This is a genomic window from Rahnella sp. BIGb0236 (assembly GCF_004364755.1).
GTDB lineage: Bacteria > Pseudomonadota > Gammaproteobacteria > Enterobacterales > Enterobacteriaceae > Rahnella > Rahnella victoriana.
On sequence record NZ_SOAO01000012.1, the window covers coordinates 1 to 177,017 of the forward strand.

General features: G+C 54.2%; 148 protein-coding genes and 1 pseudogene. 76 read left to right on the forward strand and 73 right to left on the reverse strand.

Annotated elements, in window-relative coordinates:
* Nucleotides 1-663, forward strand: a 663-nt coding sequence (locus tag EDF78_RS25995; RefSeq protein WP_133823753.1) for an RHS repeat-associated core domain-containing protein, incomplete at its 5' end; no start/stop codon positions are given.
* 847 nt (nucleotides 664-1,510) lie between these two features.
* Here the strand turns inward: EDF78_RS25995 and EDF78_RS19870 are convergent.
* On the reverse strand, nucleotides 1,511-3,298 hold the full coding sequence (locus EDF78_RS19870; protein ID WP_095921943.1) for a sodium:proton antiporter: 1,788 nt from the start codon (nucleotides 3,296-3,298) through the stop codon (nucleotides 1,511-1,513).
* A gap of 259 nt (nucleotides 3,299-3,557) precedes the next feature.
* On the opposite strand from EDF78_RS19870, the gene EDF78_RS19875 reads away from it, so the two are divergent.
* Nucleotides 3,558-13,187: an autotransporter-associated beta strand repeat-containing protein gene (locus tag EDF78_RS19875; RefSeq protein WP_133823754.1), complete on the forward strand. Its 9,630-nt coding sequence runs from the start codon at nucleotides 3,558-3,560 to the stop codon at nucleotides 13,185-13,187.
* Nucleotides 13,188-13,248: 61 nt separating this feature from the next.
* Here EDF78_RS19875 and yahO read toward each other — a convergent pair whose 3' ends face one another.
* Entirely contained in the window at nucleotides 13,249-13,527 is a 279-nt protein-coding gene (gene yahO / locus EDF78_RS19880) for a DUF1471 family periplasmic protein YahO (RefSeq protein ID WP_095921944.1), read from the reverse strand.
* Nucleotides 13,528-13,985: 458 nt separating this feature from the next.
* Here yahO and edd point away from each other — a divergent pair, with 458 nt between their 5' ends.
* Together edd and EDF78_RS19890 are read left to right on the forward strand one after the other, a co-directional pair.
* Nucleotides 13,986-15,800, forward strand: coding sequence for a phosphogluconate dehydratase (gene edd / locus EDF78_RS19885; RefSeq protein ID WP_133823755.1), 1,815 nt, complete (start codon nucleotides 13,986-13,988; stop codon nucleotides 15,798-15,800).
* A 141-nt stretch (nucleotides 15,801-15,941) separates the two neighbouring features.
* Nucleotides 15,942-16,511 carry a VTT domain-containing protein gene (locus EDF78_RS19890; protein ID WP_133823756.1) on the forward strand — a complete coding sequence of 190 codons (570 nt, stop codon included), beginning with the start codon at nucleotides 15,942-15,944 and terminating at the stop codon, nucleotides 16,509-16,511.
* 396 nt (nucleotides 16,512-16,907) lie between these two features.
* Here the strand turns inward: EDF78_RS19890 and EDF78_RS19895 are convergent, their stop codons facing one another.
* Nucleotides 16,908-17,372 carry a nuclear transport factor 2 family protein gene (locus tag EDF78_RS19895; RefSeq protein WP_133823757.1) on the reverse strand — a complete coding sequence of 155 codons (465 nt, stop codon included), beginning with the start codon at nucleotides 17,370-17,372 and terminating at the stop codon, nucleotides 16,908-16,910.
* A gap of 97 nt (nucleotides 17,373-17,469) precedes the next feature.
* Here EDF78_RS19895 and EDF78_RS19900 point away from each other — a divergent pair, with 97 nt between their 5' ends.
* The gene (locus EDF78_RS19900) at nucleotides 17,470-17,871 is read left to right on the forward strand and encodes a helix-turn-helix domain-containing protein (RefSeq protein ID WP_133823758.1); all 402 of its coding nucleotides are present in this window, start codon (nucleotides 17,470-17,472) and stop codon (nucleotides 17,869-17,871) included.
* A 28-nt stretch (nucleotides 17,872-17,899) separates the two neighbouring features.
* Here EDF78_RS19900 and EDF78_RS19905 read toward each other — a convergent pair whose 3' ends face one another.
* Nucleotides 17,900-18,790: an AraC family transcriptional regulator gene (locus EDF78_RS19905; protein ID WP_133823759.1), complete on the reverse strand. Its 891-nt coding sequence runs from the start codon at nucleotides 18,788-18,790 to the stop codon at nucleotides 17,900-17,902.
* 138 nt (nucleotides 18,791-18,928) lie between these two features.
* Here EDF78_RS19905 and EDF78_RS19910 point away from each other — a divergent pair, with 138 nt between their 5' ends.
* The 3 genes from EDF78_RS19910 (at nucleotide 18,929) to EDF78_RS19920 (ending at nucleotide 21,143) form a co-directional block, all read left to right on the forward strand.
* On the forward strand, nucleotides 18,929-19,672 hold the full coding sequence (locus EDF78_RS19910) for an SDR family oxidoreductase (protein ID WP_133823760.1): 744 nt from the start codon (nucleotides 18,929-18,931) through the stop codon (nucleotides 19,670-19,672).
* A 14-nt stretch (nucleotides 19,673-19,686) separates the two neighbouring features.
* Nucleotides 19,687-20,088: a VOC family protein gene (locus tag EDF78_RS19915; protein ID WP_133823761.1), complete on the forward strand. Its 402-nt coding sequence runs from the start codon at nucleotides 19,687-19,689 to the stop codon at nucleotides 20,086-20,088.
* A 71-nt stretch (nucleotides 20,089-20,159) separates the two neighbouring features.
* Nucleotides 20,160-21,143, forward strand: a complete 984-nt coding sequence (locus tag EDF78_RS19920; protein ID WP_133823762.1) for a saccharopine dehydrogenase NADP-binding domain-containing protein — start codon at nucleotides 20,160-20,162, stop codon at nucleotides 21,141-21,143.
* Nucleotides 21,144-21,389: 246 nt separating this feature from the next.
* On the opposite strand, the gene EDF78_RS19925 is transcribed toward EDF78_RS19920, so the two are convergent.
* Complete coding sequence (locus tag EDF78_RS19925; protein ID WP_133823763.1) at nucleotides 21,390-22,247, reverse strand: aldo/keto reductase family oxidoreductase; 858 nt, start codon at nucleotides 22,245-22,247, stop codon at nucleotides 21,390-21,392.
* 95 nt (nucleotides 22,248-22,342) lie between these two features.
* Between EDF78_RS19925 and EDF78_RS19930 the strand changes: the two genes are divergently transcribed.
* Nucleotides 22,343-23,263: a LysR family transcriptional regulator gene (locus EDF78_RS19930; RefSeq protein ID WP_095921954.1), complete on the forward strand. Its 921-nt coding sequence runs from the start codon at nucleotides 22,343-22,345 to the stop codon at nucleotides 23,261-23,263.
* On the opposite strand, the gene EDF78_RS19935 is transcribed toward EDF78_RS19930, so the two are convergent.
* Entirely contained in the window at nucleotides 23,255-24,157 is a 903-nt protein-coding gene (locus EDF78_RS19935) for a LysR family transcriptional regulator (protein WP_133823764.1), read from the reverse strand. The genes EDF78_RS19930 and EDF78_RS19935 overlap by 9 nt on opposite strands.
* A gap of 153 nt (nucleotides 24,158-24,310) precedes the next feature.
* Here EDF78_RS19935 and EDF78_RS19940 point away from each other — a divergent pair, with 153 nt between their 5' ends.
* Complete coding sequence (locus EDF78_RS19940) at nucleotides 24,311-25,060, forward strand: glucose 1-dehydrogenase (RefSeq protein ID WP_131692751.1); 750 nt, start codon at nucleotides 24,311-24,313, stop codon at nucleotides 25,058-25,060.
* A gap of 183 nt (nucleotides 25,061-25,243) precedes the next feature.
* On the forward strand, nucleotides 25,244-26,872 hold the full coding sequence (locus EDF78_RS19945; RefSeq protein WP_133823765.1) for an ABC transporter ATP-binding protein: 1,629 nt from the start codon (nucleotides 25,244-25,246) through the stop codon (nucleotides 26,870-26,872).
* Here the strand turns inward: EDF78_RS19945 and EDF78_RS19950 are convergent.
* From EDF78_RS19950 to EDF78_RS19980, 7 genes are all read right to left on the reverse strand, one after another.
* Nucleotides 26,869-27,735 carry a rhodanese-like domain-containing protein gene (locus tag EDF78_RS19950; protein ID WP_133823766.1) on the reverse strand — a complete coding sequence of 289 codons (867 nt, stop codon included), beginning with the start codon at nucleotides 27,733-27,735 and terminating at the stop codon, nucleotides 26,869-26,871. The two genes, EDF78_RS19945 and EDF78_RS19950, sit on opposite strands and share 4 nt — an antisense overlap.
* On the reverse strand, nucleotides 27,728-28,726 hold the full coding sequence (locus tag EDF78_RS19955) for an ornithine cyclodeaminase family protein (protein ID WP_095921959.1): 999 nt from the start codon (nucleotides 28,724-28,726) through the stop codon (nucleotides 27,728-27,730). The genes EDF78_RS19950 and EDF78_RS19955 overlap by 8 nt, the downstream gene beginning before the upstream one ends.
* A 1-nt stretch (nucleotide 28,727) precedes the next feature.
* Nucleotides 28,728-29,726, reverse strand: coding sequence for a D-cysteine desulfhydrase family protein (locus tag EDF78_RS19960; RefSeq protein ID WP_133823814.1), 999 nt, complete (start codon nucleotides 29,724-29,726; stop codon nucleotides 28,728-28,730).
* Nucleotides 29,727-29,789: 63 nt separating this feature from the next.
* Complete coding sequence (locus tag EDF78_RS19965; protein ID WP_119825973.1) at nucleotides 29,790-31,172, reverse strand: M20/M25/M40 family metallo-hydrolase; 1,383 nt, start codon at nucleotides 31,170-31,172, stop codon at nucleotides 29,790-29,792.
* Complete coding sequence (locus EDF78_RS19970) at nucleotides 31,169-32,083, reverse strand: ABC transporter permease (protein WP_095921962.1); 915 nt, start codon at nucleotides 32,081-32,083, stop codon at nucleotides 31,169-31,171. The genes EDF78_RS19965 and EDF78_RS19970 overlap by 4 nt, the downstream gene beginning before the upstream one ends.
* A gap of 1 nt (nucleotide 32,084) precedes the next feature.
* Entirely contained in the window at nucleotides 32,085-32,930 is an 846-nt protein-coding gene (locus EDF78_RS19975; protein WP_095921963.1) for an ABC transporter permease, read from the reverse strand.
* Nucleotides 32,927-34,420, reverse strand: coding sequence for an ABC transporter substrate-binding protein (locus EDF78_RS19980; protein WP_133823767.1), 1,494 nt, complete (start codon nucleotides 34,418-34,420; stop codon nucleotides 32,927-32,929). Before EDF78_RS19980 ends, EDF78_RS19975 begins: the two co-directional genes overlap by 4 nt.
* Before the next feature lie 187 nt (nucleotides 34,421-34,607).
* On the opposite strand from EDF78_RS19980, the gene EDF78_RS19985 reads away from it, so the two are divergent.
* Nucleotides 34,608-35,273 carry a GntR family transcriptional regulator gene (locus EDF78_RS19985; protein ID WP_095921964.1) on the forward strand — a complete coding sequence of 222 codons (666 nt, stop codon included), beginning with the start codon at nucleotides 34,608-34,610 and terminating at the stop codon, nucleotides 35,271-35,273.
* A gap of 69 nt (nucleotides 35,274-35,342) precedes the next feature.
* Here the strand turns inward: EDF78_RS19985 and EDF78_RS19990 are convergent, their stop codons facing one another.
* Nucleotides 35,343-36,854, reverse strand: a complete 1,512-nt coding sequence (locus tag EDF78_RS19990; RefSeq protein ID WP_133823768.1) for an anion permease — start codon at nucleotides 36,852-36,854, stop codon at nucleotides 35,343-35,345.
* Nucleotides 36,855-37,435: 581 nt separating this feature from the next.
* Between EDF78_RS19990 and EDF78_RS19995 the strand changes: the two genes are divergently transcribed.
* On the forward strand, nucleotides 37,436-40,213 hold the full coding sequence (locus EDF78_RS19995) for a flavocytochrome c (RefSeq protein ID WP_133823769.1): 2,778 nt from the start codon (nucleotides 37,436-37,438) through the stop codon (nucleotides 40,211-40,213).
* Between the two features lie 68 nt (nucleotides 40,214-40,281).
* Here the strand turns inward: EDF78_RS19995 and EDF78_RS20000 are convergent, their stop codons facing one another.
* Nucleotides 40,282-41,169: a LysR family transcriptional regulator gene (locus tag EDF78_RS20000; protein ID WP_133823770.1), complete on the reverse strand. Its 888-nt coding sequence runs from the start codon at nucleotides 41,167-41,169 to the stop codon at nucleotides 40,282-40,284.
* A gap of 66 nt (nucleotides 41,170-41,235) precedes the next feature.
* Here EDF78_RS20000 and EDF78_RS20005 point away from each other — a divergent pair, with 66 nt between their 5' ends.
* The 5 genes from EDF78_RS20005 (at nucleotide 41,236) to EDF78_RS20025 (ending at nucleotide 45,042) form a co-directional block, all read left to right on the forward strand.
* On the forward strand, nucleotides 41,236-41,907 hold the full coding sequence (locus EDF78_RS20005; protein ID WP_133823771.1) for an NAD(P)-binding domain-containing protein: 672 nt from the start codon (nucleotides 41,236-41,238) through the stop codon (nucleotides 41,905-41,907).
* 235 nt (nucleotides 41,908-42,142) lie between these two features.
* The gene (locus EDF78_RS20010; RefSeq protein WP_133823772.1) at nucleotides 42,143-42,622 is read left to right on the forward strand and encodes an Hcp family type VI secretion system effector; all 480 of its coding nucleotides are present in this window, start codon (nucleotides 42,143-42,145) and stop codon (nucleotides 42,620-42,622) included.
* A gap of 9 nt (nucleotides 42,623-42,631) precedes the next feature.
* Nucleotides 42,632-43,504: a hypothetical protein gene (locus EDF78_RS20015; RefSeq protein WP_208294491.1), complete on the forward strand. Its 873-nt coding sequence runs from the start codon at nucleotides 42,632-42,634 to the stop codon at nucleotides 43,502-43,504.
* Between the two features lie 44 nt (nucleotides 43,505-43,548).
* Nucleotides 43,549-43,959: a hypothetical protein gene (locus tag EDF78_RS20020; protein WP_133823773.1), complete on the forward strand. Its 411-nt coding sequence runs from the start codon at nucleotides 43,549-43,551 to the stop codon at nucleotides 43,957-43,959.
* Between the two features lie 126 nt (nucleotides 43,960-44,085).
* Complete coding sequence (locus tag EDF78_RS20025; RefSeq protein WP_133823774.1) at nucleotides 44,086-45,042, forward strand: bifunctional helix-turn-helix transcriptional regulator/GNAT family N-acetyltransferase; 957 nt, start codon at nucleotides 44,086-44,088, stop codon at nucleotides 45,040-45,042.
* Here EDF78_RS20025 and EDF78_RS20030 read toward each other — a convergent pair.
* Nucleotides 45,039-46,250, reverse strand: coding sequence for a multidrug effflux MFS transporter (locus EDF78_RS20030; RefSeq protein ID WP_133823775.1), 1,212 nt, complete (start codon nucleotides 46,248-46,250; stop codon nucleotides 45,039-45,041). The two genes, EDF78_RS20025 and EDF78_RS20030, sit on opposite strands and share 4 nt — an antisense overlap.
* 158 nt (nucleotides 46,251-46,408) lie before the next feature.
* Here EDF78_RS20030 and EDF78_RS20035 point away from each other — a divergent pair, with 158 nt between their 5' ends.
* Nucleotides 46,409-46,813, forward strand: coding sequence for a GFA family protein (locus tag EDF78_RS20035; RefSeq protein ID WP_133823776.1), 405 nt, complete (start codon nucleotides 46,409-46,411; stop codon nucleotides 46,811-46,813).
* 153 nt (nucleotides 46,814-46,966) lie between these two features.
* Here EDF78_RS20035 and EDF78_RS20040 read toward each other — a convergent pair whose 3' ends face one another.
* The 5 genes from EDF78_RS20040 to EDF78_RS20060 all read right to left on the reverse strand — a co-directional run bounded on the left by EDF78_RS20040 (nucleotide 46,967) and on the right by EDF78_RS20060 (nucleotide 54,409).
* Nucleotides 46,967-47,605: an NAD(P)H-dependent oxidoreductase gene (locus tag EDF78_RS20040; protein ID WP_131692760.1), complete on the reverse strand. Its 639-nt coding sequence runs from the start codon at nucleotides 47,603-47,605 to the stop codon at nucleotides 46,967-46,969.
* A 98-nt stretch (nucleotides 47,606-47,703) separates the two neighbouring features.
* Nucleotides 47,704-49,431, reverse strand: coding sequence for a hypothetical protein (locus EDF78_RS20045; RefSeq protein ID WP_131692761.1), 1,728 nt, complete (start codon nucleotides 49,429-49,431; stop codon nucleotides 47,704-47,706).
* On the reverse strand, nucleotides 49,428-51,665 hold the full coding sequence (locus EDF78_RS20050) for a dynamin family protein (protein WP_133823777.1): 2,238 nt from the start codon (nucleotides 51,663-51,665) through the stop codon (nucleotides 49,428-49,430). The genes EDF78_RS20045 and EDF78_RS20050 overlap by 4 nt, the downstream gene beginning before the upstream one ends.
* A 13-nt stretch (nucleotides 51,666-51,678) precedes the next feature.
* Nucleotides 51,679-53,364 carry a dynamin family protein gene (locus tag EDF78_RS20055; protein WP_133823778.1) on the reverse strand — a complete coding sequence of 562 codons (1,686 nt, stop codon included), beginning with the start codon at nucleotides 53,362-53,364 and terminating at the stop codon, nucleotides 51,679-51,681.
* Nucleotides 53,365-53,488: 124 nt separating this feature from the next.
* Nucleotides 53,489-54,409 (reverse strand): WYL domain-containing protein, encoded by a 921-nt coding sequence (locus tag EDF78_RS20060; protein ID WP_166654481.1) that lies wholly within the window; start codon nucleotides 54,407-54,409, stop codon nucleotides 53,489-53,491.
* A 488-nt stretch (nucleotides 54,410-54,897) separates the two neighbouring features.
* Here EDF78_RS20060 and EDF78_RS20065 point away from each other — a divergent pair, with 488 nt between their 5' ends.
* Nucleotides 54,898-56,454, forward strand: a complete 1,557-nt coding sequence (locus EDF78_RS20065; RefSeq protein ID WP_243839470.1) for a glucan biosynthesis protein D — start codon at nucleotides 54,898-54,900, stop codon at nucleotides 56,452-56,454.
* A 60-nt stretch (nucleotides 56,455-56,514) separates the two neighbouring features.
* Here EDF78_RS20065 and ychF read toward each other — a convergent pair whose 3' ends face one another.
* Entirely contained in the window at nucleotides 56,515-57,606 is a 1,092-nt protein-coding gene (gene ychF, locus EDF78_RS20070; protein WP_095921980.1) for a redox-regulated ATPase YchF, read from the reverse strand.
* A 219-nt stretch (nucleotides 57,607-57,825) separates the two neighbouring features.
* Between ychF and EDF78_RS20075 the strand changes: the two genes are divergently transcribed.
* The 5 genes from EDF78_RS20075 to EDF78_RS20095 all read left to right on the forward strand — a co-directional run bounded on the left by EDF78_RS20075 (nucleotide 57,826) and on the right by EDF78_RS20095 (nucleotide 65,485).
* A complete protein-coding gene (locus tag EDF78_RS20075; protein WP_133823780.1) occupies nucleotides 57,826-59,307 on the forward strand; it encodes a SulP family inorganic anion transporter in 1,482 nt (493 codons plus the stop codon).
* A gap of 216 nt (nucleotides 59,308-59,523) precedes the next feature.
* Nucleotides 59,524-61,482 (forward strand): SPFH domain-containing protein, encoded by a 1,959-nt coding sequence (locus tag EDF78_RS20080; RefSeq protein ID WP_133823781.1) that lies wholly within the window; start codon nucleotides 59,524-59,526, stop codon nucleotides 61,480-61,482.
* Nucleotides 61,479-62,519, forward strand: coding sequence for a protease modulator HflC (locus EDF78_RS20085; RefSeq protein WP_131692768.1), 1,041 nt, complete (start codon nucleotides 61,479-61,481; stop codon nucleotides 62,517-62,519). The genes EDF78_RS20080 and EDF78_RS20085 overlap by 4 nt, the downstream gene beginning before the upstream one ends.
* Entirely contained in the window at nucleotides 62,516-63,559 is a 1,044-nt protein-coding gene (locus tag EDF78_RS20090; protein WP_013575595.1) for a protease modulator HflK, read from the forward strand. Before EDF78_RS20085 ends, EDF78_RS20090 begins: the two co-directional genes overlap by 4 nt.
* A gap of 12 nt (nucleotides 63,560-63,571) precedes the next feature.
* Nucleotides 63,572-65,485, forward strand: a complete 1,914-nt coding sequence (locus tag EDF78_RS20095; RefSeq protein ID WP_133823782.1) for a heavy metal translocating P-type ATPase — start codon at nucleotides 63,572-63,574, stop codon at nucleotides 65,483-65,485.
* Between the two features lie 57 nt (nucleotides 65,486-65,542).
* On the opposite strand, the gene pth is transcribed toward EDF78_RS20095, so the two are convergent.
* Complete coding sequence (pth, locus tag EDF78_RS20100; RefSeq protein ID WP_165497936.1) at nucleotides 65,543-66,133, reverse strand: aminoacyl-tRNA hydrolase; 591 nt, start codon at nucleotides 66,131-66,133, stop codon at nucleotides 65,543-65,545.
* Between the two features lie 292 nt (nucleotides 66,134-66,425).
* On the opposite strand from pth, the gene ychH reads away from it, so the two are divergent.
* Nucleotides 66,426-66,704: a stress-induced protein YchH gene (gene ychH / locus EDF78_RS20105; RefSeq protein ID WP_095921986.1), complete on the forward strand. Its 279-nt coding sequence runs from the start codon at nucleotides 66,426-66,428 to the stop codon at nucleotides 66,702-66,704.
* Between the two features lie 120 nt (nucleotides 66,705-66,824).
* Here the strand turns inward: ychH and prs are convergent, their stop codons facing one another.
* The 3 genes from prs to lolB all read right to left on the reverse strand — a co-directional run bounded on the left by prs (nucleotide 66,825) and on the right by lolB (nucleotide 69,423).
* Nucleotides 66,825-67,772 carry a ribose-phosphate diphosphokinase gene (gene prs, locus EDF78_RS20110; RefSeq protein ID WP_013575591.1) on the reverse strand — a complete coding sequence of 316 codons (948 nt, stop codon included), beginning with the start codon at nucleotides 67,770-67,772 and terminating at the stop codon, nucleotides 66,825-66,827.
* 162 nt (nucleotides 67,773-67,934) lie between these two features.
* On the reverse strand, nucleotides 67,935-68,798 hold the full coding sequence (gene ispE, locus EDF78_RS20115; RefSeq protein ID WP_133823783.1) for a 4-(cytidine 5'-diphospho)-2-C-methyl-D-erythritol kinase: 864 nt from the start codon (nucleotides 68,796-68,798) through the stop codon (nucleotides 67,935-67,937).
* A gap of 1 nt (nucleotide 68,799) precedes the next feature.
* Nucleotides 68,800-69,423 carry a lipoprotein insertase outer membrane protein LolB gene (gene lolB / locus EDF78_RS20120; RefSeq protein WP_095921988.1) on the reverse strand — a complete coding sequence of 208 codons (624 nt, stop codon included), beginning with the start codon at nucleotides 69,421-69,423 and terminating at the stop codon, nucleotides 68,800-68,802.
* A 262-nt stretch (nucleotides 69,424-69,685) separates the two neighbouring features.
* Between lolB and hemA the strand changes: the two genes are divergently transcribed.
* From hemA to kdsA, 6 genes are all read left to right on the forward strand, one after another.
* The gene (hemA, locus tag EDF78_RS20125; RefSeq protein WP_095921991.1) at nucleotides 69,686-70,948 is read left to right on the forward strand and encodes a glutamyl-tRNA reductase; all 1,263 of its coding nucleotides are present in this window, start codon (nucleotides 69,686-69,688) and stop codon (nucleotides 70,946-70,948) included.
* A 32-nt stretch (nucleotides 70,949-70,980) separates the two neighbouring features.
* Nucleotides 70,981-72,063: a peptide chain release factor 1 gene (gene prfA, locus EDF78_RS20130; protein WP_095921992.1), complete on the forward strand. Its 1,083-nt coding sequence runs from the start codon at nucleotides 70,981-70,983 to the stop codon at nucleotides 72,061-72,063.
* Nucleotides 72,063-72,905, forward strand: a complete 843-nt coding sequence (gene prmC, locus EDF78_RS20135) for a peptide chain release factor N(5)-glutamine methyltransferase (protein WP_133823784.1) — start codon at nucleotides 72,063-72,065, stop codon at nucleotides 72,903-72,905. The genes prfA and prmC overlap by 1 nt, the downstream gene beginning before the upstream one ends.
* Before the next feature lie 46 nt (nucleotides 72,906-72,951).
* Complete coding sequence (locus tag EDF78_RS20140) at nucleotides 72,952-73,341, forward strand: SirB2 family protein (protein ID WP_095921994.1); 390 nt, start codon at nucleotides 72,952-72,954, stop codon at nucleotides 73,339-73,341.
* Between the two features lie 2 nt (nucleotides 73,342-73,343).
* Entirely contained in the window at nucleotides 73,344-74,153 is an 810-nt protein-coding gene (gene sirB1 / locus EDF78_RS20145; RefSeq protein WP_095921995.1) for an invasion regulator SirB1, read from the forward strand.
* A 95-nt stretch (nucleotides 74,154-74,248) separates the two neighbouring features.
* Nucleotides 74,249-75,103: a 3-deoxy-8-phosphooctulonate synthase gene (gene kdsA, locus EDF78_RS20150; RefSeq protein WP_095921996.1), complete on the forward strand. Its 855-nt coding sequence runs from the start codon at nucleotides 74,249-74,251 to the stop codon at nucleotides 75,101-75,103.
* A gap of 66 nt (nucleotides 75,104-75,169) precedes the next feature.
* Here kdsA and dauA read toward each other — a convergent pair whose 3' ends face one another.
* Complete coding sequence (dauA, locus tag EDF78_RS20155) at nucleotides 75,170-76,837, reverse strand: C4-dicarboxylic acid transporter DauA (RefSeq protein WP_095921997.1); 1,668 nt, start codon at nucleotides 76,835-76,837, stop codon at nucleotides 75,170-75,172.
* A gap of 271 nt (nucleotides 76,838-77,108) precedes the next feature.
* Between dauA and EDF78_RS20160 the strand changes: the two genes are divergently transcribed.
* Entirely contained in the window at nucleotides 77,109-78,215 is a 1,107-nt protein-coding gene (locus EDF78_RS20160; protein ID WP_095921998.1) for a GGDEF domain-containing protein, read from the forward strand.
* A 46-nt stretch (nucleotides 78,216-78,261) separates the two neighbouring features.
* Here EDF78_RS20160 and EDF78_RS20165 read toward each other — a convergent pair whose 3' ends face one another.
* The 10 genes from EDF78_RS20165 to EDF78_RS20210 form a co-directional block, all read right to left on the reverse strand.
* Nucleotides 78,262-79,581, reverse strand: coding sequence for a cytochrome c (locus tag EDF78_RS20165; protein WP_119826010.1), 1,320 nt, complete (start codon nucleotides 79,579-79,581; stop codon nucleotides 78,262-78,264).
* Nucleotides 79,582-79,603: 22 nt separating this feature from the next.
* On the reverse strand, nucleotides 79,604-81,208 hold the full coding sequence (locus tag EDF78_RS20170; protein ID WP_133823785.1) for a GMC family oxidoreductase: 1,605 nt from the start codon (nucleotides 81,206-81,208) through the stop codon (nucleotides 79,604-79,606).
* Nucleotides 81,201-81,770, reverse strand: coding sequence for a sugar dehydrogenase complex small subunit (locus tag EDF78_RS20175; RefSeq protein WP_119827400.1), 570 nt, complete (start codon nucleotides 81,768-81,770; stop codon nucleotides 81,201-81,203). The genes EDF78_RS20170 and EDF78_RS20175 overlap by 8 nt, the downstream gene beginning before the upstream one ends.
* 65 nt (nucleotides 81,771-81,835) lie before the next feature.
* Nucleotides 81,836-82,312 (reverse strand): heme-binding protein, encoded by a 477-nt coding sequence (locus tag EDF78_RS20180; protein ID WP_119826014.1) that lies wholly within the window; start codon nucleotides 82,310-82,312, stop codon nucleotides 81,836-81,838.
* Nucleotides 82,313-82,835: 523 nt separating this feature from the next.
* A complete protein-coding gene (locus EDF78_RS20185) occupies nucleotides 82,836-84,383 on the reverse strand; it encodes a serine hydrolase domain-containing protein (RefSeq protein WP_133823786.1) in 1,548 nt (515 codons plus the stop codon).
* A gap of 84 nt (nucleotides 84,384-84,467) precedes the next feature.
* Nucleotides 84,468-85,241, reverse strand: a complete 774-nt coding sequence (locus EDF78_RS20190) for an ABC transporter ATP-binding protein (protein ID WP_095922003.1) — start codon at nucleotides 85,239-85,241, stop codon at nucleotides 84,468-84,470.
* Nucleotides 85,238-86,068, reverse strand: a complete 831-nt coding sequence (locus EDF78_RS20195) for an ABC transporter ATP-binding protein (RefSeq protein WP_133823815.1) — start codon at nucleotides 86,066-86,068, stop codon at nucleotides 85,238-85,240. Before EDF78_RS20195 ends, EDF78_RS20190 begins: the two co-directional genes overlap by 4 nt.
* Nucleotides 86,068-86,994 (reverse strand): ABC transporter permease, encoded by a 927-nt coding sequence (locus tag EDF78_RS20200; RefSeq protein ID WP_095922005.1) that lies wholly within the window; start codon nucleotides 86,992-86,994, stop codon nucleotides 86,068-86,070. The genes EDF78_RS20195 and EDF78_RS20200 overlap by 1 nt, the downstream gene beginning before the upstream one ends.
* Nucleotides 86,991-88,004 (reverse strand): ABC transporter permease, encoded by a 1,014-nt coding sequence (locus EDF78_RS20205; RefSeq protein ID WP_013575571.1) that lies wholly within the window; start codon nucleotides 88,002-88,004, stop codon nucleotides 86,991-86,993. Before EDF78_RS20205 ends, EDF78_RS20200 begins: the two co-directional genes overlap by 4 nt.
* Nucleotides 88,001-89,596 carry an ABC transporter substrate-binding protein gene (locus EDF78_RS20210; RefSeq protein ID WP_095922006.1) on the reverse strand — a complete coding sequence of 532 codons (1,596 nt, stop codon included), beginning with the start codon at nucleotides 89,594-89,596 and terminating at the stop codon, nucleotides 88,001-88,003. The genes EDF78_RS20205 and EDF78_RS20210 overlap by 4 nt, the downstream gene beginning before the upstream one ends.
* Before the next feature lie 250 nt (nucleotides 89,597-89,846).
* On the opposite strand from EDF78_RS20210, the gene EDF78_RS20215 reads away from it, so the two are divergent.
* Nucleotides 89,847-90,959 (forward strand): dipeptidase, encoded by a 1,113-nt coding sequence (locus tag EDF78_RS20215; RefSeq protein ID WP_133823787.1) that lies wholly within the window; start codon nucleotides 89,847-89,849, stop codon nucleotides 90,957-90,959.
* Nucleotides 90,960-91,032: 73 nt separating this feature from the next.
* On the opposite strand, the gene ydgH is transcribed toward EDF78_RS20215, so the two are convergent.
* A complete protein-coding gene (ydgH, locus tag EDF78_RS20220) occupies nucleotides 91,033-91,986 on the reverse strand; it encodes a DUF1471 family protein YdgH (protein ID WP_095922008.1) in 954 nt (317 codons plus the stop codon).
* A 537-nt stretch (nucleotides 91,987-92,523) separates the two neighbouring features.
* Between ydgH and pntA the strand changes: the two genes are divergently transcribed.
* The gene (gene pntA, locus EDF78_RS20225) at nucleotides 92,524-94,053 is read left to right on the forward strand and encodes a Re/Si-specific NAD(P)(+) transhydrogenase subunit alpha (RefSeq protein ID WP_119826022.1); all 1,530 of its coding nucleotides are present in this window, start codon (nucleotides 92,524-92,526) and stop codon (nucleotides 94,051-94,053) included.
* A gap of 9 nt (nucleotides 94,054-94,062) precedes the next feature.
* Entirely contained in the window at nucleotides 94,063-95,454 is a 1,392-nt protein-coding gene (gene pntB / locus EDF78_RS20230; RefSeq protein ID WP_133823788.1) for a Re/Si-specific NAD(P)(+) transhydrogenase subunit beta, read from the forward strand.
* Between the two features lie 64 nt (nucleotides 95,455-95,518).
* Here pntB and uspE read toward each other — a convergent pair whose 3' ends face one another.
* Nucleotides 95,519-96,478, reverse strand: coding sequence for a universal stress protein UspE (gene uspE, locus EDF78_RS20235; RefSeq protein WP_095922011.1), 960 nt, complete (start codon nucleotides 96,476-96,478; stop codon nucleotides 95,519-95,521).
* Between the two features lie 135 nt (nucleotides 96,479-96,613).
* Nucleotides 96,614-97,369, reverse strand: coding sequence for an FNR family transcription factor (locus EDF78_RS20240; RefSeq protein WP_013575564.1), 756 nt, complete (start codon nucleotides 97,367-97,369; stop codon nucleotides 96,614-96,616).
* A 444-nt stretch (nucleotides 97,370-97,813) separates the two neighbouring features.
* Here EDF78_RS20240 and EDF78_RS20245 point away from each other — a divergent pair, with 444 nt between their 5' ends.
* On the forward strand, nucleotides 97,814-98,839 hold the full coding sequence (locus EDF78_RS20245) for a TerC/Alx family metal homeostasis membrane protein (protein WP_095922012.1): 1,026 nt from the start codon (nucleotides 97,814-97,816) through the stop codon (nucleotides 98,837-98,839).
* 78 nt (nucleotides 98,840-98,917) lie between these two features.
* Here EDF78_RS20245 and EDF78_RS20250 read toward each other — a convergent pair whose 3' ends face one another.
* Together EDF78_RS20250 and EDF78_RS20255 are read right to left on the reverse strand one after the other, a co-directional pair.
* Nucleotides 98,918-100,138: a glycosyl transferase gene (locus EDF78_RS20250; protein WP_095922013.1), complete on the reverse strand. Its 1,221-nt coding sequence runs from the start codon at nucleotides 100,136-100,138 to the stop codon at nucleotides 98,918-98,920.
* Between the two features lie 119 nt (nucleotides 100,139-100,257).
* A complete protein-coding gene (locus EDF78_RS20255) occupies nucleotides 100,258-101,073 on the reverse strand; it encodes a mannosyl-3-phosphoglycerate phosphatase-related protein (protein WP_119826026.1) in 816 nt (271 codons plus the stop codon).
* Nucleotides 101,074-101,287: 214 nt separating this feature from the next.
* On the opposite strand from EDF78_RS20255, the gene smrA reads away from it, so the two are divergent.
* Both smrA and apbE read left to right on the forward strand, forming a co-directional pair.
* The gene (gene smrA, locus EDF78_RS20260; RefSeq protein WP_095922015.1) at nucleotides 101,288-101,854 is read left to right on the forward strand and encodes a DNA endonuclease SmrA; all 567 of its coding nucleotides are present in this window, start codon (nucleotides 101,288-101,290) and stop codon (nucleotides 101,852-101,854) included.
* A 116-nt stretch (nucleotides 101,855-101,970) separates the two neighbouring features.
* Entirely contained in the window at nucleotides 101,971-103,023 is a 1,053-nt protein-coding gene (apbE, locus tag EDF78_RS20265) for an FAD:protein FMN transferase ApbE (protein ID WP_095922016.1), read from the forward strand.
* Between the two features lie 10 nt (nucleotides 103,024-103,033).
* Here apbE and EDF78_RS20270 read toward each other — a convergent pair whose 3' ends face one another.
* A complete protein-coding gene (locus EDF78_RS20270) occupies nucleotides 103,034-103,936 on the reverse strand; it encodes a LysR substrate-binding domain-containing protein (protein WP_095922017.1) in 903 nt (300 codons plus the stop codon).
* Nucleotides 103,937-104,081: 145 nt separating this feature from the next.
* On the opposite strand from EDF78_RS20270, the gene EDF78_RS20275 reads away from it, so the two are divergent.
* A complete protein-coding gene (locus EDF78_RS20275; protein ID WP_133823789.1) occupies nucleotides 104,082-104,696 on the forward strand; it encodes an NAD(P)H-dependent oxidoreductase in 615 nt (204 codons plus the stop codon).
* Nucleotides 104,697-104,711: 15 nt separating this feature from the next.
* On the opposite strand, the gene glgX is transcribed toward EDF78_RS20275, so the two are convergent.
* Complete coding sequence (gene glgX, locus EDF78_RS20280; protein WP_119826030.1) at nucleotides 104,712-106,994, reverse strand: glycogen debranching protein GlgX; 2,283 nt, start codon at nucleotides 106,992-106,994, stop codon at nucleotides 104,712-104,714.
* A gap of 226 nt (nucleotides 106,995-107,220) precedes the next feature.
* Here glgX and EDF78_RS20285 point away from each other — a divergent pair, with 226 nt between their 5' ends.
* Both EDF78_RS20285 and cbl read left to right on the forward strand, forming a co-directional pair.
* The gene (locus EDF78_RS20285) at nucleotides 107,221-108,165 is read left to right on the forward strand and encodes a 2-hydroxyacid dehydrogenase (RefSeq protein WP_133823790.1); all 945 of its coding nucleotides are present in this window, start codon (nucleotides 107,221-107,223) and stop codon (nucleotides 108,163-108,165) included.
* Between the two features lie 113 nt (nucleotides 108,166-108,278).
* Entirely contained in the window at nucleotides 108,279-109,232 is a 954-nt protein-coding gene (cbl, locus tag EDF78_RS20290; protein WP_095922021.1) for an HTH-type transcriptional regulator Cbl, read from the forward strand.
* A 727-nt stretch (nucleotides 109,233-109,959) separates the two neighbouring features.
* Here cbl and EDF78_RS20295 read toward each other — a convergent pair.
* Both EDF78_RS20295 and EDF78_RS20300 read right to left on the reverse strand, forming a co-directional pair.
* Nucleotides 109,960-111,903, reverse strand: a complete 1,944-nt coding sequence (locus EDF78_RS20295; protein WP_133823791.1) for an exoribonuclease II — start codon at nucleotides 111,901-111,903, stop codon at nucleotides 109,960-109,962.
* Nucleotides 111,904-112,052: 149 nt separating this feature from the next.
* Nucleotides 112,053-114,359: an FdhF/YdeP family oxidoreductase gene (locus EDF78_RS20300; protein ID WP_133823792.1), complete on the reverse strand. Its 2,307-nt coding sequence runs from the start codon at nucleotides 114,357-114,359 to the stop codon at nucleotides 112,053-112,055.
* 459 nt (nucleotides 114,360-114,818) lie between these two features.
* Between EDF78_RS20300 and EDF78_RS20305 the strand changes: the two genes are divergently transcribed.
* Nucleotides 114,819-115,988, forward strand: coding sequence for a serine hydrolase (locus EDF78_RS20305; protein ID WP_095925138.1), 1,170 nt, complete (start codon nucleotides 114,819-114,821; stop codon nucleotides 115,986-115,988).
* A 252-nt stretch (nucleotides 115,989-116,240) separates the two neighbouring features.
* Nucleotides 116,241-117,509: an oxalate/formate MFS antiporter gene (oxlT, locus tag EDF78_RS20310; RefSeq protein WP_133823793.1), complete on the forward strand. Its 1,269-nt coding sequence runs from the start codon at nucleotides 116,241-116,243 to the stop codon at nucleotides 117,507-117,509.
* A gap of 54 nt (nucleotides 117,510-117,563) precedes the next feature.
* On the opposite strand, the gene EDF78_RS20315 is transcribed toward oxlT, so the two are convergent.
* The 6 genes from EDF78_RS20315 to EDF78_RS20345 all read right to left on the reverse strand — a co-directional run bounded on the left by EDF78_RS20315 (nucleotide 117,564) and on the right by EDF78_RS20345 (nucleotide 123,116).
* A complete protein-coding gene (locus EDF78_RS20315; RefSeq protein ID WP_133823794.1) occupies nucleotides 117,564-118,418 on the reverse strand; it encodes a pirin family protein in 855 nt (284 codons plus the stop codon).
* Between the two features lie 134 nt (nucleotides 118,419-118,552).
* On the reverse strand, nucleotides 118,553-118,780 hold the full coding sequence (locus tag EDF78_RS20320) for a hypothetical protein (RefSeq protein WP_015697366.1): 228 nt from the start codon (nucleotides 118,778-118,780) through the stop codon (nucleotides 118,553-118,555).
* Between the two features lie 148 nt (nucleotides 118,781-118,928).
* Complete coding sequence (locus tag EDF78_RS20325) at nucleotides 118,929-119,867, reverse strand: ABC transporter substrate-binding protein (RefSeq protein WP_095922027.1); 939 nt, start codon at nucleotides 119,865-119,867, stop codon at nucleotides 118,929-118,931.
* Nucleotides 119,868-119,876: 9 nt separating this feature from the next.
* The gene (locus EDF78_RS20330; RefSeq protein WP_131692788.1) at nucleotides 119,877-120,974 is read right to left on the reverse strand and encodes an LLM class flavin-dependent oxidoreductase; all 1,098 of its coding nucleotides are present in this window, start codon (nucleotides 120,972-120,974) and stop codon (nucleotides 119,877-119,879) included.
* Between the two features lie 742 nt (nucleotides 120,975-121,716).
* On the reverse strand, nucleotides 121,717-122,115 hold the full coding sequence (locus EDF78_RS20340) for a NirD/YgiW/YdeI family stress tolerance protein (RefSeq protein ID WP_095922029.1): 399 nt from the start codon (nucleotides 122,113-122,115) through the stop codon (nucleotides 121,717-121,719).
* Between the two features lie 83 nt (nucleotides 122,116-122,198).
* The gene (locus tag EDF78_RS20345) at nucleotides 122,199-123,116 is read right to left on the reverse strand and encodes a LysR family transcriptional regulator (RefSeq protein WP_119826043.1); all 918 of its coding nucleotides are present in this window, start codon (nucleotides 123,114-123,116) and stop codon (nucleotides 122,199-122,201) included.
* Between the two features lie 183 nt (nucleotides 123,117-123,299).
* Between EDF78_RS20345 and EDF78_RS20350 the strand changes: the two genes are divergently transcribed.
* Nucleotides 123,300-123,905, forward strand: a complete 606-nt coding sequence (locus EDF78_RS20350; protein WP_095922031.1) for a cysteine dioxygenase — start codon at nucleotides 123,300-123,302, stop codon at nucleotides 123,903-123,905.
* On the forward strand, nucleotides 123,898-125,517 hold the full coding sequence (locus EDF78_RS20355; RefSeq protein ID WP_131692792.1) for a rhodanese-like domain-containing protein: 1,620 nt from the start codon (nucleotides 123,898-123,900) through the stop codon (nucleotides 125,515-125,517). The genes EDF78_RS20350 and EDF78_RS20355 overlap by 8 nt, the downstream gene beginning before the upstream one ends.
* Nucleotides 125,518-125,568: 51 nt before the next feature.
* Here the strand turns inward: EDF78_RS20355 and EDF78_RS20360 are convergent, their stop codons facing one another.
* Nucleotides 125,569-125,835, reverse strand: coding sequence for a DUF3811 domain-containing protein (locus tag EDF78_RS20360; protein WP_095922033.1), 267 nt, complete (start codon nucleotides 125,833-125,835; stop codon nucleotides 125,569-125,571).
* A gap of 679 nt (nucleotides 125,836-126,514) precedes the next feature.
* Nucleotides 126,515-126,886 carry a protein YebF gene (locus EDF78_RS20365; RefSeq protein ID WP_131692793.1) on the reverse strand — a complete coding sequence of 124 codons (372 nt, stop codon included), beginning with the start codon at nucleotides 126,884-126,886 and terminating at the stop codon, nucleotides 126,515-126,517.
* A gap of 219 nt (nucleotides 126,887-127,105) precedes the next feature.
* Here EDF78_RS20365 and EDF78_RS20370 point away from each other — a divergent pair, with 219 nt between their 5' ends.
* Both EDF78_RS20370 and EDF78_RS20375 read left to right on the forward strand, forming a co-directional pair.
* A complete protein-coding gene (locus EDF78_RS20370) occupies nucleotides 127,106-127,984 on the forward strand; it encodes an NAD(P)-dependent oxidoreductase (RefSeq protein ID WP_095922035.1) in 879 nt (292 codons plus the stop codon).
* A 143-nt stretch (nucleotides 127,985-128,127) separates the two neighbouring features.
* The gene (locus tag EDF78_RS20375; RefSeq protein WP_133823796.1) at nucleotides 128,128-129,156 is read left to right on the forward strand and encodes an isopenicillin N synthase family oxygenase; all 1,029 of its coding nucleotides are present in this window, start codon (nucleotides 128,128-128,130) and stop codon (nucleotides 129,154-129,156) included.
* Here EDF78_RS20375 and EDF78_RS20380 read toward each other — a convergent pair.
* The 3 genes from EDF78_RS20380 to EDF78_RS20390 all read right to left on the reverse strand — a co-directional run bounded on the left by EDF78_RS20380 (nucleotide 129,146) and on the right by EDF78_RS20390 (nucleotide 132,639).
* Nucleotides 129,146-130,198 carry an HlyD family secretion protein gene (locus EDF78_RS20380; protein WP_133823797.1) on the reverse strand — a complete coding sequence of 351 codons (1,053 nt, stop codon included), beginning with the start codon at nucleotides 130,196-130,198 and terminating at the stop codon, nucleotides 129,146-129,148. The two genes, EDF78_RS20375 and EDF78_RS20380, sit on opposite strands and share 11 nt — an antisense overlap.
* 48 nt (nucleotides 130,199-130,246) lie before the next feature.
* A complete protein-coding gene (locus EDF78_RS20385; protein ID WP_095922038.1) occupies nucleotides 130,247-131,992 on the reverse strand; it encodes an MFS transporter in 1,746 nt (581 codons plus the stop codon).
* Between the two features lie 188 nt (nucleotides 131,993-132,180).
* The gene (locus tag EDF78_RS20390; protein WP_095922039.1) at nucleotides 132,181-132,639 is read right to left on the reverse strand and encodes a MarR family transcriptional regulator; all 459 of its coding nucleotides are present in this window, start codon (nucleotides 132,637-132,639) and stop codon (nucleotides 132,181-132,183) included.
* 194 nt (nucleotides 132,640-132,833) lie between these two features.
* Here EDF78_RS20390 and EDF78_RS20395 point away from each other — a divergent pair, with 194 nt between their 5' ends.
* On the forward strand, nucleotides 132,834-133,247 hold the full coding sequence (locus EDF78_RS20395; protein ID WP_095922040.1) for a VOC family protein: 414 nt from the start codon (nucleotides 132,834-132,836) through the stop codon (nucleotides 133,245-133,247).
* Nucleotides 133,248-133,368: 121 nt separating this feature from the next.
* On the opposite strand, the gene gap is transcribed toward EDF78_RS20395, so the two are convergent.
* On the reverse strand, nucleotides 133,369-134,379 hold the full coding sequence (gene gap, locus EDF78_RS20400) for a type I glyceraldehyde-3-phosphate dehydrogenase (RefSeq protein ID WP_131692796.1): 1,011 nt from the start codon (nucleotides 134,377-134,379) through the stop codon (nucleotides 133,369-133,371).
* A gap of 78 nt (nucleotides 134,380-134,457) precedes the next feature.
* Nucleotides 134,458-135,435, reverse strand: coding sequence for a helix-turn-helix domain-containing protein (locus tag EDF78_RS20405; protein ID WP_119827402.1), 978 nt, complete (start codon nucleotides 135,433-135,435; stop codon nucleotides 134,458-134,460).
* A 219-nt stretch (nucleotides 135,436-135,654) separates the two neighbouring features.
* Here EDF78_RS20405 and EDF78_RS20410 point away from each other — a divergent pair, with 219 nt between their 5' ends.
* From EDF78_RS20410 to yqfB, 5 genes and pseudogenes are all read left to right on the forward strand, one after another.
* Nucleotides 135,655-136,260 (forward strand): transglycosylase SLT domain-containing protein, encoded by a 606-nt coding sequence (locus EDF78_RS20410; RefSeq protein ID WP_095922042.1) that lies wholly within the window; start codon nucleotides 135,655-135,657, stop codon nucleotides 136,258-136,260.
* A gap of 125 nt (nucleotides 136,261-136,385) precedes the next feature.
* The gene (locus tag EDF78_RS20415) at nucleotides 136,386-136,745 is read left to right on the forward strand and encodes a cupin domain-containing protein (protein ID WP_133823798.1); all 360 of its coding nucleotides are present in this window, start codon (nucleotides 136,386-136,388) and stop codon (nucleotides 136,743-136,745) included.
* Nucleotides 136,746-136,885: 140 nt separating this feature from the next.
* Entirely contained in the window at nucleotides 136,886-137,623 is a 738-nt protein-coding gene (locus tag EDF78_RS20420) for a metallophosphoesterase (protein WP_133823799.1), read from the forward strand.
* Nucleotides 137,624-137,718: 95 nt separating this feature from the next.
* Nucleotides 137,719-138,822, forward strand: a pseudogene (locus EDF78_RS20425) (Fic family protein); the annotation flags it as partial.
* A gap of 42 nt (nucleotides 138,823-138,864) precedes the next feature.
* The gene (gene yqfB / locus EDF78_RS25620) at nucleotides 138,865-139,170 is read left to right on the forward strand and encodes a N(4)-acetylcytidine aminohydrolase (protein ID WP_165772361.1); all 306 of its coding nucleotides are present in this window, start codon (nucleotides 138,865-138,867) and stop codon (nucleotides 139,168-139,170) included.
* Nucleotides 139,171-139,214: 44 nt separating this feature from the next.
* On the opposite strand, the gene EDF78_RS20430 is transcribed toward yqfB, so the two are convergent.
* Nucleotides 139,215-139,856: an HD domain-containing protein gene (locus tag EDF78_RS20430; RefSeq protein ID WP_133823801.1), complete on the reverse strand. Its 642-nt coding sequence runs from the start codon at nucleotides 139,854-139,856 to the stop codon at nucleotides 139,215-139,217.
* 115 nt (nucleotides 139,857-139,971) lie between these two features.
* On the opposite strand from EDF78_RS20430, the gene EDF78_RS20435 reads away from it, so the two are divergent.
* Nucleotides 139,972-140,934 (forward strand): helix-turn-helix domain-containing protein, encoded by a 963-nt coding sequence (locus EDF78_RS20435; protein ID WP_133823802.1) that lies wholly within the window; start codon nucleotides 139,972-139,974, stop codon nucleotides 140,932-140,934.
* A gap of 18 nt (nucleotides 140,935-140,952) precedes the next feature.
* Here the strand turns inward: EDF78_RS20435 and EDF78_RS20440 are convergent, their stop codons facing one another.
* Nucleotides 140,953-141,516, reverse strand: coding sequence for a DNA-3-methyladenine glycosylase I (locus EDF78_RS20440; protein WP_119826066.1), 564 nt, complete (start codon nucleotides 141,514-141,516; stop codon nucleotides 140,953-140,955).
* A 180-nt stretch (nucleotides 141,517-141,696) separates the two neighbouring features.
* Between EDF78_RS20440 and tus the strand changes: the two genes are divergently transcribed.
* Entirely contained in the window at nucleotides 141,697-142,632 is a 936-nt protein-coding gene (gene tus / locus EDF78_RS20445; RefSeq protein ID WP_133823803.1) for a DNA replication terminus site-binding protein, read from the forward strand.
* Between the two features lie 59 nt (nucleotides 142,633-142,691).
* Here tus and fumC read toward each other — a convergent pair whose 3' ends face one another.
* Nucleotides 142,692-144,089, reverse strand: a complete 1,398-nt coding sequence (gene fumC, locus EDF78_RS20450) for a class II fumarate hydratase (RefSeq protein WP_119826068.1) — start codon at nucleotides 144,087-144,089, stop codon at nucleotides 142,692-142,694.
* A 270-nt stretch (nucleotides 144,090-144,359) separates the two neighbouring features.
* On the opposite strand from fumC, the gene manA reads away from it, so the two are divergent.
* From manA to fetB, 4 genes are all read left to right on the forward strand, one after another.
* Nucleotides 144,360-145,538, forward strand: coding sequence for a mannose-6-phosphate isomerase (gene manA, locus EDF78_RS20455; protein WP_119826070.1), 1,179 nt, complete (start codon nucleotides 144,360-144,362; stop codon nucleotides 145,536-145,538).
* 138 nt (nucleotides 145,539-145,676) lie between these two features.
* Nucleotides 145,677-147,212, forward strand: a complete 1,536-nt coding sequence (locus EDF78_RS20460) for a YdgA family protein (RefSeq protein ID WP_119826072.1) — start codon at nucleotides 145,677-145,679, stop codon at nucleotides 147,210-147,212.
* A gap of 68 nt (nucleotides 147,213-147,280) precedes the next feature.
* The gene (fetA, locus tag EDF78_RS20465; RefSeq protein WP_131692804.1) at nucleotides 147,281-147,946 is read left to right on the forward strand and encodes an iron ABC transporter ATP-binding protein FetA; all 666 of its coding nucleotides are present in this window, start codon (nucleotides 147,281-147,283) and stop codon (nucleotides 147,944-147,946) included.
* Nucleotides 147,939-148,712 carry an iron export ABC transporter permease subunit FetB gene (fetB, locus tag EDF78_RS20470; RefSeq protein WP_131692805.1) on the forward strand — a complete coding sequence of 258 codons (774 nt, stop codon included), beginning with the start codon at nucleotides 147,939-147,941 and terminating at the stop codon, nucleotides 148,710-148,712. Before fetA ends, fetB begins: the two co-directional genes overlap by 8 nt.
* A gap of 54 nt (nucleotides 148,713-148,766) precedes the next feature.
* Here the strand turns inward: fetB and EDF78_RS20475 are convergent, their stop codons facing one another.
* A complete protein-coding gene (locus EDF78_RS20475; RefSeq protein ID WP_133823804.1) occupies nucleotides 148,767-149,462 on the reverse strand; it encodes a GntR family transcriptional regulator in 696 nt (231 codons plus the stop codon).
* Between the two features lie 266 nt (nucleotides 149,463-149,728).
* On the opposite strand from EDF78_RS20475, the gene EDF78_RS20480 reads away from it, so the two are divergent.
* Nucleotides 149,729-150,337, forward strand: a complete 609-nt coding sequence (locus tag EDF78_RS20480) for a hypothetical protein (RefSeq protein ID WP_131692806.1) — start codon at nucleotides 149,729-149,731, stop codon at nucleotides 150,335-150,337.
* 38 nt (nucleotides 150,338-150,375) lie between these two features.
* Here the strand turns inward: EDF78_RS20480 and EDF78_RS20485 are convergent, their stop codons facing one another.
* Entirely contained in the window at nucleotides 150,376-150,972 is a 597-nt protein-coding gene (locus EDF78_RS20485) for a dual specificity protein phosphatase (protein ID WP_243839471.1), read from the reverse strand.
* A gap of 324 nt (nucleotides 150,973-151,296) precedes the next feature.
* On the opposite strand from EDF78_RS20485, the gene EDF78_RS20490 reads away from it, so the two are divergent.
* Both EDF78_RS20490 and EDF78_RS20495 read left to right on the forward strand, forming a co-directional pair.
* Nucleotides 151,297-151,632: a type II toxin-antitoxin system RelE/ParE family toxin gene (locus EDF78_RS20490; protein WP_233432849.1), complete on the forward strand. Its 336-nt coding sequence runs from the start codon at nucleotides 151,297-151,299 to the stop codon at nucleotides 151,630-151,632.
* A complete protein-coding gene (locus EDF78_RS20495; RefSeq protein ID WP_095922058.1) occupies nucleotides 151,619-151,921 on the forward strand; it encodes a helix-turn-helix transcriptional regulator in 303 nt (100 codons plus the stop codon). Before EDF78_RS20490 ends, EDF78_RS20495 begins: the two co-directional genes overlap by 14 nt.
* On the opposite strand, the gene xdhC is transcribed toward EDF78_RS20495, so the two are convergent.
* From xdhC to EDF78_RS20525, 6 genes are all read right to left on the reverse strand, one after another.
* On the reverse strand, nucleotides 151,905-152,699 hold the full coding sequence (gene xdhC / locus EDF78_RS20500; protein WP_095922059.1) for a xanthine dehydrogenase accessory protein XdhC: 795 nt from the start codon (nucleotides 152,697-152,699) through the stop codon (nucleotides 151,905-151,907). The two genes, EDF78_RS20495 and xdhC, sit on opposite strands and share 17 nt — an antisense overlap.
* Before the next feature lie 11 nt (nucleotides 152,700-152,710).
* Entirely contained in the window at nucleotides 152,711-155,110 is a 2,400-nt protein-coding gene (xdhB, locus tag EDF78_RS20505) for a xanthine dehydrogenase molybdopterin binding subunit (RefSeq protein WP_133823806.1), read from the reverse strand.
* Nucleotides 155,103-156,506 (reverse strand): xanthine dehydrogenase small subunit, encoded by a 1,404-nt coding sequence (gene xdhA, locus EDF78_RS20510; protein ID WP_133823807.1) that lies wholly within the window; start codon nucleotides 156,504-156,506, stop codon nucleotides 155,103-155,105. Before xdhA ends, xdhB begins: the two co-directional genes overlap by 8 nt.
* A gap of 115 nt (nucleotides 156,507-156,621) precedes the next feature.
* A complete protein-coding gene (locus tag EDF78_RS20515) occupies nucleotides 156,622-157,290 on the reverse strand; it encodes a TetR family transcriptional regulator C-terminal domain-containing protein (protein WP_119826088.1) in 669 nt (222 codons plus the stop codon).
* Nucleotides 157,287-158,639, reverse strand: coding sequence for a guanine deaminase (guaD, locus tag EDF78_RS20520; protein WP_095922063.1), 1,353 nt, complete (start codon nucleotides 158,637-158,639; stop codon nucleotides 157,287-157,289). Before guaD ends, EDF78_RS20515 begins: the two co-directional genes overlap by 4 nt.
* Before the next feature lie 102 nt (nucleotides 158,640-158,741).
* Nucleotides 158,742-159,914, reverse strand: coding sequence for an ROK family transcriptional regulator (locus EDF78_RS20525; protein WP_195817518.1), 1,173 nt, complete (start codon nucleotides 159,912-159,914; stop codon nucleotides 158,742-158,744).
* 308 nt (nucleotides 159,915-160,222) lie between these two features.
* On the opposite strand from EDF78_RS20525, the gene EDF78_RS20530 reads away from it, so the two are divergent.
* From EDF78_RS20530 to ydfG, 8 genes are all read left to right on the forward strand, one after another.
* Nucleotides 160,223-161,473, forward strand: coding sequence for an extracellular solute-binding protein (locus EDF78_RS20530; RefSeq protein ID WP_133823808.1), 1,251 nt, complete (start codon nucleotides 160,223-160,225; stop codon nucleotides 161,471-161,473).
* Between the two features lie 62 nt (nucleotides 161,474-161,535).
* Nucleotides 161,536-162,438: a sugar ABC transporter permease gene (locus EDF78_RS20535; protein WP_095922065.1), complete on the forward strand. Its 903-nt coding sequence runs from the start codon at nucleotides 161,536-161,538 to the stop codon at nucleotides 162,436-162,438.
* The gene (locus EDF78_RS20540; RefSeq protein ID WP_131692813.1) at nucleotides 162,435-163,274 is read left to right on the forward strand and encodes a carbohydrate ABC transporter permease; all 840 of its coding nucleotides are present in this window, start codon (nucleotides 162,435-162,437) and stop codon (nucleotides 163,272-163,274) included. Before EDF78_RS20535 ends, EDF78_RS20540 begins: the two co-directional genes overlap by 4 nt.
* A gap of 26 nt (nucleotides 163,275-163,300) precedes the next feature.
* Nucleotides 163,301-164,254 carry a carbohydrate kinase family protein gene (locus tag EDF78_RS20545; protein ID WP_133823809.1) on the forward strand — a complete coding sequence of 318 codons (954 nt, stop codon included), beginning with the start codon at nucleotides 163,301-163,303 and terminating at the stop codon, nucleotides 164,252-164,254.
* On the forward strand, nucleotides 164,255-165,349 hold the full coding sequence (gene ugpC / locus EDF78_RS20550) for a sn-glycerol-3-phosphate ABC transporter ATP-binding protein UgpC (RefSeq protein ID WP_133823810.1): 1,095 nt from the start codon (nucleotides 164,255-164,257) through the stop codon (nucleotides 165,347-165,349).
* 112 nt (nucleotides 165,350-165,461) lie between these two features.
* Nucleotides 165,462-166,907 carry an MFS transporter gene (locus EDF78_RS20555; RefSeq protein WP_095925142.1) on the forward strand — a complete coding sequence of 482 codons (1,446 nt, stop codon included), beginning with the start codon at nucleotides 165,462-165,464 and terminating at the stop codon, nucleotides 166,905-166,907.
* Between the two features lie 46 nt (nucleotides 166,908-166,953).
* Nucleotides 166,954-168,009, forward strand: coding sequence for an aldo/keto reductase (locus tag EDF78_RS20560; RefSeq protein WP_133823811.1), 1,056 nt, complete (start codon nucleotides 166,954-166,956; stop codon nucleotides 168,007-168,009).
* 125 nt (nucleotides 168,010-168,134) lie between these two features.
* The gene (gene ydfG / locus EDF78_RS20565) at nucleotides 168,135-168,884 is read left to right on the forward strand and encodes a bifunctional NADP-dependent 3-hydroxy acid dehydrogenase/3-hydroxypropionate dehydrogenase YdfG (RefSeq protein ID WP_095922070.1); all 750 of its coding nucleotides are present in this window, start codon (nucleotides 168,135-168,137) and stop codon (nucleotides 168,882-168,884) included.
* Nucleotides 168,885-169,007: 123 nt separating this feature from the next.
* Here ydfG and EDF78_RS20570 read toward each other — a convergent pair whose 3' ends face one another.
* Nucleotides 169,008-170,303 carry an NCS2 family permease gene (locus EDF78_RS20570; RefSeq protein WP_095922071.1) on the reverse strand — a complete coding sequence of 432 codons (1,296 nt, stop codon included), beginning with the start codon at nucleotides 170,301-170,303 and terminating at the stop codon, nucleotides 169,008-169,010.
* A 251-nt stretch (nucleotides 170,304-170,554) separates the two neighbouring features.
* Between EDF78_RS20570 and EDF78_RS20575 the strand changes: the two genes are divergently transcribed.
* Nucleotides 170,555-171,460, forward strand: a complete 906-nt coding sequence (locus EDF78_RS20575) for a LysR family transcriptional regulator (protein ID WP_095922072.1) — start codon at nucleotides 170,555-170,557, stop codon at nucleotides 171,458-171,460.
* Nucleotides 171,461-171,464: 4 nt separating this feature from the next.
* Here EDF78_RS20575 and EDF78_RS20580 read toward each other — a convergent pair whose 3' ends face one another.
* Entirely contained in the window at nucleotides 171,465-171,791 is a 327-nt protein-coding gene (locus tag EDF78_RS20580; protein WP_133823812.1) for a YnfA family protein, read from the reverse strand.
* 132 nt (nucleotides 171,792-171,923) lie between these two features.
* Between EDF78_RS20580 and EDF78_RS20585 the strand changes: the two genes are divergently transcribed.
* A complete protein-coding gene (locus tag EDF78_RS20585; protein WP_095922074.1) occupies nucleotides 171,924-172,292 on the forward strand; it encodes a DUF1283 family protein in 369 nt (122 codons plus the stop codon).
* 52 nt (nucleotides 172,293-172,344) lie between these two features.
* Complete coding sequence (locus EDF78_RS20590; RefSeq protein ID WP_095922075.1) at nucleotides 172,345-172,638, forward strand: DUF1161 domain-containing protein; 294 nt, start codon at nucleotides 172,345-172,347, stop codon at nucleotides 172,636-172,638.
* Nucleotides 172,639-172,789: 151 nt separating this feature from the next.
* Here EDF78_RS20590 and malI read toward each other — a convergent pair whose 3' ends face one another.
* Nucleotides 172,790-173,821: a Mal regulon transcriptional regulator MalI gene (gene malI, locus EDF78_RS20595; protein ID WP_095922076.1), complete on the reverse strand. Its 1,032-nt coding sequence runs from the start codon at nucleotides 173,819-173,821 to the stop codon at nucleotides 172,790-172,792.
* A 253-nt stretch (nucleotides 173,822-174,074) separates the two neighbouring features.
* On the opposite strand from malI, the gene malX reads away from it, so the two are divergent.
* Together malX and EDF78_RS20605 are read left to right on the forward strand one after the other, a co-directional pair.
* Nucleotides 174,075-175,688: a maltose/glucose-specific PTS transporter subunit IIBC gene (gene malX, locus EDF78_RS20600; protein WP_095922077.1), complete on the forward strand. Its 1,614-nt coding sequence runs from the start codon at nucleotides 174,075-174,077 to the stop codon at nucleotides 175,686-175,688.
* 59 nt (nucleotides 175,689-175,747) lie between these two features.
* Nucleotides 175,748-176,923, forward strand: coding sequence for a MalY/PatB family protein (locus EDF78_RS20605; RefSeq protein ID WP_133823813.1), 1,176 nt, complete (start codon nucleotides 175,748-175,750; stop codon nucleotides 176,921-176,923).
* Nucleotides 176,924-177,017 lie beyond the last annotated feature (94 nt).

Sequence of the window (177,017 nt, forward strand, 5' to 3'; positions counted from 1 at the left end):
GAGTTCGACCCGTGGGGCAATCAGGTGGACGGCAGCAACCCGCTGCGCATGTACCAGCCCATCCGCATGCAGGGTCAGCATTATGATGAGGAGTCAGGGCTGCACTACAACCGCCACCGCTATTACGACCCGACGCTGGGCAGGTATATCACGCAGGACCCGATTGGGTTATTGGGGGGATGGGATGGGTATGCTTATGGGTGCAATAATCCAGGAACATTAGTCCATCCTTTAGGACTAGATGTATTTATTGTGAACAGAGACTTATCAGCATTAGGCGAAACAGTTAGCCAAAGATGGAATCCGTTGACTCATACATTCACGGCTGTGACAGATGAAAATGGTAATGTATTAAACACTTATAGCTGGGGTAATGATGCTAATTTAAAAGGGTGGAATAAAGATCAATCCATTGATATTAACACGGCTAAAAAAGCACTACAAAAATCTTTGGCCGAGAAAATATCCCTGTCAAATGATTGTATTTCGGATGCTTTCTCCGCATTAAACAAGAAAGAAAATGAAAATTTTAATTCCCTTGTCGTTAGCAATTGCAAAGCAGAAACAAATAACCTTATGGTTATAACAGAGAATATTTGCAAGTCTAAATATGGAAGTCCATTGATGAAAATAAATCCCTCAACCGTTTTTGGCGGGTTTTAATTATGTTGAGACAATTTTTTAGATCCTTCCTAATCGCACTATTGTTTTCAATTATTTGCATTGTGATTTATATTTTCTTTGTGAAAAGTGGTTTTATCTTCAAAAAATCAACGTACAAGCATTTGTTTTTTATAATGATAATTACATCTGGTGCAATATGTTTTTTTAAAGTGAACGTAAATAAAGGCAATAATACAAAGAATAGTGTTCTATTGGCTATTATCACAGCTTTGTTAATATTTTACATGGTTGGGTTTTTTATTGTTAATGCCTATGGGGTATGAGCTAATTACTCACATATGAGCTAACTGGCCTTGGTAAACAACAGGGCAAAACTCCGAGTTAGCATGCGGGGAATTTAATGAGTAAGTGGGGCGAGGCAAGTTAGTTGAAAGTGGTGGCAATAAAAATTGAATTAATGATACCCACGAGGAGTACATACAAAAACTGATTATTTGGTATTGAGAGGTTGAAATGCTCTCGCAATGATTTCTTTAGTGACAAATATAAATATGAAGAAATTAAAATATAATATTAATAACATTTACTTGCAATTTGTTCTAACAGCCTTGCGCATGAAGTGCCAGTATTTTGATGAGGAGTCGTGGCTGCACTACACCCGCCAACGGCATTACGACCCGACGCTGGGCAGGTATATCACGCAGTAACCGATTGGGGTGTTGGGGGAATAAATAAAATTCTCGAACAAGTGGGGTTAAAATGATGGCTCTGCGGCACAACTGAAGTAACAAACGTTGTGGTGGCTGCCGCAGTAAACAATACAACTTTTAAAGATAAAGCGTGATTAAACATTAATTATGAAGCGTGCAACTATAAAAATGTTTATTTACCCCGCGCCGTTCACCAGTGCAATCAATGTGCAGGGGACGGGCGGGGTATTGCCGTCTTTTAATATCACCAGCGACTGGTTTTCCCGCACGGCAAACAGGGGCAGCACGCCGCTGTTTTTCTCCAGATAATCAATCCAGCCAAAACTTTCATTCAGATGGGTGGCCTTGATCACCGCGCCCTGTGCCAGCAGGGAACTGAGTTTGGAATAAGTGGCTTCGGTACTGAACAGCACTTCATGACGCTGGAAGCGGCTGTTTTCCTGCGAACGCGCCCCTTTAATCGCCGGGCCGGATCGCACGGCAAACACGTTATCACGGCCGAAAATATGGCCGAAATGGTATACCGCCAGCGCGTTCTGATGGCGGTTCGGTGAGAGCGCCAGCACCTGCGCCGTACTGCTCAGATCCAGATAGTTTTCCGCATGTTCCGACCAGGCATTGCCGTAATAAGCAGGAATGCCATCCATCCGGGCCTGACGGTAATACTCCCAACTGCTGTCGGTCAGCCGAACCGGAATATCCTGTTTCATCAGCACTTTCGCCAGCGCCCGTGCCACGGTATTGGCCCCGATGATCAGCACGCCACGCGGTGCCCGCTGCTGTACCCGTAATCCGCGGGCAATCGCCCGGCTGGTCAGGCTTTGCAACACCACCGTGCCGATGATGATGGCAAATACCACGGTCACCAGTTTGTCGGCCTGCGGATAATTCATGCGTTGCAGGGTCAGGGCGAACAGCGAACTGACCGCCGCCGCAACGATGCCTCGCGGGGCAATCCAGCACAACAACAGACGATCCCGCCAGTGCAGGGACGAACGCCAGGTTGACACCGCGATACACAACGGACGGGCGATAAACTGCACCACCAGCAACAGGATCACCAGCGGCCAGCCCATCGCCATCAGCGCGTGGATATCCAGCCGTGCCGCCAGAATAATAAACAGCGCCGAGATCAGGATGGCCGACAGTTCCTCTTTAAAAGCCAGAATATCGGTGGTATCCACATCGCGCATATTGGCGAGCCAGATCCCCATCACGGTGACGGTCAGCATGCCGGATTCATCGGCGAGGGCATTCGACAGACCGAACGCCGTCAGCATCACCGCCAGTACGCCGAGGTTTTGCAGATAAGCGGGGATCCACACGCGGCGCAGCGCCACACCGAGCAGATAACCAAACAGCGATCCGAGCACCAGTCCGGCCGCCACGGTCGCACCCAGCGTCCAGAAAAGATGGGTCAGCGATTCTGCGTGTTCGCGCAGGGTAATAAATTCAAACACCAGCAGGGTGAAGATCGCGCCCACCGGGTCAATCACAATCCCTTCCCAGCGCAGCACCTGATTGATGGCCGCGTTCGGGCGCACCACGCGCATCAGCGGCGCAATCACCGTCGGCCCGGTGACCACCGTGACCGCGCCCACCAGCGCCGCCAGTTCCGGGGCAAATCCCAGCAACCACCAGCACGCCAGACTTATCACCGCGAAAGTCACCAGCATGCCGATGGTCACCAGATTGCGCACCACGCCGCCCAGCCCGCGGACTTCATCAATCCTCAGCGTCAGCGCGCCTTCGAACAAAATGATCGCCACCGAGATCGACACCAGCGGAAACAGCAGATCGCCAAACAGGGCATCGGGGGTGATCACCTGCGCGACCGGCCCGAGCACCACGCCCAGTAACAGCAGCGGCAGAATGGCGGGAATTTTCAGCAGCCAGGCCAGCCACTGCGCCAGCAACGATCCCAGACCAATAATCACCAGCATCAGCGGAGCCGACAGCAACATAAAATTTCCCTTTTAGATAATAAGCAGAGGGCCAGCGGACGGCCTGTGATGTCACCAAATTATTCGCACAATGTTGCGTTTTTGTAAGTGTAGCTTACCTTTATGTAAGGAATTAAAAAGGCAAATTTCAGGATGTTTCGTTGTAGGTTTAGGTTAAAAGAGATTTTTTAGTCAGATTTGTCAGCCAGTCACTCCAGCCGTATCGCGTTTTCTGAAGGCCATGCAGGCCATGTTGAATCACTTTATCCGGGATCCTCTGATGAATAAGATCTACCGTCTGATATGGAGCGAAGTCAGGTCTGCGTGGGTTGCCGCACCTGAAACCACCAAAGGGCAGCGCAAGGGCAGTGGCCGCACCCGTCTGGCCGTTTCGGTCGCCCTGGCGTTAACCACCACGCCGGTGCTGGCGGAAGATGTGAACTGGGCAGTGGCGTATCCTTCTTATACTTTCCCGGTTCTCGCCAATTACGACATTCTGCGTGAAACGGGTTTTGCTTTCACCATTGATGGCGACACCGCCACGGCCAATCATTATGCCGCCGGGACGACGTTGAATATTCTCGGGGCGATCCCGACCCTTGCCGCCGGTTCGAACGGCACGTTCACCACGTTACTGGTGCGCAACGGCCTGACAGACAGCACGGGCACCGGTGCGGACCCGGGGCGCATCACCCTGATTGAGGCCACGGATGCCAATAATGTCGTCACGCCGATCACCTCCGCCAATATCGATAACTTTACCTACTCCACCAACCCCGCCGTACCCCAGCAAAATCAGGAGCTGAACGTGGTGGTGCCGGGGCTGGATGGCAGTTATTCGGTGATTAAAGTCTATGATTCCTCGACCTTCTCATCGTCAACGGATGCGAAAGTCGGCGATTTAGCACTCAACGTCTATGCGCCGAACTCGTTTCATATCTACAACAATTTCGGTATTGCCAGCGTCTCGGCAAACGGCGGTACCGCCAATATCAATATCGGTGCCGATACCGGCGGCACGACGGCTATCTCTGCGGCCGCCAACACCCTTAATCTGCTGGCGAAGAATTCCACGCTGGCAAAAGCAGACGGCACGGACAATGCAGCCAGTCAGGTGAACTGGTTGTCGGATAACTATGTTCATTTTTCACCGGCGGCAGTGATCGACAGTGACCTGCAATCTGAAACCGCTGTCAGTTCAAAATACAGTGATTCCATCACGCTGCCCAATTACGCACTGGTGGCAGGAAGGGTGGTTCAGATAGGCACCCGTGAGTTTGACATTACCTCGGCGGCTGACATTGCTACCGTGAATAACTTCCTGCTGGGGACCAGCCGCGAAAACAGTCAGGTTCAGCTGTGGCTGACCGGCGGCGTCACGTTACCGCCGGAGAATGGCGGGGCGGTGATTGATTCGACGGTGATTGCCCAGAATACCTATAACGCCATTATTCAAAGTCTGCTGGATAACGAACAAAGTAACCGCGTGGATCTGACTTATCACGTCTGGCAGGATTCACTGTCGCACACCAATAACGCCACGCTGGGCACCGGCGATCTGAATGTGATTTACGCCACCGGCGCACTGGCGACGGGCACCGTGACCAGCACCGGCAGCCTGGCGGTGGACGGTGCCTCAACCGTGATGCGCGCAGACCGAGGTGCCACGATAACCAACAACGGCAATATCAATATCTGGCGCAGTGACAGCGCCAGCCCGGCCGGTGTGGGTATGAAGGCGACAGATGCCACCGCCACCAACACCGGCACCCTCAATGCCGGACTGTTTCTGGAGAAAAATGGCAGCAACCAGAATGTCAGTAATCAGGGCAGCGTGGCGATGCAGGGGCTGGGCGCCAGCCAGTTATCCAATACCGGCTATATCAACGTCGCGCTGACCGACAGCACCACGGCGAACGCGGTGGGGATGCAGGCGCAGGGCACCACCACGGCCACCAACAGCGGCACCCTTGCGCTGACCGGTAACAGCCATAATACCAACGGGCGCGCCAGCGGTTACGCGGCGGATATTTCCGGCGCGGCGACCTTTACCAACGCCACCGGTGGCAATATTTATATCGGCACCACGCCGGTGACGGCCAGCGCCGCACCTTCTGCCATCAGCATGGTGGGCGGCGCGGTACAGTCTGCGGCTATCCGCACCAGCAGCACCGGCAATGTGACCAACAACGGGACGATTACCCTCGGCACTGCGACGCGAAACGCGGTGGGTATGCTGGTCAATGGTGGCACCGGCGCGGTGCTGAACGCCGGTACGATCAATGTGCTGGGCGGCCTGGGTGCGAACGGCTCTGCGGCACCGAATTATGGCTTATCCGTCACTAACACCACCAGCGTCACCAATACCGGCATCATCCGTGTCACCGGCGAGAACAACGTGGCGATCAACCTGCTGGCAAGCTCCGCAGCGGCGGCAGTGAATTCTACCAATTCCGGTACCCTCACCGTCGGCGCGGCCGGTGATAACGGCGGCAACGACAGCAACCCTTACACTTACCGCAATTATGCGGTCTACGCCGAAGGGCTGAACGGCAATCAGGCCACGGCCACGATCAACTCTGCGATTAACCTGTTATCCGCCGGTGCGATTGGGGTCCATGCGCGGGGATCCGCCACTATCAACGTGGGCGCGAATGCATTGCTGAATTTCGCCAATAACAGCCAGATTGGTTATTACGCCTACGGCGAGGACGCCAAAATCAATCTCGGCAGCGCCATCATCAATGACAACGCTCAGGCGAAGTCGGTGTTGTTCCTGATTGACCATGGCGCGCAGTTTGACGGTGATTCCGGCGGCGCGGGGGCGTATGCACTGACGGTCAGCGGCACCGGTTCAACGGGCGTATTCGCTAACGGGCTGGATACCGGCGCGGACGGCCAGCCGGGCGGGGGCGATGATGCGCTGACCACGCTGGATACCGGTTCGGCGACCATTTCGGTGAACGGTGAAAATGCGGTCGGGGTGAAAATCACCGGCGGCGCAACCGGGACCATCAACAACGGCGGCATTCTGCTGAATCACAACAATTCCACCGCCGTGGTGGTGGATGGCCGCAGCTATGCGATCGACGGGACGATTGGCGACAGTGACGACGCGCTGGAAACCAACGTGCTTTCCAGAGTGGATATCGGCACCACCGCCAGTCAGAGCGGCATCAAAGGCTATGACATTTCGCACAAAGGCAACGTAGATATCGAAAGCGATGGCACCGTGCTGGCGGGCAGCAACAATATCGGCATCTATCTGCACGACGGCGGTATCGCCACCAACAATGCGCCGATCAGCGTCTCCGGCACCAACAACATCGGTGTCTATATTCAGGACCAGGGTACGCTGACCAACTCACGCGGCATCACGGTGTCCGGTGTGACCAACAGCGGCAATGTCGGGGTGAAAGTTCAGGGCGCGGGGGCGCAGGTCACGCAGCTCGGTGATGTGACGGCCACCGGCGGGCTGGCAGCCGTCCAGCTGGTGGGGAACGGCGCGGCGCTGGCGATCAGCGGCAGCAATAATCAGATCACCGCCAGCGGCGGCGCGGACGGCATTCTGATGGATACCGGTTCATCGTCCCTGACCGCCAGCAATACACAGATTGATATCACAGGCACCGGCGCGGGCATCAATAACAAGGCGGATACGTCCAACATTAATCTGACTGACGTGGTGATCAACGCCGCCGATGGTCCGGCCATCCGCACCGCCGTGACGTTCAATGCCGAAGGAACCGGCAATATCCTCAATGTGTCCGGCAGCGGGTCAGGGTTTGCGTTTGAACAGACGGATGGCAGCAATACGACCGGTAATCTGACCATCGGCACCGGTTACACCATTGATGTGACCGGCGCGAACGGCAACGGTATTCTGGCGAAAACCAACGGCAGCGTGACCTCAGGTGCCAATATCACCATGGGCGCGACCGGCGGAGCGGCGATTTCGGCGGCCGATGCCAGCGGTGTCACCAATAACGGCAATATCCAGACCAGCAGCAACACCAATACCTCGGTGCTCGCCACCAATGCGGGCGCGTTTACCAACAACGGGACGATTAACGCCACCGGCGCGCTTAATCCGCTGGCCTTAATCCGCATCAACGGCAGCGCCGCCAGCCGCACAATTCTTAACAACGGCACCATCACGGATGCCAGCCAGAACTCGGTGGTGATTGACGCCAGCGGCAGCGCCGCCAATACCGTGACCAATCAGGGGACGCTCAGCGCCGCCAGCAATACGGCCACGGCATTGCGGACGGGGAGCGGAAGTGACAATGTCACGCTGTCCGGCACCCAGGCGACCACCGGGCTGATCAATCTCGGTTCGGGAGCGGACACCTTTACCTGGAACGGGGGCACGCTGGATGGCGCGGTGGATTTCACCGGCTCAGACGGCAATGACCGCGCCAACATCGGCGATGTGGATCTCAGCGCTACCCGCCACATTCTCAGTAATGGCGGCAGCGGCAGCACGCTGACCTTTACCGATACGCACGCGGGCAGCGATCCGGCACAGATTGGCTCGCTGGCGGCAGATGCGTCACCGGTCACCAATATCGGCACCGGCTGGAGCACGCTGGCGGTGACCGGCAGCGACGCGGATTTGCGCGTGGTGGATAATTTACAGCTTTCCGGCATGCCGCAGATCCGCATCAGCGACGGTGCCACTGTGCGTAGTGGTGACAACGTCACTAATTCCGCACTGGCCAGCATCAATAACTACAACGTCAGCACCGACGGCGCGGACAGCCTGCTGATATTTGACGGCCTGTCCGCCGCACAGACCTATTCCGGCATCATCAGCGGCACCGGCGGGCTGGAACGCGCGGGCGGTGGCACCACCATCCTGACCGGCGAGAACACCTATACCGGCAATACGCTGATCGAGAGCGGCGGTACGTTACAACTGGGCAATGGCGGTGCGCCGGGGGCGTTATCGCCGCTGACCAATATCACCGACAACGGCGTGCTGAACATTAACCAGTCCGACACGGTGAATCTGGGCGGCGTGATCAGCGGAACCGGCGCGTTCTATCAGACCGGCAGCGGCACCACGCGGCTGAGCGGCGCAAACACTTATCAGGGCGTGACGCAGGTTAATGGCGGAACACTGCTGGTGAACGGCGATCAGACGGCAGCCACCGGCGCGACCACCGTTGCCAGCGGCACCACGCTGGGCGGCAACGGCACGATCGGCGGTGATGTCACATTTGGCGCGAATACCACGCTCTCGCCGGGTGACGGCGGTGCGGGCACGCTGAACATCAAAGGCAATCTGAACCTGTCTGCCACCACCAACAGCAAGTTTGAACTCGGCCAGTTGTTTGCCGAAGGCGGCGCGCTGAATGATTTCGTCAATGTCGGAAAAAATATCACCCTCGACGGCCAGCTGAACGTCACGCTTTCCGCCGGAGGGATTTTCGTCCCCGGATTGTACCGGCTGTTCAGCTATGCCGGTGACAAGGCGGATCAGGTCAATAACGGGTTGCAGATCGTCTCGCTGCCGCCGGGCAATACCGGCGTGTTCAATATCCAGACGTCGATTGATCATCAGGTCAATCTGGTGGTCGGCGCGCCGGAGAACGATTTAACCACGCTGCAATACTGGGATGGCGATCTGCTGGGCGGCAATCACGGTAACGGCACCTCCGGCGACGGGGTGGTCAGTGGCGGTACTGGCGTCTGGCAGTCGCGTGCGCTGGGCGACACCAATAACTGGACGACGGACACCGGTGCGGGCAACGAACCGTGGAGCCAGAGTTCGTTTGCGATCTTCCAGGGGCAAAGCGGGACCGTCACGGTCAGCAATGCCTACGATCCGGTGCGGATTTCCGGTATGCAGTTTGACTCCAGCGGCTACGTTCTTGACGGCGATCCGCTGACCATTACCCGCACAGCCGATCTTGTTCCGTCGGTGAATTATCAGGCGCAGGGTGAAACGGTGGCCGATGCCTATTTTGTGGTACGAGTCGGTGCAGGCGCTGACGGCGCGAATGTGACGACCACGCTCAATACCGATCTCACGCCGGAAGCGGGCGCGACTGACCGGCTGAAATTGCTGAAATTCGACCCCGGCAGGCTGATCCTGACCGGCAACAACAGCTATACCGGCGGGACCGAAATCTATAACGGCACGCTGAACGTCTCCGCCGATGAAAACCTCGGCGTGGCCGGTGCCTCCGTGCTGATCAACAACAATGCGACATTACAGATTGGGGCGGATTACACCACGGACAGACCGCTGTTCCTCAGCCAGACCGGCGGCGGACAGATAGATCTCTTCGGGCATACGTTTACCCCGACCGGCGTGATTGGCGGACTCGGGCCACTGACGGTGCGTGATTCCACGACGGCCGCTGACAGCACGATGGTACTCAACCGCGCCAACAGCTATCAGGGTGCGACGACGGTGAGCGGCAATAACGGCGCAACCGTAGTGGCGGTGGATGCCAATACCACCGGCGTGTTCGGTAAATCCGACAGCACGGTGACGGTGAATCAGCAAGGTACGGTGAATTTCAATAACAGCGCGACGGCACAGAGCCACGCCTTTACGCTCGACAGCGGCATTCTGACCTTCAACGATTCCGCGTCAGCGGCCGACAGCGTGACGACGGCCACTGACGGTGCGGTGGTCAGGCTGAGCGACAATGCCCGCGGCGGCAACGGGCGGTTTACGCTGGCGTCCGGCACACAAATGAACCTCAGCGGGCAGGCGGATGGCGGCAACGCCGTGATGACCAGCAACGGGCTGGTGACCTTTGCCGGGCAGGCGACGGGCGCGGGGGCAACGATTGCCAATAACGCGGGCGGCGTGGTGAATATCGCCGACAGCAGCGGCACGGCGATCGGTTCGCTTTCCGGCGCGGGCAATGTGGTGCTCGGCGCGGCCTCACTGACCGAAGGGGCGCTCAGCCGCAATGACGGCATCAGCGGGGTGATCAGCGGTGCGGGGGGCAGCCTGAGCAAAACCGGCAACGGCACCCTGACACTCACCGGCGACAACACTTACACCGGTGCCACCGCCGTGCAGCAGGGCGTTTTGCTGGTCAATGGCAATCAGCAGGCCGCCACCGGTGCAGTCAGCGTGGTGTCGGGTGCCACGCTCGGCGGTAACGGTACGCTGGGCGGCAATGTCACGGTGGCAGATAACGGTCATCTTGCGGCGGGCGCGGCTCTGAACAGCGTCGGCGTGCTGACCACCGGCGGTCTGACGCTAAATCAGAACGCACAAATCGATTTCCAGTTTGGCCGCTCTTATGTCGCAGGCGGCAGCCTGAATGACCTGATCAACGTCAACGGCGATCTGAACCTCAACGGCAAGCTGAACATCACCCAAACCCCCGGCGGCACCTTTGATGTCGGTATTTACCGTGTCCTTAATTACACCGGTGCGCTGACCAATAACCAGCTGGATATCGGCACCGCGCCTCAGGCGGCAGATGACATGTATGTGCAGACATCGATTGCCGGTCAGGTGAATCTGGTGAACCGCACCGGCGTTATCCTGCGATTCTGGGACGGTGCCGACAGCGCCAACAAAAATGACAGTCAGATTGAAGGCGGTAACGGCGTCTGGCAGAACAGCAGCGGCAACGATAACTGGTCAACGGATGTCACCACACCGGATGGCCGCTTTAATGCGCCGTTCAGCGACAATTCCTTCGCCATTTTCGGTGGCACCAAAGGCAACGTCACGGTGGATAACAGCCTCGGTGCGGTGAACATCAGCGGCGCGCAGTTTGCCACCGACGGTTACGTTGTCACGGATGGCGTGATCACCACCACAACCGCCGATACACAAATCCGCGTCGGCGACGGGACCGCGCAGGGCGCGGATTATACCGCGACCATTAACTCGCAAATCGCAGGCAGCGGCGGCATCAACAAAACCGACGCCGGGACGCTGATACTTGGCGGCGACAATACCTACCGTGGCGGCACGACGATTTCAGAGGGCACCTTACAGGTGTCGGCAGACAATAACCTCGGACAGTCCGGCAGCGGGCTGGCCTTTGACGGCGGCACGCTGCGCTATGGCAGCGCCTTTAATACCGGCCGTGCCGTCAGCCTGCAAAGCGGCGGCGGGACGGTGGATACCGATGGCAAAAATGTGGCGCTGAACGGCGTGATCAGCGGCAACGGCGCACTGACTAAAACCGGCGGCGGTACCCTGACGCTGACGCAGGATAATACCTATACCGGCACGACGACCCTCAGTGAAGGCACCGTTCAGCTGGGTAACGGCGGCGAACAGGGCAGCATTGTCGGCGATATTGTCAATAATGCGGTCTTACAGATTAACCGCGCAAACCTGCTGACCTTGCCCGGTGATATTTCCGGCACCGGCCAGCTATGGCAGCAGGGTACCGGCACCACGGTACTGAGCGGCCGCAATACCTATTCAGGACTGACGCGGGTACAAAGCGGCACATTGCTGGCCAGCGGTGCGAATACCCTGAGCAGTCAGTCAGACCATCTCGTCAGCGCCGGTGCGTTACTGGATACCGGCGGTACGTCTCAGACCCTCAGCTCGCTGGTGAATCAGGGCACGGTAAATCTGCGCGGCGGCGATGTCGGTTCCACACTGACAGTAAACGGTGACTATGTTGGCATGAACGGTGTACTGAAAATTGCCGCGCAGCAGCACAGCCCCGGGGTGGCCGACCGGCTGGTGATTAACGGCGGCAGCGCCAGCGGCGTCACCCGGCTGGATATTGATGTCAGCCAGCTCGGCGAGGAAACCACCGGCGATGGCATCACGGTGGTGGAAGCGGTGAATGGCGCGACCACCACCGCGCAAACCACCAAAGACGCCTTTACCCTCGGTGCCGATCATCTTGATGCCGGTGCCTTCCAGTACCGGCTGTTTGCCGCCGATGCCGGCGGCGCGGGGGAAGACTGGTTCCTGCGCGCCACCTATCGCCCGGATGTCCCGGCCTTCAACGGGCTGGCGACCACGGTACGTCAGGCGGATCTGGCGGTGCTCGGCACGCTGCATCTGCGTGTCGGGGATGAAAAACCTTACGACAAAACCGTGCCGGAAGATCAGGAAGGACGTTTCTGGGCGCGTTATATCGCGCAATCCACTCACCAGAGCCTGAACGATGCCACGGCAACGCAGGCAGATTCCCGCATGAACGGAATGCAGGCCGGGGTGGATTTGTATCAGAACGAAAGCTGGCGGGCAGGGATTTACACCACCGTGCTCGATATCGATACCAGCTATCAGGGCCAGACCTCCGGTGGCGCGGGCTATACCTCGGATACTGCGTTTTACCTCGGCGGCTACGCCACCTGGACGGGGGATGACGGGTTGTATGTCGACAATGTGCTGCAATATGGCCGCCACAGCGTGGATCTGAAAACCGGCAACAGCCACGATTCGCTCAGCCCTGACGGCAATACGTTTGTCGCGTCAGTGGAAGTGGGCAAACCCTGGCAACTGGGTGACAGCAACTGGGCACTGGAACCGCAGGCTCAGCTTATCTGGCAGCACAGCGATTTCGACAGCGTGATCATGCCGGGCGATGCCAAAACCCGTGCCGACATCGAGGCTGATGATGCGGTGATTGGTCGTCTGGGTGTGCGTCTGACCAGTCAATACGACACGCAACAGGGCAGTGTGAAGCCGTATGTGCGGGTCAATCTGTGGCAGGAATTGTCGGATGGCAGCGATTCGACCACCTTTACCAACACCTCCAACAGCGCCGGAAAAACCACGCTGACCGCTGACCAGCGTTACAGCAGTACCGAAGTGGCACTGGGCGCGACCTGGGCGGCCACGTCAGAAGTGCAGGCGTACACCGAAGTGGGCAAAAGCTACCAGAACGGCGGATCAAAAAGTCAGATATCCAATGATCTGAGCGGCACGGTGGGGATTAAAATCCGCTTCTGAGGCAATAACAAAGAAGCCCGCAAATGTGCGGGCTCCCTTTATTACGTGAACACTTAACAAATCACTTTTTCTTATAAACGTCAGCCGTGCCGTGAATTTTATTGTTGGTATTGCCAGACGTTAATACAAAAACATCGCCGCCTTTTTTATCGGCTTTTTTCGATAAATCTTCAATGGCACCGGACTGCGAGGTTTTATTCGAGGTGGTGACAGAACCCACTTTGGTATATTCAGATGCCACTTTTTCGAAATCAACTTTCTTCATCAATTCAGCCGAGTAGGCGCTGAAAGAAACACAACCCATTACAGCCACAGCCAGCAACGTTTTAGATATTTTCATGTAAGCCTCAGGTTTAAAGTTTGCCCAGTAAATTGAAGGAAGAGTAAGTAAATAACCTTTATTTATAGTCACCTTGCCGGAAAATAACCCACCTTGTAAACAACGGGTTATCATCGTCTCTAAGTAATAGACAAGGAATTAAATAATTACAAGGCGGAAATAAAAAATTAAGCAAAGTGTGCGCTTTTTAGCATTTTGAGCGCGGGCAATGCGGGCACCACGTCATCACGGCCGCCAATGTTGCTTAGGTGTTAACCCCCCTCCGAAACATGTTTCAAGGCTAATAATTTACTTTGAAGCAGATCACATATCTTCATTTGGCCATCACCTGCTGATTGTCAGGGTATAAAAAGGTTCTGATAATGTTACCCATAACATGTTACCGGTAACATCTGCAATAACGGGCAGGCTCATCGGCATGATTGCTTTTACGATGCTCTGAGAAAAGGGACAACACTATGATTAATAACACCGTAGCCCGCGTAACGCAGCGGATCATCGACCGTTCCGCGTCCCGCCGTGAAGCCTTTCTGGCGCGTATGGCCGCCGCCCGGTCACACAGCGTTCACCGCGCGCAACTGGCTTGCGGCAATCTGGCCCATGGCTTTGCCGCCTGCCAGCCGGATGACAAAAACGACCTGAAAAATATGGTGCGCAGCGACATCGCGATTATTACGGCCTACAACGATATGTTGTCGGCGCACCAGCCTTATGAACATTATCCGCAGCGGCTGAAAGAGGCGCTGAAAACCGTCGGCGCGGTCGGGCAGGTGGCGGGCGGTGTACCGGCGATGTGTGACGGTGTCACACAGGGGCAGGACGGCATGGAGCTGTCGCTGATGAGCCGCGACGTGATCGCCCTGTCAGCGGGCATCGGCCTGTCGCACAACATGTTCGACGGCGCGCTGTATCTGGGCATCTGCGACAAAATCGTGCCGGGACTGGTGATGGCCGCGCTGTCATTTGGTCATCTGCCTGCGGTGTTTGTCCCCGCCGGACCGATGAGCACCGGCTTGCCAAACAAAGAAAAAGTGCGGATACGTCAGTTATATACCGAAGGCAAAGTTGACCGCCAGGCGCTGCTGGAAGCGGAAGCCGCGTCCTATCACGGCATCGGCACCTGCACGTTTTACGGCACCGCCAATACTAACCAGATGGTGATGGAAGTCATGGGGCTGCATCTGCCGGGGGCGTCATTTGTGCCGCCGGATTGCGCACTGCGTGATGCGCTGACCGACTCGGCGGCGCGTCAGGTCACCCGCCTGACCGAAACCAGCGGCAACTATCAGCCGCTCGGCCAGATGCTGAATGAGAAAACCCTGGTCAACGGCATTGTCTCGTTGCTGGCGACCGGCGGTTCCACCAATCTGACCATGCATCTGGTGGCGATGGCGCGGGCGGCGGGCATCATCATTAACTGGGATGATTTCTCTGAGCTGTCCGATGCTGTGCCGTTGTTGTGCCGTATCTACCCGAACGGCCCGGCGGATATCAACCAGTTCCAGGCGGCGGGGGGCGTGCAGCTGGTGGTACGTGAACTGCTTCAGCACGGCCTGCTGCATCAGGACGTCAATACCGTGGCCGGTTTTGGTCTGGATCGTTATACGCAGGAGCCGTGGCTGGATAACGGCACGCTGGCGTGGCGCGAAGGGGCGGAACGTTCCCTCGATCCGGCGGTGATTGCCCGCGTGGCGCAGCCGTTTGAGCACCACGGCGGCACCAAAGTGCTGTCAGGAAATCTGGGGCGCGCCGTGATGAAAACTTCCGCAGTCCCGGCGGATAACCAGATCATCGAAGCGCCTGCCGTGGTATTCGACAGCCAGCATGACATCGTGCCCGCCTTTGAAGCCGGTAAGCTGAACCGCGACTGCGTGGTGGTGGTGCGTTTTCAGGGACCACAGGCCAACGGCATGCCGGAACTGCACAAGCTGATGCCACCGCTGGGCGTATTAATGGATCGTGGATTCCGCGTGGCGCTGGTCACCGACGGCCGTTTGTCCGGGGCTTCCGGCAAAGTGCCTTCCGCCATCCACGTCACACCGGAAGCCTGCGACGGCGGCATGCTGGCGAAAGTGCAAAACGGCGACATCATCCGCGTGAATGGCCGGACCGGCGAACTGGAATTGCGGGTCGGTGCTGCGGAACTGGCGGCGCGTCAGCCTTATCAGCCCGATCTCAGCGCAGAACATACCGGCTGCGGACGCGAGTTATTCGGTGCCTTGCGCAGCCAGCTTTCCGGCGCAGAACAGGGCGCCTGCTGCATCAAATTTTAACCTCAACGTGAATGATGACAGAACACCCTGACGCGGTGGCGGGCGCGAAGTAAAGCGTTTGCCGTCAGGGCTAAACAATACGAAAATGGCGGAGCGTTATTCTCCGCCATTTTTTTATCTGCAAACCGCGCCTGAGGCATTATGTTTTCATCCGACACACTTGAAGCACTGATCCGATCGCACGGATTACTGATTATGACACCGCTGGTGATCCTCGAAGGGCCGCTGGTGACGGTGATTGCAGGCTATCTGGCGCGTCTGCATTATTTCAGTTTATCCGCCGTATTTATCATGGTGCTGGCGGTGGAGGTGTTCGGGGATATCCTTTTTTACTCCCTCGGCCGCTGGGTGATCAACGCTGACGGCCAACCGCCCGGCTGGCTGGCGCGTCTCGGACTGACACAGGCGCGGCTGGAAAAAATGGTGAAAAGTTTTGAGCATAAAGGCGGGCGGTTGCTGGTGATTGCCAAACTGACCCATTCGGCGGGCGCCCTGGTGCTGACCGGTGCGGGTATGGCGCGTATGCCGCTGGGGCCTTTTCTGTTCTATAACATTCTGGCGGCCATTCCCAAGAGCCTGTTTCTGCTGAGTATCGGCTGGATGTTCGGCGATGTGCTTGCGCAGGTGAATAACGGATTGCAATACGTCTCCCTTTTCCTGCTGATTGTGCTGGGTGTCGCGATGGTCATCTGGCTGCGTTCGAAGCAATAACTGAATACATCCCACACATCGGCTCAGGGATTTTCTTCGTGCCACCGGCACCGAAAGAAGGGGCATATATCGGGGCTGAGATGTTTGAGGTGTGATCCATAGGTTGACGGTTTTACGCTGCATCAGGTTGAGGGTAGCGTAAAACCGGTGTTTTACTTTGCGGGGCTGGTTTGTGGCAGGAGCGGACATCAGAATGATTATATAGATATCAAAATCTATTGAAGTGGCCCTGATGGTGTCATTAACCTGGAATATGAAACATTCTTCTTTTCTTTTAACGATGGATGAATTAATGCTCCTTCATCCACCATTGTTTTAAGATAAGGCACACACAATAAAGATTTCAGTACATTTGCATATCTCAGAAATTCTGGTTATCCAATGTTCCGGTAAACCTTACACTCCTGCCAGCACTGTCGGGTCACCCGTCCTCCAGACATTATCAACTGTGACCCGGCATATGAACCAGCCGCCTTGTTGCTTTAAAAGTTCAACGTCATAACGATTTTTCATCAGATAGTGGCGTGAGGGATCGGATTCAGGCAAGTGCTGTGCTTCCACAATCGCCTCCAGATATGCTTTATCTCCATCGATAGTTACACGTGGGTTCGTCACTGAATGAGTGGTGACAATCGGCTTAAGCGAATTCAGCAATGCATCAGCTATCGTTTCTTTACCCTCCAGAACAGGATATTCAAAACCCGCTTTAGCGCCCGCAGGGCGGAAGTCAGACACGGCATCTTCAGTAAAGGCCCCTTTAATTAACTCCGGGTCTTTGAGATCAATTCCTGCCGCATATCGGTAAAGTGAATCGACGATAGCAAGCTTGTTTGCAACATTTTCACTGAGTGATACTGACATAATTTGCTCCTTATGATGGGTGATTCAGATGGTATACTGTGGATACCTGGTGTCAATTAGGCACCTTTTTTCACCCAGGTATACGGAGGTAAACTGTATGTCAGCAAACAACAGGCAAGCGCACAGTCCGGAGTATTACCCCGGTCATTCATGCGAGGACAAGGCTTCAGGCCGGTTATTACTGGATCAAATAACTGACAAGTGGTCTGTCTCAATCCTTTTCGCTCTGTGCAGCAAGCCATTGCGGTTTAACGAGATAAAGCGATGCATGGATGGCATTACCCAGAAGTCACTGACTCAATGCTTACGCCGTCTTGAACGAAACGGCATAATTGCCCGTCGCGTCATTCCATCGTCTCAGATTGCAGTTGAATACAGCATTACTCCTCTGGGGCGCACTCTGGAAGCGCCGTTTCAGGCGCTATTTAACTGGACCATTGAGTACAGTTCTGACGTGACACTTGCTCAGGCTGCGTTTGATGCCAGGACAACCGAATAAAATTCTGGCAGGCAATCTTCACTTTGCGCTAATTGCGGGTATGGCTGAGGGAAATTTTTTTCAAATCAGCTGAGGGCGGTAATCCAAATTGTCGTGCGTATTCCCGACTAAACTGAGTGTGGCTTTGATAGCCCACCGATAGCGCGACATTCATAATATTTTCGCCCGATGTGGCGAGCTTAAGCCGGGCATGCATCAGACGAATTTGTTTCTGGTATTGCACGGGGCTTAAGGCAGTTATAGCGCGGAAGTGGCGGTGAAAAGCGGACACGCTAAGCGCTGCCATTTCAGCCAGATCCTCTACACGTATGGCTTGTGTGTAGTTTGTCTTAATCCAGTTGATCACCTTGTAAATCCTTGCAAGGTGGGTTTCAGGCGTTGCGATCTCCCTTAGCATCCACCCAAGGGGGCCCTGTAGTACACGAAAAAGAATTTCCCGTTCATACGCCGGAGCCAGAGCGGCAATTTCATCAGGCTTTCTGATAAGGGTAAGCATTCTAATCCATGCATCCAGTAATTCCCGGGTGACTGGCGCTACTGAAAATCCTGAATGATAGAGGGAAGCGTCACCCGTGCCGGGGATCTTGTCCAGCAGATCGGCAATAATTTCAGGCTTGGGCGTCAGGCTGACAGCCAGATAAGGTGCATTTGTAACGTTATCAGGGAACACATTTCCTACTGCGGGTAAGTCTACTGACATGACAAAATAAGTAGCTGGATTGTAGTTTAATGTCCTTCCGCCGACAGTCATGCTTTTTGAACCTGTCAGGATCAGATTAATCATAGGCTCATAAACAGCAGAAAGTCTGTGCTCAGGAATTTCTCCCTGCACCATTGCTACCCGGGGAATTCCCGTCTCTGTCCGCTGATTTCCGGCTCCGGATGCCAGTTCTCGTAGTTCGCGTAATTTATTTTCCATCAGCGATTGATAACACGTCTCCCTTACCCACAACAACATAAAAGCAGAATTGGGCAACAATCAAAGAGGATCGCATAAGCCAGCGATAATCCCGGTGCGTAACCTGTGTAACGTATTCTTTCACTTACAGGAGCAATTATGAAACACGTTCTGATTACCGGGGGCAGCAGGGGAATTGGTGCCAGCACAGCGATCGAGTGTGCAAGGCGTGGATTTGGCGTCATTCTGACGTGGAACAACCAGGCTGAATCAGCGCAATCCGTTGTCAAGCGCATCCAAGCCTCCGGTGGTAAAGCCATTGCTATGAAGCTGAATGTTGGCGACGTCGGTAGTTTTGATGAGTTCCGGGCTGCCCTTGAGCGGGTGATGAAAGCACAATGGAATACAACGGGTCTTGATGGCCTCGTTAATAACGCCGGCTACGGACTCTTTAACCCCATTGAAGCCGTAACTGAGGAGCAATTTACTGGCCTAATGAATGTGCATCTCAAGGGGCCATTCTTTCTGACACAAAAGCTGCTGCCTCTTCTGCGCAGAGACTCCTGCATTGTCAATATCACAAGCGCTACCACGCGTGTTGCCACCGCTGGTGTCGCCCCTTACGCAGCATTTAAGGGGGGACTTGAAGTCCTGAGTCGCTATATGGCGAAGGAATTTGGCGAACGCGGGATTAGAGTAAACGCAGTATCACCTGGCCCCATCCGCACTGAACTTGGCGGTGGGCTTAATGACGAATTTGAATCTCTGCTCGCTTCACAAACTGCGCTGGGGCGCGTTGGTGAGCCTCATGAAGTCGCCCGGGTGATTGCCTCTTTGCTGACGGACGATGGGGGCTGGATCAATGCGCAGTCAATCGAGGTTGCGGGTGGCTATAACGTCTGATAAAGGAAATTATTTTGCTTGATCATATTTTTATCTCAGTCAGTGACCCTGTACGTTCAATCGCATTTTATGAGCGCGTACTCTCTGTTCTTGGCATCGTAAACCGCCATGACTATGACGGTGCGCAGGGGCCTCACGGACACCCTGACCTCAAAGGATTCGGTGCAAATGGCCGTATTTTTTTCTGGCTCAGGCAGGGGACTGTTTGCGCTGATGCTGTCCATGTAGGTTTCATCGCAGAATCGGAGTCCATGGTTAACGTGGCGCATGCTGAAGCTCTTGCTGCTGGTGCAACCGAAATTCACCCACCGGGAGCACAGAAGCATTATGACCCCCGTTATTACGCAGCCCAGGTCAGAGACCCAGACGGATATAGCATTGAGTTTGTCTATAAAAGTTGGCAACACAATCCATAAGCCGTACACGCTTACTATACGAACTCAGATGCTAAACCAACATAACGGTTGCACTGTTACACAGGATGAAAATGAAAACTCTGATGATCTATGGCGCTACCGGGTATACAGGAAGCATGATTGTTCAACACGCATTAGATTCGGGCATACCGGTGACTATTGCAGGCCGCAATGAAGATAGACTTGTCGCTATGGCCAGTGAGCTGAACTTACCATACAAGGTCTTCTCTCTTGAAAATCCGGCTGAAATAGATGAGGCGCTGGCAAATGTTACGGTATTGCTCAACTGCGCAGGGCCTTTTGCGTACACTGCTGATGCCCTGATAAACGCAGCGGTACGCAATAAGATTCACTATCTCGATATTGCCGCAGAACAGGACAGTTACAGGCTGGCTGAAGCCTATGATGAGGATGCGAGTGCTGCAGGCGTTATGCTGCTACCGGGGTGTGGAGGATCGGTAGCAATGCTGGGGTGCCTCGCAGTACATGCCGCAGAACGGGTAAAGTATCCTGTAAGCATTTCTCTGGCACTGAACGTGGCCGGATCAATGTCACGGGGCTCAGCTGTGAGCGCGATGGAGAATTTATCGCCTGAATGTCTCATAAGACTCAATGGACAGCTGGTGCCAAAGGATCCCGGCGAACTGAGATCTTTTGATTTTGGCAGTGGTGCACGAGAATGTTTTCCAGTAACTCTGCCGGACCTGGTCACTGTCTGGAAAACAACGGGCATCCCTGACATCTCTACATTTGTACACGTTAGTGGGATTGGGTTTCCGCAAGGGGATTTATCTACATTACCCGATGGCCCTTCAGCAAAAGAGCGTGAAAGCAGTCGTTACCAGGCTGTTGCCGAAATAGTAGACGCTGAAGGAAAGACAGTACAAATGCTGCTGGACACGGTTAATGGATACAGTTTTACTGCGATAGCCGCAGCGGAGGCAGCGCGAAGAGTGCTGGCGGGAGATGCAAAGCCTGGTTTCCAGACGCCTGCAGACTTATTTGGGAAACATTTCGCGGAAACCATCGCAGATACGCGTATCACTCAGCTGTAAGCCTTGTGTCCTAAATGATTTGAGGGGCCAATGAATGTTGGCCTGTTGAAAATGTCCTGTCTTCATATCCTAAACATTTTAGATGTACTTCTTGTTCCTGAGGTTTAGCACTTCCTGGAACATTCATGGTTAAACGACAGCCTCATAAGATTTTCAGCGTCCGCACCTCGCTCACCGCGGTCGTTTTCTAACGCGGATATTTTACATTCTGAGTCCCCGATGCTGAGGACTCAGTTCATAGGATCCTCAGCGCATTCCGTTCAGTTTTCCCATCACCTCATCAGATAAACTCAGCCGTGCGCTGGCCAGATTCTCCTGCAAATGTTCCGGCGATGACGTGCCGGGGATCAGCAAAATATTCGGTGAACGTCTGAGTAACCAGGCCAGCGCCACCTGCATCGGTGTGGCCTGTAATTCAGCGGCGACGTCGTCGAGTTGCGTTGACTGTAGCGGGGAAAATCCGCCCAGCGGGAAGAAGGGCACGTAGGCAATATCTTGTTCCGCCAGTTTATCCACCAGCGCATCGTCGTGGCGGTTGGCCAGGTTATACATATTCTGCACGCAGGCAATGGGCGTCAGTTTCTGCGCGTCCTCCACCTGTTTTGCCGTGACATTACTCAGGCCGATGTGACGAATCAGTCCCCGTTCTTTCAGCTTAATCATCGCCTCCAGCTGCGGTTCCAGTGACCCTTCTTTCGGTTGATGAATATCCAGCATGCTGCGCAGGTTCACCACTTCCATCGCCTCAAGTCCCAGATTGCGCAGGTTGTCTTCCACGGCGCTGACCAGTTCGTGCGGGGTGAATGCCGTTAACCAGCCACCTTTTTCATCACGACGTGCACCGACTTTGGTAACGATGCACAGATTGTCAGCGTAAGGATGCAGGGCTTTTTTGATCAGCTTATTGGTTTCATGCGGACCGTAGAAATCGCTGGTATCAATATGATTCACGCCGCTCGCCACGGCATCGCGCAATACCTGAATCGCGCGGGCTTCATCTTTTACCGGACCAAAAACACCCGGACCCGCCAGCTGCATGGCACCGTAACCTAAACGTGCCACTTCGCGGTCGCCGAGACGATAAGTCATTGAGGGTTGTGACATAGGACTCTCCTTTATATGTGTTCACTGATTGTAGCGTTGCGCCGGCTGTGCAACTATCCGGTGAAATCAGGACAAACTGTACGAGGTTACGCACAATGACGATGGATATCGCCCTGTTGCACGCCGTGGTTGAGGTGGCGAAAGCCGGTGGATTTCGTGAGGCGGCGCGGGTCACCGGCAGTAACGCATCCCGGCTGAGTGACGCGGTACGTCGTGCCGAACAGCAGCTGGGGATCCGGTTATTTCACCGCACCACACGCACGGTGGTGCTGACTGAAGCCGGCAGGGCGCTGATTGAGCGATTGCTGCCCGCCATGAACGAGGTGAATGCCGCGCTGGATGCGCTTAACCGTTATCGCCACACGCCGGGCGGTGTACTGCGCCTGAATGTGCCGGTCAGCGCCACGCGGCTGGTTTTGCCTGCCTTAGTGCCGGAATTTCTGCGGCGTTATCCGGATATTCAGCTGGAAATTATCGCTGAAAGTAATGTGCAGGATGTGTTTCGTGACGGCTGTGACGCCGGTATCCGTTATGACGAACGTCTGGAACAGGACATGGTGGCGATCCCCATCGGCCCGCGCGTTCAGCGTTACGCCGCGGCGGCGTCACCGGCTTACCTTGATGCCAACGGCAGGCCGTTGCATCCCCGGGATCTGATCCCGCATCGCTGTCTGCGGGGGCGCTATGCCAGCGGCATCATGCCCGACTGGGAATTCGAGCGTGAAGGCGAAGCCCTCAGCGTGCAGGTGAGCGGTCCGCTGGTGGTCAGTGTCGGTGGCGCGGTCGATCTGGCGGTCGACGCGGCGATTGCAGGAACGGGGATCATTTATTTGTTCGAAGAGTGGTTACAGCCCGCTATTTTCAGCGGACAACTCGAGCCGATATTACAGCCGTGGTGGCTGTCGTTCACCGGTCCCTGGCTTTATTACAACGATCGCCGTCTGATCCCCGCGCCTTTACAGGCGTTCATTGATTTTGTGCGGGAAGATAATCTGCGCCGCGAAACGTTACTGTGAACGTATGTGGAATCCTTCCAGCAGCCAGTCGATAAACACCCGTAGGCGCTGGGGAACGTGGCGGTTTTGTGGATAAACCACATGGAACGGATACGGGGCCGGACGCCATTCGTTGAGGATTTCCACCAGCGTGCCGTCACGCAGGGCGCTGTTGGCTGAATAGCTGAAGGTCTGGATGATGCCCAGTCCGGCGAGTCCGGCGGCTAAATGGGCATTGCTTTCGTTGACGCCGATGCGGTGCGGTACTTTGATCTCGGTTTTCTCGCCGTCCCGTTCAAAACGGAAGGGGAACGCGCGACCATTTTGTGATGACACGTAACAGACCAGCCGGTGGCCGTTTTTAAGTTCATCGGGATAGGCCGGTGTGCCGGAAGATTTGAGATAGGCCGGGGTGGCGCAGGTGATCAGCGTGGCGGTACCGATTTTACGGGCGATCAGCGTCGAGTTATCCAGCGGACCGCCACGGATGACGCAATCCACGTTATCGCTGATCAGATCCACTGGCCGGTCGGACACGCCGAGATCGAGGCAAATATCCGGGTAGCGCGCCATAAATTCCGGCAGCATCGGGATCAGCACATCGCGCGCTGTGGAACCGCCGACATCGACCCGTAACAGACCACGCGGCTTGCTGCGCGCGGCATTCAGCGAGGTATCGATGTCTTCCAGATCGCGCAGTACCCGCGCGGTTTTCTCGTAGTAAGCCTGACCTTCCGGCGTGACCGTCACCCGCCGCGTGGTGCGCTGAAGTAACCGCACGCCGAGATGCGCTTCCAGTTCCTGCACCATTTTACTCAGCGTCGCATTGGGCATATCCAGTGAATCTGCCGCGCGGGTAAAGTTACCGGCTTCCACCACGCGTGCAAACGCCCGTATCGCTGTCAGTTGGTCCATCTGTTTTCTCCGCCAGTCAGTATGTGTTGATTATACACAGCCATGAATAGTCATTTTCATTTTCCACTATTTTTCAATAAACGGGGCGGGGCTAGAGTAAGTCCATACCGCAAACGCGGCTCACTGAAACGCGACTGATAATGAGGCATGAAAATGAGCAAATCACTGAACGAAAAAATTGCACTGGTCACCGGCGGGACAAGCGGGATTGGTCTGGCAACCGCTAAAGAACTGGCCCAGCAGGGCGCCCGGGTATTTATCACCGGCCGCCGTCAGGCTGAACTGGATGCGGCAGTCAGTGAAATCGGCAGCGCCGCAACGGGTATCCGCGCCGATGCGTCGGTATTGTCTGACCTCGATGCGGTCTATGCGCAAATCGCCAAAAGCGCAGGGCATCTGGACATTCTGTTTGCTAACGCGGGCGGTGGAGACATGCAATCGCTGGGCGCGATCACCGAAGAACATTTCGACCGTATTTTTGGCACCAACGTGCGCGGCGTGCTGTTCACCGTGCAGAAAGCGTTACCGTTGCTGCGCGAAGGGGGTTCGGTGATCCTCACCGGTTCCACGACGTCGATTCAGGGGACGGAAAGTTTCAGCGTCTACAGCGCCAGTAAAGCGGCGGTGCGCAACTTTGTCCGTTCATGGGCGCTGGATCTGAAAGGCCGCGGCATTCGTGTCAACGTGGTCAGTCCGGGGCCGGTTCGCACGCCGGGGCTGGGCGGGCTGGTGCCGGATGAACATCGTCAGGGATTGTTCGATGCGCTGGCCGCACAGGTGCCGCTGGGTCGTCTCGGTGAACCGGAAGAAATCGGCAAAGCGGTGGCGTTTCTGGCCTCCGATGCCGCCAGCTTTATCAATGGCACAGAACTGTTTGTGGATGGGGGGATGGCACAAGTCTGAGTCATTTCAGGGCTAAATAAACCTGCCGGGCAGATCACCGGCAGGTTTTCGCATCTCACGAAGAAACCACGATAAATCATCATTAATTAGCAGAAATTAATCTATCGTCTCGCTGCCTTTAAGGTTGTCGCCGGAAGATATACGATATATTCTCAATGCTTAATTCTTCGCCGGACCACCGCTATGACGACTGCCAGACCTTTACTCGACGTTACCCATCTCGCCATTCATACCGATGCCGGATCACCGCTGGTCAAACCATTATCCCTGCAGGTGAATTCCCGTGAAATGGTGGCGCTGGTGGGGGAATCCGGTTCGGGAAAAACGTTGAGTTCGCTGGCGCTGATGGGATTGTTGCCGCCTGGTGTGAATATGACAGGCGGTGAAATCTGGCTTGAGAACAAGAAAATTGCCAGTCCGCAGGGTGCATTTGACGCGTCGGCGCGCGGTAAACGGCTGGCGATGATTTTTCAGGAACCGATGACCAGCATGAATCCGGTACTGCAAGTCGGCGAGCAGATCGCCGAAGTGCTGGTACGTCATCAGGGACTGAACTGGAAGCAGGCGCACCGCGAGGCCGTTGCGTTGCTGGACCGTGTTGGCATCCTGAATCCGCAACAACGTGCGAAACAGTATATTCACCAGCTTTCCGGCGGCATGCGTCAGAGAGTGATGATTGCCAGTGCCATAAGTTGTAAGCCGTCGCTGCTGATTGCCGATGAGCCCACGACCGCGCTGGACGTCACCATTCAGGCGCAGATCCTGACATTGTTGCTGGAATTGCAGCATGAAATGGACATGGGCGTGCTGCTGATCACCCACGACCTGAGCGTGGTGGCGCGTTACGCAGATCGCGCTTACGTTATGCATCAGGGAAATCTGGTGGAAGAAGGGTCGGTGACAAAATTGCTGACTGATCCTCAGGAACCATACACCCGCAAACTGATTGCCGCCTCGCAGTCTGAACCCCGCCCGGCCACCGCTGAGATCAGCACCGAATTGCCGTTGGTTCGTCTGCGCGAACTGACCAAAAGCTATCCGCAGGCGCAGCGCCTGCCGTTCGTGCCAGCAAAACGTCAGACGGTGCTTTTCCCGACCTCGCTGGATATCCGTCGTGGCGAAATTCTGGGGCTGATCGGCGGATCAGGTTCGGGGAAAACTACGCTGGGGCGGGCGATCATCGGCCTGACGGAAACCGACAGCGGCGATATTGAATTTGACGGCGTTTCCCTGACCCGTGCCAGTCAAGCCACGCGGCAGAAAATGCGCAGCCGGGCGCAGATTATCTTTCAGGATCCTTACGCCAGCCTCAATCCTAAAATGACCATTGGTGAGCAGATTGCCGAACCGCTGCGGGTGTACAAATTGCGGCCAGCCGGGGAGATTCAGGCGAGGGTTAGCGAATTGCTGAAACAGGTCGGGCTGGAAGCGCATCACGCCAACCGTTTACCGGGCGAGTTTTCCGGTGGTCAGCGCCAGCGGGTGGCCATTGCCCGTGCGCTGGCGTTAGAGCCAGATTTGCTGGTGGCCGATGAAGCGGTGTCGGCGTTAGATCTGTCGGTGCGCGGGCAGATCCTGGCGCTGCTGGATGAACTCCGTCAGCAACTTGGTCTGACGGTGCTGTTCATCAGTCATGATCTGGCTGCGGTAAAACAGGTGTGCGACCGCGTGGTGGTGCTTTATCACGGCAAAATCGTGGAGAGCGGGCTAACGGCGCAGGTGCTGGGCGCGCCGCAGCATCCTTACACGCAAACTTTGCTGGCGGCAGCGCCGGATATTACGCAGGCGCTGCAACTGCGTAAGGCCAGTTAACACCCCGTCAGCAGCGGCAGTTCAGAATGTTCTGCCCATTCATGCCAGGAGCCGACATAAATGGCCAGTTGCGGGTAACCCGCCAGTTGTAGGGCTGTAAATACCGTGGCGGCGCGTGCGCCACGGTGGCAATAAATGATCACCTGCCGGTCGGGCTGTAACCCGGCTTTGTCTGCGCGATGGCGGATTTCTCCGGCATCAAGAAACGCGCCGTTGTCTACCACATCCTCCCAGAACAACAAATTCGCACCGGGAATTCTGCCGGCACGGTGGCAGCATTCATGGGCAAATTCACCGCTGAATTCTGACGGACGACGGGCGTCAAGAATTTGCGCGCCGGTCGTTCCTGCTGCAAGCACTTGCGCGCGTGTCGCCGTCAGTGCGTTTAGCGGTGCGATCTCCTCACTGTCTGGCACACGGTAATCCGGATTTTCAGCGCGGATCACTGCACTGTTGCCGGTTCCCGGCATCACGTCACCGCCTGCGCGTTGCCAGGCGTCAAGCCCGCCGTCGAGCACTAACGGCTGGCGGATGCCGCCGCACAACGCGAACCACGCACCGCGCGGGGAACGCATGCCGACCTGTTGCTCAAAAAAAACCACTGTGACGTTGTCACTGATGTTGAGCGCCTGCCAGGCTCGCTGAAAGGCAATAAGCAGGCTGTTCACACCGGCCTGCGTGCTGTCCGGAATAAAGTAATCATAAACATTCAGATGATGTGCGCCGGGCAGCGTTGCTGTCTGCCATTGCGCGATTTCACGGACATCAATCAGCGCAAATTCTTCGCCATTCTGGTGGCGCCCGAGCAGTTCTGCGGCGCTGATAATGATGTTTGGCAAGGGTGATGCGAAATAATCAGGCAAGGTAAAATGACTCCGGAAAAAGCGGTAACAGCGTGCCGGTTCCCTGTTGCTGAGCAAGTGCAAGCACACGTGCTGCCAGGGCGATATCGAAAACATTGAGGCCAAATGAGGAAAAATACACGCTGTCATCCGGCGCAGGCCGCCAGCCATCGAGCAGCAGATTGCTTAAGTCAGCATCAACGAGGTCCGGGGAAAATTGCCCGGCGCGGTACATCTGGAAGAGGCTTTTGGCGCTGGTTTCGCAGAAATTCCCCCACAAATCGACGACCACTTTTGTGGCGAGGGCAATCGCCTCAAACGCCACTTCGTGAAAACCCACCTGAATAATCAGACGTCCGGGGCGGATGACCTCCGTGCCGGCCAACGGTTCGGCCGCACTGGTACAGGTGATCACCGCATCGGCGTCTTGTGCGCAGGCATGCTGTAAATCTGTGATTCTGATCAGCGGCCACGGCAGGTTTTCAGTGTCCGTCGCAAAGGTGGATGCGCTGCGACTCCACCAGCTGACCTGCTTAAGATGCGGAAAAAGCTGTCGCAGCATGTCCAGGTGCGCGGTAGCCTGTACACCCGTGCCGAGCAGCAGAACGTGTTGTACCTTTTGCGGCGCGGCATGCCGTAACGCCAGCGCCGAAACGGCGGCGGTACGGGTGGCGGTCAGCCCGGCGCTCTCTACCAGCCCGAGCGGCAGGCCGGTATCCGCACGGTTAATCAGCGTCATCGCCATCGCCTGTGGAAGACCGTCGTGTGCATCGGGACGATGTGCTGTCCATTTCACGCCCGCAGCGTTAAACCGTCCGCCGACATAAGCGGGCAATGCGTAAGCTTTTCCCCGTGCACCGGCGAGACTGACGTGGGTTTCCGCGGGCATCTGCGCCTGCTGTTGACGCATTAAGGTGACAACGTCACGCACATCATCCAGTGCGGCCTGCGCCCGCGTACCACCGAGCGTAATCACATCCTCCTGACTCAGATAGCGAAAACCCTGCGTCATCTCAATGCTCCAGCAAGGTTTGTGCGAAGGGATACAACGCCGGTGAGCCGCCGCAGTGAACGAATATTACCCGTGAACCTGTGCTGATTTTGACTTGTCCGACCAGGTTAATAAGACCATGCATGGCTTTGCCGGTGTAGACCGGATCCAGCAGCACACCTTCGGCTTGTGCGACGCGGTAGATGGCGTCAATGCCGCCGTCAGACGGTACGCCGTAGGCGGTGCCGACGTAACCGTCTTCAATCCAGATATCTTCCTGCGTCCAGTTTTGCGGCCATTCCAGCAAATCAGCGCAATCCTGCGCCATGGCGGAAATACGGGTCTGGAACCATTCCGCTTTGGCACTGACGCTGATGCCGGCAATTTTGGTATCCGGCCAGTATTTACGTGCGCCGACATACAGTCCGGCCAGTGTACCGCCGGAACCTGTCGGGGCGACAATCACGTCCGGTGGCAGTTGGCCGCGTTCTTTCAGCTGAGCGTCCATTTCTTCGATGGCGCGCACATAACCCAACGCCCCGAGCGGCGTGGCACCGCCGAGCGGGATGATCAGTGCCTTTTCGCCTCGTGAATGAGCGGCCTCAGCATGGGCATTCATCGCGCCTTCAATCTGGGTGAAATAACCGTCGGGGTCGAGAAACTCCAGTTCCGCGCCAAAAAGCTTATCGAGAAGAAGATTGCCCTGATAGGTTTCCGGCTGATTACCACGCAGTACCAGCACCGGTTTCATGCCAAACTTACGCGCCGCTGCTGCCACCATCCGCGCGTGGTTGGACTGGTGCCCGCCGGTGGTGATGACCACGTTAACCTGCTGGCGGCAGGCGTCAGCCATCAGATATTCCAGCTTGCGGACTTTATTACCGCCGCCGCCGAAACCGGTGTAATCATCACGTTTGATATCCAGCGTGATGCCGAGTGAATCGCCCAGTGTCGAAAGGCGCTCAAGCGGTGTGGGGAAGAATCCCAGTGAAACACGTTCAAAATCATCTGCTTGTTTCATCATAATTTTCCTGGTGATTATCTTTTAAAACTTTCCCGGGTGTTGCCGCAAAGCCTCGCCGGATTATTCCGGCAGGGCAGAAAATGGGATGTCCTGAGTAAAAAAATGGATCCAGTCGGTGACGGATTGCTGGAAGCGTTCCAGCCCGCGCAGGGTGACAAATTCATTGATGCCGTGGGCATTGCCACCGTGACCGAGGCCGCCAGTCAGAAAGGCCGGAGCGATGCGGGCAAAGGTATACGCCGGCGCGCAGCCGGGTGCCCACGGCCAGACCTGTGGTGTTGCACCCTGAGTCCGATAGCTGGCGAGCAGGGCATCGACGCCGGGGCTGTGGCGTGGGAAACGGTGGCCGGGATAGCTGTCATCCAGTTCAAGTTCCACGCCGTCGAATTCCGACCTGCTGAGCGTCTGACAGATATCTGCCAGCAGGTTTTCACCGTCAATGCCCGGCGGCACGCGCAATGCAAGTTCCGCACTGGCGCTGTGTGGTATCACGCCACGCGCCTGTTGCGGATCGCTGCGGATTTCTGAAATGTTGAGCACCGCGCCGTTAATCAGTTGTTGCAGGCAGGCCAGCGTATCGCCACTCACCGACAGGGTTTCGCTGCGGCGAAAGCGCAGTTCATCACGGATGCTGAATTGTTCAGCCAGCGTACGCAGTAGCTGGTTTGCCGGATCATCGACAGGCTGACGGGCAATCACGCCGTTTTTTTCGGCGGGGGCAATGGCGTGAAGGGCATTCACCAGCCGCCATACCGGATTAGCAATCCAGTTGGCGTTACTGGCGTGGATTGCCGCATGGGGGCCGCCCCACGCCCCGCCGCTGACGCGTAAACGGCCACCGCTCAGCCCGCTGAAACCCAGATATACGCGGGGTTCGCCGCCGCCGTATTCACACAGCGACGGGAAAAACACAGCACCGGCGGGCGTTACCGGACAGGGTTCCTGTGCCAGATAGCGGCGCAACCGGCCGCTGCCCGTTTCTTCCTCACCTTCGAGAATGATCTCGAGATTGACGCCCAGCTGATCCGCATCGCACAGTGATTTCAACGCCATCAGCATGCCTGCCAGCGGCCCTTTATTATTTTCCGCGCCGCGTGCGATATACACCGCGCCGGTGCCCGGCCATTCGGTGATACCGCCGGTAAAAGGCGGAAATTCCCAGCCGTCGTCCGTGGCGGGCATCACGTCGTACATGTTGTAAAGCACCAGCGTTTTTGCCGCCTGACGCTCAATGCGCATGTGCACCAGCGGCGGCGTGTTTTCGTCATTTTGTGCGCTGACCTGCAACACCGGCACGCCGTGCAGATTCTGGCGGACCCAGTCTTCCAGCCACTGCGCCAGTTCACGCTGCGGGCTGAGCTGGCCGGAAACGCTGGCGAACGGCGTCATCGCATGGAGTAAATCGAGAGTCGGTTGTAACTGTGGGGAAATGGAAATCGTCACAGGCGGATCCTCGGATTGAGTACCACATACAGCAAATCAATAATCAGGTTGATGCCGACAAACACCAGTGCAGCAAGCAGCACAATGGCCTGTACCAGCGGGAAATCACGGTTCTGGATGGCCTGAACGGCGAGGCGGCCGATGCCCGGCCAGGCAAAAATGATTTCAGTCACCAGCGCACCGCCGAGCAAGGAGGCAAAATACATGCCCTGCACGGTAATCACCGGGATCAATGCATTGCGTAAACCGTGGCGAACCACGATACGCCAGCGGCTCAGCCCTTTGGCGCGGGCGGTGCGGATGTAATCTTGTTGCAGCACATCAATCAGGCTGGCGCGGATGAGTCGGGCAATGGCGCTCATGTAATACGCGCCAAGGCTGATGGCGGGCATCACCAGCTGACTGGCGCTGCCATAACCGCCGGAAGGCAGCCAGCGCAGATGAAGACTGAAGGCGATGATCAGCAGCAGACCGAGCCAGAATACCGGCACCGCCTGACCGCTGAAAGCCAGCAGGCGCGAGAGCAGATCCCACCACGTATTCTGATATAACGCGCTGAGGATGCCGAGCAGCAAACCGGCGACGGTGCTCCACAGCAACGCGGTGAAAGCCAGCAGCAAAGTGGCCGGAACGCGCTGGCCTATCAGTTCGGTGACCGGCTGGCTGTAACGCAGCGATTCCCCCAGATTGCCCTGTAAAACGCCGGTCAGATAATGCCAGTACTGCCACGTCAGCGAGCGGTCAAAGCCCATACTGTGGCGAAAATTGTCAATTTCCTGCTGGCTTGAGCCTGGCGGCATCATTACTGCCGCCGGGTCGCCGGTCAGATGCAGGCTGTAAAAAATCAGCAGTGATACGCCAAACATCACCAGCACCGACTGCCCGAGGCGTTGCAAAAGATAAGGCAGCATATCAGTCGAGCCTCGTGTGGGTTTTGCGCAGCAGGCTGTCACCGAGCAGGTTACAGCCAATCACCAGTGCTGCGATCACCAGCCCCGGCCACAGCACCAGCCACTGTGCCAGCAGCATGTAAGAACGGCCTTCGCCAATCAGATTGCCGAGCGTCGGCGTCGGCGGCTGAATGCCCATGCCGAGAAAACCAATTGAAGCTTCCAGCACGATCAGACGCGGGATATCCAGTGTCAGCAGCACAATCAGGGGTGTCATCAGGTTAGGTAACACGTGGCGCAGCAAAATGCGCGGGGTGGAAAAGCCCATGGCTTTGACTGATTCAATGAATTCCAGCTCGCGGATTTCCAGCGTTTTGGCGCGGGCGACCCGGGCATAAATCGCCCAGCTGGTCACGCCCATGATCAGGATGATGTTGGTCAGCGATGCGCCAAAAAGCGCCATCACCAGTAAGATCAGCAGGATAAACGGCACCGCCAGCTGAATATCCATCAGGCGCATGATGAGCGCGTCGAGCCAGCCGCCGGTATAACCGGCAATCATGCCCAGCGCCGAGCCGATCACTGCTGCAATCACCGCGGCCAGCAGCACTACCATCAGCGAGAGCCGCGTACCGGATAAAATACGCGACAGCAAATCGCGCCCCAGCTGATCGGTGCCCAGCAGATGATGGCCGCCCGGCGGCGAAAAGGCCGCAGCCAGGTCGTTGGTTAATGCATCCGGCAGCGGCAGCCACGGCGCCAGCAGCGCCGGGACAATCACCAGTAGCAGCAACAGCCCGCCGAGGATCCCGTCGCCATAAAACCGGCGGCGGGGTTTCCTTTGCAAGGTGGTTCGCAGTGAAATCATTTAATCCTCAGGTCAAACAGCGGGATACGTGAATCAGCGCGGCCGGTGAAGGTCACGTTGTCAGCGCTGGCATACAGGGAATCTTCTTTGTACAGCGGGATAAGCGGCTGCTGTTGTGCCACAACCTGCTGTATCTGCTGCAAAATTTTCTCACGTTTGGCCGCATCGACCGTGGTGCGGCTGCTGTTGAGCAGGGCATCCAGTTCAGGAGAATTCACGGTGGAATAAGGTTCGCCCGAATGCAGGATCGGATACAGCGCGGCATCGGCGTCCAGTGTTTGCGTTGAGCCCCACGCCAGCATGTACATCGGCGCCTGTTTTTGTGCCGCGACCTGCTGGGTATAGACCGACCATTCCGGCACTTCGAGTTCAGCTTTCACCCCGATAGCTGCCAGATCCTGCACAATCGCCTGGGCGACGTCGGCGCTGGCGATATAGCGGCGTGGCGCCTGGAAGCGCAGGGTGAAACCTTGCGGATATCCGGCTTCGGCCAGTAATGCTTTGGCTTTGGCAATGTCCTGCACGGGCGCGGGAATGGCCTCATAACCAAAATCTTTCGGTCCGGCCATGGTGCCGGTCGGCGTACCGAAACCATGCAACAAATCGCGGGTATAAGCCGCACGGTTCAGCGCCAGCGATAACGCCTGACGGACACGCACATTATTCAGCGGTTTCTGGTCGTTCTTCAGGCCGAGGTAAATGGTCAGCCCGCCATTTTTCACCTGTTCCAGATGCACGCCTGGTTTGTTTTTCAGCGCCGGAACCAGATCCGCCGGAACGCCATCAACCAGCTGTACTTCACCGGTCAGCAGGGCGGTAATGCGCCCGGTGGCTTCCGGTATCGGACGCCAGGTGACAGTATCGATTGCGGGCTTGCCGCGCCAGTAATCAGGGTTGGCCCGCATCACCACTTTTTCATCGGGGATAAACGCAGTCAGCGTATACGCGCCGGAACCCACTGGTTTGCGGGCAAATTCCGCCGCACCGACTTTGGTGACATACGCGGGTGGCACAATGTACGTCGGGTAGCGACTCATGCGGGCCGGCAACAACGGATCCGGTCCGGTAGTGTGGATTTTCACCTGATACTCGCCGGTGACTTCCACGGATTTAATGGTGCGGATATAGGAAATGGTCGGCGCGTGCTGAGCGGGATCGAGAATACGGTCGATTGAGAATTTCACCGCCTGTGCATTGAGCGGCTCACCGTCGCTGAATTTCACACCCTGACGCAGCGTGAACTCCCAGGTGGTATCATCCAGCGATTTCCAGCTGGTCGCCAGCCCCGGCTGTAACTGCATATTGGCGTCGCGCAGCACCAGCGTATCGAACAGATTATCTACCAGCGTGGCAGACTCTTTCAGGAATCCCGGATCCATTGCCGTGGCCGAAGCGGGTTGAGCGATCACCAGTTCAGAGGCGAAAACAGCCGGTGTTGTCAGGCTGATAAACAGGGCAAGTGAAGCCAGTTTGAAGGCAGGTATTCTCATTACGGTCATTCCCAAAGTGAAGCCGCCAGACGTGTTGACGGAATTAACGTGAAGGTGGTGCGTCACAAAAATGGTCAATCAATATTCAATTCCTCAATACATGATATATCCTATATAATGTATTTTTTGCAAGCTACGGATTAAACCGCAAAAGAAAAGCCATTATTTTGCTAAAGGAAAATGTCACATGTTTGAGATGGAAAAAGCGCAGCGCGTCAGTCTGACCATGCAGGTGGAAGCTAAGCTGAAAGGGGCGTTGATTGTCGGCGTACTCAAGCCGGGCGCGCGACTGGTGACCAAGGAAATTGCTGAGAAACTCGGTACCAGCGTGACGCCGGTGCGCGAGGCATTGCTGCGTCTGGTGTCGGCGGGGGCACTGGATGCCACGCCCGCACAGGCTTTTCTGGTGCCTAAAATTGCGCTGGCGCGGTATCAGGAAATCACGCTTATCCGCAAAAATCTTGAAGGTCTGGCGGTGTCGCAGGCTTGTGAGCAGATCACTGCGCAACACATTGCTTTGCTGAAAACGCTGAATGCCAGATTCATGGCAGCGAAAGTCGAAAACAACGTCGAGGGCGCTTTAGAGGCCAACCGTGAGTTTCGTTTCATGTTGTATGAAATGGCCGCAATGCCGACGCTGACGTCGCTGATTGAGCAGCTGTGGGTGCAGATAGGTCCGTGCTTCAACTATCTCTATCCGCAGTCGCCGCATATGGCGCAGGGGCAGCACAATTACGATCAGCTGTTACTGGCCCTGGAAGCAGGTGATGCTAAACGTTGTGTGAAGCTTATCCACAAATCGATTGATGACGGCGCAGCAATCCTCGGGAAGCATTATTTTCAGGAAGAATGAACAGAGTTGCGGGAATGAAAGAAATAAGGGGTTGCCAGACTGCATGGTGCAGTCTGGCAGGTTAACGCATCAGAACATCAATACCATCCACGGATAGGCAATCAGCATCATGCCGCCGAGGAAAATTGCCCCGAAGATGGTGCCCAGACGCCAGTAGTCTTTGGTAGGCAGATAGCCGCTGCCGTAGTAAATCGGGCTCGGGCCAGTGCCGTACGGGGTGATGATCCCCATCACGCCCAGCGAGGTCACCATCATCAGGCAGTAAACCGGCATGTTAATGCCCGGGATCGCCGCCGCAATGGTCAGCATCGCCGGTAACAGCGCGGTGGTGTGCGCCGTGGTACTGGCAAAAAGATAGTGCAGCAGGAAGAAAGCTATCAGCAGCATCACGGCCGCCACCTGAGGGTCGAATCCGTTGAGCAGCTGACCGCCTTCTTTCCCCAGCCAGGCGATAAAGCCGACGCGGGCAAGGCCGTCCGCCAGCGCCACCAGCGTCGCAAACCATGCGAAGGTGTTCCAGGCCGGTTTGTTACTGGTGATGTCGTTCCAGTTCAGCACGCCGGTCCACAGCATCAGCACCACCACCAGCAGCGCAGCCATCGCAGGTTCAATCCACGATGCGGCAAAAATCCACATCAGCAGGGCGGAACAGACGAAGATCAGCAGCAGGATTTCGTTACGCGACAGTTTGCCCAGCTTCTCGAGTTCGTTGGTCGCCCAGCGCGGCACCTCGTCATTGACCTTCACTTCCGGCGGATAAAACCAGTAGGCCAGCAGCGGCATGGTCAGGATCAGCAGCACGCCCAGCGGCAGAAACGCCAGGAACCACATGCCCCACGAAATCGTAAAGCCGGTGATGCTTTTGACTAACGCCAGCGCCAGCAGGTTCGGCGCAAGTGCAGAAAGAAACATCGAGCTGGTGATACAGGCGGCGGTAATCGCTACCCACATCAGATAAGAACCGATTTTACGCGCACTCGGGTCATTGGGCTTGGAGCCGTATAACGGTGGCAGGTTGGCGATGATCGGGTAAATCGTCCCGCCGCTGCGCGCGGTGTTGGACGGCGTGAAGGGCGCCAGCAACAGGTCAGCAAAGGTAATGGCATAACCTAACGTCAGACTGCGGCGACCGAGATATTTCACCAGGATCAGCGCCAGACGGCGGCCAAACTGCGTTTTGTCATACCCTGCGGCAAACATAAACGCGCCAAAAATCAGCCAGACGGTGGAGTTACCGAAGCCGCTCACCGCCCATTTGAAAGCTTCGGTGGGCATCTTAAATTTAGGGTTGGCGATTTCTTCCGGACTGAATAACAGCCACTGGCTGAACAGGGCGATGACGACCACACCGGTCAGGCCAATTACCGCGCCCGGCAGGGGTTCGAAGATCAACCCGACAATCACGCCGACGAAGATGGCGAAGAAGTGCCATGCATAAGGTTCAAGCCCCGCAGGCACTGGCGTCAGCAGTAACAGCACCGCCACCAGCACCGGCAGGAATAGCATAATCAGATGTTTTTTTTGACTCGCGGCAGGCGGTGCGGCCTTGGCGGGGTCATTGAGCGTGGATGTGGGTTTCATAATGTGGTTTGCCCGTGTGTGAGAGTGAGCCTGATGCCCCGGTTATCTGTGATTGTTTTCTGATTCAGAAAACCATTCATTATTCTTAATCGGAAATGTGTTAAGCGGTACGTAATGACGATGTCACCTCTGTGACGAAATTAAGACATTACTATTATTCTTAGCGCAAAAGATGTGATGCATCCGCTTATATTAAATCAAATAACAACATAAAAATTGTGGTTATTTTTTTCTCAGAAGAACCCGCTTATGTGAATGTAGAGTAAATTGGTGCAAACGCCAGTTTTTGACGTCAACTTGCTGATTTTGCAGGCGAGATTTTTTATGTTAATCTAAAGTTGATTTTTGTCAACTCATCATTAACAATTGAAGGTGGTATTGATTTTCATGTCGGGTAAATAAACAACGCCTGCTTGCTTAACGTTTATAACGCCCATTTTCACCGCGTAACGCAAATAAATACGCCACAGATTTCTCTATTTATCACCTGCATCGAGCTGCTTAATTAAACGGGAAGTTTATACGGTAAAAAATGCGGCCACGAAAAAATTCAAGACTCACACATTTCGGAGTTGATCATAATGAATAAGCTCACCCCGGTTCTGAATCCGCTCACACTGCCCAACGGTGCGGTACTGAAAAACCGCCTGCTGATGGCGCCGATGACCACCTGTACGGGGTTTTATGACGGCACGGTGACCAGCGAACTGGTGGAATATTATCGCGACCGTGCCGGCAGCATCGGCACCATCATTGTCGAATGTTGCTTCATTGACCGCATGGGACCAGCGTTCCCCGGCGCTATCGCCATCGACAGCGACAACAAAATCTCCGGCCTGAAGAAAATTGCCGATGCCATCAAATCCAAAGGCTCCAAAGCGATCCTGCAGATTTATCACGGTGGCCGGATGGTCGAACCGGAACTGATCGGCGGCCGTACGCCCGTCGCGCCAAGCGCCATCGCTGCGCCGCGTGAAGGCGCGACCACCCCGAAAGAACTGACCGGTGAAGAAGTCGAAACCATGGTCACCAAGTTTGGTGATGCGGTGAACCGTGCGATCAAAGCCGGGTTTGATGGCGTGGAGATCCACGGGGCCAACACCTATCTGATCCAGCAATTTTATTCGCCGAACTCCAACCAGCGTACGGACAAGTGGGGCGGTGACCGCGACAAACGCGCGACATTCCCGCTGGAAGTGCTCGACATTACCCACAAAATGGCGGAACGCTTTGCTGATGCCTCCTTTATTATCGGCTATCGTTTCTCACCGGAAGAGCTGGAAGTGCCGGGTATCCGCTTTGACGACACGATGTATCTGCTGGAAAAACTCGCGGCGCGCGGGCTGGATTACGTGCATTTCTCGGTCGGCCAGTTGCTGCGCCCGTCGATTGTTGATACGCAGGATCCGACACCGCTGATCACTAAATTCCGCGCCATGCGTTCAGAAACGCTGGCCAAAGTGCCGGTGATTGGTGTCGGTGGTGTGATCAACAAAGCCGATGCCGAAAAGGGGCTGGAATACGGCTTTGATCTGATCGCGATTGGTAAGGCTTGTATTGCTTATCCCGACTGGGCCGATCGCATCATCAACAACGACCACCTTGAGCTGTTCATCGACAGCCATAAGCGCGAAGAGCTGAACATCCCTGAACCGCTGTGGCGCTTCTCACTGGTTGACGCCATGATCCGCGATACCAGCGTCACTGGCCGTAAATACAAAGCCGGGGTGTATCAGGAGAAAGTCGAAGCCGAAGCCCTCAAGCTGAAAATCAGCGTTACGCTGGACACCGACCGTATCACCGATATTGCGCTGGTGAAGGACGACTCGCTGGATGTCGATTTCACCACCACGTTTGAAAGCCTGCGTACCCGTATGCTGGTTGCCAACAGCCCGCACGTTGACGCCATCACCGGCGCGACCACGCAGAGTGAGGCGCTGAAAAAAGCCGTTTCCCGCGCGCTGGCCACCTCCAGCAAAGAGCATGTGATTGAAGAAGGCGGCAACCCTCAGGCACCGCAAAACTACGATGTTGTTGTGGTCGGCAGCGGGGGCGCGGGTCTTGCAGCGGCGATTCAGGCACATGACGAAGGGGCGCATGTGGTGATCATCGAGAAGATGCCAACCATCGGCGGTAACACCATTAAAGCTTCCGTCGGGATGAACGCCGCAGAAACCCGTTTCCAGAAACTGAAAGGCATCGAAGACAGCAAAGATCTGTTCTATGACGAAACGCTGAAAGGCGGCAAGTTTAAAAACAATCCGGTGTTGCTGCGCGAGTTTGTGGAACTGGCACCGGAAGCGGTGGAGTGGCTGGCGGCGAAAGAGATCGAACTTAACGACATCACCATCACCGGCGGCATGAGCATCGACCGTACGCACCGTCCGGCGGACCGTTCTGCGGTGGGTGGTTTCCTGATCAGCGGTCTGGTGAAGAACATTAACAAGCGCGACATCGAGGTGCTGCTTGAAACCTCGGTGGCGGAAATCTTGTCGGAAAACGGCGTGGTGACCGGCGTGAAAGTGGTGGATGAATACAACGACAGCCGCATTCTGAATGCGAAAAGCGTGATTGTCGCCACCGGCGGTTTCAGTGCCAACCGTGAAATGGTGGTGAAATACCGCCCTGAACTGGACGGTTTTGTCACCACCAACCATGCGGGCGCGACCGGCAGCGGTATTGCCATGTTGCAGAAGATTGGTGCAGATACCGTCGATATGGGCGAAATTCAGATCCATCCGACGGTGGAGCAGACCACGTCCTATCTGATTTCAGAAGCCATTCGTGGCGGTGGCGCGATCCTGATCAGTCAGGCCGGGAAGCGTTTCTACAACGAAATGGAAACCCGCGACAAAGTGTCTGCTGAAATCATCGCCTTACCGGAAAAAAGCGCGTGGGTGATTTTCGACGAACAGGTGCGGTCGAATAACAAAGCGGCCGATGAATATATCGCCAAAGGCTTTGTGATCAGCGCACCAACGCCGGAAGAACTGGCGGTGAAACTGAATATGGATCCTCAGACACTTTCTGAAACCCTGCTGCGCTACAACCTGTTTGTGGTGGAGAAAAAGGATGAAGACTTTGGCCGTACCACCGCGCTGCGTCATCCGCTCAATCAGGGACCGTTCTTTGCCATCCGCATCGCGCCGGGCGTGCATCACACCATGGGCGGTGTGACGATCAATCCGGATACCGCCGTGCTTGATGCGCAAAAACAGGTGATCACCGGTGCCTGGGCCGCAGGGGAAGTGGTCGGCGGTATCCACGGCGCGAACCGCATCGGTGGTAACGCGGTGGCTGACATCATTATCTTCGGCATTCTTGCCGGGAAAAATGCGGCGGCGCTGGCCAAAAGATAACGCGTGAGAACGTCAGTGTTAAAAGTGAAAATCCACGTGAGAGCGTGGATTTTTTTATGACGGAAGCCTTACGCAAAGGCGTCGCGGAGTGCCTGAATAAAGCTGCGGATCTTCATGGTCTGCCGCAGACCGGCGGGGGTCAAAACATGCATCGGCCGTGATGGCCCGTCGTAATCAGGCAGTACCTGCACCAGCCGTCCGGCGGTGATCTCTTCTTTCAGCACATCTTCCGGCCCCAGCGTGACGCCATATCCGCTGACGGCGGCATGCAACAGTGCGCGCCAGTCATTTGAACGCAACCGTCCTTCCGGCTGAATTTCCTGCGTTTTACCGTCTTGAGAAAATTGCCAGCGGCAGGGAGCCTGTGGCGACCAGATGCCGTAAACCAGACAGGAATGCTGCGCCAGTTCTGCCGGTGTTAAGGGGATACCGCGCTGCGCCAGATAGCCGGGGGATGCGCAGGCTATCAGCCGGTAAGGCCGCAGAGGATACGCGATCATCTGGCTGTCAGTGAGTTCGCCAATGCGCAAAATGACCTCATAGCCTTCCTCGACAGGATCAACCAGACGGTCACTCAGCGTCAGCTCCACCTGCGTTTCCGGATACTGCGCCAGATACTGTGTGATGAAAGGTGCCAGCGTTGAGGTGCCGAAAGTCACCGGGGCATTGACGCGCAGCGTACCGGAAGGCGTGACTTTCATTTCCAGTGCGATGGCATCGGCGGCTTCTGCTTCTGAAAGCACGATTTTACAGCGTTCATAATAGCTGCGGCCGATGTCCGTCAGGTGCTGACGCCGAGTCGTGCGGTTAAGCAGCGCCGTGCCGAGCCGGGATTCGAGCCGCGCAATATGTTTCGCCACCATCTGCGGAGAGAGTCGCAAATCGTTCGCGGCGGCGGCAAAAGAACCCAGCTCTGCGGCTCTGACAAAGACATTCATACTGGTTAACCTGTCCATGATTCCCTCCTTTTTGTTGTTTCACTGTGCTAATTGCGACGATTTATCAACGCAGAGTGTCGAATTATGCTGAACCTGTCTACCACAAAATCAAAGGTGAATATCATGAAAATAGGCATTCTTGGCGCAGGGTTTGTCGGACGGGCGGTGGCAAAACTGGCGACCCGGGCAGGACATCAGGTCATGCTCAGTAATTCACGCGGGCCGCAGACGTTATTCAGTCTCAAGCCGATGCTCGGCTGCGAGACAGGCACAGCGGCGCAGGCCGCGACGTTCGGGGATATCGTGGTGATTGCCGTGCCGCTGACGGCCATCGGGCAACTGCCGGTAGCAGAGCTTGCCGGAAAGCCGGTAATTGATGCCGTGAATTATTACCCTGAGCGCGACGGACAGGTCCCAGAGCTGGATCAACAGGCGACCACCACCAGTGAATATCTGGCGGGTTTCCTGCCGGGGGCAAAAATCACCAAAGCCTTCAACGCCATCCGCATGACTGATCTGGAAACCGACGGATTACCCGCCGGAGACCCGCAGCGCCGCGCATTACCGCTGGCAGGCGATGACGCAGAAACCAAAACCATCGTGGCGGGGCTTTACGATGCGTTCGGTTTTGACACTCTCGACGCGGGCACCCTCTCAGAAGGCTGGCGCTTTGAGCGCGGCATGCCTTGTTATTGTGTGCCGATGACCCGGGATGAATTGAAGACGGCGCTGGAAGGGGCGGAGAGAGGGGAGTAAGCGTATCAGACAGGCATACTGAATTTTATTATTGTGTAGTCGATGTATCCTGGACATCGACTACACGCTTATAAATATCGTTTTCAATTATCGAAATTAATAAATATTTAAAGTAATAAATACGCTTAATAATACCATCATTCTGATGTATTGATAATGGTTTGATATTGATTTAGAGTATTTGTGCTCAATGATTTGCTGGAGTATAACGTCCTTAGTTAAAAAGGAGGGTTATATGGCTCAACAAATTTACATGACATTAACTGGCGAGAAACAAGGATTAATATCACAACGTTGCGGGACCTATGATTCGATGGGGAATAAATATCAGAGTTTACACCGTGATGAAATTTTCGTATTAGCATTATCCCATAGTACACACCGCGACAAAAATATTTGCCACCAACCACTTTCAGTTACCAAAATTATTGATAAATCCTCACCGTTATCAGGAATTGCCATTTCTAACAATGAAAAGTTACAGGTAAATATTTCTTTTTTGCGTACTGATATTACTGGTGTAAATACTAAATATTATTCAATGGAGTTACGTGATGCATATCTTGTTGATGTGTCAGTTAACTTCCCTCATTCTATTGATCACAATGGTGCGGAAGCCGAAGAGACGTTGATTTTTACGTTTAAAAGTATTACCTGGCGACATCATCAGGCCGGAACAGCAGGCTATAGTTTCTGGCAAGACACCGTGATGTAAGGAATAATTATGAGCAAGCGCGCAGATATTAAAGATGGTATATCTTCTGCAGGACAAAAAAGCGGACTCATTTATACTAAGATATTGGGTTGGATAGACTTGGGACATGCTTGCGGAGAAGATGCCCGACGGCTTAAAGAAATCTTACTTGAAGAGAGAGGAGCACGTTTTTTCCCAAAATTTAATGCATGGTATTTTCCTGTCGATTACTATCAGGATTTCGGTAAAATGATTAAATTCAATACTTATCAGGCAGGGGGTTATGTTGGGATTAATACACCGCTTATGATTCGTACATGTTTAAGCTGGGAAGTCAAAACACGTATCGCATTGACTATTATGATGAAGACTGCTTATCGGTTCGAGGCGTTACAACAATCCACCGCCTTTTCATGGTATACAGACAGTGGTTTCAGTGGAGAAGATTTAGTTTCAGATTTAGTCGGATTTTATAGAATATTTGGTAATGGGATTGACCCCATTGTTCTCTCATGCCCAACCACAAAAGAATACGCACTGGGTATATGGGATCATTATGGGGAAGTCGGAAACTATAAAAAGAAAGATTTTAGGCCTTTACTTTTTCCGCAACCGGTACCGCCGAAAAGAGGTATACCAAGGAAAGGTTTTTTGCCTTCATGGCTAAACTATATTAAGCCATTGGACAACTTATCTGAAAGTTTTATTTATAATCGGTTTGAAAACGAACCTTCCAGAAACTTGTTTTCCGATCCTGATAGAATAAACCATGAGATATATTTATCGATGAGAAGAAAAGGATGGGATGAGCTTGATGGTGTTAAGAATAATGCTACCCCTGCGATGTTAAACATAATGCAGCACCATCCTGTTTCTGTTGATTATTTTGAGCTTAGAGATTAACTCGCATCATAACTGATATCTTTGCTGAAAGGATGCTGATTTTTATGTTATACGACTGGTTTCGCAGGTTTATATTTACCCTGTTAGCTCTTTTTATCGTTGTCATAGTCTATTTTTACTTGTCTCTGATTTATACGTTGGACGGGAGGAGTTATAAAAAATCAGATTTTTTCGAGTATTATTTTCTAACACCTTCAATCCTTGCTCATGCCCCTGAAATATCTAAGGAATATGTTTTTTATACTCAGGCTGATGATAACTATGGCTTTACGCAGGATAAAATTACCTGGAAGAATGTTAATAATGTTTTAGATGCGAAGAGCACATTAGAAGCCTATCTTGCAGAAAAAAACATCACAGAAGATGTCGTTGATCACTCCGGAAGTAAATACTCCATCACTATTGTTGGAAATGATATAAGCCTTGAATTAATCACCTGTATTGACAGTTGCTAATGAGATAAAGGCCCGCACCTGCTCTGTGGAGCAGTGTGAACGTCTGGATGCAGACAGTAAGTTGACAACCCGCCCCGAACAATGGTTGTATTGTGCAACTATAAATCCTCGGCGAAAAAATGACTCATGCTTAACCCCTCTTTAATTGAAGAAATCCGTGCGTCCTCGCGTCTGATGGTGCGTGAACTGGGCTTTATGAATGCCACGCTGGCCGCGACTGACTATTCACCGTCTGCGGTGCACAGTTTGCTGGAAATTGATAATCAGGGCGGGATGACGGCTGCGCAGCTGGTGCAGATCCTCGGGCTGGAAAAATCCAGCGTCAGCCGCATGCTGGCGCGGTTGCTGGCTGCGGGAGAAGTGCAGGAAGTGCCGTCCGCCGGTGATGCGCGGGTGAAGCAACTGACACTGACGGACAAGGGCGTGCAGACGGTCAGCCGGATAAATGATTATGGCGCGATGCGGGTCATCAGCGCGCTGGAGAATCTGGATGATGCGCAGCAACACACCGTGGCGCAGGGGCTGACAGCCTATGCGCGCGCACTCGAACGTTGCCGCGACAGTGAAAATGCCGCGCCGCAAAAATCCATTGAGATCGTGACCGGCTATCTGCCCGGTATGATTGGCAGAATTGCGGAAATGCACGGCACCTATTATGCGAAAAATTACGATTTCGGCCATTTCTTTGAAGGTAAGGTCGCGTCAGGTCTGGCAGAGTTTTCGGGGCGTCTGCATCAACCCTGCAATCAGATCTGGCTGGCGGTCTGTCACGGCAAGATTGTCGGATCTGTCGCCATCGACGGGCAGGATCTCGGCAATAATCAGGGGCATTTACGCTGGTTTATTCTCGATGACAGCTGCCGGGGCACCGGCATTGGCAGGAAACTGCTCACTGAAGCGATGGCGTTCTGTGATGCGCGTGAATTCGATGCCGTGCAGCTCTGGACCTTCAGCGGTCTCAATGCGGCACGGCGTCTTTATGAATCCTTTGGCTTCGCGCTGTCGGAAGAATGGCAGGGTGATCAGTGGGGAATGACCATGACGGAACAACAGTTCACCCGGCCATCAGGCGCAGGGCGTTAATTCGCCGTCGCGGTGACTTTGGTGGTCAGGGCTATCAGGGCGCTGACTACCGTAAATAACGCAATGATCCAGGCCATCGTCCACGGCGTACCGTCGCTCATCAGCGCCAGTAATAATGATGAGACAATCCCGCTGCCGTACTGCAACGATCCCATCAGCGCAGACGCGGACCCGGCAACACCCGGCACGGCATCCAGCGCCGCCGCTGCCGACGTTGCCGCAATCACCCCGTTCATCGAGAAGAAAATAAAGACCGTCACCACAATCAGGATCACGCCCCCTGTGTGCATTTTGACACCGATTGCCAGCACCAGCGCGGCGAGGGCGGCGACAGTGACGGCGCGTTTCAGCAACACTTCCAGCGGATAAATATGCACCAGACGGCGGTTCACCATGCTGACCGCCATCAGCCCGACAATGTTCACCGCAAACAGCCAGCCGTAATGTTGCGGATCCACGCCGAAATAGGTGATGTAAACAAAAGGCGAGCCGGTAATAAAGGCGTAAGCCGCAATGTAATAGAACGTCAGGCACAGGGTAAAGCGCATGTACTGCGTGTTGGTCAGCAGCAAAATATAGTTGCGAAACGCACTGCCTAATGAGGCTTTCACCCGTTTCTCTGCGGGTAATGTTTCCGGTAACCAGAATAATGAGGCCAGCATGACCACGCCGATCACGGCCAGTAACCAGAATATGCTGTGCCAAGAGGTGATTTTAATCATCTGACCGCCGAGCAGAGGGCCGGCGATAGGGGCGATTGCCATGATGACCATCAGCGTCGATAACATTTGCGCGGCACGGGTGCGGCTGAATAAGTCGCGGATCATCGCGCGGCCCAGCATCGGACCGGTACAGGCTCCCAGCGCCTGAAAGACGCGCCAGAACACGATTTGCCCGATACCTTCTGACAGCGCGCAGCCGACCGATCCTACGATAAACAAAGCCATGCCAGCGAACAACGGAAGTCTGCGACCAAAATGATCACTGATCGGCCCCCAGATCAGCTGCGCGATGCAAAAACCGATTAAAAACCCGGTGATGGTCAGTTCCGCATCGCCGTGTAAATCTTTTGCCATCAACGGCATCGCTGGCAAATAAATGTCAGTTGATAAAGAAGTGAACGCCATTAACGCGCTGAGGATCAGGATAAAGCTAAGTCCGGTGGTTTTGGACGCCGTGGACGGGGGGCGCGTCTGAGAATCAATCATTGTTATTCTTCTGAAGAGTATTAAGACGGGTATGTTACCGGTTAATGAATAACGAATAATCGGCCGAAAAAGCATAGACACTATGAATGGGATTCATGAATACTCTTGGCTATAGTGATATCGAAGAATGACCTTCCTTTACTGATGTGGAGAGAGTTATGTCAGATAAAATGCCGGCTCAATGCCATTGTGGTGCTGTCGCTTTTAACGTGAAACTCATTGACGGGCTGAATGCCGTCCGTCGCTGTAACTGCTCCTTCTGCCGCATGCGCGGTGCGGTGGTGGCGGCCGCCTCAGAGGTAGACGTGATAAAGGGAAAAGAACACCTCACGGAGTACCGTTTCAATACTCAATCCGTCGCCCACTATTTTTGTGCCGTTTGCGGTATCTATACGTTTCACCAGAGCCGTTCCAACCCCGAACAGTTTGCCGTCAACGTCGCCTGCCTCGAAGGTGTTTCGCCATTTGATTTTGCCTCTGTGACAGTCACTGACGGTATTCATCATCCGAAAGATGGCGGCGAAGGTGGTGTGGCGGGATATCTGAAGTTTGAGGCGAAGTAGGAACACTGTTATTCATGCCAGAAAAGGTAAACGCGTACGAAGTGAATTCGGCAGGGGGGGAATGGCTCGTCGTGCCTAAATAACCATGACAAATACAGAAGCTTTTTTAAGTCACTATCTGGCAACCGGCCGTCGCCGGCCGGTTGCCAGAGTTTACTTAATTTCAGTGACGAAGTTTTCGCGGCTGCGGCGCACTTTTTTCAGGTTCACCAGCCAGTCACCTTCGTGGGCGCGGTAGCCCAGCGGCAAGATCACCACACTGCGTAAGTTTTTCTCTTTCAGACCTAAGATTTCATCTACGGCGACAGGATCGAAACCTTCCATCGGCGTGGCATCGACTTCTTCAAAGGCGGCGGCGATCAGCGCAGCGCCCAGCCCGATATACGCCTGACGCGCGGCGGCCTGATAATTCGCTTCGGTCCCACGTTCAGCCACAATGCCCAGCAGCATCTGGCGGTAATTTTCCCAGCCTTCGTTTTTAAAGCCACGTACATCGTTAGTCAGGTCAAACATCATATTTACGCGCTCAGGCGTGATGTCATCCCATGCAGCAAATACCAGCAGGTGGGAACAGTCGGTAACCTGCGCCTGATCCCAGGCCACGGAACGGATTTTTGCGCGAACATCCGGGTTGGTCACCACCAGCAACTCAAACGGTTGCAGCCCGCTGGACGTCGGTGCCAGGCGCACAGCCTCGATAATACGCTCCAGTTTGTCAGCCGGGACGCTTTTGGTCGCATCGAACTTCTTGGTGGCATAGCGCCATGCCAGTCTTTCATTTAAGGTCGTCATTGTATTTTCCTGAAGGATAAGTTTGGAAGCGGGGCATTGCTGTGACAAGTATTCCCCCAAATAGCCGCGAGATAATCGCATGATCCGCAGGCAGGGCTTTATGGATTTGAGCCCTGAGCAGTTTCACCTTGCTGGATAACCGCAATAGCCCGCCGTGCCGCTGCCCGAAACATGGCACTCAGCTTTTCTGATTGCTCAAGCGACTGTTTGAGTTGGTTTTCAGCCCCAAGTTCCTGACTAAAGAAGTCAGTGACATGCTGAATATCCTTCACCGCTTTCGCACCTGCATCCACCAGTGTCTTGAGTTGTAAATCTTTTATCCTTACGCGTAAGAGATGAATATGTTCAATATCATTGCGCAATGCTTTGCCGTAGAGTTTGAATACTGTGTCAATTTTATCCTCAAAACCTGACGTAATATTGTGCCGTTTATTTTGTGTTTTGAGAAATTCTTCCAGCGTAATCCCATCAGTTGCGTACGTTGCTTTGCGCGTCGAAGAATAGGCTGTCATACCGGCGTAACCCACACCTGAAAACATCAGTTGGTCTGTTACTGTTTCCATGATGGACTCAATATCTTCCAGCGACTTTACATCGGCTTTATTCAGCACGATATACACATTTTCAGCAGTGAAAGACTGACGAGAAATAAAATCAAGGTCAGACTGAGAAATTGTCCCTGCAGGATCGAGGCCAATAACCCAAATCATGGCGGTGCACTGCTCAAGATATTTTACGGTATTGTTATGATCGGCTCCTTCAGCTAATTCACCTGCTCCTGGATTATATCCGGGGGTATCGACCAGACAGACATTCTCAAATAAAGTCTCATCCATCGGCGCTTGCAGGCTGATCGTAGGCATAATACTACGCAGGTCAAAACCAAATGCTGAAACATAATCATGAGACAATGCGGTATAGGTCTTATTATTCAAAATAATACCTCCGCCATTATTTGAATAGCCACAAATACGGGAGTAGGGAGCGCACACAATAAAACTTGGGATTATGGTAACCGGATTAAGGCCGGTGGCCAGTTTTATCGATTTATCCATGATAAAACTATTAATAAACTCAGATTTTCCACTACTGAACCCACCGGCAACCCCCACAACCGTTTTGCCCGAGGCAGCCGGGAATGTATTCACATGCTCCAATTCAGCCAATATTTTTTGCAGTGCGATCAGGGCTCCTGCTTCGTCAGCCAGCGACGATTCTTCGGCGGCAAATGTGGCATAGTCAGTATTTAAAATGTCACGAAATTCATCGAGTCCGGCATTTCTTAACGGTCGCGCGGACAATATGGACTGAACTAATGTAAAGCGTTCACTTAACGACAGGTTATCCTGATGAAGCTGAGAGTAATCCTGCTGAAGTTGCTGATGGGATTCATCCAGTTCATGTTTAATTTCTTCAAGTACCTGCATATGATCACGATTTTTAGACAACAGCGCTTCGGTGCTGATCACCGTTTCATTAAGCGATTGCAGCTTGTCCGTCAGTGATTCGTTGTGTTGTCTTTGCTCATCGTTATTTGTTTCAAGCTTACTGATTTTGGCCATCAGAATCTGTTTCTGCTGTGTCAGTTCATCCTGATGATGTCTTGTCAGATTATCGAGCTGTTCGTGATACTCATTGTCTTTATGCGCCAGTTGATCCTGATGGTTTAACGTCAGTTCGGTGATTTTATCAGCGACATTCTTTTCAAATTCAGCCACGGATTGGGAAACGGCATCCGCGATCGCTTTACGCTTAAAACACCAGAAACGGGTCAACATTTCGAGGTCAGAATAAACAGCCTGGTTAATCTTTAGCGATGGTTTCACGGCTGGACCTCCTGAAGCTGAACGGTGAAACGTTGCAGACGGTCAATCGTCTGAGTGCTATTTTCAACCTGGTTCGCTATCTGGTTAATCTTATTGTCCAGTTCTTCCACAAATGACGAGGAAATCGTCGGCGGAATCGTATTTTTAACCCGTGAAAAATAATGCTCTATATCATTATCAATAATGGTGCGGATGTTAGTTATGAAATTATCAGCTTCATCGATATAATCATCCGCAGGGTCACCTTTAAGCGTGCCTTTAGCGCGCAGTCCGTCGGGGAAATTGATATTAAGTGTCAGTTTTTCTTTTGGGATCTGATTAACGACTGAAAGGATAACATCGGCAATCATCATCACATCACATTCTCCCTCCAGGATTTCGTCGATCTTCGGGGTGATGTTTTTACTGATTTCTTTCTCTAACCCGCTATGCTGTTCGTTAGCGGCAGTTTTTAATTTTTCATTACTCATGCGAATAAATTTGCGTAAGGATTCTTCCGCCGCAGCGGTATTAATTAATGTTTGCGTTTTCGATGTGGTTTCTTTCCCGCCGTCCCATAATTTACGTGCAACCCAGCTGAAAGCGCCCGCTTTATCGCGAGTAATACTTATTGTTTCAGTGGTGCGTTGATCTTCAACAGACTGCGACGTTTGCTGGAACAACTTGTCCGCTTCAATATTCAGCTTTGCAGACACTTCGTTGTAATAGTGGTTTACGCAGTTTTCGTAGATAAGATTTATTCTCTTATCCAAAACATTCCGTTGTTTTACCAATGCGTTGCTTTGTTTCGCTAATGCACCCAGATCGGTGCTATTAATCAAAGTGATACGCTGTCTGATTTTCTGAAGCAATTCTTCGATAAAACGGGTGATAACCTGTTCTTTTTGCGTGATCAATGACTGCATTTTCTGCGCCATGATGCCATCTTTTTTGTCACGCACTGCGGCAATTTTTTGATGGATGTTATCAATATTGGCCAGTGAGGCCAGACTGTTCTGCGTAAGCTGCGGATTATGCCGTGAAAAATAATCGCCATAATCTTCAGTCAAATTCTCCCAGGTTTTCAATTCATTGGCATCCCAGGAGGAAGGGGTCTCCAGACGACAAGAAATGCCCTGTGCTACACCTGAACAATGCATCAAATGCTCAGCCGGTGCGCGAATAATACTGTCAAAGACCGTACCGATTTCTGGATAACTACGTTTGAGGTTGCTCAGTGTGGCGGACGCTCTTTTTGCTAACGAGGCTTTAATATTATCGAGCGTTTGATTTAAGAGCGGACGTTTTTCACTGCCATACAGCTGCGTATCAATCTGGCTGGCAATCAGAACCAACTCCTGTACACCTTCTTTTGCGGTGATTCGTCCTATCACCTCCAGGTCATTTTCATTGAGGAACTGTCCTGCCGGGCTGACAATAAAAACAACATCACAGGTTTTTAAAAGATCAACAGTACGCGCTTCACGAGACTGTACAGGATCGTTCATTCCCGGCGTGTCAATAACACAGATATCTTTCAGGGCATCGAGAGGCATAGAAATATGAACGACTTTGGTGTAGGGCATATATTTCCCATTTGCCCCTACATAGTCGAGTAACTGAACCGAAAGGGCTTCCCGATTTTCTGGTTCTATAGCGCCTGCATATTGCAAATCTGCTGGCGTTAATCCGGACTTCTGCATCCGTTCGTACTGATCATGCGAGGCGCAAACCTCTGGCATCCGGGTTTGAATTTCCTGCAATGCTTGTTTATCAATGATCGTTGTAAGCCGTTCAATATCCGGAGAGGAAGAGGTGGCGGGACGTGCTGAGATTTCTTGAAATTTCTTTTCCTTTATTCTGCTTAATTCACCTGCATATATGCTGGCATTATGTGTGATCTGCCTGAGATCCTCAGCAGTAAAAAATTCAACGGATGCGCTGAATTTTTCACCATAAGTCAGAGTGGTAAGAGCCGCAGTCATGGGGGTTGCAGCTTTGGGTAAGATGTTCTGGCCGTCGAAAAACAGAGCATTCAGCAGGGATGATTTGCCTGCTTTCACGCGTCCGACGATACCTATATTGAGCAACCGTCCGTCCTGATTAATCTTCTCGCAGGCGGCAGACAAAGAACTTGCCGAATCAAGATGTTGGTCATTTTTTAGTTGCTGAATTTCCTGCTCAAAGAGATCAAAGACTTTAGGAAATAATGCCTCGAGTTTTTTTGCCTTCTCGATAAGATTTTGATAATCCATTTTCATGTCCTGATTAGCAGTATAAATAGGATGTAGCTAATGCTTTTAATTCAACCGACAGATCCTGAAAAATTTCAAGCTGTTTATCGATCGTCTCTTGCGCCATTTCACGTTCTTGTTGATAGCGCGTGATTAATATTCTTTGCTGGTTAATTTGTTCTTCAAATTCGTCGCTAACGCTTTTCAGTAATTTTGATAATTGCTCATCGACAATCTCAGGAAGCAAGTTGCGCAGCTCGCTTTTTATTCCGGGGAATACTGAATTTAATAAGTTCTTTCGCGCTTTTTCTTCCGCATTGATTGAAGATAAAAGGCGAATGATATCCGGCAAAAATACAATAACAAGTTCCAGAACTGGGCTGATTACTGAAGTGGTGATTGCCAGAACGGTAGAAAACAGCCGGTAGACTTTTCCTGCGTCTTCCTTACCGGGAAGTCTCTCGCTCATTGTTTCAATAAATCCACTGACTGCTTTGAGTTTTGCTTCTGTCTTATCAGCAATATTTTTGGCCCAGTTATGGTCAAGTGAGTCAAGCATCTCATTATTTTTCGTCAGGTTAACAGCCAGTTCTTGAATCATTTCGGCGGAAATCTGATCCATCTCCTGCTTTAACGTGCGCGTTAAATTGGAACTGATAATTTCTGAGATCTCACGTTCCAGTGCTGTTGCTGCATTTTTTGTGGTCGAAAAGTTAGCCAGGCGGTCAATCTGACCATTCAGGTCACGATCAATAGCATTGATGCAACGGGTGATGAGAGGCGTTGAAAAACGGAATTTCATATCCTCCTGTGTTTTATTTCGTTGCTGTATGAGTCCATCCAATGCTTGTTCAAGTGCCCTGAAAGCATTGTCATTAACATTCTTACTGTTTTTAATCACATTGCTGGCAAAATTGATCTGATTAATAAGATCGATGTTCTGGTCTTTTAACCGGTCAATAAACAGGTTGTGAAACACTAAATCAGGGTTGATGGCAGAGAGTACCTTGTTAAAGGTGTCGGAAGCTTGGTTATCGAGGGGAATCACCTGCTTATCAGCACCAAAATAGAGTTGAAGTTGTTCATTGATATAATCGGTAATTTCCGACGCCTGTTCAGGCGCCCGCAAATTTGTCTTGCTGAGAATAAACGAGAAGTCGCCTCCATAGACTTTGATGGTATCGAGATGACGAAGTACTGACTGGGTGACGGTGCCTTCTTCTATGCTCGTGACAACAATAAAATGTACTCCGCGTGGAAGATAATAAGCCAGCGCCTTATTATGGTTTTCCAGAGAAGAACCGTAACCCGGCATATCCACGAGTATCAGGGGCGCGATGGCTTCAAGTGCAGGGCTGTTGATATACAGACGCAGATGTGAGTATTCCGCCGATTTTTTGTTTACCAGCGTAAGGTCTTCAACAGCTAAACGTTCTTCATTGCCATCGTGACGAATAGCCAAAAGATAAGATTCCTGCGAGAAGTGGAGCTCTGTCGCCAGTTCCGTTTCCGGCGCAATACCAACAGGTAATATGTCCATACCCATAAATGTATTCAGCAGGGAGCTTTTTCCTGCGCTAAAAGCGCCTATAACCGGGAGAAGAAGCGGGGTGTTTTTAATCTGCCCGATTAAAGTTTGATCCCAGCTTATTTCGGAGCCCTGCATGAGACTATCAAGTTTGTTTAGATATTCTGAAAAATTTTTCTGGCTAGTTAACATTAACGAATCATCCCTATGAGTAATTTAATCTGAATCGATACTATGTCACAATAATTGCGGGCCGATAAAAATGATCAGCCACTGTAGTTGAATGACAGCCGGTCTGACTGAAATGCTGATATCCTTAGCTGATGTTTGCGATATCACGCTGCATCTGAGCCACACTGGCCTGCAATTCCCGATTAAAATCATCCTGCCAGCGTAATGGCGCTGCAATGCTTATTTCTGGCAGCCAGTAACGCAGCCAGCGGAATAACAATTGAGCATCTGTGGTTTTAGCGGTCAGCGTAATACTGCCATCTGTGTGTTCGGAAATAATGTTCTGGTCAGGAAAAAGCTGACGTCGTCTGAGGTAGACTGCTGCTTTTTTGGAAGCAATTAACGTAACGCTCGTCTTTTCACCAAACCAAATCCCTTTGCCCTCAGTAATTTCTTTCTCAAGGGTTGGATCGGGTATGAAAACAACTTGCATTAAAAATAAGTACTGAATCTTACTTACATTGAATGACTTTAATTTTCCAGATTCCTCGGCTACTAAATACCAGATACCACTTTGGTTTATCAACTTGTAGGGGTTAGCCTGTCGGGCCTTTCCACTATAAGTAAAACTGATGCTGCGATGCCGTGTGATCCCTTCTTTAAGATCGCGCATGACACTTTTAATCAGACGATTATCCTGTGTCGTATTGCCGGTAATAATAACAGCATCTTTGTAAGCGAGTTCATTACGCAGTGTTTTGCCATCTGCATCAGAAAATAGTTTCGCCACGTCAACCCACTGTGCAAATTGATTAAGCGCAGAATTGCTAAAGTTGGGTTGCAAATGTTTATTCAGTACAAAATTACCTGCTGATGAGGTTTCTTCGAGCAAATGCCCCAGTCGCGCTAAATCCCGATAGGCGGTGCGGGAAGTAATGTTATAAGCTTTGCACAACCAGTCTTTATTAATTGTTTTACCCTGATATATATGCTCGAAGATACCGAAGATCCTGTCTATCAGTAGTTCATGTCGTGTATTATCACGCTTGTCAGCAATGTGCATCATCAACGTCCTATTCATTAACCGGTGTGAGTTCATCCTTCTCAACCATTTTTGACGAGTTAATATTTCAATCAGCAAATTCTAACATCGTCGCGTGACAGGATGTGTCACCAACTATCTTCATATCGGCATAAAAATAGAAAAGTTCAGTCTTTTTTAGGTATGTTGACATAAGTCAAATTCTCCAAACATCCCGCCTAATGAGCAAGTGTTTAGAACAGAAGTCGACATAAACGTTTAAAAAACAGGGGCTAACAGCAACAGGGCTGAAACAAGTTGAGGAAAGACGCGACTCCCGGAAATGCCCTCTAAGTAGCATATCGATTCAGATTTACGGAACCTTCATTTTCCTCAGAATTATTCTAGAATCTGAAAAGGCGTATTCATTACATGGCCTCTTAGCTTGCCGGTAAACACACTTTATTCAGAAACATGGAGAGAGGCACCTGATGGTTACACGACGTGACTTGCTGACGTATACGTCATTTTCGATGGCGCTGGCGGCATTGGGGTTTACTCCGGCAGTTTTTGCCGCACGGGGCTTAAAACTCGGAAAGCCTGAGGCTTTTACTTTTGACGGATTGATACAGCAGGCAAAGACGCTTGCCCAACAGCCTTACCACGCCCCTGAGACTCCGCCTGACAGCGCGTTAGCCGATATCAATTACGATGTTTACCGTAAAATTATTTATAAACCTGAGTATGCGCTGTTTAGTCATGGCGAAAGCCGTTTCCCTGTTACGTTCTTTTGCGTCAGTGCCTTGCATCATCTGCCGGTAAAAATGTCAGTGGTTGAAAATAATCAGGCCAGCGACATCATCCAGGATATTGATTACTTTACATTCCCGGCGGATGCTCAGCGCCTGCAGGCAGGACTCAAAGGCGATGTCTTCAGCGGGTTCCGTGTGCTGGAGAATCGGCAAAATATCAAAAACGAAAAAGACTGGGTGTCCTTTCTGGGGGCGTCCTATTTCCGCGCTGTGGGCGAGCAGGGACAGTTTGGTTTGTCCGCACGCGGGATCGCGATTAATACGGTGTCTGGCGACACCAAAGAGGAGTTTCCGGACTTTACCCATTTCTGGTTTGAAGCCTCGAAAGAAGACAATGATCAACTGGTGGTTTACGCCTTACTGGATGGCCCGAGTATTTGTGGTGCCTACCGGTTCGTGATGCACCGGACAAAGGGCGTTGTAATGGATGTCGACTGCTCGCTGTTTTTACGCCGGGACGTCAGCCGCTTTGGCATTGCGCCGCAGACCTCTATGTTTTGGTTTTCCAAAATGGCCAAAGGATCCGGCTCTGACTGGCGGCCGGAAGTGCATGACTCCGACGGGTTAGCTTTGTGGACGGGCAGTGGTGAACACATCTGGCGTCCGTTAAACAATCCGTTGCAGGTCCAGGTCTCATCGTTTAGTGACACGCATCCGCGGGGATTCGGGCTGAGGCAAAAAGAGCGCGACTTTAACAGTTATCTGGGATCCGCCGGTTATGAACGACGTCCGGATCTATGGATTGAGCCGAAAGGCGACTGGGGCAAAGGTTCGGTGCAGTTAGTCGAGATCCCCACCGACGACGAGATTTTCGATAATATCGTCGCGATGTGGGTTCCGGAGCAGGAAGCAAAAGCAGGCAGCGAGCATCAGTTCAGTTACCGGATGCACTGGCTGGCTGATGAACCCTTTCCTTCGACACTGGCTCGCTGCGGGGCGACGCGGCTGGGAAGAGGGGGCAATCCCGGCGCTTATCCCGATCCTAAATCACGTAAATTTTTGGTTGAGTTTACCGGTGGCGAATTAAAGACATTGTCTGCCGATGCGAAACCCGAGGCCATCATCTCCGCGTCTCGCGGGAAGCTGTCAGGTATTCAGGTGGAAAAATCTCCCGGCGAAAAGGACCGCTGGCGGGTATTCTTTGATCTGCATGTCGACGGTAAGGAACCGGTTGAACTCAGACTCTACCTTAAATCAGGAGATAAGACCCTGTCGGAGACCTGGGCCTACCAGTACCTTCCTTTCACATCCACGCCGAAACCCCTGTTGGGTGTCTGAAAAGCAAAAATCCACGCTTTCGCGTGGATTTTCTTTAGAGCGTAAAGCTGACGTTTCTGTTTAGACGTTAAACAGGAAGTTCATCACGTCGCCATCTTTCACGATGTAGTCTTTACCTTCTGAACGCATTTTGCCGGCTTCTTTCGCGCCTTGTTCACCTTTATAGGTGATGAAGTCTTCGAACGCGATGGTTTGTGCGCGGATAAAGCCTTTCTCGAAATCGGTATGGATTTTACCTGCGGCTTGTGGCGCGGTGGCGCCGACCGGGATGGTCCATGCACGGACTTCTTTCACGCCTGCGGTGAAGTACGTTTGCAGGTTCAGCAGTTCGTAACCGGCGCGGATCACGCGGTTCAGACCCGGCTCTTCCAGACCCAGCTCAGCCATGAATTCTTCACGATCAGCGTCGTCGAGTTCAGCGATGTCTGATTCCACGGCAGCACAGACGGCAACCACTACGGAACCTTCGGCCTCGGCAATTTTACGCACCACGTCGAGGTAAGGGTTGTTCTCGAAACCGTCTTCATTAACGTTGGCGATATACATCGTTGGTTTCAGGGTCAGGAAGCTCAGGTAGCGGATGGCTGCTTTGTCTTCTTCTGTCAGATCCAGTGAACGCAGCATGCCCGCGTTTTCCAGTTGTGGCAGACATTTTTCCAGCGCGGCCAGTTCGGCTTTCGCATCCTTGTCACCGCCTTTGGCGCGTTTCTGCACACGGTGGATAGCACGTTCGCAGGTGTCGAGGTCAGACAACGCCAGTTCGGTGTTGATAACGTCGATGTCATCCGCCGGATCGACTTTGTTGTTCACGTGGATGATGTTGTCGTTTTCGAAGCAGCGCACAACGTGGCCGATCGCTTCGGTTTCACGGATGTTGGTCAGGAACTGGTTACCCAGACCTTCACCTTTGGATGCGCCTTTCACCAGACCGGCGATGTCCACGAATTCCATGGTGGTCGGCAGGATACGCTGTGGTTTGACAATCTCAGCCAACTTGTCGAGACGTGCATCTGGCATCGGTACGACGCCGGTGTTCGGTTCGATGGTACAGAACGGGAAGTTTGCTGCTTCGATACCCGCTTTGGTCAGCGCATTGAACAGAGTTGATTTACCGACGTTCGGCAGGCCCACGATACCGCATTTGAATCCCATGTTTTTCTCACCTTAATATCTTAATTATCAAGCGATTAAATCTAATCGCACGATGTAATGACCACAATTCCCCGCATTATACACGAGAACCACCTTTTTCTCGATCCGCTTGTGGGGGCCGCTTGTGTCTTCTCCCCGGATTAAACCTTGCCTCGTACCGGCCATTTTTAGATACTTGTCACAATTTTTTAACTGATCGGGAAATGTACCGGATGTTTTATGTTTAGTCCGCGTGGTCTGAAGTTATCTGAAGTGAAGAATGAAACGCTGGCCGGATTTGTGGTGGCGGTATCGATGATCCCGGAAGCCGTCGGGTTTTCGCTGGTGGCCGGACTGTCCCCGATTGTCGGATTGCATACGGCGTTTATTATCGGGCTGGTGACCGCGCTGTTCGGCGGCAAACCGGGCATGGTGTCGGGCGCGGCGGGATCCATTGTGGTGGTGCTGATGAGTCTGGCGGCGCAACACGGTATGGGTTACGTGCTGTGGGCGACGATTTTTGCCGGGATTATTCAGATCCTGATTGGCGTGTTCCGTCTGGGGAAATTTATCCGCCTGGTACCGTTACCTGCGGTTCATGGTTTTGTGAACGGGCTGGCGATTGTCATTATGCTGGCGCAGTTGCACATGATTGCCGGGCAGGGGCCGCTGATGTACGGGCTGGTGCTGCTGGCGATTGCGGTGGTGGTGCTGTTCCCGAAACTGACCAAAATCATTCCGTCCTCACTGGCCGCGCTGATTGTGGTCTCCGCGGTGGCGATTGGTTTTAATCTGCACACATTACGGGTGGGTGATCTGGCGGATATCTCCGGTGCGTTGCCGCACTTCAGTCTGCCGGTCGCGCCGTTCAATATCGACATGCTGAAAGTCGTGCTGCCTTACGCGGTGGTGATCGCGCTGGTTGGTCTGATTGAATCGCTGCTGACCATGACGGTGCTGGATGAAATGGGCAATCAAAAGGGCAACGGTAACCGTGAAAGTATCGCGCAGGGCGCGGGGAATACCATTTGCGGGCTGTTCGGTTGCTTCGCCGGTTGCGCGATGATCGGACAATCGATCATCAATTTCACCTCCGGCGGTCGCGGGCGAATTTCCGGTACGGTGGGGGCGATTCTGCTGATCCTGTTTGTGGTCAGCCTGTCCGGTTACATCGGTCTGCTGCCGGTGGCTGCACTGGCGGGAATTATGCTGGTGGTGTGCTACAACACTTTCGAGTGGAGTTCGCTGCGCCGTCTTCGCCGCATGCCGAAAGCTGATGTGCTGGTGATGCTGATTGTTACCGTCATTACCATTTTCACCGATCTGGCGGTGGCGGTGATCAGCGGCGTGATCATCTCTGCGCTGGTCTTTGCCTGGCAGCAGGCGCGTATTCGCATTCGTGAGCACAAAACCCAAGGCGATCTGGCGGTCTACAAACTGGACGGGCCGTTGTTCTTTGGCTCCGCAGCGACTTTTGCTGAGCTGTTTAATCCTGAAAATGATCCGCAAAACGTGGTGCTGGATTTTGCCGGTACGCGGGTGATGGACTCGAGCGGGGTGGAGGCAATTGACAAACTGACCGCCCGTTATCTTGAGGCCGGGAAAACGATTCGTCTGCGCCATCTGAGCAATGACTGCGTGAGTCTGCTCAAAAAAGCCGGACCGTTCTGTTCGCATGAACTGGATGACCCGCAATATTACGTCGCCGAAGATAACCTCTGACATTCAACAGGTGCCGCTCAACACGGCACCTTTTTTCATTATGCGCCCCCGTCATTTCCTCCGCTGATAAACGTTTACAATTCGTGGCAAAAAAGCCGCTAAATTCATATCGCTGAAAATTCTGTAATGTTATACCGTTACGCCCGGTCAACTTCGCACTTACAGGCCTGAAGCCTGCATCGCGGGTTATTTTTTTCTCTATTTGCCGGAACGGTTATGAGCATAAATAAGGTATCCGGATGTGATGACGTCAGTAAGCCGCTGCGCTTTCAGTCAGCCGCCGGTCACACGCGCTGGCTGAACGGGCTGATCAACGGGATCATGGTGATCAGCAGCGTGCTGTATCTGATCTTGCTGATGTTGTATCTGATCTCCCCGCAATCGGTCTGGCCGTGGGTGACCGGCAATATCATGGCGGCGATGTGGGTTTGTGCGGCCTCCCTGCAATGCGCCCGGCGCATCTCCCGCTGGCGGGCGCAACAGTTTGCCCCTGCGGTGGCCACCGCCACGCCGGACGCGCCTTCCGGATTTTTCCAACGTCTGATTGCCCGCCCGTGGATGCGTCCGGTTTTGCGGTATGTCGACGCGCACGTGTTCTTCCAGGCACTTCCTGCGTTAGCCGCATTACTGCTTATTACGTTGTTGTGGCAACTGCCGTTACCGGCAAATGAAACGGGTAATGCGGGGCTGATTGCCGGTTCGGTATTCATTCTCTGCGCCTTTGCCGTCCTGGTTCTGGAGCGTCACTGGACGTTAAAAAATCCGCTGGAATGGCCGGAAGCGGCAAAGCTGGCACCGCTGATGCGTATGATGATTGGCGTCTTTTTGCTGACGGCGCTGGCCCTGATGTTTGCCCGTGGTGACCGCGTGTGGCCTGCGCATCTGCTGGTGCTGACCGGCGGATTACCAGCACTGGTGGCGCTGGAGCTTTTCCTGCGTGCGCTGATGGCAGTGTTTTCGCCGCCGCGCGAGGATAAAGAGCCGAAGTTTATTGCCGCAAGCCTGCTGGCCGCGCAGATTTGCTGGCCGCCGCGCCCGTTACAATTTGTTCAAAACGAACTGCATCAGCATTTTGGCATCGATCTTCGCCAGATCTGGGCGTTCCAGTTTATACGCCGGGCGCTGCTGCCGCTGGGCGCCATCTTGCTGCTGACCGGCTGGCTGCTGACGGGCATCAGTGAGGTGCCGCTGACGCAACGGGGGATTTATGAATCCTTCGGTAAACCGGTGGCGGTCAGGCAGCCCGGTTTACATATCGGTTTACCCTGGCCTTTTGGCCGCACGCTGATGGTCGATAACGGCGAAGTGCACGAACTCACCACCGGATCAGAAGAACCGATGCCCCCCGCGCCAGCTGAGGTGGCCGATACTGCCGAAGGTCCGGCACCGGAAAGCGCGAACCGGTTGTGGGATTCGAATCACAGCAGCGACAAATCACAAATCATCGCCAGTGCCAGCAATGACCGTCAGAGTTTTCAAATCATGGATATGGACGTGCGCTTTGTGTACCGCGTCGCCATGAACGATAACGCGGCGATGGCAAGCCTCTATCACACCGAAAATATGCCGGTGCTGATCCGCAGTATCGCCAATCAGGTGCTGGTGCATGATTTTTCCTCACGCACCCTCGACAGCCTGCTGGGCAGTGAACAGACACGTCTCGCCGCAGAGATTGGCCGCAACGTGCAGGCGCAGCTTGATCACCTCAACAGCGGTGTGGAACTGCTGGCGACCGTGATTGAATCTATCCATCCGCCTGCGGGCGCGGCTGATGCTTATCACAGCGTGCAGGCAGCACAAATTCTGGCGCAAAGCGCGATTGCCGGTGAGAAAGGGCAGGCCGCACAGCAGCTGAATGCCGCACAGCAATTTGCCCGTCTGGCGCTCGATACGGCCACGGCACAAAGTCATGAAAGCCGCGATCAGGCGCAGGTCATGGCGCTGCGGTCTGACGCAGAAAATCAGGCGTGGCAGACCGGTGGACAGTCCTTCCTGACCGAGCGTTATTTCAGCCAGCTGATTCTGGCAATGCAACAGCATCCGAAGGTTCTGATTGTCGATCACCGTATCGGGGGCGAAACGCCGCCGGTGCTGGATCTGAGAAATTTTACCCTGCCATTTACGCCCGGCGCGGATAAAGCGGCGCATCCTGTTAAAGCGGAGACTACCCGGTGAGTGATTCTCAACAACCTGACAGCCATCAACACGATCACGACGCCCACGGCGGGCATCATCACGGTGGCGGACATCACCATCACCATCATCATTCCGGCCCTGCTGCGCCCAAACTCTGGCGACGGGTCACGGTTGCCGTGGTGCTGGTTGCGCTGATTGCCGCCACGGCCTGTCTGGTGCAGGTGCGTTCCGGCGAAGCGATGGTCATCACCCGTTTCGGTGATCCGGTGCGCGTTCTGCTCAATCCGGGACTGGCGTGGCATCTGCCGGTGCCGCTGGAGACCGCTATCCCGGTGGATTTGCGTATCCGCACCACGTCGAGCGGTTTGCAGGATGTGGGCACGCGCGATGGCCTGCGCATCATTGTGCAGGCGTATACCGTCTGGCAGGTGAAAAACGATCCCCTGCATGTGCAGCGGTTTATCCGTGCGGTACAGAATCAGCCGGATATGGCGGCGGCGCAGATCCGGACGTTTATCGGTTCGGCGCTGGAAACCACCACCAGCGGTTTTGCGCTGGCGGATCTGGTCAACACCGACGCCAGCAAAATTCGTCTCTCCGGTTTTGAACAGCATTTGCATGACCAGATTGCCCGTCAGTTGCTCGACAGCTATGGCATCGAACTGGTGCAGGTGGGCGTTGAACGGCTGACGTTACCTTCAGTCACGCTCGATGCAACCGTGGATCGCATGCGTGCAGAACGGGAAACCATCGCCACCGAGCGTTCTGCCGAGGGCAAGCGACAGGCGGCGGAAATCCGTTCTTCTGCTGAACGCGACGCCCGCGTGATGAAGGCCGATGCGTCCGTTAACGCGGCCAATATTGAAGCGCAGGCGCAGGTGCAGAGCGCGGCGATATACGCCAAAGCCCGTGCCGGTAACCCTGAATTATACGACCTGCTGCGCTCGCTCGACACGCTCAGCAATGTGATGACACCGGGCACACAACTGGTGCTGCGCACCGATGCGGCACCGTTCCGGCAACTGGTTGAAGGCCCGCCCACATTACCGGCTGCTACCAGCGGATTGCGGCCATGAATCCGTTATCCCGCTTTCAGGGAAATGCCTGGTTTCAGGCGGGGCGGATGGCGTATCTGGCGCTGTTTGTCCTGACGCTGATTGCCGCCGCCAGCTGGCTGTTTTCCAATGTCCGGCAGATAGAGCCGGATAAGCGTGCGGTGGTGATGCGCTTCGGGGCGGTTTCCCGCACGGCGGGAGCCGGGCTGCTTCTGGCGTGGCCGGAACCGCTGGAGCAGGTGGACATTTTACCCGCCGCTGACAGGGTGATTGAACATCATGTTACCGCTTTGCTGAGAGCGGAAACTGTCCCGGCATGGACCAATACCGGCGGCGAGAAAAGTGACGCGGTCGCCGGTGCGGGCTATCTGCTGACCGGCGATGCCGGTGTGGTTCAGCTGGATGTGCAGGTGTATTACGTCATCACCGATCCGGTGGCGTTTGTGTTGCAGGGGGAGCATGTGTTACCGGCGCTGGATCGCTTAACCGAGCATGCGGCGGTGGCGATTTGTGCCTCACGCGATCTGGATACCATTCTGGTGGCGCGTCCGGAAATGGTGGGTAACGGCAATCATATTGCCGAACGTCGTGAACGGCTGCGCGGCGATTTACGTCAGGGCATTAATCAGCAACTGGCGGCCCTCAGCGCGGCAGGCAGCAGCGCCGGTATCGAGGTGCGGCGCGTGGACGTGCAGTCATCTCTGCCACCGTCTGCGGTTGATGCATTTAACGCGGTACTGACGGCCAGCCAGCAGGCGGAGCAAAACATTGCCAGCGCCGGTAACGAGGCTGCCCGCGTTCATCAGGATGCGGTTCAGTCGGCCGACCGCGCTTTGCAGGTTTCTCATGCCAAAGCCAGCGAACAAATTGCACGGGCTTCCACGGAGACCGCAACCATCGTGCAACTGGCCGATGATCATTCCCCGGAATTACTCTGGCGTTTATGGCGCGAACGGATGCCTGCCATTCTCGCCCATGCTGGCGGCGTTACGGCCGTTGATCCCCACGACGACGCACATCTGATCCTGCCGGGGCCAGATCGTCCTTCCTCTCAACCCTGAGGTATTACTACTGTGACGTCTGTTTCTTCTGAAGAACCGCCAATTTCGCCATCGAAAGGGGCACTGTTAACGCGCCATGAACAGCGGAACATGGCGGCGCAATTGCTTCTGGCGATGGCGGCAATGGGTCTGTTGCTGTGTGGCTGGATCTGGCAGGGGGTATTCCCGCAGCAAAGCGATGTCGGACAGATTCTGTTTGGCGTCGCGTCGCTGCTGGTGGCGGTGCCGGTTCTGCGCTCTGCAATTTACAGTTTGCGCAATCCCAGCCTGCATGGCGTGACCGATCAGCTGATTGCGTTAGCCATGCTCGGGGCGTGGGCCACCGGCGATCTGATGACCGCCGCCTTGCTGCCGGGGATCATGATTTTTGGTCATATTCTGGAGGAGCGCAGTGTGATCGGCTCACAGGAAGCCATTGATGCCCTCAGCCAGCTGACCCGCAGCCGCGCCCGCCGGATATTACCTGACGGTAAGATTGAAGAGATCGATAACCACCTGTTGCAACCCGGCGACCATGTTGAAGTGCGTGCCGGTGACCGGCTGCCCGCCGATGGACGTGTTTTATCCGGCAGCGCCAGTCTGGATACCGCGCCGATCACCGGGGAATCTGTGCCACAGGAAGCCCGGGCGGGAGATGACGTTTTCGGCGGGGCCATTAATCTGGACGGACTGCTGACGATCGAAATCACACGCACCGGTGCGCAAGCCACGCTGGGAAAAGTGATTGCGCTGATGCAGGAAGCAGAACGCGCCAAGCCGCCGATCACCCGTCTGCTCGAACGTTATGCCGGACAATATCTGGTGCTGATCCTGCTGATTGCGGCGGCAACCTGGTTTGTTACCCGCGATGCTCACGCCATGCTGGCAGTGCTGGTCGCCGCCTGTCCGTGCGCACTGGTGCTTTCCGCGCCCGTCACAGCCATCGCCGGGATCGCCGTGGCCGCGCGTCACGGTATTCTGATCCGCAGTTCGGCATTTCTGGAGGAACTGGCGGAGCTGAATGCCATTGTGGTGGATAAAACCGGCACGCTGACCCACGGCGAACTGCATCTGCAACGAACCGTGCTGGCGGACAATCAATCCACTGAAGCCGCGCTGCGGCTGGCGGCCAGTCTGGGGGCTGCGAGCAGTCATCCGGTCAGCCGGGCGCTGGCGAAGTTACTGCCGCGTGACCACTATTTGCCGCTCGACGCCGTGTCAGAACAGCAGGGCATGGGCGTGCGGGCGCAAACCGAACAGGGCGAGGCGCTGCTGGGCCGTCCTGCTTTTTTCAGCCAGAACCGTATCGCGGTGACGGACGAACCTGAACATGACGGTCCGCTGGTCGGTCTGGCGCTGAACGGGCGTTTCATCGGCTGGCTGTTGCTGGCGGATTCATTACGGCCTGAGGCGCAGACCGCGCTGGCTGAACTGCGCCAGCTGGGGCTGCAACGACAGCTTCTGTTAACCGGCGACCGCGCCAGTGTGGCCCATCGTATTGCCGGTGAAGTGGGTATCGATGAGGTGGTGGCGCAGGCGTTGCCGGAAGATAAACTGCAACATGTTTCTGCACAAATCGCACAGGGCTTCCGGCCGATGGTGGTCGGTGACGGCATTAATGATTCACTGGCGTTAAAAGCGGGTGTCGTGGGGATTGCAATGGGCGCGGGCGGCAGTGATATTGCACTGGCCTCCGCCGACGTGGTGCTGATCGGCAGCGATTTACGTCGTCTGGGCACCTGTGTCCGCCTGAGCCGGGCATGCCGTCACGTACTGAAAGTGAATGTGCTGATAGGGCTGGGCTGGACGCTGATCGTCATGGCGGCGGCCGCGCTGGGATGGCTTGGCGCGGGCGGCGTACTGATTGCCGCGTTGCTGCACAATCTCAGCACCTTGCTGGTGCTGGGTAACGCCGGACGTTTACTGCGTTTCGACGAGCCGCTTTAAGAAAGCAAAAGGGCGCAAAATATTGCGCCCTTGAAAAAACGAGGTGTCGGGAAAGTATTAAAGCTCAGCTTTAAACGTATGCAGGCGGCGCATGGTTTTTTCCAGGCCTTCCTTCATCAGCAGTTCAGTACAGCGCAGTGACTCATCAATCGCATCGTCAATCAGCTTCTGTTCATTGGCTGGCGGCTTGCCCAGCACAAATCCCACCACTTTGCTTTTATCACCCGGATGGCCGATGCCAATGCGCAGACGGTAAAAGTTCGGGTTATTACCGAATTTGCTCTGAATATCTTTCAGACCGTTATGGCCGCCGTTACCGCCACCGAGTTTAATTTTCGCCATGCCCGGCGGGATATCCAGCTCGTCATGGGCGACCAGAATTTCATCCGGCTCAATGCGGTAGAACTGCGCCATTGCCAGTACTGCTTTGCCGCTGAGGTTCATAAAGGTGGTCGGCACCAGCAGACGCACGTCCTGACCGGCCAGCGACAGGCGGGCGGTATAGCCAAAAAACTTACTTTCTTCTTTCAGTTGCTGGTTGTGCTGGCGGGCGAGGAGGTCGACGTACCAGGCACCGGCGTTATGGCGGGTCTGGGCGTACTCGGCGCCGGGATTGGCCAGTCCAACGATCAATTTAATGCTGCTCACGATGTTCACTTCTTTAGCGGGTGAGGTGTAGCGGGCTAGTTTACCTGTCACTTTTGGCTGTGCCAAACATCCGACGCGTTAATTCGCCGCAGATAGGCAGGTTTTTGAATAGTTTATAGTGCTAACTATTTACCCTTCGAACGTATATGACTGGAAAACGTAAAGATTTGTCATTCAATGTTCTCCGTCTGTGATCGTGACCGCAAAGTGAACCGGATGGGACGTCTATAGTTAAGGCAGGAAAAGACAAGACAGCAATGATGCTAAGACTATCGACAACTGGAGGTGACAGATGAAACGTAAAACCGCAACAGTATTAGGCAACGGCCTGATGGGACTCGGTTTGCTCACAATGGTCGTTGGTGTTGGCTATTCCATATTAAATCAGTTACCTGAGCTTGGCCTGCCGCAGTTCCTTGCGCATGGCGCCATCGCCAGCATCTTCGTCGGCGCAATTTTGTGGCTGGCAGGGGCGAGGATTGGCGGACGTGAACGCGTCGCAGATCGTTACTGGTGGGTGCGTCACTTCGACTCCCGCTGCACAAACAGCAAGTCACACCGCCATTCCTGAGTGTGACTGGCCTGCAGTAAAGCCTGACCATAAAAAAAACCGTTGTCGCTTACACGATAACGGTTTTTTGCATTTCTGGTTCCGGCACGACAAACGCCCCTGAAAACAGGGGCAGGATGATCAATGCTCGAACATGGCAGAAATGGATTCTTCGTTGCTGATACGGCGGATAGCCTCAGCCAGCATGCCTGACAGGGTCAGGGTACGGACTTTTTTCAGCGCACGGATTTCCGCAGACAGCGGAATGGTGTCACAGACAATCACTTCGTCGATGACGGAGTTTTTGATGTTTTCCACCGCGTTGCCGGAGAAGATCGGGTGAGTGGCATAAGCGAATACGCGTTTAGCACCGCGTTCTTTCAGTGCTTCGGCAGCTTTACACAGGGTGCCGCCGGTATCGATCATGTCATCAACCAGCACGCAGTCACGACCCGCAACATCACCGATGATGTGCATCACCTGAGAAACGTTTGCGCGTGGACGACGTTTATCAATGATGGCCATATCCGTGTCGTTCAGCAGTTTTGCTACGGCACGGGCGCGGACAACACCGCCGATGTCCGGAGAAACGACAATCGGGTTTTCCAGATTCTGTTGCAGCATGTCTTCGAGCAGAATAGGGCTGCCGAAAACGTTGTCTACAGGTACATCGAAGAAGCCCTGAATTTGTTCTGCGTGCAGGTCGACAGTCAGAACACGGTCAACGCCCACGCTGGACAGGAAGTCAGCAACCACTTTCGCGGTGATGGGCACACGGGCAGAACGCACCCGGCGATCCTGACGTGCATAGCCAAAGTAAGGAATAACGGCTGTGATACGACCAGCGGAGGCGCGGCGTAAGGCATCAACCATCACGACCAGTTCCATCAGGTTATCGTTAGTAGGCGCGCAGGTGGACTGGATAATGAAAATATCTCCGCCACGTACATTTTCGTTAATTTGCACGCTTACTTCACCGTCGCTGAAACGACTGACGGCGGCGTCACCAAGGCTGGTGTATAAACGGTTGGCAATACGTTGTGCTAGTTCCGGGGTGGCGTTACCAGCAAAAAGCTTCATATCAGGCACGAGAAGAACCTCAGGCTTGCGTCCAGGGAAGACATTGGCTTTTGGCACCACCGGGCGGTGAGCGGTACCAAAGCATTATGCTCACGATACTTCTAAATCTTACTACTTAAATCTGTTGAATAATTGGCTGGCAAAGAACAGACACAAAACCACTGTGACTCTCTACGCTTTGCCCGCAGTTCTCAACCAGACGTCACGAAAACGATGCAACGGCGAAATATTAACACCTTGCGCAACAAAACCCCGACTCCACGATGGCATTTTGTCCAAAACCTGACGGGCGGCAGACTCGGTGTCGAATTCTGCAAACACACAAGCACCGGTTCCGGTCAGTCGCGACGGCGCGTATTCTAACAGCCAAGAAAGAAGCTGTTCAACCTCGTAAAAACGTTTTCTCGCAATCGGTTCGCAATCATTTGCGTAAGGCGTGTTCAAAAGCACATTAACAGGGCGTTTTGCTGTATTTCTGGTCAGTTCAGGATCGCCAAAAATAACCGGGGTCGGAATACTCACGCCGGGGTGGGCGACCAGATACCATTTTTCCTGCGGTTCAACCGGTTGCAAAATCTCACCAATGCCTTCAGCAAAGGCAGCATGCCCCATCACAAACACCGGCACATCCGCGCCGAGCGTGACACCAAGCCTGACCAGTTCGCTATCGGATAAACCACAGGCCCACAACGTATTCAGCGCCACCAGCACGGTCGCTGCGTTCGACGAACCGCCACCCAGACCGCCACCCATCGGAATATGTTTTTGCAGGGAAATGTCAGCGCCCAGAGTGATCCCCGCATGCTTTTGCAGCAGGCGGGCGGCGCGAACCACCAGATTATCTTCGTTTGCCACGCCTTCAACCGGCGTGGTCAGCACGATATTGCCGTCCGCGCGGAGGTGAAAACTCAGGCTGTCGCCGTAATCGACAAACTGAAACAGTGTCTGTAAATCATGGTAGCCATTCGGGCGCTGGCCGGTGATATAAAGGAACAAATTGAGTTTAGCCGGAGAAGGCCACAATTGCTGTGTCATCTCAGTTTAACGTCCAGTTATCCATTTTCAGTTTGATGCGCTGTTCGCCCTGGGTCATTTCCAGACGTTGCGGGAGGGAAGGTTTAGCATCGGCATCATAGCTCTGATACACCACCGTACCCGGTTTGCCATTCTGCGTGAAATTCACCTGAGACAGACGATACTGGCTGTCGAGGGTGAAATCAGTGCCATCACCCGGCAGGCCGAGCATCCATAAACGCAGGTTAGCCAGCGGGATCGACATACCGGTCAGTTTCTGGATCATGTCATCCGGATTATCACTGGTGTAATGCTTGCCTTGATTATTGGTCAGCTGCGCAATGCCGCTTTGCACTTTCAGCTCCATTTCGGTGCTGCCCAGCGGATTGGTCAGCAATAAACGGTAGCTGTCCGGAGAATACTGTTGCCAGAAGAAGCGGGCATAGACTTTCTGTTTATCGGAAAGATAGGCGAAAGAACCACGGGTCTGATAATGCTCAAGTTGTTTCACCTGAGCTTCATGCTCGCGCCATTGCGGAGATGTCGGGCTGGTCGCCGGGCCTTTCGGTGCATTTATTGAACAAGCCGCAAGGACTAAGCTTGCAAGAGGGAGAAGGCGAACAAAATGTGCTTTACGCATTGGCATAACAGATTAAATCCTTTGTGCTTTGGCGAAATGAGGTGCCAGGGCAAATGTGGCGTGCGTCAGTTTAGCACAGCCAGCGCGACGGGTGATCTCAACCCTGCGCAGATGATCGGCGATTGAAAGGTTTTGGGACAATGCTGATGTGTAAAAGGATTTAACCGAAGGTGCTGTTCGCCTTTTATTGATCTCGCGCATCTTGTAGAATGCGCAGCAGACGTAAACCCATACTATTATAAAGTATAAGTCGATAATCGCTCCCCATATGACCCTGCTTGCATTAGGTATCAACCACAAAACCGCCCCGGTGTCTCTGCGTGAACGGGTAACTTTTTCACCCGAGACCCTCGATCAGGCGCTCTCCAGTCTGCTCCAGCAACCGCTGGTGCAGGGCGGTGTCGTGTTGTCTACCTGCAACCGCACTGAACTGTATCTGAGTGTCGAGCAACAGGAAAACCTGCAAGAGCAACTGGTGAAGTGGTTGTGCGATTATCATCATCTCAGTGAAGATGAAGTCCGCAAAAGTCTGTACTGGCATCATGATAATGACGCCGTCAGCCATCTGATGCGTGTCGCCAGCGGTCTGGATTCGCTGGTGCTGGGCGAGCCGCAAATTCTCGGTCAGGTCAAAAAAGCCTTCGCCGAATCGCAAAACGGCCAGGCCGTTTCCGGTGAACTGGAGCGTCTGTTCCAGAAATCTTTCTCCGTCGCCAAACGCGTGCGCACGGAAACCGATATCGGTGCCAGTGCTGTTTCTGTGGCGTTTGCGGCCTGTACGCTGGCGCGTCAGATTTTCGAATCCCTTTCTGAAGTGAATGTGTTGCTGGTCGGTGCGGGTGAAACCATCGAACTGGTGGCGCGTCATCTGCATCAGCACAATGTTCGTCACATGATGATTGCCAACCGTACGCGTGAACGCGCGCAGTCGCTGGCAACAGAAGTGAATGCGGAAGTGATCAGTCTGCAGGATATCGATTCCCGTCTGGCAGAAGCCGACATTATTATCAGTTCCACCGCCAGCCCGCTGCCGATCATCGGTAAAGGCATGGTGGAGCGCGCATTAAAAGCCCGCCGTAACCAGCCGATGCTGATGGTGGATATCGCCGTTCCGCGTGATATCGAGCCGGAAGTGGGCAAACTGGCTAACGTCTATCTGTACAGCGTCGATGACCTGCACAGCATCATTCAAAACAATCTTGCTCAGCGTAAAGCGGCCGCCATTCAGGCGGAAACCATCGTCGAGCAGGAGAGTTCCAACTTCATGGCCTGGCTGCGTTCGCAGGGAGCCGTTGAAATTATTCGTGATTATCGCTCGCGTGCTGATATTATTCGCGCCGACGCACAAGCAAAAGCTCTGGCTGCCATTGCACAGGGTGCTGACGTCGAAGCGGTGATCCATGAATTAGCCCATAAATTGACAAACCGCCTTATTCACGCACCAACCCGTTCCCTGCAACAGGCAGCCAGCGACGGTGACGTGGAGCGTTTGCAAATTTTACGCGACAGCCTCGGGCTGGGTCAGCAATAGTTCTCCTTTTCTCACAGGGTTAAACACCACGCATGAAGCCTTCTATTGTTGCCAAACTGGAAGCGTTACAAGAGCGCCACGAAGAAGTGCAGGCGATGCTTGGCGATGCCAGCGTTATCGCTGATCAGGATAAATTCCGCAGTCTTTCCCGCGAATATTCTCAGTTAACGTCCGTCTCCGAATGTTTTCTGGCCTGGCGTCAGGCGCAGGACGATTTAGAAACGGCCGAAATGATGCTCGACGATCCTGAGATGCGCGAAATGGCACAGGACGAGATCAAAGACTGCAAAGCCACTCTCGAAGAACTCGAACAGAAATTACAGCTTCTGCTGCTGCCAAAAGATCCTGATGATGAACGCGGTTGTTTCCTTGAAATTCGCGCCGGAACCGGCGGTGATGAAGCAGCCATCTTTGCCGGTGATTTATTCCGTATGTACAGCCGTTACGCTGAATCGCGTCGCTGGCGTGTGGAAATTGTCAGCGCCAGCGAAGGTGAACACGGCGGCTATAAAGAAGTGATTGCCAAAATCAGCGGCGACGGCGTTTACGGTCAGTTCAAATTTGAGTCAGGCGGTCACCGCGTTCAGCGTGTGCCGGAAACTGAATCTCAGGGGCGTATCCATACGTCCGCCTGTACCGTGGCGGTATTGCCGGAAATTCCTGAAGCCGAACTGCCGGAAATCAACGCGGGCGATTTGCGTATTGATACCTTCCGTTCATCGGGCGCAGGCGGCCAGCACGTTAACACCACCGATTCTGCTATCCGTATTACCCACATTCCAACCGGTATTGTGGTGGAATGTCAGGACGAACGTTCGCAGCATAAAAACAAAGCCAAAGCGATGTCTGTGCTGGGCGCGCGTATCCGGGCGGCAGAAATGGCGAAACGTCAGGCGGAAGAGTCTTCGACACGCCGTAACCTGCTCGGCAGCGGTGACCGTTCCGACCGTAACCGTACCTATAACTTCCCGCAGGGGCGTGTGACCGACCACCGTATCAATCTGACGATTTACCGTCTTGATGAAGTGATGGAAGGCAAACTCGACAGTCTGATCCAGCCGATCGTGCAGGAATATCAGGCTGACCAACTCGCCGCGCTGTCTGAGCAGGACTGATGGATTTTCAGTCCTGGCTGCGTGATGCCACCCGTCGTCTTGCTGCGGGTGAAAGCCCGAAGCGGGATGCTGAAATTTTGCTCGGCTTTGTCACCGGCCGGGCAAGAACCTTTATTATGGCATTCGGCGAAACGCCGCTGACCGCTGAACAACTTCAACAACTGGACACTCTGCTGACGCGACGCGAGCAGGGCGAACCGGTGGCGTATCTGACCGGTGAGCGCGAGTTCTGGTCGCTGCCCTTATCTGTTTCTCCCGCAACATTAATCCCCCGTCCTGATACCGAGTGTCTGGTTGAACAGGCGCTGATGCGATTACCTGCAGAACCTGTCAGCGTGCTGGATCTCGGCACAGGAACCGGTGCGATTGCGCTGGCGCTGGCCAGTGAGCGCCCGGATTGTCAGGTCACCGGCGTCGATTTGCAACCTGATGCAGTCAGCCTGGCGCAACATAATGCGCAAAAGCTGGCGATCCCCAATGCGCGGTTTTTGCAGGGTAGCTGGTTTGCGCCGGTAGAAGGCGAGTGTTTCGCGCTGATTGCCAGCAATCCGCCGTACATTGATGCTGCCGATCCCCATCTGAGTGAAGGCGATGTGCGTTTTGAGCCTGCCAGCGCGCTGGTAGCAGAAAACGCCGGTCTGGCTGATCTGGCTCATATCATTCAGGCGGCACCCGCGTATCTTCAGCAGGGGGGCTGGTTATTGCTGGAGCACGGCTGGCAGCAGGCATCTGATGTGCAGGCGCTGTTCCGTGATGCCGGTTATCAGCAGGTCGGGACCGTGAAAGATTACGGGGACAATGACCGTGTCACGCTTGGTCAGTGGATTTCCGCACGCCCTTAGTCATCACTTCAATGAATAAAAATCTAAAAAACAAAGGAAACGGACAATGGCATATGTCTGGATTAAGCATCTGCATCTGGTCACGATCACCCTGAGTATTGGTTTGTTTGTTTTACGATTTTTTTGGAAATGGGCGGGTTCTGCTATGATGCAGAAACGCTGGGTGAAGATCGTTCCACATATCGTGGACACGTTGCTGTTATTAAGCGGTATTTCGCTTATCTTCATCACACACTTTTATCCGTTCAGCCCGCAGGGAACCTGGCTGACCGAAAAGATTTTTGGCGTTATTATCTATATCGCGCTGGGTTTTGTGGCCCTGAGCAAGCGACCCGTCAGTCAGAAAACCCGCTGGCTGGCCTTTATTCTGGCGCTCGCTTGCCTGTATCTGATTCTTAAACTGGCGCTGACGAAAATACCGCTGCTAATGGGATAACTATGAGTACCCTTGCTGATTTTGAATTTAACACCGCTCCGCTCAGTACCGGAGTGATCAAAGTAACGGAATCCGTGCGTTTTGATTTCAATGCGGACGACGTTCGCCACCAGTTACAAGCGCTGGTCGATGAAGCACGCCGTGTCGTTCCTGAAGATCTGGATCAGGATCAGCAGCTCGAAGCGTTGATTGAACTGTTCTACCGGACCTGGGGATTTGGCGGGGCGGGCGGCGTTTACCGGCTTTCTGATGCCATCTGGATAGACAAAGTGCTGTCATCCCGTCAGGGCACGCCGGTGTCGCTTGGCGTGATTTTCCTGCATATCGCCCATGAGCTGGATTTGCCGCTGATGCCGGTGATTTTTCCGACCCAGCTCATTATGCGTGCCGACTGGCTCGATGAAGAGATGTGGCTGCTCAACCCGATTAACGGCGACACGCTCAACGAGCATATGCTCAGCGTGTGGCTGAAAGGCAATCTGGGCGTGATGGCGGAAATCGAAGACGATGATCTGGATGAAGCGGAAAATACGCTGATCGTGCGTAAGATGCTCGATACGCTGAAAGCCGCGCTGATGGAAGAGAAACAGTTCGAACTGGCGCTGCGTGCCAGCGAAACGGTGCTGCAGTTTGATCCGGAAGATCCGTATGAAATCCGCGACCGCGGGCTGATTTACGCCCAGCTGGAATGCGACCATGTGGCGATTTCTGATCTCAACTATTTTGTTGAACAGTGCCCGGAAGACCCGATTTCAGAAGTGATTAAAGTGCAGATCCATTCGATCGAGCACAAGCAAGTCACCTTGCACTAATTTATACTTACCTTACGTCACATCGGGCAAGACAAGATAAAACAAGACGTTATCCTCTTGCCGGGTGAAAGATTTATCACTAAAAAGGCCAAAGCATGAAACATAAAGTGGTTAGCATTCAGGACATCAACGTCGCCAACGATCTGCCGTTTGTGTTGTTCGGTGGGATGAACGTACTCGAATCGCGCGATATGGCGATGCGGGTGTGTGAACATTACGTCACCGTGACACAGAAACTGGGCATTCCTTACGTGTTCAAGGCGTCTTTCGATAAAGCCAACCGCTCATCTATTCATTCTTACCGTGGTCCGGGTCTGGATGAAGGCATGAAGATTTTCCAGGAGCTGAAAAAAGCATTCGGCGTGAAAATCATCACTGACGTTCATGAATCCTGGCAGGCACAGCCTGTTTCCGAAGTCGTGGATGTGATTCAGTTGCCAGCCTTCCTGGCCCGCCAGACTGATCTGGTTGAAGCGATGGCGAAAACCGGCGCGGTCATCAACGTGAAAAAACCTCAGTTCGTCAGCCCGGGTCAGATGGGTAACATCGTCGACAAATTTAAAGAAGGCGGCAACGATCAGGTGATTCTGTGTGATCGCGGCAGCAACTTCGGTTATGACAACCTGGTTGTCGACATGCTGGGCATGAACGTGATGATCAATGCTACCGGCGGCCATCCGGTGATCTTCGACGTAACCCACGCCCTGCAAACCCGTGACCCGTTCGGTGCCGCTTCCGGCGGTCGTCGTGCGCAGGTGGCAGAACTGGCGCGCGCAGGTATGGCGGTCGGTATTGCAGGTCTGTTCATCGAAGCGCACGAAGATCCGGAACACGCGAAATGCGACGGTCCTTCTGCATTGCCGCTGGATAAACTGGAGCCGTTCCTGGTGCAGATGAAAGCCATCGACGATCTGGTGAAAAGCTTCCCGGCGCTCGATACCAGCAAATAATCTGTCTCAGCCAGATAAAACAAAGGCGACCCTCGGGTCGCCTTTGTCGTTTAGCGGATCGGCTTTTTACAGCGCGTCGTGCAACGAACTGTGGAAACTCAGTTTGCCTTCCACCGGCTGCATTCTGGCGCGGGCCAGCGTTTTCAGCGGCTGGAAAGGGATCTCAGCCATCCGCAGTTCGGTATCCTTCGGCAAGGTGTCGATGAAATGACGCAAGGCACTGACACCACCGGCGTCCAGAACGGCCACGCGATCCCATAAGAGAACAATGACTTTCTTGCCTTCGCTGCGCACCTGTAACTCACTGAAAATACGTTCTGCGGCGGCAAAGAACAGCGGGCCGTTAATCCGCAATACCAGCGTATCTTCCGGGGTATCGGCGAGTACTTCCGTCAGACGGGTCAGTTTGGCGATACGGCGCATAAACAGCAGCGATGCCATGACGATACCGGCGGTGATGGCAATCACCATGTCGAACAGCACCGTCAGGCTCATGCAGGTCAGCATCACCAGAATGTCGTCTTTCGGCGCACGACGCAGCAAATCCACCACTTTATGCGCTTCACTCATGTTCCATGCCACCATCAGCAGCAGCGCCGCCATGGCCGCCAGCGGCAGCCATGACAGCAGCGGGGCGAGAATGAGCAGGGCGAGGATCACCAGCAGCGAGTGAATAATGGCCGATACCGGTGACGTCGCACCGGCGCGAACGTTCGCCGCGGAACGGGCAATCGCCGCCGTTGCGGTAATGCCACCAAAGAACGGGCTGACCATATTCCCGATACCCTGACCGATCAGCTCATTGTCGGAATGGTGTTTCTTACCGGTCATGCCGTCGAGCACCACGGCACACAGCAGGGATTCAATCGCGCCGAGCATGGCCATTGAAAACGCCGCCGGTAACAACGCCTGAACCAGCGACCAGCTGAGGCCCGCCTCACCGTGTTGCCCCCAGGGCAGCGCGAACTGCGGCAGAATCGGCGGAATACCATTGCCCTGTGAACCGTCGGGCAACAGAAAGTGGAAACGCGAACCGATGGTGGCCACCGGATGCCCGGCCTGCATGAAGACGGCCATCACCGCGCAGCCCGCCAGCAGCGCCGGAAGATGTCCGGGGATGCGTAATCCCAGTTTCGGCCAGATAATCAGCACGCCCAGCGTCACGATGCCGATGGCCGCATCGCCGGTATCCAGCGTCGGCAGCGCCATCACCAGCGCGGCAACTTTGCTCAGATAATGCTCCGGCACCGTCGCCATGGTCAGACCGAAGAAGTCTTTAAACTGCATCGTCCCGATGGTGATCGCAATGCCGGAAGTAAAGCCGAGCGTGACCGGCAGCGGAATGTATTCAATCAGCCGCCCGAAGCGCGCCAGCCCCATCAGCAGAAGCATGACGCCTGACATCAGGGTTGCCAGCAATAACCCGGACAAACCGAATTGCTGTGACACGGGATAGAGGATGACGACAAAGGCCGCCGTCGGACCGGAGACGCTGAAACGCGATCCGCCGAAAACCGCAATGACAATCCCGGCAATGGCCGACGTATACAGCCCGTATTGCGGCGGTACACCACTGCCTATCGCCAGCGCCATCGCCAGCGGGATGGCAATAATTCCCACGGTGACGCCCGCAATGGCATCTTTGAGTAAACGTTGAAGCGTATATTTTTCACGAAAACAGGCGTCTATCAGTGCGCTGAATGGCCTGATATGGCGTCTTCCTGAAGTATTCATAGGATATAAATCACCTGACAGAAGAATGGATATCAACCCGGTATTCCTTCACCGGAAAAAACGTAGCCTACGCCTTTCAGACCCGCCTCGCGTAGACATAAATCAAGGCTTGTTAACACAAAGGGGGACGGCACACCTTTCAGTGTAATTCTTCGCAATGTGATGTGCCGCCAGATATTTGACACATGAATACGATGAAGGCATTCATCATCTATATTTAAGTTAATACCCGTAAATCAGCCGGGGAAAGCGTGGGAGGACGCACTTATCTATGCCGGACATCTTGTCGCTGTGGAGTTTGTATGCGGATATTTGCGTTACGTATGCCACGCTTTCAATCAGTTTTTTTGTACTGAGTCGCAGCGAACCTTTTACCTTCAAGGGTTCCCACTGGAAACGGGTGATATTTGGCGTCATTGCCGGGATTACGGCGCTTTATCTGCGCGGCAATCAGCTCGTGCTGACGGACAACCTGTCGTTCAGTTTTGAAATGTTGCCCATGATTTTAGTGACATTTTTTGGCGGCTGGCTGAGCGGGTTGTGCAGTTTCCTGACGGCGTTCTTTTTCAGCGGAATGCTCACCCTCAATAATCTGTTTATCGCCATTATTCTCGGCACCTTATTTATATTCCGGGTCTGGCGCAGGCGTAAACATCGGGAATTGTACATTACGATTGTGCTGGTCGGTATTTTCCGCTTGCTGCTGGTGTCGGGATTGCATGGCATTAAAGTGCCGTGGACAGAACTTATTTTCTATCAGGTGATTGCGGCGTTCTGCATGATCTTGTGTTATCACGCGCTAAATTATAAAGAAATCTATATGAATAAAGTCTTCACCATTCGCGTGAAGGCTGCCACTGATGAACTGACGCAAATTAATAATCGCGCCAGTATTGATTACTGGCTGGCGCAGCGGCAGATCCAGCGCGAAGCCTGCGGATTAATTCTGCTGGATATTGATAACTTTAAACGGGTGAATGACACGCTGGGGCATCTGGTCGGAGATCGCGTATTAATTGAAGTCGGGCGTTTACTGCGCCATCTGACCCGCAACGATGATTTTGCCGGGCGTTACGGCGGCGAGGAGTTTCTGATCATGACGTCGGCCTACGATCCGGACACGCTGTTGTCGATTGCCGAACGTATCCGTCAGGAAGTGGAAAACTGCGTGATCATGCTTGAGGACGGACGCGAGCTTAAAGTGACGGTGTCGCTGGGGGTGTCGCTCTATCTGCCGGGCATGATTATCCGTAAGTCACTGAAACTGGCCGATCTCTCGCTTTATGAGGCGAAACGGCAGGGCAAAAACCGCGTGGTGGGCAGTTCGATACTGACACTGGCGGCGCTGGGGCACAAACGTCATTATTCCAAATTATAAAAAGGAGCCGCAATCCGGCTCCTTTTGATGTTGACCAGCAAGCAGATTATTTCTGCGTGCCTTCTTCTATTTTCGGCGGATAGGTCAGATCGGCTGCTTTGCGCATTTTTGCCACGTCCTTCGCGGTCACCGTTGCCGCCGCCGGATTACCGAACTGCGTGCTGACATAATTACTCAGCGTCGCAATCTGATCGTCATTCAGCTGATTGGCAAACGACGGCATCATGATTTCGCCTTTCTCCATATGGCGTTGCACGCCGTTGAGGATCACCGAAACCTGATTGCGGCTGTCATACGAACCGGTGCTGGTGTGGCTGAACAGCGACGGATAAGCATGGAAACCTTCACCGCTGCCTTCGCCGCCTTTACCGTGACAGGCTGCGCAACTGGCATTAAAGAGCGCCGCCGCCGACTGATCGATGGTCTGGCCTTCGGCGCGCAACGGATAGACATCCTGATCACGCTGACCCCACGCATCACGCGGTTTGGTTTGCTTGTCATCACCGACGGCAGGCACGGCGCGGATATAGGTCGCAATGGCATTCAGGTCAGCGTCAGAAAGATGCTGCAAACTGTGTTCAATGGCTTCTGACATCGCGCCTGACGCGGAGGCTTTACCGGCCACAAAACCGGTTTTCAGATAGGTCACCAGTTCCTGTTGCGACCAGTTGCCGATCCCGGCATTTTTATCCGGCGTAATGTTAAAGGCGACCCATGACCCTAAATCTCCGCCGGAAAACGCCTTGTCGGTGTCCATTCCCATGGTCAGGGTTCGCGGCGTATGGCAGGTGCCGCAGTGTTCAAGGGCTTCCACCAGATAAGCGCCCCGGTTCCAGTCGGCTGATTTTGACGGATCGTTTTTCAGCTCGCCTTTGTCGAAGTTAAACATCTTCCACACGCGCATGCCCCAGCGCTGGTTGAACGGGAACGACAAGTCAGTCTGCGGCCCCGCTGAATGCACCGCAGGTTGTGACATCAGATAGGCTTTGATCGCTAACACATCGTCGCGTTTCATTTTGGTGAAAGAGTCGTAAGGCATCGCCGGATACAGCTGTTGTCCGTCTTTACCGACACCTTCCCGCACCGCCCGCACGAATTCGTCGTCGGTCCAGCTGCCGATACCAAACTGCTTGTCCGATGAAATATTGGTGCCGTAAATCACCCCGAACGGCGACGCCAGCGGATAACCGCCGCCAAATTTCGCGCTGGCCTCCGCGCCCGGCGCGGTATGGCAGGCGGTACAGTCCCCGGCGATCGCCAGATATTCGCCACGCTTAATTAACGCCGCGTTGCCCGTCGCATCATCCGCCAGGGCGCTGGTCGCCACCAGCAGTGGCAATGCGGCCAGCATGAATGTCATTTTCATTGCTCATTCCTCAGAAAATCAATCAGGCCAGGCTTTTCAGCACCGTATCAGCCAGTCGTAATGCCAGCGCCGTACCGGACAGCGTGGAGTTCACCGTCGAGGCCGACGGCATGATGCCGGTACCGGCAATGAACAGGTTAGGGTGGTCGTGGGTGCGGCAGTCGCCGTCCACCACCGAATCTTTCGGATCGCTGCCCATGATCATGGTGCCGGTGATGTGCTGGTTGTTGTCGTAGACACCACGCTTGCTGTACACCACGTCGGTGCCGCCCATCTCTTTGACGATTTTCTGGAAATCGAGCATCGACTGGTCATAGCCGCGGTGCACGTATTCCGGGAATTTGTAATGCACTTCGAGACGCGGAATACCCCATTCGTCTTTCTCGGTTTTGCTCAGCACGACGCGGTTTTCCGGTTCCGGCAGCATTTCCAGCAGGCATTTCAGCTGGATGAAACGCTCGGACTGATAGGTCAGTTTGTCGTTCAGCGCCTTGCCGTAATAGCCCTGACGCACCAGACGCTCGGTCAGATAGCGCACCGGTGAGGTGTTCGCCACGTCGATACGTAACGCTGAGCGGTCACTGCGGAAATCGCCGTCACGCAGATTGTTAATACTGCCCGGACGCATCGGACCGCGCCCGAAATACACCGGTTCATCGGCATAAAATTCAACGGAGGTACCGGGGTGATCCATCAGGTTGCGACCGACCATGCCGGAACTGTTGGCGATGCCGTTCGGGTATTTCTCGCTGGTGGACATCAGCAGCAGTTTCGGACTTTCGATGCCATTGGCGGTCAGCACAAAGCGTTTACCGGTGACTTTATGGGTGACTTTGTCGGCATCAAGATAATGCACGGCCACGATGTCACCGTTGTCATTGGCTTCGATTTTGTACACCACGGCGTTGGCAATCACGCGCACACCGGCTTCAATCGCTTTACGCGCTGAAATGCCACCGTGGTATTGCGCATCAATCGGGCAGACCGGCATGCAGTTATTGTTGCCACAGCAGGCAGGGCGGCCGTCGTAAGGAATGCTGTTACGCGCTTGCGGGCCGATGCCCAGCACGTAACCGAGTCTGGCAATACGTTTGCTGATGCGGTCGAACCCGTATGGCAGCGGAATGCCCGGCAGCGGATAAGGCTGCGAGCGCGGGGAATCCAGCGCATCGTCACCGGAAACGCCCATCTGAATTTCCGCTTCGGTGTAATAGGGTTCCAGATCTTCATAACTGATCGGCCAGTCGCGCCCGACGCCATACAGCGTTTTGATCTTCATGTCGTTTGGCAGCAAACGGAACGCCTGTCCCGCCCAGTGCCAGGTGGTGCCGCCGACGCCACGCAGGTACTGCGCTGCATAGATATCCGGACCTTTCTGGATCAGGTAATTGTTATCTTTCGGCTGAAACTTCGGTTGCGGCGCCCAGGGTTTTGGCGGATACGGCTCGGTAAAATCGCCTTTCAGCGGCGACTGACGGAACAGTTCAACGGCTTCGTCGCGTTTGATTACCGGTCCGGAATCGAGCATCAGCACGGACACACCGGCTTTGACCATTTTCAGCGCGGCGAGGGAACCGGCGATACCGGCACCGATAACGACGACATCTGCATTCAGGGCATCAGCCATGAGCAATCACCTCCGTGGAATGTTGTTGCGGTACAGCAGGTTTGTTGACCCAGAAATTCGGTTCGCCCGGTGCGTAGCTTGGCGGCAGCAGGTTATTTTTCAGCAACTGATAGCTGACGATATTTTCGAAGCCGATGCATTTCTGGCTGCCGGGCTGACCGACCACACCGAGATACCAGCCGCTGACCAGTTGCTGGTATAGCGCCGCCAGTTCTGCCGGTTGTTGTGCCAGAAGCTGATGCAAATCGTCACCCACCACAGTGCTGTGCGCGGTGATCAGCGCCGACAGGGCGTCGAGTTGAGTGTCGAGCTGAGCGTTGTTTTGCGCCTGATGCAGCCAGCTGTACAGTGCCTGACCGAGATGCGGTTCCAGGCTATCCATGCCGGTGAGTTGTTCTGAGAGTTTCATAAAACTGGCGGGCATGGTCACGGCGGAAGCCAGTGGTGGTGCGGCCTGCGCCAGCGTGGCAAATACGCCACCGCCAAGCATCTGGCTGCTGATACCCGCAGCCAGTACGCCCGCCGTGCCGAGAACCAACCGGCGACGAGAAAGATTGATCATGGAGTGATGTTCCGTATAAACGGCCACGGGCGTGGCCATCAGTTTTTACCGGGAATGCAGCCTGTTTATTTCAGAACGCTGGCTGCTTTTTCAGAAGACTGGTTATCGATGTCCTGCTTCGGCGTACTGACACCGACAGCACCGACGACTTCGCCGTTAAGTGTCAGCGGGAAACCGCCGCCCAGTGCCACGGCGTGAGGGATCGCCAGCACCGTGGTTTCGCCGCCCTGCAGACGTTGCATAAATTTCAGCGACGGCGCGTGGTACAACGCAGAAGTGCGTGCCTTGCCGATGGAGGCATCAACACAGCCGGCCGGAGAACCGTCGAGGCGCTGGAAAGCCAGTAATGAACCAGATGCATCAACAACGGCGACGCAACCGGTGCTGTTCAGTCCGGCCAGTGTGGATTTCACACTGTCGATCACTTTGGCTGCCTGCGCATTATCCAGTTGCGGATGCTCCGCCGCCAGAACGGAGGTGGCAGAAAATAACAGAGAAGTGGCACAAAACAGTGCCTGTACAGTGCGTTTTTTAACAGACATAAACTCATCCCTTGTGGCAGTAGCAAAACATTGCGTAACAGGTTTTTAGTGAACGAAAAGTAAAATAAAGTCGGTAACTTAATAATATTAAAAACAATAAGGCGTGGGTGGACGGAACACTCGAGCGTGTTTCTTAATGCCACAATCAGCGCAATGCTATTGTTTTTTGTTTCGCGGATGTTAATGCAATTAACAAAACAGCAAAAGTGACGATTGCGCAGGGTAACTACTTCTCAGGAGAGTTTGTGAGGATATTATGAGCAAATCGGGCTGGCAGGCCTTGTGACATAAGGATTGAACATATTGTGCTGTTATGAACCATATGATCCATAACCATTAACGAAATGTGACGGAGTTAACAAAACAAACCTCCCTGAACGGGAGGTTTGTGCTATCCCCCGTTCAAACGCAGGGTTTATTTGAAGTGAGTCACGGTTTGAGGTGTTATTGCGGCAGGGAAGCGGATAAAAACGCCGCCAGACAGGTGCCGGGCGGCGCGGTGCGGAAGGTCACTCAGGGAGCGTTATTCCTCAGCCTGCCAGCGGCTGCGGCATTCATCACGGCGGAAACTCAGCACCCTGCTGCGGTTGGAAATCAGCCGGACATTGTAGCCCTGGAAGTAAAGACAGAAGTTTTTCTTCCACGGGCCGTCGGGCAGTTCCACCAGCAAGCGTCCCGCACCCAGCGAGGTCAGCTGACCGCTGGCGCGCAACGTGCCGACGCCCATCCGCAACTGATCGCCATCAATATCGAAAGCCGCTTTTGACTCAGGATGATACCAGCGCCCCTGAACCATTTTCAGGCAATCGTTCGGTTCCACCGGCGTGAAGTAACGCGGTGCATGGCCGATTTCCCCCTGAATGGCGGTGCCGTCCCAGCGCAGACGCATGGGCATATGCGCTGATAAGGTGATGGCTTCACCGGCATCCTCGCCCTGATACAAATTATCGGCAGACCCGAGATAACTGGCGGTGCCGTTGCTGACTTTCAGCCAGTAGGGTTCGGCGACGCTGGCGTATAAGCCATCCGGCAGCGCATGGCTGCGGGCAGGTAAAGGGGTGGCGAGCAGGGAAGACATCACGGTCAGCGCGTGCGTGTAGGCGGTGGTGTCTTCGCGGTTGGATACCAGCGCCACGCCGGCATCCAGTTCAGGATGCAGCAGGAAATAGGTTTTATACCCGGCATGGGAGCCGCCGTGACCGTACAACGTATGTTCACCGATGCGGGTTGAGGTGGTACCCAGCCCGTACGCGGAAGGAATATCGCCGTGCAGATAACGTTGTGCCGTCAGGGTTTTCAGTACGCCCGCGCCCGGCCCGTTATCTGCCAGCAGGCTTTGCAACCAGACGGAAAGGGAGCGCAGGCTGCCGGTCAGGCTGCCGGATGCCGACAAATGTAAACCGGCGACCGCCGTTTTCCAGCCGGTCGTGTCCTGCCAGTAACCGGGCACCAGATCCGGCACGATATCGAACCAGGTTTCCGGTGCGGTGAAGGCGATATCCAGCGGCTGTGCGATATGCGTTTGCAGCAAATCTTCAAACAAGATGCCTTTCTGTTTGAGGATTTCTTCCACCAGCCGGTAACCGGTATTGCTGTAAGAAATCTCTGTCCCCGCCGGAAAATTCAGCGTGCCGTCCTGCGCCAGAAAATCCATGATCGCCCCGGCGTCGCTGACGTTATAAACAGAAGTACCCAGCAGCGACAGGGTCTCGCGCACGTCCGCTAATCCGCCGGTCATATCCAGCGCCTGTCCGACAGTCACCTGTGACATGGGCGCTTTCAGCTGAGGTAAATACTGGCCGAGCGGATCATCGGGCGAAAGACCCGCATCGCTTTTGAGCAACGCCAGCGTGGCGAAAATGTGTTTGGTGACAGAGGCATAACGGACCACAGAATCAATACTGAAGGGGGTGGCGGTGGTGAGATTGGCCAGTCCGCCGGTGGCAAAACCCCGCAGTGTTTTACTGTCGAAAAGCGTGATGGCACCGCCCGGTTCACCGGGTTTGTCCCAGCTTTTGGTGATGTTTTTTGCCGTCGCTTCCGCGGCGTGCCACTGTAAATCAGATGTCATTAGCGTCTCCACAGACTGTCTATCAGTGAAAAAGTGGGCAGCCATGCTGCCCGTGAAACCCAAATACGTTCCCTGCAGAAACGGTTATTCAGGCTCCTCTAAACTGAGACTTAACGATCGTAACTCTGCGGTATGCGGATGGCTGACGTTGCCCATCCTTAAATCGTCCGCGCTCAGAAGCTCGACCATTTCACCACCGATCATCACGCCAATGCTGGTGCAAAGATGCGTTACCACCGCCAGATTGTGACTGACCAGAATATACGTCAGCTTGCGGCGTTCACGCAGATCGCTCAGCAGGTTGAGGATCTCCGCTTGCACCGAAACATCCAGCGCGGACGTCGGCTCATCGAGCAGTAAAATTTCCGGTTCTGAAATCATCGCCCGCGCAATAGCGACACGCTGGCGCTGGCCGCCGGATAGCTGGTGCGGAAAGCGAAAGCGCACGGCCTGCGGCAGGCCGACTTCAGCCAGCGCATCGGTGATCCGTTTTTCGATATTCAGAAAACCGTGAACGATCAGCGGCTCGCTGAGAATGCGGTCAATGGTCTGACGCGGATGCAGGGAACCGTAGGGATCCTGAAACACCATCTGTACGCGGCGGAAAAAGCGTTTCTGGCGAACGGGCGTCTGATCTTCACCACCAATCACCATCCCGCCTGACCACGCCTGATTCAGTCCGGCCAGTGCGCGTAAAATGGTGGATTTCCCCGAGCCGCTTTCCCCCACAATGCCGAAACATTCCCCGGGGGCGACGCTGAAACTCACGCCTTTCACCACTTCGGTATCGCCAAACGCGATGCGCAAATTGTTCAGGACAATTTTGCTGTTATCTAAAGGAGAGGATTCTTCTGTCATGAGGTTTTCCATGCTTCGTCACGCACCAGAACCGGCAGTCTGTCCCGCGGATGTTTCAGGGATGGCAGACACTCCAGCAGCCCGCGCGTGTAAGGATGCTGTGCTTTCAGCAGATCACCGGCCTGTAAGGTTTCGACGATACGCCCGGCATACATTACCGCCACGCGATCGCAAAATTTCGACACCAGCGGCAGGTCGTGACTGATCAGAATCAGCCCCATGCCACGGCTCGACACCAGATCATCCAGCAGACGCAGGATTTCGGCCTGAACGGTGGCATCCAGCGCGCTGGTCGGTTCGTCTGCAATCATCAGTTCCGGATCCGGGGCCAGCATCATGGCAATCATCACGCGCTGGCCCATCCCGCCCGAGACCTCGTGCGCATACCGTTCAGCCACTTTATGCGGGTCGCGGATACGCACCTGATCCAGCAGTTCAATCGCCGCGTTCATGGCCTGTTTTTTCGATCCGCCTTTATGGGTCTGCCAGGCTTCGGCCACCTGTTTACCGATCGGCATCACCGGATTCAGGGAGTATTTCGGATCCTGCAAAATGAAGCCGACGCGCTTGCCGCGAATTTGCCGCATCTGTTTTTCACTTGCATAGCGCAAATCAATGCCGTCGAAAGACAGGGTCTCTGCGCGGCATTTCGCGCTGGAGGGCAGCAGGTTCATCAGACAACGGGCGGTGAGGGATTTACCGGATCCGCTCTCGCCGACGATGCCGAACTTTTCTTTGTCTAACGACAGCGATACGCCGCGAACAGCGTCGAAACTGCCGCTGTTGGTCTGAAAGGTAATATGCAGATCTTTGATATCAACCAGCATCATTGCTCCTTAGGATCGAGGACGTCACGCAGCCCGTCGCCGAGGAAGTTAAACGCCAGAGATGTCACGAAAATGGCAATGGCCGGAATGAGCGGTACCCACCATTCGCTGAACAGGAACCGGCGGGCGGTGGCAATCATCGCGCCCCATTCCGGTGACGGTGGCTGTGCGCCCATGCCCAGAAAGCCCAGACTCGCTGCGGTGATAATGATTGAACTCATGTCGAGGGTGATACGCACCACCAGACTCGGTACGCACAGCGGCATGATGTGGCGCAGCACGATGCGGGCAGGCGTCGCGCCGGTCAGACGGCAGGCGGCAATATAATCCGTGCCGCGCACCTGCATGGTTTCTGCGCGTGCCAGTCGGGCATACGGCGGCCAGGCGGTGAGGGCGATGGCCAGAATGGCGCTTTCAATGCCGGGTTTGAGGGCGGCGACGAACGCCAGTGCCAGAATCAGACGCGGGAAGGCCAGAAAGATGTCGGTGATGCGCATCAGAATGCGATCCAGCAGGCCACCGGCATAGCCAGCCACACAGCCAATCAGCAGACCCAGCGGGGCAACAATCGCCACCACCACGATCACCATGCCGAGCGTGATACGGCCACCGTAAAGAATACGGCTCAGGGTGTCGCGTCCCAGTTCATCAGTCCCCAGCCAGTGCAGGGAGGAAGGCTTCGCCAGACGGTGTGCCAGATCCTGTGCGCCCGGATCGTAGCTGGTCAGCCACGGCGCACAGAGGGAAATCAGCAACACGATCAGCACGGTAAACAGGCCGGTGACCGCCAGCGGATTTTTACGCAGGCCGAGCCAGATGCGGTAACGGCGTCCCCAGACGGCTTGCGTGCGGGTGTGCGGCGTATCCGCCAGCAGCCAGGCGCGGCTGCCCGCGCGGGGTTGAGGTGTGACAGGAAGAGTGCTCATTTTACGCGGGGATCCAATAGTCGGTAGAGAAGGTCAGCCAGCAGGTTGAGCAGCACATAAATCGCGCCGATCAACAGCGTTGAGCCGATCACCGGGTTCATATCCGCATTCATCAGCGACACGGTGAGATATTGTCCGAGACCCGGCCAGGAGAAGACGTTTTCCGTGACCACGGCACCTTCCAGCAAACCGGCGTAGGTCAGCGCCAGCACGGTGATCAGCTGCACGCCGACGGTCGGAAAGGCATGTTTCCAGATCACCCGCTGTGCCGACAGCCCTTTGGCACGGGCGGTGATCACATATTCGCCGCCCAGCGCGTTAAGCATAAAAGTACGGGTCATGCGGGTGATGTAGGCCATGCTGAAATACGCGAGGATCAGCACTGGCTGCACCATATGCGCAAGGGCATCCCAAAAGGCCCCCATGTCACCGGCCAGCAGGGAATCGACCGTCAGCAAACCGGTGACCTGCGGGATCATATCCTGATAGATGATGTCCTGACGTCCCGGCCCCGGCGCGATACCCAGCGCGGAGTAGAAGATCAGCAGGCTGAGCAGGGCCAGCACAAACACCGGTAAAGAGTGACCGGCCAGACACACCACGCGGATGGTCTGATCGATCCAGCTACCCTGACGGGTGGCGGCCCAGACGCCGAGCGGAATACCGACAATGGCGGCGATGATGATGGCCGCCGTCGCCAGTTCCAGCGTGGCCGGGAAAAACCGGGCGATATCCGTGGTGACCAGATTAGAGGTCAGGGCTGAGCGCCCCAGATCACCGTGGAATACCTGACTGAGATAATGGAAGAACTGCAACCAGAGGGGCTGATCCAGCCCCATTTCATGACGAACCCGTTCGACGACTGCCTGCGGGGCATTATCGCCAACCGCAGCCAGAACCGGGTCCGTCGGCATCACGCGACCAATAAAGAAAGTCACTACCGACAGACCAAACAAAGTAAGACAAACGCTGATGCAGGTACTCAGAAATCCTTTGAGTCTCTTGCTCACGCTTTAACAACCTTCTCGTAGGGGCTGGTGCTCATTACAGTTAATACCACACCGGAAATCACGTTACGGCAGGCAGCGGTCATGGTCGGTTGCAGCATGATGGCAAACGGGCTGTTTTCCATATGTCTGGTCTGCAATTCTTCGTATAGTTTGATGCGGGTAGCCGGATCCGATTCTTTCAGGGCTTTGGTGCTGAGATCGGAGATTTCTTTATCCTGCCAGCTGCAACGCCATGCCAGCGTACGGCTCTTGGCTTTGTCGGTGTTATCCGGGTTGCTGCAGAACGCTTCGGCGTTGGAGTTCGGGTCAAAATAATCCGCGCCCCATTGTGTCATCGCCAGTTGTTGCTGACGGGCACGCATTTTGGTCAGTACCTGACGGCTTTCCGCGGCCAGCAGCGTGACTTTTATCCCGACTTCCGCCAGGTTCGACTGCAATGCCTGCACGATGTCAGAAGAAGGTGACGCAGAATAGTGATCCAGCGTGATGTCAAACCCGTTCGGGAAACCGGCTTCCGCCAGCAGGGCTTTGGCTTTTGCCACATCACGTTTGTACATGATGGTGTTAACCGCCGCCGGGAAACCTTCCGGCAGGAAGCTCTGATGGATTTTGTGGGTCAGCGGCACAATATGCTGCTGGATATTTTCGTAATCGATTGCCCATTTGATCGCCTGCCAGACCTGCGGTTTCGCCAGATTCGGATGCGCGGTATTGGCGGAGAGCATAAAGGTGCCCGCAATGCCTTTCTGTACCAGCGTGAAGTTTTTGTCTTTCAGCAGCGGACGCAACTGTTCGGTGGTCAGGTTGCGCGCGATATCGATATCGCCTTTCTGCAGCATTAACAACTGAGCGGAAGGGTCAATGATATGACGCATGATGATGCGCTGGATCTTACCTGCGTGCGGGTTGTTTTTGTTGCTTTCCAGGATGACGGATTCGCTGACTTTCCAGTCGCGCAGTTTGAACGCACCGGAACCGGCACTGTTTTTCTTCAGCCAGGTATTACCGAGATCGTCACCGGCCTGATTTGCCAGACAGGCAGATTTTTGCACGATGCTGCCGACGTTGGCGGTCAGGCAATATAACAGGAAGGATTCAGAGGCCGGTTCGGTGGTCTTGATCACCAGCGTTTCGGCGTCAGGCGCGGTAATCAGGCTGTCGACGTTATCTTTGGTGTAACCAAACTGGTTAATGATGTACGCCGGGCTTTTATCCAGTTTCACCACGCGTTGCAGGGAGAACGCGGCGTCTTCGGCGGTAACCGGTTTGCCATCGGCCCATTTGGCTTTCGGATCCAGTTTGAAGGTGAAGGTTTTTTTGTCATCGGAAGCCGTCCAGGACACTGCCAGATCGCCTTCAATTTCATCAGGGGAGGCCAGTTTAGGTTTCACCAGTTGCTGATACATATTGCCGGTAATTTCACTGCCCACGGATTCAAAACTTTCATGCGGGTCGAGGCTGGTAATGATGTCGAGCTGAATCGCCATCACCAGGATCGATGCCGGCGTGGCAGCAAACACGGCATCAAATTTCAGGTAGGACAGCACAGGTATTGCGGAAAAACCGGTAACAAATTGACGCCTGGTAACCATAACTACTCCCATCATGTTGATATATAAAAGTAAAATTAAAAATTACAGTGGCAAACCCTTGACTTAACTCGGGGCAACTGGCTTAAATGAAAAACCGTTGCTTTGCACTCGTCGACGTTTCATATCGAAAAAACTAATGTGAAGCGTACTGTGTTTGTTCAACGCTGGTGCAACATCACGCTGTGACTGCACCCTGTATGAACAAATCTCCGTTGTCTTAGTCATGCTTAATCAAAGGTAGACCTTTTTTATGAATAACGTAGCGCACGGAACTGAAGAATTAATGCCGGTTTTTGATGGACATAACGATGTTTTGCTACAACTTTGGACAGAACATCGTCAGGATCCGGAACGTGCATTCCTTCAGGGACCCGCCAGCGGACAATTGGACCTGCCGCGCTGTCGTGAAGCAGGCTTTGCTGGCGGGCTTTTCGCCGCCTGGGTGCCAACGCCTGACGTTGACCTTGCAAGTAGCGTGCCTGATCGCGCAATCGATCCCCGTTTTTTGCTGGAAGGTACTCAAAAACATCCTGATTTTTCCCCGACGCCTTCTTTCGATTTTGCACGTGATGTCACATTTGGCATGATGGCGTTCCTGCTCCGAATGGAAGAACACTCGCAGGGAAAGGTGAAAATTTGCCGTACTGCGCAGGAAATCCGTCAGTCGATGGATAACCATGCATTAGCTGTGGTTATGCATATTGAGGGCGCGGAAGCGATTGATGAGGATTTGTATAATCTCGACGTGTTGTACAGCATGGGGCTGCGGTCGCTCGGCCCGGTGTGGAGCCGTCCGAATATCTTCGGCCATGGCGTGCCTTTCAAATATCAGACCTCGCCGGATACCGGGCCGGGGCTGACAGACGCGGGCGTGCGTCTGGTGAAAGCCTGTAACCAGAAACGCATCATGATCGACCTGTCGCATCTCAATGAAAAAGGGTTCTGGCAGGTGGCAGAACTGAGCAATGCGCCACTGGTGGCCAGCCATTCCAATGCGTTCAGCATCTGTCCGCAATCACGCAATCTGACGGATAAACAATTGGGCGTCATTAAAGAAAGTCAGGGATTCGTCGGGCTGAACTTCGCGGTGCCATTCCTGCGCGAAGACGGTAAACGCAACGACGATACCGGCACCGATATCATGGTGCGTCACGTCGATTATCTGGTGGAACATCTGGGTGAGGACAGCGTCGGATTCGGATCGGATTTTGACGGTGCGACGATGGCGCCCTTTATGAAAGACGTGCGGGGACTGCCGGTGCTGGTGGAGGCGTTGCGAAAGGCGGGTTACGGTCAGGCACTGCTGGAAAAAATCTGCTACAAAAACTGGGTGAATGTGCTGGAGCGCACCTGGGGAAACTGAGTCAGCAGGCAGGGCAGTAAAAGAAAAGGCAGCCACAACGACGGGCTGCCTTTTTGCTGTGTGCTGCGCAGACTTATTTGAAGAAGTCTGCGCTGACGGTCAGGTTGCCGCCGCTTTTGTTCTGCCACTGGCGGGTAATGTGGTAGAACTTGGCGCCTTTCGCTGCGGCACGGTTTGCCACTTCCTGCGACACGTCGGTGGTGCTGTTGTAGTGACCGGTGAAGGTCGTGGAATCAAACGGCACCATCTGCGCGGCGGTCACGTCATTCACTTCCTGAATTTTCGCGCCGTTGGTTGCAGTGACAGTGTAACGCTGACCGGTAGAGGACTGCGTCTCAAAGAAGCGGCCGACATCACGGCTTGGGCTGCCGGAAGAGGCCACGCCCGGGATTTCAACTTTCGCTGCCGCTGCGCCACCGGCTGCCAGTGCGGCTTTACCGGCTTCAGAATCAGCAGGGATCGCATCCGGAGACTGTACAACGCGTTTTGCTGCATCTTTCTTATAAATAAACGCTGTCACGTACTGATTGCCGCCGCTGTTGGCATCAATCTGGCGAACGATAAAGAAGGAGTATGCCCCTTTCTCTTTCGCGGCTTTGGTGATGGCATCATTGACGTCTGGCTGGCTGCGGTAGAAACCGCTGACCGTCACGGTGTCATATGGCTCAAGGCCGTACGCCACATCTTTCGGCAGCTCGACCACGCCATTGATCACGCGGTAGTGAGTATCTTTACTGACTTCTGGCGCATCTTTTTTATAGATATCTGCAACTACGCGCCAGTTCCCGCTATTGTTAGTGGTGTTGGTATCTTGAATATAAAAATAATCTGCACCCAGCGTATCGGCACGGCGGGAAACAGCGTCAGACGCGTCGCCCAGTGTGTTGAATCGCCCGGTAATAACAATGCGATCAAAAGGCTTGATGGCTGCTGCTTTCTGCGGGCTGATTTCCTGCGCGGCATGTGCAGCAGACAGCGCAGAAACAGAAAACAGGGCCGATGCGATGATCGTTTTTGTCAGCTTCATAAAAAATCCTTTCACCTTGCGCAGTAATGTTGAAACGTGCTGAATTCTTGATGTGTAACAGGTTAGCGGCCGATTATTGCATGTAACAATGCCGAGTGTCTCAGCAATTTATGGCAATAAATAGGGGGTTACCGGTTTAACACCGTTCTTTTTTTACTGCGCATAACTTATATAAGTTTGCTGCACAATCCAAGAGGTGAAATAAATGTTAATTATTCACTATTTTCTAACTTTTATGCCCGAACTGAGCGGCTCAGAATGAAGAAATCCTGAGTGATTGATCCGGTGTATTGGCCGTTCTCAGGTGGATTAAAGGCATGTTTCTCAGGGTTTGCAGCAGGTTTGCGGACCATATCAACTTTTTTATTATTAATTGCCTGACTATCGCTGTGATACGTAGATTATTGATTAGATATTCAGTAGGTTATACCCAGCCTGAAAAAACAGTTATCGGTGACCTCTATTAACCGACAGGCTTGTACTTGAATTGTTATGTCGATGACACAAATCATCAATGAAAAGGGTGAAGGGAATACTATGCGTATTGGTGTACCAAGAGAGCGGTTGACCAATGAAGCCAGGGTCGCAGCCACGCCGAAAACGGTGGAACAGTTGCTGAAACTCGGCTTTACGGTCGCTATCGAACAAGGTGCCGGTAAGTTAGCCAGCTTTGAAGACTCCGCGTATGAGCAAGCTGGCGCGTCGGTTGTCAACGGTGATGATGTATGGCAATCAGACATCGTTTTGAAGGTTAATGCCCCAGAAAACGATGAAATCGATAAATTACAGGCAGGAACCACGTTGGTCAGCTTTATCTGGCCTGCGCAAAACCCGGAATTAATCCAAAAACTGGCCGACCGTCAGGTGACGGCGATGGCTATGGATTCAGTGCCGCGTATTTCCCGCGCACAATCCCTCGATGCCCTCAGCTCAATGGCTAACATCGCCGGTTACCGTGCGATCGTTGAAGCGGCACACGAATTCGGTCGGTTCTTCACCGGGCAAATCACTGCCGCCGGTAAAGTGCCACCGGCAAAAGTGATGATTATCGGCGCCGGTGTGGCGGGCCTGGCTGCTATCGGTGCAGCTGGCAGCCTCGGTGCCATCGTGCGTGCTTTTGATACCCGCCCTGAAGTGAAAGAGCAGGTGAAAAGTATGGGCGCAGAATTCCTCGAGCTGGATTTCGAGGAAGAAGCGGGCAGCGGCGACGGTTACGCCAAAGTGATGTCCGAAGCGTTCATCAAAGCAGAAATGGCGCTGTTTGCCGCGCAGGCCGAAGAAGTCGACATTATTGTCACCACGGCGCTGATCCCGGGACGTCCGGCACCCAAACTGATCACCCGTGAAATGGTCGCGTCCATGAAGCCGGGCAGTGTGATTGTCGATCTGGCGGCGCAGACGGGCGGTAACTGTGAACTGACCGTGGCAGATCAGATCACCACCACCGAAAACGGCGTGAAGATCATCGGGTATACCGATTTGCCGAGCCGTTTACCGACGCAGTCTTCTCAGCTTTACGGCACCAACCTGGTTAACCTGCTGAAATTACTCTGCAAAGAGAAAAACGGTGAAATCGAGATCGATTTCGACGATACCGTTGTGCGCGGTGTGACTGTCGTGAGAACCGGTGAAGTGACCTGGCCGGCTCCGCCGATTCAGGTTTCTGCTCAGCCTCAGGCAGCGAAAGCGGCAGAACCTGTCGCGAAAGTGGAAGCCAAACCGGCATCGCCGTGGACCAAATTTATCATTATGGCCGTGGCTGTCGTGCTGTTTGGCTGGCTGGCGAATGTGGCCCCTAAAGAGTTCCTGTCCCACTTTACCGTGTTCGCGCTTTCATGCGTGGTCGGTTATTACGTGGTGTGGAATGTCAGCCATGCGCTGCATACTCCGCTGATGTCGGTCACTAACGCCATCTCAGGGATTATCGTGGTCGGTGCCGTACTGCAAATCGGTCATGGCGGTTGGGTGAGCTTCCTCTCCTTTATCGCGGTGCTGATTGCCAGTATCAATATTTTCGGCGGGTTCACCGTCACTCAGCGCATGCTGAAGATGTTTCGTAAGAACTAAGGGGAATATATGTCTGGGGGTTTAGTAACAGCAGCATATATTGTTGCCGCCATTCTGTTTATCTGCAGCCTGGCCGGGTTGTCAAAACATGAAACATCCAAGCAGGGCAATATTTTCGGTGTCACCGGGATGGCGATCGCGTTAATCGCGACCATTCTCGGGCCTGATTCCGGGAATGTGGGCTGGATCATCGTGGCGATGGTGATCGGCGGTGCGATCGGTGTTTATCTGGCACGTAAAGTCGAAATGACAGAAATGCCGGAACTGGTCGCGATTCTGCACAGCTTCGTGGGTCTGGCAGCGGTTCTGGTGGGCTTTAACAGCTATCTGGACCACGGTGCGGTACCGATGGAAGGCGTGATGGAAAACATCCATCTGACCGAAGTGTTCCTTGGTATCTTCATCGGTGCAGTGACCTTTACCGGTTCGATTGTGGCGTTCGGCAAACTGCGCGGGATTATTTCTTCCAAACCGCTGGCATTACCGCATCGTCATAAACTGAATCTGGCGGCGCTGGTTGTTTCTTTCCTGCTGATGGTGATGTTCGTTCGCACTGACAGCGTGGGCCTGCAGGTAGTGGCATTACTGATCATGACCCTGATTGCGCTGGCGTTTGGCTGGCATCTGGTGTCATCCATCGGTGGTGCGGACATGCCGGTTGTGGTCTCCATGCTGAACTCGTATTCCGGTTGGGCCGCAGCGGCGGCGGGCTTTATGCTCAGCAACGACCTGCTGATCGTCACCGGTGCGCTGGTCGGTTCTTCCGGTGCGATCCTGTCCTACATCATGTGTAAAGCGATGAACCGTTCGTTCATCAGCGTGATTGCAGGCGGTTTTGGTACTGACGGTTCCTCTACCGGTGATGCGGAAGAGATGGGCGAATATCACGAAGCCAGTGCGGAAGACGTGGCAGAAATGCTGAAAAACGCCAGCTCTGTGATCATCACCCCGGGCTACGGCATGGCGGTGGCACAGGCGCAGTATCCGGTTCACGACATTACTGCAAAACTGCGCGCGAAAGGCATCAAGGTGCGTTTTGGTATTCACCCTGTTGCAGGGCGTCTGCCAGGCCACATGAACGTTCTGCTGGCCGAAGCAAAAGTGCCGTATGACATCGTGCTGGAAATGGATGAAATCAACGATGATTTCAGCGATACCGACGTGGTGCTGGTTATTGGTGCCAATGACACCGTGAACCCGGCGGCGCAGGAAGATCCGCGCAGCCCGATCGCGGGTATGCCGGTACTGGAAGTGTGGAAAGCGCAGAACGTGATCGTGTTTAAACGTTCAATGAATACCGGTTACGCCGGTGTGCAGAACCCGCTGTTCTTCAAAGAAAATACCCAGATGCTGTTTGGCGATGCCAAAGAAAGTGTAGAGAAAATCCTGCGCGCTCTTTAATGCCAGTCCGCTAATGAAAAAGGCCAGTCAGATGACTGGCCTTTTTTTATCGCTCACTCAAACCTTACTCGTCGTCATCTTCTTCTTCATCATCGGACGTAATAGGGCATTCGAAATCATCTGGCTTGATGGCCAGCAAATCGCATTTCAGATGGTCGATCACCTGTTCGGTGGTATTACCCAAAAATGCGGCGGAAAGTCCGGTACGGCCAATGGCGCCCAGCACCACCACCCCCGCCTGAAGATGTTCTGCCAGGTCAGGAATGACTTCTTCCGGCAACCCTTTTTCTACGTGCGTGAATTTCTCATCAAGCTGGAATTTCTGGCGCAACGCCTTCATGGCGATCAGATGCTGACCACGAATGGCATCGTTATACACGCTCGGGTCGAAATCAGGCAGTTCGATGGCAATATTGATCGGCGTGACCGGATACGCACCCACCAGATGCACTTCCGTCTGATTCACATGAGAGGCCAGTTCGATGGTTTCTTTCACCAGTTTATTGTTGAGCGGGTCATGGTACGGCTCTTCACTCGACAGGTTAACGGCGACCACGGCTTTGCCGCCTTCCGGCCACGGCTGGTCTTTCACCATCCACACCGGACACGGGCACTTACGCAGTAAATTCCAGTCGGTCGGGGTGAAAATCACGGACTCAAGGCGGTCATGCTGATGGGCCATCTTCAGCAGCAAATCGTGATTATGGGTAACGACTTCCTGGATAATGGCTTCGAAAGGTTTGTTGTGCCAGACGACTTTGACATCAATCGGGATGCCTGCTTCGACATAATAATGGCACTGTTCTTTAATCCACGCTTCCCGTTCACTGATAACACTTTGTCGCATGCTGGTTCGCTCGTCCGGCGACAGCATGGTGGTCATCTCGTAAGAGAAATCATAAATGGAAAGGAATGCTTTGATGCGGCCGCCGTTACGTTGCACCAGATAAACGGCACGACGCAGCGCGGGTTGGTCATCCTGATTGGGGTCTATAGCAACCAGTAAATTCTGATACTTAGCCATGGGGACTCCTTAACACCTGTAAGAGAACGGCGGTCAGTGTATTAAGTACAGAGTAAACCAAGAATAAGCAATCGGACAGCGGAGAAATTGAGTCGGATCAACAAATTATTCCTTGCTGACCCGACAGCAAATCTATCAGGCAGAAACCGGAGCAGATTGACCGGCTAATTGAGAAAGCATTTCATGATTCTCAATGGTGATGTATTTCCCTTTCACACTCAGCATTTCTGATTTCTGGAAACGGCCTAACAAGCGGCTGATGGTTTCCACGGTCAGACCGAGGTAGTTACCGATATCGCCACGGGTCATGGTCAGGCGGAATTCGCGCTGAGAGAAACCACGTTGTGCGAAGCGGCGGGAGAGGTTGTAGATAAACGCTGCCAGTCTTTCTTCGGCGTTTTTCTTCGACAACAGCAGGATCATGTCCTGGTCGCCTTTGATCTCGCCACTCATCAGACGCATCATCTGCTGGCGCAGATTCGGCATTTTGCCGGAGAGGTCATCCAGCGTTTCAAACGGGATTTCACAGACCATGGACGTTTCCAGTGCCTGAGCAAAACTCGGGTGCTGCAAGCCACCAATAGCGTCAAAGCCCACTAAATCACCGGCAAGATGGAAACCGGTAATTTGCTCGTCGCCTTGTTCTGTAATGGTATAGCTTTTAATGGTGCCTGAACGGATCGCATAAAGAGACTTCAGTTCATCACCGGCTTTAAACAATGCCTGACCTTTTTGGATCGGCTTTTTCCTTTCGATAATGTTGTCCAGCTGATCGAGTTCATGCTCGTTCAGGGTGAAAGGAATACAAAGCTGGCTGATGCTACAGTCCTGACAATGGATTGCACAGCCACCAGATTGGATACGTCGAATAATACGTTTTTCCGGGATCATAAGAGTCACTCTGCCAATATTGATATGGGTCAATTTTAACATCTTTTGCAGTGAGTGATAAGTAGCTGAAAGGTGCTAAAAGGGCGAAATGTTAAAAAACCCCGTTTTTAAACAGGTTTTTTTCTAATTATTTTGATCTGCGGAGGGAATTAAGTCGAATTGAGAATCAGTGAGATTTAGAGCAGGGTCAATTTATTAAGAAAAAGAATAACGAAATTTTAATGAATAACACGAATGAATCAATTTATGACGAGAATAGCCTTTAATTTATTATCCGTTTCGGTTCGTTATTTTGTCAGTTTTTTTAACACATTTGATTCGTCTCACTGCGAGGCGGATTATGGCATAAACCGCGACAGCGATCGACTTTGATACCCATTCTCCTCACAACCGCTTACAATGACTGAATTCGTTTAGCTTTCGTTTACTTTTAGGAAAGGTGTAATGCAGTCTGACTCTCTGGGTTTTCCGTTTGAAACCACTCTTGTGTTCGTTATTATCGCCGTTGCCGCGCTGCTGATCGACATCTTTGCCCACCGCAGTCATAAGCCTATCGGCCTGAAAAGTGCCTCCCTCTGGACGGTCTTCTGGATCGCTGTTTCTCTGAGCTTTGCCGGATTCCTGTATATCCACCACGGCAAAGAAGTCGCCAGTCTGTTCCTGACCGGTTATGCGCTGGAGCAGGTGCTTTCTATTGATAACCTGTTTGTGATTATGGCGATTTTCGCCTGGTTTAAAGTGCCGGACGGTTACCGTCACCGCATCCTTTACTGGGGCGTCATTGGCGCGATTGTTTTCCGGGGCATTTTTGTGGTGATTGGTACCAGCCTGCTGGCGCTGGGGCCGTGGGTGGAGATGGTGTTTGCCGTGGTCATTCTCTGGACGGCGATTCTGATGATGCGTGCCGGAAATGACGATGACGAAAATGATGATTACTCAGATCACATCGCCAACCGTATGGTGCGCCGTTTCTTCCCGGTGTTTCCGAAACTGGTGGGGCCACATTTTCTGGTCAGCAGTGAGCAGGTCGAAGCCGAACTGGCAAAACCGGAAAATCAGGGTTTCAGCTTTACAGTGAAAAAGGGCGTGCGTTACGCCACGCCGTTGCTGTTGTGTATTGCGGTGGTGGAAATCTCCGACCTGATGTTTGCGTTTGACAGTGTTCCGGCCGTGATTGCTGTCAGCCGCGAACCGCTGATTGTCTACTCTGCCATGATGTTTGCTGTACTCGGATTACGTACAATGTATTTCGTGCTTGAGGCATTACGTAAATATCTGGTGCATCTGGAGAAATCCGTCATTTTTCTGCTGTTCTTCGTTGCCGCAAAACTGGCGCTGAACTCCAGTAATCACCTGTGGCATCACGGCGTAGAAATCAGCGCGATGACCAGTTTGTACGTGGTGCTCGGCGTTCTGGCGTTAGGGATTATTGCCAGCCTGTTGTTCCCGGGCAAAAAAGAAACCGCATAACGTCTTGTCGTGCTTCCCGATGAAAAAACGCTGCCATGGCAGCGTTTTTTGTTGGGGGAAGGCGTGGGGAAACCGGCGTTACACGTCACCCTCGTTATCTTTTTCCACCGCCTCATGGATGCGATCCAACATATCCGGGAAGGCGGACTGCACGCGGCTCCAGCTCGGGATAAAGGGCTTTTCGCTGGGCGTATCCACAAAGGCCTGACCGGCTTCCATAATCGCGCCGGAGAACAGTTCCACCGCAGATTCTTCACTGTGCCGGTCAAAAGATAAGCCGTTCATTCGCGCATCGTTTTCAAACCCGTCAATCATATCCAGCGCGTTGCGGTAATACGTGGCTTTAAGGATGCGGAACGACTCGCTGGTAATATTCACGCCGAGAATAGCCATCTTGCGATACAGCGCTTTGGTGATATCAATACTCATACGCTGCAAACCGTTCGAGGCATCTTCTTCCGACATAGGCTGATGTTTGTGGTCGTAATTGTCGGCAATATCGACCTGACAGATACGTTTGGTCGCCGTGTTGCGATGCAGTTCAGACAGCACGCCGATCTCCAGCCCCCAGTCGCTCGGGATACGCAAATCATTCAGCACGTCCGTACGCATGGCGAACTCACCCGAAAGCGGGTAACGGAAGGTGCGCAGGTATTCCAGAAAATCGGAATGGCCGTAAACGATTTGCAGGGATTTCAGCAGCGGGAACACCAGTAACCGGCCCACGCGGCCATTAAATTTCCCGTCTGCCACACGGGCGTAATAGCCTTTACAGAAATCGTAATGGAAATTCGGATTGGCGACCGGATACATCAGGCGGGCCAGCATGTCGCGGCTATAGGTGACAATGTCACAATCGTGCAACCCGACCACCGAGGTGCGGCGCGACGCCAGGGTATAGCCGACACAGAACCAGACATTTCGGCCTTTACCCGGCTCGTTGGGCGAGAGATTTTCTTTTTTCAGCTCCTGATCCAGCGCCGTCAGACGCGGCCCGTCATTCCATAAAATGCGGTGACGCTGGGGCAGACGGGAGAAAAATTCGCGGGCAAATAAAAACTGGTCGCGGTCAGCCCGGTCCAGACCAATAACGATCTCTTCCAGATATGGCACTTTTGTCAGTTCATCGACAATGCGGGTCAGCGCCGGACCTTCAAGTTCTGAAAACAAGGAAGGTAATATTAATCCCATCGAACGGCGGCCGGAAAACACCTGCAAATCGTATTCGAGTTCTTCGACTTTGCGGTTCGTCAGATTATGAAAATTAGTAATGACACCATCCTGATAAAAATCGCTCATACGGTATTCTCCAATTTTAGAATAGATAAAATTATTGGAAGTCTTCTCTGTAAACACAGAACGATAAACAATACAGAAACAAATTTTTAATAAAGACGTTTACCTTTTCAGTTTTGCCTTCAGCGGCGAGCGATAAAATGATCCAGCCCTTGCGACCAGCCCTGCGGGCCAAATTCCGTCGTGCGAAATACGTGTGAAGGAAAATCGCGTTCAAGTGGCATCGGGTGGTCGTGATGACCTTTAATCACGACCGCATGATCCACCGTGTCGAGCATCGATAAATCATTCGGCCCGTCACCCAGCCCGATACTGATCACCGGCTGTCCCCGTTTTTGCTGATACTGTGCCGCCAACCATTGCACGGCCTGTCCTTTCCCGGCACCGGCTCCCATCACATGCCAGAAACGACCGCCGCGCGTCAGGGCCAGACCTTCCCGCGCCAGACATTTTTTCAGGTGCGCAAAATCCAGATCGTTACCAAACCAGACCAGCGGTTCAGAGGCCTCACGTTGCATCGCCAGGGCGGCATCCGTTGCCGACAATCCTGTCCAGACCGCGACCTGTTCCGGCGTGACATCACCGAAACCACGAAACTCAAAATCGTAACGCTGGCGCAATTCCACCAGTGTCTGGCGGATCTCCGGATAGGCTGCGCCGTGAATGTGAAACGGTGCAGCGTCTGCGGTTTGCCACTCCGACGGCAAATGAATGATCGCGCCATTTTCAGCAATATACGGCTGATGAGTCAGATGCAATGCGGCCTGCAAATTCGCCACTTCGGCTGTCGTTTTGCTGGTGGTTAAAATCAGCGGTATCCGTGCCGCCGCGAGTTTATCCAGCCAGGGCTGAGCGGGTTGCCAGCTGTAATCATGATGGTCGAGCAGTGAACCATCCAGGTCAGTAAAAATAATCAAGGGATCATCAAGGTAAGGCATCTTTTCTCCTCAATTGTGCCGGGGAACCGAAGCGAAACCTTGCCGGTTTACTTCTGCCCCAGCAGCTAAGTATAGATATAAAAATGGGTTTTAACGGCAGGCAGGGCATTTCCGGAATTTTTACCGGCCGAGTTTCACCGGCATGCGACTTTACCCGCAGCGGGTTTGCGGTAATAATTTGGCGCAGTTCCACCGCTGAAAAAGGGGTAAGCAGATGAGCGAAGATGATGATTTATTCAGTCAGGAAATGGCCGGAGTACAGCCCCTGGCGTCGGATAAGCGGGTGGTCTACCTCAAAAACTCAGCCACCGGGAACAAGGTCAGTGCGGAGGCGGTGACAGAAATTCGCGAAAACCCGCTGACCACCGGTTTTCTCAATATTCAGCCGTGTGATGAGCCTCTGGAATACAAACATGATGGCGTACAGCAGGGCGTCCTGGATAAACTCCGGCAGGGAAAATACCCCCTTGCCGCCAGCCTGAATTTGTTGCGCAAGCCCGTTGAACAATGCCGTCAGGAACTGTTTGCCTTTTTCTGTCAGGCGCAGGCCGAAAACTTACGCACGCTGTTGATCATCCACGGAAAGGGACGGGAAGACCAAAGCCACGCGAACATCGTGCGCAGTTATCTTGCCAAATGGCTGAAGCAACTCGATGACGTGCAGGCCTTCTGCGTCGCCTTGCAGAAAGATGGCGGAGCCGGTGCCTGTTACGTCGCGCTGAAGAAAACGGCACAGGCGAAGCAGGAAAACTGGGAACGCCATGCCAAGCGCAGCCGCTGATTCTCTCTGTCCTCCGCAAAGTCACGGCGTGTTTGTTGCGCCGTGGTTTAAGCGTCAGCCTTTACTGTCCTGATACTTTTCAAGCCCGGCGACGGGCACTTAACCGAGCTATTCTCATGTTTTTAAAACCGGTTTATCTGCGCTGTACTCTGTTGTTGTGCGGCGTCAGCCTCTTATCTGCCTGCGATCGAGACGCTTCTGAACAGGACACTCCGCTGGTCATTGAGGGCAAAACCATGGGCACGTTTTACCGTGTCAGTCTGGCGGGCGTGGATAAAAGCCGCGAGGCCGCGCTGCGTGAGCAGATAGAAGCGCAACTGAAAGAAGACGATCATCAGCTCTCCACCTACAAAGACGATTCCGTGCTGTCGCGCTTTAATCAGTATCAGGGCAATGTGCCGCAGCCTGTCAGTGAAGGCATGGCCGACGCCGTTGTCACGTCTCTGCGGATTGGTCGTCTGACCGGTGGCGCGATGGATATTACCGTCGGCCCGCTGGTTAATCTGTGGGGTTTCGGCCCGGATAAACAGCCGGTGAAAACCCCGACGGCGGAGCAAATCAGCGCCGCACGGGCGCTCACCGGTTTACAGCATCTGAAAGTGATCCAGCAAAGTGACGGGCAATACCTGCAAAAAGATCTGGCCGGTATGTATGTCGATCTCTCCACGGTGGGCGAAGGCTACGCCACCGACCATCTGGCGCGTCTGGTTGAAGGGAATGGCATCAGCAATTATCTGGTGTCCGTCGGCGGCGCGGTGGTATCACGCGGACACAACGCGCAGGGCAATCCGTGGCAAGTGGCGATTCAGAAACCGACGGACAAAGAAACCGCCGTACAGGCGATTGTGGATTTGCAGGGCATGGGGATCAGCACCTCCGGCAGCTACCGCAACTATTACGAACTGAACGGCAAACGCCTTTCCCACATCATTGATCCCGCCACCGGTTCGCCCATCACCCACAAACTGGTGTCCGCGACGGTAATTGCGCCGACCGCACTGGAAGCGGACGGCTGGGATACCGGCCTGATGGTGCTCGGCACACAAAAAGCGCTGGCGCTGGCGGAGCAACAGCATCTGGCGGTGTATCTCATCACCAAAGAGGGGGACGGCTTCAAAACCTACATGTCGCCACAGTTCAAAGCCTATCTGAAAGACCCGCAGTCCTGATCCCTGTTGCTTACAGCGCGCCGTGCAGTTTTCCGGAAAGGTAATCGAGAAACGCACGCAGGGCTGACGACTGGCCTTTATGACTGGCATATAACGCCGAAATGGACGATGGCGGCGTATGCCAGTCGGGCAGTAAGTGCAGCAATTTCCCCTCAGCCAGATCCTGTTTGCAGGCCATTTCCGGTAACAGCGCGATCCCCAGCCCGTCCGCTGCGGCCTGACGTAATACCAGCAGATTATTACTGACCAGCCGCGGTGTGAGCGATATTTTGCGCATACCGTCCTGCAAATGCGTCAGTTCCCATTCTCCGCCCGCCCAGGGTGTTTTCCGTACCAGTGTGGGCAGATAACTGAGTTGTTCAATCGCAGGCGGTTGCGGCAGGGCGCGGATAAAGGCCGGACTGGCTACCAGCACATAGTTCAGCGTGCCGAGTGCCTTGCGGTATAACCCGGAGTCTTCCAGCGGTTCATTGTGTGAACGGAGGGTGACATCGAAATTTTCTTCCAGCAGATCCACCGCACGGTTTATGGCCAGCAGCTCCAGCGTGATGCCGGGGAAGCGTGTCAGAAATTCTGTCATCAGCGGGGCGATCACCATTTCAGCCATCATCACCGGGGTGCAAATCCTCAGTAAGCCACGCGGGTTTTGCTGCAAATCGTCGATCACCTGTTGTGCGGCCTGAGCCTGTTGCAGCAACTTCTGGCATTCGGCGGCGTAACACTCGCCGATGCTGGTGACCGAAAAATGGCGCGATGTACGCTGCAATAAACGGACGCCGAGATGGGTTTCCAGTGCATCGACGCGGCGGCTGAGCAGCGATTTCGACACGCCCAGCGCCCGTCCGGCAGCGGTGAAGCCCTGATGCTGAACCACGGCGGCAAACAGGGCCATATCATTTAAATTGTCGTTCATCGTTTCACCTGTTTGTTCTGAATCATGGTTGCGTTGTCATCGTTTTAGAATGGCAACGATGTGTTGCGATAATAGGTATTTCTGAGGATATCAACAACGATTATCCTGCTTGCATTCAACCAGAATCATGAAAACAGGACAGCCAATGAACATTGTGCATATTGATTCCAGCCCTTTTACCGCCGGTTCGGTATCCCGCGAACTTTCCGCCATGATTGTGGCGGAACTGTGCGCGCGCCATCCGGAAACCACCGTGACTTACCGCGATCTGGGGGTCACGCCGCCGCCGCATCTTTCTGCTGCCGCCATGAGCCTGCTGCACAACGCCCAGGAAGAAGTGATCACCCCGCAATTGCAGGCAGAACTGGACGGCATTTACCAGTCCATCGAACAACTGACCGCCTGTGATGTGATGGTGATTGGCGCGCCGATGTACAACCATGCGATCCCCGGCAATCTCAAAGCCTGGATCGATCAGGTATGTCAGAAGGGGAAAACCTTCCGCTATACGCCGCAGGGCGTGGTCGGGCTTATTCCGGGGAAAACCGCGTACATTGCCTCCGCACGGGGCGGTGTCTACAGCACGCCGGAAACCCTGCCACATGATTTTCAGGAACCCTATCTGGCGTCCATTCTCGAACTGATGGGCGTGAAGGATTGCCATATTATCCGTGCGGAAGGCGTCAGCCGTCAGGCGATTGGCCGGGAAAAAGGGCTGGCGGAAGGGCGGGAAATGCTGCTTCAGATCCTTAATGCCTGAAGCAGCGTGGGGCGTTTAGTGTTTTGCGGAACTGATCAGCTCAAATAACACCACGGTGCGTGACGTGCAGATATATTCGCGACCAAACTCAACGTTGTGCTCGTTGATGTCCTCCGGCTGGAAGGTATCGAAAATATGCCGCCAGCTTTCACCGTGCGCCACCGAAGGCAGGGTGAACACCACATCTTCGTGGGAGGCGTTGAACAGCAGCAGCACCGTACTTAACGATCCCTGACGCACCAGACCGGTTGGCTGGGCGCGGCCATCGAGCAACATCGCAATGCATTTGGCGTGCGGATCCTTCCATGCCGCGTCAGACATTTCCTGCCCCTGCGGCTGGAACCAGCTGACATCTTTCACCCCCAGTTTTTCATGCAGGGCACCGGTCAGGAAACGCCCGCGATGCAAGATGGGAAAACGCTTGCGCAGGGCAATCAGACGGTAAGCAAACAATAAAAGCGACTGTCCTTTTTTACCGATATCCCAGTTGACCCAGGCAATTTCCGTGTCCTGACAGTAGGCGTTATTGTTGCCGTTTTGCGAGCGGCCAAATTCATCACCGGCCAGCAACATAGGCGTTCCCTGCGAGAACAACAGTGTCGCCAGCATATTGCGCATCTGACGCATCCGCAGTTCATTGATGGCCGGATCGTCCGTCGGGCCTTCCACGCCGTAGTTCGCCGAAATATTGTTATCACTGCCGTCCTTACCGTTTTCACCGTTCGCTTCGTTATGTTTATTGGCATACGACACCCAGTCATTGAGCGTAAAACCGTCGTGTGCAGTAATAAAATTCACGGAAGCATAAGGTTTGCGGCCACGATGATTGAACAGATCTGCAGAACCGGAAAGGCGCGTGACGAACTGCGCTAGCTGACCTTCATCGCCGCGCCAGAACTTACGCACCGTGTCGCGGAAGCGGTCATTCCATTCCATCCAGCCCGGCGGGAAACCCCCGACCTGATAGCCGCCGGGACCACAATCCCAGGGTTCGGCGATCAGCTTGCACTGGCTGAGGATCGGATCCTGACGGCAGGTGTCGAGGAAACCGCAACCTTCATCAAAGCCGTAGCTTTCGCGTCCGAGAATGGTCGCCAGATCGAAACGGAAACCATCGACCTGCATTTCGGTGGCCCAGTAACGCAGCGAGTCGGTGACCATCTGCAGAACGCGCGGATGACTGAGGTTCAGCGTATTGCCGGTGCCGGTATCATTGATGTAATACCGCTTGTTGTCGGGCATCAGCCGGTAATAACTGGCATTGTCGATACCTTTGAAGGAGAGCGTCGGGCCAAGCTCATTCCCTTCAGCGGTATGGTTGTAAACCACATCCAGAATCACCTCAATCCCCGCCGCGTGCAGGGTGGCAATCATCTGCTTAAACTCATTGACCGTCTGCGTCGCCATATATTGCGGATGGGGCGCGAAGAAACTCAGCGTGTTGTATCCCCAGAAATTGTGCAGACCTTTGTCCTGCAAATGCCGGTCGTCGGTGAAGGCATGAACGGGCATCAGTTCCACTGAGGTGACGCCGAGCGAACGGATATAATCCACGATATGCGGGGTACTCATCCCGGAAAACGTACCGCGTAAATGCTCAGGCACCGCCGGATGACGCATGGTATAGCCGCGCACATGCGTTTCATAAATCAGGGTTTTCTCCCACGGAATATGCCGTTTGCGCGCCCGCGCCCACGAGAATGCCGGATCGATAACACGGCATTTGGGCAGAAACGGGGCGCTGTCGCTGTTATCAATGTGCAAATCTTTCTTCGGGCTTTGCAGGTCATAGGCGAACAGGGCATCGTCCCATTTCAGCTCGCCGACAATCTGTTTGGCGTAAGGGTCGAGCAGTAACTTGGCAGGATTAAACCGGTGGCCGTCGTGCGGCGCATAAGGGCCATGCACGCGATACGCATACAGCAGACCGGGGCGGGCATCCGGCAGATAGCCATGCCAGACTTCATCGGTATATTCCGGCAGTTCAATCACGTCGTACTGTTCGCCGTCTTCGTTAAAAAGACAGAGTTCCACCTTGGTGGCATTGGCTGAAAACAGCGCAAAATTCACGCCCAGCCCGTCCCAGGTGGCACCCAGCGGCACCGGTAAGCCTTCACGGACCCGTGTGGTGTGTCCGGAATCAAAACTGCGGACAATCTCACCGTCGCTGTAAGGTTCAATAATCCGCACACCAAACTCATCGACTGCAATATCGGCCTGTAAATGTGACGGAATGGTGCGGGTTTCTTCCGTCGTTACGACAGGTTTACTTTTCTTGCTGGATCGGGCCTTTGCCATACTTGACGTCACTCCGTTTCAGGGAAATCTGACAAAAAATTGCCGAAAGAGGGCCGCCTGCGTCTGCGCAGACGATAACAACGAGTGTAGACCGGACTCTGTAACTTCTCCCGTAAACCGCCGAAAACCATGATAAGGCGCTGTACAAGGCCATGAGCATCGCCGATAGTGAAAGCGAAAAAGCTAGCCTGCTAGTTATTGTCTGACTTTATCCAGAGGAATCTCCATGACCATCGCATTGCTCAGCCATGTTGAACTTGATGCTGGCTATCCTGAGCGGTTTGAAGCCGCCGGTTTTTCCCTTTATTTCGCCACGACGCCAGAACAGCGCGCCAGCCTTGATCCGCACATCGCCGGGCAAATCCGCGCAGTGTTAACCATCGGCAGTATCGGGCTGAGCGCCAGTGAAATGGCCGCGCTGCCAGCACTTGAAATCATTTGTGCGCAGGGTGTCGGCTATGAACACATCGACGTTGCCGCCGCCAGACAGCGTGGTATTCACGTCACGCATGGTCCGGGTACCAATAATTCATCGGTGGCCGATCACACGCTGGCGCTGATGCTGGCGATCACCCGAAAAATCCCGCAATTTGATGCCGCCGTCCGGGCCGGTGAATGGAAAAAAACACGCTGGAATACGCCGGGCATGGCAGGAAAACGTCTCGGTGTGATCGGACTGGGAAATATCGGCGCACTGATCGCACGACGTGCGGCGGGCGGGTTCGATATGGAGATCGGCTATCACAACCGTCGCCCGCTGGAAGACAGTCCGTACCGCTATTTCCTTAGTATCACTGAACTGGCGGCGTGGGCGGATTATCTGGTGGTCGCGACGCCTGGCGGTAAAAACACCGTCCGGCTGGTGGATGCTGAGGTGCTTCGCGCGCTCGGGCCTGAAGGTTTTGTCATTAATATTGCGCGGGGAAGCGTGGTAGACAGCGGGGCGCTGATCGCCAGTCTGAGCCGTCAGGAAATCGCCGGTGCCGCGCTGGATGTGGTGGACGGTGAGCCGCAGGTGCCAGTGGAAATGCTTTCGCTCAGCAATCTGGTGATCACGCCGCATGTGGCGGGGCGCTCACCGCAATCCGTTGAAAATATGATGGCGCTGGTGCTCTCAAATCTCGGGGCGCATTTCGCCGGTAAACCGGTGATGACGCCGGTGCCGGAATAACCGTATTTTGTGCCTATAGTCGTAAAAAGCATAAGTAACCGCTTTTTCTTATTTGTCTGGCATAGCCACAGCCCGTAAGAATAGGGTTTTGGCAAGCTAAGAGGCAGACAGCGGTGAACTTTCAACAACTCAAAATTATACGGGAATCAGCGCGATGCAATTACAACCTGACTGAGGTGTCGAACATGTTGTTCACGTCGCAGTCAGGTGTCAGCCGTCACATCCGCGAGCTGGAAGATGAGCTGGGCGTTGAGATATTCATCCGTCGTGGAAAGCGTTTACTGGGGCTGACAGAACCGGGTAAAGAGTTGCTGGCAGTGGCCGAGAGGATCCTCAACGAGGCGCAAAATATCCGCCGTCTGGCCGATGTATTTTCAAAAGAGGACGCGGGGGTGCTGACCATTGCCACCACCCACACACAGGCGCGTTACAGTTTGCCTAAGGTGATCAAGGCGTTCCGCGCCATCTATCCGGGTGTGCGCCTTGAGTTACATCAGGGCTCGCCACAGGAAGTGCTGGCGATGCTGCTGAGCGGGCAGGCGGATGTGGCCATCGCCAGTGAAAAGCTGATGAATGACCCTTCCGTCGCCGCGTTTCCGTATTACCGCTGGCATCACGCGATTGTGGTGCCGCAGGGTCATCCGCTGACACTGCAACACCCGCTGACGTTGCAGCACCTCAGTGAACAACCGCTGATCACCTATCGTCAGGGCATCACCGGCCGCTCCCGTCTTGATGAAGCCTTCAGCCGCGCGGCGCTGACTGCCGATATCGTGCTCAGCGCACAGGATTCCGACGTCATAAAAACCTATGTCGAACTCGGGCTGGGTGTCGGTATTCTGGCGGATAAGGCGTTCGAAGCGGGGCGTGATACCGGCCTTCAGCTGATCAACGCGGAGCATTTATTCGAAGCCAACACGGTCTGGCTGGGGCTGAAGAAAGCGCAGTTGCAGCGAAACTACGTCTGGCGGTTCATCGAGCTATGTAATCCGGGGCTGTCGGTGACTGAGATTAAAGAGAAGGTGTTCGCAACGGGGGGCGAGCCGGTAATTGACTATCAGATTTAGGCGGCCAGAGGGGGCGAGTCCTTAGGTCCGCTTCAAATTCAAGGTTGTGGGCGTCGGCCCACACCGACCAGACCTTGGGTTGCCACCCAAACTGGCCTCAAGAGGCGCCTATCGCCGCGCCTCTTAAGAATCTCCGGCTCTTTCACTGCGCGCTCTGCTCGCTGGCTATGTTTCAGGTATCGCACTGATAGCCGCAAAATCCCGCCGCTGCGCGGTGCCCTTCGTTCGGGTTACAACCCGCGCAAAAAACGCGCGGTTTTCCACCTCTCCTCCGGCGGAATTTTGGAACCGGCCTCAGGCTTCAACTTCACAACCTCACTTTCTTAATCTTACAAAAAGTTGCGGGCGATTCAGAAATCTTGCTGAACGGAGCGGCTTCGAGACCTTTGGCTCGAAGACCGAGAGAAGGCACCGCGCAGCGGCAAGATTTCCAGCCTGTCTCCGCGATATCTGAAACATGATTTACAAGCGATAGCGCGCAGTGAAAAAGCGAAGGGAGATCCAAGAGGGAAAAAAGCATTTTTCCCTCTTGGTCGGTTTCGGCGCAGCGTGATAAGTGATCGCTGTAATTGAGAAACCGAAATTTTCCCGATCTAACGTTCAGATCTAACTGCAATTAAGAAACCGAAATTGGCTCTGGCAACACGTAACCCGCCTGGCAAGGCAAATTTCACATATAAAAAAACCGGTCAAATGACCGGTTTTTTACCTTCGCTAAACGCGAAATTCACACCGCCGGTTTGGCGATCACATTGCGATTTTCCATGCGAACTTCCGCAATATTCACGTCAATGATATCGCTCTGACGGTAGGCGACTTCGCCTTTGATCAGCACGGTGCCGGTATCGGCGCTGCACACCAGCTCGTCGCGCACGCTGTGCAGGAACGGCGCAGGGATGAACGCCACGGCACCGATGTCTTGCAGGCGCACACGCAGGCCGCCGCGGGTGACATCAATGATTTCCGCGCTGAACTTCACGTCAGTACCGACTTTGTCTTCCAGATAACGCGCATACAGCCAGTCACCGACATCGCGCTCGGCCATGCGGTTGGCACGGCGGCGTTCTGCCAGCTGGACGGTCATGTCGTCCTGAGGCTTACCGGCAGACTGTTGCAGGATCATCGCTTTCAGCAGACGGTGGTTCACCATGTCGCCGTATTTACGGATCGGGGATGTCCAGGTGGCGTAAGCTTCCAGACCCAGACCGAAGTGTGGCCCCGGCGTGGTGCTGATTTCTGCAAAGGTCTGGAAACGACGGATGCGGCTGTCGAGGAACTGTGTCGGCAATGCATCAAGTTTACGACGCAGGGCGCAGAAACCTGGCAAGGTCAGCAATTCCTCAGCGTTGGCTTCAACGTCATTGGCCTGCAACACGGTGACCGCGTTTTCTACCAGCAGCGGATCAAAACCGGTGTGCACGTTGTAAACGCCGAAACCAAGGCTGTCGCGCAGGGCGATAGCGGCGCAGACGTTGGCGGCAATCATCGATTCTTCAACGATACGGTTAGCGATACGGCGGTGCTCAGCGACGATTTCCAGCACGTTGCCTTTCTCACCCAGTACGAAGCGGTAATCCGGGCGATCTTTAAACACTAGTGCGTGCTCGGTACGCCATGCGCTGCGCACATCACAGACGCGTTTCAGCAGGCGGATCTGATCGGCGATCACATCACTTGCCGGTTGCCATTCGCTTTTCTCATCGGCTTCCAGCCAGTCAGACACATCGTCGTACGCCAGTTTGGCTTTCGATTCGATGGTTGCGGCGAAGAAACGAATGTCGCTGCCCAGCTTGCCATCCGTGCCCAGCGTGACAGAACACGCCAGCACAGGACGGCTGACGTCCGGCCACAGGGAACAGATATCATCGGACAGTTCACGCGGCAGCATCGGGATGTTGAAGCCCGGCAGATAGTTGGTGAACGCGCGTTTTTTCGCGATGTTGTCCAGCTCGCTGCCTTCGCTGACGTAAGCCGTCGGGTCAGCAATAGCGATGGTCATTTGCAGGGTGCCGTCGCCGTTGTCTTTGACATACAGCGCGTCATCCATGTCCTGCGTGCTGCCGCTGTCGATGGTGACAAATGGCAGGGCAGTCAGGTCTTCACGGGTCAGGCCTTCGTCGCGCAGTTCCGCGATATCGGATTTCGGCGCTTCACGTTCGAGATTATGACGTGCCAGCGTGACCCACCACGGCGCGAGATCGTCGGTGCCGGTGGTGATCCATTCGGTGATTTCAGCCTGGAAGCTGTGATCGCCTTCTTTCAATGGGTGGCGACGCATTTCAGCCACACACCAGTCGCCGTCGCTCACTTCATGATTGATATTGCGGGCAACGCGGCACTGAATGGCATCACGTAATAAAGGATGATCCGGGATGATGGAAAGACGGTCGTCTTTCTTCGTTACGCGGCCCACAAAGCGGCTGAGGAAAGGTTCAACCAGGGTTTCCGGCTGGACGACTTCACGCTCTTTTTCAGTTTGCAGCGAGGCAATAACGCGGTCCCCGTGCATGACTTTTTTCATGTACGGAGGCGGAATGAAATAGCTTTTTTGGCCGTCTACTTCAAGAAAGCCAAAGCCTTTCTCAGTGCCTTTTACGATGCCTTCGACACGTGGGGTCTGAGAGTGAAGTTGCTGTTTTAACTGCGCGAGCAGCGGGTTATCTTGAAACATATCGTCCAGAAAATTGGGGGTTAATGTGGCTCGATTAGCGGCAGACAGTTTTACGCGATCTGACCCCGTCGGGCAAGCGGCATCTGCCCCTTTCGCCTCATAACCCTGAAGCGAAAGGGGAGATTTGCGCGATGTCGCGCAGGGACAGCTTAGGCGATACGTTGCAGGTCGGCTTTTTGTTCGCAGCGACGGATGGTCACCGGAACGGCTTTGGAGGTTGGGGTATGGGTCTGATCACCAAAACTGGACATCGGGACCAGCGGATTGGTTTCCGGATAATAGGCTGCCAGATTACCGCGCGGGATATCGTAGCTGACCAGTTTGAAACCGGACACCTTACGCTCGATTCCGTCATTCCACAGCGTTTCGATTTCCACCAGTTCACCGTCTTTCAGGCCCAGATCGGCCAGATCCTGCGGGTGTATAAACAGCACTTCGCGCTGACCATACACGCCACGATAACGGTCATCGAGGCCGTAAATGGTGGTGTTGTACTGATCATGCGAACGCAGCGTTTGCAGGGTAAACGGTGCATTCTGATCGCCCATCGGGATCAGCACATCAGGTAGCGGGGCGGCGCTGAAATTGGCCTTGCCGCTCAGGGTATTGAACTTCAGTTCTGCCGCCGCATTGCCCAGATAGAAACCGCCTTTAATATCGCAGCGCGCATTGAAGTCTTTAAAGCCCGGGATCGTGGCTTCAATGTGATCGCGGATCAGATTGTAATCGTCAGCCAGCGCCATCCAGTCAAGGTATTGGTCACCCAGCACGGCATTGGCGATACCACAAACAATGGCGGTTTCAGAACGCTGTTCTTTGGATAACGGAATGCCGACGCCTTCGGACGCATGCACCATGCTGAAAGAGTCTTCCACGGTGATGAACTGTGAACCGGTCGCCTGCATATCCAGCTCGGTACGACCCAAAGTCGGCAGGATCAGCGCTTCTGCGCCCGGCGTCAGGTGCGTACGGTTCAGTTTGGTGCTGATTTGCACGGACAGATCCAGATTGCTCAGCGCCTGCTCGGTACGCGGGGTATCCGGTGCGGCGGCGGCCAGATTCCCGCCGAGGCAGATCAGCACTTTGGCTTCTTTGCGCAGCATGGCTTCCAGCGCTTCAACGGTGTTATGACCCGGCACGCGTGGCGGAGTGAATTTGAAGTGGCTTTCCATCGCATCCAGCAGGGCGGTCGGCGCTTTTTCGTCGATACCCATGGTGCGGTTGCCCTGCACATTACTGTGACCACGAACCGGACACAAACCCGCGCCCGGTTTACCCAGCTGACCAAACAACAGTTGCAGGTTGGTGATTTCACGCACCGTCGGCACAGAGTGTTTATGCTGCGTCACGCCCATTGCCCAGGTACAAATCACGCGTTCAGCATTCATATAAATAGACGCCGCTTCACGCAAATCCTGTTCGCTCAGACCGGACTGTTCAGTGATTTTTTCCCAGCTGGTGGCATCGACCACGGCCAGATACTCATCAACACCGGCACAGTTTGCCGCAATGAATTCGTCATCAAACAGGGAAGGCTGACCGGATGCGATACGTTCGCGGTGCGTCTGTAATAAGGCTTTCACGATACCGCGCACGGCCGCCATATCACCGCCAAGGTTTGGCTGGTAATAGGCGGCGCTGATGCGACCTGCTTTCGGTGTCACCACTTCCAGCGGTTTTTGCGGATCGGCAAAACGTTCCAGGCCACGTTCACGCAGGGTATTGAAGCTGACCACTTTTGCGCCACGGTCGGAGGCATGACGCAGGCTGTGCAGCATACGCGGATGGTTGGTGCCCGGATTCTGGCCGAAGACAAATATGGCATCGGCTTTCTCAAAGTCATCCAGACGGATGGTGCCTTTACCGACACCGATACTTTGCTTCAGGCCCACGCCGCTGGCTTCGTGACACATGTTAGAACAGTCAGGGAAGTTATTGGTCCCGAACATACGGCCAAATACCTGATACAGATAAGAGGCTTCGTTACTGGCGCGGCCGGAGGTGTAGAAATCCGCCTGATCCGGGCTTTCCAGTCCTTTCAGATGGCTGGCGATCAGCGAGAACGCCTCGTCCCAGCTGACAGGTTCGTAATGGTCGGTGGTGCGGTTGTATCGCATCGGGTGAGTCAGACGACCCTGATATTCCAGGAAGTAATCGCTCTGGGCGCGCAGTTTGCTGACGCTGTGCCGGGCGAAGAATTCCGGTTCGACAGCTTTGCGGGTGGCTTCCCAGCTGACGGCTTTGGCACCGTTTTCGCAGAAACTGAAGGTACTGTGATTGTCGTCACCCCAGGCACAGCCCGGGCAGTCGAAACCGCGACCTTTGTTAACACGCATCAGGTTACGTAAGTTTGAAAGGACTTTCTTACTGTCGAAGACGAAACGGGTGGTTGATTCCAATGCACCCCAGCCACCGGCCGCGCCGTGGTAGGGTTTGATCTCAGTTTTGAATTTCATAGTTATGCTTCGCAGGTGGTTTTTGTCTTGTCTGTAAACAACCGGTACGGTGAAATGTTAATCCGATTGTTAATTTTATGTCACAAGTTTAGGAGGGAGATACGCGAACGTCTAATCGAATGCCATGATGGTGCGATAAGTATTATCTATCGCAGAAAAATATCGGGGAATAACGCAAATTCCTTGTCCGCAAAGGGGTTGTTCAGGGATTTTCATCCGCTGGCAAAACAGCGGGTTGTGATAATAAAACCTGATGGCGGGCGTAAAGACGGTATCAGGCTGAATTTAACACAACTTGTAACAGAACCGTTTCATTATGAAATGGTTAGCAAAAGACTAAGGGTTTTTCTGCAAGGGGTTTTAGTGCACCCTATGCCGCAGATTTTTATCCCATAGTTTTTTTATATATGGCCGGAGCTATCAATGCGCCGTTCATATTGCGTGTTTAAGGAAGATTCAGTGAAACGTAGTGTAATGAGTGTCTTATCTTGTGTGTTGATGTTCTCCGCAGGCAGTGCGAAAGCTATCGCGCCACTGGATTTCCCTGTTGTGCCGCCGAGCATTGATGCCGCTTCTTTCGTGCTGATGGATTATGCCAGCGGAGATGTGCTGGCCGCAGGCAGCCCGGACGAACGCCGTAATCCCGCCAGCCTGACCAAACTGATGACAGGTTATGTCATTGACCGCGCATTGGATCACAAAAAAATCACCATGGATGACGTGGTGACAGTGCCGCAGGAAGCCTGGGTAGCAGGCAATAAAAGTCTGGCCGGTTCTTCCCTGATGTTCCTCAAACCGGGTGACCGTGTTTCGGTGCGTGACCTGATCCGCGGCATCATCATTACTTCCGGTAATGACGCCTGTGTGGCGATGGCCGATTACGTGGCGGGCAGCCAGGATTCATTCGTCGGAATGATGAATCAGTACGTAGTGAGCATGGGCCTGACCAATACCCATTTCGAAACCGTACACGGTCTGGATGCGCCGGGACAATACACTACCTCTTATGATCTGGCGAAGCTATCACGCGCCATTATCGGCGGTGAACCTGAGGAATATCATATGTATGCCGAGAAATCGCTGACCTATGACAACATCACTCAGCAAAACCGTAACGGCCTGCTGTGGGATAAAAACCTGCAGGTGGATGGCCTGAAAACCGGTCACACCGAAAGCGCCGGTTTCAACATCATTGCGTCGGCAACGCAGGGCGATCGTCGTCTGATTGCGGTGGTGATGGGCGGTAAAAGCTCAAAAGGCCGTGAAGAACAGGCGCGTAAACTGCTGACCTGGGGATTCCGCGAATATACCAGCAAACAGATTTTCAAAGCGGGTCAGACCGTTTCGGATGAGCACGTGTGGTTTGGTGCCGCTCCGCAGGTGAAAGTCGGTTCCATGAGCGATGTGTTCATCAGTGTCCCGCAAGCCGATGCCGATAAGCTGAAAGCCCAGTACGTGCTGACCAGTCCGCAAATCGATGCCCCGCTGAAGAAAGGTCAGGAGCTGGGTAATATCAACATCGTGGATAACGGCAAAGTGATCAAAACCGTGCCGCTGGTGGCGCTGGAAGATGTGGCGCAGGGCGGGATCATCAGCCGTGCCATTGATTATGTGAAACTGAAAATCTGATCCTGCGTCATTCTGCAAAAGATACCGAGCCTGCCCGCAAAGCAGGCTCTTTTTTTGTGCCTAATGCACCATCGCTGGACATTCTGCTCCCCGGAGGTGGCGGCGTTTTTTGTCACAGCCCGCCACAGACGCCGATTTCATTCATTGAAAACCGAGTTAAATCAATGTGGCACAGTTGTTGCTCAATCCTTATTTCTTGCTAGCAATCTGACCATTTTCGCTGGCTTCGACAGGAAATAAGGGAGATGACGAATGACGACATTACCTATGCCCATGACAGTGGCGGCCGGAACCCGGTGGCGGCAGTTAATTTTGGGGCTAATTTGCATGGCAGCCATTTCCAGTCCGCAATACGTCTGGACGCTGCTGACTAAGCCGCTGGCGCTTAAACTGGGTGTACCGCTGGCAGAATTACAGGTCACTTTTTCGTTACTGATTATCCTGCAAACTTTCTTTTCTCCTTTTCAGGGCAGCCTGATTGAACGTTTCGGTCCGCGTAAACTGATCTCCATCGGCACGTTGTTATCCGGCTTCAGCTGGGTGCTGGCGTCACAAGTTAGCAGCATTACCGGTCTGTATCTGGTGTATGGCTGCATCGGCGGTTTGGGTACCGGCATCGTCTATGTCGGTGTCGTCGGGCTGATGGTGCGCTGGTTCCCGCATAAACGAGGCTTCGCGGCAGGTATGGTCGCGGCAGGCTACGGAATGGGGGCGATACTGACCACTTTCCCCGTATCGGTCTCTCTGACCAGCCGGGGACTGGAAAGTACGCTGACCCTGTTTGGCATCATCTTCGCTTTGATTGGTTTTTTGGCAAGTCAGGGATTACGGATGCCACCGTCTGCCAGTGACCGGCAGGATGTGCCGGTTGTGGTCACGGAAGGCAAACAATACCGCCCCAAACAAATGCTCCGACAACCGCTTTTCTGGCTGATGTTTTTCATGATGGCAATGATGTCTACGTCGGGGCTGATGGTCACGTCGCAAATGGCGGTGTTTGCCCATGACTTTGGTATCACTGACGCCGTGGTGTTTGGTATGGCGGCCTTGCCGCTGGCGCTGACCATTGACCGTTTTACCAACGGGCTGACGCGTCCGCTGTTCGGTTTTATCTCAGATAAATTTGGTCGCGAGCAGACAATGTTTATCGCCTTTGCACTTGAAGGTTGCGCGATGATTTTGTGGCTGATGTGCCGCGATAATGCAGTGTTATTTGTGCTGCTCTCGGGCGTGGTGTTTTTTGGCTGGGGCGAAATTTTCTCGCTGTTTCCGTCAACGCTGACCGACACGTTTGGCAGCCAGAATGCCACGGCTAACTATGGCTGGTTGTATATGTCTCAGGGTATCGGATCTATTTTTGGCGGCCCGCTGGCGGCGTTGATTTACCAGCATACCGGCGGCTGGAACATCGTGTTTACCTGCGCCATTACCTTAGATTTTGTCACCGCTATTCTGGCGCTGTGGGTACTGAAACCCTGGCGTGCCCGATTTATGCAGGCTTCGGCAACTGAGCCACAGTAAAAACACAGAAGGCGCCCATTCGGCGCCTTTGTTATCCCATGCGTACTCTAACTATCACAACGTCACATCAAACTTCCCGGCCTGATAGTCGAGGATCGCCTGATTGATTTCCTGGGTGGTGTTCATCACAAACGGGCCGTGAGAGACCACCGGTTCATTGATTTTATCGCCGTGACCGAACAGGAACGTCGCGTCATCCTTTGCCGTGATGGTCACGCGATCTTCGCTGTTATCCAGTTCAATCAGATGCCAGGCCTGTGCCCCGGTGCCATCAATGATCAGACGTCCTTTCACGGTGTAGAGGAATACCTGTCGCGCAGCCGGTGCCGGTAAGGTGACTTCGCTGCCTGCGGACATCTGCACCGTCATCATGGTGACGCCGGTCAGTGATTCCACAGGCCCTGTGACGCCCGCCACGCTGCCTGAAATCAGGTGAATAACGCCATGACCTTTGCTGAGCGGGATCTGCGGAATGTCATGCTCCTGCAACCCGACATAACCCGGTGCCGTCATTTTCAGGCGGGAAGGCAGATTCACCCACAATTGCAGGATTTCCAGTTCTCCGCCGGACCGTTTGAACGATTCCGGCGACAGCTCAGAATGGATCAGACCGGAACCGGCAGTCATCCACTGTAAGCCGCCCGGCCCGATCACGCTCTCATGGCCGCCGGTATCGCTGTGCGCCAGTTCACCCCGCAGGATAAAGGTCACGGTTTCAAAACCGCGGTGCGGGTGCGGGCCAAAAGGCAGGCCGAGATTGTCCGGCGCGTAAACCTGCGGGCCGTGATGATTGAGAAACAGAAATGGATCCAGTTGTTCCAGCTGCGGTCCGGGCACCGGACGACGGGTTTGCAAATCACGAATATCATCGCGATAGGCTTTGTATTGCTGAACAATTTTACGGGTCATGGTGATGCTCCGGGAAAACATTGGGCTTTTTACGAAGACTAGCGGGGTTTGCAGAGGTTGTCACAGAGGAATGTTAACAAGCTGTAAGTCAGGCATAAGCAGCGGGGCGACCGGCTCACTGTCGCCCCGACCGGTCAGAACACTTTGGAAGAAAAATCCGTTTTCACTTCGCTTTCAATGTAGGTGTTTAACCCCCATCCGGCGCGGGCGAGTTCCTTCATTTTTTCGAGATGTTCCGGGCCAGGATGGCGGATGTCGTAGAGATAAACGTGATTGTTTTTGAAACGTACTTTGATCGAGTTGGCATCAATCTGGAAGCTGACAACCTGTGAATCACCGCTTTTATTGGCGTAATTTTCCATGCTGTATCCTGTTAGCTAAGCCTGATTTCGGGCGACGTCTTCTATTAACCACGTCTGGCATTTTCTAACAGGGTGGCAGTTCACAGTTTACGGAACGTGTTTTAAAACAAGAGCTCCGGCGATAAACCAGAGCTCCCGCATTCGCGGATTATTTCAACAGGAACGAATGGTCAAAGGTACCTTTGACATTCAGCGCGACGGGTAATAATCCCTGCGCATGATAGAAATCAGCCGTCTGTTGTTGCTGTGTTTCGGTCGCGGCATCGATCGCCTGCCAGTATGATTGACGACGTTCGAACCCCAGTTTCGCGGCATCCAGCGGGAAGCCGATAATTTTCGCCAGTTTCTCGCTGTAAGCATCCAGATTTTTATATGCCCAGATTTGTGAATCACTCAGGCGTTGCAGATAGTCCGCAATGGCCTGACGCTTTGCCGGATCTTTCAGCGCCGTATCTGTCGCGGCGAGGAAACTGTTACCCGACCACAATCCACGGCCATTCACCACAACCCGCAGATGATCCTGCGTTTCAGCAAACGCGGTATAAGGTTCCCAGGTTGCCCAGACATCCACGGAACCCTGCGTCAGCGCCAGTTTCGCATCGCTCGGCGGCAGGAAACGGAAGGTGACGTCTTTGGCGCTCAGTCCGGCGGAAGCCAGTGCTTTCAGGGCGACGAAATGTCCGATTGATCCCCGGTTGGTGGCGATACTTTTGCCTTTCAGATCCGCTGCGCTTTTTATCGGGCTGTCGGGTTTCACCAGCAGCGCCGTGCCGTAGGCATCTGACTTATCGACCGCGATGGCTTTTACCTGCGCACCGGCGGCTTCTGCAAATAACAAGGGCGCATCGCCAATAATACCGACATCCACGGCCTGCGCGTTCAGGGCTTCGGCTAAGGGTGCCGCCGCCGGAAATTCTGACCATTCAATTTTGTAGGGCAGGTTATCGAGTTTATTTGCCGCTTCCAGCTGTGCCCGCATGTTGCCTTTCTGATCGGCGACCCGCAGGGTAACTTGTTCCGCTTGCGTGGCGGACACCGCGCCGGTCAGTGTGACCAGCAGCAGAAGATTTCTCACATTCAGTCGCATCGGGTTTCCTTAACTCAGTGCCGTCGCAGCAGTGTCTTTTTGGGCTTCCCGCGCGGCGATTTTCTGCTTTGTCAGGGGGATCAGGCTTTTACCGTATTCCACGGCGTCATTGAGCGGGTCAAAGCCACGGATCAGGAAGGTGGTGATGCCAAGATCGTAATATTTCAGCAGCGCATCCGAGACCTGTTCCGGCGTGCCGACCAGCGCGGTGGAGTTGGAACCGCCCCCAATCAGTCCGGCAATCCCAGTCCACAGGCAATCGTCCAGACGATCACCCTGCGCGACGGCATTCAGCAACCGCTGCGCACCGACACTTTGCGGTTTCGGTGCCAGCGCCTGACCTTTTTCCGCCTGCTGCGCCCGGGCTTTCTCCAGGATCTGATCTGCTTTCGCCCAGGCTTCTTCTTCGGTTTTCCCCAGGATAGGGCGGAAGGAAATACTGAAGCTGATGTCACGCTGATGTTCTGCCGCAGAGGCTTTCACGGCTGCGACGGTTTCAGCCGCACTGGCCAGCGGTTCACCCCACAGCGCAAACACGTCGGCCTGTTTACCGGCTACGCGAATGGCATCCTCAGATGACCCGCCAAAAAACACCGGAAGTTTTTTCTGATAAGGCTTAATGGCGGAGAAGGCGTTTTCAGCCTGATAAAACTCGCCCTGATGATCAAAGCCGGTTTCTGAATACCAGCTCTGTTTCAGCACATCGATGTATTCATCGGTACGCTGATAACGGCCAGATTTCGCCACATAATCCCCGTCACGGCGCTGTTCCGCATCGCTGCCACCGCTGATGATATGTACCGCCACGCGGCCATCGAGCAGATGATCGAGCGTTGCCAGTTTACGGGCGGCCAGTGTCGGCGCGACAAACCCCGGACGGTGCGCGAGCAGGAAATGAATACGGGAAGTGCTGGCACCGGCATGGGCGGTCACCAGAAAGGCATCGGGCTGGTCGGAGGCATACGCCACCAGAATACGGTCAAAACCGGCATCTTCATGGGCTTTGGCAAAATCAGAGATGTATTTTTTATCGAAAATCGGGCCGGACGGCGGGATGATTTCAGATGCCAGACGGTGGCCGATCATACCAATAAATTGCACGCTCATAGGCTGTCACTCCTCGGGGTGAGGCCAGCGGATGAAAGTCTGCGCTGGCAGGAGTTATCACCATAAACGGCAAATTACTATGTGAGAAATTCATTATTCTCATAAGCTAATATAAAATATGTGCATGAAGGGGGCTGCCAGAAGTGGCGTTTTTTAAGGTCAAGGTCAACACCGTGGGCGTCGGCCCACACCGACTTGGGGGCGGCTTATCGCCGCCGCCCCCAAGACCCCCGGGCTCTTTCACTGCGCGCTACCGCTGGAGACTATGTTTCAGCGGGCGTGGTGATAGCCGCAAAATCCCGCCGCTGCGCGGTGCCCTCCGTTCGGGTTACAACCCGCGTAAAAAGACACGCGGTTTTCCACCTCTCCTCCGGCGTGATTTTGGAACCGGCCTCCGGCTTCTACTGCGCAACTTAACTGATTGTGGTTTTAAAAAAGCTGAAGGCGATTCAGAAAGCTTGCTGAACGGAGCGGCTTCGAGACCAGAGGCTCGAAGACCGAGAGAAGGCACCGCGTAGCGGCAAGCTTTCCAGCCTGTCGCCGTGGCACCTGAAACATAGCTGGCGAGCGGTAGCGTGCAGTGAAAAAAGCGCGGAGTCCAGAGGCCCGCGCGTTACCGGGTCTCTGGTCGGTGTGGGCCGACGCCCACGACCTTGACCTTAAAAAGGCCAGTGTGCGCACCAAGCCCACGACCTTGACCTTAAAAAGGCCCGTTTGGGTGGCAACCCAAAAAAAACAACATTTACTGTTTCCGTAACTGCTCTGCATTCAACACAATATCGTGCCCTTTTTTCTCGGTGCGACCACTCAGGCTGACGATATCGGCGGGGGTTATTTCCTGACCGTTCCAGGCGGATTGCTTAATATGCACATCCATCGTGCCGGTCTGGTCACGGAAAATATAAGAATTCTCGCCGGTTTTTTTAATTAAATACCCTTCAACCGTCACCCAGTTGAGTGACTGAGTTTTCTTGATCCTGGCAACATTATTGGTGTGGGCATCCTGCATACCACGCTGACCGCTGTCCTGTTCGTGCTGCGGCGGCGGTGTGTCGTCGTTTTTGAATCCGCCGCCAGTATCGGCCATGACCTGCGTGTTGATTGCACAGGCGGCCAGCAAAATAATAATCCATGATTTCATTTTCAGTATCCTCTGCCTTATTTCCGGTAATAAAAAGCATGGCAGAAAATAACTGTTTTACTAGCAAACGGAGCGGTTCCAGATTATTCCCGAAGACTGTTTGCGCTGTGTATCGGTAAATCCAGACCCTGCGCAATCGCCGCCGCAAAGGCATCAATGGCCGGTACCTGGCTTGCCGGAACATTCGGGTAGATCAGCCACAACTGGCTGCGTGGCGCAAAATCTTTCAGGGCATAAATCGCCAGATCCGGGCGCAGGGCGTGATGTTCCACCAGCGCGCGGGGCATCAGCCCGAGGCCACGGCCTTCGGCGATCAGCGAAAGTTGCAGCGTGGTGCCGAACGCTTCGAGATTAATCAGCAACGGCAAACCCTGCTCGGTCAGCGCCCGTTGCAGGGCAGCGCGAAAACCACACCCTTGCGGATTCAGGATCCAGCCGCGCTGATAACACTCCTCCAGTCTCTGCGGTAAAGCCTGTGCCTCTTTCGGGCCGACCACCACCAGATCCACCGCGCCGAGCGGCTGGTTTTCCACGCCTTCCGGAAATTGCTTGCTGACCGGGAATAACACCACCGCAGCCTCCAGTTCCTGTTGCTGTACGCGCAGCAACAACTCTTCTCCCCAGCCGCTGGAAAGACGGGGCTGGATATCAGGAAACTGGGCAGACAACGTTTTCAGCGCGGGCAGCAGACTGCTTTCACTCAGGCTTTGTGGCACGGCAAGACGCAACAGGCCGGAGGGCGGGCTGTCAGCGGCCACCAGATCGCTGAGCGCATCGACCTCGCGCAGGATATGACGACATTGCTGATACACACGGTTACCCATCAGTGTCGGTTTCAGCGGTTTGGTCTGGCGGTTCAGCAGGGGAATGCCCAGGGATTCCTCAAAGTTTTGCACCCGGCGGGTGATGGCGGGCTGTGTCAGCCCCAGTTCTTCAGCGGCAAGGCGGGTGGATTGCAGGCGGATCACCGCCACAAAGGCGGTCAGGTCTTCAATTTTCATGGGCACTCAGTATCAGTAACGAATCAGGGCAGGATAAATCAATTATGCGCATGACGCTGGATCCCAATGCACATTTTTATGTGTGATTTGCATATTAGCTTATCCATAAAATGAATTTTGCTTGAGTTTCGCCGGTGCTAGCCTGAAGGGAATACAGACGGCAGTTAAGAAAAGAGGTGAGTGATGAGCAGGTTACAGCTAGCGCCGCTGCGGCAATTTCTGGCAGATTTCACCCGGCTGGTGCAGGCACCGCACGGACAAACGGAAACCCTGAGGCAGGGCAGCGAACTTCTGGCGACCCTGATCGCAGGCGACAGCTGGCTGCCGGATGAATTCGCGCAGCCGCACCCCGAGCATTATCAGCAATACCTGCTGTATGCCGATCCGCTGTCCCGCTTTTCTGTGGTGAGTTTTGTCTGGGGACCGGGGCAAAAAACACCGATCCACGATCACCGCGTCTGGGGGCTGATCGGTATGCTGCGCGGCGCGGAAATCAGCCAGAACTACAGCCGCCATCCGGACGGCAATCTGCAACCCGAAGGAAAGGCCATCACCCTGCAACCGGGAGATGTCGAAAAAATTGCGCCCGACCAGCTGGATATTCATCAGGTCAGCAATGCGTATCCGGATCGGGTGTCGGTCAGTATTCATGTCTATGGCGACAATATCGGTGCGGTATCCCGTGCGGTGTATCAGCCAGACGGGAGCGAAAAAACGTTCATTTCCGGTTATTCCAGTGCTTATCTTCCCAACCTCTGGGACCTGTCAAAAGAGAAAAATCATGACTGATTCATCGGCATTACCTTTGCGTCATTTTGCCCAGCTGCGTGATGCCTTGCGTGAAGGGCGGGAAGTGGCACTGATCGACCTCCGTGAAGAAGCGGCGTTTGCCACCGGCCATCCGTTATTCGCGGCTAATCTGGCACTCTCAAAGCTGGAACTGGAAATACTCGATCGCGTACCGAATCGCCGGACAGCCATCACGCTGTATGACAACGGTGAATTTTACGACCAGCAACGTGGTCAGCGGAAAACCACACGCGCCGCCGCTTTGCTGACATCGCTGGGCTATCAGGATATTGCCTTACTGGCGGGCGATCTGGCGGGATGGAAAGAAGCTGGCGGTGAGATCTTTATTGATGTGAATGCGCCCAGCAAGGCATTCGGTGAATGGGTTGAGCATCATTATGACACGCCGTCACTGAGCGCGGAGCAGGTGCTGGCTTTGCAACAGCAGGGCGCTAACCTCGCGGTGCTGGATGTCCGTCGTTTTGATGAGTTTCAGGCGATGAGTATTCCCGGCGGTGTCAGTGTGCCGGGCGGCGAACTGGTACTGCGGCTGAAGGATGTGGTGCCAGACCCAAACGCCCAGATTATCGTCAATTGCGCCGGACGCACCCGCAGCATTATTGGCACTCAGTCGCTGATTAATGCCGGGGTAAAGCAGCCTGTCGCGGCCTTGCGTAATGGTACGATTGGCTGGACGCTGGCGGGACAAGCACTTTCGCATCTGCAACATAAACAGTTTCCTGCGCTGAGTGAGGATTCCCGCCGGATTGCCATGAAAGGTGCGCAGGCGCTGGGGATCCGCGCGGGTGTGCGCTCCGTGACGCTGTCACAAATCGCCGACTGGCAGCAGGATACGTCACGCACACTTTATCTTTTTGACGTGCGTACCGCGGAGGAATTTCGGGCAGGGCATTTATCCGGTGCGCGGCATGTTCCCGGTGGACAACTGGTTCAGGAAACCGATCACTACGCCACGGTTCGCGGTGCGCGGGTCGTACTGGCCGATAACGACGGGGTGCGCGCCCGTATGGCGGCATCCTGGCTGGCGCAAATGAACTGGGAAGTGTATATCGCAGAAACCGGCACGGAGGACTTTACACAAACCGGTGACTGGAAAGCGCAGGTTGCCCCTGCACCGGCGGTAGAATCCGTTAAACCTGAACAGTTACTCAGCTGGCTGAGCGACGGCAAAACCGGTGTTATTGATCTGACCACCAGCGCGAATTTCCGCAACCGTCGCATTCCGGGTGCTATCTGGACGACAAGAGGCAATATCCCGCAGGTGATTGCCTCACAGCCGGAAAAGGAAAGGTGGGTCGTCACCTGCACCAGCGGTTTACTGGCACGTTACGCTGTCACGGAAGTCGCTGCGCTGACCGGCAAAACGGTGTACCTGCTGGAGAAAGGCACGGTGGGCTGGATTGATAATGGTCTGCTGCTGGAACGCGGAGATTCGCCGTATCTGGATAATGCACAGGATCGCTATCGTCGCCCGTATGAAGGCACAGATGTCAGCCCGCAGGCGATGCAGGATTATCTGGACTGGGAATACGGACTGGTTGCACAACTGGAAAAAGACGGGACACACGGCTTCAGATTGCTGGAGGGATAATGTCTTAATACTGAGACCTCTGCGTAAGGCACGCAGAGGATCAGTTACTGCTTAACGGCGGCCACGCGGATGGGTACGTGCGGTCCAGTCGTACGTTGCCGACGTACTTGGAACGGCTTTATTACGGCGCTTTTCAGCACGCGCTCTGGCAGCGACTTTTTCTTTTTCTTCCATCAGTTTGTCGATGTAGTCATCTTTGATCCGGTTATTTTCCGAATTCGTCAGCTCACGGCCCTGCGCTTTGCGGGCTTTATCCAGCAGTGTTTTCAACTCACGCTGTTCGCTTTCCGTCATATCTTGTTGGGTCAGTCTTTTCATGGTTACTGCGTCCTGAGAGGAAAGTGGCTACCAGTGTAGTCGAAATGGTTGCAGGAGTCGCTGCAACGGGCGACTTTAAAATCAAAATCTTGGGTTTGGCAGCCAAACGGGCTTGCCTTTCAAGGTCAAATTCAAGACCGTGGGCGTCGGCCCACACCGACCAGAGACCCGGTAACGCGCGGGCCTCTGGACTCCGCGCTTTTTTCACTGCGCGCTGTCGCTGGACACTATGTTTCAGGTACCGCAGTGACAGGCTGGAAATCTTGCCGCTGCGCGGTGCCTTCTCTCGGTCTTCGAGCCACAGGTCTCGAAGCCGCTCCGTTCAGCAAGATTTCTGAATCGCCTCTGGCTTTTTTTAAAGACAAAATCAGTAAGGTTGCGCAGTAGAAGCCGCAGGCCGGTTCCAAAATCACGCCGGAGGAGAGGTGGAAAACCGCGTGTCTTTTTACGCGGGTTGTAACCCGAACGGAGGGCACCGCGCAGCGGCGGGATTTTGCGGCTATCACATGGCTTTCTGAAACATAGCCTTCAGCGGTAGCGCGCAGTGAAAGAGCCCGGGGGTCTTGGGGGCGGCGGCGATAAGCCGCCCCCAAGTCGGTGTGGGCCGACGCCCACGACCTTGACCTTGACCTTAAAAAAGGCCCGTCTGGGCGGCCACCCCCAAGATGCCCGTATGGATTTATTCTACCGTCGAATACTTCACGTAGTGATTCGAACAGTTAAAGTGCGCGACATAGCTCAGGGTGCCATCGGGACCTTTCGCACTGAACGGGATGTGATATGTCCCTTTGTCTTCTTTGGCGTCGTCGCTGATGAAATTCAGTACCGGCACGGAGGTGCCCATATTGTCTTTATCATTCCCCCAGTTCGGGATGCGGTTTTCCATGTAGTCACGGGTGACGGTATCAATGGCATTGTTTTTGCTGATTTCAGCACACGCGCCTTCTGTGGAACGCTGCATCCACCATGGATAGACATAGACCGATCCCAGCATCAGCACCATCAGCAGGAAAATGACCGAAACGATCCCGATTAAAACGACTTTACTCATAATGCTTGCTACTCCTGAAAATTATCAGTCAAATCATAATCTGCCTGAATAAATCAATATCCATCCCAGGCGCGAAAGCGCGTATGTTACGCCAGTTAGTCAGCAGAGGTTAAGTAATATCAGCCTTTCTGTTGCATTCGCTTACAGAAGCCAATACCGCCAGCAGAACGGCGGTGTTAGCCTTTTTGATACCGTTATTATTAACACAAGGAGTAAGGCATGAGTCAGCAACAACCGATCGTCGCGGTACTGGGTCTGGGCGCGATGGGGCATGCATTTGCCGCAAACCTGATTAAAAAGGGCTTCACCACCCGCGTATGGAACCGTACCGCCACGCGGGCAGATTCGCTGGTTGCCGCCGGGGCGACATTGGGGCAGACGCCGCGTGAAGCGGCTGAAGGCGCTGATGTGGTCATCACCATGTTAGCGGATGCCAAAACGTCTCTTGAGGTTTATCAGGGCGATAACGGTTTGCTCGCCGGTCTGAAACAGGGCGGCATTATTGCCCAGATGGGCACGCTGGGCGTGGAAGGGACGGGATCTCTGATTGCGCTGATCAAACAGCAACGTCCGGACGTGGTGTTCCTTGATGCGCCGGTTTCCGGTACCAAAGCACCGGCCGAACAGGCGCAGATTGTGGTACTGGCCAGCGGCGATCGCGACGCCGCACCGGTAATTGAGCCGGTGTTTGCGGCCATTTCCAAAGCTACCAAATGGCTGGGTGAGGCCGGGCGTGCATCGAAAATGAAGCTGGTGGTGAATGCCTGGCTGATCGCCATGATGGAAGGGATCGCGGAAAGCACGCAACTGGCTGAAGAACTGGGGTTCACGGCCGATGAACTGTGGAATGTGCTGGAAGGCGGTCCGCTGGCGGCCCCTTATATCAAAGGCAAAATGGAGATGTTCAAAAGCGGCGATTACACCCCGCAGATGCAGCTGACCTGGGCGCTGAAAGATATTAATCTCGCCCTCGATGCAGGCAAAAATCTTCAATTACCGGTGATGAAACGTATCAGTCAGACCTGGCAAAGCGCGGTCGACGGCGGGTATGGCGATCAGGATCTGGCGGTGGTTTATCGCTACCTTGGTAACAAATAGATCGTCCTGCCCACGGACGGGCAGTCTTTTAACAAAAATCATTCATAACCCCTGCGTATAAATCAGTCCATCTGGCTATTGGTTATCCGTTCCGCCGCTGTGTTAGCGTGGCGTAATGTAGATAACATCCCTGCGGAGCCTGTATGAGCCAGACATCAACCCCCATCCCGCTGATCGACTTCAGTCAGTTTTCCGCCTCGCCGGAACAGCGTGAAGAATTCCTTGAACAATTACGTTATGCCGCCCGTGAAATTGGTTTCTTCTATCTCAAAAATCATGGCGTTGACGCACAACTGCTGAAGGATGTTCAGCGGGTCGCGCGGGAATTTTTTGCCTTGCCGGAAGAGGATAAGTTGGCGGTGGCGATGATCAATTCCTCCCATTTTCGTGGCTATAACCGTGCCGCTTCCGAAATTACCCGGGGTCAGCCGGACTGGCGTGAACAGTTTGATCTCGGGGCTGAGCGTACGGCATTGCCGGTCACCGCGGACACACCAGCATGGGCGCGGTTGCAAGGCCCTAATCAGTGGCCGGAGGCGCTGCCGGAATTACGTCCGTTATTGCTGCACTGGCAACGGGAAATGACGGCGATGTCGCTGCGTCTTTTACGTGCCTTTGCGCTGGCGTTGAAATTACCCGAAGAGGCGTTTGATCCGCTGTATGGCGAAAAGCCCAACGAACACATCAAACTGATCCGCTATCCGGGACGCGCGCAAGGCAGTGGCAATCAGGGCGTCGGCGCGCATAAGGATTCCGGTTTCCTCAGTTTCTTGCTACAGGATGAACAGCGTGGCTTGCAGGTGGAAGTCGAGGAAGGTCAGTGGGTGGACGCGTTGCCGGTTCCCGGTACGCTGGTGGTGAATATCGGTGAGTTGCTCGAGCTGGCCACCAACGGTTATCTGCGGGCCACCGTGCACCGCGTGGTGTCGCCGCCAGAGGGCGGTGAACGCCTGTCGCTGGCCTTTTTCCTCGGGGCGCAATTGGATGCCGTGGTGCCGTTATTTCCGCTGCCCGACAGTCTGGCAAAAGAAGCGCGGGGCGAGGCCAGTGATCCGCTCAATCCGTTATTCCGCGACGTGGGTTTCAACTATCTGAAAGGGCGGCTGCGCTCACATCCTGATGTGGCGCAGCGTTATTACGCCGACATTGTCAGCGCTGAAATTACGGGCTGACCGGTGCCTGTGCGGTATCAACGCTGACCACCGTCGACATGCCCGGGCGCAGTTGCTCACTTTGCGATTGCCCCGGTTCCAGTTCAATCCTCACCGCGATACGCTGCGAAATCTTGGTAAAGTTACCGGTCGCGTTATCTGCTTTCAGTACGCTAAATTCCGAACCTGCCGCTGGCGAGATCCGCACCACGTGGCCTTTAAACGGATGATCGTTCAGCGCATCGACGGTGAAAGAGGCCGGTGTGCCAACCGCCATACCCGCCAGCTGACGCTCTTTAAAATTCGCCGTTACCCAGACCATTTTGGGGGTGATGGACGTCAGTTGTGTTCCGGCACTGACATATTGCCCGAGACGCGCGCTGACTTCCCCGAGCTGTCCGTCTGACGGCGCAATGATCTTGGTATGTTGCAGATTGATTTGCGCCACCTGAACTTTGGCTTCTGCGGCCTTTAACGCCGCCGCCAGCGAAGCCTTATTGGTATCGACTAACGCCAGATCCTGGCGGGCAATATTCACTGAGGCGCGGGCTTTGGCGACATTGGCCTGTGCGGTCAGCAACGCGGCGTGAAGTTCATCACCGGTGGTTTTGGAAACCAGTCCTTTTTCCAGCAGCGGCCCGTTACGTCCGGTATCCAGCGCGGCCTTGCTTTGCGTGGCCTGAGCACTTTGCATTTCGGCCTCGGCCAGTTGCAGGCTGGCAGCGCGCGATGCACGATTCTGCTCCACATTTTGCAGTGAAACCTTCGCCTGTGCGGCGGCCGCTTCGGCCTGTAACAGCTCCTGACGGTAGGTGCTGTCGTCGATCACAAACAGCACATCGCCTTTTTTAACCGCCATGAAATCCTGCACGCTGACGTCGGTGACATAGCCGGAAACCTGCGGGCTGAGCAGGGTGACATTACCGCGCACATAGGCGTTATCCGTCGTTTCAACCTGTGAGTTGAAGGGGAATAATTGCCAGCTGTATAACACAATCATGACCCCGATAATCCCGAGGCAAAGCACCACAATAATGGATGGATAACGAAAGATATTTTTCATCAGTTTTTCCGCGTGACTCTTTTTTGTTCATCTGTAAAAGCGAGTGATTCAGGCGACAGCCTCAGTGGCTTCGCGTCTTTTCGTCTGGATCCGTCCGACAATAATGTGCGCGCAAAGAACGGCAAAACAGCCCAGCGACATGTAAAACACCACCAAAAAAACATCGTTGTAGGCCAGCAATCCGGCCTGCTGTGTCACTTTCTGACTCAGTTGTGCCAGACCTTCGGCGCTCAGTTGCGTGCCGTCGTTTAACACCGGTTTCAGAAAATGGCTGTATTGAGAAACGCGCTCGACCACTAACGGATTTTGCAGGCTGATATTTTCTACCAGCGCGCTGGAATGAAATTTCTCCCGCAGGATCTGAACAGTCCCGAGGAATGCGCTGCCGACCTGTGCGCCGACGTTCTGGGTGGAGAGAAATACCAGAATAAAACTGATGATCTGACTCTGACCAAACTGCAATGCGCGGATAAACCCAAGCCACAGCGAGGTCGGCAGGAAAATCGCCCCGGCAAAGGCAATCATTCCCTGCGTCAGATAAAACTGTTCAGGGCGCGTATCCACAGTGGAATGGGCATCCATAAACGAGGCGACGGCGATCAGGGCTATGGAAAACAGATGGATATAAACAATCCGGTTGGCTTTGTGAATGATGCTGACCACCACCAGTCCGGCGAAAGTCGCGCCGAGGATCACACAAAACAACGTCACCAGTTGGTCATTGAGCAACCCGACCAGATTCAGAAAGCCGACCATGCCGGTGGTCTGTTCCGAAAGCAGCATGCGCACAAACAACATTGAGCCGGTGAACAGCAGCATTTCCGGCGTCATCAGCCAGCGCAAATCAATGATCGGATTTTTACGCTTCAGCTCGACCATAAAAGAGAGCGTCAGCGCGATGATTCCGACCACCAGCACTTCACCAATCCAGTCTTTTTCCTGCCACCAGTAATAGCGGCCCATGGTCAGCACCACCGACATACAGGCCACGGCCGTGGCGATCAGCGGATAACTGATCCAGTCCGTCCGCTCGAAAACTTTCACCCGGGGCGGATGCGTCAGCGGCAAAATCCAGATAATCGTCAGACAGATCAGCGACAGACCGGATTCCAGCGTCGTCAGCTGATGCCAGTGCCCGAGATCTAACAGATGCGGCGAGATAATGCGCGACACCGGCAGGGCAATCTGACTCCCCGCCAGCCCGAAACACAATCCTGCCGTCAGCTTTTTGGCGGGCGGGAAAATCTCAAACATATAAAACAACGCCAGCGGACCGAGCGACGCCATGGCAAAACCCATCACTGCCCGCACGGCCAGTGCAGTCTGGAAATCATGCGTGAAAGTTTGCGCCATCGAGGCGACGGCAAAAAACAACAGGCCATACTCGCCGAAACGACGGAAACCAAACTGGGTGCGGATTTTGTATAACAGGATCGTACCGGTGACGCTGGTGGCGGTATAGGCGGCGACCAGCCAGTAACTTTCCACATTGGAAATCCCCAGCGAACCCTGAATGCCCGGCAGATTTGAGCTGACCAGATTGATCCCCAGGCCCTGCGTCATGCCGATAATCAGCGACGCCAGCGCATAAACCCCAATCCTCAAACGCGGAAATTGCCAGAGCCAGGTGCTGACCTGAACAGCAAAAGGGTGATGCTGCGACGGCGGCACCGGGGGCGGCGTATCGGCTTTCGGTACTTCGGGCGGTGCAGGCTGGCTTTTTTGTGGTGATGCATCCCGTGTTGATAATTCACCGGCATCCTGCCGGACATCTGAATCAGAACCCGTCGTCATCGTTATGCCTTGTAAGTCATTACCCAACTAGTTTGTAGCTTGCTACATAATGTAATAAGGCGTTTCAACAGTGTCTAGCCAATTATTCATATCAGTGATATTTACAAACGAAAATAACGAATAACAAATCAGTAACGGAAGTGATTAGTGCAGGCGATGGCGGGGGGGAATTCGGGAGAAAAACGCCACTACAATGCGGCGATATTGGCAGTGATACTGGCGAGAACGCCACGGGCGATATCCACATCTTTTTGCGGAATGCCTTCCATAACGCGGATCAGAATATCATCCGTCATGCTGCGAACCTGATTGGCCAGTTCGGTACCGGCTTCGGTCAGCCTGATATCTTTGGAGCGGCGGTCAGTTTCACCAGGGCAACGTTCCAGCAGCCCCAGCTCAGCAAGGCTGTCGAACAGGCGGATAGCGGTGGGGTGTTCCACTTCCAGCAACGATGTCAGTTCGCCCTGAGGCAGGCGACCCCTGGCGGCTTCGAGGTGTAATAACACCTGACCCCGTGCCAGCGTCAGACCAATGGTTTTGAATCGGGCATCACAATAGGTTCGCAGCTGACGACCGATATGGATGGTTTCAGGCAGGAAACGGACGGCAGGCGAGGTGGCTTCCGGGCGGCGGTGTAATGTGGTCAAAGGCTATCCTCAGCGACGGGGCGTAAGCAGGTTTTTTATGGCGTCAGAGTAGCACGATATGCAACATTTACCAGAAAAGGCAGGCCGCTGTTAACATTTTGAGACAAGTGGAAGAGGCGTCGCAGCAGGGTTTTCAGAAACCCGTTAGGCTGTTTTTCTGACGTTTCCTTTATCCCTCTTATGGAGAAAATACGATGCAACCGGTCATCAACATGATTACGCTGGGCGTTAAAGACTTAGCGGTGGCGACTGAATTTTATCAGCACGGACTCGGCTTTCCCAAAGTCGTCATCGATTCCGACGGGGTCAGTTTCTTCGAACTGGCAGGGGCGTGGCTGTCTCTTTTTCCGTGGGAAGAACTGGCAAAAGACGCAGAAGTCAGCGCGGCAGGGCAAGGTTTTCGCGGTGTCGCACTGGCGCAGACGGTCGCCAGTGAAGCCAAAGTGGATGCGATCCTGGCTCAGGCCGTAAAAGCCGGAGGCAAACTCATCAAGCCGGGGCAGAAAGTGTTCTGGGGCGGATATTCGGGCTACTTCGCCGATCCGGACGGACATCTTTGGGAAATCGCCTACAACCCGTTTATGAAAATCGGCCCGCAGGAAGAGTGAAAGTCATTATATTAGTTACAACATACAGTGTATTTCTTTAAGCAAGGTGACAGTCTGCAAGCCATAAAAAAACACCGCCATACGGCGGTGTCTGTCATTATTCTGGCAGGAAAAGAGGATCTTATAAACCGCGTTTTTCCATTAACAGGGCAAGATCCACCAGACGGTTTGAGAAGCCCCATTCATTGTCATACCAGGCTAGAATCTTAACCAGTTTGCCGCCGATCACCAGCGTTGACAGCCCGTCGATGATAGAAGAGCGCGGGTCGCCACGGTAATCACTCGAGACCAGCGGCTCTTCGCTGTAGCCCAGAATGCCTTTAAGCGGACCGGATTCAGCAGCTTTACGGAACGCGGCATTGATTTCTTCCACCGTTGCTTCACGTTTCAGGTTCACGGTTAAATCGACGATGGATACGACAGGAACCGGCACACGCAGGGAATAACCGGTCATCCGTCCGTCAAGTTCGGGGATGACTTTCCCGATGGCTTTAGCGGCGCCGCTGGAATAAGGCACGATAGAAACAGCCGCCGCACGCGCACCGCGCAAATCTTTTTCAGGCTGATCGTGTAACGCCTGACTGTTGGTGTAAGCGTGTGTGGTGTTCATCAGACCGTGCTCGATGCCGAAGGTCTGATGCAGAACCTGCGCGGCAGGGGCAAGGCCATTGGTGGTACAACTGCCGTTGCTGACCACTTTGTGTTTTGCCGGGTCGTACTCGCCGTCATTAACGCCCATCACGATAGTGATGTCGTCATTTTTGGCCGGTGCGGAAATGATCACGCGTTTGGCTCCGCCTTTGGTGATATGCACTTCAGCTTTGGCTTTTTCAGTAAAGAAGCCGGTCGCTTCAATGACAATATCCACGCCGACACTGCTCCACGGAATAGCCGCCGGATCTCTTTCTGAAAAGACACGCACCGTTTTGCCATCGACCAGCAGCTGGCCTTCGCCCGCTTCAACATCTGCCTTTAAGGTGCCGGACAGGGAATCATATTTCAGAAGATGCGCGAGGGTCTTACTGTCGGTAAGATCGTTAATTGCCACCACCTGAAAGTCATCACGCCCCAGTGCCGCGCGCAACACATTCCGCCCAATCCTGCCGAAACCATTGATACCTACTTTGACCATGATGAACTCCTTAGTTATCTGACTTACGATTAATTTAGTCCGAAGGAGATATGGCGTAAATGACAATAAAAGATCAATTTACGCCAACATGCGTGAGCAAAAGCGTTCTCTGTATTCTTTGGGTGTCAGTTGTAGATTTCTTTCAAACACACGGCGCAGATTCAGACCGCCACCAAAGCCGGTGGAAAGGGCGATCCGCCCGATGCTTTGCGTCGTTTGTTCCAGAAGTTGTCTTGCGGCGCTCAGTCGCGCTTCTTCCACGTATTTGGCGGGAGTGATGCCGGTTTCACGGGTGAAAACCCGCGTGAAGTTTCGCGGACTCATCGCCACGCGTTCTGCAAGGCTTTCGACCGATAAGTCACCGGTCAGATTCTGCATGAGCCATGTCTGAAGTTCGCGGATAGGGCCGTCACTGGCCTGATTCAAAAGATAGCGGCTGAATTGCGACTGTCCACCCGGACGCCGCAGAAACATCACCAGATCCTGTGCGACATCTCTGGCCAGGCTGAAACCGTGGTCATCTTCAACCAGAGCCAGGGTGAGGTCGAACCCCGAACTGACGCCGCCGGATGTCCAGACCGGTCCGTCCTGAACATATAACGGCCCGCGTTCGACCACGATCTGCGGATATTCAGCCTGCAACGCGTCCAGCAATCGCCAGTGTGTGGTGGCATGGCGACCGTTCAGCAATCCCGTTTTCGCCAGCAATACGGCACCGCCACAAACAGACACCACGCGGCGGGCATAGGGTGCTGCCTGTTTCAGCCAGTCAACCACGCCGGAGCCTTCTTCATCCGTCAGGCCCTTGCCGGTGATCATAATGGTGTCACGGGGCAGCGTCGGGTCAAGGTCACAAAGCCGGTGGTCGGCCAGCAGATTCAGGCCGGAAACGCCGTGTACCACGCGGTGCGGTTGCGTCGTCGCCACCGTGACCTGATATGGCGAACCGGACGCATCGGGTGGCAACAGACGGTTGGCCTGCATGAGGATATCGGCAATGCCTGCCGCTTCGAATAACATGCCCCCGTCGGGGACGATAATCAGAAATGTGTTCATGGCATTAAAAATACATTCTGTATTAAATAAGTCAAACCGCTTGATGCTTTTATCCGCATCGTCAGCCAGCGGATGAACATAAAAGCAGGGCGCCCGGACAGGATTCCGCATTTTTGGCACAGGCCGATTGTCAAAAAGTACGCATTACTGCATGACCGGAAGTGACGATAACGGTATCTTATCAACGCGGAGAATTACTCATATCAACCCTGGAAGATTATGATTTCAACATTCAAAAAACCATTACAATTCAGCACGTTGGTCATGCTGATGATTCTGGCTGGCTGTTCCAGCAAACCTCATTATAAAAAATACGATACGCATGCCTTTGATGATGAAATCGAGGATGCCGCTGATGAATACAAAGTCGATCGTAAACTTGTTAAAGCGATTATTCAGGTCGAATCCGGTTTCAATCCGGAAGCCGTCAGTCCTTCAAATGCCATCGGCCTTATGCAACTGAAAGCCTCGACCAGTGGTTGTGACGCATACCGTTATAAAGGCAAACGGGGTTGTCCTGATGATGACGATTTACTGGATCCGGAAACCAACATTGATTTGGGCACCGCCTATATCAGCGCATTACAACGGCAGCAGCTAAACTGGATCAATGATCCGCTGACACGGCGTTACGCCACCGAAGTTGCATATGCCAATGGCGCCGGTGCGTTACTGCGTACTTTTTCCAGTAACCGGCAAACGGCCATTCAGATGATCAACCAGCTGACGCCGGAAGCCTTTAACTGGCATGTGCGTCAGTATCATCCTGCGGCGCAAGCACCCAGATACATGGCGAAAGTTGAGAAGGCGTACGCCGGTTTATAACCTTTAAGCGTGTAAAAATGGATGCGCTACGTGAATTCTGCAGTACTACGGTACTGATTGATTCTCAGAATCGACGTAGCGCGATCAGGTTGAAATGTCAGATTCAGTGCAAACGGAGGGTTTGAATGCCGGACAATATGTTCAGAGACATTCCTCAGGCAGCAGGCGACCGGCAAGAAGAAACCTTTGAAGATTTGCTGACCCGGCCAGGTCTGCGTATCGAGCGGATCGTGTCGACCGGACAGGCCAGTCCGCCGGGGTTCTGGTATTGTCAGCCGCAAAATGAGTGGGTGCTGGTTCTGCAAGGTTCGGCAGGTTTGCAAATCGAAAACGAAACAGAAGTGCGGATCATGAAATCAGGCGACTTCGTGAATATCCCGTCGTTATGCAGACACCGTGTCGAATGGACAGATCCTGATGAAACCACCATATGGCTGGCCATTCATTATGATGATGACAGAGACAAAGAGGCGGGTGAGGCGTGATACAGGAAGAATAAAGGTGTGGTGCGCAGCTGGGTATCCAATTTAACATAATATACATTATACGCACTTTGATTATCCACCTGATATCTTCTACATTAACCTTGTATCCGGCCGCACATATCCTTTCAGGAGGTTTTTTAGTGATCATCGCTCAGTTGTCTGACATCCATGCTCATGAACATAACGATAACCTCACCCGACTTGATCGCGCCCTGGCATGGCTGGATCCCATGTCGCCGGACGCCCTTGTACTGACCGGCGATTTGATTGACGACGACTGGTTTGATGGTTATGAGATCATTGCAGGTAAACTTAACGAAAGATCCTTTCCATCTTTTATCCTGCCTGGCAATTCTGATGACCGCGCAGTGATGAAGTCCGTTTTGGATTGTCACTACTGGAGTCACACCTCGACCCATGGCGCTCTGCATTTTGTTGCAGACATCGGTGAGCTTCGTCTTATTGGCCTTGATACCACCCTCAGAAATAGCGCTGCCGGATCGGTCGGCGAACATCTTCCGTGGCTTACCGATATTCTGGCCACTGACGGTCCCGCAGCGTCGATTCTTTTTATGCATCATCCGGTTATCCGCAGCGGCATAACGCCTTTAGATCAGATAATGTGTCTAGATGCGGCAAAATTGGCTGAGTGTTTATCTGACCATCTGCGAAAACCCCTGGCAATCACCTCGGGTCATGTTCACCGGCCAATGGTGGGAAACCTGGCCGGAATCCCGGCTTATATCTGTGGATCACTCTGTCCGGAAAACCCGTTATGGTTTGGCTCAGAAATCGTTCCTCCGGTGAACAACTGCCTGTCATTTATGATCCACCGCTACGCTGACGGCGAACTGGTCACCCACCCTGTTCTTCTTTAATGCCATCACTGAGGCCCAATGAGCCGTTTACAATCTCTATTCGGCTCGTATAATGAGCCAAATAGACTTTCTATTCGGCTCACAGGTTTCCCGTTATGGATAATCAACAATGGATCTGGCAAAAATCTGACTGGCCACAGTTGAACTGGGATGACGATGTTATCCAGCCCATGTTGCGGCAGACTCGCCTGAAAATGGGCAAACTAGTGGGTAAAGTCGAATCCCGCTCCGGGCATGAAGCCACTGAGTATTCGCTCGAAGCCATGCTGAGCAACATTCTTTCTTCTTCTGAAATCGAAAATGAACGGCCCGATGCCCGTTCTGTTCGTTCGTCTTTGGCAAAACGGTTGGGACTTGCGGAACACCCGGCGGGCACAATGACGGAACGTTCGGAAGGTCTGGCAAAAATGATGATGGATGTATTTGATCCCCATAATCCTTTGCTTTCAGAAACCCGTTTGTTCCAGTGGCATTGCTGGTTGTTCCCCGAGCCAGCCCCGTTGTATTTAAGGCGGGGGCAATGGCGTGGCGAGGAGACAATGCGCGTCGTTTCCGGGCGGATTGGGCATGAGAAAGTGCATTACCAGGCGCCTCCCCGTGAACAATTAACCGAAGAACTTCAGCATTTTATCGGATGGTATAACCAGTCATTCGACCGACCGGCTCTGGATCCGCTGCTTCGGGCTGCTATAGCCCATTTCTGGTTCATTACGCTTCACCCGTTTGAAGATGGTAACGGACGGATCACCCGGGCACTGACGGACATGGCGCTGTTTCAGGCCGATCATGACAGCGTCCGTTTATATGCCATGTCGGAGGCCATACTGCGTTACCGCAGCGGATATTATGATGTGCTTGAAGCCACCCAGCGCGGAGGCATGGATCTGACCCGCTGGCTCAGCTGGTTTTTGCAAATGCTTGAAACCACGATGGATACAGCAATCCAGCGCATTGATCAGATCCTGGAAAAATCTCGGTTCTGGCAGATTTACCACGCGAGTCATTTCTCTGATGAACAGAGAAAAGTCCTCAACCGCTTACTCGATGGCGGAGAGAAAGGTTTTTCAGAAGGCATAAATGCCAGCCAGTATCAGAAAGTCGCCAAAGTCAGTAAGGCCACGGCAACACGGCATCTGGCCGATCTCGTTTCTCTTGGCTGTCTGATAAAATCAACCACCGGCGGGCGCAGCACCCGCTATACCATCAACCGGAACTTCTCGTGTATCAACGCAGGAAAACTCATGAAAAACATCACTTTTTACGGCCGTTTTGAAACGGACATCCTTGCCGGACGCAAAACGATCACACTGCGTGAAGCCAGCGACGCAGATTTTAACGCAGGCGATCAGGTACGTGTCAGCCGTTATGAAGACGGGGTGTTTTTCTGCAACATTGAGGTTATTGCAGTCACACCGGTTCATTTCGATGCGCTGAATGAGCAACATGCCGCGCAGGAAAACATGACTCTCTCGGAGCTGAAACAGGTGATCAGCGAGATTTATCCGGGGCTGAAAGAATTGTTTATGATTGAATTTCGCCTGCTGTGAGAATGCAGCGCGCGGCGGACACCCTTCCCCGCGCGCCCTTTTCTTCAGCCTTTCCAGCGTGAGTTTCGGATCACTGAACAGAAATTCCCTCTGACAAATCTGGGATCTTTATCGGCTATGACGTCAGCTTTCACGTTGCCGAACGTCGTGTCTGGTTTGTTTTTGATGCCGTCATAAAATGCCTGAATAATGTCTTCCTTGAAGGCCGGTGTCCGTGGATGGGCGTCCACCACGGCGTGACGGACATCATCGTTGTAACCCTGATAATTAATCCCCAGCACATCCATTTCCACACCGGCCGTCACCAGCGCAATGACCGGATCCATAAATTCCGGGATCCCGGGCGTGGTATGCAGCGCAATTGCCGTCCAGACCTTGTCGATATCCTGCGGGCTGACGCCATGCTGTTGCATAAACTCACGGGCCGCGTTCGCCCCGTCAACTTCAAAGCGTTTGTCACAACTGCAATGTTCATGAGTCAGCCCCATGTCATGAAACATGCAGCCAATATAAAGCAGTTCATGATCGACCTTTAACTGACGTTGCTGCCCGGCCAGGGCTGCCCAGTAATACACACGGCTGGAATGATGAAACAGTAAATCAGTTTCTGTATCGCGGACCCGTTCAGTCGCCTCGCGGGCCATCTTACTGTCGGGAATACGAATGCCATTGATGTTCAGCGTCATAATGTTTCTCCTGTTGGCTTGAATGAAATCAGGATAAGCGGCAGGATGAATGTCATCAATCGTCGCATCAAGACGATATGAGACATAACCGTAATCTGCGACAGGAAACCCTTCAATGGCAAAACACATCATCATTCTTGCGGTACCGGGCGTGCAGTTGCTCGATGTCTCGGGGCCGCTGGACGTTTTCGCCGAAGCCAATCAGCAGCGCGGCCGTGAGGTGTATAAACTGAGCGTGATGGCCGTCAGCGAAGATCGGGTTGTGCCAACCTCGTCCGGTGCAAAACTTCTGGCGGATATCTCCCTGTCCTCCGCCCTTTCGTCGCCTGCCGATACCTTTCTGGTTGCCGGTGCGCCGCTACTGGATCCCTTCCTCACCGATGAAATGCTGAAAGAAGATATTCGTCGGCTTAGTCTGCAATCCCGGCGTTTTGGCTCCGTGTGTACGGGCGCGCTGTTACTTGCCGCTGCGGGATTACTCGACGATTGTCACGTCACCACGCACTGGTCGGTCGCCGGTCAGCTCAGGACGCAATACCCGCGGGTGAATGTTGAGGAAGATGCCATTTTTATTGCTGACGGCAGGCTACGCACCGCAGCGGGGGTGACGTCCGGGCTGGATTTAGCCCTGCATATGGTGGAAGAAGATCTCGGTCGGGAAACTGCGCTGGATGTCGCCGCACAGCTGGTGATGTTCTTTAAACGTCCGGGCGGACAGTTACAGTTCAGCCGTCATGGTCAGGCATCGCTAAGCGGGCGTTCCGCCCTGCAGGATGTACAACGCTGGGTGATGAACTCACTGGATCAGCCGCATAATGTGAAAAGTCTGTCCCGGCATATGGGCATCAGCGCCCGGCATCTGACACGGTTGTTCAATCAGGAACTGAAGCAGTCCCCGGCGGAATGGCTGGAACAGCAGCGGGTATTTCATGCCAGAACGCTGCTGGAATCCGGGGAACTGGCCATCAAACAAATTGCGGCACAGTGCGGGTTTTCAGGTGTTGATGTGCTGCGACGGGCATTTGTGCGGCAGCTTTCTGTGACACCGTCACAATATAAAAAGCATCACACCCGCTGAATAAACACGGTGTTTTTGCTATAAAACGGCCACCTGTGCCCGACGAAAACACGCCGGATGATGGGTATTAATCAGGCCGGTGGCCTCCATCCAGGCATAGACAATGGTCGGGCCGACAAATTTAAATCCTCTCTTTTTGAGATCTTTCGAAATGCGTTCTGACAATGCATCTTTCGTGGGCACCGGCCCGCTATGCTGAATCGCTTTTCCGCCGATTTGCGCCCAGATCCACTCACCAAAATCTTCCCCTGCCTGCTGCATAGCGAGATATGCGCGGGCGTTGTTAATCACCGCCGTGATTTTGCTGCGCGAGCGGATAATATCGGCGTTATTTACCAGCTTTTCGATATCCTCTTCCGTGAATTCGGCGATTATTGCAGGCTCGAACTGGCAAAAAGCCAGCCGCAATGCGTCTCGTTTTTTCAGCACAATGCGCCAGGATAACCCGGCCTGAAAACCATCCAGCATCAGTTTTTCCCACAATGCGCGGCTGTCACGAACCGGCTTGCCCCATTCATTGTCATGGTAGGCGATCATCATGGGGTCAGTCGTGCCCCAGGGGCAGCGTATAAGGTCGGTCATAGCGCACTCACGATGGAAGAAGTTTCGCTATTCTAACCCGATATCCGGCCTGAAGTGGTAAACTTGCTTTCCACCCTGCCTGACGACTATCTCACTGAATTTGATGAATTCCCCATGATTAAGGTGTGCACGTTTTATGATTATGGCCTACACTGTATGTTGTAACTAACTGGAGGATGTATGGCGGATTATGATTTGATTGCCCGGATGAACGGCTGTTTTAATGAGCTGGAACTGGCACTGCACGATCTGGGGAATTTCCTGAATCAGCTGGAATTATTGCAGGCACGGGTCTTTGCCCTGCCCGAAATAGTGAAAGGTGAAGAGCATAATCCTGCGGATAAAATCAGCGTGACACCGCACACCGGTGAAGCCGCACAAACACTGGCGTTACAACATTTTCAGCGCCTGTTCATTCATCATAATAATGAAAATGTCAGCAGTAAATCGGCAGTACGCTTGCCCGGCGTGCTGTGTTATGCCGTTGATCCTGCGGAACATCAGTCCGCCCTGCTGCTGATAGAAGAAGTGAATAAACTCAAAGCCGAGCTGGAACATATTGTCACCGTTGAATCGGGTCTTGCCCGTGAACAACGCTTTGAGTTTGTGCATACCCACCTTCGCGGCCTGATCACCCTGAATGCTTACCGTTCGGTGACCTGGCTGAATGATCCGGATTCCGTGCGCTTTGGCTGGGCAAACAAGCACATTATAAAAAATGTGACCCGCGATGAAGTGCTGGCACAACTGGAAAAAAGCCTGAATGCCGGACGGGCGGTCTCGCCTTATACCCGGGTGCAATGGATGGAGAATATTAACCGCGAAATGAATGATGTGAAGCGACTGCCGGAACATGCGGCGCTCAAATTTAAACGGCCGGTGAAAGTGCAACCCATTGCCCGCGTGTGGTATCGCAACAGTCAGAAACAGGTGCAACATCCCTGCCCGCTGCCCCTGATTGCATTATGTCTGCGTTCGCCAATGATGCAGGTACCGAAGCTGGGAGTATTGCCGGATTATGATGTCACGATGATCAAACACAAATACAAACCGCAGTCGCAGCCGCTGAGTCTGCTGATTAAACGCCTGCACCTTTATACCGATCATCCTTTATAAATCAGCCACAAAAAAGGTCCGGTTTCCCGGACCTCATGTCATCATCAGCAATATGGTACTTATGCCTTCATGCTGCCTACCATTGCTTCCGGACGCACCCATTCGTCGAACTGTTCTTCGGTCAGATAACCCAGTTTCAGCGCCGACGCCTTAAGGGTCAGCCCTTCTTTATGGGCTTTCTTGGCGATTTCCGCCGCCTTGTCATAGCCGATATGCGTATTCAGCGCCGTCACCAGCATCAGCGATTCGTTAAGCAGTTGCGTGATACGGTCACGGTTAGGTTCGATACCAACCGCGCAATGCTCGTTAAAACCGTTCATGCCATCCGCCAGCAAACGGACAGATTGCAGGAAATTGTGGATCACCAGCGGACGGAACACGTTCAGCTCAAAGTTACCGGATGCGCCGCCGATATTGACCGCCACGTCGTTACCCAGCACCTGCGCGCAGAGCATGGTCATGGCTTCGCACTGCGTCGGGTTCACTTTGCCCGGCATGATGGAACTGCCCGGTTCGTTCTCCGGAATCGAGATCTCGCCAATGCCGCAACGCGGGCCGGAAGATAACCAGCGCACATCGTTGGCGATTTTCATCAGTGACGCCGCAAGCCCCTTCAGCGCACCGTGGCCGTGAACCAGCGCATCGCAGGTGGCCAGCGCTTCGAATTTATTCGGTGACGTCACAAACGGCTGTCCGGTCAGTTCAGCCAGTGCTTTTGCCACACGCACCGCGTATTCCGGATGGGTATTCAGCCCGGTACCGACCGCCGTGCCGCCCAGCGCCAGCTCGGCAATATGCGGAATACTGTTTTCGATGTGCGTCAGGCTGTGCGCCAGCATCGCCACCCAGCCGGAAATCTCCTGCCCAAGTGTCAGCGGTGTGGCGTCCTGTAAATGCGTACGGCCAATTTTTACGATGTCGCGATAGGCTGTGGCTTTGTCGAAGAGTGTTTTATGCAGCACCTTCAGTTGCGGGATCAACGTTTCGCGCAGTTCAATCACCGCCGCGACGTGCATGGCCGTCGGGAAAACATCGTTCGAGCTTTGGCTTTTATTCACATCATCGTTCGGGTGAACTTTACGTTCTTCCCCGCGCACGCCGCCGAGAATTTCACTCGCCCGGTTGGCCAGCACTTCATTCATGTTCATGTTGGTCTGGGTGCCGGAACCGGTCTGCCAGATGGACAGCGGGAATTCGGCAGAATGTTTGCCAGCCAGCACTTCATCGGCGGCGGCAATAATGGCGTTGGCCCGCTCTTCCGGCAGCAGTCCCAGATCCATATTGACACTGGCTGCCGCGCGTTTGGTGAGTGCCAGCGCGTGGATCAGCGCCGTGGGCATTTTTTCAGAGGAAATACGAAAATGCTCGAGGGAACGTTGTGTTTGCGCGCCCCATAGCTTATCTGCCGGAACATCAATTGGCCCCATTGAGTCTTTTTCAATGCGTATAGCTGCCATTACTGTCTCCTTAGCTGCTTATTTACGATGCAATTTACGGTGCTCTTTATGATAAAAAAGCGGATTCTGCAGGTGTTGTAAAATACCGCGCGCGCTCCCACGCATCCTGTCGCGGCCAATAGATTATAGTGACATATAAGCCAGACGTATAATTCGAACCGATCCCCATTCCGAAATTGCCCTTTCATCGCACTTTTTAGCGCTTCAATGTTGTAAACCCTGCTTTGTCATTGTCTACTAGGCGCAATATTTTCTATTCAGGATGAAGCAATGCAAAAGATGCATAACGGTGTACAAAACTACGCCTGGGGCAGCAAAGACGCGCTGACAAAACTCTACGGGATCACCGATCCGCAGAACCGTCCGATGGCCGAATTGTGGATGGGTGCCCATCCGAAAAGCAGTTCTCAGGTTGAGAATACCAGTGGTCAGACGATTTCCCTGCGTGATCAAATCACCGCCAGCCCCGATGAGCAGTTAGGTAAAAAAGTCGCCAGGCGTTTTGGCGAATTGCCTTTCCTGTTTAAAGTGCTTTGCGCCGATCAGCCTCTTTCCATTCAGGTTCACCCGAGTAAAGGTGCCGCTGAAATCGGTTATGCCAAAGAAAATGCCGCCGGAATTCCTCTGGACGCGGCTGAACGTAACTACAAAGATCCGAACCATAAACCTGAACTGGTCTACGCCCTGACGCCTTTCCAGGCGATGAACGGTTTCCGCGAGCTGCGCGACATTGTTTCCCTGCTGCAACCGGTCGCCGGTGCGCATCCGCTGATCGCCAGCTTCCTCAACTTCCCGGATGTCGATCACCTGCGCGCCCTGTTTGCGGGCTTGCTGAGTCTCGAAGGTGAAGATAAATCCCGTGCGCTGGATGTGCTGAAATCCGTGCTGGATGAACAACACGGCGAGCCGTGGGACACCGTCCGCAGTATTGGCGAATTCTATCCTGACGACAGCGGTCTGTTCTCTCCGCTGCTGCTGAACGTGATTACGCTGCAACCGGGCGAAGGCATGTTCCTGTATGCCGAAACCCCGCATGCTTATCTGAAAGGTGTCTCGCTGGAAGTGATGGCGAACTCAGATAACGTGCTGCGTGCCGGTCTGACCCCGAAATACATTGACATTCCGGAACTGCTGGCGAACCTGAAATTCAACGCCAAGCCCGCCGGAGAGCTGCTGACCACGCCGGTGGCGAAAGGCGCGGAACTCAACTTCCCTATTCCGGTCGAAGACTTTGCGTTTTCGATCCACAGCCTGTCTGCACAACCTCAGACGCTGGAGCAGGACAGTGCAGCGATTGTTTTCTGTATCGAAGGCCAGAGCATTTTGGTAAAAGACCAGGAAACACTGGTGCTGAACCCTGGTGAATCCTGTTACCTGTCTGCCAGCGAATCGCCGGTGAATGTCAGCGGCAATGGCCGGATCGCACGGGTCTTCAATACACTCGGTTAAATGATCATTTGCTTAAACAAAACGGGGCTAACTGCCCCATTTTGATGATTTTTTTGCTGATTCAGCTACACTGAAGAAACTAATAACGCCGGAAGGCGTTTTTTATTTTCGGGACATTTCATAAGGATAAACAGAGATATGAAGAAGTCATTAGTCGCTGTAAGCGTCATTGTCGTCATTGGCGCGGCCTGGACAGGCGTCTCGTGGTATACGGGCAAACTGATCGAACAACATATGGATGAGCAGGTTGCCGCAGCCAACAGCCAGCTGCAAAGTGCGTATCCGAAAGCCGGTCTGAAAGTCAGCTATCAGGATTACCAGCGCGGGCTGTTCAGCAGCAAAATGCGTATCGTTCTGCAACCTGAACCTGCCGCTGCCACCGCCGGCACCAGTGTGCTGAAAACCGGTGATGAAATTGCCTTCATCGAAACCATCGATCATGGTCCTTTCCCTGCCGCTCAGCTGAAAAAATTCAATCTGATCCCAAGCATGGCGTCCGTGCATTCAGAACTGCAAAATACGCCGACGGTGAAAGGCCTGTTTGATGTGACCAAAGGCAAATCGCTGGTCACCATTGATACGCGTGTTTCCTACAGTGGCGCGAGTGCTTCAGCCGCTGACATTATTCCGGTGACCTATCAGAAAGAAGACAGCGTGCTGGCCTTCTCCGGCGGCAAAATCAATGTCGATGTGGACAAAGATATGACCGCCATGAAGCTGGACGCGAACACCGACAGCATTGCCCTGACCTCGAAAAACCAGTGGGGACAGCTTGAGAAAGTCACTCTGGCCGGTTTCAGCATGGACAGCGACACCAAACAAGGTAAGTTCCAGGTTGGCGTGGGCGATCAGAACCTGACCGTTAAGCAAATTCTGGTGAACGTAGACGGCAAAGACGCCGGTTCTCTGGATAACTTCAAACTGGTGAGCAAATTCTCTGAAAACGGCAATAACATCGCCGGTCAGCAGGATTACACCATCGACGCGCTGAAAATTCAGGGTGCGGATTTTGGTTCAGCCAAACTGACCCTCAAGCTGGATAAACTGGATGGTGCTGCAATGAAGCAATTCGCAGACAACTATAACCAGCAATCCCGCGCCCTGCTGTTGCAGCAAGGCCAGCTTGATCCGGCCATCTATCAGCAGCAGGCCGCAGATTTACTTCTGGCTAACCTGCCGTTGTTGCTGAAAGGCAATCCAAGCATCAGCGTTGCGCCGCTGAGCTGGAAAAACAGCAAAGGCGAAAGCAGCTTCACCCTGCAACTGGATCTGAAAGATCCGGCCGCAACACCGGCACCGACACAGGATCAGATGTTGTCTCAGCTGGTGAACAAAGTGGATGCTAAGCTGACCATTCCGTTGCCGATGGCGACACAGGTCACCACGCAGGTTGCGCAGCTGGAAGGCTACAGCGCTGACGATGCGGCGAAACTGGCTCAGCAGCAGGTTCAGGGTCTGGCCGCAATGGGTCAGATGTTTAAACTGACTACCGTGAAAGACGACACCATTTCCAGCACGTTCCATTACGCTGACAATCAGGTTGACCTGAATGGCCAGAAAATGACCTTGCAGGAATTTGCAGGTCTGTTCGGGATCCTGGGCGGGCCAGCAGCGCCAGCACCTACTCCGGAGCAGGAAACGCCAGTGGTTCCGACCCCCGCGCCAGCTCAGTAACTGTTTTTACTCCTCCCCTGCAAAGGGGAGGAGTAATGTATCCCTCCCGATCCCAAAGGATTTCAGGCGTGACCACCCCCACCGACCTTCTCCATCTGCACGACGTCTCATTTACGCGTAATAATATCCCTTTACTGGAACCGGTTTCACTCTCGCTGGAACCCGGTGAATTCACATTACTGACCGGCCCCTCTGGCAGCGGGAAAAGCACGCTGCTAAAGATTATTGCGTCATTGCAAAATCCGACCGGCGGTAAGGTTTATTTCAACGGCGAAGACATTGCGCAGATCAAACCCGAAGTGTACCGGCAGCGCGTGTCTTATTGCTTTCAGACGCCCTCGCTGTTTGGTGAAACGGTTTACGATAATCTTGCCCTGCCTTATCAGATCCGCAATAAAAAACCTGATGAAGAACAAATGCGTAACTGGCTGGAACGGGTGAAGTTATCCGCAGACATGCTCACCAAACGCACGCAGGAACTGTCCGGCGGCGAGAAGCAACGTGTTGCCCTGCTGCGGAATTTACAGTTTATGCCGGATGTTTTATTGCTGGATGAAATCACCAGCGCGCTGGATGAAGAGAATAAAATCAATATCAACGACATTATCGCCGGACTGGTGGAAAAAGAGCAGATCGCCGTCTTGTGGGTGAGCCATGATACGAACGAGATCCGCCACGCCAAAAACGTCATTACCCTGACCCGCCATTCACAAGGGAGTGCGGTTCATGAATGAGCATAATATTACCAATCAGTCTCTGGCCCTCGCGCTGATCCTGGTGGTTGTCGCCCTGCTGGTCAGCAAGAAAGAAAAACTCGGACTGGAAAAGGACATCATCTGGAGCGTTGGCCGCGCCATCGTACAGTTAGTGATTGTCGGTTATGTCCTGAAGTCTGTTTTTGAAATCAATAACAGCCTGTTAACGGTTCTGATGGTGCTGTTTATCTGCGTCAATGCCGCGCTGAATGCGAAGAAACGCAGCCGCAATATCGATAACGGATTTACGATTTCGTTTATTGCCATTACCGTCGGCACCATCCTGACGTTAGCGATCCTGATCCTCAGCGGATCCATAGAGTTCCTGCCGATGCAGGTGATCCCGATTTCAGGGATGATTGCCGGAAATGCGATGGTTGCGGTGGGATTGTGTTACAGCAATCTGAACCAGCGTTTTCTCGATAACCAGCAAAAAATCCTCGAGATGCTGAGCCTCGGCGCACCGGTGAAAATGGCGTCTGGCCGGATTATCCGTGACAGTATTCGTGCCGCGATGATCCCGACCATCGATGCGGCGAAAACCGTGGGAATTGTCAGTTTGCCGGGCATGATGTCAGGTTTGATTTTTGCCGGGATCGACCCGGTCAAAGCCATCAAATATCAGATAATGGTCACGTTTATGCTGCTGGCGACCGCCAGTCTCTCCACGATTATTGCCGGTTATCTGGCGTATAAACGTTTTTATAATGACCGTGCGCAGCTGCGCGATTTGACGTCATCGTAATCGTATCAGCGTGCCCGTCCGCTTCACCGTGTCGGGCATGCCGTTCATCCGGCGTTATAAGTCGGACAACACCTGACGCAGGTTGACTTCGCCGGCGGCTTCATCGTCAAGATCCAGCACCCCTTCCAGATCATCCAGATGCTCCTGCATAATCGCCGCCGCATGGGTGTTATCACCGGCCTCCAGTGCATCAATAATGGCCTGATGCTCATCACACTGGCAGGAAGGCACTTCGTTACGCTGATAAAGCGCCACAATCAGTGAGCTGCGCACCATCAGGTTAGCCAGAATTTCACTCAGTACGTCGTTCCCGCAGATCTCGCCGAGAATAAGATGAAACTCGCTTAATTCACGCACGATAGCGCGGCGATCTTCTGACTGCGCGGCGTCACGTTCGCCACGCAAATGAGTACTGATTCGATGCCGGTGACGGCGGATCACATCCGCCCCGATGCTTTCGACAATCGCACGCTCAATGGCGCGGCGGGCAATAAACACTTCACGCGCTTCTTTGGCCGTCGGCTGCGCCACCATGGCACCCCGGTTCGGCTCGATGGTGACAATGCGCTGCATCGCCAGACGTTGTAACGCCACCTGAACATGGTTGCGGTTGGCACTGAGCGCGTCAACCAGCTGAGATTCCACCAGGCGGGTTCCCGGACGCAGGCGTTGCCGGGCGATAGCTTTAGACAGAGCGTCGACAATGCGCTGAACTTCCAGCTGCTTGGCGGTTGTAGTTTGAGTACTCATGGATTGCTAAATGGCCTCTCTCTGGCGGTTTCCGTGCAACCTACCACCAACGGTTCCCGTTCGTCATTAGTAAATGACGTGCTGTTTCAAATCATTCAAAAAAATGCAACGAAATAGCACATAGTATTCATCAAAATTATCATTCCAGCACGCATTCCCAATACCCTGTTTACGACCTTACGTATCCTTGCAGCACCTCAGGCTACACAGCGTCATGTTATGAAGCTGTCAGGCGTGCAGGCCAACGTATTGAAAACAGGACCATAATGAAACAGACACTCTTGAAACACTTACTTAATTTTGTGTTATTAGCACTGGGCGCAGTAAGTACCGCACTGGTCATCTGGCTGGATGTGGCGATCTTTAAAGACGGAGTGCAGGAAATCTCCGCCACTGAAATTCTTCAGGAACTGACCTTGCTGGCCATCAGCGCACTCTTTTTCCTGCAAGCCAGAAAACATCCCGCCTTACGCGGTGGCATGATCCTGATCGGGGGCTTTTTCGGTTGTATGCTGATCCGCGAACTCGATGCCGTCTTTGACCTGATCCATTATGGCTCATGGGTCTATTTCGCCAGTCTGCTCGCCGTCTATTGCGTCGGCTGGGCTTGTATCACACCGAAAACCAGTGTTCGCGGGCTGTCCGCTTTTCTGGCGCACCCGGCCTGCCATTATATGGTGTGCGGTCTGGTACTGATTCTGGTGTTTTCCCGCGTCTTTGGCATGAACATGATCTGGAAAGTCGTGATGCAGGGTGAATATGTGCGTACGGTAAAAAATATCGTTGAAGAAGGCACCGAACTGATGGGGTATCTGCTGTGTCTGGGGTCTGCCGTGGCCTTCTGGCAACGCAGCGAACCGCTGAAAACCCTGTAATAATAATCTGTAAGCCCGCCCGCACAGGGCAGGCTTTTTTACCCTGCAATCTTACCAAACCAACCCTGAACCGGTAACTCCGCCACCTGCTGAATCAGTGTCAGCAAGGGTTCGCACGGATGCGCCGGGTCCAGACCCCGCAACTGGCGCAAAAATGTCAACGCGGCTTCCGGCGAGGGGAATCTTTCCGGTTGCGTGAAATACAAATACAGCGCCAGTACCGCAACCGAACGACTGCGTCCACCCCGGCAATGCACCAGCACATTAGCAGCCCGGTGCGGCGGATAGCTCACTTTACCGGGGCTGGCCTGCCCGAGTAATCCATCCAGCGCCAGCACACCGGCCAGCAGATGATTAGCCGTATTTCCCGCCCCATCAATCAGCCCGACCTGGGTACGCCGCAGCCAGGTGCCATCCGGCAAGGCCAGATCGCCGAGTTGCAGATTCACTGCCATATTCAGTGCCGACGTAATGTTGTGCTGATGCAACAGATACGCATCTTGCGCCGCCGGACCGTTACCCAGATACAGCCAGCGGTGGATTTGTCCGGTGACCGGCACCAGTTTAATCAATAAAGGTCTGCCGTCTTCTTCCTGTTCGGCCTGTCTTCGTGTCATTTGTAGGGAATCAGTCATTATCATCTTCCTGACATCAGTGATTTCCTGCACGGTAACACATTAGAAAACCTCAAACCTTCGCATGATGAACATTTTAACCACTTCATAAAACCGGACACGCCACGGTACGTTGCCGTGTGTGATTTTTTGCGAGACGTCGCGGAGGAAAACATCATCCGTCTGATTATGCCCGGTAAACCGTTCAAGATGCTGATTCGTGGGAACACGAAACGGCGGAGGCGGCGGAAAATTGTGAAGCAGCTTCCTGATTAAAAAGAATCATAAATGATTACTTTTCATTTGAACAAAGAGTAATCATACTTCACCGCAAGGAAAGCGATTGTGTACGACGTGACGATCATTCGCAATGCACGTAAGGAACTTGAAAAACTGCCTCCCACGCTTTACGCGGCTATGCTCGGCGCGGTCGATGAACTGGGAGTCTATGGGCCAGCATTACAGGATCCACAGGTTCGTTATATTGGAAATGGAATACGCGAAGTCCGGGTGAGCAGTAGTGACGGCCTTGGCCGGGCGTTTTATTTTTTTATGAAGGGAAGACGTATCTACATCGTTCATATTCTTCATAAAAAAACGGAGAAAACACCCCGACACGATGTAGAACTCGCCATTGAACGCATGAAAACAATCAAAAGGAATGAATATGAAAGACGATGATGATGACTATGAGCTGATCCCCTTCAGCGTCGTGAAAGCCGAAGCACTCAGGGATCCTGAAGTTGCTGCTGCCTACGCGGCTCTCAAGCTTCATAAGCAGATGGTCGCGCAGCTGAAAGAATCACGTTTGCAAGAATCCCTGACGCAGGAAGATATCGCCCGCCGCACCGGGCTGAAAAAGCAAAACATCAGTCGTCTGGAAAGTGGCGCGGTGTCTCCCACACTCAACACGCTCAGCCGTTATGCCGTCGCCCTCGGCGGCACCTTTGAATTTAAAAAGATCCACTGATCCTGCTGTGCGCGCCATACGCGGCGATAAACTCCCCGGCAATCGCTACGGCAATTTCTGCCGGGAGTTTGCCGCGCACATCGGGCAACCCCACCGGACATCGCATGCTTGCCAGTTGCTCCCCGGTAATTCCTTTCCCCGATAACCGGTAATCGAAGCGTTTCCGTTTGGTCTCTGAACCGATCAGCCCGAAATAACGGAAATCCCCCCGCTTGAGGATGCGCTCGCTGAGGGCAAAATCCAGCTGATGATCATGGGTCAGCACCATGAAATAGCTGTCTGCGGGCATCTGCGCCACGGTGCCTTCCGGTTCCTCATCAATGATGCAGGTGATATGCGGATCGACCTGCGCGGGAAACTCGCTGGCGCGGGCATCCACCCAGGTGATACGGCACGGTAAGGTGCTGAGAATGTTCACCAGCGCCCGCCCGACATGCCCTGCGCCATATACCACAACATGCGGCTGCGGTTGCCCGAGCGGTTCGAGCAACACTGACGCTATGCCTCCGCAGCATTGTCCCAGCCGCGCCCCTAATGAAAAACGTTCGAAGCGGCTGGATGTCGCCCCCTGCTGCAACATCTCGCGGGCAATGGCCGTGACCTGAAACTCAAGATTGCCGCCGCCCAGCGTATAAAATTGCTCGCTGGCGGTGATCAGCATTTTGCTGCCTGCATCGCGCGGCGTGGAACCTTGCTGATCAACCAGCGTCGCCAGCACACAAGGTTCGCCGCGACGTTGTAAATCATGTAAACGGGTCACCCAGTCATCAGTGCGCATCAGAACCTCCGTTAGCCCGTGACATTGCTGTTGAGCGCATCGTCAAAAGTGACAACGTCACCTGTGAAACGTAACTGATTCACCCCATTCAGCACCCTTTCCGGCGTGGCAGGCGCATCGATATGCGGATGAACGCGGTAATTTGCCAGACTGGCGACCGCATCTTTGATCGCGCACCAGACCGAAATCCCCAGCATAAAAGGCGGCTCGCCCACGGCCTTGGAATGGAAAACGGTGTCTTCCGGGTTTTTGCGGTTCTCCACCAGCCTGACACGTAAATCCTGCGGAATATCGCCAATCGCCGGGATCTTATACGCCGCCGGACCGCTGGTCATCAGGCGTCCTTTGTCGTTCCATACCAGTTCTTCGGTGGTCAGCCAGCCCATGCCCTGCACGAAACCGCCTTCAACCTGACCAATATCAATCGCCGGATTCAGCGAGTCGCCGACGTCATGCAGAATATCCGCACGCAGCAACTTGTATTCGCCGGTCAGCGTGTCGACCAGCACTTCCGCGCAGGCCGCGCCGTAGGAGAAATAGTAGAACGGATGCCCGGCTGCTTTGCTGCGGTCATAGAAAATCTTCGGCGTTTTGTAATAACCGGTGCTGGAAAGCGGTACCTGATTCAGCCAGCACTGGGTGGCGACCTGTCCGAAACTGAAATATTGATCTTTAACCCGCACCTGACCGTTGCTGAACACAATGTCCTTTTCCTGCGCATCATGCTGTCGCATCAGCATCTCAACCATGCGCCCTTTAATGATTTCGGCCGCGTTTTGTGCGGCTTTCCCGTTAAGATCCGCGCCGGAGGAGGCTGCGGTCGGCGAGGTGTTAGGCACTTTGCCGGTATCGGTCGCCGTGATCTGAATAGCGCTGATATCAACCTGAAACACTTCCGCCACCACCTGCGCCACTTTGGTATTCAGCCCCTGTCCCATCTCGGTGCCGCCGTGATTAAGCTGAATACTGCCGTCGGTATACACCAGCACCAGAGCGCCCGCCTGATTGAGGAAACTGGCGGTGAAGGAGATGCCGAATTTTACCGGCGTCAGCGCCAGACCCTTTTTCAGATAACGGTTGCGGTGGTTAAACTCTGTGACAGCGTCACGTCTTGCGGTGTATTCCGCGCTGTCTTCCAGTTGCTGAGTCATTTCCTGCAACAGATTTTGCCCCACCGGCTGGTGATAATGCGTAACGTTGCGGCTTTCCTGACCGTAGTAATTGTTTTTACGCACTGTCAGCGGATCCAGCCCCAGTTCGCGGGCGATGTGATCGACAATGTGCTCAATCGCCACTATCCCCTGCGGGCCGCCAAATCCGCGGTACGCCGTATTGGAGGCCATATTGGTTTTACAGCGATAACCGGTAATCAGCGCATCACCGAGGTAATAGGCATTATCAGAATGGAACATGGCACGATCGACGATAGATCCGGACAGATCCAGCGAATAACCGCAGTTGGCCGCCAGTTTGATATCGATCCCATGAATGATGCCCTCATCGGTAAAGCCGACGTCATAACTGACGTGAAAAGGATGGCGCTTGCCGGTGATCAGCATGTCATCCTGACGGGCCAGACGCATTTTCGCGGGGCGTCCGGTGAGGTGCGCCGCCAGGGCCGCCAGACATGCGGTGCCTGCCGCCTGTGTTTCTTTGCCACCAAATCCCCCGCCCATGCGGCGCATATCAACCACCACTTTATGCATCGGCACACCCAGTACCGACGCGACCAGCTTTTGCACTTCTGTCGGATGTTGCGTCGAGCTGTACACCAGCATCGCGCCATCTTCACCCGGCATGACGGAAGCAATCTGCGTTTCGAGATAAAAATGCTCCTGACCGCCAATTTCCAGTTCACCCTGCAAACGGTGCGGCGCACAGGCCAGCGCCATTTCGGCGTCACCCCGTTTATGCTGGTGCGGTTCTTCCACGTAATGTTCCAGCGCCAGCGCCTGTTTGACCGTCAGTACCGCGTCGCGTGGCTGATACTCCACTTTCGCCAGGGCCACCGCTGCGCGTGCGGCTTCCATTGACGTTGCGGCAACCACCAGCACAATCTGGCCAACATACTGCACCGTGCCCTGCGCCATCAGCGGATCACCGTGAGTCAGTGGCGCGATGTCCGGATTGCCCGGCACATCGCCGGCGGTCATTACCCGCACCACGCCCGGTACGCCATAACAAGGTTCGGTATCGATGGACACAATATCCGCGTGAGCGTGCGGACTGAGCAGCGGCACAAGATGCAACTGATTGGGGAATTCCAGCCGGTCGTCGACATACACCGCCTCGCCGCTGACATGTTTATCCGCGCTTTCGTGTTTCTGGCTTTTGCCGACGCCGCTCTGCAGGCCTGCGCGAAAACGGGCTTCCATCTCAGCCTGAGAAAGTAAGGGTTTGGATTCAGACATAGTGTGTTACCCGCATCAGAGTTTCCGGAGACGTCATTTCGATATGGCAGCGGCGCAGCAGATTTTTCGCCACCTGCATGCGATATTCGCGGCTGGCGCGGAAATCACTGATCGGCGTGAAATCCAGATCCAGCGCCTGACAGGCTTGCTCAACCGTCGCCGTTTGCCACGGCTGGCCGAGTAACTGTGCCTCGCAATACCCAGCCCGCTTCGCCACTTCCGCCATGCCGCCAAATGCCACGCGGGCATGCACCACCACGCCGTTTTGCACTTCAATATGCAACGCCGCGCACACCGCTGAAATATCGTCTTCCAGCCGTTTCGACACTTTATAGACCCGCAACTGGCGGGCAGCGGAGGTGTTGCGCGGGATGCGTATTTGTTCGATGAATTCGCCCGGTTGTAACGCTGTTTTGCGATACCCGAGGAAGAACTGATCGAGCGGTAATTCCCGCTTTGTTTCTCCGCGACGCAATAACAGCGACGCGCCGAGCGCCAGTAACACCGGGCCGCCGTCGCCGATGGGCGAAGCGTTAGCGATGTTGCCGCCAAAAGTGCCCTGATGACGAATTTGCTGCGAGGCAAAACGTTCAAGCAGTTCGCCAAACGCCGGGAATTCATCGTGCAAAACTGGCATACAGGTGCTGAGCGGTGTCGCCGCGCCAATATGAATTGCCTGACCGGTCAGCGTAATCGCGTTGAGTTCAGGGATATGACTGAGGGAAATCAGTTTCGGGATACGCTGGTAACGCTGCGTGACTTCCAGCGCCAGATCGGTGCCGCCAGCCACCAGCCGGGAATCCGGTTGGGCCAGATAACGTTCTGCCAGTTCATCCACCGTGACCGGTTGATCAGTGGCAGATATCGCGCGGAGTTTTTCCAGCGTCTGCCGGGTATCTGCATCAAACTGATCCGGCTGCGGCGCTTCACAAATGGCTTTCGCCGCGTCCATGATCGGCCGGTAACCGGTGCAGCGGCAAAGGTTGCCGGAAAGGGTTTCCTGCACGCCTTCCACGGAGAAAACGGGTTTACTTTTTTCCATCGCAAACAATGACATCACAAAACCCGGCGTACAAAATCCGCATTGCGAGGCGTGGTTATCGACCATCGCCTGCTGCACATGATGCAGTTCGCCATGATGTTTAAGATCTTCCACCGTGATCAGTTGCTTGCCATGCACGGCAGGCATAAAGGTCAGACAGGCATTGACGGCGCGGTATTGCAGCGTATCGCCCTGCGCTTCAGCCAGTACCACGGTACAGGCGCCGCAGTCACCGGAGGCGCAACCTTCTTTGGTACCGCAACGGCCCGCCTCACGGCGCAGATACTGTAATACCGTCGTGTCAGCGGGCAGATTTTCTGTGTGGATCCTGCCGTTCATCAGAAATTGGATCATGATCATATCCTTCAAAAATCACTGGTTTGCTCCCTCCCCTGCGAAGGGGAGGGTCGGGGTAGGTTTTCAAAGCAAAATCAAAAAGTTGATGTGTGCTTTGACCGGGTGTCAGCCCTTAATACCCCCTCCCGTCCTCCCCCTTCGCAGGGGGAGGAGCAAAGGCTTTACAGCCATTCAGAATCAGTGTCGTGACCTCATCGATAATGTGCTCACGCGCCTGGTCATCGCCTTCAAAATTGCCGTACATGTGTTTCACCTGCACCGCGAAATCGGCGTAATACTGCGTGACTGCCCAGATATGCATGATGAACAGACGGGCATCCAGCGCACGGATTTTGCCCTGTACGATCCACTGATGGATCAGGTTCTCTTTGCCAATAATGTTCTGTGTGGCCTGCGGCCAGTATTTCTGCAAATAGTGACCGCCGCCGAGCACCTCGCTGGTGAAAATGCGTGACAGCTCCGGCTGATCGAACGAGAAATTCAGCTTGTTACGGATATAGCGGCTGAGCACCGCCTGCGGTTCGCTGAGTGACGGGTCGAATTGAATGATATCGCCCCAGACTTTCAGCACTTTTTGCAGCAGTTCTTCGTACAGTTCTTCTTTGCCCGCGATGTAATAATGCAGCTGGGCCTTTTTGATCCCCGCCCGTTGAGCGATAGCCTGCGTGGTCGCACCCTGAAAACCCTTTTCGCTGAACTCTGCAATCGCTGCCGCGTGGATATTTTCCAGCGTGCGTTCACGGGCAATGCGGACTTTGCCGCCGGTATCATTGTTCATCATGCTGATAGCGCCTCCTGCCGGGCATCCCGGGCATAAACCCGCTCGCCGTCCACGTAGGTGCAATACACATTGCGGTCATCACCCAGCGTCATCAGCACAAACAGCTTTTCGGCCAGCGTTTTGCTGTTAGTCGCGCGTAATTTTTGCAACGCGCTGACACCCGGTTCGAGCACCACGAAATCGGCCTCCTTCCCGGCGTTGAAATTGCCAATTTTGTCGTCAAGATGCAGCGCCCGTGCGCCGCCCAGCGTGGCGTGATAGAAAGCTTCGAATGCGGATAAGCGGTAACGCTGAAGCTGGCCGACTTTGTAGGCTTCCGACAACGTTTCCAGCATGTTGAATGTGGTGCCCGCACCGACGTCCGTCCCCATGCCGACGCGGATTTGCTTCTGCCAGGATTTCTGCAAATTGAACAGCCCGCTGCCCAGAAACAGATTGGAGGTCGGACAAAAAGCGATGGTGGAATCCGTGTCATGCAGACAATCCCACTCGCAGTCATCCAGATGCAGACAATGCGCAAACACGCAGCGTTCGCCGGTCAGGCCGTACTGATGATAAACGTCGAGATAATGCTGATGTTCAGGATGCATCTCTTTTACCCACGACAATTCAGCGACGTTTTCGCTGAGATGGGTATGCATGTAAACATCCGGAAATTCCTGCCGGAGCATACGCACTTTTTGCAGCAGTTCCGGCGAAGACGTCGGCGCAAAACGTGGCGTCAGCGCATAGCTCAGGCGCTGGCGGTTATGCCAGCGCGTAATCAACTGACGCGTATCGCGTTCACTGTCTTCCGGGGTTTCCAGCAGGGCGTCGGGGGCGTTTTTGTCCATCATCACTTTGCCTGCCACCAGGCGCATATTGATGTCCGAGGCTTCTTTAAATAAGGCATCGACCGACTGCGGATGCACGGTGCCAAACACCAGCGCGGTGGTGGTGCCGTTAAGCAGTAGCTGACTGATGAAGAATTTCGACATGCGCTTCGCGTAGTCCGCGCAGTGATATTGTTGTTCGGTCGGGAAGGTGTAGCGCGTCAGCCATTCGAGCAGTTGCTCACCGTACGCGCCGATCATTTCGGTTTGCGGATAGTGGATATGGGTATCGACAAAGCCCGGCACGATCAGCTTGTCGCGATAATCGTCGATTTCCAGCGCGGCGGTTTTGTGTGCCAGCGCCAGCTTGCCCTCGCCTTCCTGCCAGCTTCCCAGCCAGACGATCGTCCCGCCGCTCAGCAGCATCAGGCCGTCTTCGATATAACGCACCTGCGCTTCAAAATCTTCCGGCGTTAACACCGGCTCACGGATATCGAAGAAATTTCCGCGGACGGCGCGGGTGATGATCTGACTCATGGCATGGTCCTTCTCTGCAACATTCTCGTTCATGATTGATAACAGAACATTTGCAAAGCTTATGCCAAATCTGACCGATCGGTCAGACCATCCGGATGTTTTTTATTTCAGCAGGACTTCGTACCGGGGATTGAACTCGTCAAAAATGGGTAGCGCCGCCGCACCCAGCGCAGCAGTGTCGCTGCCGGACATTCCCAGGCGGATACGCGCACTTTGCGCATAGCGGCTGCGCACCGAATTATACAATGGCGTCAGGCGCTTAATCAGCTTCTCCACCAGCGGCTTAGGCATGGTGCCGCCGATAATCACACTCTGCGCATCGAACACACATTCCATAATATTGATGGCCTGTAACGCCGGTTCGGCGGCAGTATCCAGCCATTTCTCGAACAGCGCCTCATCGACTTTCAGCAGATCTTCGGGCATGGCCGACATCGGATCCAGACCGCAGGCTTCGTACGCCGCCTGCAAAGAAACATAACGTTCAAGGCAGCCTTTGTTGCCGCAATAGCATTCTCGGCCGCCCGGTTGCACCACAATGTGGCCGACCTCGCCCGCATTGTGTGCATGACCGGTGTAAATCCGTCCGTCGGTGAAGATGCCCGCGCCCAGTCCGGTGCCGATATACAGATACACAAAAGACGATAATTGCTTGGCGACGCCGTGAAAGCGTTCACCGATCGCCGCCACCGTCGCATCGTTTTCCAGCGTGACCGGCCAGCCGGTCGCCGCGCTCAAACGCGCTTCAATATCAACGTTATCCCAACCGTGCAGCGTGGTCGGGCCTTGCGAGGAGATCCCCTCCACGCCAAACGGCCCCGGCATCACCACGCCCACCCCCAATATTTTTCGCCAGTCAATTTTCACCTGTTGGCGCATTTCTTGCAGAACCTGATCAATCAGAGCCAGCGTGGGCTCTGGCTGCGGTTTCTGCACATGGATCAGTTTGCGAAAGCGGACAGTCCCGGTGAGATCCACCAGCACAATCAGCAGCGACTGATGATCAAGATGGATGCCGATGGAATAGGCGCTGTCAGGATTGAGTGTCAGTGGCGTTGCTGGTTGACCACGTCCGCCCGCCCGGCGCGGCAGATGGGAGGACAGAATGCCCGCCTGCTCAAGTTCGGTGGCAATGTTGGAGACGGTCTGTGGTGTGAGCGACGTCAGTCGCGCGATTTCGGCGCGGGTCAGTTCACCATTAAGACGAATGGCTTCGATCACCACCCGACGATTGTGCGCACGGGCGTGCTCAAGATTGGTGCCAGAAGTTGTTATCACGTCCCTCTCCACGGTGAAGACCTTGCGGGCAAGTATGCTGTCACGGATTACAGCAATCAAATTGATTTTATAAATGACAGAATATGAATATGACGGTGCCATCACAGCTTTGAATGTTATTGGCATGTTAATAATAATCGCCAGTCACTATTCGCTTTCCAATGTTTTTAAGATTCACCTTCAGATCCAGTAGCACAATCCGGCAGGGACGCAGGGACTGGCAGAACTATGCCTTCCCATTTTTTTTAGCCGATTAAAGCAATCAAATTGATTTAATAAACTTAACCCTGTTTCGGAGAATGACGATGAGCCTACGATTTACCCCTGCGGCCACCTTGTGCGCCCTCTCTGCCCTGACGTTGGGATACACCGCCAGCGCGCTGGCCGACACCACACTCAGCGCCCTGTTTATGACTCAGGCGGCCTACAGCGAAGCGGATATCCGCGCGATGACGGCGGATTTCACCAAACAGCATCCCGACATCAAAGTGAATCTGGAATTTGTGCCGTATGAAGCGCTGCACGACAAAATCGTGGCCGCACGCGGTGCCGGTGATAAAGGCTATGACGTGGTGCTATTCGATGCCATCTGGCCTGCGGAATTTAACAAATACGGCCTGTTGCAGGATGTCACGGCGCGTATTCCGGCCGAAGAAAGCAACAAGATTTTTGACGGTGCCATTTCCACCGTGACCTACAAAGACAAACGCTGGGGAATGCCGTGGATCCTCGACACCAAATATTTGTATTACAACAAAGCCATGCTGGCCAAAGCCGGGATCACCACCCCGCCCGCCACCTGGGCTGACGTTGAAAAGCAAGCAGCGATCCTGAAAGAAAAAGGTATCGTCAAATACCCGCTGGTCTGGAGCTGGTCGCAGTCGGAAGCGTTGTTGTGCGACTACACCACCCTGGTTTCCGCGTTTAAAGGTGATTTCTATAAAGACGGCAAGCTGAACTTCACCAATTCCGGCGCGATGAAAGCCATCAGCTACATGAAAGAGACGCTGGATAAAGGGCTGACCAACCCGAACTCGCGTGAGTATCTGGAAGAGGATGTGCGTAAATCCTTCTCCAACGGCGATGCCGCTTTCGCGCTGAACTGGACTTACATGTACAACATGGCGAACGACCCGAAACAGAGCAAAGTCGCCGGGGATGTCGGCGTGGTGCCTGCGCCGGGTGAAACCGCAGGCGGCGCGTCCGGCGTTAACGGATCGATGGGTCTGGGCATCGCCAAAGCCAGCGCGCATCCGGATCAGGCATGGGAATACATCAGCTACATGACCTCGCAGCCGGTGCAGAACAAATACGCCAAACTGAGCCTGCCAATCTGGAAATCGTCTTATGAAGATCCGGCGGTGCAGAAAGATCAGGAGCAGCTGATTGCCGCAGCGAAAACCTCGCTGAATGTGATGCTGTCGCGCCCGGTGACGGCGGATTACTCCCGTCTTTCCAACATCTTGCAGCAAAACATTCAGGCGGTATTGCAGGGTAAAACCCCGGCACAGGACGGTATGGAAGCCGCGACCAAAGCCGCTGACCGTTTACGTTAAGTTTTAAAGCCAACACGACAATTAAGCCCGCCCGGTTTTGGCCGGACGGGCTGGGAAAAGATATGCTGACATTACCCCAACGCGAGAAACGACAAGCCTGGCTGCTTCTGGCGCCCATGCTTGTGATGATGTTTTTACTCACCGCCTGGCCTCTCGCCCGGACGTTGTGGCTCAGCTTTACCGATGCCGGTCTGATCGGCGACGGTTCCGCCCCCAACTGGGTGGGCAGCGAGAATTTTATCTATGCGCTGACGGATCCGGATTTTCGCGCCGCACTGTGGCGGACGCTGTATTTCACCGTCGTGTCTGTCGTGATTGAAGGCATTATCGGCGTGCTGGTGGCCCTGTTGCTTAACCAGCCATTTTGGGGGCGCAGTGCCCTGCGCGTGCTGGTCATTTTACCCTGGGCATTGCCGACTATCGTCAACGCCACGATGTGGCGGCTGAACTTTAATCCGGATTACGGCAGCATCAACGCCCTGCTTTCTCAGCTCGGTCTGATTGATGCCTACCGCAGCTGGCTCGGCGATCCCGCCTCCGCCATCAATGCCGTGATGTTCGCCGATATCTGGAAGAACTACCCGCTGATCACCCTGCTGGTGCTGGCGGCGTTACAAACCATTCCGGAAGACCTGTTCGAAGCGGCGCGGCTTGACGGTGCGTCAGCTTTCCGCCGTTTCCGTAAAATCACCTTACCGGCGATTGCGGCACCGCTGGCTGTCGCGCTGATCCTGCGCACCATCGATGCTTTTAAAATCTTCGACATCATTTATGTCATGACCCGTGGCGGCCCGCTCGACAGCACCAAAACGGTCAGTTTCTTTGTTTATCAGGAATCGTTCAGCTATCTGCGCGCCGGTAGCGGTGCCGCTTACGCGATACTGATGACGCTGATCTGCGCCCTGCTGATCATGATTTATATGGTGATGTTACTGCGCCAGCGCCGTTCAGGGAGCAGCGAATGAAACAGAAAATCCGCCTCGTTTTACGTTATGTCGCCGCGCTGGTGCTGGCGGTGTCCATTCTTGCGCCATTGCTGTGGATGTTCCTGATGAGCGTCAGCTCGGCGGAAGATCTGACCCGCATTCCGCTGGAATGGCTGCCGCGTCACTGGGATTTCAGCCGTTACGCCAGCCTGCTGACTTTACAGGCCGGCACGCCCGGCGCGCTGTTCCTGCATGCGCTCGGCAACAGTGTGCTGGTGGCCTGCGGTGCCACACTGGTGTCGTTGCTGCTGGCGATACCGGCAGCCTACAGCTTCTCACGTTATCCCGGTCGTGACGGCTGGCTGTTTGGCAGTCTGGCGATTTACATGGTGCCGCCGGTGGCGTTTGTGCTGCCGCTGTATTTCATTCTGCAACAACTGACGTTGCTGAATACTCACCTCGGGCTGATTCTGGTCTATTGCTCGATGATCCTGCCGTTCCTGACGTGGATGCTGAAAAACCAGTTCGACGCGCTGCCGGTGGATATCGAGCAGGCTTCCCGCCTCGACGGCCTGCGTTACTGGCAGGTATTGCTGCGCATCACCCTGCCGCTGGCCAAACCGGCGCTGGGCGCGTCGGCCATGTTTGGCTGGCTGCTGGCCTGGGATGAATTTTTCTACGCCCTGCTGTTTACCAACAATATCGATGCCCAGACGTTGCCGGTTACCATTGCCGGATTCACCGCCGGGCGCGCCACTGACGACGGCCTGATTGCCGCTGTCGGTATTCTTGCGGCCATTCCGCCGCTCTTCATTGCGCTCTGGCTGCAAAAAACCATGGTCAGCGGGTTAACCGCCGGCGGCAGCAAAGGCTGATTATGACCCTCAGGGAATTCTCATCAATGACAACACAACCTGAAACCCGCGCCACGCTGTATGTGGCGGGCAACATTAACGTGGATTTGATCATGAGCACGCTGCATGAATGGCCGAAAAAAGGCACCGAAGCGATGCTCGAAAGCAGTTCCTTACGACCCGGCGGTTCAGCAGGAAACTGTGCACTGGCGCTGTCCGCGCTGGGTTCGCCTTTTCGTCTGGTGGCCAATCAGGGCAACGATCAGTTCAGCGGCTGGCTGGCGGGCATGTTCCCGGAAAGCGCATCAGGCTGGCCGACCTGTGACTGCGAAACCTCGCTGACATTTGGCGTGACACATCCCGATCACGAACGGACGTTTTTCAGCAATCAGGGCCATATCGTCCGGCTTTCCATGCAGGATGTGCTGGGGCAAATCCCGGACACCGCTCAGGCCGGTGACTGGATATTATTGTGCGGCACCTGGCTGTGTACCGCGCTGTATGCCGACTATCCGCAACTGCTGGCACAGCTCAGAGCGCGCGGTTATCGGGTGGCAGTCGACAGTGGCTGGCCGCCGGAAGACTGGAGCGATGCCCTGCGGGATCAGGCGGCGAACTGGCTGCCGCATTGCGATGCCCTGCTGCTCAATGAAGTCGAAACTCTCGGGCTGGCGGACTCCGCCACGCTCGACGAGGCCGCGCATCATCTTCTGGGAAAGATGGCTGCAAAGGCATTTTGCGTGGCGAAATGCGGCCCGGACGGCGCACGTCTGTGGAGCCGCAACCTGACGCTGCATCAGCACGCCGAACCGGTAGAGGTGGTGGATACCATCGGTGCCGGAGACAGTTTTAACGCCGGATTTTTATCCGCGCTGATTTATGGCCTGCCGCCTGCCACGGCGCTGCAATGGGGTGTCCGCGTGGCCGGTTGTGCCATCAGCAGTTCCCCGCGCCGTTATCCTGACTGGCAATCGCTTTCTGGCCTTGTGGAGAAAATCTAAATGGCTCTGGTAGAACTGGTAAAAGTGGCCAAACATTATGGCAAAGTGCAGGTGCTGAAACCGCTGGATCTGACTATCCCGGACGGCAGTTTCACCGTACTGGTCGGCCCGTCGGGCTGCGGAAAATCCACCTTACTGCGCCTGCTGGCCGGGCTGGAATCGCTGTCTGACGGTGACATTCTGCTCGACAAACAGCAGATCAATAATTTCGACCCGGCTGATCGTGATATCGCCATGGTGTTCCAGAGTTACGCGCTGTATCCGCACCTGACCGTGGCCGAAAACATGGCATTTCACATGCAGGTGAAGAAAGTGCCGAAAGCCGAACAGCAGGCCAAAGTGCAACAGGCCGCCAAAGTGCTGGGCATCGACCATTTACTGAAACGCCTGCCGAAGGATCTGTCCGGCGGCCAGCGCCAGCGTGTCGCCATGGGGCGTGCGCTGGTGCGTAATCCGAAAGTGTTTCTGTTTGACGAACCGCTGTCCAACCTTGACGCCCAGTTGCGTATGGAGCTGCGCGCTGAAATCAAATCGCTGCATCAGCAGTTCCGCACCACCACGGTGTACGTGACGCACGACCAGATCGAAGCCATGACTCTTGCCGATAATATCGTGGTGATGAAAGACGGTTTTATCGTGCAACAGGGCGATCCGCTGTCGATTTATGACAAACCGGTCAATACCTTTGTGGCGCGGTTTATCGGCTCTCCGCCGATGAATCTGCTCAGCGGCGTGTTCCAGAATATCGACGGTCAGCCGGGCGTGACCTGCGATCAGTTGTGGTTTGCGCTGCCGGAGAAATGGGCGTTACAGGCGCGGCATTCTGAAGGTCAGACCGTCACCCTGGGTCTGCGTCCGCATGATTTGAGACCGGTGCAGCACAGCGTCCAGCCTGCGGCGACGTTGCGTCTGCTGGAAGTGACCGGCGAAAGCAGCCTGCTGCATATCGACTGGAGCGGATTCCCGTTGCATGTTCAGTTTGCCGGACGCGCCCGCGTCAGCGCCGATCAGCCGCTTTATCTCGACGCCAACAGTGAGGCGATCCACCTGTTTGATGCGGCGACAGGCGAACGTCTGGCGGAAGATCACCGTTAACACGCCACTGCGTCTCCCCCGTTTTCCGGGGGAGACCGCAAAACGCCGTTGACGCGTTTCCCCGATGGGTTATGCTCAGTCTTTGCTTATTTCATTAGCGCGCTTACTGTCTATGGGCTTCTTCTCAAACAAAAAATTCTCACTTCCGCCGGGTTCCGCACTGCCGTTGCTGGTCGCAGGGGCGTTCTTTATGGAAAACCTCGACGCCACGGTGATCGTGACCGCGCTGCCGCAGATGGCGAAAGATTTCGGCGTGCATCCGGTGGACATGAACATCGGCGTTTCGGCCTATATTCTGACGCTCACGGTATTTATTCCCGCCAGCGGCTGGATTGCTAACCGTTTCGGCACCCGTAATGTCTTCTCGCTGGCGCTGATTTTGTTCACCCTCGCCTCAGTGCTGTGTTCCGCCAGCACCAGTCTGCCGACCTTTACCGCCGCGCGCATGTTGCAGGGATTTGCCGGTGCGCTGATGGTGCCGGTCGGGCGTTTAGTGGTACTGAAAAACACCCAAAAATCGGATCTCATCCGCGCCATCGCCACCATCACCTGGCCGGGGCTGGTCGCGCCCATCCTCGGGCCGCCGCTCGGCGGGTTTATCACGACCTATGCGTCGTGGCACTGGATATTTATTCTCAATGTGCCGCTCGGGATTATCGCCCTGCTATACAGCCGTAAACTGATCCCGCAGGTGCCCGGTGAGAAAGGCGTGCCCTTTGATATCACCGGTTTCGTGCTGACCGGCGCGGCATGTCTCGGGTTAATCTTCGGGCTGGACATGTTTAATCAGGGCAATATCGACTGGAAGCCGGTGTCTATGGTAACCGGCGCGGTGATGATGGGGGCGCTGGCAGTCTGGCATTCGCGCCGGGCTGCGCATCCGTTACTGCCGCTGACGGCACTGAAAATTAAAAGTTACGCTGTCACGATTTACGGCGGCTCGCTGTTCCGTGTTGCCATCGGCGCCCTGCCTTTCCTGCTGCCGCTGATGTTCCAGCTGGGTTATGGCATGAGTGCATTTGATGCCGGTCTGCTGGTGCTGTCGGTGTTTGCCGGAAATCTGGCGATGAAGCCTTTTACCTCACCGATTCTGCACCGCTTCCGCTTTAAGTCGATTATGCTGGTTAACGGCCTGATCAATTCCGCGACCATTTTTGCCTGTGCGCTGTTGACGCCCGAGGTGCCGACGGCGCTGACTCTGTTGCTGCTGTTTGCCAGCGGGATGAGCCGCTCGATGCAGTTTACCGCGCTCAACACGCTGGCCTTTTCTCAGGTGCCTTCGGAACAAATGGGCGGAGCGAACACACTGTTTAATACCGCGCAGCAGCTTTCCACCGGTCTGGGGATCGCCATCGGTGCGCTTTCCCTGCGCCTGGCGGAACATTTTCTGCCTGCCAGCGACACCTTGCAGACCGGCACGTTTCACATCGCTTTTATCATCATTGGCCTGTTTTCACTGGCCGGCACGCTCGACAGCCTGACGCTGGACAAAACGGCAGGCGATGAAATACGTCGTAAAAAAGAATCTGTACCCCGACCGGCTGTACCGGAAAAATAAGGCGCAGCCAGACTGAAATTACGTATCCGAAAAATGGAGATAAACCATGGAATACCGTCTGTTAGGCCGTTCCGGCCTGAAAGTTTCAGTTTTAAGCCTGGGCACCATGACGTTTGGTGGTCAGGGGAAATTTGCCAAAACCGGACAAACTGACGTTGAGGCGGCACAGCGCCAGATAGGCTTGTGCCTTGATGCCGGGATTAATCTGTTTGATACCGCTGATGTCTATTCAGGCGGTGAATCAGAAGTGATCCTCGGCAAAGCACTGGGCAGCAAACGCCACGAGGTGCTGGTCGCCAGTAAAGCCCGCTTCCCGATGGGTGACGGCCCGAACGACCGCGGCTCATCCCGCCATCATATCCTGCGCGCCTGCGAAGCCAGCCTGAAGCGTCTGGGCACGGATTATCTGGATTTGTATCAGCTGCATGAATGGGACGGCCTGACCCCGCTGGAAGAAACCTTGCGCGCGCTCGACGATCTGGTCAGCAGCGGCAAAGTACGTTATGTCGGTGTTTCCAACTTTTCCGCCTGGCATGTGATGAAAACCCTCGGCGTGGCAGAGGCAAATCACTACATCCGTCCGGTCAGCCAGCAAATCCATTACACCCTGCAGGCGCGCGAAGCAGAATATGAACTGCTGCCCGCCGCGCAGGATCAGGGGCTGGGCGTGCTGGTCTGGAGTCCGCTGGCAGGCGGATTGCTTTCCGGGAAATATCGCCGCAATCAGGCGGCACCGGAAGGCACCCGCCATCTGGCCGACTGGGGCGAACCGCCGGTACGTGACGAAAGCGCGCTGTATGACGTGGTGGATGTGCTGGTGGACATCGCCGAAGCACGCGGCGTTTCAGCCGCGCAAATCGCGCTGGCGTGGCTGATTGCCCGTCCGCAGGTCACTTCCGTGATTGTCGGGGCGCGTAACGACACTCAGTTGCAGGATAACCTGCTTGCCGCAGAATTAAGCCTCAATAACGATGAAATTGAACGACTTAATCAGGTCAGTCAGTTGCCATTGCTGTATCCTTACTGGCATCAGGCGCAGACCGCACCGGATCGCTTATCTCCGGCAGATTTATCGCTGATTGCGCCGTATTTAAAAAAGTAACCGCAACAAAATGATACGCACTGAGACCGGTTGACTATGCCGGTCTCGTTATTTTTGTGTTAATACTTACAGAGTTCTTTGGTGTGCTTCGTGCGCATCTTGCTTAAATACAGAGGAATACCGGGATGATTATTTTTGTTACCGGCGCCACCGCCGGATTTGGTGCTGAAATCGCACGTAAGTTTGTTAAAGAAGGTCACAAAGTGATTGCCACCGGCCGCCGCAAAGAGCGTCTGGACGATCTGAAAGCGGAACTGGGCGATGCCCTGTATGCCGTTGAGCTGGACGTGACGAACCGCGCGTCTATCGATGAAGCTATCGCCAGCCTCCCCGCGGAATGGCGCAATATTGACGTGCTGGTCAACAACGCCGGTCTGGCTCTCGGTATGGAAAAAGCCGACAAAGCGTCGCTGGAAGACTGGGACAAAATGATCGACACCAACACCAAAGGTCTGGTGTACATGACCCGTGCCGTGCTGCCGGGAATGGTAGAACGCAATACCGGGCATGTGATCAACATCGGTTCCACCGCAGGCAACTGGCCTTATGCGGGCGGTAACGTGTATGGCGCAACCAAAGCCTTCGTACGCCAGTTCAGCCTGAACCTGCGCACCGATCTGCACGGTACTCACGTCCGCGTCACCAACATCGAACCGGGCCTGTGCGGCGGCACCGAATTCTCCAACGTACGCTTCAAAGGCGACGATGAGAAAGTCAGCAAAACCTATGATAATACCAACCCGCTGACCGCAGCAGACGTCGCGGAATCGGTATTCTGGGCATCCACCCTGCCAGCGCACGTCAACATCAACAGCATCGAAATGATGCCAGTCAGCCAGTCCCTCGCCGGTTTGCAGGTACATCGCGAAGGGTGATGTGGGTTCCTGATTTGAAAGAGAAAGCAGCTCCGGCTGCTTTTTTTATTGCCTGATTTTGTCAAGCCAACAAAAAAGGCGCGGCAAACCTGCCCGCGCCCTTCTGACTGATCCCGCGTTTTTTTACGCGCTCAGCCAACCCAGTTTGATCACAAACAGAATCGACAACACCACCAGCGCCGCATTCAGCTCACGCGCGCGGCCGGTCAGCAGTTTTGCCAGCGTCCAGGTGATGAAACCAAACGCGATACCGTTGGCGATCGAATAGGTGAATGGCATGGTCAGCGCCGTCACAGTGACAGGTGCAGCCACGGTGATGTCTTTCCAGTCGATTTCAGCCAGACCAGAGGTCATCAGCACTGCGATAAACAGCAGCGCCGGTGCGGTGGCAAAGGCCGGAACGCTACCCGCCAGCGGAGCAAAGAACAGGCTCAGCAGGAACAAAATCGCCACCACAATCGCCGTCAGACCGGTACGGCCACCGGCGCTCACGCCTGCCGCCGATTCGATGTAACTGGTGGTCGTGGACGTCCCGAGCAGTGACCCGAACAGCGCAGCCGCACTGTCAGCGACCAGCGCACGGCCCATTTTCGGGATGTTGCCATCTTCGTCAGCCAGACCGGCACGTTTAGTCACGCCAATCAGGGTACCGGAGTTATCGAACACATCCACAAACAGGAATGCAAACACCACGCTAATCAGGGAAACGTTGAACGCGCCCTTGATATCCAGTTGCATAAAGGTCGGTGCAATGGATGGTGGCATGGACATCACGCCGCCAAACGGTGAGTAGCCCAGCGCAATCGCCAGAATCGTCACGCCCAGCACGCCGATCAGTACCGCGCCTGTCACTTTGCGTGCTTCCAGCACCACAATCACAATGAAGCCCAGCATGGCAAACAGCGGACCCGGTTTGGTCAGATCGCCCAGACCCACCAGCGTGGCCGGGTTAGCCACCACGATACCGGCGTTTTCCAGCGCAATCAGCGCGAGGAACAACCCGATACCGGCGGCAATCGCCGAACGCAGCGGCAGCGGAATGCTGCGGATAATCCATTCGCGAATTTTAAAGATCGATAACGCAAAGAAGATACAAGCAGAAAGGAAAACAGCACCCAGTGCGATCTGCCAGGTGTAACCCATATGCAGAACCACGGTGTAGGTGAAGAAGGCGTTTAACCCCATGCCCGGCGCCAGTGCGATCGGGTAGTTGGCAATAAAGCCCATCAGTGCGGAACCGATTGCGGCAGCAAGACACGTTGCCACAAATACCGAGCCTTTATCCATCCCCGTCGCGCCCAAAATAGACGGGTTAACGAACAGAATATAAGCCATTGCTAAAAATGTAGTGAGTCCTGCCACAATCTCAGTCCGCACGTTGGTACGGTGAGCTTTCAATTTAAATAGTTTTTCTAACATGAGAAGGAATCTCTTGGTCGCGTGACAGCTTTTGATCGGGTGACCAAAGTGCACGCTTGTTATTAGTGTTGTTTTTCAAAACACGCACCGCGCACATAAACGTGTTTTGACGAACCCTGTCATTGCCCGTTTTGCACGCAAAACAACCTGAGGTGATTGTTTTACAAAGGGGCATCGCACAATCTAGGAAAAATGAGTGATGCAGTCCATAATAGATATCTCACTTATTCACTGCATAAATTAGTACACCCATGTCGCCATTCTCCCGGTTTTCGCAATATTTCACCGAAGTCGCCCGAACAGGAAGTTTGCGCAAAGCAGCGGAAGTGCTGCACGTCTCGGCCTCGGCCATCAACCGGCAGATCCTGCAGGCCGAACAGACGCTGGAAACCCCGCTGTTTGAGCGCCTGCCCACGGGTCTGAAACTGACCTCCGCCGGGGAAATTCTGTTCGATGATATCCGCCGCTGGCGAAAAGAGTTTTCGCGCACGCGTGAACGTTTCGACGAAATTCAGGGGCTGCGGCGCGGACATGTCACGATTTCGATGATTGCCGCACTCAGCGAAGGCATGGTGGCGGAACTGATTGCCGAGGTGGGCGCAGAGCACCCTTATCTGACGTTTGATATCCGTATAGAAGACAGCCGCAATATCAGCGAACAGGTCAGTTCAGCGGAAGTGGATTTCGGGTTATTGCTGGATCCGGTCGAACACACCGGACTGGAAGTGCGCGCCTTTGCGGAATTACCCATCGGCATCGCCATGCCGGTCGGCCACACCCTCTCGCAGCAGGCATCGCTGTCGTTCAGTGATATCGCCTCTTACCGGCAGATCATTCCCTCGGAACCATTGATGGTGAATGCCCGCGCCAAACTGCTGTATAACCGCTATCAGCTCCTGGAAACGCCGTCGATTGTCTGTAATGACGTACGCATGATGCGCGAACTTATCCGCAAAGGTGCCGGTGTCGGCGTGCTGAGTCTGTTAGATGTACTGCCAGATTTACAGGAAAAGCGGCTGGCGTTTGTGCCGTTGCAGGGTCGCAGCGCCAAACCGCTGACGCTGGCGTTATGCGTTGCTCCGCGCCGCCAGTTGTCGCGTGCCGCGCAGATTGTGATCCAGAAAGTGATTGTGATGATGGAAAGATTATCGCAATAACGGATTACGCGCTTTTCCAGCCAGAGATAATGATCAGCATCCCGGCCAGCGCCACACACGCGCCCAGCCAGTCGGTGGTGCTGAGTTTCACGCCATCGACAAACCGCAGCCACAGCATGGCGGTCATCACATAAACGCCACCGTACGCGGCATACACCCTGCCGCTGGCCGCCGGATGCAGGGTCAGCAGCCAGACAAACGCCGCCAGACTGAGCGCGGCAGGCAATAACAGCAAAATGCTGCCGCCCTTACGCAGCCAGAGATAGGGCAAAAAGCAGCCGATAATTTCCGCCAGCGCGGTGGCAAAGAACAGTAAAGTTGTTTTGAGCATAATGAGGCCAGGTTTACAGTCCGTAGTTCAATCGTGAATCAACCAGTTTGCAGGCTTTGGATGACGTCAGTCTGAGGGATGTTATAATTGAAGTATTCGCCTGAGCGATGTGTAAATTAAAAGGATTAGCTAATGAATACAACGTTTATCACCCGAATGACCCGCAGTGTATTGCCGGTTGCCTTGCTGGTCATGACAGCGGCCTGGCAGGCGCCTGTTCAGGCTGCCACCAACTGTGCGGGCGGGACCTGTGTCTTTGGCGGAAGCGGCAATGAGGCCATGTCCAACGAAGAAGCCCGTCAGAGCAAAGAACAATGGAATGAAACCCAGCGTCTGCGCGCCATGAAAAATGAGCGTAACGAGAAAGACTTCTCCAAATATGACCAGTCGGTTGATCTGCGCGACAAGTGTGAAGCCAGCCAGAACATCAATGCATACTGGGAACCGAATACCGAACGTTGCCTTGATCGCCGTACCGGCCATCAGTTACTGGCTCCGTAAATCCTGTCTGCTAAACTCGTAAGTACACTGGTTTTCATAAAAGGAATGAATGATGAAAAAGACACTCATGGCAGGTCTTGCTGTCGTTATGTTCGCACCGTTGCTGGCACAGGCTTCCTGTGAAAGCGTAAAAGCTGACATTACCCAGAAAATCGTGGCAAACGGTTTGCCTGAATCAGGGTTCAAACTGGATATCGTGCCAAATGATCAGGCCGAACAATCCGGCGGTCAGGTTGTCGGCCATTGCGGCAATGACAGCCAGAAGATTGTGTATACCAAAACCGCTGACGCGGGAGAGACTTCAGCGGCAAGTCCTGAAACAGGAACGAGTCAGGATTCTCAGTGATAATGCCTTTCTCCTCCCCCTGCGAAGGGGGAGGTTGGGAGGGGGTTTTAATGACATACCCCTGTCCGAATCAAACATTAACTAATTGATTAATCTTTAATACCCCACCCCAACCCTCCCCTTCGCAGGGGAGGGAGCAAAACAACATCCCCTAAGCCGATTCCCTCTCCACCAGCCCCGGCGGCAAGATAATATTTTGTGCTTCCAGATTTTGCCCTCCGATCCTCATCAGTAAGCGCCTTGCTGTCGCATAACCGATTTCCCGTGCAGAATTGGCAATCGAGGTCAGAGGCGGCTCCGTCAGTTCAGATTCCGGGGCATCTTCCATGCCGATTAAGGCGACTTTCTGCTGGAAGAAACTGTCTACTGCACCGCCCCCGACCTGTGCGCCGGTACGCATCACACCGAAATAGGCACCCAGCGCCACGGAAGATTTATGGCACACGATGGCGCTGATTTTCGGATAGTGGGACAGAAGGGTTTCGGCAGCGTCGGCGGCGCATTTTTGCTGGTAATCACACTCGATGATCCATTCACTGCGAAAAGGCAGCCCGTATTGCAGCAAGGTGGCGCAGAAACCGCCGAGGCGTTCGGCGCGGGTGAGCGAGTTGCTCAGTCCGCCGAGATAGGCAATTTGTTTGTGGCCGCGTTTGATCAGATATTCCGTGGCCATTTTCGCCGCGAGCATATTATCAGGGCGGACAACGTCGACGCCTTCAATGCCGCCGGAACGGGCGGCGCAAATCAGCGGCACGCCCTGCTCCTCTGCTTTTTCCCTTAACCCGGCGATCGTATTTGCCCCCCCGGCGATCACAATGCCGTCCACGCCGTGCGTGAGTAAGGTATCAAAGCAACGCATCAGTCCTTTGCCCGCCGGACCACTTTGCAGCAGGAACAACACCTTGCCCTGCGCTTCAAACATTTCGCTGAGACCGGCGGTCATTTCGGCATAAAAGGGTTCGCAGATATCACGCACAATCAGCCCGACCACGCCGGACTCACCGCCGCGCAGCGTACTGGCCTGACGGTTACGCACAAAGCCCAGTTCATCCACGGCGCGGTTAACCCGTTCAGCCGTCGTCTGGGAAATACGCCCTTTTCCGCTGAGCACCAGCGAGACGGTGGTCACCGAAACACCGGCGTGCTGTGCCACATCAATAATGGTGATTTTTTTAGGGTTCATCAGAGGTTGTCGTTCGTATCAGACTGCATAAAACGGGATCCTTTCCCGCCCGCGGTATCCGCTCGTTGGAATACTTAGCGTGGTCAAACAGTTATACCTAATTCCCGCTATTGAGTAAAACGTTTAACCTTGATTTAAGCCACGCAGGACAGGCATTGTTTAATATTGTGAGTTACAACACGTATTAATCAGGTAAAACGTTTTATCTTAGCCGCCGTTATAAGCAGCTATTAAAACAACTCAGGGAGCGGGTATGCCTGCCAACAAAAAACAACGTGTCACACTTTGGGAATTCTTCCAGAGCTTAGGGAAAACTTTCATGCTGCCGGTCGCCTTGCTGTCGTTCTGCGGCATCATGCTGGGCATCGGCAGTTCATTAAGCAGCCACGACGTCGTGACGCTGATCCCCACATTAGGTAATCCGGTTCTTCAGCTAATTTTCGTCTGGATGAGCAAGGTCGGTTCATTCGCGTTCAGTTTCCTGCCGGTGATGTTTGCTATCGCCATCCCGCTGGGTATGGCACGTGAAAACAAAGGCGTCGCGGCGTTCTCCGGCTTCGTCGGTTTCGCGGTGCTGAATCTGGCCATCAACTTCTTCCTGACCGCTAACGGCACGCTGCCGACAGTCGATCCGATGGTGCTGAAAGCCAATAACATCCAGATGATCCTCGGTATCCAGTCCATCGACACCGGTATTCTGGGCGCGGTGATTGTCGGTATCATCGTGTACATTCTGCACGAGCGTTACAACACCATCCGTCTGCCGGATGCACTGGCCTTCTTCGGCGGTACCCGTTTCGTGCCGATCGTCACCACGGTGGTGCTCGGTCTGGTCGGGCTGCTGATCCCGTTGATCTGGCCTTTCTTCGCCGCAGGGATTAACGGCCTGGGCCGTCTGATTCAGGGCGCAGGGGTATTTGGCCCGATGATTTTCGGTTCCGGCGAACGTCTGCTGTTACCGTTCGGTCTGCATCATATTCTGGTGGCGCTGATCCGCTTCACCGAAGCCGGTGGCACGCTGGATGTCTGTGGCCGCGAAGTCAGCGGTGCGCTGACTATCTTCCAGGCGCAGCTCTCCTGCCCGACCACTCACGGTTTCGCGGAAAGCGCGACGCAGTTCCTGTCTCAGGGCAAAATGCCAGCCTTCCTCGGCGGCCTGCCGGGTGCGGCACTGGCAATGTATCACTGTGCGAAACCTGAAAACCGTCATAAAATTAAAGGTCTGCTGATTTCCGGCGTGGTGGCTTGCGTAGTTGGCGGTACAACGGAACCGATCGAATTCCTGTTCCTGTTCGTTGCGCCAGTGCTGTATGTGATCCATGCATTGCTGACCGGTCTGGGCTTCACCATTATGTCCGTACTGGGCGTAACCATCGGCAATACTGACGGCAACATCATCGATTTCGTGGTCTTCGGTATCCTGCACGGTACAGCAACCAAATGGTATCTGGTGCCGTTGGTGGCAGCGATCTGGTTCGCGGCTTACTACGCGATCTTCCGCTTCTCTATCACGCGCTTTAACATTAAAACGCCGGGTCGTGAATCCGAGAATACGCCAGCCGCAGCAGCCGTACCGTCTTCCAGCAAATCAGGCTATAACGTGCCGGTTATCCTGAGCGCGTTGGGCGGTGCCGGTAATATCGTTTCACTGGATAACTGCATCACCCGCCTGCGTCTTTCGGTGGCAGATATGTCGCTGGTTGACGATGCAACGCTGAAAGCCAACCGGGCGATTGGGGTCGTGCACCTGAATGAGCACAACCTGCAGGTGGTCATTGGTCCGCAGGTGCAGTCAGTAAAAGATGAACTGGATTATCTGATCCGTACCGCGGCGAGTCAGTCCGCGCCAGAACCGGTCATTGCGTAATAAGATTAACAGGGGCGACATATGTCGCCCTTTTCTGCTTTATTCAGGGAGTGAAACGAATGTCTTTTGATTTCTCCACCGTCACCGACCGTCACGGCACCTGGTGCACACAATGGGATTATGTCGCTGACCGTTTCGGAAGTGCCGACCTGTTGCCGTTCACCATCTCCGACATGGATTTCCCCGCTGCGCCGTGCATTCTCGACGCGCTGCAAAAACGTCTGCAACACGGTGTGCTGGGTTACAGCCGCTGGCAGCATGATGATTTTCTCGGCGCGGTGGCGCACTGGTATCAGCAGCGTTTTAACAGCCAGATTGACCGCGACATGGTGGTGTACGGCCCGTCGGTGATTTATATGGTGGCGCAACTGATCCGCCAGTGGAGTCAGCCGGGCGATGGCGTGGTGACGTTCACCCCGGCCTATGATGCGTTCTTTAAAGTGGTAAATGGCAATCAGCGCAACATGCTGGCCTGTCCGCTGATAAAAAACGGCAACGACTGGTCGCTGGATGCGCAGCAACTGGAAAGCCTGCTGGCGCAACCCACCTGCTCACTGCTGTTGCTGTGCAGTCCGCACAACCCGACCGGTAAAGTCTGGACGCGCGAAGAAGTGACGCTGATCGCCACCCTGTGCGAACGTCATAATGTGCGGGTGATCAGCGATGAAATTCATATGGATATGGTCTGGGGCGACAACCGGCATACGCCATGGAATGAAGTGGCGCGCGGCGAATGGGCATTGCTGACTTCCGGTTCGAAAAGTTTCAACATTCCGGCGCTGACCGGCGCTTACGGGTTGATCAGCCATAAAGTGCAGCGCGATGCGTATCTGCATCAGCTCAAAGCCTGCGACGGCTTATCCTCCCCGGCGGTACTGGCCGTTCATGCGCATGTTGCCGCCTATCACCACGGCGAACCCTGGCTGGATGCGCTGCGCGACTATTTGCAGGCCAATCTGCGTTACGTCGCAGACCAGCTGAATGCCGCTTTCCCGCAGCTGAACTGGCAACCGCCGCAATCTACCTATCTGGCATGGATTGATTTGCGTCCGCTCGGACTTGATGACAAACAGCTGCAAAAAACGCTGATCGAACATCAAAAAGTCGCCATCATGCCGGGTTATACCTACGGCGAAGAAGGCAACGGTTTCCTGCGTCTGAATGTCGGCTGCCCGAGATCTAAAGTGGAAGCCGGTGTTGAAAAATTAATCAATGGCATCAGAGAGTTGGTCTGAGCTCCTCCCCCTGCGAAGGGGGAGCAGCTGTGTCGAATGTCAATCCGGCAGCGATTAATTTGCTGCCCATTCACGACCATCTCGCACCATCGCA

Coding starts and splice junctions, on each gene's coding strand:
- EDF78_RS19870 (WP_095921943.1), bottom strand. CDS start 3,298: ATGTTGCTGTCGGCTCCGCTGATGCTGGTGATTATTGGTCTGGGATCG.
- EDF78_RS19875 (WP_133823754.1), top strand. CDS start 3,558: ATGAATAAGATCTACCGTCTGATATGGAGCGAAGTCAGGTCTGCGTGG.
- yahO (WP_095921944.1), bottom strand. CDS start 13,527: ATGAAAATATCTAAAACGTTGCTGGCTGTGGCTGTAATGGGTTGTGTT.
- edd (WP_133823755.1), top strand. CDS start 13,986: ATGATTAATAACACCGTAGCCCGCGTAACGCAGCGGATCATCGACCGT.
- EDF78_RS19890 (WP_133823756.1), top strand. CDS start 15,942: ATGTTTTCATCCGACACACTTGAAGCACTGATCCGATCGCACGGATTA.
- EDF78_RS19895 (WP_133823757.1), bottom strand. CDS start 17,372: ATGTCAGTATCACTCAGTGAAAATGTTGCAAACAAGCTTGCTATCGTC.
- EDF78_RS19900 (WP_133823758.1), top strand. CDS start 17,470: ATGTCAGCAAACAACAGGCAAGCGCACAGTCCGGAGTATTACCCCGGT.
- EDF78_RS19905 (WP_133823759.1), bottom strand. CDS start 18,790: ATGGAAAATAAATTACGCGAACTACGAGAACTGGCATCCGGAGCCGGA.
- EDF78_RS19910 (WP_133823760.1), top strand. CDS start 18,929: ATGAAACACGTTCTGATTACCGGGGGCAGCAGGGGAATTGGTGCCAGC.
- EDF78_RS19920 (WP_133823762.1), top strand. CDS start 20,160: ATGAAAACTCTGATGATCTATGGCGCTACCGGGTATACAGGAAGCATG.
- EDF78_RS19925 (WP_133823763.1), bottom strand. CDS start 22,247: ATGTCACAACCCTCAATGACTTATCGTCTCGGCGACCGCGAAGTGGCA.
- EDF78_RS19930 (WP_095921954.1), top strand. CDS start 22,343: ATGACGATGGATATCGCCCTGTTGCACGCCGTGGTTGAGGTGGCGAAA.
- EDF78_RS19935 (WP_133823764.1), bottom strand. CDS start 24,157: ATGGACCAACTGACAGCGATACGGGCGTTTGCACGCGTGGTGGAAGCC.
- EDF78_RS19940 (WP_131692751.1), top strand. CDS start 24,311: ATGAGCAAATCACTGAACGAAAAAATTGCACTGGTCACCGGCGGGACA.
- EDF78_RS19945 (WP_133823765.1), top strand. CDS start 25,244: ATGACGACTGCCAGACCTTTACTCGACGTTACCCATCTCGCCATTCAT.
- EDF78_RS19955 (WP_095921959.1), bottom strand. CDS start 28,726: ATGACGCAGGGTTTTCGCTATCTGAGTCAGGAGGATGTGATTACGCTC.
- EDF78_RS19960 (WP_133823814.1), bottom strand. CDS start 29,726: ATGAAACAAGCAGATGATTTTGAACGTGTTTCACTGGGATTCTTCCCC.
- EDF78_RS19970 (WP_095921962.1), bottom strand. CDS start 32,083: ATGCTGCCTTATCTTTTGCAACGCCTCGGGCAGTCGGTGCTGGTGATG.
- EDF78_RS19975 (WP_095921963.1), bottom strand. CDS start 32,930: ATGATTTCACTGCGAACCACCTTGCAAAGGAAACCCCGCCGCCGGTTT.
- EDF78_RS19980 (WP_133823767.1), bottom strand. CDS start 34,420: ATGAGAATACCTGCCTTCAAACTGGCTTCACTTGCCCTGTTTATCAGC.
- EDF78_RS19985 (WP_095921964.1), top strand. CDS start 34,608: ATGTTTGAGATGGAAAAAGCGCAGCGCGTCAGTCTGACCATGCAGGTG.
- EDF78_RS19990 (WP_133823768.1), bottom strand. CDS start 36,854: ATGAAACCCACATCCACGCTCAATGACCCCGCCAAGGCCGCACCGCCT.
- EDF78_RS19995 (WP_133823769.1), top strand. CDS start 37,436: ATGAATAAGCTCACCCCGGTTCTGAATCCGCTCACACTGCCCAACGGT.
- EDF78_RS20000 (WP_133823770.1), bottom strand. CDS start 41,169: ATGGACAGGTTAACCAGTATGAATGTCTTTGTCAGAGCCGCAGAGCTG.
- EDF78_RS20005 (WP_133823771.1), top strand. CDS start 41,236: ATGCTGAACCTGTCTACCACAAAATCAAAGGTGAATATCATGAAAATA.
- EDF78_RS20010 (WP_133823772.1), top strand. CDS start 42,143: ATGGCTCAACAAATTTACATGACATTAACTGGCGAGAAACAAGGATTA.
- EDF78_RS20015 (WP_208294491.1), top strand. CDS start 42,632: ATGAGCAAGCGCGCAGATATTAAAGATGGTATATCTTCTGCAGGACAA.
- EDF78_RS20020 (WP_133823773.1), top strand. CDS start 43,549: ATGTTATACGACTGGTTTCGCAGGTTTATATTTACCCTGTTAGCTCTT.
- EDF78_RS20025 (WP_133823774.1), top strand. CDS start 44,086: ATGCTTAACCCCTCTTTAATTGAAGAAATCCGTGCGTCCTCGCGTCTG.
- EDF78_RS20030 (WP_133823775.1), bottom strand. CDS start 46,250: ATGATTGATTCTCAGACGCGCCCCCCGTCCACGGCGTCCAAAACCACC.
- EDF78_RS20035 (WP_133823776.1), top strand. CDS start 46,409: ATGTCAGATAAAATGCCGGCTCAATGCCATTGTGGTGCTGTCGCTTTT.
- EDF78_RS20040 (WP_131692760.1), bottom strand. CDS start 47,605: ATGACGACCTTAAATGAAAGACTGGCATGGCGCTATGCCACCAAGAAG.
- EDF78_RS20050 (WP_133823777.1), bottom strand. CDS start 51,665: ATGGATTATCAAAATCTTATCGAGAAGGCAAAAAAACTCGAGGCATTA.
- EDF78_RS20055 (WP_133823778.1), bottom strand. CDS start 53,364: ATGTTAACTAGCCAGAAAAATTTTTCAGAATATCTAAACAAACTTGAT.
- EDF78_RS20060 (WP_166654481.1), bottom strand. CDS start 54,409: ATGATGCACATTGCTGACAAGCGTGATAATACACGACATGAACTACTG.
- EDF78_RS20065 (WP_243839470.1), top strand. CDS start 54,898: ATGGCGCTGGCGGCATTGGGGTTTACTCCGGCAGTTTTTGCCGCACGG.
- ychF (WP_095921980.1), bottom strand. CDS start 57,606: ATGGGATTCAAATGCGGTATCGTGGGCCTGCCGAACGTCGGTAAATCA.
- EDF78_RS20075 (WP_133823780.1), top strand. CDS start 57,826: ATGTTTAGTCCGCGTGGTCTGAAGTTATCTGAAGTGAAGAATGAAACG.
- EDF78_RS20080 (WP_133823781.1), top strand. CDS start 59,524: ATGAGCATAAATAAGGTATCCGGATGTGATGACGTCAGTAAGCCGCTG.
- EDF78_RS20090 (WP_013575595.1), top strand. CDS start 62,516: ATGAATCCGTTATCCCGCTTTCAGGGAAATGCCTGGTTTCAGGCGGGG.
- ychH (WP_095921986.1), top strand. CDS start 66,426: ATGAAACGTAAAACCGCAACAGTATTAGGCAACGGCCTGATGGGACTC.
- ispE (WP_133823783.1), bottom strand. CDS start 68,798: ATGACACAGCAATTGTGGCCTTCTCCGGCTAAACTCAATTTGTTCCTT.
- lolB (WP_095921988.1), bottom strand. CDS start 69,423: ATGCCAATGCGTAAAGCACATTTTGTTCGCCTTCTCCCTCTTGCAAGC.
- hemA (WP_095921991.1), top strand. CDS start 69,686: ATGACCCTGCTTGCATTAGGTATCAACCACAAAACCGCCCCGGTGTCT.
- prfA (WP_095921992.1), top strand. CDS start 70,981: ATGAAGCCTTCTATTGTTGCCAAACTGGAAGCGTTACAAGAGCGCCAC.
- prmC (WP_133823784.1), top strand. CDS start 72,063: ATGGATTTTCAGTCCTGGCTGCGTGATGCCACCCGTCGTCTTGCTGCG.
- EDF78_RS20140 (WP_095921994.1), top strand. CDS start 72,952: ATGGCATATGTCTGGATTAAGCATCTGCATCTGGTCACGATCACCCTG.
- sirB1 (WP_095921995.1), top strand. CDS start 73,344: ATGAGTACCCTTGCTGATTTTGAATTTAACACCGCTCCGCTCAGTACC.
- kdsA (WP_095921996.1), top strand. CDS start 74,249: ATGAAACATAAAGTGGTTAGCATTCAGGACATCAACGTCGCCAACGAT.
- dauA (WP_095921997.1), bottom strand. CDS start 76,837: ATGAATACTTCAGGAAGACGCCATATCAGGCCATTCAGCGCACTGATA.
- EDF78_RS20160 (WP_095921998.1), top strand. CDS start 77,109: ATGCCGGACATCTTGTCGCTGTGGAGTTTGTATGCGGATATTTGCGTT.
- EDF78_RS20165 (WP_119826010.1), bottom strand. CDS start 79,581: ATGAAAATGACATTCATGCTGGCCGCATTGCCACTGCTGGTGGCGACC.
- EDF78_RS20170 (WP_133823785.1), bottom strand. CDS start 81,208: ATGGCTGATGCCCTGAATGCAGATGTCGTCGTTATCGGTGCCGGTATC.
- EDF78_RS20175 (WP_119827400.1), bottom strand. CDS start 81,770: ATGATCAATCTTTCTCGTCGCCGGTTGGTTCTCGGCACGGCGGGCGTA.
- EDF78_RS20180 (WP_119826014.1), bottom strand. CDS start 82,312: ATGTCTGTTAAAAAACGCACTGTACAGGCACTGTTTTGTGCCACTTCT.
- EDF78_RS20185 (WP_133823786.1), bottom strand. CDS start 84,383: ATGACATCTGATTTACAGTGGCACGCCGCGGAAGCGACGGCAAAAAAC.
- EDF78_RS20190 (WP_095922003.1), bottom strand. CDS start 85,241: ATGACAGAAGAATCCTCTCCTTTAGATAACAGCAAAATTGTCCTGAAC.
- EDF78_RS20195 (WP_133823815.1), bottom strand. CDS start 86,068: ATGCTGGTTGATATCAAAGATCTGCATATTACCTTTCAGACCAACAGC.
- EDF78_RS20200 (WP_095922005.1), bottom strand. CDS start 86,994: ATGAGCACTCTTCCTGTCACACCTCAACCCCGCGCGGGCAGCCGCGCC.
- EDF78_RS20210 (WP_095922006.1), bottom strand. CDS start 89,596: ATGGTTACCAGGCGTCAATTTGTTACCGGTTTTTCCGCAATACCTGTG.
- EDF78_RS20215 (WP_133823787.1), top strand. CDS start 89,847: ATGAATAACGTAGCGCACGGAACTGAAGAATTAATGCCGGTTTTTGAT.
- ydgH (WP_095922008.1), bottom strand. CDS start 91,986: ATGAAGCTGACAAAAACGATCATCGCATCGGCCCTGTTTTCTGTTTCT.
- pntA (WP_119826022.1), top strand. CDS start 92,524: ATGCGTATTGGTGTACCAAGAGAGCGGTTGACCAATGAAGCCAGGGTC.
- pntB (WP_133823788.1), top strand. CDS start 94,063: ATGTCTGGGGGTTTAGTAACAGCAGCATATATTGTTGCCGCCATTCTG.
- uspE (WP_095922011.1), bottom strand. CDS start 96,478: ATGGCTAAGTATCAGAATTTACTGGTTGCTATAGACCCCAATCAGGAT.
- EDF78_RS20240 (WP_013575564.1), bottom strand. CDS start 97,369: ATGATCCCGGAAAAACGTATTATTCGACGTATCCAATCTGGTGGCTGT.
- EDF78_RS20245 (WP_095922012.1), top strand. CDS start 97,814: ATGCAGTCTGACTCTCTGGGTTTTCCGTTTGAAACCACTCTTGTGTTC.
- EDF78_RS20250 (WP_095922013.1), bottom strand. CDS start 100,138: ATGAGCGATTTTTATCAGGATGGTGTCATTACTAATTTTCATAATCTG.
- EDF78_RS20255 (WP_119826026.1), bottom strand. CDS start 101,073: ATGCCTTACCTTGATGATCCCTTGATTATTTTTACTGACCTGGATGGT.
- smrA (WP_095922015.1), top strand. CDS start 101,288: ATGAGCGAAGATGATGATTTATTCAGTCAGGAAATGGCCGGAGTACAG.
- apbE (WP_095922016.1), top strand. CDS start 101,971: ATGTTTTTAAAACCGGTTTATCTGCGCTGTACTCTGTTGTTGTGCGGC.
- EDF78_RS20270 (WP_095922017.1), bottom strand. CDS start 103,936: ATGAACGACAATTTAAATGATATGGCCCTGTTTGCCGCCGTGGTTCAG.
- EDF78_RS20275 (WP_133823789.1), top strand. CDS start 104,082: ATGAACATTGTGCATATTGATTCCAGCCCTTTTACCGCCGGTTCGGTA.
- glgX (WP_119826030.1), bottom strand. CDS start 106,994: ATGGCAAAGGCCCGATCCAGCAAGAAAAGTAAACCTGTCGTAACGACG.
- EDF78_RS20285 (WP_133823790.1), top strand. CDS start 107,221: ATGACCATCGCATTGCTCAGCCATGTTGAACTTGATGCTGGCTATCCT.
- EDF78_RS20295 (WP_133823791.1), bottom strand. CDS start 111,903: ATGTTTCAAGATAACCCGCTGCTCGCGCAGTTAAAACAGCAACTTCAC.
- EDF78_RS20300 (WP_133823792.1), bottom strand. CDS start 114,359: ATGAAATTCAAAACTGAGATCAAACCCTACCACGGCGCGGCCGGTGGC.
- oxlT (WP_133823793.1), top strand. CDS start 116,241: ATGACGACATTACCTATGCCCATGACAGTGGCGGCCGGAACCCGGTGG.
- EDF78_RS20315 (WP_133823794.1), bottom strand. CDS start 118,418: ATGACCCGTAAAATTGTTCAGCAATACAAAGCCTATCGCGATGATATT.
- EDF78_RS20320 (WP_015697366.1), bottom strand. CDS start 118,780: ATGGAAAATTACGCCAATAAAAGCGGTGATTCACAGGTTGTCAGCTTC.
- EDF78_RS20325 (WP_095922027.1), bottom strand. CDS start 119,867: ATGCGACTGAATGTGAGAAATCTTCTGCTGCTGGTCACACTGACCGGC.
- EDF78_RS20330 (WP_131692788.1), bottom strand. CDS start 120,974: ATGAGCGTGCAATTTATTGGTATGATCGGCCACCGTCTGGCATCTGAA.
- EDF78_RS20340 (WP_095922029.1), bottom strand. CDS start 122,115: ATGAAATCATGGATTATTATTTTGCTGGCCGCCTGTGCAATCAACACG.
- EDF78_RS20345 (WP_119826043.1), bottom strand. CDS start 123,116: ATGAAAATTGAAGACCTGACCGCCTTTGTGGCGGTGATCCGCCTGCAA.
- EDF78_RS20350 (WP_095922031.1), top strand. CDS start 123,300: ATGAGCAGGTTACAGCTAGCGCCGCTGCGGCAATTTCTGGCAGATTTC.
- EDF78_RS20355 (WP_131692792.1), top strand. CDS start 123,898: ATGACTGATTCATCGGCATTACCTTTGCGTCATTTTGCCCAGCTGCGT.
- EDF78_RS20360 (WP_095922033.1), bottom strand. CDS start 125,835: ATGAAAAGACTGACCCAACAAGATATGACGGAAAGCGAACAGCGTGAG.
- EDF78_RS20365 (WP_131692793.1), bottom strand. CDS start 126,886: ATGAGTAAAGTCGTTTTAATCGGGATCGTTTCGGTCATTTTCCTGCTG.
- EDF78_RS20370 (WP_095922035.1), top strand. CDS start 127,106: ATGAGTCAGCAACAACCGATCGTCGCGGTACTGGGTCTGGGCGCGATG.
- EDF78_RS20375 (WP_133823796.1), top strand. CDS start 128,128: ATGAGCCAGACATCAACCCCCATCCCGCTGATCGACTTCAGTCAGTTT.
- EDF78_RS20380 (WP_133823797.1), bottom strand. CDS start 130,198: ATGAAAAATATCTTTCGTTATCCATCCATTATTGTGGTGCTTTGCCTC.
- EDF78_RS20385 (WP_095922038.1), bottom strand. CDS start 131,992: ATGACGACGGGTTCTGATTCAGATGTCCGGCAGGATGCCGGTGAATTA.
- EDF78_RS20395 (WP_095922040.1), top strand. CDS start 132,834: ATGCAACCGGTCATCAACATGATTACGCTGGGCGTTAAAGACTTAGCG.
- gap (WP_131692796.1), bottom strand. CDS start 134,379: ATGGTCAAAGTAGGTATCAATGGTTTCGGCAGGATTGGGCGGAATGTG.
- EDF78_RS20405 (WP_119827402.1), bottom strand. CDS start 135,435: ATGAACACATTTCTGATTATCGTCCCCGACGGGGGCATGTTATTCGAA.
- EDF78_RS20410 (WP_095922042.1), top strand. CDS start 135,655: ATGATTTCAACATTCAAAAAACCATTACAATTCAGCACGTTGGTCATG.
- EDF78_RS20415 (WP_133823798.1), top strand. CDS start 136,386: ATGCCGGACAATATGTTCAGAGACATTCCTCAGGCAGCAGGCGACCGG.
- yqfB (WP_165772361.1), top strand. CDS start 138,865: ATGAAAAACATCACTTTTTACGGCCGTTTTGAAACGGACATCCTTGCC.
- EDF78_RS20430 (WP_133823801.1), bottom strand. CDS start 139,856: ATGACGCTGAACATCAATGGCATTCGTATTCCCGACAGTAAGATGGCC.
- EDF78_RS20435 (WP_133823802.1), top strand. CDS start 139,972: ATGGCAAAACACATCATCATTCTTGCGGTACCGGGCGTGCAGTTGCTC.
- EDF78_RS20440 (WP_119826066.1), bottom strand. CDS start 141,516: ATGACCGACCTTATACGCTGCCCCTGGGGCACGACTGACCCCATGATG.
- tus (WP_133823803.1), top strand. CDS start 141,697: ATGGCGGATTATGATTTGATTGCCCGGATGAACGGCTGTTTTAATGAG.
- fumC (WP_119826068.1), bottom strand. CDS start 144,089: ATGGCAGCTATACGCATTGAAAAAGACTCAATGGGGCCAATTGATGTT.
- manA (WP_119826070.1), top strand. CDS start 144,360: ATGCAAAAGATGCATAACGGTGTACAAAACTACGCCTGGGGCAGCAAA.
- EDF78_RS20460 (WP_119826072.1), top strand. CDS start 145,677: ATGAAGAAGTCATTAGTCGCTGTAAGCGTCATTGTCGTCATTGGCGCG.
- fetB (WP_131692805.1), top strand. CDS start 147,939: ATGAATGAGCATAATATTACCAATCAGTCTCTGGCCCTCGCGCTGATC.
- EDF78_RS20475 (WP_133823804.1), bottom strand. CDS start 149,462: ATGAGTACTCAAACTACAACCGCCAAGCAGCTGGAAGTTCAGCGCATT.
- EDF78_RS20480 (WP_131692806.1), top strand. CDS start 149,729: ATGAAACAGACACTCTTGAAACACTTACTTAATTTTGTGTTATTAGCA.
- EDF78_RS20485 (WP_243839471.1), bottom strand. CDS start 150,972: ATGACTGATTCCCTACAAATGACACGAAGACAGGCCGAACAGGAAGAA.
- EDF78_RS20495 (WP_095922058.1), top strand. CDS start 151,619: ATGAAAGACGATGATGATGACTATGAGCTGATCCCCTTCAGCGTCGTG.
- xdhC (WP_095922059.1), bottom strand. CDS start 152,699: ATGCGCACTGATGACTGGGTGACCCGTTTACATGATTTACAACGTCGC.
- xdhB (WP_133823806.1), bottom strand. CDS start 155,110: ATGTCTGAATCCAAACCCTTACTTTCTCAGGCTGAGATGGAAGCCCGT.
- xdhA (WP_133823807.1), bottom strand. CDS start 156,506: ATGATCCAATTTCTGATGAACGGCAGGATCCACACAGAAAATCTGCCC.
- EDF78_RS20515 (WP_119826088.1), bottom strand. CDS start 157,290: ATGATGAACAATGATACCGGCGGCAAAGTCCGCATTGCCCGTGAACGC.
- guaD (WP_095922063.1), bottom strand. CDS start 158,639: ATGAGTCAGATCATCACCCGCGCCGTCCGCGGAAATTTCTTCGATATC.
- EDF78_RS20530 (WP_133823808.1), top strand. CDS start 160,223: ATGAGCCTACGATTTACCCCTGCGGCCACCTTGTGCGCCCTCTCTGCC.
- EDF78_RS20535 (WP_095922065.1), top strand. CDS start 161,536: ATGCTGACATTACCCCAACGCGAGAAACGACAAGCCTGGCTGCTTCTG.
- EDF78_RS20540 (WP_131692813.1), top strand. CDS start 162,435: ATGAAACAGAAAATCCGCCTCGTTTTACGTTATGTCGCCGCGCTGGTG.
- EDF78_RS20545 (WP_133823809.1), top strand. CDS start 163,301: ATGACAACACAACCTGAAACCCGCGCCACGCTGTATGTGGCGGGCAAC.
- ugpC (WP_133823810.1), top strand. CDS start 164,255: ATGGCTCTGGTAGAACTGGTAAAAGTGGCCAAACATTATGGCAAAGTG.
- EDF78_RS20555 (WP_095925142.1), top strand. CDS start 165,462: ATGGGCTTCTTCTCAAACAAAAAATTCTCACTTCCGCCGGGTTCCGCA.
- EDF78_RS20560 (WP_133823811.1), top strand. CDS start 166,954: ATGGAATACCGTCTGTTAGGCCGTTCCGGCCTGAAAGTTTCAGTTTTA.
- ydfG (WP_095922070.1), top strand. CDS start 168,135: ATGATTATTTTTGTTACCGGCGCCACCGCCGGATTTGGTGCTGAAATC.
- EDF78_RS20570 (WP_095922071.1), bottom strand. CDS start 170,303: ATGTTAGAAAAACTATTTAAATTGAAAGCTCACCGTACCAACGTGCGG.
- EDF78_RS20575 (WP_095922072.1), top strand. CDS start 170,555: ATGTCGCCATTCTCCCGGTTTTCGCAATATTTCACCGAAGTCGCCCGA.
- EDF78_RS20580 (WP_133823812.1), bottom strand. CDS start 171,791: ATGCTCAAAACAACTTTACTGTTCTTTGCCACCGCGCTGGCGGAAATT.
- EDF78_RS20585 (WP_095922074.1), top strand. CDS start 171,924: ATGAATACAACGTTTATCACCCGAATGACCCGCAGTGTATTGCCGGTT.
- EDF78_RS20590 (WP_095922075.1), top strand. CDS start 172,345: ATGAAAAAGACACTCATGGCAGGTCTTGCTGTCGTTATGTTCGCACCG.
- malI (WP_095922076.1), bottom strand. CDS start 173,821: ATGAACCCTAAAAAAATCACCATTATTGATGTGGCACAGCACGCCGGT.
- malX (WP_095922077.1), top strand. CDS start 174,075: ATGCCTGCCAACAAAAAACAACGTGTCACACTTTGGGAATTCTTCCAG.
- EDF78_RS20605 (WP_133823813.1), top strand. CDS start 175,748: ATGTCTTTTGATTTCTCCACCGTCACCGACCGTCACGGCACCTGGTGC.